This is a genomic window from Lentzea sp. NPDC058450 (assembly GCF_042721395.1).
Lineage (GTDB): Bacteria > Actinomycetota > Actinomycetes > Mycobacteriales > Pseudonocardiaceae > Lentzea.
The window spans coordinates 1-226115 of sequence record NZ_JBHXLO010000006.1 but is presented as its reverse complement, the minus strand read 5'-3'; the positions used below and the strand labels follow the sequence as shown (position 1 = coordinate 226115).

At 69.4% G+C, this 226115-nt stretch carries 211 protein-coding genes, 1 tRNA gene and 3 riboswitches (1 of these 215 running past the window's edge); of the genes, 77 read left to right on the top strand and 135 right to left on the bottom strand.

Going from position 1 to position 226115, the window contains the following annotated elements:
* Together ACFWNN_RS12645 and ACFWNN_RS12640 are read right to left on the bottom strand one after the other, a co-directional pair.
* Window positions 1-132: the start of a branched-chain amino acid ABC transporter permease gene (locus tag ACFWNN_RS12645; RefSeq protein ID WP_382440018.1), read on the bottom strand. It extends 783 nt beyond the left edge of the window; only the first 132 of its 915 coding nucleotides appear in the window; the start codon lies at window positions 130-132; its stop codon lies off the left edge, out of view.
* Window positions 133-209: 77 nt separating this feature from the next.
* Entirely contained in the window at window positions 210-1439 is a 1230-nt protein-coding gene (locus tag ACFWNN_RS12640; protein ID WP_382440017.1) for a branched-chain amino acid ABC transporter substrate-binding protein, read from the bottom strand.
* 226 nt (window positions 1440-1665) lie between these two features.
* Between ACFWNN_RS12640 and ACFWNN_RS12635 the strand changes: the two genes are divergently transcribed.
* Both ACFWNN_RS12635 and ACFWNN_RS12630 read left to right on the top strand, forming a co-directional pair.
* Window positions 1666-2427: a hypothetical protein gene (locus tag ACFWNN_RS12635; RefSeq protein WP_382440016.1), complete on the top strand. Its 762-nt coding sequence runs from the start codon at window positions 1666-1668 to the stop codon at window positions 2425-2427.
* Window positions 2428-2438: 11 nt separating this feature from the next.
* Window positions 2439-3296: a hypothetical protein gene (locus ACFWNN_RS12630; RefSeq protein WP_382440015.1), complete on the top strand. Its 858-nt coding sequence runs from the start codon at window positions 2439-2441 to the stop codon at window positions 3294-3296.
* A 1-nt stretch (window position 3297) separates the two neighbouring features.
* Here the strand turns inward: ACFWNN_RS12630 and ACFWNN_RS12625 are convergent, their stop codons facing one another.
* The 4 genes from ACFWNN_RS12625 to ACFWNN_RS12610 all read right to left on the bottom strand — a co-directional run bounded on the left by ACFWNN_RS12625 (window position 3298) and on the right by ACFWNN_RS12610 (window position 5926).
* Window positions 3298-3909 (bottom strand): ANTAR domain-containing response regulator, encoded by a 612-nt coding sequence (locus ACFWNN_RS12625; protein ID WP_285639166.1) that lies wholly within the window; start codon window positions 3907-3909, stop codon window positions 3298-3300.
* A 42-nt stretch (window positions 3910-3951) separates the two neighbouring features.
* On the bottom strand, window positions 3952-4773 hold the full coding sequence (locus tag ACFWNN_RS12620; RefSeq protein ID WP_382440014.1) for a hypothetical protein: 822 nt from the start codon (window positions 4771-4773) through the stop codon (window positions 3952-3954).
* 200 nt (window positions 4774-4973) lie between these two features.
* Window positions 4974-5513 carry a hypothetical protein gene (locus ACFWNN_RS12615; RefSeq protein ID WP_382440013.1) on the bottom strand — a complete coding sequence of 180 codons (540 nt, stop codon included), beginning with the start codon at window positions 5511-5513 and terminating at the stop codon, window positions 4974-4976.
* 56 nt (window positions 5514-5569) lie between these two features.
* A complete protein-coding gene (locus ACFWNN_RS12610; RefSeq protein WP_382440131.1) occupies window positions 5570-5926 on the bottom strand; it encodes a PLDc N-terminal domain-containing protein in 357 nt (118 codons plus the stop codon).
* Window positions 5927-6377: 451 nt separating this feature from the next.
* Between ACFWNN_RS12610 and ACFWNN_RS12605 the strand changes: the two genes are divergently transcribed.
* The 3 genes from ACFWNN_RS12605 to ACFWNN_RS12595 are packed head-to-tail and all read left to right on the top strand — an operon-like array spanning window position 6378 to window position 9876.
* The gene (locus tag ACFWNN_RS12605; protein WP_382440012.1) at window positions 6378-7964 is read left to right on the top strand and encodes a thiamine pyrophosphate-binding protein; all 1587 of its coding nucleotides are present in this window, start codon (window positions 6378-6380) and stop codon (window positions 7962-7964) included.
* Between the two features lie 29 nt (window positions 7965-7993).
* Window positions 7994-9373, top strand: coding sequence for a glycosyltransferase family 39 protein (locus tag ACFWNN_RS12600; RefSeq protein ID WP_382440011.1), 1380 nt, complete (start codon window positions 7994-7996; stop codon window positions 9371-9373).
* A 17-nt stretch (window positions 9374-9390) separates the two neighbouring features.
* On the top strand, window positions 9391-9876 hold the full coding sequence (locus ACFWNN_RS12595; RefSeq protein WP_382440010.1) for a DinB family protein: 486 nt from the start codon (window positions 9391-9393) through the stop codon (window positions 9874-9876).
* On the opposite strand, the gene ACFWNN_RS12590 is transcribed toward ACFWNN_RS12595, so the two are convergent.
* From ACFWNN_RS12590 to ACFWNN_RS12580, 3 genes are all read right to left on the bottom strand, one after another.
* On the bottom strand, window positions 9877-10629 hold the full coding sequence (locus tag ACFWNN_RS12590) for a HEAT repeat domain-containing protein (RefSeq protein ID WP_382440009.1): 753 nt from the start codon (window positions 10627-10629) through the stop codon (window positions 9877-9879). It lies immediately after the preceding gene.
* 100 nt (window positions 10630-10729) lie between these two features.
* Complete coding sequence (locus ACFWNN_RS12585; RefSeq protein WP_382440008.1) at window positions 10730-16840, bottom strand: PA14 domain-containing protein; 6111 nt, start codon at window positions 16838-16840, stop codon at window positions 10730-10732.
* Between the two features lie 248 nt (window positions 16841-17088).
* Window positions 17089-18006, bottom strand: coding sequence for a LysR family transcriptional regulator (locus ACFWNN_RS12580; RefSeq protein WP_382440007.1), 918 nt, complete (start codon window positions 18004-18006; stop codon window positions 17089-17091).
* 81 nt (window positions 18007-18087) lie between these two features.
* Between ACFWNN_RS12580 and ACFWNN_RS12575 the strand changes: the two genes are divergently transcribed.
* The 6 genes from ACFWNN_RS12575 to ACFWNN_RS12550 all read left to right on the top strand — a co-directional run bounded on the left by ACFWNN_RS12575 (window position 18088) and on the right by ACFWNN_RS12550 (window position 24888).
* The gene (locus tag ACFWNN_RS12575; protein WP_382440006.1) at window positions 18088-19572 is read left to right on the top strand and encodes an aldehyde dehydrogenase family protein; all 1485 of its coding nucleotides are present in this window, start codon (window positions 18088-18090) and stop codon (window positions 19570-19572) included.
* Window positions 19553-20713, top strand: a complete 1161-nt coding sequence (locus ACFWNN_RS12570; protein ID WP_382440005.1) for an NAD(P)/FAD-dependent oxidoreductase — start codon at window positions 19553-19555, stop codon at window positions 20711-20713. Before ACFWNN_RS12575 ends, ACFWNN_RS12570 begins: the two co-directional genes overlap by 20 nt.
* Window positions 20714-20721: 8 nt before the next feature.
* Window positions 20722-21840, top strand: coding sequence for a Glu/Leu/Phe/Val dehydrogenase (locus ACFWNN_RS12565; protein ID WP_382440004.1), 1119 nt, complete (start codon window positions 20722-20724; stop codon window positions 21838-21840).
* Between the two features lie 154 nt (window positions 21841-21994).
* Window positions 21995-23080, top strand: a complete 1086-nt coding sequence (locus ACFWNN_RS12560; protein WP_382440003.1) for a CaiB/BaiF CoA transferase family protein — start codon at window positions 21995-21997, stop codon at window positions 23078-23080.
* Window positions 23080-24243, top strand: coding sequence for an acyl-CoA dehydrogenase family protein (locus ACFWNN_RS12555; RefSeq protein ID WP_382440130.1), 1164 nt, complete (start codon window positions 23080-23082; stop codon window positions 24241-24243). Before ACFWNN_RS12560 ends, ACFWNN_RS12555 begins: the two co-directional genes overlap by 1 nt.
* 102 nt (window positions 24244-24345) lie before the next feature.
* Window positions 24346-24888: a TetR/AcrR family transcriptional regulator gene (locus tag ACFWNN_RS12550; RefSeq protein ID WP_382440002.1), complete on the top strand. Its 543-nt coding sequence runs from the start codon at window positions 24346-24348 to the stop codon at window positions 24886-24888.
* Here the strand turns inward: ACFWNN_RS12550 and ACFWNN_RS12545 are convergent.
* Genes ACFWNN_RS12545 through ACFWNN_RS12530 form a run of 4 tightly spaced genes read right to left on the bottom strand, consistent with a single transcriptional unit; the run spans window position 24885 to window position 27721 of the window.
* Window positions 24885-25580 (bottom strand): peptidylprolyl isomerase, encoded by a 696-nt coding sequence (locus ACFWNN_RS12545; RefSeq protein ID WP_382440001.1) that lies wholly within the window; start codon window positions 25578-25580, stop codon window positions 24885-24887. The genes ACFWNN_RS12550 and ACFWNN_RS12545 overlap by 4 nt on opposite strands.
* Window positions 25581-25631: 51 nt before the next feature.
* Window positions 25632-25964: a hypothetical protein gene (locus tag ACFWNN_RS12540; protein WP_382440000.1), complete on the bottom strand. Its 333-nt coding sequence runs from the start codon at window positions 25962-25964 to the stop codon at window positions 25632-25634.
* Window positions 25965-26024: 60 nt separating this feature from the next.
* Window positions 26025-26651: a response regulator gene (locus tag ACFWNN_RS12535; protein ID WP_382439999.1), complete on the bottom strand. Its 627-nt coding sequence runs from the start codon at window positions 26649-26651 to the stop codon at window positions 26025-26027.
* Window positions 26648-27721, bottom strand: a complete 1074-nt coding sequence (locus tag ACFWNN_RS12530) for a sensor histidine kinase (protein ID WP_382439998.1) — start codon at window positions 27719-27721, stop codon at window positions 26648-26650. The genes ACFWNN_RS12535 and ACFWNN_RS12530 overlap by 4 nt, the downstream gene beginning before the upstream one ends.
* A gap of 108 nt (window positions 27722-27829) precedes the next feature.
* Between ACFWNN_RS12530 and ACFWNN_RS12525 the strand changes: the two genes are divergently transcribed.
* The 5 genes from ACFWNN_RS12525 to ACFWNN_RS12505 all read left to right on the top strand — a co-directional run bounded on the left by ACFWNN_RS12525 (window position 27830) and on the right by ACFWNN_RS12505 (window position 33448).
* Window positions 27830-28513, top strand: coding sequence for an ABC transporter ATP-binding protein (locus ACFWNN_RS12525; protein ID WP_382439997.1), 684 nt, complete (start codon window positions 27830-27832; stop codon window positions 28511-28513).
* Window positions 28510-30285: an FtsX-like permease family protein gene (locus tag ACFWNN_RS12520; protein ID WP_382439996.1), complete on the top strand. Its 1776-nt coding sequence runs from the start codon at window positions 28510-28512 to the stop codon at window positions 30283-30285. The genes ACFWNN_RS12525 and ACFWNN_RS12520 overlap by 4 nt, the downstream gene beginning before the upstream one ends.
* Before the next feature lie 54 nt (window positions 30286-30339).
* Window positions 30340-30534, top strand: a complete 195-nt coding sequence (locus ACFWNN_RS12515) for an antitoxin (protein ID WP_382439995.1) — start codon at window positions 30340-30342, stop codon at window positions 30532-30534.
* 126 nt (window positions 30535-30660) lie between these two features.
* Window positions 30661-32697, top strand: coding sequence for a hypothetical protein (locus tag ACFWNN_RS12510; protein WP_382439994.1), 2037 nt, complete (start codon window positions 30661-30663; stop codon window positions 32695-32697).
* Window positions 32698-32749: 52 nt separating this feature from the next.
* Complete coding sequence (locus ACFWNN_RS12505; protein ID WP_382439993.1) at window positions 32750-33448, top strand: hypothetical protein; 699 nt, start codon at window positions 32750-32752, stop codon at window positions 33446-33448.
* 94 nt (window positions 33449-33542) lie between these two features.
* On the opposite strand, the gene recQ is transcribed toward ACFWNN_RS12505, so the two are convergent.
* Both recQ and ACFWNN_RS12495 read right to left on the bottom strand, forming a co-directional pair.
* Window positions 33543-35528: a DNA helicase RecQ gene (gene recQ / locus ACFWNN_RS12500; RefSeq protein WP_382439992.1), complete on the bottom strand. Its 1986-nt coding sequence runs from the start codon at window positions 35526-35528 to the stop codon at window positions 33543-33545.
* Window positions 35529-35567: 39 nt separating this feature from the next.
* On the bottom strand, window positions 35568-37418 hold the full coding sequence (locus ACFWNN_RS12495; RefSeq protein ID WP_382439991.1) for a Xaa-Pro dipeptidyl-peptidase: 1851 nt from the start codon (window positions 37416-37418) through the stop codon (window positions 35568-35570).
* 98 nt (window positions 37419-37516) lie between these two features.
* On the opposite strand from ACFWNN_RS12495, the gene ACFWNN_RS12490 reads away from it, so the two are divergent.
* The 4 genes from ACFWNN_RS12490 (at window position 37517) to ACFWNN_RS12475 (ending at window position 44519) form a co-directional block, all read left to right on the top strand.
* Entirely contained in the window at window positions 37517-38455 is a 939-nt protein-coding gene (locus tag ACFWNN_RS12490; RefSeq protein WP_382439990.1) for a maleylacetate reductase, read from the top strand.
* A 91-nt stretch (window positions 38456-38546) separates the two neighbouring features.
* Window positions 38547-39839, top strand: coding sequence for an alpha/beta hydrolase (locus ACFWNN_RS12485; protein WP_382439989.1), 1293 nt, complete (start codon window positions 38547-38549; stop codon window positions 39837-39839).
* Window positions 39806-42289: a rhomboid family intramembrane serine protease gene (locus tag ACFWNN_RS12480; RefSeq protein WP_382439988.1), complete on the top strand. Its 2484-nt coding sequence runs from the start codon at window positions 39806-39808 to the stop codon at window positions 42287-42289. Before ACFWNN_RS12485 ends, ACFWNN_RS12480 begins: the two co-directional genes overlap by 34 nt.
* Window positions 42290-42353: 64 nt before the next feature.
* Complete coding sequence (locus ACFWNN_RS12475; RefSeq protein WP_382439987.1) at window positions 42354-44519, top strand: ATP-binding protein; 2166 nt, start codon at window positions 42354-42356, stop codon at window positions 44517-44519.
* 10 nt (window positions 44520-44529) lie between these two features.
* Here the strand turns inward: ACFWNN_RS12475 and ACFWNN_RS12470 are convergent, their stop codons facing one another.
* From ACFWNN_RS12470 to ACFWNN_RS12455, 4 genes are all read right to left on the bottom strand, one after another.
* Window positions 44530-45138 carry a LysE family translocator gene (locus ACFWNN_RS12470; protein WP_382439986.1) on the bottom strand — a complete coding sequence of 203 codons (609 nt, stop codon included), beginning with the start codon at window positions 45136-45138 and terminating at the stop codon, window positions 44530-44532.
* 19 nt (window positions 45139-45157) lie between these two features.
* Window positions 45158-45766 carry a LysE family translocator gene (locus ACFWNN_RS12465; RefSeq protein WP_382439985.1) on the bottom strand — a complete coding sequence of 203 codons (609 nt, stop codon included), beginning with the start codon at window positions 45764-45766 and terminating at the stop codon, window positions 45158-45160.
* A gap of 62 nt (window positions 45767-45828) precedes the next feature.
* Window positions 45829-46350 carry a DUF4232 domain-containing protein gene (locus ACFWNN_RS12460; RefSeq protein ID WP_382439984.1) on the bottom strand — a complete coding sequence of 174 codons (522 nt, stop codon included), beginning with the start codon at window positions 46348-46350 and terminating at the stop codon, window positions 45829-45831.
* A gap of 97 nt (window positions 46351-46447) precedes the next feature.
* Window positions 46448-48778: a chitinase C-terminal domain-containing protein gene (locus ACFWNN_RS12455; RefSeq protein WP_382439983.1), complete on the bottom strand. Its 2331-nt coding sequence runs from the start codon at window positions 48776-48778 to the stop codon at window positions 46448-46450.
* Between the two features lie 145 nt (window positions 48779-48923).
* Between ACFWNN_RS12455 and ACFWNN_RS12450 the strand changes: the two genes are divergently transcribed.
* Window positions 48924-49514 carry a PadR family transcriptional regulator gene (locus tag ACFWNN_RS12450; RefSeq protein ID WP_382439982.1) on the top strand — a complete coding sequence of 197 codons (591 nt, stop codon included), beginning with the start codon at window positions 48924-48926 and terminating at the stop codon, window positions 49512-49514.
* A complete protein-coding gene (locus ACFWNN_RS12445; RefSeq protein ID WP_382439981.1) occupies window positions 49511-50653 on the top strand; it encodes an FAD-dependent oxidoreductase in 1143 nt (380 codons plus the stop codon). The genes ACFWNN_RS12450 and ACFWNN_RS12445 overlap by 4 nt, the downstream gene beginning before the upstream one ends.
* Here ACFWNN_RS12445 and ACFWNN_RS12440 read toward each other — a convergent pair.
* Window positions 50638-51309, bottom strand: coding sequence for a response regulator (locus ACFWNN_RS12440; protein ID WP_355303894.1), 672 nt, complete (start codon window positions 51307-51309; stop codon window positions 50638-50640). The two genes, ACFWNN_RS12445 and ACFWNN_RS12440, sit on opposite strands and share 16 nt — an antisense overlap.
* A complete protein-coding gene (locus ACFWNN_RS12435) occupies window positions 51306-52877 on the bottom strand; it encodes an ATP-binding protein (protein WP_382439980.1) in 1572 nt (523 codons plus the stop codon). The genes ACFWNN_RS12440 and ACFWNN_RS12435 overlap by 4 nt, the downstream gene beginning before the upstream one ends.
* A 142-nt stretch (window positions 52878-53019) precedes the next feature.
* On the opposite strand from ACFWNN_RS12435, the gene ACFWNN_RS12430 reads away from it, so the two are divergent.
* The 3 genes from ACFWNN_RS12430 to ACFWNN_RS12420 are packed head-to-tail and all read left to right on the top strand — an operon-like array spanning window position 53020 to window position 55971.
* On the top strand, window positions 53020-53994 hold the full coding sequence (locus ACFWNN_RS12430) for a Bug family tripartite tricarboxylate transporter substrate binding protein (protein ID WP_382439979.1): 975 nt from the start codon (window positions 53020-53022) through the stop codon (window positions 53992-53994).
* Window positions 53991-54482 carry a tripartite tricarboxylate transporter TctB family protein gene (locus ACFWNN_RS12425; protein ID WP_382439978.1) on the top strand — a complete coding sequence of 164 codons (492 nt, stop codon included), beginning with the start codon at window positions 53991-53993 and terminating at the stop codon, window positions 54480-54482. Before ACFWNN_RS12430 ends, ACFWNN_RS12425 begins: the two co-directional genes overlap by 4 nt.
* Window positions 54475-55971, top strand: a complete 1497-nt coding sequence (locus tag ACFWNN_RS12420; RefSeq protein ID WP_382439977.1) for a tripartite tricarboxylate transporter permease — start codon at window positions 54475-54477, stop codon at window positions 55969-55971. Before ACFWNN_RS12425 ends, ACFWNN_RS12420 begins: the two co-directional genes overlap by 8 nt.
* Here ACFWNN_RS12420 and ACFWNN_RS12415 read toward each other — a convergent pair.
* Complete coding sequence (locus ACFWNN_RS12415) at window positions 55968-56558, bottom strand: TetR/AcrR family transcriptional regulator (RefSeq protein ID WP_382439976.1); 591 nt, start codon at window positions 56556-56558, stop codon at window positions 55968-55970. The genes ACFWNN_RS12420 and ACFWNN_RS12415 overlap by 4 nt on opposite strands.
* Before the next feature lie 10 nt (window positions 56559-56568).
* A complete protein-coding gene (locus ACFWNN_RS12410; RefSeq protein WP_382439975.1) occupies window positions 56569-57357 on the bottom strand; it encodes an SDR family NAD(P)-dependent oxidoreductase in 789 nt (262 codons plus the stop codon).
* 110 nt (window positions 57358-57467) lie between these two features.
* On the opposite strand from ACFWNN_RS12410, the gene ACFWNN_RS12405 reads away from it, so the two are divergent.
* Window positions 57468-60452, top strand: a complete 2985-nt coding sequence (locus ACFWNN_RS12405) for a BTAD domain-containing putative transcriptional regulator (protein WP_382439974.1) — start codon at window positions 57468-57470, stop codon at window positions 60450-60452.
* Here ACFWNN_RS12405 and ACFWNN_RS12400 read toward each other — a convergent pair.
* A complete protein-coding gene (locus ACFWNN_RS12400; RefSeq protein WP_382439973.1) occupies window positions 60424-61146 on the bottom strand; it encodes a hypothetical protein in 723 nt (240 codons plus the stop codon). The genes ACFWNN_RS12405 and ACFWNN_RS12400 overlap by 29 nt on opposite strands.
* Before the next feature lie 89 nt (window positions 61147-61235).
* Window positions 61236-62039, bottom strand: a complete 804-nt coding sequence (locus tag ACFWNN_RS12395) for a calcium-binding protein (protein WP_382439972.1) — start codon at window positions 62037-62039, stop codon at window positions 61236-61238.
* Window positions 62040-62182: 143 nt separating this feature from the next.
* Here ACFWNN_RS12395 and ACFWNN_RS12390 point away from each other — a divergent pair, with 143 nt between their 5' ends.
* The gene (locus ACFWNN_RS12390) at window positions 62183-62548 is read left to right on the top strand and encodes a helix-turn-helix domain-containing protein (protein WP_382439971.1); all 366 of its coding nucleotides are present in this window, start codon (window positions 62183-62185) and stop codon (window positions 62546-62548) included.
* A 45-nt stretch (window positions 62549-62593) separates the two neighbouring features.
* Here ACFWNN_RS12390 and ACFWNN_RS12385 read toward each other — a convergent pair whose 3' ends face one another.
* From ACFWNN_RS12385 to ACFWNN_RS12365, 5 genes are all read right to left on the bottom strand, one after another.
* Window positions 62594-63184 carry a ClpP family protease gene (locus tag ACFWNN_RS12385; RefSeq protein WP_382439970.1) on the bottom strand — a complete coding sequence of 197 codons (591 nt, stop codon included), beginning with the start codon at window positions 63182-63184 and terminating at the stop codon, window positions 62594-62596.
* Window positions 63181-63795, bottom strand: a complete 615-nt coding sequence (locus tag ACFWNN_RS12380) for a ClpP family protease (protein ID WP_382439969.1) — start codon at window positions 63793-63795, stop codon at window positions 63181-63183. Before ACFWNN_RS12380 ends, ACFWNN_RS12385 begins: the two co-directional genes overlap by 4 nt.
* A gap of 76 nt (window positions 63796-63871) precedes the next feature.
* Window positions 63872-64576 (bottom strand): lasso peptide biosynthesis B2 protein, encoded by a 705-nt coding sequence (locus tag ACFWNN_RS12375; RefSeq protein WP_382439968.1) that lies wholly within the window; start codon window positions 64574-64576, stop codon window positions 63872-63874.
* Window positions 64573-66249, bottom strand: coding sequence for an albusnodin/ikarugamycin family macrolactam cyclase (locus ACFWNN_RS12370; protein ID WP_382439967.1), 1677 nt, complete (start codon window positions 66247-66249; stop codon window positions 64573-64575). The genes ACFWNN_RS12375 and ACFWNN_RS12370 overlap by 4 nt, the downstream gene beginning before the upstream one ends.
* The gene (locus ACFWNN_RS12365; protein ID WP_382439966.1) at window positions 66224-66364 is read right to left on the bottom strand and encodes a hypothetical protein; all 141 of its coding nucleotides are present in this window, start codon (window positions 66362-66364) and stop codon (window positions 66224-66226) included. The genes ACFWNN_RS12370 and ACFWNN_RS12365 overlap by 26 nt, the downstream gene beginning before the upstream one ends.
* A gap of 261 nt (window positions 66365-66625) precedes the next feature.
* Here ACFWNN_RS12365 and ACFWNN_RS12360 point away from each other — a divergent pair, with 261 nt between their 5' ends.
* Window positions 66626-67852 carry an ROK family transcriptional regulator gene (locus ACFWNN_RS12360; protein ID WP_382439965.1) on the top strand — a complete coding sequence of 409 codons (1227 nt, stop codon included), beginning with the start codon at window positions 66626-66628 and terminating at the stop codon, window positions 67850-67852.
* 283 nt (window positions 67853-68135) lie between these two features.
* On the top strand, window positions 68136-68636 hold the full coding sequence (locus ACFWNN_RS12355; RefSeq protein ID WP_382439964.1) for a hypothetical protein: 501 nt from the start codon (window positions 68136-68138) through the stop codon (window positions 68634-68636).
* On the opposite strand, the gene ACFWNN_RS12350 is transcribed toward ACFWNN_RS12355, so the two are convergent.
* From ACFWNN_RS12350 to ACFWNN_RS12320, 7 genes are all read right to left on the bottom strand, one after another.
* Window positions 68603-69448, bottom strand: a complete 846-nt coding sequence (locus tag ACFWNN_RS12350) for an SMP-30/gluconolactonase/LRE family protein (protein ID WP_382439963.1) — start codon at window positions 69446-69448, stop codon at window positions 68603-68605. The two genes, ACFWNN_RS12355 and ACFWNN_RS12350, sit on opposite strands and share 34 nt — an antisense overlap.
* Complete coding sequence (locus tag ACFWNN_RS12345) at window positions 69445-70350, bottom strand: sugar kinase (RefSeq protein WP_382439962.1); 906 nt, start codon at window positions 70348-70350, stop codon at window positions 69445-69447. The genes ACFWNN_RS12350 and ACFWNN_RS12345 overlap by 4 nt, the downstream gene beginning before the upstream one ends.
* Complete coding sequence (locus ACFWNN_RS12340) at window positions 70347-71126, bottom strand: hypothetical protein (protein WP_382439961.1); 780 nt, start codon at window positions 71124-71126, stop codon at window positions 70347-70349. Before ACFWNN_RS12340 ends, ACFWNN_RS12345 begins: the two co-directional genes overlap by 4 nt.
* 75 nt (window positions 71127-71201) lie before the next feature.
* Window positions 71202-72125, bottom strand: a complete 924-nt coding sequence (locus ACFWNN_RS12335; protein ID WP_382439960.1) for a cellulose binding domain-containing protein — start codon at window positions 72123-72125, stop codon at window positions 71202-71204.
* 112 nt (window positions 72126-72237) lie between these two features.
* Complete coding sequence (locus ACFWNN_RS12330; RefSeq protein WP_382439959.1) at window positions 72238-73641, bottom strand: LamG-like jellyroll fold domain-containing protein; 1404 nt, start codon at window positions 73639-73641, stop codon at window positions 72238-72240.
* Between the two features lie 393 nt (window positions 73642-74034).
* Window positions 74035-74108 (bottom strand) — tRNA-Leu (locus ACFWNN_RS12325).
* A gap of 52 nt (window positions 74109-74160) precedes the next feature.
* A complete protein-coding gene (locus ACFWNN_RS12320) occupies window positions 74161-74442 on the bottom strand; it encodes a metal-sensitive transcriptional regulator (protein WP_030466675.1) in 282 nt (93 codons plus the stop codon).
* Window positions 74443-74767: 325 nt separating this feature from the next.
* Between ACFWNN_RS12320 and ACFWNN_RS12315 the strand changes: the two genes are divergently transcribed.
* Window positions 74768-75109 carry an Lsr2 family protein gene (locus ACFWNN_RS12315; RefSeq protein ID WP_053737894.1) on the top strand — a complete coding sequence of 114 codons (342 nt, stop codon included), beginning with the start codon at window positions 74768-74770 and terminating at the stop codon, window positions 75107-75109.
* A gap of 111 nt (window positions 75110-75220) precedes the next feature.
* Here the strand turns inward: ACFWNN_RS12315 and pabB are convergent, their stop codons facing one another.
* The 3 genes from pabB to ACFWNN_RS12300 form a co-directional block, all read right to left on the bottom strand.
* Entirely contained in the window at window positions 75221-77206 is a 1986-nt protein-coding gene (gene pabB / locus ACFWNN_RS12310) for an aminodeoxychorismate synthase component I (protein WP_382439958.1), read from the bottom strand.
* A gap of 95 nt (window positions 77207-77301) precedes the next feature.
* Window positions 77302-78147 carry a hypothetical protein gene (locus ACFWNN_RS12305; RefSeq protein ID WP_382439957.1) on the bottom strand — a complete coding sequence of 282 codons (846 nt, stop codon included), beginning with the start codon at window positions 78145-78147 and terminating at the stop codon, window positions 77302-77304.
* A complete protein-coding gene (locus tag ACFWNN_RS12300; protein ID WP_382439956.1) occupies window positions 78144-78641 on the bottom strand; it encodes a SigE family RNA polymerase sigma factor in 498 nt (165 codons plus the stop codon). The genes ACFWNN_RS12305 and ACFWNN_RS12300 overlap by 4 nt, the downstream gene beginning before the upstream one ends.
* 89 nt (window positions 78642-78730) lie before the next feature.
* On the opposite strand from ACFWNN_RS12300, the gene ACFWNN_RS12295 reads away from it, so the two are divergent.
* The 4 genes from ACFWNN_RS12295 to ACFWNN_RS12280 all read left to right on the top strand — a co-directional run bounded on the left by ACFWNN_RS12295 (window position 78731) and on the right by ACFWNN_RS12280 (window position 82465).
* The gene (locus ACFWNN_RS12295; RefSeq protein WP_382439955.1) at window positions 78731-79915 is read left to right on the top strand and encodes a metallophosphoesterase; all 1185 of its coding nucleotides are present in this window, start codon (window positions 78731-78733) and stop codon (window positions 79913-79915) included.
* A 108-nt stretch (window positions 79916-80023) separates the two neighbouring features.
* On the top strand, window positions 80024-81190 hold the full coding sequence (locus ACFWNN_RS12290) for a type III PLP-dependent enzyme (RefSeq protein WP_382439954.1): 1167 nt from the start codon (window positions 80024-80026) through the stop codon (window positions 81188-81190).
* Window positions 81191-81224: 34 nt separating this feature from the next.
* Window positions 81225-81620, top strand: a complete 396-nt coding sequence (gene speD, locus ACFWNN_RS12285; RefSeq protein WP_382439953.1) for an adenosylmethionine decarboxylase — start codon at window positions 81225-81227, stop codon at window positions 81618-81620.
* A gap of 29 nt (window positions 81621-81649) precedes the next feature.
* Window positions 81650-82465, top strand: a complete 816-nt coding sequence (locus ACFWNN_RS12280; RefSeq protein WP_382440129.1) for a spermidine synthase — start codon at window positions 81650-81652, stop codon at window positions 82463-82465.
* 51 nt (window positions 82466-82516) lie between these two features.
* Here ACFWNN_RS12280 and ACFWNN_RS12275 read toward each other — a convergent pair whose 3' ends face one another.
* From ACFWNN_RS12275 to ACFWNN_RS12265, 3 genes are all read right to left on the bottom strand, one after another.
* Window positions 82517-84565 carry a prolyl oligopeptidase family serine peptidase gene (locus ACFWNN_RS12275; protein ID WP_382439952.1) on the bottom strand — a complete coding sequence of 683 codons (2049 nt, stop codon included), beginning with the start codon at window positions 84563-84565 and terminating at the stop codon, window positions 82517-82519.
* Between the two features lie 86 nt (window positions 84566-84651).
* Entirely contained in the window at window positions 84652-85422 is a 771-nt protein-coding gene (locus ACFWNN_RS12270; RefSeq protein ID WP_382439951.1) for a DUF1295 domain-containing protein, read from the bottom strand.
* Window positions 85419-86645: a class I SAM-dependent methyltransferase gene (locus tag ACFWNN_RS12265; RefSeq protein WP_382440128.1), complete on the bottom strand. Its 1227-nt coding sequence runs from the start codon at window positions 86643-86645 to the stop codon at window positions 85419-85421. Before ACFWNN_RS12265 ends, ACFWNN_RS12270 begins: the two co-directional genes overlap by 4 nt.
* A gap of 160 nt (window positions 86646-86805) precedes the next feature.
* Here ACFWNN_RS12265 and ACFWNN_RS12260 point away from each other — a divergent pair, with 160 nt between their 5' ends.
* Entirely contained in the window at window positions 86806-87477 is a 672-nt protein-coding gene (locus tag ACFWNN_RS12260) for a hypothetical protein (protein WP_382439950.1), read from the top strand.
* A gap of 159 nt (window positions 87478-87636) precedes the next feature.
* Here ACFWNN_RS12260 and glyA read toward each other — a convergent pair whose 3' ends face one another.
* The 8 genes from glyA to ACFWNN_RS12220 form a co-directional block, all read right to left on the bottom strand.
* A complete protein-coding gene (gene glyA / locus ACFWNN_RS12255; RefSeq protein WP_382439949.1) occupies window positions 87637-88902 on the bottom strand; it encodes a serine hydroxymethyltransferase in 1266 nt (421 codons plus the stop codon).
* Window positions 88903-88916: 14 nt separating this feature from the next.
* Window positions 88917-90011, bottom strand: coding sequence for a glycine cleavage system aminomethyltransferase GcvT (gene gcvT / locus ACFWNN_RS12250; protein WP_382439948.1), 1095 nt, complete (start codon window positions 90009-90011; stop codon window positions 88917-88919).
* A gap of 96 nt (window positions 90012-90107) precedes the next feature.
* Window positions 90108-90202: riboswitch (glycine riboswitch) on the bottom strand.
* Window positions 90203-90293: riboswitch (glycine riboswitch) on the bottom strand.
* Window positions 90294-90338: 45 nt separating this feature from the next.
* On the bottom strand, window positions 90339-90641 hold the full coding sequence (locus ACFWNN_RS12245; RefSeq protein ID WP_363776122.1) for a DUF3817 domain-containing protein: 303 nt from the start codon (window positions 90639-90641) through the stop codon (window positions 90339-90341).
* A gap of 14 nt (window positions 90642-90655) precedes the next feature.
* A complete protein-coding gene (locus tag ACFWNN_RS12240) occupies window positions 90656-91036 on the bottom strand; it encodes a hypothetical protein (protein WP_382439947.1) in 381 nt (126 codons plus the stop codon).
* A gap of 93 nt (window positions 91037-91129) precedes the next feature.
* Window positions 91130-91621 carry a helix-turn-helix transcriptional regulator gene (locus ACFWNN_RS12235; RefSeq protein ID WP_382439946.1) on the bottom strand — a complete coding sequence of 164 codons (492 nt, stop codon included), beginning with the start codon at window positions 91619-91621 and terminating at the stop codon, window positions 91130-91132.
* Between the two features lie 164 nt (window positions 91622-91785).
* Complete coding sequence (locus ACFWNN_RS12230; protein ID WP_266041674.1) at window positions 91786-91965, bottom strand: hypothetical protein; 180 nt, start codon at window positions 91963-91965, stop codon at window positions 91786-91788.
* Window positions 91966-92302: 337 nt separating this feature from the next.
* Complete coding sequence (locus ACFWNN_RS12225; protein ID WP_382439945.1) at window positions 92303-93427, bottom strand: CaiB/BaiF CoA transferase family protein; 1125 nt, start codon at window positions 93425-93427, stop codon at window positions 92303-92305.
* Complete coding sequence (locus ACFWNN_RS12220; RefSeq protein WP_382439944.1) at window positions 93424-94560, bottom strand: acyl-CoA dehydrogenase family protein; 1137 nt, start codon at window positions 94558-94560, stop codon at window positions 93424-93426. The genes ACFWNN_RS12225 and ACFWNN_RS12220 overlap by 4 nt, the downstream gene beginning before the upstream one ends.
* Window positions 94561-94666: 106 nt before the next feature.
* On the opposite strand from ACFWNN_RS12220, the gene ACFWNN_RS12215 reads away from it, so the two are divergent.
* Genes ACFWNN_RS12215 through ACFWNN_RS12205 form a run of 3 tightly spaced genes read left to right on the top strand, consistent with a single transcriptional unit; the run spans window position 94667 to window position 98393 of the window.
* On the top strand, window positions 94667-95101 hold the full coding sequence (locus ACFWNN_RS12215) for a GNAT family N-acetyltransferase (RefSeq protein ID WP_382439943.1): 435 nt from the start codon (window positions 94667-94669) through the stop codon (window positions 95099-95101).
* Window positions 95102-95156: 55 nt separating this feature from the next.
* Window positions 95157-96359 carry an acetyl-CoA C-acetyltransferase gene (locus tag ACFWNN_RS12210; protein WP_382439942.1) on the top strand — a complete coding sequence of 401 codons (1203 nt, stop codon included), beginning with the start codon at window positions 95157-95159 and terminating at the stop codon, window positions 96357-96359.
* Between the two features lie 3 nt (window positions 96360-96362).
* Entirely contained in the window at window positions 96363-98393 is a 2031-nt protein-coding gene (locus ACFWNN_RS12205) for a 3-hydroxyacyl-CoA dehydrogenase NAD-binding domain-containing protein (RefSeq protein ID WP_382439941.1), read from the top strand.
* On the opposite strand, the gene ACFWNN_RS12200 is transcribed toward ACFWNN_RS12205, so the two are convergent.
* Window positions 98390-99340, bottom strand: coding sequence for an AraC family transcriptional regulator (locus ACFWNN_RS12200; protein WP_382439940.1), 951 nt, complete (start codon window positions 99338-99340; stop codon window positions 98390-98392). The genes ACFWNN_RS12205 and ACFWNN_RS12200 overlap by 4 nt on opposite strands.
* Before the next feature lie 213 nt (window positions 99341-99553).
* The gene (locus tag ACFWNN_RS12195; RefSeq protein WP_382439939.1) at window positions 99554-100099 is read right to left on the bottom strand and encodes a DM13 domain-containing protein; all 546 of its coding nucleotides are present in this window, start codon (window positions 100097-100099) and stop codon (window positions 99554-99556) included.
* Between the two features lie 61 nt (window positions 100100-100160).
* On the opposite strand from ACFWNN_RS12195, the gene ACFWNN_RS12190 reads away from it, so the two are divergent.
* Window positions 100161-100511, top strand: coding sequence for a hypothetical protein (locus ACFWNN_RS12190; RefSeq protein WP_382439938.1), 351 nt, complete (start codon window positions 100161-100163; stop codon window positions 100509-100511).
* Window positions 100512-100633: 122 nt separating this feature from the next.
* On the opposite strand, the gene ACFWNN_RS12185 is transcribed toward ACFWNN_RS12190, so the two are convergent.
* The 3 genes from ACFWNN_RS12185 to ACFWNN_RS12175 form a co-directional block, all read right to left on the bottom strand.
* Window positions 100634-101020: a hypothetical protein gene (locus tag ACFWNN_RS12185; protein ID WP_382439937.1), complete on the bottom strand. Its 387-nt coding sequence runs from the start codon at window positions 101018-101020 to the stop codon at window positions 100634-100636.
* A gap of 438 nt (window positions 101021-101458) precedes the next feature.
* Entirely contained in the window at window positions 101459-102487 is a 1029-nt protein-coding gene (locus tag ACFWNN_RS12180) for a LacI family DNA-binding transcriptional regulator (protein ID WP_382439936.1), read from the bottom strand.
* Between the two features lie 74 nt (window positions 102488-102561).
* On the bottom strand, window positions 102562-103584 hold the full coding sequence (locus tag ACFWNN_RS12175; RefSeq protein ID WP_382439935.1) for a GNAT family N-acetyltransferase: 1023 nt from the start codon (window positions 103582-103584) through the stop codon (window positions 102562-102564).
* A 72-nt stretch (window positions 103585-103656) separates the two neighbouring features.
* On the opposite strand from ACFWNN_RS12175, the gene ACFWNN_RS12170 reads away from it, so the two are divergent.
* Window positions 103657-104856 (top strand): esterase-like activity of phytase family protein, encoded by a 1200-nt coding sequence (locus ACFWNN_RS12170; RefSeq protein ID WP_382439934.1) that lies wholly within the window; start codon window positions 103657-103659, stop codon window positions 104854-104856.
* An 89-nt stretch (window positions 104857-104945) separates the two neighbouring features.
* Here ACFWNN_RS12170 and ACFWNN_RS12165 read toward each other — a convergent pair whose 3' ends face one another.
* From ACFWNN_RS12165 to ACFWNN_RS12115, 11 genes are all read right to left on the bottom strand, one after another.
* Window positions 104946-106364: a GH1 family beta-glucosidase gene (locus ACFWNN_RS12165; protein WP_382439933.1), complete on the bottom strand. Its 1419-nt coding sequence runs from the start codon at window positions 106362-106364 to the stop codon at window positions 104946-104948.
* Window positions 106361-107185 carry a carbohydrate ABC transporter permease gene (locus ACFWNN_RS12160; protein ID WP_382439932.1) on the bottom strand — a complete coding sequence of 275 codons (825 nt, stop codon included), beginning with the start codon at window positions 107183-107185 and terminating at the stop codon, window positions 106361-106363. Before ACFWNN_RS12160 ends, ACFWNN_RS12165 begins: the two co-directional genes overlap by 4 nt.
* Window positions 107186-107189: 4 nt before the next feature.
* A complete protein-coding gene (locus ACFWNN_RS12155) occupies window positions 107190-108089 on the bottom strand; it encodes a carbohydrate ABC transporter permease (protein WP_382440127.1) in 900 nt (299 codons plus the stop codon).
* A 77-nt stretch (window positions 108090-108166) separates the two neighbouring features.
* Window positions 108167-109429 (bottom strand): extracellular solute-binding protein, encoded by a 1263-nt coding sequence (locus ACFWNN_RS12150; RefSeq protein WP_382439931.1) that lies wholly within the window; start codon window positions 109427-109429, stop codon window positions 108167-108169.
* Between the two features lie 516 nt (window positions 109430-109945).
* Window positions 109946-112462: an ABC transporter permease gene (locus ACFWNN_RS12145; RefSeq protein ID WP_382439930.1), complete on the bottom strand. Its 2517-nt coding sequence runs from the start codon at window positions 112460-112462 to the stop codon at window positions 109946-109948.
* Between the two features lie 5 nt (window positions 112463-112467).
* Window positions 112468-113220 (bottom strand): ABC transporter ATP-binding protein, encoded by a 753-nt coding sequence (locus ACFWNN_RS12140; RefSeq protein WP_382439929.1) that lies wholly within the window; start codon window positions 113218-113220, stop codon window positions 112468-112470.
* Between the two features lie 120 nt (window positions 113221-113340).
* Window positions 113341-116310, bottom strand: coding sequence for a helix-turn-helix transcriptional regulator (locus tag ACFWNN_RS12135; protein WP_382439928.1), 2970 nt, complete (start codon window positions 116308-116310; stop codon window positions 113341-113343).
* A 14-nt stretch (window positions 116311-116324) separates the two neighbouring features.
* Window positions 116325-116477 carry a hypothetical protein gene (locus ACFWNN_RS12130; protein WP_382439927.1) on the bottom strand — a complete coding sequence of 51 codons (153 nt, stop codon included), beginning with the start codon at window positions 116475-116477 and terminating at the stop codon, window positions 116325-116327.
* 137 nt (window positions 116478-116614) lie between these two features.
* Window positions 116615-119449 (bottom strand): BTAD domain-containing putative transcriptional regulator, encoded by a 2835-nt coding sequence (locus ACFWNN_RS12125; RefSeq protein ID WP_382439926.1) that lies wholly within the window; start codon window positions 119447-119449, stop codon window positions 116615-116617.
* A gap of 321 nt (window positions 119450-119770) precedes the next feature.
* On the bottom strand, window positions 119771-119962 hold the full coding sequence (locus tag ACFWNN_RS12120) for a DUF397 domain-containing protein (protein ID WP_382439925.1): 192 nt from the start codon (window positions 119960-119962) through the stop codon (window positions 119771-119773).
* A 23-nt stretch (window positions 119963-119985) separates the two neighbouring features.
* Window positions 119986-120831 carry a helix-turn-helix domain-containing protein gene (locus tag ACFWNN_RS12115; RefSeq protein WP_382439924.1) on the bottom strand — a complete coding sequence of 282 codons (846 nt, stop codon included), beginning with the start codon at window positions 120829-120831 and terminating at the stop codon, window positions 119986-119988.
* 166 nt (window positions 120832-120997) lie between these two features.
* Here ACFWNN_RS12115 and ACFWNN_RS12110 point away from each other — a divergent pair, with 166 nt between their 5' ends.
* Both ACFWNN_RS12110 and ACFWNN_RS12105 read left to right on the top strand, forming a co-directional pair.
* Window positions 120998-121315: a hypothetical protein gene (locus ACFWNN_RS12110; RefSeq protein WP_285639035.1), complete on the top strand. Its 318-nt coding sequence runs from the start codon at window positions 120998-121000 to the stop codon at window positions 121313-121315.
* 379 nt (window positions 121316-121694) lie between these two features.
* Window positions 121695-123908, top strand: a complete 2214-nt coding sequence (locus ACFWNN_RS12105) for a SulP family inorganic anion transporter (protein WP_382439923.1) — start codon at window positions 121695-121697, stop codon at window positions 123906-123908.
* A gap of 55 nt (window positions 123909-123963) precedes the next feature.
* On the opposite strand, the gene dacB is transcribed toward ACFWNN_RS12105, so the two are convergent.
* Together dacB and gndA are read right to left on the bottom strand one after the other, a co-directional pair.
* Complete coding sequence (gene dacB, locus ACFWNN_RS12100) at window positions 123964-125496, bottom strand: D-alanyl-D-alanine carboxypeptidase/D-alanyl-D-alanine-endopeptidase (RefSeq protein WP_382439922.1); 1533 nt, start codon at window positions 125494-125496, stop codon at window positions 123964-123966.
* Window positions 125493-126923, bottom strand: coding sequence for an NADP-dependent phosphogluconate dehydrogenase (gndA, locus tag ACFWNN_RS12095; protein WP_382439921.1), 1431 nt, complete (start codon window positions 126921-126923; stop codon window positions 125493-125495). Before gndA ends, dacB begins: the two co-directional genes overlap by 4 nt.
* Before the next feature lie 120 nt (window positions 126924-127043).
* On the opposite strand from gndA, the gene ACFWNN_RS12090 reads away from it, so the two are divergent.
* A complete protein-coding gene (locus tag ACFWNN_RS12090; RefSeq protein WP_382439920.1) occupies window positions 127044-127346 on the top strand; it encodes a DUF2218 domain-containing protein in 303 nt (100 codons plus the stop codon).
* Here the strand turns inward: ACFWNN_RS12090 and ACFWNN_RS12085 are convergent.
* Entirely contained in the window at window positions 127329-127922 is a 594-nt protein-coding gene (locus ACFWNN_RS12085; RefSeq protein ID WP_382439919.1) for a LysE family translocator, read from the bottom strand. The genes ACFWNN_RS12090 and ACFWNN_RS12085 overlap by 18 nt on opposite strands.
* 60 nt (window positions 127923-127982) lie before the next feature.
* On the opposite strand from ACFWNN_RS12085, the gene ACFWNN_RS12080 reads away from it, so the two are divergent.
* A complete protein-coding gene (locus ACFWNN_RS12080; RefSeq protein WP_382439918.1) occupies window positions 127983-128492 on the top strand; it encodes an Lrp/AsnC family transcriptional regulator in 510 nt (169 codons plus the stop codon).
* Between the two features lie 4 nt (window positions 128493-128496).
* On the opposite strand, the gene ACFWNN_RS12075 is transcribed toward ACFWNN_RS12080, so the two are convergent.
* The 3 genes from ACFWNN_RS12075 to pyk form a co-directional block, all read right to left on the bottom strand.
* On the bottom strand, window positions 128497-128928 hold the full coding sequence (locus ACFWNN_RS12075; RefSeq protein ID WP_382439917.1) for a hypothetical protein: 432 nt from the start codon (window positions 128926-128928) through the stop codon (window positions 128497-128499).
* A 51-nt stretch (window positions 128929-128979) separates the two neighbouring features.
* Complete coding sequence (gene tesB / locus ACFWNN_RS12070; RefSeq protein WP_382439916.1) at window positions 128980-129897, bottom strand: acyl-CoA thioesterase II; 918 nt, start codon at window positions 129895-129897, stop codon at window positions 128980-128982.
* A gap of 109 nt (window positions 129898-130006) precedes the next feature.
* Window positions 130007-131431, bottom strand: a complete 1425-nt coding sequence (gene pyk, locus ACFWNN_RS12065) for a pyruvate kinase (protein WP_382439915.1) — start codon at window positions 131429-131431, stop codon at window positions 130007-130009.
* A gap of 64 nt (window positions 131432-131495) precedes the next feature.
* Here pyk and ACFWNN_RS12060 point away from each other — a divergent pair, with 64 nt between their 5' ends.
* Window positions 131496-131840: a VanZ family protein gene (locus ACFWNN_RS12060; protein ID WP_382439914.1), complete on the top strand. Its 345-nt coding sequence runs from the start codon at window positions 131496-131498 to the stop codon at window positions 131838-131840.
* Here ACFWNN_RS12060 and ACFWNN_RS12055 read toward each other — a convergent pair.
* Complete coding sequence (locus ACFWNN_RS12055) at window positions 131788-132435, bottom strand: DUF2461 domain-containing protein (protein WP_382439913.1); 648 nt, start codon at window positions 132433-132435, stop codon at window positions 131788-131790. The genes ACFWNN_RS12060 and ACFWNN_RS12055 overlap by 53 nt on opposite strands.
* Window positions 132436-132510: 75 nt before the next feature.
* Here ACFWNN_RS12055 and ACFWNN_RS12050 point away from each other — a divergent pair, with 75 nt between their 5' ends.
* Window positions 132511-134427, top strand: a complete 1917-nt coding sequence (locus ACFWNN_RS12050; RefSeq protein ID WP_382439912.1) for a helicase-associated domain-containing protein — start codon at window positions 132511-132513, stop codon at window positions 134425-134427.
* Window positions 134428-134479: 52 nt separating this feature from the next.
* On the top strand, window positions 134480-137344 hold the full coding sequence (locus tag ACFWNN_RS12045; protein ID WP_382439911.1) for an NACHT domain-containing protein: 2865 nt from the start codon (window positions 134480-134482) through the stop codon (window positions 137342-137344).
* Between the two features lies 1 nt (window position 137345).
* Here the strand turns inward: ACFWNN_RS12045 and ACFWNN_RS12040 are convergent, their stop codons facing one another.
* Both ACFWNN_RS12040 and ACFWNN_RS12035 read right to left on the bottom strand, forming a co-directional pair.
* Window positions 137346-138158, bottom strand: a complete 813-nt coding sequence (locus tag ACFWNN_RS12040) for a DNA/RNA non-specific endonuclease (protein WP_382439910.1) — start codon at window positions 138156-138158, stop codon at window positions 137346-137348.
* A gap of 84 nt (window positions 138159-138242) precedes the next feature.
* Window positions 138243-138695, bottom strand: coding sequence for a hypothetical protein (locus ACFWNN_RS12035; RefSeq protein ID WP_382439909.1), 453 nt, complete (start codon window positions 138693-138695; stop codon window positions 138243-138245).
* A gap of 166 nt (window positions 138696-138861) precedes the next feature.
* Between ACFWNN_RS12035 and ACFWNN_RS12030 the strand changes: the two genes are divergently transcribed.
* Window positions 138862-140118: a CHRD domain-containing protein gene (locus ACFWNN_RS12030; RefSeq protein ID WP_382439908.1), complete on the top strand. Its 1257-nt coding sequence runs from the start codon at window positions 138862-138864 to the stop codon at window positions 140116-140118.
* A gap of 60 nt (window positions 140119-140178) precedes the next feature.
* Here ACFWNN_RS12030 and ACFWNN_RS12025 read toward each other — a convergent pair whose 3' ends face one another.
* The 3 genes from ACFWNN_RS12025 to ACFWNN_RS12015 all read right to left on the bottom strand — a co-directional run bounded on the left by ACFWNN_RS12025 (window position 140179) and on the right by ACFWNN_RS12015 (window position 142473).
* Complete coding sequence (locus tag ACFWNN_RS12025; protein ID WP_382439907.1) at window positions 140179-141507, bottom strand: SulP family inorganic anion transporter; 1329 nt, start codon at window positions 141505-141507, stop codon at window positions 140179-140181.
* A gap of 13 nt (window positions 141508-141520) precedes the next feature.
* Entirely contained in the window at window positions 141521-141994 is a 474-nt protein-coding gene (locus ACFWNN_RS12020; RefSeq protein ID WP_382439906.1) for a carbonic anhydrase, read from the bottom strand.
* A gap of 161 nt (window positions 141995-142155) precedes the next feature.
* Entirely contained in the window at window positions 142156-142473 is a 318-nt protein-coding gene (locus ACFWNN_RS12015) for a hypothetical protein (protein ID WP_382439905.1), read from the bottom strand.
* A 232-nt stretch (window positions 142474-142705) separates the two neighbouring features.
* On the opposite strand from ACFWNN_RS12015, the gene ACFWNN_RS12010 reads away from it, so the two are divergent.
* Complete coding sequence (locus tag ACFWNN_RS12010; protein WP_382439904.1) at window positions 142706-144790, top strand: TIR domain-containing protein; 2085 nt, start codon at window positions 142706-142708, stop codon at window positions 144788-144790.
* On the opposite strand, the gene ACFWNN_RS12005 is transcribed toward ACFWNN_RS12010, so the two are convergent.
* The 4 genes from ACFWNN_RS12005 to dctA form a co-directional block, all read right to left on the bottom strand.
* A complete protein-coding gene (locus tag ACFWNN_RS12005; protein ID WP_382439903.1) occupies window positions 144780-145196 on the bottom strand; it encodes a hypothetical protein in 417 nt (138 codons plus the stop codon). The two genes, ACFWNN_RS12010 and ACFWNN_RS12005, sit on opposite strands and share 11 nt — an antisense overlap.
* Before the next feature lie 89 nt (window positions 145197-145285).
* On the bottom strand, window positions 145286-146791 hold the full coding sequence (locus tag ACFWNN_RS12000) for a glutamate synthase subunit beta (RefSeq protein WP_382439902.1): 1506 nt from the start codon (window positions 146789-146791) through the stop codon (window positions 145286-145288).
* Window positions 146784-151307: a glutamate synthase large subunit gene (gene gltB, locus ACFWNN_RS11995; protein ID WP_382439901.1), complete on the bottom strand. Its 4524-nt coding sequence runs from the start codon at window positions 151305-151307 to the stop codon at window positions 146784-146786. The genes ACFWNN_RS12000 and gltB overlap by 8 nt, the downstream gene beginning before the upstream one ends.
* 513 nt (window positions 151308-151820) lie before the next feature.
* The gene (gene dctA / locus ACFWNN_RS11990; RefSeq protein WP_382439900.1) at window positions 151821-153179 is read right to left on the bottom strand and encodes a C4-dicarboxylate transporter DctA; all 1359 of its coding nucleotides are present in this window, start codon (window positions 153177-153179) and stop codon (window positions 151821-151823) included.
* Window positions 153180-153289: 110 nt separating this feature from the next.
* Between dctA and ACFWNN_RS11985 the strand changes: the two genes are divergently transcribed.
* Window positions 153290-154189: a TAXI family TRAP transporter solute-binding subunit gene (locus tag ACFWNN_RS11985; protein WP_382439899.1), complete on the top strand. Its 900-nt coding sequence runs from the start codon at window positions 153290-153292 to the stop codon at window positions 154187-154189.
* On the opposite strand, the gene ACFWNN_RS11980 is transcribed toward ACFWNN_RS11985, so the two are convergent.
* From ACFWNN_RS11980 to lgt, 3 genes are read right to left on the bottom strand one after another with little or no spacing between them, the layout of a single operon-like run.
* Entirely contained in the window at window positions 154158-155531 is a 1374-nt protein-coding gene (locus tag ACFWNN_RS11980; RefSeq protein WP_382439898.1) for an ATP-binding protein, read from the bottom strand. The genes ACFWNN_RS11985 and ACFWNN_RS11980 overlap by 32 nt on opposite strands.
* Window positions 155532-155579: 48 nt before the next feature.
* Window positions 155580-156242, bottom strand: a complete 663-nt coding sequence (locus tag ACFWNN_RS11975; protein ID WP_382439897.1) for a response regulator transcription factor — start codon at window positions 156240-156242, stop codon at window positions 155580-155582.
* A gap of 4 nt (window positions 156243-156246) precedes the next feature.
* A complete protein-coding gene (lgt, locus tag ACFWNN_RS11970; RefSeq protein ID WP_382440126.1) occupies window positions 156247-157257 on the bottom strand; it encodes a prolipoprotein diacylglyceryl transferase in 1011 nt (336 codons plus the stop codon).
* A 764-nt stretch (window positions 157258-158021) separates the two neighbouring features.
* On the opposite strand from lgt, the gene ACFWNN_RS11965 reads away from it, so the two are divergent.
* Window positions 158022-159170: an FAD-dependent oxidoreductase gene (locus ACFWNN_RS11965; protein WP_382439896.1), complete on the top strand. Its 1149-nt coding sequence runs from the start codon at window positions 158022-158024 to the stop codon at window positions 159168-159170.
* On the opposite strand, the gene ACFWNN_RS11960 is transcribed toward ACFWNN_RS11965, so the two are convergent.
* From ACFWNN_RS11960 to ACFWNN_RS11935, 6 genes are all read right to left on the bottom strand, one after another.
* Window positions 159167-159736: a Uma2 family endonuclease gene (locus ACFWNN_RS11960; RefSeq protein WP_382439895.1), complete on the bottom strand. Its 570-nt coding sequence runs from the start codon at window positions 159734-159736 to the stop codon at window positions 159167-159169. The two genes, ACFWNN_RS11965 and ACFWNN_RS11960, sit on opposite strands and share 4 nt — an antisense overlap.
* Before the next feature lie 400 nt (window positions 159737-160136).
* The gene (gene trpA, locus ACFWNN_RS11955) at window positions 160137-160928 is read right to left on the bottom strand and encodes a tryptophan synthase subunit alpha (protein WP_382439894.1); all 792 of its coding nucleotides are present in this window, start codon (window positions 160926-160928) and stop codon (window positions 160137-160139) included.
* Window positions 160928-162148: a tryptophan synthase subunit beta gene (gene trpB, locus ACFWNN_RS11950; RefSeq protein ID WP_382439893.1), complete on the bottom strand. Its 1221-nt coding sequence runs from the start codon at window positions 162146-162148 to the stop codon at window positions 160928-160930. The genes trpA and trpB overlap by 1 nt, the downstream gene beginning before the upstream one ends.
* Before the next feature lie 34 nt (window positions 162149-162182).
* Window positions 162183-162992 carry an indole-3-glycerol phosphate synthase TrpC gene (gene trpC / locus ACFWNN_RS11945; RefSeq protein ID WP_382439892.1) on the bottom strand — a complete coding sequence of 270 codons (810 nt, stop codon included), beginning with the start codon at window positions 162990-162992 and terminating at the stop codon, window positions 162183-162185.
* 132 nt (window positions 162993-163124) lie between these two features.
* Window positions 163125-163526, bottom strand: a complete 402-nt coding sequence (locus ACFWNN_RS11940) for a Trp biosynthesis-associated membrane protein (protein ID WP_382439891.1) — start codon at window positions 163524-163526, stop codon at window positions 163125-163127.
* Complete coding sequence (locus ACFWNN_RS11935) at window positions 163516-165054, bottom strand: anthranilate synthase component I (protein ID WP_382439890.1); 1539 nt, start codon at window positions 165052-165054, stop codon at window positions 163516-163518. The genes ACFWNN_RS11940 and ACFWNN_RS11935 overlap by 11 nt, the downstream gene beginning before the upstream one ends.
* 38 nt (window positions 165055-165092) lie before the next feature.
* Between ACFWNN_RS11935 and ACFWNN_RS11930 the strand changes: the two genes are divergently transcribed.
* Entirely contained in the window at window positions 165093-165704 is a 612-nt protein-coding gene (locus tag ACFWNN_RS11930) for a TetR family transcriptional regulator (RefSeq protein ID WP_382439889.1), read from the top strand.
* Window positions 165705-165707: 3 nt separating this feature from the next.
* Here the strand turns inward: ACFWNN_RS11930 and hisI are convergent, their stop codons facing one another.
* Genes hisI through hisF form a run of 3 tightly spaced genes read right to left on the bottom strand, consistent with a single transcriptional unit; the run spans window position 165708 to window position 167169 of the window.
* On the bottom strand, window positions 165708-166058 hold the full coding sequence (gene hisI / locus ACFWNN_RS11925; protein ID WP_382439888.1) for a phosphoribosyl-AMP cyclohydrolase: 351 nt from the start codon (window positions 166056-166058) through the stop codon (window positions 165708-165710).
* On the bottom strand, window positions 166055-166414 hold the full coding sequence (locus tag ACFWNN_RS11920) for a hypothetical protein (RefSeq protein WP_382439887.1): 360 nt from the start codon (window positions 166412-166414) through the stop codon (window positions 166055-166057). Before ACFWNN_RS11920 ends, hisI begins: the two co-directional genes overlap by 4 nt.
* Window positions 166411-167169, bottom strand: a complete 759-nt coding sequence (hisF, locus tag ACFWNN_RS11915; RefSeq protein WP_382439886.1) for an imidazole glycerol phosphate synthase subunit HisF — start codon at window positions 167167-167169, stop codon at window positions 166411-166413. The genes ACFWNN_RS11920 and hisF overlap by 4 nt, the downstream gene beginning before the upstream one ends.
* Before the next feature lie 45 nt (window positions 167170-167214).
* Here hisF and ACFWNN_RS11910 point away from each other — a divergent pair, with 45 nt between their 5' ends.
* On the top strand, window positions 167215-167604 hold the full coding sequence (locus tag ACFWNN_RS11910) for a PPOX class F420-dependent oxidoreductase (protein WP_382439885.1): 390 nt from the start codon (window positions 167215-167217) through the stop codon (window positions 167602-167604).
* Window positions 167605-167860: 256 nt separating this feature from the next.
* On the top strand, window positions 167861-168562 hold the full coding sequence (locus tag ACFWNN_RS11905; protein ID WP_382439884.1) for a Clp protease N-terminal domain-containing protein: 702 nt from the start codon (window positions 167861-167863) through the stop codon (window positions 168560-168562).
* Here the strand turns inward: ACFWNN_RS11905 and priA are convergent.
* The 5 genes from priA to ACFWNN_RS11880 all read right to left on the bottom strand — a co-directional run bounded on the left by priA (window position 168528) and on the right by ACFWNN_RS11880 (window position 172718).
* Complete coding sequence (gene priA, locus ACFWNN_RS11900; RefSeq protein WP_382439883.1) at window positions 168528-169259, bottom strand: bifunctional 1-(5-phosphoribosyl)-5-((5-phosphoribosylamino)methylideneamino)imidazole-4-carboxamide isomerase/phosphoribosylanthranilate isomerase PriA; 732 nt, start codon at window positions 169257-169259, stop codon at window positions 168528-168530. The two genes, ACFWNN_RS11905 and priA, sit on opposite strands and share 35 nt — an antisense overlap.
* A gap of 95 nt (window positions 169260-169354) precedes the next feature.
* On the bottom strand, window positions 169355-169990 hold the full coding sequence (gene hisH / locus ACFWNN_RS11895) for an imidazole glycerol phosphate synthase subunit HisH (protein ID WP_382439882.1): 636 nt from the start codon (window positions 169988-169990) through the stop codon (window positions 169355-169357).
* 10 nt (window positions 169991-170000) lie between these two features.
* Window positions 170001-170813: a hypothetical protein gene (locus ACFWNN_RS11890; protein ID WP_382439881.1), complete on the bottom strand. Its 813-nt coding sequence runs from the start codon at window positions 170811-170813 to the stop codon at window positions 170001-170003.
* Between the two features lie 349 nt (window positions 170814-171162).
* A complete protein-coding gene (locus ACFWNN_RS11885; RefSeq protein ID WP_382439880.1) occupies window positions 171163-172056 on the bottom strand; it encodes a transketolase family protein in 894 nt (297 codons plus the stop codon).
* Window positions 172056-172718, bottom strand: coding sequence for a thiamine pyrophosphate-dependent enzyme (locus ACFWNN_RS11880; RefSeq protein ID WP_382439879.1), 663 nt, complete (start codon window positions 172716-172718; stop codon window positions 172056-172058). Before ACFWNN_RS11880 ends, ACFWNN_RS11885 begins: the two co-directional genes overlap by 1 nt.
* Before the next feature lie 74 nt (window positions 172719-172792).
* Between ACFWNN_RS11880 and soxR the strand changes: the two genes are divergently transcribed.
* The 3 genes from soxR to ACFWNN_RS11865 are packed head-to-tail and all read left to right on the top strand — an operon-like array spanning window position 172793 to window position 174401.
* Window positions 172793-173239, top strand: a complete 447-nt coding sequence (gene soxR / locus ACFWNN_RS11875; RefSeq protein ID WP_382440125.1) for a redox-sensitive transcriptional activator SoxR — start codon at window positions 172793-172795, stop codon at window positions 173237-173239.
* A gap of 35 nt (window positions 173240-173274) precedes the next feature.
* Complete coding sequence (locus tag ACFWNN_RS11870) at window positions 173275-173799, top strand: RNA 2'-phosphotransferase (protein ID WP_382439878.1); 525 nt, start codon at window positions 173275-173277, stop codon at window positions 173797-173799.
* Window positions 173796-174401, top strand: a complete 606-nt coding sequence (locus tag ACFWNN_RS11865; protein ID WP_382439877.1) for a class I SAM-dependent methyltransferase — start codon at window positions 173796-173798, stop codon at window positions 174399-174401. Before ACFWNN_RS11870 ends, ACFWNN_RS11865 begins: the two co-directional genes overlap by 4 nt.
* A gap of 19 nt (window positions 174402-174420) precedes the next feature.
* Here the strand turns inward: ACFWNN_RS11865 and ACFWNN_RS11860 are convergent, their stop codons facing one another.
* The 4 genes from ACFWNN_RS11860 to hisD are packed head-to-tail and all read right to left on the bottom strand — an operon-like array spanning window position 174421 to window position 177591.
* Window positions 174421-174576, bottom strand: coding sequence for a hypothetical protein (locus ACFWNN_RS11860; protein WP_382439876.1), 156 nt, complete (start codon window positions 174574-174576; stop codon window positions 174421-174423).
* On the bottom strand, window positions 174576-175175 hold the full coding sequence (gene hisB / locus ACFWNN_RS11855; protein WP_382439875.1) for an imidazoleglycerol-phosphate dehydratase HisB: 600 nt from the start codon (window positions 175173-175175) through the stop codon (window positions 174576-174578). Before hisB ends, ACFWNN_RS11860 begins: the two co-directional genes overlap by 1 nt.
* Window positions 175172-176278 (bottom strand): histidinol-phosphate transaminase, encoded by a 1107-nt coding sequence (locus ACFWNN_RS11850; RefSeq protein ID WP_382439874.1) that lies wholly within the window; start codon window positions 176276-176278, stop codon window positions 175172-175174. The genes hisB and ACFWNN_RS11850 overlap by 4 nt, the downstream gene beginning before the upstream one ends.
* Window positions 176275-177591, bottom strand: coding sequence for a histidinol dehydrogenase (hisD, locus tag ACFWNN_RS11845; protein ID WP_382439873.1), 1317 nt, complete (start codon window positions 177589-177591; stop codon window positions 176275-176277). Before hisD ends, ACFWNN_RS11850 begins: the two co-directional genes overlap by 4 nt.
* A 132-nt stretch (window positions 177592-177723) precedes the next feature.
* Between hisD and ACFWNN_RS11840 the strand changes: the two genes are divergently transcribed.
* A complete protein-coding gene (locus ACFWNN_RS11840; protein WP_382439872.1) occupies window positions 177724-179019 on the top strand; it encodes a M14 family metallopeptidase in 1296 nt (431 codons plus the stop codon).
* Here the strand turns inward: ACFWNN_RS11840 and ACFWNN_RS11835 are convergent.
* Window positions 179003-180133: an aminotransferase class V-fold PLP-dependent enzyme gene (locus tag ACFWNN_RS11835; protein ID WP_382439871.1), complete on the bottom strand. Its 1131-nt coding sequence runs from the start codon at window positions 180131-180133 to the stop codon at window positions 179003-179005. The two genes, ACFWNN_RS11840 and ACFWNN_RS11835, sit on opposite strands and share 17 nt — an antisense overlap.
* Window positions 180134-180160: 27 nt before the next feature.
* Between ACFWNN_RS11835 and ACFWNN_RS11830 the strand changes: the two genes are divergently transcribed.
* Together ACFWNN_RS11830 and ACFWNN_RS11825 are read left to right on the top strand one after the other, a co-directional pair.
* Window positions 180161-180649, top strand: coding sequence for a hypothetical protein (locus ACFWNN_RS11830; RefSeq protein WP_382439870.1), 489 nt, complete (start codon window positions 180161-180163; stop codon window positions 180647-180649).
* A 10-nt stretch (window positions 180650-180659) separates the two neighbouring features.
* Window positions 180660-181151 (top strand): hypothetical protein, encoded by a 492-nt coding sequence (locus ACFWNN_RS11825; protein ID WP_382439869.1) that lies wholly within the window; start codon window positions 180660-180662, stop codon window positions 181149-181151.
* On the opposite strand, the gene ACFWNN_RS11820 is transcribed toward ACFWNN_RS11825, so the two are convergent.
* Entirely contained in the window at window positions 181144-182643 is a 1500-nt protein-coding gene (locus ACFWNN_RS11820; protein WP_382439868.1) for an ABC transporter substrate-binding protein, read from the bottom strand. The two genes, ACFWNN_RS11825 and ACFWNN_RS11820, sit on opposite strands and share 8 nt — an antisense overlap.
* Before the next feature lie 42 nt (window positions 182644-182685).
* Here ACFWNN_RS11820 and ACFWNN_RS11815 point away from each other — a divergent pair, with 42 nt between their 5' ends.
* Window positions 182686-183465 carry a carbon-nitrogen hydrolase family protein gene (locus tag ACFWNN_RS11815; RefSeq protein ID WP_382439867.1) on the top strand — a complete coding sequence of 260 codons (780 nt, stop codon included), beginning with the start codon at window positions 182686-182688 and terminating at the stop codon, window positions 183463-183465.
* Window positions 183466-183487: 22 nt separating this feature from the next.
* On the top strand, window positions 183488-183916 hold the full coding sequence (locus ACFWNN_RS11810) for a hypothetical protein (RefSeq protein ID WP_382439866.1): 429 nt from the start codon (window positions 183488-183490) through the stop codon (window positions 183914-183916).
* Here ACFWNN_RS11810 and nadC read toward each other — a convergent pair.
* Genes nadC through nadA form a run of 3 tightly spaced genes read right to left on the bottom strand, consistent with a single transcriptional unit; the run spans window position 183887 to window position 187352 of the window.
* Window positions 183887-184723 (bottom strand): carboxylating nicotinate-nucleotide diphosphorylase, encoded by an 837-nt coding sequence (nadC, locus tag ACFWNN_RS11805; RefSeq protein WP_382439865.1) that lies wholly within the window; start codon window positions 184721-184723, stop codon window positions 183887-183889. The genes ACFWNN_RS11810 and nadC overlap by 30 nt on opposite strands.
* Window positions 184720-186333 (bottom strand): L-aspartate oxidase, encoded by a 1614-nt coding sequence (locus ACFWNN_RS11800; RefSeq protein WP_382439864.1) that lies wholly within the window; start codon window positions 186331-186333, stop codon window positions 184720-184722. The genes nadC and ACFWNN_RS11800 overlap by 4 nt, the downstream gene beginning before the upstream one ends.
* Window positions 186333-187352: a quinolinate synthase NadA gene (nadA, locus tag ACFWNN_RS11795; RefSeq protein ID WP_382439863.1), complete on the bottom strand. Its 1020-nt coding sequence runs from the start codon at window positions 187350-187352 to the stop codon at window positions 186333-186335. The genes ACFWNN_RS11800 and nadA overlap by 1 nt, the downstream gene beginning before the upstream one ends.
* A 73-nt stretch (window positions 187353-187425) precedes the next feature.
* Between nadA and ACFWNN_RS11790 the strand changes: the two genes are divergently transcribed.
* The 4 genes from ACFWNN_RS11790 (at window position 187426) to ACFWNN_RS11775 (ending at window position 191249) form a co-directional block, all read left to right on the top strand.
* Window positions 187426-188121: an NUDIX domain-containing protein gene (locus tag ACFWNN_RS11790; RefSeq protein ID WP_382439862.1), complete on the top strand. Its 696-nt coding sequence runs from the start codon at window positions 187426-187428 to the stop codon at window positions 188119-188121.
* Window positions 188122-188131: 10 nt separating this feature from the next.
* The gene (locus tag ACFWNN_RS11785) at window positions 188132-188812 is read left to right on the top strand and encodes an LON peptidase substrate-binding domain-containing protein (RefSeq protein WP_382439861.1); all 681 of its coding nucleotides are present in this window, start codon (window positions 188132-188134) and stop codon (window positions 188810-188812) included.
* A 473-nt stretch (window positions 188813-189285) separates the two neighbouring features.
* Complete coding sequence (locus ACFWNN_RS11780; protein WP_382439860.1) at window positions 189286-190530, top strand: MFS transporter; 1245 nt, start codon at window positions 189286-189288, stop codon at window positions 190528-190530.
* Window positions 190527-191249: a putative hydro-lyase gene (locus ACFWNN_RS11775; protein WP_382439859.1), complete on the top strand. Its 723-nt coding sequence runs from the start codon at window positions 190527-190529 to the stop codon at window positions 191247-191249. Before ACFWNN_RS11780 ends, ACFWNN_RS11775 begins: the two co-directional genes overlap by 4 nt.
* Window positions 191250-191278: 29 nt before the next feature.
* Here the strand turns inward: ACFWNN_RS11775 and ACFWNN_RS11770 are convergent, their stop codons facing one another.
* The 4 genes from ACFWNN_RS11770 to bioD form a co-directional block, all read right to left on the bottom strand.
* A complete protein-coding gene (locus ACFWNN_RS11770; RefSeq protein ID WP_382439858.1) occupies window positions 191279-191872 on the bottom strand; it encodes a DUF2567 domain-containing protein in 594 nt (197 codons plus the stop codon).
* Window positions 191873-191885: 13 nt separating this feature from the next.
* Window positions 191886-192071 carry a hypothetical protein gene (locus ACFWNN_RS11765; protein ID WP_382439857.1) on the bottom strand — a complete coding sequence of 62 codons (186 nt, stop codon included), beginning with the start codon at window positions 192069-192071 and terminating at the stop codon, window positions 191886-191888.
* An 11-nt stretch (window positions 192072-192082) separates the two neighbouring features.
* Window positions 192083-193099, bottom strand: coding sequence for a biotin synthase BioB (gene bioB / locus ACFWNN_RS11760; RefSeq protein WP_382439856.1), 1017 nt, complete (start codon window positions 193097-193099; stop codon window positions 192083-192085).
* Window positions 193100-193169: 70 nt separating this feature from the next.
* The gene (gene bioD, locus ACFWNN_RS11755; protein WP_382439855.1) at window positions 193170-193889 is read right to left on the bottom strand and encodes a dethiobiotin synthase; all 720 of its coding nucleotides are present in this window, start codon (window positions 193887-193889) and stop codon (window positions 193170-193172) included.
* A gap of 36 nt (window positions 193890-193925) precedes the next feature.
* Between bioD and ACFWNN_RS11750 the strand changes: the two genes are divergently transcribed.
* Entirely contained in the window at window positions 193926-194168 is a 243-nt protein-coding gene (locus tag ACFWNN_RS11750) for a glutaredoxin family protein (protein ID WP_382439854.1), read from the top strand.
* On the opposite strand, the gene ACFWNN_RS11745 is transcribed toward ACFWNN_RS11750, so the two are convergent.
* From ACFWNN_RS11745 to ACFWNN_RS11725, 5 genes are all read right to left on the bottom strand, one after another.
* Complete coding sequence (locus tag ACFWNN_RS11745; RefSeq protein ID WP_382440124.1) at window positions 194141-195343, bottom strand: adenosylmethionine--8-amino-7-oxononanoate transaminase; 1203 nt, start codon at window positions 195341-195343, stop codon at window positions 194141-194143. The two genes, ACFWNN_RS11750 and ACFWNN_RS11745, sit on opposite strands and share 28 nt — an antisense overlap.
* A gap of 64 nt (window positions 195344-195407) precedes the next feature.
* Window positions 195408-196622: a cytochrome P450 gene (locus ACFWNN_RS11740; protein ID WP_382440123.1), complete on the bottom strand. Its 1215-nt coding sequence runs from the start codon at window positions 196620-196622 to the stop codon at window positions 195408-195410.
* Between the two features lie 27 nt (window positions 196623-196649).
* Entirely contained in the window at window positions 196650-197054 is a 405-nt protein-coding gene (locus ACFWNN_RS11735; protein WP_382439853.1) for a VOC family protein, read from the bottom strand.
* Between the two features lies 1 nt (window position 197055).
* The gene (locus ACFWNN_RS11730; protein WP_382439852.1) at window positions 197056-197712 is read right to left on the bottom strand and encodes an SDR family oxidoreductase; all 657 of its coding nucleotides are present in this window, start codon (window positions 197710-197712) and stop codon (window positions 197056-197058) included.
* Window positions 197709-198554, bottom strand: a complete 846-nt coding sequence (locus ACFWNN_RS11725) for a DUF427 domain-containing protein (protein WP_382439851.1) — start codon at window positions 198552-198554, stop codon at window positions 197709-197711. Before ACFWNN_RS11725 ends, ACFWNN_RS11730 begins: the two co-directional genes overlap by 4 nt.
* An 84-nt stretch (window positions 198555-198638) precedes the next feature.
* On the opposite strand from ACFWNN_RS11725, the gene ACFWNN_RS11720 reads away from it, so the two are divergent.
* Window positions 198639-199127, top strand: a complete 489-nt coding sequence (locus ACFWNN_RS11720) for a CGNR zinc finger domain-containing protein (RefSeq protein WP_382439850.1) — start codon at window positions 198639-198641, stop codon at window positions 199125-199127.
* A complete protein-coding gene (locus tag ACFWNN_RS11715) occupies window positions 199127-200725 on the top strand; it encodes an MOSC domain-containing protein (RefSeq protein WP_382439849.1) in 1599 nt (532 codons plus the stop codon). Before ACFWNN_RS11720 ends, ACFWNN_RS11715 begins: the two co-directional genes overlap by 1 nt.
* Here ACFWNN_RS11715 and dnaE read toward each other — a convergent pair.
* On the bottom strand, window positions 200722-204234 hold the full coding sequence (gene dnaE, locus ACFWNN_RS11710; RefSeq protein ID WP_382440122.1) for a DNA polymerase III subunit alpha: 3513 nt from the start codon (window positions 204232-204234) through the stop codon (window positions 200722-200724). The two genes, ACFWNN_RS11715 and dnaE, sit on opposite strands and share 4 nt — an antisense overlap.
* Window positions 204235-204539: 305 nt before the next feature.
* Between dnaE and ACFWNN_RS11705 the strand changes: the two genes are divergently transcribed.
* A complete protein-coding gene (locus tag ACFWNN_RS11705) occupies window positions 204540-205379 on the top strand; it encodes an AsnC family protein (protein WP_382439848.1) in 840 nt (279 codons plus the stop codon).
* A 3-nt stretch (window positions 205380-205382) separates the two neighbouring features.
* Here the strand turns inward: ACFWNN_RS11705 and ACFWNN_RS11700 are convergent, their stop codons facing one another.
* A complete protein-coding gene (locus tag ACFWNN_RS11700; protein ID WP_382439847.1) occupies window positions 205383-206171 on the bottom strand; it encodes an inositol monophosphatase family protein in 789 nt (262 codons plus the stop codon).
* Here ACFWNN_RS11700 and ACFWNN_RS11695 point away from each other — a divergent pair.
* Window positions 206170-207066, top strand: coding sequence for a LysR family transcriptional regulator (locus ACFWNN_RS11695; RefSeq protein WP_382439846.1), 897 nt, complete (start codon window positions 206170-206172; stop codon window positions 207064-207066). The two genes, ACFWNN_RS11700 and ACFWNN_RS11695, sit on opposite strands and share 2 nt — an antisense overlap.
* Here ACFWNN_RS11695 and ACFWNN_RS11690 read toward each other — a convergent pair.
* The 5 genes from ACFWNN_RS11690 to ACFWNN_RS11670 form a co-directional block, all read right to left on the bottom strand.
* A complete protein-coding gene (locus ACFWNN_RS11690; protein WP_382439845.1) occupies window positions 207055-207645 on the bottom strand; it encodes an NAD(P)-dependent oxidoreductase in 591 nt (196 codons plus the stop codon). The genes ACFWNN_RS11695 and ACFWNN_RS11690 overlap by 12 nt on opposite strands.
* 73 nt (window positions 207646-207718) lie before the next feature.
* Complete coding sequence (locus ACFWNN_RS11685; protein ID WP_382440121.1) at window positions 207719-208603, bottom strand: RluA family pseudouridine synthase; 885 nt, start codon at window positions 208601-208603, stop codon at window positions 207719-207721.
* A gap of 97 nt (window positions 208604-208700) precedes the next feature.
* Complete coding sequence (gene lspA, locus ACFWNN_RS11680; RefSeq protein ID WP_382439844.1) at window positions 208701-209468, bottom strand: signal peptidase II; 768 nt, start codon at window positions 209466-209468, stop codon at window positions 208701-208703.
* A 23-nt stretch (window positions 209469-209491) separates the two neighbouring features.
* Window positions 209492-210823 carry an aminotransferase class V-fold PLP-dependent enzyme gene (locus tag ACFWNN_RS11675; protein ID WP_382439843.1) on the bottom strand — a complete coding sequence of 444 codons (1332 nt, stop codon included), beginning with the start codon at window positions 210821-210823 and terminating at the stop codon, window positions 209492-209494.
* Window positions 210824-210859: 36 nt separating this feature from the next.
* Window positions 210860-210974: riboswitch (SAM riboswitch) on the bottom strand.
* Between the two features lie 73 nt (window positions 210975-211047).
* Window positions 211048-212535 carry a potassium/proton antiporter gene (locus ACFWNN_RS11670; RefSeq protein ID WP_382439842.1) on the bottom strand — a complete coding sequence of 496 codons (1488 nt, stop codon included), beginning with the start codon at window positions 212533-212535 and terminating at the stop codon, window positions 211048-211050.
* A gap of 130 nt (window positions 212536-212665) precedes the next feature.
* Between ACFWNN_RS11670 and ACFWNN_RS11665 the strand changes: the two genes are divergently transcribed.
* Complete coding sequence (locus tag ACFWNN_RS11665; protein ID WP_382439841.1) at window positions 212666-213598, top strand: M28 family metallopeptidase; 933 nt, start codon at window positions 212666-212668, stop codon at window positions 213596-213598.
* Here ACFWNN_RS11665 and ACFWNN_RS11660 read toward each other — a convergent pair whose 3' ends face one another.
* Window positions 213599-214132: a TetR/AcrR family transcriptional regulator gene (locus ACFWNN_RS11660; protein ID WP_382439840.1), complete on the bottom strand. Its 534-nt coding sequence runs from the start codon at window positions 214130-214132 to the stop codon at window positions 213599-213601. It lies immediately after the preceding gene.
* A gap of 63 nt (window positions 214133-214195) precedes the next feature.
* On the opposite strand from ACFWNN_RS11660, the gene ACFWNN_RS11655 reads away from it, so the two are divergent.
* Window positions 214196-214666, top strand: a complete 471-nt coding sequence (locus ACFWNN_RS11655) for an SRPBCC family protein (RefSeq protein WP_382439839.1) — start codon at window positions 214196-214198, stop codon at window positions 214664-214666.
* Here ACFWNN_RS11655 and ACFWNN_RS11650 read toward each other — a convergent pair.
* Window positions 214633-215514 carry a hypothetical protein gene (locus ACFWNN_RS11650; protein WP_382439838.1) on the bottom strand — a complete coding sequence of 294 codons (882 nt, stop codon included), beginning with the start codon at window positions 215512-215514 and terminating at the stop codon, window positions 214633-214635. The genes ACFWNN_RS11655 and ACFWNN_RS11650 overlap by 34 nt on opposite strands.
* A gap of 144 nt (window positions 215515-215658) precedes the next feature.
* Entirely contained in the window at window positions 215659-218763 is a 3105-nt protein-coding gene (ileS, locus tag ACFWNN_RS11645; protein ID WP_382439837.1) for an isoleucine--tRNA ligase, read from the bottom strand.
* A 244-nt stretch (window positions 218764-219007) separates the two neighbouring features.
* Between ileS and ACFWNN_RS11640 the strand changes: the two genes are divergently transcribed.
* The 4 genes from ACFWNN_RS11640 to ACFWNN_RS11625 all read left to right on the top strand — a co-directional run bounded on the left by ACFWNN_RS11640 (window position 219008) and on the right by ACFWNN_RS11625 (window position 221483).
* Entirely contained in the window at window positions 219008-219352 is a 345-nt protein-coding gene (locus ACFWNN_RS11640) for a DoxX family protein (RefSeq protein ID WP_382439836.1), read from the top strand.
* Entirely contained in the window at window positions 219349-220482 is a 1134-nt protein-coding gene (locus tag ACFWNN_RS11635; protein WP_382439835.1) for a BTAD domain-containing putative transcriptional regulator, read from the top strand. Before ACFWNN_RS11640 ends, ACFWNN_RS11635 begins: the two co-directional genes overlap by 4 nt.
* 75 nt (window positions 220483-220557) lie before the next feature.
* Window positions 220558-221022 (top strand): hypothetical protein, encoded by a 465-nt coding sequence (locus tag ACFWNN_RS11630; RefSeq protein WP_382439834.1) that lies wholly within the window; start codon window positions 220558-220560, stop codon window positions 221020-221022.
* A complete protein-coding gene (locus ACFWNN_RS11625; protein ID WP_382439833.1) occupies window positions 221022-221483 on the top strand; it encodes a hypothetical protein in 462 nt (153 codons plus the stop codon). Before ACFWNN_RS11630 ends, ACFWNN_RS11625 begins: the two co-directional genes overlap by 1 nt.
* On the opposite strand, the gene ACFWNN_RS11620 is transcribed toward ACFWNN_RS11625, so the two are convergent.
* From ACFWNN_RS11620 to pgeF, 7 genes are all read right to left on the bottom strand, one after another.
* Window positions 221467-222120, bottom strand: coding sequence for a hypothetical protein (locus tag ACFWNN_RS11620; RefSeq protein ID WP_382439832.1), 654 nt, complete (start codon window positions 222118-222120; stop codon window positions 221467-221469). The genes ACFWNN_RS11625 and ACFWNN_RS11620 overlap by 17 nt on opposite strands.
* A gap of 45 nt (window positions 222121-222165) precedes the next feature.
* Entirely contained in the window at window positions 222166-222651 is a 486-nt protein-coding gene (locus ACFWNN_RS11615) for a hypothetical protein (protein WP_382439831.1), read from the bottom strand.
* A gap of 15 nt (window positions 222652-222666) precedes the next feature.
* Window positions 222667-223482 (bottom strand): DivIVA domain-containing protein, encoded by an 816-nt coding sequence (locus ACFWNN_RS11610; protein WP_285638902.1) that lies wholly within the window; start codon window positions 223480-223482, stop codon window positions 222667-222669.
* A gap of 48 nt (window positions 223483-223530) precedes the next feature.
* The gene (locus ACFWNN_RS11605) at window positions 223531-223806 is read right to left on the bottom strand and encodes a YggT family protein (RefSeq protein WP_382440120.1); all 276 of its coding nucleotides are present in this window, start codon (window positions 223804-223806) and stop codon (window positions 223531-223533) included.
* A gap of 18 nt (window positions 223807-223824) precedes the next feature.
* A complete protein-coding gene (locus tag ACFWNN_RS11600; RefSeq protein WP_382439830.1) occupies window positions 223825-224478 on the bottom strand; it encodes a cell division protein SepF in 654 nt (217 codons plus the stop codon).
* A 67-nt stretch (window positions 224479-224545) separates the two neighbouring features.
* Complete coding sequence (locus ACFWNN_RS11595; RefSeq protein WP_382439829.1) at window positions 224546-225244, bottom strand: YggS family pyridoxal phosphate-dependent enzyme; 699 nt, start codon at window positions 225242-225244, stop codon at window positions 224546-224548.
* A complete protein-coding gene (gene pgeF / locus ACFWNN_RS11590; protein WP_382439828.1) occupies window positions 225241-225945 on the bottom strand; it encodes a peptidoglycan editing factor PgeF in 705 nt (234 codons plus the stop codon). Before pgeF ends, ACFWNN_RS11595 begins: the two co-directional genes overlap by 4 nt.
* Window positions 225946-226115: the final 170 nt, after the last annotated feature.

Genomic DNA, 226115 nt, shown 5'->3' with positions numbered 1-226115 from the left:
CATGAAAACCTCGCCGTGGGCGAAGTTGATCAGCTGGATGATGCCGTACACCATCGTGTACCCGAGGGCGATCAGGGCGATCAACGCACCCTGAATGACCCCGTTGGCCAGCTGTTGGAGCAGGACTGACACGACTACCTCCGTAGACGGCGGGGGCGAGCAAAGAACGCCCGCCCCCGCCGTGGCTCAATCAGTAATTAGGTAGTCGATCAGCCGGTGAACTCGCCGGTCTGAACGTCCTTCCACTTGCCAGAGGTGACCTGGTAGACGGTCAGGACCTTGTTGGTGCTGTCGCCGTACTGGTCGAACTTGACCGCACCGGTGGCGCCGGAACCGCTGTAGGCACCGACGTTGGTCAGCATCGCGTCACGCTTCGAGTCGTCCCACGCGGAGCCACCCTCGAGGGTCTTGGCCAGACCACCGATGATCGCGTTCGCCGCGTCGTAGGAGAACGCACCGTAGGCGGCGTAGTCCTCCTTGCCGAACTTCGCCTTGTACGCGTCGACGAAGGCCTTGGCCGTGGCCAGGGACTCGGTCGGGGCGCCGACGGAGGTGGCGAGGTCGCCCTCCTTGCCGCCGAGCTCGATGAACTTGCCGTCGTAGATGCCGTCGCCGCCCATCAGCGGAACGTTGAGGCCGTTGGACGCCATCTGCTTGGACAGCGGGCCGGCGACCGGGTACTCACCGCCGTAGTAGACCGCGTCCGGGTTCAGCGCCTTGATCTTGGAGATGACACCGGAGAAGTCGGTGTCCTTCTCGCCGACCTTCTCGGAGCCGACGATCTTGCCACCCTTCTTGGTGACCTGCTTCGACAGCTCGGCCGCCAGGCCCTCACCGTAGGTCTTGCCGTCGGTGATGATGGCGATGTTCTTCTTGCCGGCCTTCTCGACGAGGTAGTTGGCCGCGTACGGGCCCTGCAGGTCGTCGGTGGTGCAGACGCGGAAGTAGTTGTCGAACTGGCGCTTCGGGGCCGTCAGGAAGTCGTTGCCCCTGGTCAGCGACGGGTTGGTGTTCGCGGGCGACACCTGGGGGATCTTCTTGTCCCGCAGGATCGGCTGCACCGTCTGGGCCACGGACGAGTTCAGCGTGCCGACGACACCCACGACGTTCGGGTCGGTCGACAGCTTGGTCGCGGCCTGGGCGCCCTTGGCGGGGTTGGCCTCGTCGTCCTGGGCGGACACGGTCAGCTTGAAGCCCGGAACCGTGCACTTCTTGTTCGCCTCGTCCACGGCGAGCTCGGCGGACTGCTTGATGCCGATGCCGAGAGCGGACAGGTTCCCGGACAACGGGGCGACAACACCGACGGTCAGAGTGCCCTTCGACGTGTCGCAGCTGCCCCCGCTGGTGCCGCCGCCCTCGGTCTTGTTCGAGCCACAGGCTGCAAGAACAAGCAGCGAGGCACCGACGATCGCTGCGGACTTCACAGAGTGCTTACGCACGTGATGTCCCTCCTATATCCCTGCTCCCGGCAAACGCGAGATCTCCGCGCGCCGCTCCATCACCCTCTCCTGAGGGATGGCCGGAACCTAGGCGATGACTGTGACCGCAGTCATCAAAGCCAATGGGCTCGTGACCATAACGCAACGCGGCGTTATGTTTGGTTTAAGGAATGTCACAGACGGTAACACTCGTTCACTCTTTGGACGGCTGTCATAACGTGGACGTATGACTCCGCGTCGCCGAGTGATCACCGCGGTCGGTGCCGCCGCGGTTCTCGTGGCCGCGGTGCTCGCTTTGCGCACCCACGATGATGCCTTGCAGAAGCCCAGTTCAGAGGCCGTTCGCTTAACTAAGTACACAGCGGATTACGTCTCTGTTCCAGATCAACCGGCCCGGCCGAACCCTCCGTCCTCCGGATGGAGCAGCGACGGACGTGTCCAATGGCTTCCTGTCAACGGCGCGGTCGGCTACGAGGTCGGCGGGCGGCTCGTCGCGTCGCCCGAGATCACGGGCTCCGGACGGCCCGAGATCCGGGCCGTGGACGCGTTCGGGCAGCGGTCCGCGCCGGTCAGGGCGGAGGAACGGCCGAGCGACGACGGCTGGCGCAGGGCGGTCGCCGGTTCGATCGACGAGTTCGACGACACGTTCTTCGCACGCCGGTACCACCTGAGCGCACGCGAGGGGTGCGTCAACCCGAGTTCGGGGTCCAACGGCCGGTTGGTGCTCGACATGCCGTGCGGCAACGACACCGCCGTGCTGCGCGCACGGACGTTGCTGCGGCTCAGCGAGTCGCCAGAACTGGGCCGGGTCGTCGTCGTCACGGACGCGGCCGGGCCCCGCGGAAGCTCGTGCTCGACCTGGCGCCCGGAACGCCCGACCGCCTCGGACCCATACCTCCTGCTGATGCGGTGCGCGTGGTGGTGGACGACTCCGTGGCCCCCGGAACACGCGGCGCGGGCGTTCTGCATCGATTCGAGGCGGTGCTGACAGATAACGACGTGAAGGTGTTTCAGGACGGCCTCCAGATCGCGGTTCTCCCCGTCGTGCCGAAGTGGCGGGAGGCAAGCGTGCTGATCGGCGTGACGCCTCCGCCCGGTTATCCGGGACGGGTCGAGATCGACACCGTCGGCATCTCCGGGTCGCGGGGCCCGGAGGCCGAGGCGATCGACACGTCGGTCGTGGCGGGGACGTTGCGCGTGCTCGACCCGGAGGAGGCGGCGCCGGGCATCGGCGTGGCGCGCACACCGCTGCGTGGGGTCCCCTCGGCGCGTCTCCGGACAACGGTGCGATTGGGCAGTGGCGGCGATCCGAACGCGGTGGTCGCGCAGCTCGGGTCGGCGAAGGTGCCGCTGAGGCCGGTCGTGAGCGGCTGGTCCGCGGCGGAGGGCGCCGAGTTGACGCTGGCAGGAGACCTGCCGGCCGAGCTGCTCGGGACCACCGGGCCGGACGCGCTGACGCCGTTCGTGCTGCGGATGCCGGGTGCGGCGCAGGCCGAGGTGGTCGAGAGCTACTTCGAGGTGCCCGGCCGGCCGGAGACGAAGCTCGCCCTCGCCCCTCCCGAGCCACCGCCCGTTTTGCCCGTCATGACCGCTGAGATCACCGCTAAGGGCCCGAACGACGTCACGCTGGCGATCACCCTCGACGCCGCCCACGCACGCTCAGTGGCGCCGATAGCGGGCTACGAGGTGTACGTCGACAACTCTCTCGCGGCGACCATGCCGATTCCGGGTGGCATAGGCGGCCGGCACGAGCTGACTCTCGTGCTGACCGGCCCCCACAACGTCGAAGTCCGCCTGCGCCCCGAGGATCCGGGGCGGCAGACGGACTCCGTGTGGCTCGAACTCGGCCGAGGGTGACTCAGCCGAAGTTCTCGATGACGGCCTCCGCTACGGCCTTCATCGTGGTGCGGCGATCCATGGCGGTGCGCTGCACCCACCGGAACGCCTCCGGCTCGCTCAGACCCTGCTTGGTCATGAGGATGCCCTTGGCCCGTTCCACGGTCTTGCGGGTCTCCAGGCGCTCGGTGAGCCCGGCGACCTCCTGCTCCAGCGCGGCCAGCTCGCTGAACCGGCTCATCGCCAGCTCGATCGCGGGCACGAGGTCCCGCTTGGCGAACGGCTTGACCAGGTACGCCATCGCGCCCGCGTCACGGGCGCGCTCGACCAGGTCGCGCTGGCTGAACGCGGTGAGGATCACGACCGGCGCGATCCGGTTGCCCGCGATGTGCTGCGCCGCCTCGATCCCGTCGACCTTCGGCATCTTCACGTCGAGGATCACCAGATCGGGGTTGAGTTCGGTCGCGAGCTTGATGGCCTCTTCACCATCTGCGGCCTCGCCCGCCACGTCGTAGCCCTCCTCGCGCAGCATCTCCACCAGGTCGAGGCGGATGAGCGCCTCGTCCTCGGCGACGAGCACGCGAGGGGCCTTGCGCGTGGCTTCGGACTGGGCCTCGGCAGCCTGCTGGGTCACCGGGGTCCTCCTGACGATCGTTCCTGCGGGCGAAAGCGCAGTCTACCGGCGGTCAGGCCGCTGATCAGGGTCACCGGCCGTGACGGCAGACACGAACTCCTCGGGCCACGGATAGGTCCGCATGCCCTCCTCGACGTCCTGGGCAGGCGCTTCCTGACGCCGCAGGGTGGTCTGACCCGCGATCCCGAACCCGGGGTGGGCCAGCGCGGCCCTGATCTCGGCCTCGGCCGGACCGCCCGCCCACTCGACGAACCAGGCGCCGCCCATCGGGAGTGCTCGCAACCAGCTGGCGTCATGCCACAGGTGTACCCGGCGCAGGAGAGCGCTCCCAGTGGCCGATTCCGCGACCTCGTCGTCAGTGCCGCCGCCGTCGGTGTACTCGACACCGCGGTGTTCGTGCATCCAGCGCACGTACCGCATGCCTAGGTCCCATGCGTTCTCGTCGACGCCGACCAGCACGACCGCGGCGTCCCCCGTGGTCAGCTCGGCCGACCGCCGGTGCTGCCGGTGCTCCAGACCGGCGACGCCCATGCCGAAGCCGCCCTCGGTGCGCGGCAGCAGTTCGAACAGCAGCGGGCCGAGCGCCCGGTCGTGCAGGTACAGCTTCAGCGTCTCCCCCGGTTCCACCGTCCGGAACGCGTGGGCGGGCCTGACGATGCTCGCGGGCGGCATCAGCTGGAGCATGCTCGCGGCGGTGCAGGCCGCGAGCAGCACCTTGGCTTCGAGCTGGGCCTGCGCCTGTGTGCCGGCCGCGGGCAGGGGCGACTCCCCGTCGCGGACGGCCGGGACCGCCTGGGACAGGTTCTCGCCGGTGTAGGTGCGCCGCAGATCGGCCAGCTGGTCCGTGATGGACAGACGTGCCATGACAGCAGTCCTCGTTTCCGCCGCCCGGCTCGGCAAGACAAGGACGCATGTGTCACGCGTCTACGTGGTCGGTTCGCTTCGCTGAGCAGGAGTTGCTGAACACTGCGGCGGAACGTGCCGCTCACTGCCGGGGAGCGGCTCCAGCCTCACGTCTGCTCGGACGCCACTGACCACGGTACCGGACAGGCGCACCCGGTTTTCTAGTCGGCGCCCACGATCAGCTTGTACTTCACGTCGACCTCTTTGCCGTTCGCCGAACCGCGGATCACGAGCTCGTGCTCCCCGGACGCGGGCGGGGTGATCCACGCGTACAGGCCGCAGCCCACCGAGTTGATCCGGCCGGCCTGCGCGCCGAACGGGTTGCCCGCGCGCGCCTCGTAGGTGAACGGCGTGGCCGACACCCGCGTGAGCGCCTGCGTCGAGCCGTCCATCAGCACCTCGCCCTGCGCGCCCTTCATGAACGTCTCGCAGGAGGCGACGTCGCTCGCGAGGTTCACCACCGGTGCGAGCAGAGGCTTGGAGGCCGGAACGCGGCACTGGCGTTCGACCGCGCCCTCGCCGAGCGACCCGGCGAGCAGCCAGACCTCGACGGGCTGGTCGCGCATGCAGTACCGCCCGGAGGTGTCGGACACCGGGTTGCTCCCGGAGGGCTGGGAGGCCCACGTCCACCAGAGCGCCTGGAAGTCGGCAGGCGCCAGTTTGTCCGAAGTGGACGGCTGAGTGGGGGGTTGTGCCGCCATTTGCGCGTTTCCGCCACAACCGGCGAGCAGAACAACCAAGAACAGCAGGACTATCCTCACTGGTTCTCGCGTCCCTTGCGTCGTTGTTCCTCCGCGCGCTCACGGCAGCGTCGCAGGAAGTCCTCATCGTCGTCAGGATTGCCGGCCGCGAACCGCCCCGGCCGGTCGTACTCGGGATAGGCGGGCGTACCGCGTTCGAAGGCCCCGAATCGCGCCCTTCCGGTCCCCACCACCGGACGGCCCGCGACCAGCCACGCGATCGACCCCACCAAGGGGAACAGCAGGACCAGGAGAAGCCACATCACCTTCGGCAGGTGCCGAACCGAGCCTTCGTCGCTCGTGATGACGTCGACGACCGCGAAGATCGTCAGTCCTATCATCACCACTCCGAACAGCCCACCGAAGTACAGCATCTCCACCCCCAGGTCGTGCGGTCGCGCACATCGTGGCACAGTGGACTGCTCCCTGAACACAGTTCACAGGTCAATCATCGGGCCATAAATTCACAATCCCGTGAATCCCGCCGAAACAAAAGCCGCGAGGCGCCGGAAATGCCGCACGGGCGTTCGACCGCCGTACCTGGGCCTCCTGTCGCGCGCTCGGCCGTCGGGTCCATCTCGGGTGTCGGCCGACCCGCGCAACCAATTCGGCCTGGAGGACGAAAAACCTGAACGTTCGTCCAGAATTCGGGAAGGCCGGCGCGGCGGCCCCAATTGTGTTTCCCACGATTCGAACGGGGTTTCACGGGCCGGAACGTTCACACCGTCCCAGGTGGACTGGAGGCCGTGAGCGAACGTGACGCTGAGCACCAGACCTGCTGGTGATCCGTTGCCCGTCTCGTAAGCGAGCCTTAGCGTCGGACTCATGCCCAAGGGTGCCGAGAGCTTGCTGGACGTACTGGCCGCGCACGACGTCGAGGTGGTGTTCGGTCTCCCGGGCGTTCACAACCTCGCGATCTGGGAAGCGTTGCAACGGCACACAGGCATCCGGATGGTCGGTGTGCGCCACGAACAGACGGCCGTCTACGCCGCCGACGGCTACGCCCGCAGCACGGGCAGGCTGGGCGTCGCGATCGTGACCACCGGCCCTGGCGCCGCGAACACGCTGGGCGCCACCGGCGAGGCGTGGGCGTCCGGCAGCCCGGTGCTCGTGATCGCCACCGACATCCCGTCCACGCTCCGGCGGCCCGGCGTGTACCGAGGTGTCCTGCACGAGACGCGCGACCAGAGGGCGATGTTCGTCCCCGTCACCAAGGCGGCGTTCGACGTTCCCACGGCCGCGGAGCTCCCGTCGTGCACCGACAGGGCCGTGCACGAGGCGCTGCGGAGCCCGCACGGTCCCGTCTACCTGGGCGTGCCGACGGACTTCCTGTCCACCGAGGTCGCCGGGCACACCGTGACGAAGTCCGCCGCAGCGCACGCGGCCGTGGACCTCACCGAAGCCTCGGCCCTCATCGCCGGAGCCGCCCGGCCGTTGATCTGGGCAGGCGGCGGCGCGGCGCGTTCCGGTGCGGGACCGGCCATCGGTGCGTTGGCGGACAAACTCGGTGCGCCGATCATCACGACGTACGGCGCGCGCGGCCTGACGGACAACCCTCACGTCGTGCGCGGCCCCGTGCACGCACCGCCCGTGGGAAAGCTCTGGGACGACGCCGATCTGGTGATCGCGATCGGCACCGACTTCGACGGCATGATGACGCAGAACTGGTTGCAGCCGAAGCCACCCGCCCTGCTCGCCGTCAACATCGACGAGGCGGAGGCGAGCAAGAACTACCCGGCCGACGTCACGCTGGCAGGCGACGCCGCCACCGTCACCACCGCCCTGGCGTCCGCGCTGACCGCCCGGCCGGGTCACCTCGACGTCGCCGCGGTCAACGCCGAGGTCCGCGCGCTGGCGGAGGCCGACTCCCCCGAAGCCGTGAAGTTCCTGCGCGCGCTGGAGAACACGGACGCCACGATCGTCGCCGACATGTGCATCCCCGGCTACTGGATCGGCGGCTTCCACCACGTCACCAAGCCGCGCGGCCTCGCCTACCCGGTCGGCTGGGGCACGCTCGGCTTCGGCTTCCCCGCGGCCATCGGCGCGGCGCTGCACGGCCCCACGATCGCGGTCGTGGGCGACGGCGGTTTCCTCTTCGCCTGCGGAGACCTGGCGACGCTGAAGCAGGAGAACCTCCCGCTCACCGTCGTCCTCGTGGACGACGGCGGCTACGGCATGCTCCGCTACGACCAGCAGGTCGCGAACCACGCCATCAGCGGCGTGGACCTCACCCGCCCCGACTTCGCCAAGCTCGCCGAGAGCTTCGGCATCCCTGCCGTGACGCTCGACGGCTTCGACGATCTCGGGTCTGCCCTCGCCGGCGCCGAGGGCCCGCGCATGATCGTCGTCACCGCGCACCTCCAGCCGCCGATCACCACTTCCCCGCGCTGGTACCGCAAAACCTCCACTTGATCACGCACCCCGTGGGTACCGTCCCGCACATGGGACGTGGGCTGAGAATCGTGCTCATCGTGCAGGCGGCCGTGCTGACCGCGTTGTCCGGCCGCTACGGCTTCCACCGCGACGAGCTCTACTTCCTCGCCGCGGGCAAACGCCTCGACTGGGGCTACGTGGACCAGCCCCCGATCACCCCGCTGCTCGCCCGCCTCACCACGGAGGTCTTCGGCGAGACCCCGGTCGGTCTCCGCGTGATGGCTACCCTGTGCGCCCTGGCCATCACGGTCGTGGTCGCCCTGACCGCGAAGGAACTCGGCGGCGGCACCACGTTCGCGGCAGCGGCCGCCGCCACGTCGAGCTTCGTCCTCGCCGTGGGCCACATGCTCGCGACCGCCACCGCGGACCTCTTGATCTGGGTGGCCCTCGCCTACTTCGCGATCAGGCTCCTGAAGTCGGGCAACGGCCGCTGGTGGCTCGCCATCGGCGCCACGGCGGGCGTGGGCCTGGCGAACAAGTGGCTGCTGCTGATGCTGGTGGCCTCGTTGGGAATCGCGCTCATCGCCGCAGGCCCCCGCGCCGTCCTGCGCACCTGGTGGCTCCCGGCGGGCATCGCGGTGTGCGCCGTCCTGGCCGCGCCGGTCGTGATCTGGCAGGCGCTGCACGACTTCCCGTTGCTCACCGTCGCCAGGGGCATCAGCGAGGACGACGGCACCGAGAACCGCGTCCTGTTCTTCCCCATGCAGATCCTGCTGCTGTCCCCGCTCCTCGTCCCGGTGTGGCTCAACGGCTTCCGCGTCCTCTGGCGCGACACCACCTACCGCTCGATCGCCCTCGCCTACCCCATCCTCTGCGCCCTGTGCCTGATCACCGGCGGCAAGCCCTACTACGCGATCCCATTGCTGCTCGTGCTGACGGCCGCAGGCGCCCACCAGGCCCAAGAATGGCTCCAGCGCAACAAGACGACCGGCCGGGTCCTGACAGCGCTGAGCGTCGTACCGGCCCTGCTCATCTCCCTGCCGATCCTGCCGCCGGGCGCCCTGGGCCCGATCATCGCCGTCAACCCGGAACAGGGCGAACAGGTCGGCTGGCCGGAATTCGCCGCCACGGTCAAGAAAGCGTGGATGGACAACGACCACCCCGTGCTCATCACCCGCAACTACGGCCAGGCGGGCGCCGTCGAGGCCTACGCGGGCGTCCCCGTCTACTCCGGCCACATGTCGTTCTACGACTGGGGACCTCCCCTGGTGACCACGGACAAGGTCCTTCTGGTCGGCTTCGACCGACCACCGTTCGCCGACTGCGAGGTCGTCGCCGAGCACACCAACCCGGTGGAGAACGAAGAAGACGGCACAGAAATCAAACTCTGCACGGCCCCAACAGAACCGTGGGACACCTTCTGGCCAAAGCTCCGCCATTACTACTGAGCTGACAAACTCACCCGGTGACCCGAACCTGGCCCGCCAAGCTCGCCACCGACGAAGCCGCACTCGCCGGGGAGTTCCTCGACTTCCTCCGCAAGACCGTCGTGCTCAAGGTGGAAGGCCTGACCCGGGACCAGGCCGCAGCGGCTCCGATCCCCACGTCCCCGGGCCTGACCGCACTGGGCGTGCTCAAACACCTGACGGCCGTGGAGCGCTACTGGCTCTGCATCGCCGGCGCGGGCCTCGACCTGCCGTCGCTCTGGGAAGGCGACCCGGACCCGTCGTGGGACCTCGAAGACGACGACACCCCGGCGTCGCTCATCCAGGCCTACCGCGAGGAATGGGCGAACGCCGAGGCGGTGAAGCAACTCGATCCCGACGCCGTGGCCGCCGACGGCGAACGCACCGTGCGCTGGATCCTGGCCCACGTGGCCCAGGAAACCGCGCGTCACGTGGGCCACCTGGACCTGCTCCGCGAACTGGCGGACGGCCAGACCGGCGAGTAGTCAGCCGGTGACCTCGCCCGGCCACACCGGGATCAGGTCGACGACCTGTCCCGCCAGCGCGTCGTCGACCGCTGCCGTCGCGACCGGCGAAAGCCCACCCGCTCGTTGCGCGACGACCAACCGTTCGCGCGACGACGCGGCCAGTGCGGCGGCGGCGTGCCGCACGACCAGGTCGTGGCGATCCGCCAGGCACCGCACGAGTCCTTCGCCGACCAGGTCCTCCGATTCGGGCCCCAGAGCACCATCTCTGGTGAGCCGCCGGATCGCGGTGACCGCCTGCACCCGGACCTTCGGCCTCCTGTCCTCCAGTCGCGGGACGACGAACGGCACCGCCGCGGCGTCGGCCGTGTCGCCGAGCCCCAGCGTCGCGACGCCCCGGCGCTGGGTGGACCAGCGCCGCACGTCCCCGGCCAGGTGCTCCACCGGGTTCAGCCGGCGCAGCCTGGGGATTCCGTACACGCACAGGAACACGCTGCGATAGGGGTCTTTCCGGGCCAGCCAGTCGCCTGGGTCGCCCTTGCGGCCCTTGCCGAAGAACTCCAGCACGTACGCCGGGTCGCGATCCGGATCGCGCTCCGCCAGCACGCGGCACAGGACCTGGGCCACCGCCATCGTCCCGCTGTGCTCGTCGAGCAGCGCCTCGATGCGGCCGTCCAGGCCAGCCTCGTCGGAATCGACCAGAACGCGGATGTGCTTCCCGCGGTCCGGCGAACGCCAGTCGAGCACCCCTTCGAGGGCGCCGTCGATGTTCATCTGCCTTCACCTCAACGGTTTTCGAAACGAGCGGGCGGGACGCCTTCCGGCGTCCCGCCCCGATTGCCCAGGCCGCGCCGACGCTACCGGCGCTCACCTGTCACCTCCTGAACATGCCCGCCAAGCATCCTCCGACCTTGATGGCAATCGTCCACCCAGGGGAGGTGACGCCCTGGGCCATGGGCGGCCCCAGCTGTCTCAGGTTGTCCTTGCACCCCTGGACCCGCGGGTGGAGGTTGATGTGGTTGTACAGCTTCTTCGCCTTGCTGTTCTGCCAGCGCGTCTTCGCCTGCTGGAAGACGCCCTTGGCCCGGCTCACCGTCTTCACGGTGGTGTTGCGGACCCAACTGCCGGCCGCGACGGCCTTGCGGCCGGTCCACTTCATGCCCGACCAGATCCGCGGCGCGGCCTTGGTCGCCGCCCAGGCACCGAACCTGAACAGGTACGGCGCCGACGCGCGGGCAGCCCACGGAATCGCCACCCGCAGGCCCATCACCGCCGCCACGACGCAGAACGGGCACTTGCCGTCCAGGTCGTTGGCGTTGACGGGGTCGCCGTTGACGTAGTCGTAGTCGTTGGCGGAGCCGCCCTCGACCGGGTCGACGGACAGGAACCGGCCGAGCAGCGGGCTGTAGGGCCTCGCTCCCATCTGGACGATCGACAACGCTCCGGCGTGCTCGTAAGGACGCTGGTGCTGCCCGAGCCACCCGTAGTCCATCTGGCCGGGCTGGTTGTCCGGCACGTTGTCGTTGTCGACGGCGCCGTTGGTGGCGAGGGGTTCGCCGAACGGCGTGTAGTGCCGCAGCGCGCCGACCTGGTTGCCGGCCGCGTCCGTCGTGAGGACCGTGTCGCCGCGCACACTCGGGTGGTCGTACGAGCGGGTGTCCCCGTTGATCGTCAGCAACACACCGCCCGGCAACGAGATCGAGCGGGACAGCACCTTCTTGTCCTCGCCGAGCGCGAACTCCGCGGAGTCGCCCTCGCCGGTGTACGCGTACAGCACGACCTTCTGCGCGTCGCCCTGTTCCGCGCCGCGGAGCACGATCCGGTCGTTCACGTCGCGCTGGTACGCGACCGCCGCCGGGTCGGCGCCGACCGAGCGGGCACCGAGGTTGCGGCCCGCCGTGTCCCAGGAGAGATGGGTCGTGGAACCGTTGACCGCGTACTCGGTGGTGTTGCCGGCGTCGTCGTACTTGATGCCGGACACCGCGTTGTGGCCCGTCGTGGCCAGCAACCTGTCCGCCGCGTCGTAGCAGTAGTTCGTCGTCTGCGTGCCGCTCGCGGTCTGGTCGACCAGCTTCACGCGGTTGGTGTTCGCACCGGCGTTGCCGACCGAGCCCGTGGGACATCCCTCCACCGAGGGTGAAGTGAAGTCGTAGGTGTAGACGTGCCCGTTGACCGCCGCCTTGGTGAGTCGTCCCGCGCTGTCGTAGACGTAGTTGTGCCCGGTGCCCGCGTCGAAGCCGTTCAGCGTCTCGTCGACGATCGTGCCCGCGCGGGTGCGCGTCACGGCCGTGACGATCTCGGCTCCGGTCTTCGGCTTCCACGTGTGCGAGGTGACCTGGCCGACGCCGTCCTTGCCGATCGCGGACAGCGACGTGCCGTTGGCGTACGCCACCGACGTGAGCTCACCGGCCGCGTTGTACGCCGGCGTGGCGAGCGCCGCGCCGTCGAGCGACACGGTCCGCTGCCTGCCCGCGTCGTCGTACGTGGTGGTGATGACCTGCGCGGTGTTGGCCGGCAGGTTCACCTTCTCCGTCGTGACGCGGCCCGCACGGTCGTACTTGGTCTCCGTGCGCACGCCGTGCACGTCGGTGTACTCGATGACGCGGCCGATGAGGTCGGTCTTCTTCGTGACGGTGCCGTTGTGGTCCGACACGGTCGACACGAGCGGATCGCCGTTCACCGCGTGGTTCGTGGTGACGACTCGTTCGCCCGCGGCGCCGTTCGCCGGGTACTTGACCGACACCGCGCGGTCGCGGTCGTCGTACGTGGTGCAGGTCCACTTGCCGGCGCTGCCCTCGGCGACCACGCGACCGGACGCGTCGAAGATCTGCTCGTCCTCGCGCGCCGGACCCGTTGCGGGAGCGGGCATCCGGGTGAGCTTCGCGAGCCCGCCCTGGTTGATCGCCTCGACCTGGGTGGTGCAGGGGTTGTCCCGCGTCTCCTGGTCGCCGTAGTAGACGTAGGTCGTCTGCGCGTTGTTCGGCGCGGTCACGCCGGTCTTGCGCAGGTAGCCCGTGCCCACGTTCTCGTAGGCGGTCTTGACCTGCCTGCCGTTGGACGTGTTGCTGCTCGCCATGCCGTAGACCGGATCGAGGCCGTTCTCCCCGAACTTCGTCGTCGTGACCGACGGGGTGAGGCCGAGCGACTCGCCCTTGGTGACCGAGGTGGTGAGGCCGTACTTCGGCTTCATGTTCACCGCGGGCAGGACCTGCTGGGTGCCACCGGGGGTGGTCCAGTGCAGTTCGAGCTGAGCGACCGAGTTCTGGTCGTAGTACTCGACGCGGATCTTCTTCGACGCACCCGCCGACGGGCTGGTGACCGTCACCTCGCGCCACTTCGCGGGGGTGTCGATCCAGTCGTCGACGACGATCGCGTCGTCGATCCACACCCTGACGCCGTCGTCGGCGAGGAAGCGCAGCTTGTAGCTGCCCGCCTCGGGGAACACGACGTCGCCGGTCGCCCGCAGCGAGTACCCGTCCACGGCGATGCCCGCGACGGGTGCGGCCTCGCCCCAGTTGCGGGCGAACGTCCCGTCCGCGGCCAGGCCGGTCTGGTAGACCTTCGGCGCGCCGGTCAGTTCCTTGTTGTCGTAGAACGACACGGCGAGACCGTTGAGGCCCTCGTCGTAACTCGTCTTCGTGTGCGGGACAGTCGCGGCGCACTCCGCCTTGAGCTCCTGGCCCGTGAAGCACGTCGCGGGGCCGGGACCGTAGTTGTCGGTCGGCCGGTCCTGCGCGTCGTACACCGTGGTGGACACCCGGCCCGCCGCGTCCGTCGAGGTCAGCAGCTGGTCCTTGACGTTCCAGGTCTGCCTCGTCGTCACTCCGGTCGCGTCCGTGCTCGCCACCAGCCGGAAGGCGTCGTCGTAGACCACCTTGCGGGCGAACCCGATCGCCGGGGTGAGGCCGGCGATGTCCACGAAGGACGTCTTCGCACCCGTGTCGTAGCGGTACGAGTGGAACCCGCGCTCCTCACCAGGTGTCGTGATCGGCTGGTAGATCGTCCGGACCACGGGCTTGGCCGCCGTGTGGTCGTAGTAGTGAACGACGTAGTTCGCGGCGTCGGTGTTCCGGTTCGCGTGGTCCTGCGAGACCCAGTCCGCGCCGAGGCTGTCCCGCAGGCCGTCGAGCAGACCGTTGGTGGTGAAGCTGAACTGGGTCATCTCGCGACCCGGGTCCTCCACCGCGACGAGGTTGCCCCGGTGGTAGAACAGCTTCGTCTGGCTGCCGTCCCAGTACTCGACACGGCAGAGCATCTGTGCCGGGGGCAGCTTCTCCGCGTCCGGCGGGGGCGTCGCGCCCGCGTAGCAGTCGTCGCCCGGCCGGTTGTAGAACAGCTTCTGCACACGGCCGGAGACCGGGTCCTTGATCTCCTTGAGGCGCGAGGGAGATCCGTCGTAGATGTTCTGCAGCGCGGCGGGCTTGCGGGTGTCGACCGCGCCGGTCTGCGACTCCAGCTTGCCGGCGGAGTTGAACACGAAGACGTCCGAGCCGTAGGTCAGCGTGATGCGCCCCGCGCTGTCGAGGACCAGAGTGCCTGCCTCGCCGTCCGGCGGGGTGTAGCCACCGGCCGACTTCTTCGTCCACGTGTGCTTCGCGCCCGTGGCGTCGGTCAGGACGACGTTCTGGTCGGTGACCTTGGCTTCGGTGAAGCCGGTGCCGCTGCCGTCGAGGTCGGCGCTCAGCGTCCACCCCTTGGGCAGCGCGGGCAGGTCGGAGGAGTGCAGCCAGTCGGCCGGGACGATCTGCGGCGGCACGGTGGTGCCGTCGGTCGTGCGGGTGAACAGGCGCAGGTACGCCGCGCCGCTGACCTCGGCCAGCTCGACCTTGATCGGCACCCGCTGGCCCGCGGTCAGCTTCACGCTGGTCGCGACACCCCAGTTGACGTCACTGCAGCACCCCTGGTCGTAGACCGAGTTCCCGTTGACCCACACGCGCAGCCGGTCGTCGTGCACACCGGCGAACTGGTAGTCACCGGTCGCGGGGGCCTGGAAGAAGCCCTCCCACCGCGCCACGAACCAGTCCTTCGGCAGGGCGGGCGCGAACGGCGACGTGTCGCCCCAGTCCACGTTCACCTGCGGTTCGGTGCGCACCAGCACCGGTTCCTGCTGCGGGCTGATCTCGCCGTTGTGCGACAGGTCCGGGAAGTACGACGCGCGCAGGCCCTTGAGCTCCTGCTGCTGTGAGTTGTAGGTCATGTTCAGGCCCGCGGTGCCGCCGACCGTCGTGAACGTCGGAGACGAGATCGACGTCATCACGTTGCCGTTGGCGAGGTTCACCTCGATCGGGCCGGTCTTGTCGTCCGGGGCCGGGCCCCTGTTGCCGATCCGCTGGTCGACCTTCAGGTGGAACACCGGGCTCGGGATGCGCGAGGTGGCACCGCTGACGGCCTTGGCCTGCCAGGTGTAGGAGACGCCGTCCTGCAGGACTCCCGACGGAACCGTCCAGTTGGGCTGGTCGAGACAGCCGGAGTCCACGACGACGCCGGTCTTGGCGTCCGGGCCGGTGGCGACGGTGAAGCAGTACTTCACCGGCTCGCCGTCCGGGTCCGAGACGGGGGTGACCGCGAGGTTCGGCGTCGTGCTGGTGAGGACGCTGTGGTCGGCCGGGTGGACGAGCGACGGGGCGGGCGGCGCCGAACCGGTGTCGACGGTCAGCGTGACCGTGGTGTCCTTGTAGGTCCAGGCGCCCGCCTGCTCGGTGCCCACGATCATGAACGTGGCCATGTGCCGGATGTCCGCGACGTGCTGGAGGAAGCTCACCAGGCTGTCGCCGGTCAACGTGCCGACCTGGCCGACGAGACCGGTGGCCAGCAGGCCTCCGAGACCGTTGAAGTCCATCGCCGAGGCGTGGTAGAGCTGCGCCTGGTAGGTCTTGTCCGGACTGAGCGGGCCGGTCTTCTTCGTCACGTCGACCTTGGCGCCGACGATGCGCTGGCCGTACAGCGGCTGGTAGTCGAACCGCACGGCGCTGCGCCAGTACTTGTCACCGCGGTCCAGCGAGTTGCCGAACTGCACGCCGCACATCTGGCACCAGAAGCCGTCCGACTTGTACGACTCGGCGTAGGTGACGCCGAAGCTGAACGTCGGGTCGACGCTGACCGGGTAGACCCGCTTCGGGTCCTTCAGCCACGCCTCGTCGACGGCGACCGTGAGCACCCAGTCCTGGCCCGTCTTCTCGACGGTGTAGGTGCCGCCGGTCTGCGCGGGCGGCGCCTCCTCGGTCTTGCCGGAGGAGTCCCACGTGACGATCGGCGGCATGACGATCTTCGGGGTGCCCTTGGCATCCCGCAGTTCGACCGTGCCCTGCTCCGTCACGGCCGGAGTGAGGGTGCCGGTCTTGAGGGTGAACCGCCACCTGTTGGTGGACGGCACCTTCTTCAGCAGGATGGTCTCCTTGACCGATCCCGCCGTGACCTCGTACTGCAGGTCGGTGTCAGGGGCGACGTCCGCGTACTCCACAGTGGAGTCCGCGACCTTGGCCCGCTTGTCCTTCGCCGGCTTCTCCGGCGCCAGCGAGACCTTGTCGCCGTCGTACTCGACGGTGATCAGCGCCGGGTCGTCCGCCGTGCCCGCGAGCGTCGGACTGAGCGGGTGCTGCTTCGCCTTCACCCGCCGCGTCGGGGTGTCGGCCACCAGGGTCGGGTCGACCGGCTGCCAGGAACCCTCGGCGTCCTTGACGTTCAGCGGTTCCGTGGACTGCTTGATCGTCTTGGTGCCGTCGGGGTTGGTGTACTCGTCGACGAACATCGACCGGGACGTCACCTGCGACTTCACCGGGTCGAAGCTCGAACTCTCCCGCTTGGCCAACGGACCGAAGTCCGCCTTCGGGTCCGCCGCCGCGACGGGCGGGGCGGGCACTTCGCGTCCCTTGAGCACCGGCAGCCGAGTCGGATCGACCGCCGTGGACGGCGCGGGAGGCGCGGCGAACGCGGGTGCGGACGCCAGACTGATCGTCAGAGATGTTGCGAGCGCAGCGGCAAGCACCCGTGCGAATCTTCGCGCACGAGTGTGCCGCGTCGCAGAGCGACGCGTCATGTTCGGTATGTCCCCCAGGATTGAAGGGAGTCGGCACGGGCTTCCGCGACCCGTACCGGTCCCACATAGTTGATCGCCGCTGAGCATGCCCAAATCGGACATAAGAAATCAATGGACCGTTCGGCTCAACTAACGCTCCGTGCAACTGAGGTCACACTCCGAGACTGAGACCTGCGTCTCGCCTGGCCAGAGCCATGTCAGGGCTGACTTATGTGGCCGCCCACGGCGTTCTGGCAGGCGTCGCTCAGCGCGTTCACCGCGTCGCGCAGCAACGGGTTCGTGTTCGCCGTGCGGTGAACGACGTACACGTGCCTGCGCAAAGGCTTGTGCCGCAACGGCATCGCATGCGTGCCGGGCAGCTCCTTGTAGCCGAGGGCGGGTACGAGCGCCACGCCGACGCCCGCCCCCACGAGAGACTGCACGACCTCGTAGTCGTTGCTGCGGAAGACGATTCGCGGCGCGAACCCCACCGCGGCGCACAGGCGGGTGAGGCAGGTGACGCCGGAAGTGCCGTCGCGGGAGGCGATCCACCTCTCGTCCTTGAGGTCTTCGAGCCTGACGTTGTTCTTCGCGGCCGGGTGCCCGGCCGGCACCAGGACCAGGAGTGCCTCGTCCAGCAGCGGCACCACCGTCAGCTCCTCCTGCCACGTTCTCGGTACGAGGTCGTACGCGTACACCAGCGCAAGGTCGAGCTCGCCGGTCAGCACCATCGGCAGCACGTCGTCCGGCTCCGCCTCGTCCAGGCGGATCTCGGCGCCCGGCAGATCCGCCTGCAGGCGGGCCAGCGCCCGCGGCACGATCCGCGCGCTCGCGGTGGGGAACGTGCCTATGCGCAGGCGGCCGCGCAGCCCCTGCACCATCGCCTTCACCTCGTGCTCGAAGCCGTCGAACGCGGCGAGCAGCTCGCCGCCGCGGTCGGCGATGAGCAGGGCGGCGCTCGCCGGCCTGATCGAGTGCGCCTCGCGTTCGAAGAGCGTCACGCCGACCGCTCGCTCGAACGCCGAGATCTGCTGCGACACGGCCGAGGACGTGTAGCCGAGCCGGCGCGCGGCCTCGGCGAACGACCCCGCCTTCACCACCTCGACGAGGGTGCGGAGATGAACCGGATTGAGCACCAGGCGAGCTTATGCTCAACGTCGCGAGGTTTCATTCTGCGACCCCTGGCGCATCCGCCGCGCCTCTACCAGGGTGGACTCATGCCCTACATCTCCACGAACCCGTCGAACACCTCCGACGTGGTCGCCGAGATCGAGCTCGCGACCAGCCGCGCCTTCGTCGACGCGGCCCACCGGGCCCAAGCCGCCCAACGCGCGTGGGCACGTGTGCCCGCGCCCGTGCGAGGCCAGGTCATCGGCAACATCGGCCGCCTGGTCGAGGCGAACTTCGAACCCCTGGCCCAGCTCGTGACCCGCGAGATCGGCAAGCCGATCGGCGAGGCCCGCGGCGAGGTCCAGGAGATCGTCGACACCTGCGACTTCTTCGTCGGCGAGGGCAGACGCCTCTACGGGCAGACGGTCCCCTCCGAGATGACCGACAAGCAGCTCTTCACGTTCCGCAACCCGGTCGGCGTGGCGGCGATCATCACCGCCGGCAACTTCCCCGTCGCCGTGCCGTCCTGGTACATCGTCCCCGCACTGCTGTGCGGCAACTCGGTCGTGTGGAAGCCCGCCGAGTACTCCGCCGCCTCGGCCCAGGCGTTCTACGACGTGTTCCAGGCCGCGGGCATCCCCGACGGCGTGTTCGAGATCGTCTTCGCCGAGGGCTCGGAGACGTTCACGGGCTTGGAGCAGTCGCTGCAGCAGGGCCTCGTCGACAAGGTCGGCTTCACCGGCTCCAGCGAGGTCGGTGTGCGCATCGGGGAACTGTGCGGACGCCACCTCCAGACGCCGTGCCTGGAACTGGGCGGCAAGAACCCGATGGTCGTCACCGAGGACGCGGACCTCGACCTCGCGGTCCAGGGCGCGCTGTTCGCCGGCTTCGGCTCCGCGGGCCAGCGCTGCACCTCGCTCGGCACGGCGATCGTGCACGAGTCGTTGTACGACGAGTTCCTGACCCGGTTCACCGAGGCCGTCGCCCACGCCCGCGTCGGCGACCCGACCGGCGACGTCCTCTACGGACCGTTGCTGGACGAGAAGTTCGCGCTGGCGTACGAGAAGTACCTCGGCTGGATCGGCGAGCACCACACGGTGCACGGCCCGACCGGCCGCATCTCCGCCACCAGCCCGCGTGACGGCTTCACCGGTGAGAACGGCTTCTTCTACCACCCCGCAATCGTTTCCGGTGTGCGCGACGACGACGAACTCTTCCTCCAGGAGACGTTCGGGCCGATCGTCGGCGTCATGAAGTACTCGGACCTGGACGAGGCGATCGAGCTCGGCAACAAGCCGGGCTACGGCCTCTCCTGCTCGATCTACACCACGGACCCGAACAAGGCCTTCCGGTTCCGCGCCGGCATCTCCGCCGGAATGGTGAGCGTCAACAACTCGACGTCCGGGGCCGAGGCGCACCTGCCGTTCGGCGGCAACGGCAAGAGCGGCAACGGCTCCCGGCAGTCGGGCGTGTGGGTGCTCGACCAGTTCACCCGCTGGCAGTCCATGAACTGGGACTACTCCGGGAAGCTGCAGAAAGCGCAGATGGACACTCTCGCGATCGAGGCGAACCTTGACTTCCGCCTCGCCTGAGCTGCCCGCTCAAGCAGAGGTCGTCGTCATCGGCGGCGGGGTGATCGGCACATCCATCGCCTTTCACCTCGCCGAGGCAGGAGTCCGGGACGTTGTCGTCGTGGAGAAGGATGATCTGGGGTCCGGCTCCACCTGCAAAGCGGCAGGCGGGGTGCGCGCCCAGTTCTCCGACGAGCTGAACATCAGGCTCGGAGCTCGCTCAATCGAACTGTTCCAACGCTTTCCGCAGCGTCCGGGGCAGGTGATCGACCTGCACCAGGTCGGCTATCTGTTCCTCCTCTCCTCTCGGGAACACGTCACGGCGTTCGAGCGCAACGTCGACCTCCAGAACTCCCTCGGCGTGCGCAGTCGAATGCTGACTGTCGAGGAAGCACGGCGGATGTCGCCGCTGATCGAAGCGGACGGCCTGCTCGCGGCGGCCTTCTCTCCGGACGACGGGCACTGCACGCCTGAGTCCGTCGTCCTCGGTTACGCCACCGCGGCCCGCCGGTTCGGTGCCCGCTTCCGCACCAGAACTGCCGTGAGATCGATACTAGGAACGGGGTCCGACAGTTTTCGCGTGGAGACGACGCGCGGGACCGTTTCGGCGCGGAAAGTCGTCTGCGCGGCCGGCGCCTGGTCCCGTGAGATCGGCGCGATGGTCGGCGTCGACCTGCCGGTTTCCCCGCTGCGACGGCAGATCATGTTCACCGAACCCATGCCGGAGCTACACGATCGGGTGACGCCCTTCACCATCGACTTCGGCAGCACCTTCTACTTCCACCGCGAGGGCCCGGGACTGCTGTTCGGCATGTCCGACCCCGACGAGACGCCGGGCTTCAAGCTCGACATGTCCGACGCGTGGCTGCCCCGGCTCACCGAGGCGATCGGCAGGCGCGCGCCGAGGCTGCTGGACGTGGGCGTGCGCGACGGGTGGGCCGGGCTGTACGAGGTGACCCCGGACCACAACGCGCTGATCGGCTCCGTCGGCGACTTCTTCTACGCCACCGGTTTCAGCGGCCACGGCTTCCTGCAAGGGCCTGCGGTCGGCGAAGTCGTGCGCGACCTCGTGCTCGGCCGCGAGCCCTTCGTCGACGTGTCCGCGTTGGACGCCTCCAGATTCGCCGCCGACCAGGCGCGGCCCGAACTCAACTGCGTGTGAGGAAAGTGATGGACGTTCTCCAGCTCATGGACGAGTGGGGGCCTGAGAAGGTCGTCTGCGTGTCGGACCGGCGCACCGGCATGAAGGGTGTGCTGGTCATCGACAACACCGCGCGCGGCATGGGCAAGGGCGGCACGCGGATGAGCCCGGCCGTGACGGTCGAGGAGATCGCCCGCCTCGCGCGCGTGATGACGTGGAAGTGGGCCGGGGTCGACCTGTTCTTCGGCGGCGCGAAGGCGGGGATCAGGTTCGATCCTTCCTCTCCTGACAAGGAAGCAGCACTGCGGGCGTTCGCGCGCAAGCTCTCCAACGAGGTGCCGCGCGAGTACGTGCTCGGCCTCGACGTCGGCCTCACCGAGCGGGACGCCGCGATCGTCCAGGACGAACTGTCGGACCGCGGCGCTATGATGGGCGCACCGGCTCAACTCGGCGGTCTTCCGTACGACGAGCTGGGCGTCACCGGGTACGGCGTGGCCGAGGTGGCGGACGAGGTGACGGAGCTGCGCGGCAAACGCGTGGCGGTGCAGGGTTTCGGCGCGGTCGGCGCCGCGGCGGCGAAGCGGTTCGCCGAGCTCGGCGCGGTGGTCGTGGCCGTGTCGTCGGCGCACGGCGCGCTGGTCGATGCCAACGGACTGGACGTCGCACGGCTGCTGAAGCTGCGAGGCGAGTTCGGTGATCTCGCGGTCAAGGAGTACGGCAGCGTCCAGGAGCTCGGCACCGAACTGCGGGTGCCCTGCGACGTGCTGGTGCCCGCCGCACTGCAGGACGTGATCGACGCGGACCTGGCGGGCGAGCTCGACACCACCCTGGTGGTCGAGGGCGCCAACCTGCCCACTTCCGTTGCGGCGCAGGAGGTTCTCGCGCGGCGCGGGATCACGGTCGTGCCGGACTTCATCGCGAACGCCGGCGGGGTTGTGGCGGCGGCGTACGGCATGGACGCGCGGTACTCGCCGTTCCCGGTGAACCCCGCGACGGTGCTGGAGGCCGTCTCGGAGAAGCTGAGGGCGAACGCGGTGCACGTCCTCGCCGAGGCGCGAAGTCGTGGCACCACAACGCATGTGGCGGCACGTGCGCTCGCACAGGAGCGTGTGCTGGCCGCGATGAAGCTGCGCGGCCGGGTCGCGTGACCGGCGGCGTTGCGCGCGTTCCGGCGCACCGCGGCGCGTCGGCGATGCCGCGTGCAACGACGAAGCAACGAAGAGCGGGGTACAAGAGCCGCGACAGCAGTCAGGAACACGCGCATGCGTTGTGCGCTAGAACGAAGCAGCGGAGGCGAACGGCATGAGCTCCCTCGAAGGCGTGGTGATCGCGGACTTCAGCCGGGTGCTCGCGGCACCGTACGCGACGATGATGCTGGGCGACCTCGGCGCCGAGGTCGTGAAGGTCGAACAGCCCGGCAGGGGCGACGAGACCCGCGCGTGGGGTCCGCCGCACTACGAGGACGAGGCGACGTACTTCCTGTCCGTCAACAGGAACAAGACGTCGGTGCAGATCGACCTGTCCACCGAGAAGGGCAGGGAGCAGGCGCGTGAGCTGATCGCGCGGGCGGACGTCGTGGTCGAGAACTTCAAGCCCGGCACGATGAAGAAGTTCGGGCTGGACCACGAGTCGCTCGGGCGGGACGACCTCGTCTACTGCTCCATCTCGGGGTTCGGCTCCGGCAAGGGCGCGGACCTGCCGGGCTACGACCTGCTCGCGCAGGCCGTGGGCGGGTTGATGAGCGTGACCGGGCCGGGTCCGTACGAGCCGGTGAAGACCGGTGTGGCGCTGGTCGACGTGCTGACCGGGTTGCACGCCTGCGTGGGCATCCTGGCGGCGCTGCGGCACCGCGAGGCGACGGGCCTGGGTCAGCTCGTCGAGCTGGACCTGCTGACGGTGCTGCTGTCGAGCATGGTGAACCAGAGCGCGGGGTTCACGCTGGCTGGGTCGGTGCCGAAGCCGATGGGCAACCGGCACCCGTCGATCGCGCCGTACGAGGTGTTCCCGACGGTCGACCAGCCGATCGTGCTGGCGGTGGGCAACGACCGGCAGTTCCGCCGGCTGTGCTCGGTGCTCGACGTGCCGGAGCTCGCGACGGACGAGCGGTTCGTCACGAACTCCGACCGGGTGGAGCACGTGGACGAGTTGTTCGAGGTGTTGTCGGCACGGCTGCGGACGCGGCCGGCCCAGCACTGGTACGAGACGCTGACGCCCCTCGGCGTGCCGTGCGGTCCTGTCAACGACGTCGCGCACGCGTTCGCGCTGGCGGAGTCGCTGGACCTCAACCCGACCGCGACGATCGGCGACATGACGCTCGTCGCGAACCCCATCCGCCTGTCGCGCACGCCGGTGACGTACCGGCTGCGCCCGCCGAAGCTGGAGCCGTGATCGTGCAGGACCCGTTGCAGTTGCTGGACATCCCGTCGTTGCTGGGCGACGAGGAGCGCGACATCCAGGCCACCGTCGCGGCGTACCTGGCCGAGCACGTGCGCCCGCACGTCGCGGAGTGGTTCGAGGCCGGCATGCTGCCCCGCGAGCTGGCGCAGGAGCTGGGCAAGCTCGGTGTGCTCGGCATGCACCTGGAGGGCTACGGGTGCGCGGGCACGTCGGCGCTCGCGTACGGGCTCGCGTGCCTGGAGCTGGAGGCCGTGGACAGCGGCATCCGCAGCTTCGTGTCCGTGCAGGGGTCGCTGTCGATGTTCTCGATCTGGCAGTACGGGTCGGAGGAGCAGAAGCAGGAGTGGCTGCCGCGGCTGGCCGCCGGTGAGGCGATCGGCTGCTTCGGGCTGACCGAGCCCGACTTCGGGTCGAACCCGTCCGGCATGCGCACGAAGGCGGTGCGCGACGGCGCGGACTGGGTGCTCAACGGCACCAAGATGTGGATCACGAACGGTGGTCTGGCGGACGTGGCGACGGTGTGGGCGCGCACGGAGGAGGGAATTCGAGGATTCCTCGTTCCCCGCGGCACGCCGGGATTCTCGACGCGCGACATCAAGCAGAAGCTGTCGATGCGAGCATCCGTCACCTCCGAGTTGATCCTCGAGGACGTGCGGCTGCCGGAAAGCGCGCGGCTGCCGCTCGCGACTTCCTTGCGCGCCCCGCTCACATGTCTGAACGAGGCGCGGTTCGGGATCGTGTTCGGCGCTGTCGGTGCCGCGCGGGATTCGTTGCAGGCGGCGCTCGACTACTCCGGCACGCGCATCCAGTTCGACAAGCCGATCGCCTCGTTCCAGCTGACTCAGCGCAAGCTCGCGAGCATGGCGGTGCAGGTCAGCAACTCGATGCTGCTGGCGTTGCACCTCGCGAGGCTCAAGGAGGCCGGCACGCTCAAGCCCGAGCAGATCAGCGTCGGCAAGTACAACAACGTCGAGTCGGCCATCGCGATCGCGCGGGAAAGCCGGACCGTCCTCGGCGCGAACGGCATCTCTTTGGAGTACTCGCCGCTGCGGCACGCCAACAACCTGGAATCCGTCCTGACGTACGAAGGGACTTCCGACATCCATTTGCTATCCATCGGCCACGCGTTGACCGGAATCCCCTCGTTCCGCTGATCTTTCGCCTTATCCTGCACCTCGCACTGGGCTCGGGGGTGGGAGGAAGTTCTGCCGGAGGAGACAAACAGCCGCAGTGACGCGCGCCGCAACCGCAAGCGATTGCTGGATGCCGCGACGCACGTCCTGCGGGCTGAACCAGCAACGGCGACGATGCAGTCGATCGCGCGCAAGGCGGCGCTTTCCCAGGCGACGGCGTATCGGCACTTCCCGTCCGTGGAAGCGCTCGTGGTGGCCTACCACGAAGACGTCATGGCGTCGTTGGTCGAGCACGGCGAACGGTCTCGCAAGACCGGCAAGGAACTGTTCGAGCACCAGGTCGCGCGGTGGGTGAAGCTGCAGAACGCGCACGGCCCGGTGATGGTGCGGTACTCGTCGCAGCGGGGGTTCCTCGACCGCCTGCACGGCGGCGAGTCGATGGCGAAGCTGTCGTGCGGCGCGTGGGACCAGGCGCTGCGGGGTGTGCTGATCGACCTGGTGTTACCCGACGCTCTGCTGAACGTGGCGCGGTTTCTGCACAACGCGTTGTTCGACCCGCGGGAGATCCTCGATCTGACGAAAACCGCCGGACTACCTGACGAACAGGTGGTCCGGCGGCTCTCAGACGCGTTCTACGGGGCCCTGCAGGGCTGGGCCGCCTCCTAGAGGCCCAGCGGGAGCACCCACTTGAGCTCGGACTTCACGTTCGGGCGGCCGTCGAGCGGGTCCTCCCCCGCGATGCCGCCGGCCGCGATCTTGTCGAGGGTCTTCAGGCCCTCGGGCAGGATCTGGCCGAACACGGTGTAGTTCGGGCGCAGGATCGAGTCCGACTGCACCAGGAAGAACTGCGAGCCGTTGGTGTCGGGTCCCGCGTTGGCCATCGCGAGCGTGCCGCGCGGGTAGATCCGGCGCTGCCCGGTCGGGTCGTTCGGCGCGGGCTGCAGGTCGGTCGGCAGTTCGTCCTTGTACCGGTAGCCGGGGCCGCCCTCACCGGTGTTGGACGGGTCGCCGCACTGCAGCACCTTCAGCGTCGGGTACGCGGTGAGCCGGTGGCACTCGGTCTGGTTGTAGAAGCCGCGGTGCGCGAGGTGGATGAAGCTGTGCGCGGTGCACGCGGCCTTGGTCCGGTCGAGGACCAGCGGGATGTCACCCTGGTTGGTCTTCACCTTGACCAGCACCTTGCCCTTGGTGAACCACGGGTCGTGCGGGATGGACACCGGCCGTGCGGCGGGCTCCTCGGGGGTCGCGGTGTAGCCGCAGTCCGGGCGGGCCGTCTGCACGTCGGCGGACGCGGTGCCCGTCGTGATGAAACCCACGGCCAGCGCCGCCACTGCCAGTCCAGCTGCGATTCGCCTCATGCGCGTTTCCTAGTGGAGCTCAGGGTGACCGGGCAAGCCTTAACGGATCACTCAGTTGTCGGTCGACTCGGTAATGTCGTACTCGCACTTCGCCTCCGCGCCGGAGCCGGTGATCTCCTTCTCCTTCTCCACGCGGAGTTTGCAGGTGGCCTGACCGGACTCCGGCTTCACCACGAGCGTGATCTTGCCGAGCGCGTTGGCGAGCATGCCCACGTTCTTCACCGGCAGGTCGACGGTCTCCGACTGCGAGGCACCACCGGGAACGGTGAGCGTCAGCTGCGCTTTGCCGCTGCCCTCGATGTCGTAGAACGCCTCGTAGGTGTAGCTCTTCGGGCCGCACGCGGTGAGTGCCAGCACGGGGATCAGCAGGAGGAGTTTCTTCATGGCTCGAATTCTGGTGATGTGCGCGGGGCCGGGCTTCTGTCCGGAGACCGGTTGTGGGTCCTACTTTTGGCCGACCAGGCGGGTTTCCCACGCCCAGGCGGCGATCTCGACGCGGTTGCGGGCGTCCAGTTTGGTCTGAACGCTCGCGAGGTGCGTCTTCACCGTGCCCAGCGAGATGAACAGCTCCTGCGCGATCTCGGCGTTCGTCTTGCCGACGGCCGCGAGCTTCACGACGTCGAGCTCGCGTGCCGAGAGCTTGTGCGGCGCTTGTGGCGCCGGCGTGTTCATGTGCTGCAACAGTCTGACGGTGATCGACGGGCTGATGAGCGCGTCACCAGTGACGGCCGCACGGACCGCTTCGACGAGCAGGTTCGGACCGGCGTCCTTCAGCAGGAAGCCGCACGCGCCGTTCTTCAACGCCGTGTGCACGTATTCGTCGTGGTCGAACGTCGTGCACACCACCACGTTCACGTCGTTGGCGATCTGTTTGAGCGCTTCGAGTCCGTCCATGCGGGGCATGCGGATGTCCATCAACGCGACGTCCGGCCTGGTGCGCCGTGCCTCCGCGACGGCCTCGACGCCGTCCTGCGCTTCCGCCACGACCTCGATGTCGGACTCGGCCCCCAGAATCATGCCGAAGCCCGTGCGCACCATCGCCTGGTCGTCCGCGACGAGAACCCTGATCACGCGGTCGCCTTTCCGGTAGGGAGTGCGGCGTCGACGACCCAGCCGCCGTCGATGCCCGGCCCTGCCTTGAGTCTGCCACCGAGCGCCTGCACTCGTTCGGTGAGTCCGACGAGCCCGAAACCGTTGCCCTGCCTCGCGGGCCTGCCGTCGTTGGAGATCTTGACCGTCACCCAGTCCGGTGTGGTCTGGATCTGGACGTCCACTGTGGTCGCTTCCCTGGCGTGCTTGCGGACGTTCGTCAGCGACTCCATGACGACGCGGTGCACCGAGCTCGCGACCTCGGGAGGGAGGGTCGCCGTGTCACCGTGGATTTCGAGGCTCGCGCGTGGTTCAGCCGCGATCAGCGGTTCGATGTCGACGATGCCCGCGACCGGTGCGACAGGGGCGTCGTCGCGCAGCATGCCCACCATGCGGCGCATCGCGGTCATGGCCTCGCCGCCGGCTTCCTCGATGCGTTCGAGGGCCTCTTTGGCCTGCGCGGGGTTCCGTTCGACGATCCGCCCGGCGCCCTGGGCCAGCACGACCATGCCCGTGATGTGGTGTCCGACGAAGTCGTGCAGGTCCCGCGCGAACTCGGCCTTCTGCTCGGCTCGGACGGCCTCGACCTGCTTCTCCCTGGCGTTGCCCAGCAGCCGCAGGTAGCCGACCAGCGAGAACACCCCGGTCGCGATGACCAGCAGGCCCATCACCAGGGTCAGGTCGGCATCGCCGAGCGGGTACTCCCAGGGCTGGGTGACCAGGGCGACGACGATCCAGGCGAGCAACGGCGCGTCCCACCACGACCGCGCCCGGTTGGTCGTCACGGCGAGCACGCCCGTCAGCGCGAGCGTCTCGGCCAGGCCGAACTCCTTGTCGACCGGGTTGACCAGCGTGAACGTCACGCTCGCGGTGGCGGCGAGGGCGGCGAGGCCCCGATGTGGACGCAGCCAGGCGGCGGAGGGCAGCAGGATGCACGCGAACTCGGCCCAGCCCGTCCACGGGTAGAGGCCCGGCGACCTGAACAGACCGAACCGGAAGTCCACGAACACCGCGGCGAGCAGAGCGGCGACCGCGCCGAACCTCCAGAGCATGGCCATGACCTTAGGCATTCGCGCGCGGTCCGCAGATCGGCCGAAAGACAGAGGCGAACTCGGCGCGAGACCGAGGTTTCCCTCACTTCCGGAGACTTTGCTGACCATGTGAACAACTTCGCTTCCGCCGCGGCCGACCTCGTGAAGGTGTACGGCTCCGGTGACACCGCGGTTCGAGCACTCGATGGGGTGACGGTCGGGTTCCGGCCCGCCGCGTTCAGCGCGATCATGGGCCCGTCCGGGTCCGGCAAGTCGACGCTCATGCACTGCCTCGCCGGTCTCGACACGGCCACGTCCGGGGCGGCGCTGCTCGGCGGGAAGGACCTGACACGGCTCTCCGACACCGCGCTGACGAAGGTGCGGCGGGACCGGATCGGGTTCGTGTTCCAGTCGTTCAACCTGCTGCCGACGCTCACCGCCCGGCAGAACGTGCTGCTGCCGCTGACCCTCGCCGGACGCTCCGCCGACAAGGCCTGGTTCGCGCAGCTCGTGGAGGCGCTCGGGCTGTCGTCGCGGCTGTCGCACCGGCCGTCGGAGCTGTCCGGCGGGCAGCAGCAGCGGGTGGCGCTGGCGCGTGCGCTGGTCACGCGTCCTGACGTCGTTTTCGCTGATGAACCGACCGGCAACCTGGACTCGCGGTCGGCGGCGGACGTGCTCAACCTGCTGCGTCAGGCCGTGCGCGAGTTCGGTCAGACGATCGTGATGGTGACGCACGACGACAGGGCCGCCTCTTATGCCGACGCCGTGGTGCGCATGGCGGACGGCCGTGTCGTTCAGGCGGTCGCCGCATGAGGAGGTTCCTGCCGGTCCTGTCGATCACGATCGCCGCGTTCTTCGCGTACTCCACGGCACTCGCCAAGAACGTCGCCGAACGGTCGCTGGCTGCCCAGGCGAAGCAGCTGGTCGAGGTGTTCGTGCTGCTCGGCGCGTTCGTCACGGTCGCGATGATCGTGGCCGCGCTGGTCTCCACCTCGACGTTCCGGATCGTGTTCGCGCAACGGATGAGGGAGCTCGCGCTGCTGCGCGCGGTCGGTGCCACCCGAGGACGGCTGGCGCGCGGGCTCGTCGCCGAGGGTGCGCTGGCCGGATTGCTCGCCTCGGTCGGCGGGGTGGCGCTGGCGGCGGGTGCGGGGCAGCTCGTGCCGCTCGCGGGCCTGGTGGCGCCGGGGTTCCCGCTCACGCCCGCGCTGGCCGTGGTGTCCGGGTCGTTCGTGCTGACCACGCTCGCCGTGCTGGCGCCCGCGTGGTCCGCGGCCAAGGTCTCCCCGCTGGAGGCGCTGCGCACCTCAGCCATGCAGGACACCCAGAGCCGGATCGGGGTGCCGCGTTGGGTGCTCGGCCTGCTCATGGCCGGTGGCGCCGGGTGGTTGCTGGTGTCCGTCGCGATCGACGGGCTCGCCGATGGGCGACGACCGAGCGGGATGATCGAGGACCTGCTGCTGCGCACGACCATCAGCGGTGCGTTGACGTTCGGCGCGTTGATCACGCTCGGGCCCGCGTTGATCGCGCCGCTCCTCCGGTTGTTCGGATTTCTGTTGCGGCGCAGCACGATCGGCACGCTGGCGGTGAGCGGCGTCGGGGGTGCGCCTCGCCGGGCCGCGTCGGTCACGGCGGTGGTGGCGGTGGGCGTCAGCCTCGTCATCGCGACCCTGACGGGCGCGAACACGTTGCAGGGACTGGGAAAGGCGGAGATGGCGAGCGCCTACCCGGCCGAGCTGGAGATCACCGGGCCGGTCGATCCCGCGGCGCTGACCGCGGCCGGGCTGACGAACGTGCTCCCCTACCGGCGCACCGAGATCACCCTCGACGGCACGCTCACCATGCGCGCCACCGACCTCGACATGACCAGGTTGAGCGGCCTCGGCGACTTCCGCGTCGACTCCGGCTCGCTCCACGACATGGGGCCGCGCAAGCTCGTCCTGTCCACCTCGACGGCGACCAGGCTCGGCCTGACCGCCGGGTCGGCCGTGGACGTCAACGGCGTGCGGATGACCGTCGCGGCGACGTTGTTCGGCGAGATCCCGCTCGGCAGCGCGCTGCTGCACTCGTCCGACGTGGAGGGCGAAACCGTTGGCGCGCTTGCCAACGGTGCCAAGGAACGGGTACCCGCCGGCCTCGAGGTGGAGTCACTCGCGGAACGTCGCCAGGTGCAGGAGAACGAGTTCACCTCTTTGGTGGTGATCGCGGTCGGGCTGCTGTTCCTCACGATTCTCATCGCCGTGGTGGGGGTAGGCTCGACCACGGCGTTGTCGGTGCTCGAACGAACCCGCGAGTCCGGTCTGCTGCGCGCGATCGGCTTGCCCCGCAAGGGCCTCGGCCTCCTCATCACGACCGAGGCCGCCCTGTACGGGACCGTCGGCGCGCTGCTGGGGCTCGTCATCGGTGTCCCCTACGCCTGGCTCGCGATCGTCGCGCTGGGCGTCGAGTGGCCGTTGCAGGTTCCCGTCGTGGCGATCGGCGTGGTCGTGCTCGTCCTCACCGCACTCACCGCGGGTGCGGGGCTGCTGCCTGCCCGCCGGGCGGCGCGGGTGAGCCCGGTGGCCGCACTTCACTCGATCCAGTGAGGTGTGCCGGATCCAAGACCGGGTACTCGAACTGCATAGGGAGGTAATGCAGTCATGGGATTCGACGAGTTGAAGAACAAGGCCAAGGACCTCATCGGCGAGCACGGCGACAAGGTCGACCAGGGCGTCGAGCGCGCCGGGCAGTTCGCCGACGAGAAGACCGGCGGCAAGCACAGCGAGCACATCGACAAGGGCGAGGACAAGCTCAAGGAGGGCCTCCGCAACTTCGGTGGCCAGCAACAGCAGTGACGGGACCCACTCAGAGTGGGTGCGTGAGGCGACTCAGGTGCTTGGTTCGCATGTGAGTTAAGCCTGGTCGGATTCACTTCCGCGATCCCGGCGGCACGGTTACCGTCGTTCGCCGGGATCGCGGAGGTGAAGGTGGATCCGAGCGGGGTGACGAGAGCGGCGCGGCTGACCGCGTTGGCCGCCTTGTGCCTGGTCACCGTCGTTCTGCTGCTTCCGGCCGCCATCAGCGTGAGCACCGGCGGGCCAGTGCCGGGGTTCATCGGCGAGTTCGGCCGGTGGCTGTGGCCCGCGGTCGGCGGGATGGTGCTCGTCGCCGTCGGTCTCGCGATCTGGGAACGGGTGCGCGGCCACGAGACGAGCAGCCGCACTGCCGCGCTCAGCCGCGTCGAGACGCGGGTGAAGGCGCTGCTCGCCGCGTCGCTGGCGGCCCAGACGCAGATCAAGCTGGGTGTGCTGCAGCAGCCGAAGCTCGCGGTGCGGGTGGACGGCGAGGAGGTCTCCTCAGCCGACCTGGAGGCCGTCTACGAACGCCTCGGCCACAGCATGGTCCTGATCGGCCCGGTCGGCAGCGGGCGGTCGACGTTGCTGCGCGAACTGTGCCTGGTGCTGGTCGAGCGGGCCCGCAACGACCCGGACGCGCCGATTCCCGTTGTCGTGGACTTGGCGACGTGGCGGGCTTACGGGTCGCGCAAGCCGACGGAGTTCACCGCGTGGCTGTTGCGGGAGATGAACCGCCGCTACGGCATCAGCCGCTCCGCCGGCACGATCTGGCTGCGCCGCGAGCGCGTGGCCGTGCTCATCGACGGCCTGGACGAGGTGCCGCGCGTCGACCGCGCGCACTGTGAGTCCGAGCTCGCGCCGTTCGCCTCCGTCGTCCTGTCGACGGGTCCGATCGAGAATTTGCCGTCCGTGCACGTCGAACCGTTGTCCCGTGGGCAGGTGCTGGAGTACATCGGTTCGGTCAGCCCCCGGCTCGACAGCCTGGAGGCGGCTCTCACCCCGGAGATCTGGGAGAAGCTCGACTCGCCGCTGGCGTTGAACCTGCTGGCGTTGACGCACCTCGACAAGCAGGTCGACACGATCGGCACCGACTTCGTGGGGTCGTTCGTCGTGGAAAGGCTTTCCGGCCAACGCGGTGCGGGCCCGACCATTCGTGCGTTGAAGTTCCTCGCACGGCTGGACAGACCGGATCTCGGCGCACCCGTGCACATGCCGCACCGCCGTGCGTGGCTTCCGCTGCTGCCGACGCGACCGTTGTGGTTGCTGTTCGTGCGCGCGGTGCCTGCCGCCTATGCCGGTGGGGTGTGCGCCGTGGCGTTCATGACGGGTCTGCGCCTCGGCTTGTGGTCGGCGTTGGTGTTCGTGGTCGCCGCTTCGTCGTTGCTCGTGATGGTGAACAAACTGCCGCACGTCTTTCATCCGCCTGGACGCGCGCACGGCATTATGACCGCCGTGCTGGGATTCATCGCCGGCGTGGTCGCCGGATTAATGGTCGGGCTCGTCGGGTTGTGGCTCGGCGGAATCGGGACGCCGTGGCCGTACCTCGTGACGTATGTGTTCGTGGTGGTGGCTTCATTCTTCTTGGCGTTGGGCTTCATACCGGGTGACGCACCCGTGCCGTGGGCTTTGTTGATCGCCATCACGCCGGGCGTCTCGATGATCTGGACCGGCCCGTACGTGGTGCTGTCCGGCATGGGAATCGGGTTTTCCGCAGGCGTGGCAGGCGGAATTTTCGCCGCGGCCGTGGGACGTGTGTGGCGCACGGTGCGTCCGGGACAACAGCAACGCATGCGGCTGGGGAGGCCGTGGTGGGTGCAGCCCGCCGTCCCGGTCTTCGGCGCGGTCGGTCTGCTGGGCGGGATCGGCACGCTCGGATCCTGGGGAACCGCACTGGGAGTGGCGCTCGGCCTGCTTGTCACCCCAACGGCCGCACGCGACTACGTGTGGCCGTTCGACGCACTCTCCGAAGTCGCCGCGGAAGGCGTCACCCGCCCTCTGTCGCTGGGCGAGTTGTCCTTCCGGCGCAAGGCTTTGCTCCATCTCGCGCAGGACAGGCTGCTGCTCACCCGAGTGGACGGCGAGTACCGCTTCGCGCACGTCGCCCTGCGTGATCATCTGGCCTCCTGTGACCCAACCGCGCTGGTGAGGGCGACTCGACGTTGAACCACCCCGATCTGCGGGCCGTACGGCCTGACAGAAAGGTCGGGTGTTGCACATGCGCTGGTCGAAGGGCTGGGTCGCGGGCGCGGGGGTCTTCTCCGTCGTCGCGGCCATCGGGGGTGCGGCCTTCGCTCTCGCGGGTTCCGGCGCCCCGGCGTCGCAGTCGGGGGTGGCGGGCAAGGAGGTGTGCGCCGGCCAACAGGTGAGAACGACGAACGCCAAAGGCCCGGCAGGGGTGTTGTCGGACCAGTTCCCGCTGGGCACACAACTCAGGCTCACCAATCCCGCCAACGGCCGCGCGATCACCGTCTCGGTCATCGGCGCCTCCAGCAACTGCGCGATCATCAACACGGCCGCGCTGGATTCCCTGTGGTCCGCCGAAACCGGCGAGGGCGGTGTGGAAAGCGTCCTCCGCCGAATTCGAGTGGAGATCGTCGGAAACGCGCCGGCCCCCACCCCGACCACGCGCACCTCGACCTCCCGAGTGCGCCCCTCCGGCGTCGTGGGTCAGGTCGTCTGCGACGGCGCCACCGTCGGTCTGTCCTCAGTGGGCGGCGAACCCGGGGCGTTCTCGTCGCAACTCCCGGTGGGGTCCGCGGTCCGGGTCACCAATCTCGACAACGGCAAGCAGACGACCGTGCGGATCGTCGGCGTCGGGCCGTCCTGCGTGGTGCTGAACAGTGCGGCCTTCGAGCTCGTCGGCGAGTCCGGCAAGAACGTGATCAAACGCGCGCAGATCGAGAAGGTGACCTGACCCAGGCAGGCCGCACCGCACGCCGCGGCGGTCTGAGCCGCGGGCGGGCGCACGTTCTGCGGTGAGCACCCGCCCGATTGGACGTCGTGGTGGGTTACCAGTCCATCGGCTCGTCCGGCTCTTCCGGCTCCGGCCACTCGTCGGCCGCCTCGCCCGAGCCCCAGGCCGCGCCGCCCGTGCTGGTGGTGCGGGGCTTGGGCTTGGCGGGCTCGGCCGCGGGTGCCGCGGACTGGGAGAGGGCGGCCGGACCCGCGGTGACCACCTCGAGGATCTGGTCGCCGTACTTGGTCAGCTTGGCCTGGCCCACGCCGCTCACGCCGCCCAGGGCGGAGAGGGTGGCGGGGCGGCTGGCCGCGATGGACTTCAGGGTGGCGTCGTGGAAGATCACGTAGGCCGGGACGCCCTGTTCGCGGGCCTGCTGAGCGCGCCATTCGCGCAGGGCTTCGAAGAGCGGCGCCGCCTCGGGAGTGAGGTCCACCTTCTGCTTGCCGGCGCTGGAGGACGGGGACTGGGCCGAGGTCCTGGCACGGGCCGGGGCCGGGTCCTTGCGGAGCTTCACCTCGCGCTTGCGGGACAGGACGTCCGAGCTCGCCGCCGTCAGCACCAGGGTCGAGTACTCACCCTCCACGGCCAGCAGACCTTGGGCGAGAAGCTGGCGGACGACGCCACGCCACTCGCCCTCGTTCAGGTCCTCGCCGATGCCGAAGGTGCTCAGCTGGTCGTGGTCGAACTGGATGACCTTGGCGGTCTTGCGGCCCAGGAGGATGTCGATGGACTGGCCCGCGCCGAACTTCTGGTTGCGCTCCTTGCGGAGGCGGTAGACCGTCGACAGGACCTTCTGGGCGGCCACCGTGCCGTCCCAGGACTCCGGCGGGGTCAGGCAGGTGTCGCAGTTGCCGCAGGGGACGCCCGGCTCGCCGAAGTAGTCGAGGAGCATGCTGCGACGGCACGTGATCGTCTCGCAGAGGGCGAGCATCGCGTCCAGGTGCGCCTGGGAGCGGCGGCGGAACGCCAGGTCGCCTTCCGACGACTCGATCATCTTGCGCTGCTGCACGACGTCCTGGAGACCGTAGGCGAGCCACGCGGTGGACGGCTGGCCGTCGCGGCCCGCGCGGCCCGTCTCCTGGTAGTAGCCCTCGACCGACTTGGGGACGTCGAGGTGGGCGACGAAGCGGACGTCCGGCTTGTCGATGCCCATGCCGAACGCGATGGTGGCGACCATGACGAGGCCGTCCTCGCGGAGGAACCTCGCCTGGTTGCGCTGGCGGACCGAGGCGTCGAGGCCCGCGTGGTACGGCAGCGCCGGGATGTCGTTCGCCACCAGGAACTCGGCGGTCTTCTCCACGGAGGCGCGGGACAGGCAGTAGACGATGCCCGCGTCGCCCTTGTGCTCGCCGTGCAGCAGGTCGAGGAGCTGCTTCTTCGGCTCCTTCTTGCCGACGATGCGGTACTGGATGTTCGGCCGGTCGAAGCTGGAGACGAACTGGCGGCCCTCGGTCAGCTCCAGGCGGGTGAGGATCTCCTGGCGCGTCGCCTCCGTCGCGGTCGCCGTCAGCGCGACGCGCGGGACCTTCGGCCAGCGCTCGTGCAGGTGCGTCAGCGAGAGGTAGTCGGGCCGGAAGTCGTGACCCCACTGGGACACGCAGTGCGCCTCGTCGATGGCGAAGAGCGCGATCTCGCCCTGCTCGAGGAGCCGGAGGGTGGCCTCGGACGTGAGACGTTCCGGCGCGAGGTAGAGCAGGTCGAGCTCGCCGTTGACGAACTCGGCCTCGACCATCCGGCGTTCGTCCCAGGACAGCGAGGAGTTCAGGAAGCCCGCGCGCACGCCCAGCGCGCGCAACGCGTCCACCTGGTCCTGCATCAGGGCGATCAGCGGCGAGATCACCACGCCGGTGCCGGGGCGCACCAGGGCGGGCACCTGATAGCACAGGGACTTGCCACCACCCGTGGGCATGAGCACGAGCGCGTCGCCGCCCGCGATCACGTGCTCGACGATGGCGGCCTGGTCGCCGCGGAACTCGGGGTACCCGAAGACGCGCTGCAGGACCTGCAGCGCGTCTCCGTGCTCGGTTGAACCCATGGGGCCGATGCTAGCGAGCAGCACCGACAGTCCGGTTCGCTAGCCCAACGCGCTCTTCGTACCAGCGGAAACGCTGGAAGCGACCAACGGAGCGGGCGAGGCGGACGGCACGGTGCCCTTCAGCGGCACCCGCACCGACGTGTCCGCCAGGTCGACGGTGAGCCGGGGCAGCTGGCTCGGCCGCACGATGGCGGTCGTGTCGGTGCCGCCGATCACGAGACCCAGCCGGTGACCCGCTGGCACGACCCAGTCCGTTGTGGACAGTCGGAACGTCATGCGGTACTTGGTACCCGGCGTGATCGTGCGAGGGGTCGTGAGCGACTGGTAGTTCGCGAGGTCCGCCCAGCCGCGCGCGATGATCTGCGCGTCGACGTTGCCCGTCGTGGCCTCCGTGTTGCGGTAACACGCGTCATCGCCCGTGCGGCTCTCGCCCCAGCACGACTCCGTGGTCAACGTCCGGATGCCTTCGCCCGTGCGCACACGCGCCGGTCCGTAGTCGACGAGGTACGCCGTGAGGTGCGCGGTCGACGTCGACGACGACACCCCCACCGTGATCGACGACGTCCCGGCGATGCGCAGGTCCGAGGCCAGCGCTGCGGTCGACCAGATCGCCCTGCCGGTGTTCGAACCGGAGATCCAGTTCGTCGGCGTGCCGCTGCCGTTGTCGGTGAACGCCGAAGTGCCCGTACCCGCCGCCGTGCCCAGTCCCGAAGAAGAAGGACGCAACACGGTGCTCGCGGTGCCGGCAGGCGGCCACGTCTGGTCGGTGGACCACACGTCGGGCGCGCGCTCCGCGGACACCTGCGGTTCGTTCTCGATGCCGTTCTGGACGCCCAGCAGCCAGCGGTCGAACCAGCGGTGCAGCGTCGGCACCCACTCGCTGCGCCGGAAGTCGAACGGGTCGACGTGCGCGGTCTGCGAGAACCACAGCTTCTTCGGCACCGACGCGGGCACCGCGTCCCAGAACTGTCCGTACTGCAACGTCTTCACGTTGAGGTCGTTCAGTCCGTGGATCGCGAAGATGGACGCCTTCACGTTCGACGCGTTGCGGACGAAGTCCCGTGTCTGCCACATCGCCGTGTAGTCGCCATTGGCAGGGGAACCGTTCGTCATCTGCGAACGCACGGTCGCACATCGCGAGCGCGCGTTGGAGTTCTCGAACTGCGACCCCAGCCCGGTTGGCGAGCTGTACCCGGGATACGCGACGCCGTCCGAGCGGAACCAGTCGTACCAGGAACTGATGGCCGCGATCGGCACGATCGTCTTCAGCCCGTCGATGCCGGTCGCCGCGACGCCGTTCGCGATCGAGCCGTCCCACGACTTGCCGATCATGCCGACGGCCCCGGTCGACCAGGACGCGCTCTTGGTCGTGGCGCCGGTCAGGGTCGAGTAGCCGGTGCGCCGGCCGTTCAGCCAGTCGATCACGGCGGTGCCGGAGGCGATCTCCGCCTGGCCGCCGACGTCGACGCAGCCGCGCGACCGGTTCGTGCCGAGGAAGTCGACCAGCACGACGGCGTACCCGCGCGGCACGAAGTAGTTGTCGTAGAAGAGCGGGAACTTCACCGGCACGCCGGCGGAGTCGTAGGTCTTGACCTCGCTCTCGTTGCCGCGACCCGCGCTCTGGTAGTAGGGACTGGCGTCCATGATCACGGGCACGCGCCCGGTCGTGGACGGCCTGATGATGTCGGCCGCGACCCGGTCACGGGTGCCGTCGCCGTCGAGGTCGAGCCCGGAGTCGACGTACACGGTCTCGCGGACCGCGTCGGCCATCGAGTGGATCGGCGCGGTGACGCCGCCGGACAGGCTGAACGCTGGTGTCGCCGCTGTGGCAGGGAGTGGCATCAGGGTCAGGGCCCCTGCTAACGCCACTACAACACGAACACGCTTCATGAAGATTCACGCTAAGGAGTGACGAAGTCACCCGTCAGAGCCGAAAGGCTTGACCCTCTGCTGTTGCGCCGGGCTCGTACCTCACGTATTCGTCCTGGGTGAGCTTCACCTTCGAACCCGGCCGCACCCGCGTCGTCTTCGGCCGCGGCACCGCCGCCACCGTCCGCGCCGAGGCCGAACGGCTCGGTGCGACGCGCGTGCTGCTGATCGCCCGGCACGGCGGTGACAAGGTGGCCGCCGAACTCGGTCTACTGCTGGTCACGCGGTTCACGGGCGCCGCAATGCACACGCCGGTCGAGGTCACAGAGCGCGCGCTCGCATCGTTGCGAGAACACGACGTGAACGGCATCGTGTCCGTCGGCGGCGGATCGAGCACCGGGCTGTCGAAGGCACTCTCCGTGCGCGCGGGCGTGCCGCAGATCATCATCCCGACCACCTACGCCGGTTCCGAGGTCACCCAGGTGCTCGGCGAGACGGCGGGCGGGCTGAAGAAGACGCGCCGCGACCCCGCGCTCCAGCCGAACACCGTCATCTACGACGTCGACCTCACGCTGGACCTGCCACTCGACGTCACGGTGACAAGCGCGCTCAACTCTCTCGCGCACGCCGTCGCGGCCCGCGGCAACGAGAACCCGTTGATCGACGCCGTCGCCACCAAGGCGATCGAGGGCGTTTTGCACGCTTTGAGTGGAAACCCGTCCACTGTGGATGCGCGCACGGAGCTGCTGTCCTCGGCTTGGCTCGGGGGCACGTGTCTCGCGTCCGTCCCCATGGGACTGCACCACAAACTCGCGCACGTTTTGGGTGGTACGTTCGGTTTGCCGCACGCCGCCACGCACACGGCGCTGCTCCCCCACACGGCCCCCGCGGATCTGGCGAGGCGCATCCACGACACGGCCACGCGGTTCGGCGCGGCGACATCGTTGCGGGAACTGGGAATGGCGGAGTCCGATTTGTCCCGCGCCGCGGAGATCGCCGACCATCCGGACGCGCTGGGCGTGCTGACCAACGCCTGGCGCGACGCACCAACGGGCTGATGGGTTGTCATTCTTAAGGCTGATGTTCACAGCCTTGAACAGAGACGAATCTCCGATGTGCTTCCTGAAGACTTCCTGAAGCATTGAGGTCATGCTCAGCCCGTTGGATCTGTCCCTGATAAACGGACCGATCCCCAAGGCCGCCACGGTCGCGGCCGCGGTCGCCCTCACGTACCTCGCGATTCGGAAGAACCGGACCTGGTGGGTCCGCGTGCTGCCGATCGTCGTGCTGGCGTGCGCGCTCGTCGTGACCGCCCTCACGCTCGTGGTCAACCACCTGTGGAAACCGTGGCCCGAGCCGTTGCCGATCATCCTCATGGTCTGGCTGGGCGCGGCGCTCGTGGCCCTCGCATTGGCCGTGGCCCGCCTACGGCCGTCACGGTGGTACGGGCGTGTGCTGAGTGTCGTCGCCGCGATCGTCGTGCTGGGCAGCGCGGTCACGGCCACGAACGCGTTCTACGGGCAGTACCCCACCGCACGGGCCGTGCTCCAGGTGTTCCACAACCCGAGCGTCGACCTGCCGGACACCGCGCCTCCTTCGGACGTGCTCGAGGTGCCCGAGGGCAAGAAGCTCGTGGACGTCTGGACGGCCACCGGTCTGCTGGACAAGGGCACGCTGTCCGAGGTCACGATCCCCGGTGCGCTCAAGGCCCGGCCGGCGTGGATCTACCTGCCGCCCGCCTACGCGGCCAAGCCACGGCCGCGGCTGCCCGTCGTCGTGCTGCTCGCGGGCCAGCCGGGCTCGCCGCGCGACTGGTACGACGCGGGCGGGATCGTCGACAACATGGACGCGTTCGCGCGCGCCCACAACGGCCTCGCGCCGATCGTCGTGATGGCCGACTCGCTCGGCGCGACCACGGCGAACCCCCTGTGCCTCGACTCGAAGCTGGGCCAGTCCGAGACCTACCTGGCCAAGGACGTGCCCGCCTGGATCAAGGACCGTCTCACGGTCGACGAACGCCGTGAGTCGTGGACGATCGCGGGCTTCTCGCACGGCGGCACGTGTGCCGTACAACTCGCAGTGCGCGCGCCTGACGTGTACGGCAACTTCATCGACATCTCCGGTCAGCGCGAGCCGACGCTCGGCACGCGCGAGGAGACGGTCAAGGCCGCTTTCGGCGGCGACGCGGCGGCGTTCGCCCGCGTCAACCCGCTCGACATCCTCGCCCGCGAGAAGTTCCCGCGGACCGCGGGCGTGGTCGTGGCGGGCACGAACGACGCTCAGTACCGCCCGGCCGACGCCGAGGTGTTCGAGGCCTGTCGCAAGGCCGGAATGGACGTGCAGTGGAAGGAACTCCCGGGAGGACACGACTGGAACGTGTGGCGGCCGGGGCTGTACAGCTCGCTGCCGTGGCTCGCGCAGCGAACGGGGCTGGTCAGATGATCGCCCGGCTGTTCAGGACCGCGCCGCTGACCTGCACGTTCCTCATCGTCTTCTGGACGGTCGGGGCGCTCACCGGCGCGGTCGGCGAGATGAGCGACGGCCTGCTCGACCGCACCGGGTTCGGCACCGGCAGTCCGTGGTGGACCGTCCTCACCTCGGCGCTGTGGTCGGTGGACCTGCTCGGCTACCTCGGGACCACGGCGTTGCTGCTGGTCGCGGGAACACTGGCGGAACGCGAGTTCGGCGTGCTGCGGACGGCCGCGATCTTCCTCGTCTCGCACGTCGCCGGCTCGTTCCTCGGCCTCGGGTTCGTGCTGATCGGCCAGAACCTGCACTGGGGCTGGCTCGAGTCGCTCGTGGGCGAGGTCGCGGTCGGGCCGTCCATCGGCGGCGTGGGTCTCGTGCTCGCGCTGACGTTCCGGATGCCGCCGCTCTGGAGGCGTCGCGTCCGGCTGTTGACGATCTTGTCGGTGCTGGTCCTTACCCTGTACTCAGGTTGGCTCGAAGACGTGCTCCGACTGTCCGGTGGCGTGGCCGGAATGCTGATCGGAGCACTGTTCCTGAGGAACGCGGCGGTTCGTCCGGCGCGGTCGCTCCAGGAGACGCGAGTGCTGGTGGCGTTGCTGATCGCGGCGTCCGCGCTCGGGCCGGTGGTGTCGATGATGTCGCCGTACCCGAACGGGCCGCTGTGGTGGTTCGCCGACGCGGTGGCGGTGACCCAGCCGCTGCAGGAGGACGTCGACGCGATGTGCTCCGCGGACGGCGTGGTCGAGTTGTGCCGGACGATGGTGGTGCAGCTGTCGTACGGCCGGTTCCCCGCGCTCGTCATGTCGTTGCTGCCGGCGTTGTTGTTGCTGGTGCTGGCGGAAGGTCTGCGCCGCGGACGGCGGTTCGCGTGGCGGACGGCGCTGGTGTTCAACCTGGCGTTCGCGGCGTTCATCGGTTCGTACGTCGTGTACGTCGCGCAGTTCCCCGATGCGACCCTGCTGGAGCTGTCGGTCTCGTTCGGTGTGCCGATGCTGGCCCCGCTGGCGATCATCGTGGTGCTGTTGCTGACCCGCAGGCACTTCGACGTGCGGCTGCCCCGGCACGCCGTCGTGAAGTTCTGGCGGTTCACGGCGGTGAGCGTCACGTTGCTGTCGGCGCTGTACGTCTTCGGCGGGTACCTGGTGCGCGACGAGTTCACGCCGGAGCCGGGCTTCGGCGCGCTGCTCGCGGACCTGCCGACGCGGTTCCTGCCGCCGGGGTACCTCGGCCTGGTGCCGTTGCGGTTCTCCGCCGAGGGGTTCGTCGGCACGCTGCTGTTCGAGTACACGGGCGTGGTGTTCTGGCTGATCGTGCTCGCCGGTCTGCTGATGGCGTCGTGGCGGACGTGGCCGTCCTCGTGCGAGGAGTCGGCCGCGCGCGCTCGCGAACTCATGCGGCGGCACGGCGGTTCGTCGTTGTCGTACATGACGACGTGGCGGGGCAACCAGTACTGGTTCACGCCCGACGGCGAGAACGCGATCGCGTACCGGGTGGTGGCGACCATCGCGCTGACGGTCGGCGATCCGATCGGCCCGGCGCGGGTGGACGCCGTGCGCGGGTTCGCGGAGTTCTGCGCGCACAACGGCTGGACGCCGTGTCTGTACAGCGTGGGCGCGGAGACGCGGGCCGCGGTGGAAGGGCTCGGCTGGTCCGCGGTGCAGGTCGCCGAGGACACGATGATCGAGCTGGACAAGCTGAGCTTCACCGGCAAGAAGTGGCAGGACGTCCGCACGGCGCTGAACAAGGCCGCCAAGGCCGGCATCACCGCCGAGTGGTGCACGTACGCCGACGCGCCGTATGCGATCACCGACCAGATCCGGTCGATCTCGGCGGAGTGGGTGGCGGACAAGGGCCTGCCCGAGATGGGCTTCACGCTGGGCGGCCTGGAAGAGCTGGCCGGTGACGGCGTGCGCTGCCTGCTGGCGATCGACGCCGACAGGACGGTGCACGGCATCACGAGCTGGTTGCCGGTGTACTCCGACGGCGAGGTCGTCGGGTGGACGCTCGACTTCATGCGGCGGCGCTCGCACGGGTTCCGCGGCTCGATGGAGTTCCTGATCGCCTCGGCGGCGCAGGAGCTCCAGGCGGAGGGCGCGCGGTTCCTCAGCCTGTCCGGGGCACCGCTCGCCCGGCTGGACCGGGGCGAACGGCCGCGGGCGTTGCAGCGGGTGCTGGACTTCACCGGGCAGGTGCTGGAGCCGGTGTACGGGTTCCGCTCGTTGTTCGCGTTCAAGGCGAAGTTCCAGCCGACCTATCAGCCGATGTTCATGGCGTACCCGGACTCGGCGGCCCTGCCGCGCATCGCGAACGCGGTGAGTCGCGCGTACCTGCCGCACCTCAACGCGCGGCAGGGACTGCGGCTCGCGAGCAAGATGATCATCCGCACGCGCGACCGCGTGACCACGCATGGTCGAACTCGCTAGACCGAAAGGGTGGTGAGGCGATCCTCTCCGTCACACTTCGGCGCCGCTAGGCGAAGATGCGCCGATGACCGTGCGGGGCACTCTGCCTGCTCAGACCACGACGTTCGTCGGCCGCGGGGCCGTGCTCGCCGACACCGAGGCGCTCCTGCGCCGATCACGGCTGGTCACGCTGGCGGGTGCGGGTGGCGCGGGCAAGACCCGGATCGCGGTGGAGACCGGTCGTGCGATGGTGCGGGCGGCGGCGTTCCAGCACGGGGTCTGGCTGGTGCGGCTCGGGGACCTGCACGACCCGGCGGCGCTGGCCCGCGCGGTGGCGACCGAGCTGCGGATCGTCGACAACTCACCGGTCTCCGGTCTCACGCGGCTCGTGGAGTCGTTGTACGACAAGCACTTGCTGCTGATCCTCGACCACTGCGAGCACCTGCTGGAGGCGGTCCGGCACCTGGTGCACCACCTGTTGCGCGACTGCGAGGGCCTGACGGTCGTCGCGACCTCGCGGGAGCCGCTCGGCGTCTACGGCGAGCAACTGCTGCGCGTTCCACCGTTGAGCGTGGACGACGCGGCGCGCCTGTTCGCGGAACGGGCCGAGGCCGCGCCGGAGGACGTGACGGCGTTGTGCCGCAAGGTGGACGGGCTCCCGCTCGCGGTCGAACTCCTGGCCGCGCTGCCCTTCGAGGTCGTGGCCGGCGAGGCGCCGTGCCTGTCCGATCCCGCCACGCTGGAGCAGGTGCTGGAGTGGACCGCGCGGGAGTGCACGGACGAGGAACGACTGCTGTGGGCGCGGCTGTCGGTGTTCGCCGCGGACTTCGACCTCGCCGGCGCCGAGGCGGTGGCGGGCGCGGACGTGCGGAAACCGTTGTCCGCCTTGGTGAGCAGGTCGATCGTCGGGGCGTCGACGAGTCCCGTCACCGGTGAGGTCCGCTATCGGTTGCTGGACACCGTGGCGCAGTTCGGCGCGCGTCTGCTGACGGACGCCGACGAACCGTTGCGCCGTCACGCCGTGCACTACAGCGCGTTCGTGGACGTGGCCGCACGCTCGTGGTTCTCGGCCGACGACGCGACGTGGATGGGCAGGCTGTGGGAGGAGTGGCCGAACATCCGCACGGCCGTGGCGCACGCACTCCGCACACCCGATCTCGCCGCGATGGGCGCCGCCGTGACGATGAACGTGCAGCGGGCGCGCTTCACGTCGTTCGCGGGCATGCTCGGCCAGGCCTGGGACCTGCTCGCGGCGGCCCGTGCGGTGATCACCGAGGCGCCGCTGAGGACGTCGTTGCTGGCGCACAGCGCGTACATGGCGCAGGTGCGCGGTGATGGCGCGGTGGCGTTCCCGTTGATGAGCGAGGCACGCTCGTTGCCCCGGCAGCCCGTCACGGACATACATCTCGTGCTCGCCGAGGCCACGCATCTCTTCTTCGTGGACGGCTCATCGGACTGTGTGCCGTTGTACGCACACGTCGTAGAACTCTGCCGCCAGCACTCGGCACCTGGTGACCTCTACATCACCGAGCTGATGCACGCGATGGCGGCGTGCTTCCTGCTCGACGCCGAGGACGCGGACAAGGCCACCACCGCGCTGGCCCAGCAGGCCGAGAGCAACGGCGTCACGTGGTCGCACGCCTGGGGACTCTGGCACCGCGGCCTCTACGAACTGCTGCACGGCGACCCGGCCCAGGTGCACCCGCTGGTGATCGAGGCGTTGCGCGTCCAGCTGAGGCTCGGCGACACCTGGGGCGCGCCGTTCAGCCTGTGGCTGCTGGCCTGCACGTGCGCGGAGCTCGGAGCGTTCGACCGGGCGGCACGACTGCTCGGCGCACTCCGCTCGCAGGAACGGATCTCGCGGATCTCGTTCAACGGCATGAGCCCGTTCCGCCGGCAGCTGGACCGCGCGGACCGCACCGTCCGGCGTTCGCTGGGCGACGACTACCAGGTGATCACGACGCTCGGCGCCGACCTGCGTCCTGACCAGGCGATGGCGTTCGCGCTCGAGCCGGTGCCGGAGTCCGAACGGCGACCGGCGAAGCCGCTGCTGCCGGGCGGGCTGACGAGGCAGGAGTTCACGATCGCCGGCCTGGTCGCGGAGGGGCTCACGTCGAAGCAGATCGGGGCGCGGCTGTTCATCTCGCCGCGGACGGCGGACCGGCACGTGGTCAACATCCGGGTGAAGCTGGGCCTGCCGAGCCGGGTGGCGCTCGCGGCCTGGCACCGCACCGCCGCCGGAGGACGCTGACACGCCGGGGTCAGCGGGCGTCCAGCGCTAGTTTCAGGCCCAGGGCCACGAACACCGAGGCGGTCAGGCGGTCCAGCAGGAGGCGTTGGCGCAGCAGGAAAGCGCGGGCCCGCGCGGCCACCAGGATCAGGAGCGGCAGCCAGATCAGGCCCAGTCCCAGGTGGATCGCGACCAGTGCGGCGCCCCAGGCGGGTTCGCCAGGAGGCATGAACTGCGGGAGCAGGGACAGGTAGAACACGCCCACCTTGGGGTTGAGCAGGTTCGTCAGCAGGCCCACTCGCAGGGATGCCGCCGCACCGGGGACCGGGCGGGTGTCGTCCAGCGAGGTGGCCTTGCGGGAGTTCCAGAGGGCCTTGGCTCCCAGGTAGATCAGGTAGCCCGCGCCCAGCCACCGCACGACGTTGTAGGCCAGTTCGGACGCTTGCAACAGGGCCGTGAGGCCTGCCAGGCCTGCCGCTCCCCAGAGCAGGCAGCCCAGCGTGATGCCCAGGACCACGCCCATGGCCGCGCGTCTGCTGCTGAGCAGGGCCGTGCGCAGGACCATCACCGTGTCCAGGCCAGGGGTGAGGACGGTGAGCAACGCGACCAGCGTGAAGCTCAGGAGGGTGGTGATCGGCATGGGGAGATGAGATCACACGTCAGCGTGCGTCGGCTGCGGTCTTCAAGCCGAACGCGATCAGCGCTGTGGCGGAGAGGCGGTCCAGCAGGAGTCGTTGGCGCAGCAGGAAAGCGCGGGCCCGGGCGGCCGCGGTGATCAGGATCGGGAACCACAGCAGGCCGATGCCCAGGTGGATGGCCACCAGGACGCCGCCCCACGCCGGTTGGCCCACGGGCAGGAACTGCGGCAACAGGGAGATGTAGAAGACGCCCGGCTTGGGGTTGAGGAGGTTCGTCAGCAGGCCCACCCGGACGGCCGCGCGGACCGACGGCACCGGGGCGGGGTCGTCCAGCGGTGCGGGGTGGCGGGAGTTCCAGAGGGCCTTGGCGCCAAGGTAGATCAGGTAGCCGGCGCCGAGCCAGCGCACGATGTTGTAGGCCAGTTCGGACGCTTGCAGCAGGGCGGTCAGGCCGACCAATCCCGCCGTCGCCCACACCAGGCAGCCCAGGGTGCTGCCCACCACCACGCCCATCGCGGCGCGGCGGCCGACGAGCAGGGCGGTGCGCAGCACCAGCAGCGTCTCCAGGCCCGGCGTGATGACCGTCAGCAGTGCGACGATCGTGAAGCTCAGGAGCGCGGTGGTCGACATGCCGCCATCAGAACACGGAACCGCGGCGCCACCGGAAGAATTAACACGCCGGACACGACGGGTCAGCGGTGCCAGGCCCGGACGCCCAGGCGGCCGGTGCTGCCCAGGTCGATGAGGACGGTGCTCTGCGGGGACGTCGCCACCAGCGGTTGCCAGGTACCGCCCGGTGCGGCCGCGATGTCGACGTGCTCGCCCACCAGGGGCGGGTCCACCGAGGCGTGGGTGTTGCGCCATACGAACGCGCTCTTCGCGCTTTCGCCCGGCGGCACCGTGATCGGCTGCGGCGGGGTGTCGAAGCCGTCGAGGGTGGCGATGCCGCCGGAGCCTTCGAGGATAGCTACGTCCAGCTGCGCGCGTTCGGCGTCGAGCACCTTCACCTGCGGATAGCCGTTGAGCTGCAACGGTTCCGTGCCGCAGTTGGTGACCTCGACCGACATCAGGCGCAGGCCCATGGCCGCGCTGGTGCTGTCAGTGGTGAAGCTCAGGCCGGAGTCGCACTGTTCCGCTGCGGACGAAGGTGGTGCGCCTGCTGCCAGTCCGGCGAGCACGGCGGCCATTGCGAGAGTACTGCCCCCAGTTCTCATGTGATCGATGGTGCCACAGCGGGTGGATCTTGCGCCGAAACCTTCACAAGCGGAGACGCGGTCCGGTCTCCGGGAACGGGGACCGGACCGCGGCCGGTCAGACGCGTTCCCAGAGCGCTGGGACGTTCGGTGGTTCCCAGCCCGGCAACGAGGTGTGGCCCTGACGGCAACGGTAGGTCGCGCCGTTGTACGTCACCTGTGCCCCAGTCGCGTAGGACGTGTACGGGGCCCAGGAGCCACCTGGGTTGGTCGTGGTCGTCGTGGTGGTGGTCGTTGACGTCGTGGTCGAGGTGCTGGTCGTGGTGGGCGGGGTACCGGAACCGCGCGGCAGGTCGGCGGCGATGGCGTAGCTGGTGCCACCGAAGGTGAAGGTGAAGTTCGACGGTGTCGCGATCGGCATGTAGTAGTTCAGCCTGATGTCGGCCGAGGCGCCGGGCGCGATGGTCTGCCAGCTCGGCAACGTCACGGTGACGTGCTGGAAGTCGCCGCGCAGGCCGCCCGCGTTCGGGCCGCTGTGGCCGCGGGTGGTCACCGCGAGGCCGAAGCCCGACTGGTCGGTCATGCTGCCCGGCGCGCTCGTGCCGTAGTCGAACTCGACGCGGGTGCCGCCCGGGATGGTCGTGGTGGAGTTGTTGGTGATCCGCATGGTCGGGTTGATCGGGTAGTTGGCGTCGCCCAACGCGAACCCGGACACCGACACGGCCACGTTCAGCACGGACGACGGCATCGCGCGGCCCGCCTTCGACGCACCGTACGGCGCCGCGCCGCGCAGGCCCTCGTCGATCTTCGAGATGAGCGTGTCACCGATGTGGTACTGGGATTTCGCGCTGTCAAACGAGTAGTCGCCCGCCAGCTCCCAGATCATGATGCCGCCCAGGCCCTTGGACGACACGTAGCTCGTCTTGGCCGCGATGGACACGTCGTCCTCTGTGGACAGGAACACGCCCTTGGTGCTGTTCCACAGCCACGGCGTCACCATCGTGCTGTTGTAGTTGCGGGCGTACGTGCCGGTGAGCCGGTCGTCGGGGTCGTTGACCGGGTCCAGGCCGTACTGCGCGAGGTAGTCCGGCGTGATGCCGTTCTGCAGGTTCATGGCGTGCCACATCGGGTTCACGCCCGACGGCACCTCCATGCCGTTCAGCTCGTCGTGCCACAGGTTGTCGATGCCGACCGCGCCGTTGCCGCAGGGGACGGTCGACCCGACGGTTCCGCCGGTGCCGGGCGGGCACTGCGCCTGGTTGGGCAGGGCCGCGCGGCCCCACAGTCCGTTCGTGCCTCCGGTCACGCCTCTCCAGCCGCGCGTGTAGAAGCCGACGCCGATGTTGATCCGCCCGGCCTGCATCGCGCCGCGGAAGTAGTGATAGGCCCAGTCGGTGTTGAGATAGCCCTGCCCGTCGTACTGCGGGGTCGTGTAGACCTGCCAGTGCGCCAGTTCCGCGTCCTGACCGTTGTCGTACAGCGCCGCGTTCGGGCCCACGAAGTGGTTCCACGCGCCGTGCAGGTCGTAGCTCATGATGTTGAGGTAGTCGAGGTACCGCGTGACGCCGTAGGTCTCCTGGCCGCGCAGCAGCCACCCGGACGCCGGAACCGCCGCCGTCAGCAGGTAGTGCCTGCCGTCCGCGGCACCCGCGCGGTCGAGCTTGTCGCGCAACGTCCGCATCAGGTTCTCGTAGCCCGCCCACAACGTGCCGCGGTTGGGGTTGGAGATCCAGAAGTCGTCGGGATTGCCCGCGTGGTTGTTGGACGTCGCGTACTCGTAGTCGATGTCCGCGCCGTTGAAACCGTAGGTGCGCAAGAACGTCACGACCGAGTCGGCGAACGTGTCGATCGACGCCTGCGACTGCGCGAGCTTGTAGAACCCGCCGGTGGCGTTGCGGGTGCCGTCCGGGTTGAGAATCCCGCCCGACTCCGCCCAGCCGCCGATCGAGATCAGCGTCTTCACGGCCGGGTTCTGCTTCTTGTACTTGGTCAGCAGGTTGAAATGTCCCTTGTAGGGCAACGACGGATCCATCTCGGCACCCGGAACGCCCGGCCACTCCATGCCGGTGGACGCGTTCGACGACCCCGCCGGCCCGACGGAGATCCGGTTGTCCGTGCCGATCCCCGCGAACGCGTAGTTGATGTGCGTGATCTTGGTCCACGGGATGTTGTTCGCCAGGTACGCGGGCGCACCGTTCTTTCCCGTGCGCCAACTGGTGAAGTAGCCGATCATGCGACGGGTGTGCGACCCCATCAACTCACGGCCGGCGGTGTCGTAGACGGTGCAGTACGGGGTGTCGACGCCGGGCGTGCGGTACAGGCCGTCCGGGCGGCAGTCCTCGTGCTCGGCGGCCCGTGACGGCGCCGGGGCGATCACGGCGACCACCACGAGACCGGCGAGGGTCACCAGGGTCGCGAGCAGGGAGAGGAACTTCCTGGAGAGGCGCATGCCGAACCTCCTTGCAGGGAGGCGGCCCGCATCCAGTCTGGAACCGGGAAACGGACCGGTCAATACGAGGTTTAGACCAATACCTCAAATAGTTGACACTGACTAGTCAGAGTCGGATAGTTGACATCGACCAAGGAGGAGCAGGATGCGGCGCAAGGTGTCGAACCCGTTGGCGCTGGCGGTGCTGGCCCATCTCGTGATGGGCCCCATGCACCCCTACGAGCTGGGCAAACAGCTCAAGGACACGGGCAAGGACCGCAACATCAAGTTCAACCGCGGCTCGCTCTACATGGTCGTCGAGCAACTGCTGAAAGCCGGCTTCATCGCCGAGCAGGAGACCGTCAAGGACACCCAACGGCCCGAACGCACCATCTACGCGTTGACCGACGCCGGACGCGCCGAGCTGCACGACTGGATGCGCGAGCTCGTCCGCGACCCGGCCCACGAGTACCCGCAGTTCGGTGTCGCGCTGTCGCTCATCGCGGTGCTCGACCCGGTGGAGGCCGTGGACCTGCTCGCCACCCGCAAAGCCTCGCTGCGCAAGGACCTGGACGAGACCCAGGCGATGGTCGCGAAGGCCGAGACCGACGGCGTCCGGTGGATCTTCCTCGTCGAGGAGGAGTACCGGATGTCGTTGGCGGAGGCCGAGCTCCGGCTCGTCGAGAAGCTCACGGGGGAACTGGCGAAAGCCGAGTACCAGCACGAATGGCAGGAGATCTTCGGGAGGGAAAGATGAAGGCGTTGGTCATCGGGGGCGGCATCGCCGGCCCTGTCACAGCGTTGGCGCTCAGGAAGGCCGGCATCGAGTCGGCCGTGTTCGAGGCGTACGACAGCGCGGCGGACGGCGTCGGCGGAGTCCTCAGCGTCGCACCGAACGGCCTGGCTGCGCTGGAGGTCGTCGGGCTGCGACCGGACTTCGGCGAGCCCGTCCGCACGATGGTCATGGCGGACGCCCAGGGCCACGAGCTGGGCCGGATCACCGGCGACCCGAGCCGCGTCGTGTGGCGCGAGGACCTCTACCGCAGGCTCAGGGATCTGGCGGCGGCCCAGCGGATCAAGGTCGAGCACGGCAAGCGCCTCGAAGCCGTCGAGACCCGCCCGGACGGCGTCACGGCGATCTTCACCGACGGCACGACGGAGTCCGGTGACGTGCTCGTCGGCGCCGACGGCATCCGCTCGACCGTCCGCACGCTGATCGACCCACACGCACCGGGCCCCGAGTACGTCGGTCTGCTCGGTTTCGGCTCGTACGCAAGGGAAAGCGGCGTCCAGGCCGACCCCGGGACGATGTACTTCGTCTTCGGCAGCTCGTTCCTCGGCTACTGGGGCGAACCCGACGGCACCGTCGCCTGGTTCAACAACCTCGCCGTCCCGGAACCCCTGACCACGGCCGAGATCGCCGCGGTCCCCGCCGAAACCTGGATGGCCCGGCTGCGCGAGGCCTACGGCGACGACATGCCCGCCAAGCAGCTCCTCGCCCACAGCGACACGGTGATCGGCGCCGGGCCGTTGGAGATCATGCCCAGCGTCCCCCGCTGGCACCGCGACCGCATGGTCCTCGTCGGCGACGCGGCCCACGCCCCGAGCGCCAGCTCCGGTCAGGGCGCGTCACTGGCGGCCGAGTCGGCGGTCCAGCTGACCCGCTGCCTGCGCGACGTCCCCGACCTCACCGAGGCCTTCGCCACCTACGAACGGCTGCGGCGCCCGAGGGTCGAACGCATCGCGGCCCGCGCGGCCCGCACCAACAGCAACAAGCGCGGCATCGGTCCCATCACCCGGCTGCTGATGCCGTTGGTGATGAAGACCTTCGGCGCCAGGGCGTTCACGAAGGACCAGAACTACCGCATCGACTGGGACGCTCAGGTCAGCCGGTAACCGTGCGCGGGGCGGTTCGCCATGCCGTAGCGCGGCTGCACCTCCGCCTTGCCGATCGTCACCAGGTGCTCCAGGTACCGCCGCGCGCTCACGCGGGACAGCCCCGCCCGGTCCCCCACCTCCTGGGCCGACAGGTCGTTCTCGCTGTCCCGCAACGCGTCCGTCACCAGCCGCAACGTCACGGCGGACAGTCCCTTCGGCATCGCCAGGGTGCGCGGCCGGTGGTGCATCAACGAGTCGACCTCGTCCTGGTCGAGCACCTGCCCGAGCCGCTGCACCTCGATCCGCTGCGCCAGGTACTCGCGCATCCGGTCCAGGAACGCCGTGCGCGTGAACGGCTTCACCAGGTAGTTGTCGACGCCCCGCGACATCGCCTGGCGCACGGTCTCCCGTTCGCGCGCGGCCGTCACCGCGATCACGTCGACCGGCGGACCGCCCCGCGCCCGCAGCCGCGACAACACCTCGAGCCCGGACATGTCCGGCAGGTGGATGTCGAGCAGCACCAGGTCCGGGCGCAACGACTCGACGGCCCGCAACGCCTCGCCGCCCCGGTGCGCCTCCCCGACCACCTCGAACTCGGGCATCGCCTCCAGGAACCCGCGGTGGATCGCCGCCACGGCGAAGTCGTCGTCGACCACGAGCGTCCGCACGCTCATCGGTTCCCCGTTTCCGGCAGCCACACGTCGAACGACGCGCCGCCGAGCTCCGAGTCGGTGATCGCCACCCGGCCGCTGCGCCGGGTCACCACCCTCGACACCAATGCAAGACCAATTCCTCTGCCGTGCGCGCCCCGCGCGTCCTTCGAGGACACGCCCAGGTCGAAGATGCGGCCGCGTTGCGATTCGGCCACACCCGGTCCGTCGTCGTCCACGACCACCCGCACTCCGCTCACCGACGAGCGCACCAGCACCCGCACGGTTCCGCCGGTCTCCACGGCGTCGACCGCGTTGTCGACCAGGTTTCCCAGCACGGTCAACGCGTCGTCACCTGCACGAATGTCGACGGAGCTCTCGGGATCGAGCCGGAGCTCCACACCGCGTTCGTGCGCGGTGGAGGATTTTGCCAGCAACAGGGCCGCGAGCGCAGGATCCGCGTTCGCTCCGTCGATGATGTCGGCCGTGAGGGACCCCGCGCCGCCGACCCGTTCGATGTAGGCGACGGCGTCCGCGCCGCGGTCCAGCTCCAGCAGACCGCCGATGACGTGCAGGTGGTTCGAGAACTCGTGGGCCTGCGCGCGCAGCACCTCTGTCACGGTGCGTTGGCCGTCGAGCTCGCGCAACGCGTCGTGCAGCTCGGTGCGATCGCGCAACGTCAGCACCACGCCGACCGCGCGGTCATGCGTCTTGGCCGTCATCCGGTTCGCGACCAGAACCCGTTCTCCCGCAAGGACGAGACGGTCGGCGACGTCGTCGTCACCGCGGGCGAGCGCGAGCAGCCCGTCGTCCAGGACCTCCGCCGCGAGCCGTCCGCGAGGGTTCTCCGCGAGGTCCAGCAACCGCATCGCCTCGTCGTTGACCAGCGCCAGCCGTTCCTTCTCGTCCACCGCGACCACGCCCTCGCGGATGCCGTGCAGCATCGCGTCCCTGGTCTCCAGCAGCTGCGCGATCTCGGCGGGTTCGAGCCGGAACGTCCTGCGCCGCACCAGCTGCGTGATCAACGCGGCGCCGAGCACACCGATCGCCGCGGCCGCGGCGAGCCAGCCGATCAGCTCCGGCAGGTCCTCCGCGAAGTCGTCGGAGAGCTCGCTCTCCAGGATGCCGACCGACGCCATGCCGATGATCCGGCCGTCCGCGTTGCGCACCGGCACCTTGGCCCGCAACGACGTGCCGAGCGTGCCGGTCTCCGTGCCGACGAAGACCTCACCGGACAACGCCGACGTCGGGTCGGTCGACACCCGCTCGCCGATGCGCTTCGGGTCGGGGTGGGCGTAGCGGACGCCGTTGTGGTCGGTGACCACCACGTACGTCACGTTGGACGCCTTGCGGATCAGCTCGGCCAGCGGCTGGATGGTGGCGGGCGGGTCGACCGAGTCGAACGCCTCGACCACCGTGGGTAGCCGCGCCACGCTCTCCGCGACCGACAGCATCCGGTCCTTGTAGGAGTCGCGGATCCTGTCGCTCTGCAGTTTGGCGGCGAGCAGCCCGGCGGCGCAGACGGTCATCAGCACGATGACCACCTGCAACGCGAGCAGTAACGCTCCAAACGAAACAGACCGGCGGAACATGAATGGAATCATGACGCATCCGGTGTGAAACAGGTCACGAACTAAACGACCAATACGGAACTTACGACCTAACCCTTACGAGACGCCCACCGGTTACCTAGCGTCCCCGCCCAACGTTCGCGACGAGGCGAGGAGTGCTCGAATGACCACGGCATGGAGACGAGCGGTGGCGGTCGCCGCCGCCGGGCTGGTGCTCGCGGGATGCGGTCAGGGGGCGAAGAGTGCGAGCGGCGGTGACTCCATCGCGAAGCTGGAGATCATGGCGCCCGCCGACCCCGGTGGTGGCTGGGACCAGACGGCGCGGTCGATGCAGTCGGCCGTGCAGGGGGCCAAGCTCGCGAACTCGGTGCAGGTCACCAACGTCGGCGGCGCCGGCGGCACGGTCGGTCTGCAGAAGCTGCTGAACGAGCGCTCCGACACGTACCTGATGATCACCGGCCTGGTCATGGTCGGCGCGGTGGAGACCAACGCGTCGCCCGCCCGGCTGGAGGAGACCACCCCGATCGCCCGGCTGACGGCCGAGGACGAGGTCGTCGTGGTGCCGGCGGACTCGCCGCACAAGACGATCGACGACCTGCTCGCCGCCGTCAACGAGAAGGGCAAGGGCGTCTCGATCACCGGCGGTTCCGCGGGCGGCACCGACCACATCCTCGCCGGGATGCTGCTCAAGGCGAAGAACATCGCGCCGGACAAGCTGAACTACGTGCCGTACTCCGGCGGTGGCGAGTCGCTGGCGGCGTTGCTGGGCAAGAAGGTCGACGCGGGCATCTCCGGTGTCGGCGAGTACAAGGAGCAGATCAAGGCGGGCAAGCTGCGCGCGCTCGGCACTTCCGGCCCGAACCCCGTCCCCGACCTGAACGTGCCCACGTTCAGCGACCTGGGCGTCGAGCTGATCAACTGGCGTGGCGTCGTGGCGCCCGCGTCGATCTCGGCGGAGGCCAAGACCCGGCTCACGAAGCTCGTCACGGACATGCACGCGAGCCAGCAGTGGAAGGACGAGCTCACCAAGAAGGGCTGGACGGACACGTTCCTGACCGGCAGCGAGTTCTCCACGTTCATGGCCAAGGAGATCGGCCGCGTGAAGCCCGCACTGCAGGACATCGGGCTCGTGAAGTGATCTCGGCAAAAATCGAGGAGTTCGCGTTCGGCGGTCTGGTCGCGGCGATCGGGGTCTTCACCCTGGTCGACGCGACCACGATCGCCGCGCGCGACGACAACGTCGTAGGACCACGCGCTTTTCCTTACGCCGTGGGAGTTCTGCTGATCGTGACGGGCATCGTGGCGATCGTCGCGACGGCCCGCGGCAAGCTCGGCGAGGCCGAGGAGGGTGAGGACGTCGACGAGAACGTCCGCACCGACTGGATCACCGTGGGCAAGCTCGTGGCGGTGCTGATCGCGCACCTGGTGCTGATCGACCTCGTCGGCTGGCCGGTCGCGGCGGCGCTGCTGTTCTTCGGCGCGGCCTGGACGCTGGGCGCGACCTGGTGGCGTGCGCTGCCGATCGCGATCGTGCTCGCGCTGGTCGTGCAGGTGGTGTTCGCGTACGGCCTGGGCCTCTCGCTGCCCGCCGGGATCTTCGAAGGGGTGCCGTTCCTCGATGGATAGCATCACCATGCTGATGGAGGGCTTCGCGACCGCCGCCCAGCCCGAGTACCTGCTGTACGCGTTGCTGGGCGTCACGCTCGGCACCGCGGTCGGCGTGCTGCCGGGCATCGGACCGGCCATGACGGTGGCACTGCTGCTGCCGCTGACGTACACGCTCGACCCGACGGCCGCGCTGATCATCTTCGCGGGCATCTACTACGGCGGCATGTACGGCGGTTCGACGACGTCCATCCTGTTGAACACCCCCGGCGAGTCCGCGTCCATCGTGACTGCCTTAGAGGGCAACAAGATGGCCAAGGCCGGGCGCGGTGCGGCCGCGCTCGCGACGGCGGCCATCGGCTCGTTCGTGGCGGGCACGATCGCCACGGTGCTGCTCACGTTGCTGGCGCCGACCATCGCGGACGTCGCGGTGCAGCTCGGCCCGGCGGACTACGTGGCGCTGATGGTCGTGGCTTTCACGACGGTCGCGGCGCTGCTCGGGTCCTCCCCCGTACGCGGCTTGGCGTCGTTGGGGCTCGGCCTGTTCATCGGCCTGATCGGCACCGACACGCTGAGCGGGCAGCAGCGCTTCACGCTCGGCATCACGACCATGGCCGACGGCATCGACGTGGTCGTCGTGGCGGTCGGTGTGTTCGCGGTCGGTGAGGCGCTGTACGTGGCGTCGCGGCTGCGGCACGGGCCCATCGAGGTCGTGCCGATCGGCGGCAAGTGGATGACGGGCGAGTTCTGGAAGCGCTCGTGGAAGCCCTGGCTGCGCGGCACGTTCATCGGGTTCCCGATCGGCACCGTGCCGGCCGGTGGCGCGGACGTGTCGACGTTCCTGTCGTACGCGGCGGAGAAGAAGCTCTCGAAGCGGCCCGAGGAGTTCGGCAAGGGCGCGATCGAGGGCGTCGCGGGGCCGGAGGCGGCCAACAACGCGGCCGCGGCGGGTGTGCTGGTGCCGTTGCTGACGCTCGGCCTGCCCACCACCGCGACGGCGGCCGTGATCGTGGCGGCGTTCCAGAGCTACGGCATCCAGCCGGGTCCGTTGCTGTTCACCAACAACGGCCCGATGGTGTGGGCGTTGATCGCGTCGCTGTACATCGGCAACGTGATGCTGCTCGTGCTGAACCTGCCGCTGGTGAAGATCTGGGTGAAGGTGCTGCAGATCCCGCGGCCGTACCTGTACGCGGGCATCCTGCTGTTCGCCGCGCTGGGCACCTACGCGGTGAACTTCGTGACGGACGACCTGATCGTGCTGCTGGTGATCGGCGTGATCGGCTTCTTCATGCGGCGGCACGGCTATCCGGTCGCGCCGCTCGTGGTCGGCCTGATCCTCGGGCCGATGGCGGAGGAGCAGGTCCGGCGCACGTTGCAGATCAGCGAGGGCGACCTGAGCGCGTTGGTGACCAGCCCGTTCGCGGCGGTCGCCTACGGCATCCTGGTCGTGCTGCTGGCGGTGACGGTCGTGCTTCGGTTGCGCCGCAGGAAGTCCGAGGTGAAGGTCTAGGCCCGCACGGCGGCAAGCGCCTGTTCGTACAGCTCGAACGCATCGGCCTTGCCGCCGTGCAGGACCCACAGTTCCGTCGCGGCGTCCACGCACGCGAACACCGTGGCGATGACGCCCATCGCGCGGGCGTCCGGGACGTCACCGGAGTCGATGCCCATCCGCCGCTCGATCACGGGCACCAGCGCGTGCTGCCACCGCAGCCGCTTCTCGAAGTAGCGGGAGCGCAGCGACGCGGTGGTGAAGATCAGCCGGGAGATCTCCAGCACCCGTTGCGGGGTGTGGTTCGAGGCGGCGAGCATCGTGGTGAACCCGGCCCGCAGTGCGTCCCAGGCGGACAGGTCGGCCGGCTGGGCCGCGACGGTGCTGACCAGCAGGTCGCCGAGGGCGTCCTGGTCGCTGCAGACCAGGTCCTCCTTGGTGCCGAAGTAGCGGAAGAGCGACCGCTGCGACACCCCGGCCTTGCTCGCGACCTGGGCCATGGTCGTGGCCTCGTAGCCCTGCTGCTCGAACAGGGTCAGCGCCGTGTCGACGATCTCGGCGACCGCGGCCTGACGCGACCGCTCCCACAGCGACGCCGACTTCTCCATGCGACCCACTCTAGCTCTGGCGCACCATCCGGCCGATCATCCTGGCTCCCATCGCGCGCGAGGTGAAGTGGCGTCCCACGAACGCCAGCAGGCGGTTCATCCGGCCCGAGATGACGCCGACCGGCGTGACCCGGCGGTCCAGCGCCTTCAACGCCGTCGTGACGACGTCGCCCGCGGTCTGCATCCGCTGCCCTCCCGCCATCTCCTCGCCGGCCACGTCGAAGAACTCGGTGCGCGTGGCGCCGGGTGAGAGCACCATCACGCGCAGACCCGTGCCCTGGGACTCGACCCACAGCCCTTCGGTGAAACTCACCACGAAGGCCTTCGTGGCGCCGTAGACCGACGACCACGGCGTCGCCTGGTACGCGGCCATGCTCGCCAGGTTGATCAGGAAGCCGTGACCGTTGGCGCGCAACGGTTCGATGAACGCCCTGCTGATCTCGACGACCGCGTTGACGTCGACCGCGACCTCCTGCCGCAGCCGTTCCGGGTCCTCCTCGTGGAAGGCCCCGAAGTTCGCGAACCCGGCGTTGTTGACGAGGCTCGTGACACCGAACCCCGCGGTCTCGTCCGCCAGGCGTGCGCCGACGCCCGGTTGCGCAAGGTCCGCGGCCACGACGTGCACGGTCACGCCGTGTCTGCCGCGCAGCTCGGCGGCCAGTTCCTCCAGCCTGTCCTTGCGGCGCGCCACCAGCACGAGGCTCGCTCCTCGTGCCGCGAGGCGCCGAGCGAACTCCGCGCCGATGCCCGAACTCGCTCCGGTGACCAGCACCGTCTGCTTCCCGTAGTCGACTCCCATGCCGACACCGTACGCCAGTCTGGCAGTCACTGCCACACTGTCTATTTCTGCCCGAATTCATCGGTAACGTTGCCCCGGCAGGCACGATCTTGGGGCGTGGGAGGACAACGGTGATCCGGCGGCCCCGGCTCGAGGGGCTGCTCTGCGCGACGAGGCTCACGACGCTCGTCGCCCCCGCCGGGTACGGCAAAACGACTCTGCTGGCGCAGGCGCACACCGACCGTCCGGTCGTGTGGCACACCTGCCAGGAAGGCCATCGCCTGCTGCAACCGATGGCCGCCGCCCTGGCGGTGGGCTGGACGAGCGTGCCGTCGGTGTCCGGAGAGGACGATGCCGGGCGCGCGCACGCCCTCGCGGCGTTGCTGGCCGACGCCTGGCCGCCGGACGTGCTGGTCGTGCTCGACGACATTCATGTTCTCGGACAAGGAGATTCGGCCGCTCAGCTGCTGGAGGCGCTCTGCCTCCAGTTGCCGCCGAGCGCGCGTCTCGTGCTGTCCGGGCGCGCGCCCGCGCCGTTCTCGTTGCGGCGCCTGAAGGTCGACGGGGACCTGACGGAGATCACCGCGGCACAGCTGGCGTTCACGGCGGAGGAGACGGTGGCGGTCGCGGGGCACGACGTGCAGGACGTGACCGGCGGGTGGCCGATCGCGGTGCGGCTGGTCGCGGAGACGGGGACGGTCGAGGAGCTCGGCGACCTGGTGGACGAGGTGGTGGGGCGCGAGCCGCCGGCCACCCGCGAGCTGCTGCGGACGGCGGCCGCGTTCGACCGGTTCACGATCGACCTGCTGACGTGCCTGGGGCACGACCGGGCGCCGGTGATCCTGCCGGACCTCGCGCGGCGCGGGTTGTTCGTGGAGCACGTCCGCGCGGAGCCGGGGTGGTTCGCGCTCGTGCCGCTGGCGCGCGAGTTCCTGGAACCGGCCGCCGGGGTGCACTCGGATGCCGCGCGCTGGTTCGTGTCCCGGGGTGAGTACGTGCGTGCGGTGGATTCCCTTGCGGCGCTGGAGGATTGGGCCGGCGTCACGGCGTTGCTCGGCGACGTGCTGCGGACCCGTGGCGCGGACGCCGTGCTGGCCGCGACGCGCCTGGTGCCGGAGGCCGCGCGCACGGCCGAGGTGTGGCAGCTCGAAGGCGTGGCGCACCAGTTGCGCGGGGAGTGGTTGCCGGCGGCGGACCGGTTCACCCAGGCCACGTCCGACGGCCTCACCGCCGAACTGGCCTGGCGGATGGCGTGGATCCAGCACCTGCGCGGCGGTCCGCAGGACGCGCTGAAGATCTGCGACGGGTACGTGCCGGACGGGTCCGATCCGGCGGCGGAGTCGATGGTGCTGAGCACGGCGGCGAGCGCGCACTGGGCGTTGGGAGACCTGGAGTCGGCCGCTGCCAAGGCTTCCGCCGCGTTGGAGACGGCGACGAACGACGCGGGCACGGGCACCGCACACACCGTGCTGGCGATGGTCGCCGCGGCACAAGGGAAGCGCGACGCGTTGACCGAGCACTACGACCTGGCTCTGGACCACGCGCAGAAGGCCGGGGACGTGCTCGGTGTGATCCGGATCCGGTCGAACCGCGCGTCGCACCACGTCGAGGCGGGCGAGCACCGGGCGGCGTTGCGGGAGATCGAGGAGATGCTGCCGCTCGCGGACGTCACCGGGTTCGCCACCTACCGGGCGATCGGGCTGCACAACCGCGGCGAGGCGTTGCTCGGGCTCGGGCGGCTGGACGAGGCGGCGGCCGATTTCCACGCGGCGCAAAAGGTTTTCGACGCCGCCGGGAGCTGGCTGGCGGCGGCACCGCTGGTGTACCTGGGCGAGGTGCACCGGTTGCGCGGCGACCGGGCGCTGGCGGGGTTCGCGTTGCAGGAGGCGTTGCGGCTGGCGTCGGCCAAGAACACGGTGCCGCACCTGGTGCTGGCGCACGTCGGGCTGGCCGAGCTGAACGCGGTGGACGATCCCGACTCGGCTCGTGCGCACGCCCGCACGGCGTTGGACCTGGGCGAGAGCGTGGCGGCGCTGCTGGTGCTGGCACGGCTCGACGAGGCGAAGGACCTGTGCCAGGAGGCGGCGGAGATCGCGACCCGGCGCGGTGACCGGGCGGGGTTCGCGCGGTCGTTGCGGCTGCGCGGGGAGCTCGAACGCGACCCCGTGCTGCTGGACCAGGCGCTGACGTTGTGGCGGGAGATCGGCAACCCGCTCGGCGAGGTCGGCGTGCTGACGGCGCAGGCGGCGCTGATCGGTGGTGCGGCAGGGGAACACCTGGCGCTGGACGCCCGCCGGCAGGCCGCGGACCTGGGCGCGCGGGTGCTCGCCGAGGCCGCGGCGGCGGTGGCCGAGACGTGCCGCAGGGCGAGCAGGCCCGCGTTGTTCATCCAGACGCTGGGCGGGTTCCGGGTGCTGCGCGACGGCGAACCGCTGCCGCCCGCCGCGTGGCAGTCGCGCAAGGCGAGGGACCTGGTGAAGATCCTCATCGCGCGCCGCGGGCGGCCGATCACCCGGGAGGCGCTGGGAAACCTGCTGTGGCCGGACGAGGAACCGGAGAAGGTCGCGAACCGGCTGGCGGTGGCGTTGTCGACGGCGCGGAGCGTGCTGCGGGCGGGCACGGGGATCGTGGCCGAGGGCGACGCGGTCCGGCTCGACCCGGACGTGCTGCCGGTCGACGTCGTCGCCTTCCTGGCCGACGCACGGGCCGGACTCGCCGCTGCCGCAAGGGAATCGTCGGAGGCGCGGTCGTTGCTGGCGGCGGCGGAGTCCGCGTACCACGGGGACTTCCTGGAGGAGGACCCGTACGAGGACTGGGCGGCGCGGCTGCGCGAGGAGGCGCGGTTGATCTACCTGCAGGTGGTGGCGGTGCTCGCCGCACGGGCCGAGTCGGGTGGGGAGCACGCGCTGGCCGGCAGGTACTGCCTGCGCGTGCTCGAACGCGACCCGTACGACGAGCCGGCGCACCTGATGCTGGTGCGCGTCCTCGCCGCGGCAGGGAGTCACGGCGAGGCTCGGAGGAGCTACCAGACCTACGTCACGCGGATGCGGGAGATCGACGTCGACCCGCGCCCGTTCCCCGGCGTGCTCAGGGAGAGCACACGACGTAGGGCGTGATCGACCAGCGGATGGCCTGGCCCTGCGCGTCCGTGCCCTCACCGGTGACGGTCGCGCCGGGCCCGTTCGTCGTGACGTCCTCGATGATCGCGCCGCCGACCGCACCGCCGGCGCTGATCACCTGCTCGTTTCCCTGGCACGCAACGGACTTCGCCGCCGTCTTGGTGATGACGACGCTCGTGGTGCCGCCGCGCAGCGTGAGTCCCGGCCGCGTGCCGCAGATCGCGTAGGCCGTGACGTCGTTCGTGGACTCCACGAGGGCGCTCTTGAGGTTGCTCTTGGGCGCCATCTTGGTGAAGTGGCCGATCGTCTCGCCCGCGACGCCCAGGGTCTTCTGGTTGCCGGGGCAGGCCGCCTCGGCGCTGTTGTCACCGCTCTTGGACACCAGCGTGAAGTCACCGGCCGCGCAGGTCGCCCGCGCCGTGACCGTCCACTGCTGGTTGGTGCCCGCGCCGTGCTCGACCGCGGTGACCTCGACGCTCGTGAGGTCGTCGGCGGGCCGCAGGCGTGTGATCGTCGTGCGCTCGCCGGTGACCGCGCCGCCCGTGCCGACGACCTTCGTGCCCGCCGGGCAGCTGACCTGCACGGTCTTGGCCACCGACGACGCCGGGCTGGTGGCCTGCACGGCCACCGGGTCGTTGGTGCTCGCGGTGGCCGGGCTGGCCATGCTCAGCACGAGCAGGGCCGTGCTCATCACCTTCACGTCCATCCCCCTTCAGGTCCGCGGGCCGTCGGGGCCCGCGGACCTGAAGGATGCCGCGCTCGATTAAAGCCGCCTTAAGGTCAGGGGCAGCTGACCAGCGTGTCGCCCGCCTCGGCGTCGAGGCAGGTGTCCACGCCGAGGCCGCCGTTGAGCGTGTCGTTGCCCGCGGCGCCCCAGATGAGGTCGTTGCCGTTCAACGCGGAGATGCTGTTGGCGAGCGCGTTGCCGACGAGGTGGTCGACGAAGTTGGTGCCGGTCAGGTTCTCGACGTCGCCCGCCACGTAGTCCTTGAGCGCCAGCGTGTCGTAGCCGTCGTCGGTGCCGGACCCGATCGTGACCGACACCCCCGAGTTCGGGTGCAGCGAGCTGCCGATGCTGTAGTCGACCCGGTCCACGCCCGCGCCGCCGTACACGTTCACGCCACCGCGCTTGGGCCGCAGCACGTCCACGCCGTCACCGCCGCTGATCGTGCCCCTGGCACGGGTCTCGATGACGTCGTTGCCCGCCTCGCCGTACACGTGGGCCGGCATCGCGTCGGCGTTCGTGTTGTCGTAGGCGATGTTGACGCGGTCGTTGAGGTCGTTCGCCCGGATCTGGATCGACGTGATGAGCTTCGTCGCGCCCGACTCGTAGACGCAGTTGGCGTTGGCGCCGCCGAGCGAACAGCCCGCGCCGACCGCGATGAGGTCGCCGGAGTCGGTGACGGTGAGGCGGTGCAGCACCGGGTCGAGGCCGACGGTGATGTTGTTCGTCTTGCCGGGCTCGGCCTCGACGATCAGGACCTTGTTCGACACGTAGACGGTCGTGTGCGGCGCGGCGTGCGCGACGGCGGGCAGCGCGACGGCGGCGATGGCGGCGGCGCCCAGACCGATGAGCAGTCTCATGTTCTCCCCTTGGATTGCCTTGACCTTGCGGGGAACAGCCTGCTCAGCGGTCTTTCGGTCACCTTCGAGTGGATTTAGGGCGGTCTTTCTGCTGGTAGCAGAACGGCGGCTGGGGGTGGCCGGGGTGCTGTCACCATGGCGACATGGCGGAGATCCTGGACTTCAAGCGCACCCCGGAACCCCTGTGGCGGGAGGCCCTGGGCCGCAAGCTGCGCGAGACGCGGGAGGAGCTCGGCGAACGCCTCGTCGACGTGGCCGATCGGGCCGGCATCTCGGTGCAGTACCTGTCGGAGATCGAACGCGGCCGCAAGGAGCCGTCCAGCGAGATGATCGCGGCGGTGGCCGGGGCGCTGGGGATCGACCTGGCGGACCTGCTGATCGGAATCGCCGGGCAGATGCGCACCCTGCGGGCCGGCGGGCTCGTCGGAGGGAACCAGTTCCGCACCTCGCGGCCGATGGGACGGCCGTCCGGCCCGGTGGCCATGGTCGGCGCGTTGCTGGCCGCCTAGCGTGAGGGCCGCCGGGTGGCATGCCGGCGGCCCTGAACGCGCCGGTCACGGCCGTTGGTCGAGCACGCGGTCCACCAGGCCGTACTCGACGGCCCCCGGCGCGTCGAACACCCGGTCGCGGTCCGTGTCGTGGCGCAGTTCCTCCGGCGTCCGGCCGGTGTGACGCGCCAGGATGGCCTCCAGCTGCGTGCGCACGCGGACCACCTCGTCCGCCGCGAGGATCAGGTCCGGGATGGTGCCCCTGCCCTGAGCCGCCGGCTGGTGCAGCACGACCCTGGAGTGCGGCAGGACCGACCGCCGGCCTTCCGCGCCCGCCGCGAGGAGCACGGCGCCCGCCGCCACGGCCTGGCCCACGCAGGTGGTCGCCACCGGGGCCTTGATGTAGCGCATGGTGTCGTAGAGGGCGAGCATCGCCGAGGGGTCGCCGCCCTCGCAGTTGATGTAGAGGTTGATCTCCAGGTCCGGGTTGTCGGCCTCCAGGTGGAAGAGCTGGGCGATCAGCGCGTTGGCCACCCCGGAGTCGATGCCGGTGCCGAGGTAGACGATCCGCTCGGACAGCAGGTGCGAGTAGACGTCCATGACGCGCTCACCGCGGGCGTCGCGCGTGATGACGTTCGGGATCGTGTAGGTGCTCATGCGACGGCTCCTGAGTGCAGGCCCAGCTTGTGCGTGCGGACGGGAACGACCTGGCCGAGATCGCTGACCACGTGGTCGATGAAGCCGTAGTCGAGGGCCTGCCCGGTGGTGAACCACCTGTCGTGCAACGAGTCCGTGAAGATCCGCTCGAACGGCTGGCCGGTGTCCTCGGCGATCAGCCCGAGCACGGTGTCCCTGGTGTGGCGCAGGTCGTCGGCCTGCACCTCGACCTCCACGGCCGAACCGCCGATGCCCGCACTGCCCTGGTGCATCAGGATCCGGGCGTGCGGCAACGCGAACCGCTTGCCGGGCGTGCCGGACGAGAGCAGGAACTGCCCCGCGCTGCACGCCAGGCCGAGCGCCAGCGTGGCCACGTCGCACGGCACCAGCCGCATGACGTCGCGGATGGCGAGCATGGACGGCACCGAGCCGCCCGGCGAGTGGATCCACAGTGCGATGTCCTGGCGCGGGTCCTCACTGGCCAGCGACAGCATCTGGGTCATGAGGACGGTGCCGTTGTCGTCGTCGAGCGGGCCGTCGAGGATCAGCACCCGCTGACCGAAGAACCGTTCACGCAGCCCTGGGCTGAAGAGCTTCTCGGAGGTCGTCATGTGGTCGACGATGCCGAACGACGCGGCGGGTTCGCCGCTTTCTCTGCTGACGGCAGATCAGCCCACAGCAGCGCTCTCAGATCTCCAGCACTCGTCGATAGGTCGGTGGAATCGGGTCGTCGAACGGGTCGGTCACCGGTTCGCCCTCCGCCTCGATCCAGGCGTGGAACGACTGCGGGTCGCTCGCCACCCCCAGGCACCACTGCACCTCGCCGCCGCGGAAGGCGGCGGTCAGCGCGGCGGTCAGCGAGAGCTCCAGGCACGCCACCCGGCCGGGGTGGAACCGGCTCACCCGCTGGGCCGCCGCAAGCGCTTGCAGGGCTTGGGAACGGGTCGCCGCGCGCCTCGTCCGGACGCGCTTCACCAGCTTGAAGACCTTCAGGGTCCGGCGGAACGGCAGCCTCAGCAACACCAGCGCCAGCGGGAGCGCCACCGCGGCCACCAGCTTCGGCCGCAGCGCCACCGACCCACGCGGCACCAGGGCGATCGGCACGCCGCCACTGCCGCGGGCCAGGTTCTCCGGCTCCAGCAGGCCGCGCTCCACCAGACCGGACACACACGTCTCGGCGTGCCGGCGGATCTCCTCGCGCGGCACGGCGGGATACCGGTCGGCGAACAGCTCGGCGCCGGTGTCCACCCCGTGGTCGCGGATCACCGAGAAGAGCTCGTTGCCGGTGCGGTTCAGCTTGTGCCACTGCCCCGTCGACACGTTCAACAGGATGAGACCGCCATCGGCCTCGGCGGTCACGTGCACCGAGCCGGGAACCACGAAACGCGTCATGTCGCAGCCACTTCCCTAGCGTTCTCGCGAAGCCACACCTCGACGGCCAGCACCTGGTTGAGCGCGCCCCAAGGCACGCGCAACCCGTTCACCGCGTCTTCGAGGGCCTGCCGCACGGGCACCGGATCGATCAGCCCGTGAGCCTCCGCCGCCGAGTCGTTCAGGTACTTCCGCAACACCGGAGCCGCCCGCCGCAGCCCGGCGTACGCCTCGCGGGTGTAGTCGCCCTTGGTCTGCCGCGCCAGCACGCGGTCCGGCACGAGCCCGTCCAACGCCTTGCGCAGCAGGGGCTTGGCCACCAACGGGTCGGCACGCCGGTGGGCGGGCATCGCGATCGCCGCGCGCACCACGGCGGTGTCGAGGAACGGCGCGTGCACGTCGATCCCGACCATCTCGCCGACCTCCCGGTGCACCCGCTGCGTCAGCCCGTGCGACCGCAGCTGATCGTGCACAACGGACTCACCGGCGTCCACATCGGACTCACGGCAGGCCGCCAGCCGAACCTGCTCCGCCAGCAACTGCCGGGCAGTAGGCGCGAGCCAGTCCACCTGAGGCACGTCCCAGCGCGAGATCACCGCTACTTCCCAGGGAAGATCGCCAACGGGTAGCCCGCGCTCCAAGGTCTCCGCGAGCCGCACCAACGCACGCCGGCGTCCCGCCCCCGCCATGACCACGGCCCGCCGGAACACGCTCAACGGCGAGCGGTGCCGCAACCGCGCCCACGCGAAGCAGTGCCGCCACAGCGTCACGAGGTCACCGCGCCGGGCCAGGTCGATGAAGTACGCGCCGGTCACCCACAGCACGGCGTCCCCACCATCACCCATGAGGTGGACGTCGGCACCGTGCCGGGCCGCGGCCGCGAACCGGAAACGCGCTGGGCCGCAAGCGATCGACGCCGGGTGCGGCTCATCGCCCAGCGACACCAGGTCCTGGTACGGAAGGCTGTCCTCCGGCAGAGCGACCTCCACGGGCGCGAACCGGCGTTCGGAGGCGATGTACGCACGCACCCGGTCCAGGTCGTCGGTGACCGGCGCATCCCGCTGGTAGTGCGTGAGGACCGGAAGCTCGCCGACGTCGTCCAGCGCCAGGTAGGCCAGCGACGTGGAATCGAGCCCACCGCTGAAGTCCGCCGTCAACCGGCGCGCGGACGCGGCCCGTGCGCGCACCGCGGCCACCAAGGCGTCGCGCAACATCCGGGCCGCGTCCGCCGCGCCCAGCGCGGGATCGACCCGCAACGGCGCGTGTGGACGTTCGGTCAGCACGCCGTCCCTGATCGTCAGCGCGTGGCCGGGATGAACCCGCCGCACACCCGCGAACAGGCTGCGGTTCTCGAGGAGGCCGGCTCCGTCGAGGCACGCCAGCCTCGTCGCGAGGTAGACGGGGTCGAGTTCGGTGCCGAGATCACCCGCACGCGCGGCGAAGCGCCCGGCACCGTCGTAGTACAGCGGGAACTGCGCCACCGGATCGGCTAACAACGTCGTCTCACCCGGCCGTCGCACGACCGCCGAATAGCAGCCGAGCTGGTCTGTCACCTGATGGTGGTCACCCGTTTCGGCGGCGAAATCCAGTGCGCGCACAAGAATTGCGTCGTCGGCAAGACATTGCCCGAAAACTTCCAGAGAACCGGGGGAAGCAGCGCCCGAAACGCTACGCGTAACCCTGGCCGGAGGCATCGCCGCCACCGTTGCTGCTCCCGAAGGTGATGTCGTACACGGAACCCAGGTCGAACAGGACCGGAGGCTCGTAATCCGGCTCGGCCGCAGCGCCGTGGGTGGTGTCGTCGTTCACGAACAGCCTTCCAGAGGAGGATCCAAAGCGGAGAGAGTACTTCGTTGCCAGCACCGGGCAAAGCCAACTCACCAGTGTCACCAAGACGATATGTTCGGGCCGAAGCGGTCCGGTTCGACCCGAACGAAAATCCATCCGAGCGCGAAACAAATCCCCGGTTGACGCTGCGAACCGCACGCTTGGCGGCTTCCGTCTGACGCCCTGGACGCCGCTACGATTGCCTGGCCCTTCAATTCGAAGCTGAGGGTGGGGAGGCATCTGGTGCCGAGCGGCGACAGGCATGCCCGTGACCTGATCTGGGGCCTTTCTTCCGACGCCCTCCGCGGGCACAACCGCAGACGCGTTCTCCGGGCGATCATGGTCTCCCCCGCCACCCAGGTGAAGCTCGCCAAGTTCACGAATCTCTCGCAGGCAACAGTCTCCGGAATCGTCCAAGAGCTTCAACGCGACGGCATCGTCGTGGTCGACGGCACCGACAGCGAACGAGGCAAGAAGGTCAGCCTCACGCCGGTGCGCGGTGTGGCCATCGGCGTCGAGGTCAGCTACGACTCGATCGTCGTCGCCGCCCGCCGCGTGGACGGCCCGCACGTCGAGGCGGACGGTTCGAGCCGCGGTGCCGAACACGGCAGTCAGGCGTGGATCCGCGAGTGCGTGCAGCTCATCAAGGACGTCGTGCGACGCACCGGCCTCGGCGAGTCCGACATCGTCTCGATCGGTCTCGGCGTCCCCGCCGGAATCGAACCGCGCACCGGCACCGTCTCCCAGGTCGCCTGGGCACTCGACTGGCAACGCGGCATGGATCCCGGCGCCGGCCTGCGCGAACACTTTCCCGGCATTCCGGTGATCGTCGACAACGAGGCGAATTTCGCGGCGTACGGCGAATACCTCTACGGAGGTGGTCGCAACACCGAGACCGTGCTGTTCGTGAAGTCGTCCAGCAGTGTCAGCGCGGGTCTGATCACCAACGGCCTGATCTACCGCGGCCGGCACGGCCTCGCCAGCGAGATCGGCCACCTCGTGATGGACCCGCAGGGTTCCGTCTGCCAGTGCGGGAACCGCGGTTGTCTGGAGACCGTCGTCGGCGGTGCGCGACTGGTCGAACAGGTCCGGCGGGCTTATGTCGGCTACCGCGTCGACCTGCCCACGAGCCTTGCCAACGTGGTCGAAAGAGCCAAGAGCGGCGATCTGCTCTGCCGTCGCGTGTTGCAGGACGCCGGCCGTGGCATCGGAATGGCCCTCGCCCGGACCTGCAACCTGCTCAACCCGGAGAAGGTCTTCGTCGGCGGAGAACTCGGCAGGGCGGCCGATCTCCTGATCGAGCCCGCGACCGAGATGATGCGCCAGCACGCGCTGGGCGGCATGTTCAACTACGTGGCGCCGATGACCGTCGAGGCGTCCGAGCTCGGCCTGCAGGCGGGCGCCCAGGGCGCGCTGGCGTTCGCTCTCAACGTGGACCGTGCCGTCGATCTGAAGAAGCCGACTCTTTGAATTTGACGTGATCACTCGGTCACGTCAAACGATCATGCCTTTCCCAAAGAATTGATTGTCGCTAACTCACACCGAATTTAACCTGGTCCTGGCGCCACACTTCACGCCAGCAAGACGATTCGCAAGGGGGCCCACCATGACCGCCTCGCCGGACAGGTCCGCTCGGCCCACAGGCCGTTGGGACCAAGCCAACCACTCCATCCTGTTCCTCGAAATAGCGTTTCCGGCAGGTCCCGGCGGAACCGAAAGCGACCGCCGGTCGGCGAGGGCTCCGCTGCACAGGGTGCTGCGCGACGCGTTCGCCGACTCCGACATCTCGTGGGGGAACTGCCGGCACGCCGAACGGCCGGACGGCGTTCTCGTCGTCGTTCCGCCGAGCGTTTCCACCGCCACGATCGTCGACCGCCTGATCTCCCGCATCACGGACGGCCTGCGGCGGTACAACCGCGAGGCGGCGCCCCTGCGCGTTCAGCTCAGGGCGGCCCTGCACGTCGGCATCGTCGTCGCCGGGCCGGACGGCCTCTCCGGACCGGCTATCACGACGGCGGCGCAGCTCCTCGCCTCGCCGGAACTGACCACCCTCCTGTGCCGCACCGACACGGACATCGCCGTGATCGTGTCGTCGCAGGTCTTCGAGACCGTGATCCGGCACGCCTCCGGGTTCGCGGATCCCACGCGGTACCAGGCGATCGCGGTGCGCGCGGAGGACTCCGGGGCGGCCGCGTGGGTGTGCGCCGCGGAGACCAGGACCTACTCCGCGCCGCCCTGGTACTCGGCGGGGTGAACGCACTCGTCCGCCGGCCGGCCTGGCACGTCCACGTCGACGGCGAACAGCGCGCCGTCGTGGAGGCTCGGCCTGCGCAGGCCGTACTTCGCGGTGGTGATGAACAGGCGGGTCAGGTCGGGACCGCCCAGGCTGACGCTCGTGGGCTGGCGGGCGGGGAGGGTGACCTCGCGGTCCAGGCGGCCGTCCGGGCGGTAACGACGCACCACCGACGCTCCCCAGAAGGCGATCCAGACGTTGCCGATCACGTCGGTGGTCATGCCGTCGGGGGCGTGGTTGGGGGTGTGCAGGAAGACGCGGCGCGCTCCCAGCTCGCCGTCCCGGCTCACGTCGAAGCGGTGGACGGTGCCGCGGGCGCTGTCGGCGAGGTAGAGGTACTCGCCGTCGGGGGAGAACGCCGGGCCGTTCGGGATCGTCAGTCCTTTGAGGACGGGAGAGGGCGATCCCAGACGGTGCAGGGCGCCGGTTCCCGGCTCGGTGTCGTAGGCCATCGTCGTGACCCAGAAGCGGCCGTGCGGATCGGCGACCGCGTCGTTGACCCTCATGCCCTCGCCGGCGAACTCCTGCCGCGGGCCGTGGAGCAGGCCGGCGCCGGTGCCGGAGGCGGCCATCAGCTCGTCACCGCCGCGCACGGGTGCCACCGCGCCGACGGGCACGGGCAGTGCCGCGACCTCGGTGAACGGCGCGGGGACGTCGCCCCTCGTCTCGAGCACGCGGCCGGCCAGCAGGTCGACCACGACGAGCCTGCCGTTGATCCAGCGAGCGCCTTCGCCGAGCTCGAGCTGCTCGAAGTTCCACTGCGTCAACGTCATCGGACGGTGCTCCCCGCTTGCAGGTCCAGCAGTTCCAGGTCGGTCCGGGTGGGCAGGCCCTGCCAGTCGCCCGGCGTCGCGACGGCGAACGCGGCCACCGCGTTGCCGCGCCGCACCCGGTCGCCGGGGTCGAGACCGTCGAGGCGCGCGGACAGGTAGCCGGCCACGAACGCGTCGCCCGCGCCGGTGGTGTCGGCGACGGTGACGCGGTGCGCTTCGGCCGACCACGACCTGTCCCGCACGCGCACGGTCGCGCCATCCGCACCGTGCTTCACCACGACCTCGGGGACCTCGTGGTCGCCGGCGATCGGGAGCTCGTCGTCGGACGCGATCAGCACGTCGACGTTCTTGAGCAGTGGCCTCAGGGTCTCGGCGGCCTGGGCCGCGGTCCAGAGCTTCGCGCGGAAGTTGACGTCGAGACTGATGGTGCTGCCGGCCTGTCTGCCGAGCTCGACCGCCTCGGTCACGGCGGCGAGCGCGGACTCGCTCAGCGCGGGCGTGATGCCCGTGACGTGCACGATCTGCGGCACTCCCAGGTCGAACGAGCGCCGGACGTCCTCAACGGACAGTCGCGACCCCGCGGATCCCTTGCGGTAGTAGAGAACCCGGGTGATGTCGGCGGTGCGCGGTTCGAAGAGGATCAGGCCCGTCGACGCGTCCGGGGTGATCCGGGCGGCCTGGACGTCCACCTGTTCGGCGAGCAGCGTGCGGCGGATGAGCGACCCGATCTCGTCGGCGCCCGTCACCCCCGTCCAGCGCACGGCGTGACCGAGGCGCGCGAGACCGATGGCCACGTTCGACTCGGCACCGGCGACGGTCAGCTCGGCGGTCCCTCCCAGGCGGAACGGACCGGCGGCGCGGAACGCCCCCATGGTCTCGCCCAGGGTGAGCACGTCGGTCATGCAGCTCCTTCCACGAGAGCGGTGATCGTCAGCCGCCAGCGCACCGATCCCGAGGCGGGTACCACCGCGACCGGGCGGCTGGTGTCCGCGCGGTCGAAGGTGCGCCCGAGCATGGGTTCCACGCCGATGCTGCGGTACGGGTCGCCTTCCGGCCAGCCCCTCAGGTTGCGCCACAACGCGATCGAGACCGGCTGATCGGCGCACTCGACGCGGAGGTCGAGCCGGTGATCTCCGTCCACCACGCGGATCTGCCCACGTTCGAGGATCGCGCCGGTGGCGGTGCCGTCGTCGGGGCCGAGCGCGTCGAGGCCCTCGGGCCAGAGGTGCGCGCTGGGAACCGGATCGGTGATCAGCACGGAAGTGCCGGGCGGGGCGGCCAAACGGGCAAACGGGCCCACGTCGAGAAGGGCGTGGGCGGCCCAGACGAAGCGGTAGCCGGGAGCGGCGCGCAGTTCGTAGTCGGCGACGACCGCGCCGGCCTCCGAGCCGAGGGCGCGCGTGAGGCTGAAGTCGGGACAGTCCACCTGTGCCCCGGCAGGGGTTTCGCGCCAGGGACGGGCCCACGCGTCACCGTGGTCGGGAAGGCCTCGGACCGTGGGGACGCACTCTTCGAGACCGCCCGCGTCCACGAAGGCGGAGGCCGGGGTCACCTCGGCGCGGGCGGGGTCGGGGCGGTGCCACAGCCACTCCCGGTGGGCCGTGCGGAGCGAGGTCCAGCGGCCGCCGAGGCGGTGGTCCACCTCGGCGTACAGCGGCACAACCCTTGTGACCTGCACGGTTCATCCCTGGCGTGATCAATTAGTGGTTAATTACTAATTTATCTTGCCATGGGGTGGCCGCTGGGCCAACTGTCAGATCGTGCTGCAGGCCTGGCCGTTGAGGGTGAAGGCGTCCGGCGGGGTGTTGCGGCCCCGGACCGAGCCGAGGAAGCCCAGCGAGGCCTCACCGCCCGGCTGGATGGTCTGGTTGTGGTTGTTGGCGGTCGCGGTCACCGCGGAGCCTCGCTGGGACGCGGAGGCGTTCCACATGTCGCGGACGGTCTGGCCGTCGGCGAAGGTCCAGCGCAGCGACCAGCCGTTGACGGGCGTGCGGCCGGTGTTCCTGATGGTGACCTGAGCCTGGAAGCCGCCCTGCCACTGGCTGTCCAGCCGGTAGCTCACGGCGCACGGGGGTGCCGGCGGCTGGGTCGTCGTCACCACCACCGGGGGTTGCTGGGTCGTGGTGACCGCCGGCGTGGACGACTCGGCCTGTTGTTGCGCCTGACTCGTGGGGGTGGTCGTCGCGACGGAGGAGGACGGGGTCGCGTCCATGCCGTTGCAGGGCGCACCCCACAGGCCTCGGTCGTCGCGGGCGGCGGCCAGTTCGGCTTCCGCCAGCGACCCCGCGGCGTCCTGGGCCCGCAGGACGCCCTCCTTCACGGCCAGGAGGGCGTAGTCGGTGCCGTCGTCCAGGCGGAGGTTCACCTCGCCCGGCGTCATGGCGCTGACGCGGACCTGCTTGGCCAGCAACCACTTCTCGGCGAACGTGCGAGCGCCCGCCGCCCAGCAGTCGGCCGGCTGGGCCAGCAGGGAGATCTGGACGCGTTCGCCGCCGTCCAGCTCGATGGTGCGGCCGTCGACCACGGCGCGGACGGTGGCGGACACCTCACCGCGCGAGTCGTTGATCAGCGTCGGCACCTGCAGCTGCACTGGTGCCGACACCGGACGCGACGGGCTCTCGGTCGTGCACGCGCACGCCAGCAGAACCACGAGAAAAGACAAGGACTTCCGAAACACCAGGGACTCCCGCACACGTTCATGCAATCCAGCACGAACGTTAGCGGTCTCCGAGCGCCGCTCACATCCGCCGTTCGGCCTTGATCAACGGCGGACGTGAGCGGCTCGGCTCCTACAGTCGTGGCCCCTGCACGATCTCCAGCTCGTCGACACCGCCGACGAGCCCCTGCCCGACGGTCAGCACGCCGTCGGAGTTCCACCCGCTCACCCGAGCCACAGTGCTCTTCCGCACCTCAGCCGTGTCCCGGTAACCGACCTCCAACGACAACGTGCGCGCGTTCGCGTCGTACGTCGCCACCAGGTGCGTCCACACACCCGCGACCGCATCCCCCTTGGCCCGCCACACCTTCGTCGGGTTCACCGCGGCGTCAGGAATCTCCGCGCTCCACCGCACCCCGTCGTACCGCAGCGCGAACGGCTCCACACCGGACGGACCTCGCTGCGCCACAACGGTTCCCGGCGTCCCGGCAGCATCGACCCTGGCCCACACGTCGACCGTGAACGACTGGTCGGTGTACAGCACGGCCTCGCCGGTGCTCGCCGATCCGGCACCACCGAACCGAACGCCGGGACCTACGGCCCCACTGGACCAGGTCGCCCCGGTCAGCCTCATGTCGTGCGCGTACGGCGAGGAGTCGATGGCGGTCGATCCGTTGCCCTCGTTGAACATCCAGTGCCCGACCTCGACACCGGCGGCGATCTCCCGCGCCTCCTGCGCGGTGACGGCCCGGTTCCAGGCGCGCATCTCCATCAGGTCGCCCTGCCAGGCCTCGGCGGCGACGCCGCCGCGCAACGCCTTGCCGATCCACAGCTCCCCGTCCGCCGAGAAGCCCTTCTTGACGACCGGGACCCGCTCCTGCACAGCACCGTCGACGTAAAGCCGAACCTCACCGCTCACGTCGTCGTAGGTGCCGGTCAGATGAGTCCAGGCACCGACCACGGCGAGCCCCTGGGACCGAACGGTCCGCTGAGCCGACCCGGCCGCGTCCTTCTCGGCCACCGCGAACGTCCACCGCCGCGTGTCCGCGTCGAACCCGAGCCGGAACGCCGACTCGACGCCCCCTTGCTGACTCACCACGGTCCGGTCGACAGCACCGCCACCCAGCCGCACCCAAGCGCTGACCGTGATCCCCCGAGCGGTGTCGAGCACCTTCCCCGTGACAGCCCCGGTGGACACCACGCCATCGAACCCGATCGCACCCGACCCGCCGACCGTGCGCCCGGCCCGAGCGACGTCGACCCCGCTCAGCACGAGGTCGTGCCCGTTGCCAGTGCTGTCGAACGAGGGATCGTCCCCGGCGAACCAGCTCGCCACCGCAGGCGTCGGCGACTTCACGGTGAACTGGAACAGGGTGCGCGTCGGCACCCCGGCCCCGTCGACGGCTTCGACGAACAACGTCTTGGGCCCACCGCTCTCCGGCGCCCACCGCACCGGCACACCCACCGCGACCTCAGTGGACGGCGGGTCCGTGAACCCCCACCGAAACTTCACGACGTCGGCGGAACTCGAGAACACGAACGTGTCCTCCACCCCGACACCACCACACCCGTCAGGCGCACACCCAGAAGCCTTGTAAACCGAAGAACTCACCACCGGCGCGTCCGGCGCAGCCAGCGCCACAGGGGCCAACACCCCCTGCACCACCAAAGCCAACCCCAGACCAATGCCGAACAGACGTCTCACGACGAACTCCCCCAAGCGATCCGCGCGCGCCCCCCGACAACACACGAACATCAATGCGTCTGGAGCCTTACACGCACACCTGAGCCGAGCAACAGTGATTCAGTGATTCCAAAGTGGAATCGGGTGGACGACGGGGACACAGCGGTTCAACGAGAGCCCGGAGCCCGGAAACGCCACGGGCGAGGCACGTCCGCGGTTTCGCAGACATACCTCGCCCGAAGTTCGTGCCCCCGGTGCGACTCGAACGCACACTGGACGGATTTTGAGTCCGCTGCCTCTGCCGATTGGGCTACGGGGGCGTAGCAGGGTGAACTGTAGCGGATCAGGCCAAGGGGTTTGTCCAGGGACCCCCTAGGACTTCACCAGCCTGCCGATCGCCGCCGACGCCTCGGCGAGCTTCTCCTCGGCCACCGGCCCGCCTTCCGCGGCGGCCTGCGCCACACAATGCTTGAGGTGCTCGTCGAGCAACCCCAGCGACACCGCCTGCAGGGCCTTCGTGGCCGCGGAGATCTGGGTGAGGACGTCGATGCAGTATTCGTCGTTCTCGACCATGCGCTGGAGACCGCGGATCTGTCCCTCGATGCGGCGCAGTCGCTTGAGGTATGCGTCCTTGTCCGCGGTGTACCCGTGCATCGGCTCCTGACCTTCCCTACCCCGTGCGGGTATGTCGAGGATACCCGCACCGGTTGGCGGTGCGTTATGTGCAACCACTGCTCCGTCAGCGGGAATGGGGAAGCGTCCGGCAAGCCCAGCAACGGGCCGAAGTGAGACGACTAGCCGGTCATTTTGGACCCATAACACCCGTGTGGTTTACCCCGGAAATGCCCCGACCGGGCGGTTGGGGTCACATTTTAGCGGCGAAAGGTTCGCCGTTTTTCGTCGTGTGGACTATGGTGTTGTCGAAGCACGTGGTTACGTCGAGGATCCGCGTGCTATGTGAGTACCCAACGGAGGAACAGTGGCACAGCAGACCGTCGTCCAACTCATCGACGACCTCGACGGCGGAGAAGCCGACGAGACCGTGACCTTCGCACTTGACGGTGTCGAGTACGCCATCGACCTGTCGAAGGGAAATGCGGAGCGGCTTCGTGAGTCGCTGGCGGACTTCGTCGCCAAGGCTCGTCGTGCGGGCGGCCGCAAGCAGCGCAAGGGCACCGGCAAGTCCACGGTGAAGGCGACCGACAAGGCAGAGGCGCAGCGCATTCGCGACTGGGCTCGCGCACAGGGTCACCAGATCTCGGACCGCGGTCGCATTCCGCAGAACCTGGTCGTGCAGTTCCAGGAAGCACACGCCTCCTGACCTGCGAGAACTCGCGAGGTTTCCACACGTCGGCCGGGCCGCCGGCCGACGTGTTAACCCCTTGATCCCACCACATCCCGGTTCGTTCACACTATCCCCGGAACGCTTGGTTCAGCTGTCGGGAAAGTGCGCTCCGAACAGGCGTGACACGGCAGTGGCCTTGACCGCTGTCTCCTCGAATTCCTCGTCAGGGTCGGACAGCGAGATGACCGCTCCGCCCACCCCGAAAGTCACCTGGCCGGTGTTCGTGACCAGGGTTCGGATGACGATGCTGAAGTCGGCGGCTCCGTTGAGCGAGAAGTATCCGAGCGCTCCCGAGTACACCCCACGTGGACCGGCTTCCAGTCCATCAAGGATCTGCATGGTCCGGATCTTCGGCGCGCCGGTCATGGAACCACCGGGAAACGCTGCTCGAACACATCGGACGGCAGAACTGTCCGGCCGAAGTCTGGCCCGCACGGTGCTCACCAATTGGTGTACGGTCGCGTAGCTCTCGACGTCGAACAACCGCGTCACCTCGACCGAACCGACTTCCGCGCACGTGCCGAGATCGTTGCGGACCAGGTCCACGATCATCAGGTTCTCCGCGCGGTCCTTGACCGATCGCGCCAACGTTGTGCGCAACATCTCGTCGGACGCCTCATCAACGCCTCGGGGGCGGGTCCCCTTGATCGGCGATGACTCCACGACGCCATCTCGGCCCACCCGGATAAATCGTTCGGGTGACGTGCTGAGCACGGAGAGGTCACCGAAACGCAGCAACGCCCCGAACGGAACGGGATTTGCGGCGCGAAGCAGCCGATAAGTGTCCCACGGGTCGAGCGAGGCACGCCACGACATCATGTTCGTCAAGCACACCTCGTACGTCTCCCCCGCGGTGATCGCTTCCTGGCACGCGGCGATCAGCTTCAGGTAGTGCGCACGCGGATGCCGCAACGTCACCTCGGACACGACCGGCCCCGAAGGTTCGGTCAATGGCGACAGACGAACCAGAAGTGCGGAAACGTCGTCGAACCACTCGTCCTCGGTCAACGACAGCAAATAGACGCAATCATCGGCGTGATCGAGGACGACGGCCCGGTCGGCGAAGACGAACGACGCGTCGGGCTGTTCCGCGCGATGGGCGAAGTCGCCGCCGCACTCCGCTTTCAGCTCGTAGCCGAGGTACCCGACCCAGCCCAGCGCGAAGTCGAACGGCACGTCGGGCTGCTCGACCGCCCATCCCGCGAGGTCCTCGTCGAGCCAGGAGAAGAACGACGGGCAGGGCTCGGGAACGCCGTCGAGCGTGAGCACCCGGTCCGCCACGGAGTACTGCGCGACGCGCGCGAGCGGCCCGGAGGCGTCGCCGAGGAACGAGAACCTGCCCCCGGTGCCGCTGTCCAGCCAGAACGCGGCCCCAGAAGCCCCGTGGAGCGCCGCGAACGCCTCTTCCGCGTCGACGGCCACAGCGAGCTTCCGCACGTGCACAGGGCGCTTCTGAGGCGTCTGGCGAACCTGCGGCGGTTCCGGAACGGCGGCGGTCCGCGTGGGCGTGAGCGCGGCGAAGTTCGCGAGCATCTCGCGGCCCATGTCCGTGCAGATCGACTCCGGGTGGAACTGCAGTCCCCACGCGGGTCTGTCCACAGCGCGCACACCCATGAGGACGGAGTCGTCGCTCCACGCGATGGGTTCCAACGCGGACGGCAGCTCGGTGACCGCCAACGAGTGGTAGCGCACGACGTTCAACGGCGAGGGAAGCCCTGCGAACACGTCGACGCCCGTGTGCGTGACCGGCGAAACGATCCCGTGCCGCGGCACAGGGGCAGGCCCCACGACAGCGCCGTACGACAGACAAAGTCCTTGATGCCCCAGGCACACGCCCAGCAACGGGATCTCGGCGTGGTCGATCACCGCGCGGCAGATGCCGAAGTCGGCGGGATTTCCCGGCCGGCCGGGTCCTGGCGAGATCACGACGTTGTCGAACGACCTCAGCGCGGACAGCCGGAAGCGCGGGTCGTCGTTGTGGACGACCACGGGCTCGGCGCCGTTCACCTCGGCGAGGTGCTGAAAGAGGTTGAACGTGAACGAGTCGTAGTTGTCGATGAGCAGTGTGCGCATTCCGAGGCGGCACTCTACCTGGCAAAACACCCGAAAGAACCAATGAGAGAGGGCGGTCACGAATCGTGACCGCCCTCGTCCGACTTTTCGAAAACTCAGCCGCCGAGCAGGAACTTCGGGTCGGCGGCGACGGCCGCCAGTTCCGGCGCGAAGAACGGCTGCCGGTCCAGCTTCGGATGTCCGCTGTACCGGTAGTCCTCGGCCTGCTTCACCACGACCGTCCACCCGTTGGCGGCGCGGTAGGCGGCCCAGGTCTCAGCGGGCTGGCCGGGGGTCACGGGAGAGACGACCCCGACCTGCTTGCCCTCCACCTCGTACATCTTGCAGCTGGGTGTCTGCCCGTCCTGCTGCCGCGTGAACAACGCGCACGGGTCCGCCGGGGCATTCGGGTTCGGCGTCGTCACGGTCACCGTGAGCTCACCGACGCCTTCACCCTTGCGCACCGGCACGTACGCCGTGTACTCCCAGATCTCCGGGCTGTCGCCCTTGTTCGACGAGATCTGAGCCTGGGCGCGGAGCATGCCCATGGACATGCCCTGTTCCTTGAACTGCAGGTCGGCGGCTTCGTACCCGGCCGGCACGGAGTCCTTCGCCAGTTCCAGCAACAGCTTGCCGCGATCCGCCTGCGGGCCGTTGGTGGCCGTGCGGTCGGACTGTCCCAGCGGCCACTGGTCGCCCCACTGGGTGCCGGCCGAACTCGAGCTGCTGCTCGGACCCGCACCGGTCATGTAGTCCTTGGTGCCCTGGGGGTTCAGCGCGAACGCCGTCCCCAGGCCCACCCCGACCACGAGCACGGCGACCACCGCGCCCGTGACGGACGCCCGCCGGTTGGACCGCGCCTTGTGCGCCCTGTCGAGCGCGATGCCCGGATCCATCGAGGGAGGCGGGCTGCTCGCCACCACCACTTCCTGGAAAGCTCGCTTCAGGTCCTCTTCGTTCATCGAACCCTCTCCTGCTGTGAGAGCAGACCGCGCAGCGTCTGCAGCCCCCGCGCGGCCTGGCTCTTGACCGTTCCTTCCGAACACTTGAGGACCACGGCCGTCTGTTCGACGGACATGTCCTCCCAGTACCGCAGGACGAGGCACGCGCGTTGCTTCGGAGGCACCTTCGCCAGCGCCTCCAGCAGCACCATCCGTTCCTCGGGGTAGACGCCGGGCGGAGCGGCCACGTCCGCCACGTCGTCGGTCGCCGACTCGAACCGGAACCACCCGCGCCGCCGCTCGGACAGGAACGTCCGCACCAGGATCTGCCTGGTGTAGGCGTCCAGCGCCTCGTGCCGCTCGACCCGTCTCCACGCCAGGTACAGCTTCGTGAAGGCCTGCTGCACGAGGTCCTCCGCGCGATGCCAGTCGCCGCACAGCAGGTATGCCGTGCCGCGCATGGCGTCGGAACGGGCCGCGAAGTACTCCTGGAACGCGGCGTCCCGGTCACTCATCAGGTTTCCCCCTGTCTGCGATGCCGGGTTACTCACGCCACCACGGGCCTGCCGGGTTGCACGGAGTTCGAGAAACGCATACTGATGTCGTGATTTTCCTTTTGCTCCTCGGCGTCCCCGTCGCGTTGGGCCATTTGTACCTGTGGCGGCGGCTGGTCGTGGACACCACGCGCCCCCGCACGCTCGCGCGGCGCATCGGCACCGTGGCGATCATCGGTGCGTTCCTGATGCTGATGAGCGCTCTCGTCGTCACGCGCAGGGTGCCGCCGGAGTACGGGAAGTTCTTCGCCTGGCCCGGGTTCATCTGGCTCGCGGTGCTGTTCTACCTCGCGATCGCGCTGGGCATCGCGGAGATCCCGCGGCGGATCCTGCTCAAGCGCGTGGCGGCCGCGCCGGTGCCCGTCGGCGTCGGCGCCGAGGCCGTCGAACCGGTCGAGGTCGTGCCCGACCCGTCGCGGCGGCTGTTCATCGCGCGGTCGGTCGCCATCGGTTCCGGGGTCGCCGCCGGCGGTGTCGTCGGATACGGGATGACGCAGGCGCTCGGTGACCCGCAGCTGCTGAACGTGCCGGTGACGATGGACAAGCTCCGGCCGTCGCTCTCCGGTTTCCGGATCGCCGTGGTGAGCGACATCCACCTCGGGCCGCTGCTCGGCCGTTCGCACACCGAGCGGATCGTGCGGATGATCAACGAGCAGGAGGCGGACCTCGTCGCGATCGTCGGCGACCTGGTCGACGGCACCGTCGCCGAACTGGGCGAGGCCGCGGCGCCGTTGCGGGACCTGGTCTCGAAGCAGGGCAGCTTCTTCGTGACGGGCAACCACGAGTACTTCTCCGGCCACGAGCAGTGGATCGCGGAACTGGAACGTCTCGGCGTGAACCCGTTGCGCAACGAGGGTTTGACGGTCGCCGGCGGCATCGAGCTCGTGGGTGTGAACGACGTGACGGGGAAGACCTACGACGACGGCCCGGACTTCGGCCGGGCGCTCGCGGGACGCGACCGGAACAACCCGGTCGTCCTGCTGTCGCACCAGCCCGTGCAGGTCACCGACGCCTCTTCACACGGCGTCGACCTCCAGTTGTCCGGTCATACACACGGCGGACAGATGGCGCCGTTCAACTTGTTCGTGCCGCTCCAGCAACCCAGCACCGCCGGGTTGTCGAAGGTGGACAACACGTGGCTCTACACCAGTCGTGGCGCGGGTTTCTGGGGTCCGCCGGTGCGCGTCGGCGCCCCGCCGGACATCACGATGATCGAGCTGCGTTCTGCTGGGTAAATCACACTCGCCTGGACTGGCTTGCGCACTTTCGGTGTCCAGGCCGTAGAGTGGACGGCCGTGCCCGCGTACGGAACGCGAGGCGGATGAAGGGGGACCCCTGGGGAAATGACCGAGAGCTTCGCCGTTGATCGGCGCACCGAGGCAGAGGCTCGTATTCGGCGTTTCCTGGACCAGGAGAACCCGTCGACACCGTGTCTGGTGATCGACCTCGAGACGATTCGCGCGCGCTACCAGGCGATTCACGCCGCGATGCCGTCCGTCGACATCTTCTACGCGGTCAAGTCCAACCCCGAGTCCGACGTGGTCGGCACGCTGGTCGAGCAGGGGTCGCACTTCGACGTGGCGTCGCCCGCGGAGATCGACCTGTGCCTGGCGCGCGGCGCCGAGCCGTCGTCGATCTCCTACAGCAACCCCATCAAGAAGGCCGCCGACATCGCGTACGCGTACTCGCGCGGTGTGCGGATGTTCGTGTCGGACAGCGAGCAGGACGTGCGGTTCGTCGCGTCCCACGCGCCCGGTTCGTCCGTGCTGGTGCGGATTCTCGTCCACAGCAAGGGTTCCACCTACCCGTTCGGCAACAAGTTCGGTTGCGATCCGGAGATGGCGACGGATCTCTTGCGGCTGGCGCACGGGTTGGGGCTCGTTCCTCTCGGCGTCGCGTTCCACGCGGGGTCGCAGCAGCTCTCCGTGCAGGGCTGGGACTCCGGCATCGCCGACGCCGCCCTGATCGCCGCGAAGCTGCGCGCGGAGGGCATCGAGACGTCGACGGTGAACCTGGGCGGCGGGCTTCCCGCCGTGTACCAGGAGTCCACGCCGTCGCTGGAGTCGTTCGCCGACGCCATCGAGGCCTCGGTCGCGCGGCACTTCGGCGCCGTGCGGCCCAGGGTGATGATCGAACCGGGCCGGGCGATCTCCGCCGAGGCCGGGATGATCCGCTCCTCGGTGGTCCTGGTGTCGCGGAAGTCCTATTCGGACGAACGCCGCTGGGTGTACATCGACATCGGCCGCTACCAGGGACTCGCCGAGACCGAGGGCGAGGCGATCGCGTACGCGCTGCGGACCTCGCGCGACGGCGGCCCCGTCGGCCCGATCGTGCTGGCCGGTCCGACGTGCGACGCGGACGACGTGATCTACCAGCACACCCGCTACGACCTGCCGCTCGACCTGGTGGCCGGTGACCACGTGGACATCCTCCACGCGGGCGCCTACACCTCCTCCTATTCGTCCGTGTGCTTCAACGGCTTCCCGCCGTTGGCCACGTACTGCGTCTGAAGTCCGTTGAAATTCACATAGTTTGGAGTGATTGATGTCCGAAGCGCCCTGTCAGACCGAGGAGACCGTCGGTTTGTTCGCGGGACAGCACGTACTTGCAGAGCTCTCGGGCGTGAGTGCGGAACTACTCGATGACGAGCAGTTCCTGAAGCACGCCCTTGGTGAGGTTCTCACGCAGGCCGACGCAACCGTGCTGGAGGTGATCTCCAAGAAGTTCGATCCTCAAGGAGTCACCGTGCTGGCCCTGCTGTCGGAATCCCATGCGTCGATCCACACCTATCCCGAAGTGGGGTCGGTGTTCGTCGACGTGTTCACCTGCGGTACCCGTGCAAAACCCGCACTCGCCGTCCAGCTACTCGCTGACGCCCTGGGCGCCGCTCATGTGAGCACGGATGTCGTCACTCGTGGCATCAAGGAGCACGCCGCGTGAACGTCATCAACGAGCCGCTCGCCGAGGGCATGACCCGCCACTGGCGCGTGGACGAGGTGCTGGTCGACACCAAGACCGACTTCCAGCACCTGGTGATCGCCCGTACGGCCCAGGGGTTGTCGTTGTTCTGCGACGACGACCGCCAGTCGACGGAGTTCAGCCAGCTGACCTACCACGAGGCCCTGATGGTGCCGGCGCTGCTGCTGGCCGACACCGTCGAGCGCGTGCTGGTCATCGGCTCCTCCGAGGGTGTCGTGTGTCAGATGGCCGTCGAGCACGGCGCGTCGGTCGTCGACCACATCGACATCGACGAGCAGGCCGTGAAGCTGTGCGCGGAGCACCTGCCGTACGGCTACACGCTGGAGGAGCTGGCGCTCGCCGAGAAGGGCGACGGCCCGATCCGGGTGCAGTACATCGACGGGTTCGAGTACATCCGCACGACGTCGGAGAAGTACGACATCGTGCTGGTGGACCTGCCCGACGAGCGCGAGGAGGAGGCGCAGCACAACCGTCTGTACGGCGCCGACTTCCTGCGCATGTGCAAGGCGCTGCTGCGTCCCGGTGGCGTCGTGGTCAACCAGTCCGGTTGCCAGACGATGTGGCGCAACACCACGCTGATCCGCTCGTGGCAGCGGTTCAACGAGGTGTTCGACACGGTCGCGTACTACGGCTCCGACGAGCACGAGTGGGCGTACCTGTTCGGGCGCGCGGACGTCGTCGAGGACCCGACCGCGCTGATGGTCGAGCGGTTGAAGACGGCCGGCTACCAGCCGGAGTCGATCGACGACCTGGCGTTGGTGGGCAACAGCATTCCGCCGTACCGGGTGCGGCAGTCGCTGGCCTGATCTGCTTGGTGAACGGGGCGCTTCCCTTTCGGGGGAAGCGCCCCGTTCTCGTTACGCCAGCGACTGCTTGAGGAAGTCGACCTGGAGGAGCAACAGGTTCTCGGCGACCTGTTCCTGCGGGGTCATGTGCGTGACGCCCGAGAGCGGCAGCACGGTGTGCGGGCGGCCCGCGGCCAGCAGGGCGCTGGACAGGCGCAGGGTGTGCGCGGCCACGACGTTGTCGTCGGCGAGGCCGTGGATGATCATCAACGGGCGGGACAGCTTGTCCGCGTCATCGATGAGCGAGTTGGTGTCGTAGACCTCGGGCTTCTCGTCCGGGTGGCCGAGGTAGCGCTCGGTGTAGTGGGTGTCGTAGAGGCGCCAGTCGGTCACCGGGGCGCCCGCGATGCCCGCGTGGAAGACGTCGGGGCGGCGCAGGACGGCCAGCGCGGACAGGTAGCCGCCGTAGGACCAGCCGCGGATCGCGACCCTGGTGAGGTCGAGGTCGGGTTCGATCTTCGCGGCCGCTTCGAGCGCGTCCACCTGGTCCTCGAGGGTGGCTCCGGCGAAGTCGAACGCGATCTCGCGCTCCCACTTCAGCCCGCGGCCGGGCGTGCCGCGACCGTCCACCACGAGGACCGCGAAACCCTGGTCAGCGAGCCACTGGGACGCCAGGAAGGCGTTCTGGGCCGACACCACGCGCTGGGCGTGCGGACCGCCGTACGGGTCCATCAGGACCGGCAGCTTGGTGCCCTGCACGTGGTCGCTCGGCAGCAGCAGGGCGCCGCGAAGCTCCCGCTCGCCCAGGACGAGCATCTTCGGCCGCGCCCTGATGACCGGCGTGTCGGCCCACGACTCGATCACGTGGTCGCCGACCGTCGCCCTGGCCCCGTAAGTGTCCAAAGTGGCCGAAACGAGCACAACCGTCCGGCCGCCCCGGATCGCCGAGTTGACACCGTCCGTTGTGGACAGTCGTTCGGTCTTCCCGCCGACCTCGTAGACGTGCGTCTGTGTGGGGTCGTCCTCGGAGGCGGCGATCAGGATCGAGTCGTCCCGCACGTCGAGCACCCGGCGCACCTGCAGGCCGGACGTCACCACGTCGTCGCCGACCTGGAGCGCGTACTCGTCGCCCTCGCAGACGATCCGCACGAGCCGGCCGTCCGGCGTCCAGGCGGGGGCGCCGTCGGTGACCTCGAGCCACACCGGGTCGGTCTCCTCGACGAGCTCGGCGACCGCGCCGGTGTCGGGCGTCAGCGTGTAGATGCGCCGAGTGCGCTGGTCACGGGTCTGCGTGACGATCAGCGGCGCACCGCCGGACGACCAATGAACGTCGTTGAGGTAGTCGAACTCCACCAGCACCGGCACGAACGTGCCGTCCAGCGACACCACGTGCAGCGACACCTCGGCGTTGGTCGTGCCGGCCGCCGGGTAGGCGATCTCGGTGGCCGCCGTGGCGGGGTTCGCCGGGTCCGCGATGAACCAGCGCCGCACCTCGGAGTTGTTCACGCGCGCGGCGATCAGCCGGGTGCCGTTCGGCTCCCACCAGTACCCGCGGTACCGCGACATCTCCTCGGCCGCGATGAACTCGGCCAGCCCGAACGTGACGTCCTCACCGTCCGGCACCGCGACCGCGTAGTCGTCACCCGTGCCGAGCTCGACGACCCTGAGCGTGCCGCGCGTGACGTACGCCACACGCTGCCCCGTCGGGTCGACGCGGGGGTCGATGACACCCCCCTGCGTGGGCAGCTCCCTGGCGGTGCCCTCGGTCAGGTCGGCCACGAACAGCCTGCCCGACAACGCGAACGAGGCCACCGACGAGTCGCGCGACAACGCGTACCCCACGATGCCCGCCCCGGACTCCCGGGTCCGCTCCCGCCGGGCCTTCTCCTCGGCCGGCAGGTCCTCGGGATCGGACAGGAGCGCCGCCGGGTCGGCGAGCAGCCGCTCGACGCCGGTCTCGGTGTTCAGCTCCCACAGCCCGTTCGCACGGCTCGTGGCCGTCGCCGGACGCAGGAAGAAGACACGGCCACCGTCCGACGACACCGCGAAGGTCCTCGGTGCGCCGACGGTGAACCGCTGGGTGCGCGCCTGTTGGCGCGGAAACGAGATGTCATTGCCCACCCGGCCACACTAACCCGCGCAGGCCCATGGCACGGGGCGTCGGGCGGGCTGAGCCGAGGTGCGCCCCGGCTCAGCCCGTGCCGGGTTCAGCCCACCTTGCTCTTCGGCGGCAGCGGGAAGAAGCCGCTGGTCCGCTGCACGTAGTCCGCGTAGCCGGGGCGGCGCGACACGATGTCCTTCTCCAGCAGCGGTTTGCCGCTGCCCTTGGCCAGCAGCCAGGTCATGACGATCGGGCCGATGATCGTGAGCGCCCCCTGCCACGAGTGCAGGGCGAACAGGAACAGTCCCCACCAGACGACCGAGTCGCCGAAGTAGTTGGGGTGCCTGGTGTAGCGCCAGAGGCCGCGGTCCATCACGGAGCCCTTGTTCGCCGGGTCCGCCCGGAACTGCGAGAGCTGGTAGTCGCCGATCGCCTCGAAGAGGAAGCCGACCACCCACACGCCGACGCCGAGCCAGTCCAGCCAGCCGAACGGCGCCGAGAAGTGCTGCGCGGCCTGGACGGGCAGCGACACGATCCACATCAGGACGGCCTGCAGCAGGTACACCCGGTACATCCGCAGGCGCGGGTTTCCCTTGGCGCGCCTCAGGATGTCCTGGTAGCGGGGGTCCTCGTCCTTGCCCCGGTTGCGGGAGTGGATGTGCACGCCCAGGCGCACGCCCCACACGGCGGTGAGTGCCGTGACGACGAGTTGCCGGACGAGGTCGCCGTCCGCGAACAGGAGCGTCAGCACCGCGATCACCGCGAAGCCCGGGCCCCACACGGAGTCGATGAGGTCGTAGCGCTTGCGGGAGTCGGCGTACAGGAACAGGCCGCTCAGCAACAGGAGAACGGCGAGCAGGGTGATCAGGTAGCTCATCGGGCCACCAGCTCACGACGCACGCGCGGCATGCCGCTGCGGCCGTTCTCGCTGCGGCGCACCGCGAGGATCTGGTCCACGCCCATCCGTCCCTCCTCGAACGTCAGCGCGCCACCCGCGAGGTACAGGCGCCAGACTCGCGCCTGGCCCTCGCCCACGAGCGCGACGACGTCGTCCCAGCGCTCCTCCAGGGTCTCCGCCCACGCGCGCACCGTCCAAACGTAGTGCTCGCGCAGCGCGTGCACATCACGGATCTCCAGGCCGGCCGCCTCCAGGAAGCCGGTCGTGGCGCTCACCGGGCGCATGTGCATGTCCGGGGCGACGTACGACTCGATGAACGCGCCGCCGCCGGGTGCGTTGTGGCCGCGCGACATCTGCTGCAGCAGCAGGCGTCCCTCGGGCTTCAGCAGCCGGAACAACGTCGCGGCGTACGTCGGGTAGTTGCTCTCGCCGACGTGCTCGCCCATCTCGATGGTGGAGATCGCGTCGAAGGGCTCGTCGGCCACCTCGCGGTAGTCCTGCAGGCGCACCTCGACCCGGCCGGTCAGCCCCTCGGCCTCGATGCGCTTCAGGATGTGCGCCCGCTGCTGGGCCGAGATCGTCACGCCCGTGGCGTGCACGCCGTAGTGCTTCGCCGCGTGGATGATCATCGAACCCCAGCCGCAGCCGACGTCGAGCAGGCGCATGCCCGGCTCCAGGCCGAGCTTGCGGCAGACGAGGTCGAGCTTGTTGTGCTGCGCGTCGGCGACCGACTCGTCCTCGGACGTGAAGTACGCGCACGAGTAGGCCATGCTCGGGTCGAGCACGAGTTGGTAGAAGTCGTTGCTCAGGTCGTAGTGATGCGAAATGGCATCACGGTCGCGCCCCTTCGAGTGCAACGCCCCGCGCAGCCGCGCCTCCTCGCGCGGCGCGTCCGGGTTGGGCCCGAGCACCTTCAACTTCACGGCGAGCTTCGCCACCTCCGCCAACCGCGGCCGGCGCGTCACGCCCCGGCGCACGAGACCCCAGATCTGCGAGAGCCCCTCCGCGAGGTCGCCCTCCACGTCGAGCTCCCCGCTCACGTACGCGCGCGCGAGGCCCAGCTCGTTCGGACTCCACACGAGCCGCCGCAGCGCGTCGCGGGAGCGGATCACGAGGACCGTCCCGTCCTGCGGACCCGCCACGCTCCCGTCCCACGCCCGAAATCCGATCGGCAACGGCGCACCCAGCACCCGTTCGGCCATTCCCGCCAGCTGACCAGCGACGACCACCTTGCACCTCCTGCGTGACCTGGCTCCGCCAGACGTTCGAGACAGCAAGAGGTTCGGTTCGTTTCTGAACCGAGACGCAACCCCGGCCGTATGGCCTCGATAGAGCGAACAGATGGACAAGGAGGACATGAGTGTGATCCGACGTAACCGCATCGCCATCGGGCTCGCCGCGGGACTGGCAGTTGTGCTGGGTCTGGGTGTCTGGAGCGCCACGGGCAGTGGCTCGAGCAACTCCAAGCCGGTGGCACAGACCGAAACCGACCTGGGCGTCCTCGGTGACTACGGCGACGTGGGTCAGCCCCCGGTACTCCAGGAGCCCGCGCAGGCGCCCGAAACCCAGGTGCAGCAGCAGGCCCCGGAAGCTCCCGCGCAGCAGCAGGCGCAGCCCCCGGCCGCAGCGCCGGTGAGCTCGATCAAGCTGGTGGGCAAGGCCGTCGAGAAGATGGGCAACGTGGTCCAGGACGGCGACGGCCGGACCCTCTACCGCTTCGACAAGGACGTCCCGAAGCCCGAAGGCAAGTCCAACTGCAACGACCAGTGCGCCGTGACGTGGCCGCCGGTGCTGTCGGACACGGTTCCGCAGCTCGAAGGCGTCGACTCGAAGCTGGTGTCGCTGATCACCCGCGCCGACGGCAAGAAGCAGGTCGCGATCGACGGCTGGGCCCTCTACACCTACTCGAAGGACCCGGCTCCCGGTAAGTGGGCCGGCCAGGGCATCGGCAACACCTGGTTCGTGATCCAGCCCGACGGCAAGCGCAACGTCGAGTGCCTCCCGCCTGGAACGGTCGTGGCACCCGCTGCGTAACACCCCACAGTCCCGTTAGGACGGTCCATCTGAAAGACACAACACCCTGACACGGTGATACCCCGGCCCTGGGGAAGGGGCCGGGGTTCCCGTCGTTTTCGCTCCGGGTAGAACGAAGGGGCGCCACCGGATCCCGGTGGCGCCCCTTCGTCGTCAGAATCAGAGCGTGGAGTACAGCGGGTGCTTCGCCGCCAGCACCTCGACGCGCGCACGCAGCTCGTCGACGGCGGCGCCCGGCTTGAGGGCCTCCGCGATCACGTCGGCGACCTCGGTGAAGTCCACCTCGCCGAACCCGCGGGTCGCGAGCGCCGGCGTGCCGATCCGCAGACCCGACGTCACCATCGGCGGACGCGGGTCGTTCGGAACGGCGTTGCGGTTGACCGTGATGCCGATCTGGTGCAGAACGTCCTCGGCCTGCTTGCCGTCGAGCTCGGAGTTGACCAGGTCGACCAGGACCAGGTGGACGTCCGTGCCGCCGGTGAGGACCTTCACGCCCGCCGCGGCCACGTCGGCCTGGGACAGGCGGTCGGCCAGGATGCGCGCACCTTCCAGCGTGCGGCGCTGGCGGTCGGCGAACTCGGGCGACGCGGCGTGCTTGAACGCCACGGCCTTCGCCGCGATCACGTGCTCCAGCGGGCCGCCCTGCTGGCCGGGGAACACCGCCGAGTTGATCTTCTTGGCGATGTCGGCCTCGTTGGAGAGGATCACGCCGCCACGGGGACCGCCGAGGGTCTTGTGGGTCGTGGTCGTCGTGACGTGCGCGTGCGGCACGGGCGACGGGTGCAGGCCCGCGGCGACGAGGCCGGCGAAGTGCGCCATGTCGACCATCAGGTAGGCCTCGACCGAGTCCGCGATGCGGCGGAACTCGGCGAAGTCCAGCTGACGCGGGTACGCGGACCAGCCGGCGACGATCAGCTTCGGGCGGTGCTCCTGGGCGAGGCGCTCGACCTCGGCCATGTCGACGCGGCCGTCACCGTCGGAGACGTGGTACGGCACGACGTTGTAGAGCTTGCCGGAGAAGTTGATGCGCATGCCGTGCGTCAGGTGACCGCCGTGCGCGAGGTCCAGGCCGAGGATCGTGTCGCCGGGCTGGAGCAGCGCGAACATGGCGGCCGCGTTGGCCTGGGCGCCGGAGTGCGGCTGGACGTTCGCGAAGCCCGCGCCGAAGAGCGACTTGATGCGCTCGATGGCGAGGCGCTCGACGACGTCCACGTGCTCGCAGCCGCCGTAGTAGCGGCGGCCCGGGTAGCCCTCGGCGTACTTGTTCGTCAGCACCGAGCCCTGCGCCTGCAGGACGGAGACCGGGGTGAAGTTCTCCGAGGCGATCATCTCGAGCGTGCCCTGCTGGCGCGCCAGCTCGGCCGCCACGGCCTGCGCCACCTCGGGGTCGTACTCCGCGAGGGAAGCGTTGAACTGGTCGGACATCTGGAAGATCTCCCTTACTTGGCGCGCTTGTAGAACGGAAGGGCGACGACCTCGACCGGCTGCTTCTTGCCGCGGACGTCGACCAGCAGTGGGGTGCCCGGCTCGGCACTGGCCCGGTTCACGTAGGCCATTGCGACGGAGTAGCCGAGGGTCGGGGACAGCGCGCCCGACGTCACCTCGCCCACGACGTCGTCGCCGTTCAGGACCGCGTACCCGTGCCGCGGGGCACGGCGCTCGGGCGTCTTCAGTCCGACCAGGACCGAGTCCACATCGGACTCCGACACCTTCGTCAGCGCGTCGCGGCCCACGAAGTCACCCGGCTTGTCGAGCTTCACGACGCGACCGAGACCGGCGTGGTACGGCGTCAGCGACGTGGTGAGCTCGTTGCCGTACAACGGCATCCCGGCTTCGAGGCGCAGCGTGTCGCGGCAGCCGAGACCGCACGGCTTGAGCTCGTGCGCCTCGCCTGCCTCCAGCAACGCGGCCCAGACGGCGGACGCGTCGGCGGGGGCGACGAACAGCTCGAAGCCCTCCTCGCCGGTGTAGCCGGTGCGGGCCAGCAGCGCGTCGACGCCGGCGACCTTCGACGGGTACGAGGCGTAGTACTTGACCGTGGACAGGTCCGTCTCGGTGAGTCCGGAGAGGATCTCGACCGACTTCGGGCCCTGGATCGCGATCAACGCGTAGTCCGTCGACTTGTCGGTGACGACGGTGTCGAACCCGGCCGCGCGCTCGACCAGCGCTTCAGCCACCACTGAAGCGTTGGAGGCGTTCGCGACGACCATGAACTCCTCGTCGCCGAGGCGGTACACGATCAGGTCGTCGATCACGCCGCCGTCGGCCTGGGTGATCATCGTGTAGCGGGCTTTGCCGACGGCCAGCGCCGAGATGTGCCCGACCAGCGCGTAGTCGAGGGCCTGCCCCGCCTGCGGACCGGTCAGCACGATCTCACCCATGTGCGTGAGGTCGAACAGGCCCGCGGTCTGGCGCACCGCGTGGTGCTCCGCGAGCTCGGACGAGTAGCGCAGCGGCATCCGCCAGCCCGCGAAGTCGGTGAACATCGCGCCGAGCTGCTCGTGCTCGGCGTTCAGAGGCGTGAGGCGGGACATCAGAACGCTCCTCCAGGGTGCGCCGAAGAGCCGGACGCGGCCGGCTGAGGCATCAGAAGAATGACACGGTCCATCGGAGACTCCTCACTTGAGCGAGCCTCCCCCTCTGTCATGAGCCTGAGAGCTTCGCCACGACGAGCGTGACTTGCACCGTGGGCGAGGCTGCCGAGCAGCCTGCTTTCCAGAGTTGCCTTCGTCGTGCGGTACCTGTACCTGAGAGATTCCGGGGAGGAGTTGCTCCTACGGTGCTCCCATCGAAGGGAGCTCTCCCGCGCGACATCGACGGCCGTGTTCAGTTGGTAGCCCCAGACGCTAGCAGGCCAAACGTCACAGCGGCACGCCCTGCGCCGTCTTCTCGACCACCTTGCGCTCCGCCCAGAACGACAGGAACGGGATCGTGCCGGCGAGCAGCACCAGCGCCGTGCCCTTGATGGACCAGCGCAGCTTCAGCGCCAGGTCGACGGAAATCACCAGGTAGATGGCGTAGAGGAACCCGTGCACGGGGCCGACGACCTTCATCGCGCCACCCATGTCCGCGGCGTACTTGAGCACCATCGCCACGACCAGGAGCAGCAGGAAGACTCCGACCACGTAAGCCATGACCCTGAACCGGGTCAACGCACCCTTCATCTGCCCGCCTTCGCTCAACGACCGTCCCGCGCGTTGAGGTCCGCGAGCATGCGGTTGTAGGCCGCGAGCTCCGCGTCTTCGTCATCGTCGAAGTGCTCGACAGGCGCGGGTTTGACGGCGACAACCGTACTTTCCGGCCTCGGAGCGGATGCAACCGGCTCGGGTGAGAGAGCCTCGTCACGGCGTTCGCGGGCGAGCTTGCGGAAACGCCAGACCATGAAGAGGGGGAAGAGGCCGAAGAGCGGCCACTGGAGCACGTACCCGAGGTTCTGGAACGTGCCGCTGGCGGACTCGAAGCGCTGCCACTGCCAGTACGCGAGCCCGCAACAGACGATCAGCGCCGCCAGACAGGCGAACGCGATCAGCACACGTTGGGGAGTAAGGAGGCCGCGCACGACCTCCACACTACTTGGGTGAGGCCTCCCGCACGGAGGCCGCCCTTCGAGGGGAGTGGTTGCAGGGCTGCCGCCTCCGACAGCCCGTTTCCACTACGCCACGCCGTCCCGGCGCTGCCTCCGCAGACGAGCAACGCACCAGGCCGCGGCAGAACCACGACGAAGGTGCTGGAGAACCGTCATCGGTCCCAGGCGCCTCCCGAGATCGGCAGGCGTGAGGCCGGCCGCGCGGTAGTCGAGCGCGCGCTGGTCCAACGGGCTGATGCCCGCGTCCCACCACTGCTCGGCTTCGGCGACGTCGCCCACCAGCTGCCAGTAGCTCGCCGCGGCGGCGAGCATCGCCTCGGGTGCCTCCGGCGCCCGCTTGCGCATCGCGGCCACGTAGGCCGGATCCGCCGAGTCGACCTTGACCAAGCCACGCGACCCACTCCTGCCGCCCCGCTGGACGGGGATGCCAGGCGCCGAGGGGGGAGCCTCCGCGAGCCACGCGTTCTTGATCCGGTTCACCTCCTGCATCTCTGCGTCATCAGACCGTTCAGCCGCCCACTGCTGCAACAGCTCGTGGACCCCGGAGTCCTCGACCATCAATGCCTCCTCGTCGGTCGGGGATCGGCCATTGCAGCGGAAGGTATTCGGTAGGTCTGACAATCGCCAGACCCTGAATCCCCAGAACACCCGTTACCAGTGCGTGATTGGCCGCATTCCACCCGTCCGGCTCAACGCAGACGGTCGAGGATCACCGTCCGTCACTAGCTGAGCGGGGTGGCCGTGCCGAAGAGGCTCCTGACGAAGGTGATGATCGACTCCGCGCCCTGCCGCAGCCAGCCGAGGACCTGCTGGACCGCCGAAGCGGACTGCTCGGGCTGGGTGATCAGGAGGAACAGCACCAGCGCGACGCCCGCCAGCACTAGCACCTTCTTGAGGTTCACAGGTACCTCTCCGTCCGTGTGGTTCACCGGTCAGGCGGCAGTCCGCCCGTGTCACCCGTCATGGTCCCTCATTCACCCGGCCGATGAACAACGACCACGCCAAACTCTCCCCAGGTTCTGCCAGCGGCGCACGCCTGCACAGCGGCCAACGTCACCCGAATGGCGGCTAAAGACGGGCGTCAGCTGCGCCGATGTCCTGGGCACGAGGTGAACACGGACTCCCTCGGATCCCACAGCTTGGAAGCGAGACTGTTGCACCGGGCCTCACCCGGATGCCGAACACGACCCATCACGCACCGTCACGCCTTCGTGGCGCCTTTAATGCGCACCCGAGCATTCATCCAATTACTCCAGACCGCCGCAGTTCCATAATTCGGTCGTCCGCCACACCCATGTCGGCAAGCACTTCATCCGTGTTCGTTCCGGTCGAAACAGGTGCGGTCGGAACCGCCGCGGGAGTGCGGTCGAACCGGGGCGCCGGCGCCGGATGCGACGAACCGGACACGTCCACGAAAGTGTTGCGGGCTGCGTTGTACGGGTGATTCGCCGCCTCGGCCGGGGTGAGCACCGGCGCCAGGCACGCGTCCGTGTCCCGCGCGAGGTCCGCCCACTCGTCCCGCGGCCGGGTCTTCACCGCCGCCGCGATGCGTTCCCGCAGCTCAGGCCAGTTCGCCGGGTCGTTGCGGGTCGGCGCCTCCTCCAGGCCCAGCACGCGCACCAGGTCGGCGTAGAACTTCTCCTCCAACGCGCCGATGGCCACGTACCGCCCGTCCGCGGCTTCGTAGACGTCGTAGAACGGCACTCCACCGTCGAGCATGTTCTCGCCGCGGCCGCCGGACCACATGCCCGCGGACCGCATGCCGTGCAGGAACGTCGTCAGCAACGCGGCCCCGTCGACCATGGCCGCGTCCACGACCTGGCCGCGCCCGGAGCGTTCCCTTTCGTACAGCGCCGCCAGCACGCCGAGGGCCAGCAGCAGCCCTCCCCCGCCGAAGTCGCCGAGCAGGTTGATGGGGAACGACGGCGGCCCGCCGGCCCGCCCGAGCGGCTCCAGCGCGCCCGCGACGGCGATGTAGTTGATGTCGTGGCCAGCCCGGTCGGCCAGGGGCCCGTCCTGCCCCCAGCCGGTCATGCGTCCGTATATAAGGCGCGGGTTGCGGGCGAGACACTGCGCGGGCCCGATGCCCAGCCGTTCGGTCACGCCCGGCCGGAAGCCCTCGATCAGCACGTCCGAGCGCTCGACCAGGCCCAGCACCAGCTCGGCGCCCTCGGGCCTGCGGGTGTCGATCGCGATCGACCGCCGGCCGCGGGTGAGGAAGTCGCCGGGAACGGTCGAGCGGCTGCCCGGCTTGTGCACCTGGATCACGTCCGCGCCCAGGTCGGCCAGCACCATGGCCCCGAACGGCGCGGGCGCGAGCCCGGCCAGCTCGACGACGCGGAGTCCTGCCAGGGGGCCGCTCACAAGGACCTCGCGATGATTTCCTTCATGATCTCGTTCGTGCCGCCGTAGATCCGCTGGACGCGGGCGTCGGACCAGGCACGCGCGATCGGGTACTCGTTCATGTAGCCGTAGCCGCCGAAGAGCTGCACGCACTCGTCGACGACCTTGCTCAGCCGGTCGCTCGCCCACCACTTCGCCATCGCCGCGGTCGGCACGTCGAGCTCGCCGCGCAGGTGCTTCTCGATGCACTCGTCGATGAACGCCCTGGTCACGGCCGCCTCGGTGGCGCACTCCGCGAGCTTGAACCGGGTGTTCTGGAACTTGATCAGCTCCTTGCCGAACGCCTGGCGCTCCTTCACGTACTTCAGGGTCAGCTCCGTGGCCGCCTCGATGCCCGCGATGCAGCAGACGCCGATGATCAGGCGCTCCTGCGGCAGCTGCTGCATGAGCTGGACGAACCCGAGCCCCTCCTGGCCGCCGAGGAGGTTCGAGGCGGGCACGCGCACGTCGTCGAAGAACAACTCGGCGGTGTCCTGGCCCTTCATGCCGACCTTGTCGAGCACGCGGCCGCGCCGGATGTCGTTCTCGACGACGAGCAGCGAGATGCCGGTGGCGCCCTGAGCCGGGTCGGTCTTGGCGACGACGATGACGAGGTCCGCGTGCACGCCGTTGGTGATGAACGTCTTCGAGCCGTTGATGACGTACTCGTCGCCCTCGCGGATCGCCTTCGTCCGGATGCCCTGGAGGTCCGAGCCGGCGCCGGGTTCGGTCATCGCGATCGCGCCGACGTACTCGCCTGATGCGAGCTTCGGCAGCCAGCGCAGCTTCTGCTCTTCGGTGCCGTAGGAGTTGAGGTAGTGCGCGACGATGCCGCTGTGGACGCTGTTGCCCCACGCGCTGTCGCCCGCCCGTGCCTGCTCCTCCAACAACACGGCCTCATGTGCGAACGTGCCGCCGCCACCGCCGTACTCCTCGGGGATGCTGATGCACAGCAGCCCGAGCTCACCGGCCTTGCGCCACAGGTCGCGGTCGACCTGCTTCTGCTCGGCGAAGCGCTCGGCGTTCGGCGTGACCTCCTTCTCGAAGAACGTGCGCGCGAGCTGGCGCAACTGGTCCAGGTCGCTGTCCATCCACCGCGATCGACGCTCTGCCATGCCGTTCACGAAACCACCGGGCGATGATCCACGCCATGACCGCCGCGCCAGCAGAGCAGCGGAAAACTGAGCGAAATTCCCACCCCGGTCGTCCAGACTGAGCGGTATGCAGATCCACCAGGTCGAGCCGGACGAGTGGGCGCTGTGGCGCGACATCCGCCTCGACGCGCTGGCGAGCGACCCCGCGGAGTTCGGGTCGACGCTGGCCCGCGAGCAGGTCTACACCGACGACGAGTGGCGGCAGCGGGCCGGCGAGGGCCTGAAGCTCGTCGCGCTCGACCCCGCGCCGGTGGCCCTGGTCGCCGCGACCGCCAAGCCGGAGGGCCTCTACCTCTACTCGATGTGGGTGCGCGACTCCCACCGCGGCCGCGGGCTCGGGGAAGCGCTGGTCAGGACCGTGCTGACGTGGGCGGCCGAGGAGGGCTGGAAGGTCGTGCGGCTGCAGGTCTGGAAGGACAACCTGCCCGCGCGGCGGCTCTACCGGCGGCTGGGGTTCGTGGACGTCGACGAGCCCGAGCACATGGAGTTCCGGGTGAGCTAATCGGTCACCCTCCACGGTCATGGCCAGCTCTGCGGACCGGGCCTAGCGTGGTGTCATGAGCGAAGCCTTGATCTTCGACGCGGTGCGCACGCCGCGCGGCAAGGGGAAGCGCGGGTCGCTGCACAGCGTGAAGCCCGTCGATCTGGCCGCCGGTGTGCTGCGCGCGCTGTCCGAACGCAACTCCCTCGACACCTCCGCGGTGGACGACGTCGTGTTCGGCGTGGTGTCTCCGCTCGGTGAGCAGGGCGGCGACATCGCCCGCACGGCCGTGCTGGCCGCCGGCTGGGACCAGCGCCCGGCCGGGGTGCAGCTCAACCGCTTCTGCGCGTCGGGCCTCGAGTCGGTGAACCTCGCCGCGGCCAAGGTCGCGTCCGGGTTCGAGGACCTGGTGGTGGCGGGCGGCGTCGAGTCGATGTCGCGCGTGCCGATGGGCTCCGACGGCGGCGCGTGGGCGATCGACCCCGCCACGAACTTCGACCTGTCGTTCGTGCCGCAGGGCGTCTCGGCCGACCTGATCGCGACGCTGGAGGGCTTCTCCCGCACGGACGTCGACGCGTGGGCCGCCCGGTCGCACGCCCTCGCGTTCGAGGCGCAGAAGAACGGCTGGTTCGAACGGTCGGTCGTGCCGGTCGTCGACCAGAACGGCACGGTGGTGCTCAAGGAGGACGAGACGATCCGTCCCGAGTCCACCGTGGAGTCCCTCGGAAAGCTCAAGCCGAGCTTCCAGTTCCACGGCGACCTCGGCTACGACACCGTCGCGATCGACCGCTACCCCACCGTCGAGCGCATCTCGCACGTGCACACGCCGGGCAACTCGTCGCAGATCGTCGACGGCTCCGCCGCGATGCTGATCGGGTCCGCGGCGGCGGGCAAGGCCCTCGGCCTCACCCCGCGCGCCCGGATCGTGTCCGTGGCGGTCGTGGGCACCGAGCCGACGATCATGCTGACCGGGCCGGCGCCGTCCGCGCGCAAGGCGCTGGACAAGGCGGGCCTGTCGGTCGAGGACATCGACCTGTTCGAGGTCAACGAGGCGTTCTCGTCAGTCGTGCTGAAGTTCCTGCGGGACATGGACATCCCCGAGGACAAGGTCAACGTCAACGGCGGCGCGATCGCGCTGGGGCACCCGCTCGGCGCCACCGGCTGCATGATCCTCGGCACGCTGCTGGACGAGCTGGAGCGCCGGGACCTGCGCCGCGGGCTCGCCACGTTGTGCGTGGGCGGCGGCATGGGTATCGCGACGATCATCGAGAGGGTCTGAGGCATGCCGTTCCACTACGACAAGGACTCCGACGGCATCGTCACGCTGACGATGGACATGTCCGGCTCCGCCAACGTGATGAACGACGAGTACCGCGACCTCATGGGGGACGCGGTCACGAAGCTCGAGGGCGACGAGATCACCGGCGTGATCATCACGTCCGCCAAGAAGACCTTCTTCGCCGGTGGCGACCTGAACGTGCTCATCGCGATCACGCCGGAGAACGCCGCGCAGGCGTTGGAGGGCGTGGAGGAGCTCAAGTCGCAGCTGCGGCGGCTGGAGAAGCTCGGCAAGCCGGTCGTGGCGGCGATCAACGGGTCGGCGCTCGGCGGCGGGTTCGAGATCGCGCTGGCCTCGCACCGCCGGATCGTGCTGAACGACAACGGCATCCGCGTCGGCCTGCCCGAGGCGACGCTCGGTCTGCTGCCCGGTGGCGGTGGCGTCACGCGGATGGTGCGGCTGCTCGGCGTGCAGAAGGCGTTGCCGTTGCTCATGGAGGGCAAGCAGCTCCGGCCGGAACGCGCGCTGCAGGCCGGAATCGTGCACCAGGTGGTGGAGACGCGCGAGGAGCTCCTCTCCGAGGCCCGCGCGTGGATCGTCGCCAACCCGGCGCCGACGCAGCCGTGGGACGCGCAGGGCGCGGGCGTGCCGGACCTGAAGTTCGGTGACCCCAACAGCTACGGGCTGCTCGCCGCCGCCCCGGCCGTGCTGAGCAAGAAGTCGCACGGCGTGTACCCGGCGCCGGAGAAGATCATGGCGACGGCCGTCGAGGGCGCCTACGTCGACTTCGACACGGCGCTGCGGATCGAGGGCCGCTACTTCGTGGAGCTGGCCTCCGGTCAGGTCTCCAAGAACATGATCACGGCGTTCTGGTTCAACCTCAACGAGGTCAACGGCCGTGCGTCGGCCACGGGCCGTCGGGTCGCGAAGCTCGGCGTGCTGGGCGCGGGCATGATGGGCGCCGGAATCGCCGAGGTGTCCGCGAAGGCGGGCATCGAGGTGGTGCTGAAGGACGTCAGCCTCGAAGGCGCGCAGAAGGGCGCTCAGGGCCTGGAAGGCATCACGCCGACCGACTCCGACGACGACCTCGACGGCTGCGACCTGATCATCGAGGCCGTCTTCGAGAACCGCGAGCTCAAGAACAAGGTGCTGCCGGCCGCGGAGGCGAAGGCGTTGGGAGACGCCGTGATCGCGTCCAACACCTCGACGCTGCCGATCACCGGGCTCGCGTCGGCGGTGACGGCGCCGGAGCGGTTCATCGGCCTGCACTTCTTCTCGCCGGTGCCGAAGATGCGGCTCGTGGAGATCATCCGCGGTGAGAAGACGTCCGAGGAGACGCTCCAGCGCGCGCTGGACTACGTGCGGCAGATCGGGAAGACGCCGATCGTGGTCAACGACTCGCGCGGCTTCTACACCTCGCGGACGTTCGGCACGTACGTGATCGAGGCGATCACGATGCTCGCCGAGGGCGTGGCACCGGCGTTGATCGAGAACGTCGCCAAGAAGTCCGGCATGGCCGTTGGTCCTCTGGCCGTCTCGGACGAGGTGACGCTGTCGTTGCAGCTGAAGATCCACGACCAGACGCTCGCGGACGACCCGTCGCTGGTGTCGGAGAGCCCCGCGTACGACCTGATCCGCGAGCTCGTGTCGTTGGGGCGCAGCGGGAAGTCGACGGGTGCGGGCTTCTACGAGTACCCGTCCGACGGCGCGAAGAAGTTCCTGTGGCCGGAGCTCACGACGCGGTTCGTGAAGGCCGACGCGGGGGTGTCCGAGCAGGACGTGCGGGACCGGCTGCTGTTCGTGCAGTCGCTGGAGACCGTGCGGTGCCTGGACGAGGGCGTGCTGACGTCCGTGGCGGACGCGAACATCGGCTCGATCTTCGGGTTCGGGTTCGCGCCGTGGAGCGGGGGCACGTTGCAGTTCATCAACTCCTACGGCGTGCAGGCGTTCGTGGAGCGCGCGGACTACCTCGCGGACACCTACGGCGAACGGTTCCGTCCGCCGGCCTCGCTGCGGGAGCGCGACAAGTTCTAGGCGCGGTAGGAACCCGGTGACGAACCGGTCCACCGCTTGAAGGCCCGGTGGAAGGCGCTCGCCTCGGAGAACCCGAGGCGCAGCGCCAGTTCCTCCACCGACTCGCCACCGCGCACCAGAGACGCGACCGCCTGGTCGCGCAGCAACTGCTCGCGCACCTCGCGGAACGACGTTCCCTCGGTGGCCAGTCTTCTGCGCAGCGTCGGCGCCGACACCCCCAGCTGTGCCGCCACCGCCTCCAGCCCGGTCGTGCCGCGCCCGAGCAGCCTGCGCACGTGCCCCGCCGTGTCCGCGCCGTGGTCCCTGCGCGACAACAGCTCCGCGGGCGAGTGCCGCAGGAACCGCCGCAGCGCCGCCTCGTCCTGCACCACCGGCATGCGCAGGAACTTCGGGTCGAACTCGATCGTGGTGCTGCCGGCACCGAACCGCAGCGGGCAGCCGAAGATCAGGTGGTACTCGGCGGCGTGCGCGGGTTCCGGATAGCCGAACTCCGCGCCCCGCAACGGGATGCGGCGGCCGATGAGCCACGACGAGAAGCGGTGCCACAGCACGAGCAGCGACTCGGTGAGGAAGTGGTCGGGGTCGCCGGGCACGACGAGCGTGAAGCGGCCGTCGTCGAGGCTCAGGTCGAGCGGCTGGTCGAAGAGCGCGTAGAACTGGAGTCCCCTGCGCAGCGCCGACTCGAGGTCCGGGCAGTGCACGGCGAGCAGGCACATCATCGCGAACGTGCCGCGTTTGGACGGTCGCGGACCGAAGCCCATGAACTCGTCGTCGAGGACTTCCCAGAGCGTCTGGACGAACTTCGTGTACTGGGCGGGCGTGACGCGCGCCCGGTCGTCCGCGAGGAGGCTGGCCGGGATCCCCGCGCCGAGCAGCACGGCGGACGGTTCCGGGCACGCGCGCAGCGCCGCACGCACGTAGTGGATCGCCACCGTCCTGGAGTGCACGACCCACAGTAAACGCCACCGGCGGTGGCGCGACCCCCGGGAGAGCAGGAGTCGCGGCACCGCCGAGTGTGGCCCACCAGTGAGCCGTACTCCTCGCCAACGGGGCTTCCGCACGCCCGTCGGCAAGGGACGATGTTGTGTTGTAGGCGCAGACGGTATGTGGTCTAGACCACGAAAGTCAATACCTGTCCCTTATCGTCTCGTGCCCGTGTTTCAGGCTTGTTCCAACGGTGCAACGGCGAAGCCGGCACTGAACCTCTGACACCAGATGACGACACTCCGAATGGCGGACACGTCCACTCCCGCGGGAATTTCGTACACCTGGTCGCCACGATTTCCCTTGAGCTTGCCGAGGCTGGTGAATCCCTGACCGAAGGTTTTCTCCGCCGAGCTCGACGCGTGCGGCGACAGGTAAACGTACAGGTCAGGGCCGTCGCTGGTGTCGAGCGAGGCGAACTGGACCGAATGCGCGCCACCCGGCAGCTTGATGAGGCTCGCCTTACCGGTGGTCGCGTGTTCCAGTGAACGCCACTCGCCCGCGGCGACCTCCTCCGGCGTTTCGGCAGGCGCGCTCGCGGCCGGAGCAGAAGCCTGGGAAGTGGTCGCGGAAGTGCTCTGAGTTGCCGCCGGCGGCACGAGCAACGCGTCGTGCGTTTCACGAACCGTGAGCAGCCGCCACGGCTGGAAGAGGTACAGCCCCACCCCGAGTGCGACGACCACGAGAACTGAGACGGGAATCAGGAAACGACGCTGGCGCATACCGAAAATACTGGCCCAAACCGGACCGAAAAGAGCTTACGGAGTTGTTAGGGTCCTCGCCGTGGCGACACAGGCGAGGATCGGCCAGGCCGTGCTCGGCGTCCTCATGGTCGGCTGCGCGCTGACCGGTCTCTTCCCCAGACCCGTCCCGCTCCTCTTCGCCATCGCGGCCGTCGGCACCGTCAACGCCGCGTTCCCGCTCATGCGCACGTTCGGCTCCGCCCTGCTGGGCGGCGTGGCAGCGGCTTCGATAGCCCTTTCCTCGGTCCCGTTCGTCACCTGCTCCACGGAACGCTTCACCGAGGTGTTCACCTGCTCGGGTGACGCTCCGACGTGGCATCTGACCGGAACCGTGCTGGTGGCAGGCCTTTCCGGGGCCAGTCTGGTGCTCGCCCGGATCACAGTTCAGTGACAGCGATCACTCAACCGGGGCCATCAAGGAACCGATAAGGCATCAGGGCGAGCGTTCTCCTGCATCCGGTCTACCCGGTACTGTGCCGGGAGCGTGATCGCCCGACTTCGAAACGTGAGCATTTAGAGGAGGACCGCTGTGCGCGCACTGTGGGCCGCAGGTGGTTCCGCTGTGCTCGGGTCAGCGTTGCTCGGTGTGCTGGTAGGCATGGCGATCCACGGAGCGGCAGGCGAAGACCCGCAAAGCAGAACCCCGGCGTCAACCTGGACGAGCTCGACCCCCAAGTCGAGCAGCTCCACCACCACCTCCACCCCGAGCAGCAGCGCTCCCTCGTCCTCGGCCGAGAGCAGCGCCCCGTCCAGCACCCAGCAACAGCCGAAGAAGACCACCCCACCCCCGGCGGCCACGAACCCGGAGGCCCCACCACCCGCTCCACCCGAGACCACGACGACCACACCGACGCCGTCCGGCTGGCCGTGCAGCCCGCTGAACCCGCTGCCGCCGCCCACCTGCAAGAACCTGGGCTAGCCCCTACCGGCCGCGGTGCCACCGCAGTCGCGAACGCAAGGCGACCACCGTCTTAGCCCGGCGCGCGCACGCAACCGGCAGCCGTCAACGCAAAGCCAACCACCTACGAAACCTGGCACGCGAAGCCGAAGGCGAGCCCGAACGGGCTGATGCCCGCCACAGAGCCGGTTACGCCCCTCAAGGCGATTGGGGCTTTACCTTGAGGGGGCGGGATGCCAACCTGTCCGGTCCGGCCGGGGCGCTTTCAACCCCGGCTTTTGAGGCCGCGAACGCATCCCGCCAGAGGCTCAAGGTCAAGCCCCAATCGCACACCCCAGGTCTTTCGTCACTACCTGCGCGAGCACCCTCGCAAGGTGACGGAACCCCAGGAACGCGACCAACCCCGCTGGAACAGGAACCGGCCTACGGAACCCGAAGAATCAGGCGGACTCGCGAGGCACCAAAACGGTTGGCAGCATCTGCTGCTTCTTCTTCACGGTCTCATCCCGCAGCAGCTTCATCAGGTGCTCGACCATCACCTTGACCTGCTCGTCCGAGTCCTGCCGCACCGAGGTCAACGGCGGCGAGGTGTGCTCGGCGATCGCCACGTGATCGTCGAACCCGACCACCGCGACGTCCTGAGGCACCCGCTTGCCGGCCTCGGCCAGCGTCTCCAACGCCCCGGCGGCCATCAGGTCGGACGCCACGAACACGGCGTCCAGCGCAGGCACCCGAGCCAGCAGCGCGGACATGGCCTTCCGCCCACCCTCCCGGGTGAACCCACCGTCCTCGGTCGACCGGGCCGTCGCCTTGTCGTCCAACGACAGCGCGGACCGGAACCCGTTCAACCGATCTATGGCGGACAACTCGTCCAAAGGACCCGAAACGTGGACGATCTTCTTGCGTCCGAGCGACTTCAGGTGCTCGGTGGCGAGAACAGCGCCGCCCTCGTTGTCGTTGTCCACGAGGTGCATGCCCCGCAGCGACCCCCACGGCTTGCCGGCGTACACCACCGGCAGCGGCAGCTTCTTCACGATCGACACGAGCTCGTCGTTGCGGTGCGGCGCGAACACCAGGGCACCGTCGACGTGGCCGCCGGCCAGGAAGCGGTGCGCGCGGGCCTGGTCGTCCGGCGAGTGGACGAGCATCAGGACCATCTGCACGTCGACGTCGGCCAGGGCTCGGGCGCCGGCGCGGATCAGGCGGGCGAAGTGCGGGTCATCGAAGATCTTGGGCTCGGGCTCGGAGAACAGCACGGCCACGGCGCCTGTCCGGCGGGTGACCAAGGCCCGGGCTGCTCGGTTCGGCTGGTAGCCCAGGGCCGTGACGGCCGCGTTGACGGCCTCCAGCGCCTCCGGGCTCACGCGTGGGGACGCGTTCAGCACTCGTGACGCCGTGGCTCGGGAGACCCCTGCCCTCGCGGCAACGTCTTCCAACGTCGGACGCGCGTGGTTGGACACGAGCACCACCACTCCTCGATGAAAACCTTTGAGTCGCTAAGAGCTTAGCCCCAAGCGATCTCCGAGGAGGGTTTCCGCGCTGTTCATCGTGATTTTTCCACCACGGCCGCGGTGATCGGCGCCGTTCGGGCCTGTCCGCGGGGCTTGATCGAAACGCGGAGCAGACCGTCCTCCCGGCGTGTCGTGGCGGGAAGTCCGGCTCGGGCGGCGGTGCGGACGAGGGCGGTCTCGGAGGGCAGGCACCACGCCACGAGCTCCGAGAATCCGGCTCCCAGAGCGTCCGCGGCCAACGCGCTGAGCAGGGCCGCGCCCACGCCGCGGCGTTGCCAGGCGTCCTCGACCAACAACGAGATCTCGGCGCACTCCGGTGTTCCGGTGTGGATGAGTTGCCCCAGGGCCACCACCTGGTCGCCGCTCTGCGCCAGCACCGTCGTGCCGCGGGGCGGGCTCAGCAGGCGGTGCAGCCAGCGGCGCGGAACCGTGCGCATGCCCGAGTGGTAGCGGTTGAACATCGTCCTCATCGAACAGCGCGAGTGCAGCGCGGCGACCGCGTCCTCGTCCTCGGCGGAGCCGGCGCGCAGGACCAACGCGAAACCGTCATCGCTCAGCACCGGCCGCATCGACGGCCCCGACGACGTCACGAGGTCGATCAACGCCTGCGCGCGCGTGAGTTCCACATCCGTGAACGACGCCCAGCCGCGCCGCACGACCCACTCTCCCAACTGGACCTGACCTTCGCCCGCCTCGCCGGCGACGACCGAGTCCGCGGCCAGCACCGAACGCAACGCCACGGGCATCTGCGCCGGGTCGGTCAACGCCATCCGCGCCGCGCGCAGCACCGAGGTCGACTCGTCCACCAGGTCGCGGACGTCGGCACGGGTGATCCCGACGCGGCGCGCGCCCTCGGCCCGCACCGCCTCGACCAAGTCCGCCGGCAGCACGCCCTCCCCCGCGCTCACGACGATCTCGTCGAGCACGCCGCCGGGCACCGGCATCACGTGCAGCGCGAGCACGTTGCAGTCGGCCGCGGCGAGGCGGACGGTGACGCGGGCGAGCGCGCCGGGGCTGTCGCTGAGTTCGAAGCGCATGCGCCAGGTCGTCGTCATGACGTCAAGAGTTCATGCAAGTTGTTGCCACGACGGGAACCACGGGTAAAACGATCGTCATAAGGTCGCCGCATGAGGAGAACACTGGCCGTAGGCCTCACCCTGCTCACCGTGACGGCGCTGGCCACGCCCACGACCGCCGCCCCGCAGGTGAACGCGCAGAAGGGCCCCAAGCAGGCCACGCTGACGAACTTCGCCTTCCTCCCGGCGGAGACGTTCCTGCCCGGCAGCGAACCGAGCGGCGCGGCGCTGGGGACGACGCCGATCAACGGGGTCACGCCGCCGTTCGCCGACCAGCCGATCCAGGGCTTCAGCGGGCTGGTCCGCAACAGCGACGGCACGTTCGACGCCATCTCCGACAACGGCTACGGCACCAAGGCCAACAGCGCCGACTTCCTGCTGCGCATCCACCGCATCGCGCCGGACTTCGCGAAGAACACCGTCGACGTGCTCGGCGGCATCACGCTGACCGACCCGAACGGCCACATCCCGTTCCCCTTGACCAGGCAGGACCGGGTGATCACCGGCACGGACATCGACGTCGAGTCGGTCACCCGCGGCGCCGACGGCACCTACTGGATGGGCGACGAGTTCGGCCCGTACCTGCTGCACTTCGACCGCGCGGGCCGCCTCCTGGCCCCGCCGGTGCCGCTGCCCGGCGTGCGCGCGCCCGAGAACCCGGCGGGCAACCCGAACCTGGGCGGCAGCAAGGGCTTCGAGGGCATCACGCTGTCCCCGGACGGCAAGCGGATCAACGCGCTGCTGGAGGGCACGGTCGCGGGCGACGCCCCGGGAACGCTGCGCCTCAACGAGTTCGACATCGCGTCGAACTCCTTCACCGGCAAGACGTGGCGCTACCGGCTGGAGGACCCGAACTTCGCGATCGGCGACGCGATCGCGGTCGACGCCAACCGGCTGCTGATCATCGAACGGGACAGCGCCCAGGGTGCCGACGCGATCGTCAAGCGCGTCTACCTCGCCGACAAGCGGGACCGCGACCGCAACGGCGAGCTCGACAAGACGCTGGTCGCCGACCTGCTGAACCTCGCCAACCCGAAGCACGTCGGCGGCCAGGCGAACCCGTTCAAGTTCCCGTTCGTGACCATCGAGGACGTCACGATCCTCGACGACCGCACGATCGCGATCCTCAATGACAACAACTTCCCGTCGTCGTCGGGCCGCACCCCGGGCAAGCCGGACAACAACGAGTTCATCACCGTCAAGCTCGCCGAGAACCTGCACGCCGACCCGCGCGTGCTCGGCAGGCGCTGAGCACCCCGCACACAAGAGAGCGCTCTCACCTGCGGACAGAAGTATCCGCAGGTGAGAGCGCTTAAGGCCCCCTCGGCCCGTCCTGTCGGCTAAACGGTGTAGCCGTGCGCTGGAAGCCCGTTCTGCCCGATGATCCGGGACAGGGCCGCCGCGCTCTCCTTGACCGTCCGCTCCTGCGTCTCGAAGTCGACGTGCACGATCCCGAACCGCTGCGAGTACCCGGCCGCCCACTCGAAGTTGTCGAGCAGCGACCACGCGAGGTAGCCGCGGATGTCCGCGCCCTCGGAGATCGCCCGGTGCACCGCGCGCACGTGGTCCACCAGGTACTTCGTCCGCTGCACGTCGTGCACGCGACCGGCGGGTTCGACCACGTCCGGGAACGCCGAGCCGTTCTCGGTGACCACCAGCGGGATGCCGTCGACGTGCTGCGAGAGCCGCACCAGCAGTTCGGTGAACGCGTCGGCGTTCTGCTCCCACCCGAACCCGGTCAGCTCGCCCTGGGGCGGCTGCAGCTCGACGCCGCGCAGGCCCGCGTGCGGCCCGGCCGGCACGAAGTCCGGGTCCGCGGCCGGTGCGACGCGGGTCGGGTTGTAGTAGTTGACGCCGATCCAGTCGATCGGGGTCGCGATGGTCTCCATGTCCCCGTCGCGCACCACGTTCGTCCAGTCACCCAGCCAGGTGGTGTCCTGGAGGACGTCCAACGGGTAGCCGCGGCCGAGCACCGGGTCGAGCAGGATGCGGTTCTGCAGGCCGTCGACCTTGCGGACCGCCTCCGCGTCGTCGCCCCAGACGGTGCTGAAGTTGAGCACGATCGACAGCCGGTGCGACTCGGGTGCCTGCGCGCGCAACGCCTGTGTCGCGAGCCCGTGGGCGAGCAGCAGGTGGTGCGCCGCCTCCAGGGACGCGACCGCGTCGGTGATGCCCGGCGCGTGGATCCCGTTGCCGTAGCCCAGGAACGCCGACACCCACGGCTCGTTCAGCGTCGTCCAGGCCTGCACCCGGTCGCCGAGCCGTTCGTGCACGATCGCCGCGTACTCGGCGAACCGGTAGGCGGTGTCGCGGTTGCGCCAGCCGCCGAAGTCCTCCAGCACCTGCGGGAGGTCCCAGTGGTAGAGCGTGGCGAGCGGCTGGATGTCCTTCTCCAGCAACGAGTCCACCAGCCGGTCGTAGAACGCGAGCCCGCGCTCCTCGACCTTGCCGCTGCCGCTCGGCTGGATCCGGGGCCACGCGACGGAGAACCGGTAGGAGGCGAGCCCGAGGGACTTCATCAGGTCCACATCGGACTGGTACCGGTTGTAGTGGTCGCAGGCCGGGTCTCCGGTGTCGCCGGCGAGCACCTTGCCGGGCGTCGCGGCGAACGTGTCCCAGATCGAGGCACCGCGACCGTCCGCAGTGGTCGAGCCCTCGATCTGGAACGCCGCGGTGGCCGCTCCCCACAGGAAGTCCGGCGGGAAGGTCAGCACCTCGCGCCCGACCTCGACGTCCGAGTCGGTCGTCAATTCCGTCATCCCTTCACCGCGCCCTGCATGATCCCGCCGACGATCTGGCGGGAGAGCAGGACGAAGATCGCGATCACCGGCAGCACCGCGATGGAGGCACCGGCGAGCATCAACGAGTAGTCGGTGTAGTAGCCGCTGGCCAGCGTCGACAGGGCGACCTGCACCGTCGGGCTGTCGTTGGGGTCCAGCACGATCAACGGCCAGAAGAAGTCGTTCCACGCCGTCATGAACGTGAACATGCCGAGCACGGCGGCCTGCGGCCGGACGGCGGGGAAGCCGACGTGCCAGAACGTCCGCAGCACCGAGCAGCCGTCCACGCGCGCGGCCTCGATCAGCTCGTACGGCACGGTCTCCTCGCACGCCTGGCGCATCCAGAACACCGCGAACGACCCGATCAGCACCGGCACGATGACCGCCTGCAGCGTCCCGTACCAGTCGAGGTCGGACATCAGCATGTACAGCGGGATCACGCCGAGCTGCGTCGGGACCATCGCGGTGCCGAGCACGACCAGGAACAGCGAGTCGCGGCCCTTGAACCGCAGCCGCGCGAACGCGAACCCGGCGAGCGTGCCCAGCACGACGTTCGAGATCGCCACCGTCGCCGCCACGATGAACGAGTTCTGCATCGCGAGCCAGAAGTCGACGGTGTCGAAGACGCGGGTGATGTTCTCGACCAGGTTGCCGCCGGGGATCAGCGGCGGGACCTTCTCGCCGAGGACCGAGTTGTCCTTCGACGCGACGATGAACGAGTAGTACAGCGGGAAGACCGACGCGGCGAGCACGGCGACCAGGAACCCGTAGAGCAGAGGCCCTGCCTTGGCGTTCTTCATGCGATCACTCCTTGCCCGCGATGCGCCGCGTCAGCGTGAAGTTGACGATCGCGACCAGCAGGACGACCACGAACAGCATCCACGCGATGGTGGCCGCGTAGCCGGCGTCGAACAACCGGAAGCCCTTCTCGTACATGTAGAGCACCAGCGTCTGGAACTGCCGGTCGGAGCCGCCGGTCGAGTTGTTGGCGGCGAAGCCGGGGTCGAACAGCGCCGGTTCGGCGAAGAGCTGCAGACCGCCGATCGTCGAGGTGACGACGGTGAACAGGATCGTCGGCCGGATCGACGGCACGGTGATCGACCAGAACATCCGCCAGCGGCCCGCACCGTCCAAAGTGGCCGACTCGTACATGTCCTTCGGCACGGACTGCATGGCCGCCAGGTACAGCAGCGCGTTGTAACCCGTCCAGCGCCACATGACCATTGTGGACACCGCGAGGTGCGAGGCCCACGTCTCGGCGCGCCAGTCGATCGGGTCGATGCCGACCAGCCCCAGCAGGAAGTTCACGATGCCGAAGTCGCGGCCGAAGAACTGCGCGAACACCAGCGCCACCGCGGCGACCGAGATGACGTTGGGCAGCAGCACACCGGCGCGCCAGAACGCACTGCCGCGCAGGCCCCGGTCCAGCAGCGCGGCGAGCCCGAGGGCGGCCAGCAGCTGCGGGACGGTGGAGAGCACGAACAGGCTGAGCGTGTTGAACAGCGCGTTCCAGAACTTGGCGTCGCCGAACAACGTGACGTAGTTGTCGAGACCGACGAACCCCAGGTTGCCGTCGATCAGCTGCCACTCGTGCAGCGACACCCACGCCGTGTAGATCAGCGGGTAGAGCCCGAAGACCCCGAACACCAGGAAGAACGGCGCGATGATCAGGTACGGCGTGTACTTGGCGTCCCAGTTGCTCAGCCGGAACCGCTTCGGCGCTCCGGTGGAAGGCGAAACCGAGGCGGCCGGAGCCGCCTCGGTCTCTGGACGAGTCACCGTCACTTGGCGGCGTCCGTCGCTTCCTTCAGGGCCTGCGTCCACGCGTCAGCCGCGCTCTGCTTGCCCTGCTCCACGCGGGTCAGCGCGGTGCCGAACACCGGGCCGACCTTCGAGTCCTTCGTGCCGCGGTAGGTCGGCTTCAGCGACTCCGCCGAGGTCGCGAAGATCTGGCCCACCGGAGCCTTGTTGAAGTACTCGTTGACGGTCGCCTGCACCTCGGCGTCCTGGTAGACCTTCGGCTGCGACGGCAGGTTGCCCGTCTCCTTGAAGATCCGCTTCTGCTGCTCGGGGGCCGTGAGCCACTTGGCGAGCTCGTAGGCCTCCTTCGGGTGCTTGCCCTGCTTCGGGACGGCGAGGAACGAGCCGCCCCAGTTGCCGCCACCGCCAGGCGCCGTCGTCACGTCCCACTTCCCGGCCGCCGCGTCGCCGGCACCCGCCTTGATCAGCGCGAGCGCCCAGGCCGGGCAGGTGGTGGTGGCGAACGAACCCTGCTTCAGCGCGACGTTCCAGTCCTGGCTGAACGGCTCCAGAGCACCGGTCTGCCCCTTGGTGCCGAGTGCCGCCGCCTGGTCGAACGCCGTCTTGACCTTGTCGTTCTTCTCCGCGATGTACGAGTCGTCCTTCGCGAAGTAGCCCTCCTCGGTCTGGTCGAGGATCGCCTTGTAGACGTTGCGGCCCGTGTCGACGAACTTCACGTTCGGCGTCGCGGCCGCGAACTGGTCGGCGACCTTCGCGTAGTCGGCCCAGGTCGGCCACAGCTTGGCGACCTCGGCCCGGTCCGTCGGCAGCTTGGCCGCCTCGAACAGGTCGCGGCGGTAGCAGAGACCCAGGCTGCCCATGTCCGTGCCCAGCCCCAGCACGAACTCACCGTTGTCGGCGGTGCCCTGGTTCCACTTCCACCCGGCCCACTGGTCCTTCAGGTCCTTGGCGCCGTACTCCGCCAGGTTCACGAACTTGTCCTTGGAGGCGCGGAACTGCGAGATCACGCCTTCCTCGAGGGCCACGATGTCCGCGGCACCACGGCCACCCGCGAGCTGCGTCGCGAGCTGCGTGTTGTGCTGCTCCATCTTGACCTTGCGCTGCTCGATCTTGATGTTCGAGTGCGAGGCCTGGTACTCCTCGATGAGCTTGTCGTACCCGAAGTCCGAGAAGAGGCCCAGCGACAGCTCGATCTTGCCGTCAGCCTGGGAACCCCCGCCGCAACCGGCGACCATGACCATCACCATGGCCGCAGCAGCGCTGCCGACCAGCCTCTTGCTCATCCGTCCTCCTCGACGACGCCGTGAGCGGCGCTTAACTGTGATGAGAGCGCTCTCACACTCGACGGGAGATGCGCGGGTGTCAAGCGGTCGACATCGTTCCGTAACTTTGTGGAGGCAGGCAACAAAAACCTTTGCGAAATTTCCTGAGCGTCTCGGATGGGTGAACCCGGGACGCGGGGAGAGTGCCGGCGGAGGCGTGGCGATGACGCCGGAACGAAGTGGAGGGACGACCGGGCCCTCGCTCCGGTCGTCCCTCCACACCAGGTAGAGGGCATTGCGGGCCAAAAGTGACGCGCGCCCTCAAGATTTTTTCGCGAACTTCCGGTTGGACCCGGTCAGAGCCGGGTAGCTGAGGCGGTTCATCCCCGTGAACCGGCGGACCCGCGAACGCAGCGGAGGCCCGGTGCCCCGACAGCACCGGACCTCCACCGATCCCCCGGTCGTGCGGGCCCCTGTTTCCCGCACTCCCGAACCCGCCTGCCCGCGGCCCCCGACGGCTGGGGCGGGCGGGGTGTCCTACGCCTCCGCCATGCCCGCGACCACGGAGTTCTTCGCCGCCCGGCGGGCCGGCAGGGCCGCCGCGATGACGGCCGCGATCACGGCCAGGCCGAGCATCACGCCGATCTGCCCGAACGGGATGGAGAAGCTGATCTGGAACTCCGGGTTGGAGATCGCCTCGACCAGCAGCCACCCGAACCCGGCGCCGAGCAGCACGCCCACGACCGCCCCGATCAGGGCCATCAGGATCGACTCGACCACCAGCATCTGCCGCAGCTGGCCCCTGGTCAGGCCCAGTGCCCGCAGCAGCGCGGACTCGCGGGTGCGTTCCAGCACCGACAGCGTCAGCGTGTTCGCGATGCCGAACAGGGCGATGATCAGCGCCAGGCCGACCAGGGCCCAGATGAACAGCAGGATCTGGTCGAGCTGGCCGTTCAGCTCCGCCTTCATCTCGGCCGCGGAGTTCAGCACCGCCACCGGCGAGGTCGCGATGACCCGTTCGAGGTCGGCGCGGGCCTGGGTGATGTCCGTGCCGGGCGCCAGCTTGATCAGCATGTTCTGGTAGCCCTTCGAGGGCTCCTTCAGCAGCGACTCGGCGGTGGCCAGCGTGACGATGCCGGTGCCGTAGCTGTTGTCCTTGATCAGCGCGACGACCTTGATGTCCTTGCCGCTGATCGGGATGACCGACCCGACGGCGAGGCCCGCTTCCTTGGCCTCCTTGTCCCGCATGGCGATCTCGTTGTCCTTCATGCCGGTCAACGAGCCTTCGGACGTCTGCGGGCGGACCAGCGAGCCGATCGCGTCGGACGGGTAGCCGGTGACGTCGGCGTACTGCAGCTTCGGCGACTCGCCGTAGGCCGTCAGCTGGGGCGCGACCTTCTCGACGTTGCGCACCTTGGCCAGTTCGTCGACGAACGACTTCGGCAACGGCTGGCTGTAGACGTTCGACTTGACCGTGTAGTCGGTCGGGAACCGCTCGTCGACCTTCTTGCTCATGGTCTCGCGGCCGCTGCCGGCCACCACGGTCACCATCGCGACGATGGTCACGCCGATCATCAACGCCGCGGTGGTCGCCGCCGTGCGCTTGGGGTTGCGGCCCGCGTTGGCCGAGGCCAGCTTGGCCGGAACACCCCGCAACGCCTTGCCGAACAGGCGGTTCACCAGCGGCACGTAGAGCGGGCCGAGCAGCAGGACCGCGAGCAGCAGCACCATCACGGCACCGCCGGTGATGAACATCGCGGGCTCTTCCTTCTCCTGCTGGAGTCCGAAGTAGACACCCGCGCCACCGAGCAGCGCGATCAGCGCCGCCACGGCGATGCGGATCTTGCCGGTGCGGGCGACGTCGTCCGAGCTGTCCGGCTGCGACCGCAGCGCGGCCACCGGGGCGACCTTCGTGGCGCGCCGGGCCGGGAGCACGGCCGACAGGACCGTCACGACCACGCCGACGCCGAAGCCGGCCGCGATCGTCACCCACGTGATCGGCAGGCGGATCGGGGTGTCGCCGCCGCTCGGGCCGCCGAAGCTGCCGATGACCGACTGCAGGCCCGCCGAGACGCCGAGGCCTCCCAGGATGCCGAGCACCGACGCCGCGAGACCCATGAAGACGGCCTCGGCGAGCACGGACCGGAACACCTGCCCGCGTTCCGCTCCGACGCAGCGCAGCAGCGCCAGTTCCTTCGTGCGCTGGGCGACGAGGATCGTGAAGGTGTTGTAGATGACCATGCCCGCGACGACGAGCGAGATCGCGGCGAACGCGAGCAGGAAGGTCCTGATCTCCCCGGCCGCGTCACCGACCTGTTCCAGCGTGGCCTGGGTGAGCTGCTCACCGGTCTGCACCTGGTAACCGGGGCCGATGGCCTTGGTGATGTTGTCGACGAGCTGCTGCTGCGTCACGCCCGGCTTGGCGACCGCGACGATCTCGTAGATCCGCTGGTCCGGGATCAACGCGCGCAGGCCGTCCGGCGACACCACGACGTGGTCGCTGCCGGACATCGAGAGGCTGCTCGCGCCCTGCTGGTAGGTGCCGACGATGGTGAAGACGTGCTCGGCGTTGTCCTTGTCGAGCAGCTTGAGCCTGTCGCCGACCTTGAGCTTGGCGACCTGCGCGGTCTTGACGTCGATCGCGGCCTCGTCTGCCTTGGCCGGGAACCTGCCGTCCTTGACGTCGAGGTCGCGCAGCTTCTCCGTTGTCGGCAACGGCTGCACCAGCGCGTTGCGGGCCTTGCCCTCACCGCTGAGCAACGCGGCGCTGCCGTACTCCCGCGAGTCCGCGCCCTCGACGCCGGGCGCCGAGCGGATCTTCTGCAGGAAGTCGGCGGGGATGCCCTTCTCGACGTCCGGGCTGTTCTCCGTCGTGTGCACGGCCGCGTCCACGTTGCGGGCGCTGCGGGCGAAGTTGTCCCTGGTCTGGGCCTCGACGGCGTCGCCGAGCACGAGCGTGCCCGTCACGAACGCGACGCCGAGCGCGATGGCGACGCTGGACAGCACCAGCCTCGCCGTGCGGGCCCGCAGGCCCGCGAGGATCGTCTTCCACATGTGGTTCAGGCCCCCAGGTGCGCGAGGGCGTTGACGACGGACTCGGTGGTGGGCTGGTGGATCTCGCCCGCGAGCCGGCCGTCGGCGAGCAGCACCACGCGGTCCGCGTAGCTCGCGGCCACCGGGTCGTGCGTCACCATGATCACGGTCTGGCCCATCTTGCGGACCGACATGCGCAGGAAGTCGAGGACCTCGGCGCCGCTGCGGGAGTCCAGGTTGCCGGTCGGCTCGTCCGCGAAGATGACCTCGGGACGGGCGACGAGCGCGCGGGCACACGCCACGCGCTGCTGCTGGCCACCGGACAGTTCGGTCGGGCGGTGCGTGAGGCGGTCGCGCAGGCCCAGCACGTTGACGATCGTGTCGAACCACTGCTTGTCGGGCTTGCGGCCGGCGAGCTCCAGGCCCAACAGGATGTTCTGCTCGGCGGTCAGCGTCGGCAGCAAGTTGAAGGCCTGGAACACGAAGCCGACGCGGTCGCGGCGCAGCTTGGTCAGGTCCTTGTCGTTCAGCTTGGTGATCTCGGTCTGTCCGATGTGGATCGCGCCACCGTCCACCGTGTCCAGTCCCGCGAGGCAGTGCATCAGCGTGGACTTGCCGGAGCCGGACGGGCCCATGATCGCGGTGAACTTGCCCGCCTGGAACGCGACGCTGACGCCGTCGAGCGCCCGCACCGCGGTGTCACCTTTGCCGTAGACCTTCACCAGGTTGTGGGCCGCTGCCGCGGTCCGGGTCCCGACCTCGGACGCCAGTGCAGACATGTCGCTTGCCTTCCTCACAGGGGGTGTTTCCTTGATGAGGAAGAAGCTATTTCGACTTTCTGTGCGCGGACATCAACTCCGCGACGCGTTGCGCATCAGCCTGAGGTATGACAACCGGGGCTATTCCAGCAGACCCCGGTCGTACGCGATCGCCACGGCCTCCGCGCGCCGCGACGCCCCGAGCTTCGCCATGATCCGGGAAAGGTGCACGGAAACGGTCTTCTCGCTGATGTAGAGCTCCTCGCCGACCTCGCGGTTCGTCCGTCCCGCGGCCACCAGGACGAGCACGTCGCGTTCGCGCGGGGTGAAGAGGTCGACCTGGTCGCGCACCGGTTCGTCCGCCCGCAGGGTGATGCGGGCCCGCTTGGCGGCGGCCGCCACGGCCTCACCGAGCGGCTTGGCCTTGAGTCCCGTCGCCACCTCGTCGGCGAGTCTGAGCTGCTCGGCGGCCTCCTCCCGGCGGTCCGCGCCGAGCAACGCCTCCGCGAGCCGCCACCGGCAGAGCGCCTGCTCGTACGGCACGCCGTAGGCGAACTCGTCGATCGCGGCCTGCCACAGCCCCGGGTCGCCCACACCGGTCAGCCTGGACTCCTCGGCGAGCGCGCGGGCGAGCCACGCCCTGCCCTCCGGACCGAGCGTGCTGGACCGCGGCTTGCCGTTGCGCGCGGTCAGCCGCACGTGCTCGGCGAGCTCGTGACCTGCCTGAACGGCCTGGGCCTCGGCATCAGCGTCGCGTTTGCGGCGGGCCTTCGCGGCGATCTCCGCGTGCGCCGCGATGCCGACCGCGCCGATCCTGATGCCCGCGAGCATCCACGGCCCGCCGAGCTTGCGCGCCCACTCCAGCGCGTCGGTGACCCGCTCGACCGCGAGCTCCGGCCGGCCGCGCCACAACGCGAGCTCGGCGCCGGTACCGCCGTTGATCAGCGCGATCTGGATGTCGCGGTGCCAGTCGCTGCGCAGCTTGGTGATCACCCGCTCGGACTCGGCGAGGTCGCCGCGCGAGACCGTGAGGTGGGTGCTCGCCGACGCCAGCCGCGCGAGGACCGTCGAGGACACCGCCATGCCCGGCGGTTCGCTGGCCCACGCCGCGTAGTCCCAGTCGCCGATGTAGTAGTGCACCAGGACCTGCAGGATGCGGATCTCCAGCCCGTACATGCTCCAGGTCAGGCCGGTCTCCTTGGCCCGGTTGCCGGCCAGGTTGTAGACGCGGGCGGCCTCGGCCAGATCGCCGCGGTCGTAGTGCATGAGGCCGAAGTAGTACCAGGCCCTCAGCTCGTTGTTGAACGCTCCGACCTCGCGCGCGCAGTCGATCGCCCGCTCGAAGCTCTCCTTCGCCTGCTCCGGCTGGCTCGCGTGGTCGTCGAGGATCGCGAGGGTGCCGAGACCGTCCGCGACGGCACCAGGCGCGTTCGCCGTCTGGCCGTCCGCGATCGCGAGCTCGGCGGCTTCGCGCGCCTGAGTGTCCTTTCGTTGCTGCCGCAGGGAAGAGGCCTTGCCGGCGAACACGCGGGCGCGCGTCGGGCTGGCTTCGCGGTCGCGCACGAGGTCGAGTGCCTTGCCCAGCACGAGGAAGTGCTCCTCCTCGTTGCCGTCGAGGATCGACAACGCCTGCGAGAGCCGCAGCCAGATCTCGGCGGCCTCCTCCGGCGTCTGCTCGGCGCTGATCGCCTTGGTGGCACTGCGGGCGAACGCGACGGCCCGTTCGGGCTGCCCCGCCGTGCCCGCCACCCACGACGCCCTGCGCAACAGGACCGACTCGTCCACTTCGGACGGACGGTCGTGCGCGGGCACCGCGTTCCAGAGGTTGAGCGCCTTCTCCAGGTACCGCAACGACTCCGCGGGCGCACCCGCGCGTTCGGCCTCCTTGGACGCCTGGATGGAGGCCTTCAGCGCAAGCGGCAGGTCGTGGCTCTCGAACGCGTGGTGCGAGAGCGCCGCCGCCGAGCCGCGTTCGTCGAGCCGCTGGGACAGGTGCCGGGCGTACGCGGCGTGCAGCCGGACCCGTTCGCCGGGCAGCAGGTCGCGGTAGACGGCCTCGCGGACGAGCGCGTGCCGGAACGTGTAGACCTCGTCGTCGCTCACCACGAGCAGGTGGTGCTGGACGAGCTCGCGCAACGCCGTGTCGAACGCGAGGTCGGCCATGCCGGACACCTCGTGCAACCGGTAGTGCCGGACCCGGCGCCCCCACGCCGACGCGACGCGCACGGCGTGCTGCGCCTCGGGACTGAGGCGTTCGACCCGGCTGAGCAGCACGTCGGCGAGCGCGGACGGCAACGACCTCGGGTCGTCGCAGGTGGCGACCGCGATCAGCTCCTCGGCGAAGAAGGCGTTGCCCTCGGACCGTTCCGCGACCTGCTGCACGACGTCCTCGGGCAGGTCGTCGGACAGCGCCTCGACGAACCGGCGGGCGTCCGCGGCGTTGAACGGCGTGAGGTCCAGGCGGTCGACGGCGGGCAGCCGGACCAGCTCGGACAGCAAGGGGCGCAACGGATGGCTGCGGTGCAGGTCGTCCGCGCGGTAGGTGCCGACGACCAGCAGCCGCTGGGAACGCAGGCGGGACAACAGGAACGACAGCAGGTACCGCGTCGACGCGTCGGCCCAGTGCAGGTCCTCGACGACGAGCAGCACGCGCTGCCGTTCGGAGAGATCGGTCAGCAACCCGAGCACCGCGTCGAACAGCTGGAGCTGCCCCACGTCCTGCTCGGGCCGCCGGCCGGGAATCAGGCTCGGCGCGATCATGCCCTCGGTGCCGGGCTCGCGTTCGGCCGGCAACGCGAGCTGCGGCAGCAACATCGCGAGCGCGGGCCGGTTCGACACGTCCTTGATGGAGCCGAGGGCCTCCGCGAACGGCAGGTACGGCAGGCCGGTCTCGCCGGCGTCGAGGCACCGTCCCATGAGGATGATCGTGTCGTCGGCGCTCGCGGCCAGCTCGTCGATCAGCCGCGTCTTGCCGACCCCCGCGTCGCCGGCGAGGAGCACCGCCCCCGCGGTGCCCTCACCTGCCTGTGCCAGCGCGGCACGCAACCGGTCCAGCTCGCGGTCACGCGCGACCAACGGGATGCCAGAACCAAGTCGCGCCACGAGTGGCATGTTTTCACATGTCATCACCGGGTGCTGCGGGGTTTTCCAGAGGTGCGGTGGATCACTCGGTGCAGCCACGACGGCGCGGAGCCGTTCGACCGCTGCCAGTTGCACCGGGCGTTGCCACGTCGGTAGTCGATTTCCGCCTTGATCGCCTCAGGGGTCCACTCGGTCATGGTGAGGAGGTTCGTCCTGAGGGGCCGGGTGAGGCATCAGGCGATCACGCACTCCGGCGCGGCAGAACCCTTACCCGGCCGCCGTGACTGAGGCCCTTACCCACCGGAACCGCCACAGGCCGGCCGCGACCGAGCCCTCAGCCCACCTTCACCGCGCGGGCCCGAGCCAGCCGAGCCCTCACCCCGTCGGCCTCGGGCGCCCCCAGCTCCGTGAACAACGCCAGCGCCCGCTGCCAGTGCGCCGCCGCCCCCGCCGCGTTCAGCCGCTCGAACACCGCCGCGAGCCGGTCGTGCGCCAGCGCCTGGTGGTACGGCGACACCGCGTCGCACGCCACCGCCAGCGCCGTGCGAGCCGCCGACAACGCCCCGTCGGTGTCCCCGGTCTCCAGCAACGCCGTCGAGATGTCGGTGTGGCAGGCCGCCTCACCGCACTGCTCGCCCACCTCGTGGTACATCCGCAACGCGACCCGCAGCCACGGCATCGCGTCGTCGAACCGCTGCGTGCTCAGGTACAGCAGCCCGAGGTGGTGGTGGGCGTTCGCCTCGGCCCACTTCGACCCCGCGATCCGCGAGATCTCCATCGCCTCGCGGTAGTGCGCCTCGGCCTCCGCGTGCCGGCCGAGGTCCTGCAACGTGCCCGCGACCGTGGTCAGCGCACGGGCCTGCTGGTGCACGTCCTCCTTGCGGCGCGCCGTTTCCAGCGCTCCCTGCTGCGCCTGCAACGCCTCTTCGAAGCGTTCGAACTGGAGCAGCGCCACGCCGAGGTTGAACTGCATGACGAACCGCGCGTCGTCGTCGTTCAACGCGATCGCGGCCTGGAGCGCGGCTTCGGTGAGGCGCAACGAGGTCTCGCGTTCGGTGCGCAGCCAGAGGTAGCGCGACAACGTGTACGGCAGCTGCCAGGCGTGCACGTGCCAGCCCGAGCCCGAGGCCAGTTCGGCGGCGGCGATGAGGTTCGCGCGTTCGGCGTCGAACCAGGCCGTCGCGTCGGCCGGGCCGGAGATCGCGGGCACGTGCGCCGGGCGGTGCTCGGGGGCGACGAGGACGCTGCCGCGGTTGATCGGCAGCAAGCCGTCGGCGAGGTCGGCGCAGTGCAGGTAGTAGTCGAGCATGCGGCCGGTGGCGGCGCGGCGTTCCGGTTCGGACAGCTCGCGCGCCAGGGTCTTGGTGTAGACGCGGACGATGTCGTGCGCGAAGTGGCGGCCTGGTTCGCTGACGGACAGCAGGTTCGCGGCGGTCAGCGCGTCCAGCGCGCGCTGGGCCTCGATCAACGGGACGTCGCCCATCGCCGCGACCACGTGCGGGGTCAGGTCGGCGCCGGGGTGCAGGCCGACGATCGCCAGCAACCGCGACGGCTCGGCGGGCAGCGCCCGGCGGGAGGCGTCCAGAGCCGCCCGGACCGTGCCCTCGCCGTCCTCCAGCCCCAGGGCGGCCAGCCGGCCCTGCTCGTCCTGCAACTCCTCGACCAGCTCGGCCACGCGCAGACGGGGTGACACGGCGAGACGAGCCGCCGCGATCCGCAACGCCAGCGGCAGGCCGTCGCACAGTTCGGCCAGCGACCGCAGCGCGCCGGCCTCGATGTCGGACCTCCCGGCGATGCGCTCCAGCACGTCGACCGCCGCGTCGGGGTCGAGCATGTCCAGCTCGATCAGCTTCGCCTCGACCTGCGCGACCAGCCCGACGAGCCGCCGCCGGGACGTCACGACCACGCACGACGGCGCGCCCGGCAGCAACGGCAGCAGATCCGCGGAGCTGCGGACGTTGTCGAGCATCACGAGCATCCGGCGGTCGGCCAGCCGCGTCCGCAGCAGCGCCGAGCGTTCGTCGACCGACACCGGCGTCTCCCCGGCGGGCACGCCGAGGGCCCGCAGGAACCGGTTGAGCACCTCGCCGATCTCCAGCGGCTCGCGGTTCGGGTCGTACCCGTGCACGTCGACGTAGAGCTGGCCGTCCGGGAACTCCTCGCGCACCCGGTGCGACCAGTGCAACGCCAGCGCGGTCTTGCCGACGCCGGCCGGACCGGTCACCAGCAGCACCGGGCCGTCGTGGCCGCGCAGCAACGCGTCCATCGCGGCCAGTTCGGGATCGCGGCCGATCAACGCGACGGGCGCGCGCGGCAGCTGGGCCGGGACCGTCACCGGTGCGGGTTCGGGCGCGGCCTGCTGCTGCGGCACGCGCACGGGCGCACGTTCCGGTTCGGGACTGTCCCCCGCGAGCACGGCCTGGTGCACGCGCCGCAGTTCGGGACCCGGTTCGACGCCGAGCTCCTCGATCAGCACGGCCCGCGCCTCGCGGTACGCGGCCAGCGCCTCCGCCTGGCGCCCGGCCTGCACCAAGGCGCGCATCAGCAGGCCGTGGCCGCGTTCGCGCAGCGGGTGTTCGAGGACCATCGAGCCCAGCTGCGAGACCAGTTCCGGGCCCTGCCCGATCGCGAGGCCCAGCTCGGCGCGTTCCTCCAGGACGGCGAGGCGGCGTTCGACGAGCCGGCCGCGTTCGACGTCCGCGTGCAGCCCGGAGACGCCGCCCAGGGGTTCGGCGCGGAACAACGCCAGCGCGTCGTCCAGCTCGACCGCGGCTCCGGCGAGGTCACCGGCGGCGCGCATGCGGTTCGCGAGCAGCACTTGACGTTCGAACACGTCGAGGTCGAGCGCCCCGGGCTCGATGCGCATCAGATAACCGTCGCCGACGGAGGTCAGCAGCTCGGCGGGCGCGCGGCGGGCGCGGGTCGGTTCGAGCGCCCGGCGCAGTCCCGCGACGTAGGTCTGGACCAGGTTGACAGCACTGGAGGGCACGTTGTCGCCCCAGACGGCCTCGATGATCTGCCCGCGGGACACCGGGGTGTTGCGCGCGAGCAACAGGACCGCGAGGACCGCGCGTTGCTTCGCCGCACCGAGATCAACCTCTTGACCTGCGCGAACGACCCGGAGAAGGCCGAGAACCTCGAACCGAAGGGGTTCCTCGCCGTGCGTCACCGCTCTGTCCCTCGCCTGTGGGCCACCTGGAGCTTGAAGATCACTTCAGTCGGGCTCCAGTCGTGCTGTAGAAGGCATTCTTACGCTTAGCGTGTCCAACCAACCACAGACCGCGAGATCAACGGAAACCGGAGATCAGCGAGTCCGACCAGGTTGGACCGGACAGCGGAACACCCGCTGCTCCCCATGATCGACGTGGGTCGGCCGGCGTGCAAGGGGCATCCAGCCCGCGGCGGCGGAACGCCGGCCGGCCCACGTCCCCTTACGAGCAGAAGGCCCCGGCTGGATCATCCAGCCGGGGCCTTCTCGTGCGTCTGTCGATCAGCTGACAAAAGAGCCGTTCTTCGCGGCGGCGAGGAACGTGTCCCACCCCGCGTCGCCGAACCTCAGCCGCGCGCCGTCCGCGTTCTTGCTGTCACGGACCGCCGCACCCGTCGAGACGAGCGCGATCTCCACGCAGTCGGCTCCAGCGGCCGAGGACCGGCTGCTCTTGCGCCAACTCAAGCTTTCCACTGTCTGTTCACTCCCGGTCGCGGTCACGCGAGAGTGCGAGCGACTTCGGTGATCAAGGCGAAGGACTCCCGCTGCGGAAGCGAGGCGCTCACCAGCCGCTCGAACATCTCGGCGTAGGAAAGGACGTCCGACTGCTGTTCCAGGTAGACGCCGCTTCTGGTGCTTTCGATGTACACAACGTCGGGGTCGAGCCGCTCGGGAAAGCTGAGGATCACGAACGGGCCGTCCATCGCGGCATGACCACCGGCGTCGAACGGCACGACCTGCATCATGACGTTCTGCAGTGCACCGATCTCAAGAAGACGCTCCAACTGCTCGCGCATCACCTTTGGGCCGCCGACGAGTCTGCGCAGGGCGGCCTCGTCGATCACGGCGTGCAGGCGCAACGGGTCGTCCTCGCGCAGCAGGGCCTGCCTGGCCTTGCGCAACCGGACGCGGCGGTCGATCTCGGCGGTGCTCGCGTTCGGCAAGCCCTGGCAGATCAACGCTCTCGTGTACGCCTCGCACTGCAGCAGGCCGGGGATCATCAGGCCCTGAAAGCTCCTGATCGAGTCCGCGTCGGCCTCGTACCCCACGTAACGACCGGGCACGATGTCGCCGAACTCGTCCCACCACGCCTTGCGGCGGGCTTCCCTGGCGAGCTGGACCAGTTCCTCGAGGGCTGCGGCGTCCGCACCGTAGGCGGTGAGCATGTCCCGCACGTCGCGCGGGCTCACCCCCACCCGGCCCGTCTCGATGCGGCTGATCTTGGAGGCGGAGCACTCCAGGCGCTCCCCGACCTCCTCGATCGTCAGCTCGGCCACTTCGCGCAGGCGCCGCAGCTCGCTCACGAGCCGGCGCTTGCGCAGGGTCGGGCTGCTACCCCGCATGACGCCTCCTGAGTGGCATCCGCACCTCCTGGTCGTTCCCAGTTTGAGAGCAAACCAGCCCGTCGCAAAGAGACGTCATCCATTCGTGTACTGCAACTTGCAGATCGCAGGTTGGGCGCGCCAGGCTGCATGGGTTGCTTACGCACGGACTGGAGCTCTGAGCCTGATGGCCGTCACGGTGTTCAGCCAACTGGACAAGTCGCTGCACTCCCACCTGGCCACACTCACCGACCTCGCCGCCCGCGGCGACGACCAGACCGCTCTCGTACTCGCCAGGGTTGAGTTGCCGAGGGTGGTCGCGGTGGTGAAGGCGTTGCTCGACGAGCACCAGCCCGACGAGCACGGCCGGTGCGCGACCTGCAAGCGCGGCTGGTTCTCCAGGCGGATGCCCGCACCGTGCCGTGCCTACCTGTCGGCGCAGCTGATCCTGACCGTCGTCGGCCAGGAGACTTCGCACGGCAAGCACCTGCGCTCGGTAGGCTGATTTCCGGAACTCGATAGTTCTTCGGTTCCCGCACGACCTGGGCCGGCTCCGCACCCCCCGACCGGAGCCGGCCCTTCTATGCCGTCACCAGGCGTGACGGCTCGGGGCAAGATCAACACGGTTGGCTGAAAGGTCTGTCACAGCACCGTTTCCGGCCTCATCATTGGTGACGACGCGGCCTGATCCCGACCCACGATGCCTGTGCCGACACGGAGGTGTTCCCGTGCCGACCCCGCATGACCGCGCCGACGAGCTCGATGCCGTCCGGCCGCGCCGAATGCTGCCCTTAGAGGCCCTCTAGAGCACTCAGCTCACTCCCCCTCCCCGCCCTGTGCATCCGTCGCACAGGGCTATGCCGCTATTCAGCAAAGGGAAACCCGTGAACCATCAGCCCAGGTCCAACGCCGGCGACCACACCCCGCACGGCCCTCCGGTGCTCTTGAAGCACGACCTGCCCGCGAGCTTCGTGCTGTTCCTCATCTCGATCCCGCTCTCGCTCGGCATCGCGCACGCCACGGGCGCGCCGCTGATGGCGGGCATCATCTCCGCGATCATCGGTGGCGTGGTCGTCGGCGCGATCAGCGGGGCGCCGTTGCAGATCAGCGGTCCCGGCACCGGGCTCGTGGTGATCGTCGCCGGGCTGGTCGCGCAGTTCGGGTGGGCGGCCACGGCGGCGATCACGCTGGCCGCGGGCGTGCTGCAGCTCGCGCTGGGGCTCACCGGGATCAGCCGCCTGGTGATGTCGCTGTCCCCCGCCGTGGTGCACGGGATGCTCGCGGGCATCGGCATCTCCATCGCCGTCGGACAGCTCGTCGTGCTGCTGGGCGGCACGGCGGCGTCGACCGTGCCCGCGAACCTCGCGCTGCTGCCCGAGGAACTGTTCTCGGCGCAGCTCGGGTCCGTGGTGGCCGGTGCGGTGGCGATCGCGGTTCTCCTGCTGTGGCCCAGGATTCCGCGTGTGTCGCTGGTGCCCGCGCCGCTGGTGGCGGTCGCGCTGGCGACCGGGCTGGCGTTCGTGCTGCGGTTCGACGTGGCCCGCGTGGACCTGCCGGACAGCCACGCGCTGACGTTCCCCGAGATGCCGCAGGGAAGTGTCGGGACGGTGGTGACCGCGATCGTCACGGTCGCGCTGGTGGCGAGCATGGAGTCGTTGCTGTCGGCCGTCGCCACGGACCGGCTGCACGACGGGCCGCGCGCCCGGCTGGACAAGGAGCTGATCGCGCAGGGCACCGGCAACGTGCTCGCGGGCGCGCTCGGCGGGTTCCCGATCAGCGGTGGTCTCGCGCGGAGCTCCACGAACGTCGCGGCGGGCGCGAAGACCCGGTACGCGGCCATCTTCCAGGGCGTGTGGATCGCGGTGGCGGTGCTCGCGTTCGCGCCGCTGCTGGAGCTGATCCCGCTGGCGGCGCTGGCGGGCGTGCTGTTCGTCGTCGGGTTGAAGCTCGTGTCGGTTCAGCGGATGCGGAACCTGTTGCAGCACCGGGAGTTCGTGGTCTACGCGACCACCGCGCTCGGTGTCGTCCTCTTCGGACTGCTCGAAGGCGTGGTCGCGGGACTCGCGGTCGCGTTGCTGCGCGCGTTGTACCGGTTGACGCACTGTTCGGTGCGGGTCGAGGGCAACCGGGTGTGCGTGCGCGGATCGCTGGTGTTCCTCGGCGTCGGGCGGCTCGTGCGGGAGCTGCGCCGGATGCCGCAGGGCGAGACCGTGGTGCTGGAGCTGCACGTCGACTACCTGGACCACGCGTCCTACGAGGCGATCAACGACTGGCGCGAGGGCTACGAACGGCTCGGCGGCCGGGTGCGGGTCGACGAGGTGCACGACACCTGGTACGACCGCGCGAACCAGGGCAAGCCGGGGCGGCGCAAGACGTTGCCCGGCCCGCTGCCCCGGTGGTTCGCGCCGTGGTCGCACTGGCAGGGCACGCCGGACGCCGTGACGCTGCCGGCCCAGCGTGCTTCGGTCGAGGGCGACCCGATGCTGCGCGGCATGCACGAGTTCGAACGCCGCTCGGCGCCGTTGGTGCGGCCGTTCCTGCACGAGCTGGCGGTGCACGGGCAACGGCCCCAGCAGCTGTTCATCACGTGCGCGGACTCCCGCGTGGTGCCGAACCTGATCACCACGTCCGGGCCCGGCGACCTGTTCTGCGTGCGCAACATCGGCAACCTGGTGCCGGGGCCGTCCGCGGACGACAGCTCGGTCGGCGCCGCGATCGAGTACGCGGTGGAGATCCTCAACGTCAGCACGATCGTCGTGTGCGGGCACTCCGACTGCGGCGCGATGAAGGCACTGGTGAAGGGGTCGGCCGCGCGCGGCTCGCACCTGCACTCGTGGCTGCGCAACGCCGAACCGTCGTTGATCAGGTTCCACGCGCCGACCGCGCCGGGCTGCGCGGAGCTGCCGGTGGCCGACCGGCTGGCGGTCGCGAACGTCGCGCAGCAGCTCGACAACCTGCTCGGCTTCCCGAGCGTGCGGGAGGCGATCGCGGCGGGCACGCTGACGTTGAAGGGCATGTACTTCGACATCTCGAACGCCCGCGTCTACCTGGTCGACCCGGACCGCAACGGGCTCGAACCCGTGCCGTCCCCGGCCTGAGAAAGCGAGGAGCCGCCCCGAAAACTCCGGGGCGGCTCCACTGTGGACTCTCCTGTCAGCAGGTGCCGATCCAGGAGCACTCCACGTCGAACCGTTCCTGCGCGGGGACCTTCGCTCGGTCCTGCGCCGGAGCCTTGCGCTGCTGCGGCACCGTCTGGATCTGCGGCGCGACCGAGCTGCCACCGTCCGATGCCAGCCGCACGGCGATGCGGTCCTCGATGTTCTTCGGGTTGTTGAACAGCAGGACGTTGTTCTGCACCACCGAGAACACCAGGTCGCGACCAGCGGCGGTCTTCACGTAGCCGGACAGGCCCGAGACGCCCGAGAGCGACCCGGTCTTGGCCTTCACGTTGCCCGCGGCCGCCGTGTTCTTCATGCGGTTCGCGAGCGTGCCGTCGACACCGGCGACCGGCAGCGACGCCTGCCACCCGGCGAACCACGGCTTGGTCTTCGCCTTGATCAGCACCGACGTGAGGTCGTCCGGCGAGAACTGGTCGAGCCGCGACATGCCGGAGCCGTCGAAGACCTCGACCGCGTTCGGGTCGACGCCGAGACCGGCCCACTTGGTGCTGAGCTGGTTGACGCCGTTGGTGAACGAACCACCCGCGGTCTTGACCAGCACCTCGGCCAGCATGTTGTTGCTGTCCTTGAGCAACGGCACGTTGAGCTCGCTGAGCTTCATCGACGTGTCCGTCGCGAGGACCGCGGCACCGGCTGGCGCCTTCTGCCGCTTCACGCCGCCGGTGACGGTGATCCCGCTGGCCTGCAAGGCCTTCTGGAACACCGACGTGACGAGCCCGGTCGGGTCCTTGACCGACGTGAGCCTCGTGGTCTCGACGGACGTGGAGCCGCTGACGATGATCCGGTTCGTGCCGTGCTCGCGTTCCACGAAGAGCCCGGCGTTGCCGGTCGTCGCCGTGGACACGATCTGCACGTGGTCGTTCGCCGGTTCGGTCGTCACGACGGCCGGGGCGCCCGCCGCGGCGCCCGGCTTGATCCGCACGACGACCGTGCCGGCGCTGAACTTCGCGTCCGGCGAGAGCGTGAGGGCCGACGTCTCCGCGCTGTAGGAGAACGGTTCGTCGTCCCACGCCCAGCCCGTGCCGTACGGCTGCGCGTCGAACTTGGTGTCGTCGATGACCAACGCGCCGTTGACCGTGGTGACACCACTGGCCTTCAGCGTGTCCGCGAGCTGCTGGTAGCGCAGCCGGGACATCGTCGGGTCGCCGCCACCGCGCAGCGCCAGGTCGCCGTTGAGCGTCGCGCCGGACTTCGTGCCGGACGAGACGAGCTCGGTCTTCCAGCGGAAGTCCGGGCCCAGCAGGTCGAGCGCCGTCGTCGTCGTGAGCAGCTTCATGTTCGACGCCACCTGGGAACGCCTGCTGCTCTGCCTGGTGTAGATCACTTCGCCTGTGCCGGCGTCCCGCACGACCAGGCCGACATCCGCGCCCTTGAGCGCGTTGTCGGCGAGGATCGTGTCGAGATCAGCCGTGAGGGCCTCGTTGCCGACCGCCACGGCGCCGCCGCTGGACGTCAGGGAGAACCCTGCCGCCACAGCGACGACCGCCCCCAGAGCTTTTAACTTCACGCTTCCACCTCTGATCGATCACCCGACCACAACGTGTGGAAGCTACCGGGCTTGTCGGTGCGCCTGTACGTGTGCGCCCCGAAGAAGTCCCGCTGTCCCTGCACGAGTGCGGCGGGCAGTCGCTCGGAGCGAAGTCCGTCGTAGTAGGCCAAAGCGGACACAAATCCCGGCGTCGGCACGCCGGATTCGACCGCACGGACCACGACCCTGCGCCAAGCGGCCTCGGCGTTGCGCACCGCGTCGCGGAAGTAGTCGTCCACCAAAAGAGACGCGATGTCCGCGTTCTTGTCGTACGCCTCGCGGATGCGGTTGAGGAACTGCGCGCGGATGATGCAGCCGCCGCGCCAGATCGTCGCCATCGCGCCGAGGTCGATGTTCCAGTCGAAGTTCTTCGACGCCTCGCGCATCATGTCGAAGCCCTGCGCGTACGCGACGACCTTCGACGCGTAGAGCGCCTGGCGCACGTCGTCGACCAGGTCGGCGTCCGGCTTCGCGACGACCTCGCTGGCGCCGAACGCGTCGCGCACGGCCTTGCGCTGGTCGGTGTGGCCGCTCAGGCTGCGCGCGAACACGGCCTCGGCGATGCCGGTGACCGGGACGCCGAGCTCCAGCGCCTCCTGCACGGTCCAGCGACCGGTGCCCTTCTGCTCCGCCGCGTCCTCGATGACCTGCACGAGCGGCGTGCCGTTCGCGTCGACGTGCTTGAGCACCTCGGCGGTGATCTCGACCAGGTACGACTCCAGGTCGCCCGAGTTCCACTGCGTGAAGACCTCGGAGATCTCCGCCGGCGTCTGCCCGCCGATGCGGCTCAGCAGGTCGTACGCCTCGGCGATCAGCTGCATGTCGGCGTACTCGATGCCGTTGTGCACCATCTTCACGAAGTGCCCGGCGCCGTCCGGCCCGACGTGCACGCAGCACGGCTGACCGTCCACCTTGGCCGCGATCTCCTCGAAGACCGGGCCGACGTGCTTGTAGGACTCGGCCGGGCCGCCCGGCATGATGCTGGGGCCGTTGAGCGCGCCCTCCTCACCACCGGAGATGCCGGCGCCGACGAACAGCAGGCCCTTCTCCTTCAGAGCGGCCTCGCGGCGACGCGTGTCGGCGTAGTGGGCGTTGCCGCCGTCGATCACCATGTCGCCGGGTTCGAGGATGTCACTGAGCTCGTCGATGACGGCGTCGGTGGGGCCACCCGCCTTGACCATGATGATGATCTGGCGCGGCGTCTGCAGGCTGTCGACCAGGTCCTGCAGCGTCTCGGCGCCGACGAAGTCGCCCTCGTGGCCGTGCTCTTCGAGCAGGGCCTTCATCTTCGCGGGGGTCCGGTTGTGCACGGCAGTTTTGAAGCCGTGGCGCGCGAGGTTGCGCGCGAGGTTGCTGCCCATCGTGGCAAGACCGGTGACCGCGATACGTGCTTTGCCTTCCGTCATGCGCACAGCCTGCCGTGTTCTCTCGCTTTGCGCGAGACGTCACAGCGTGTTCTCAGACTCCGTTTTGGCAGGTGAACCGCGTCACGTGCCGGTACGTATGGCTAGGCGTAAGTTGGCTTCATGACGGAATTCACGAGCGTGGGACGCTCGGCGACCGATCGTGCCTCCAGGTACGGATCGCAGCTGGTGAAGCACTTCACTGCGAAGGACGTGGAAGGGTCCTGGGAGGACACCCGCGGTTTCGTGCGCTTCTCGTTCGGCCTGGCCGAGTTCGAGGCCGCCGACGACGCGTTGATCCTGCGTGTCGCGTGCACGTCGGAGGAGGACGTGGCGCGGTTGCGCGATGTCGTGGAACGGCACCTGGTCCGGTTCGGCACCCGCGACGAGCTGAGCGTCACCTGGGACTCAGGTAGCGAGAACTGACGCGGCCAACCCGATGAGAGCGGTCCCACAGACCCGTTCGAAGTGCGCGCGGGTCTTGGGCTTGCTCAGAAGCCTGCCCAACTGACGCGCACTCGGCACCACGATCATCCAGAACACCGCGAACACCCCGACCGTGACGGCGCTGAGCAGCGCGGCCTGCGGCAGCGGCGCCGCGTGCGGGTCCATCGCCTGCGGGATGAGGCTCAGGAACGTGAGCATCACCTTGGGGTTCAACAGGTCGCACAACATGCCGCGCAGGAACACGTTCTTCTGCGGCGGCTGTTCGGCGATCGGCTTGTTGGCCGCCTTCAGCGTCATGAACCCGACGTAGGCCAGGTACACCGCGCCGATCGCCTTGACGACGAACAACGCCGTCGGCGCGGCCGCCACGAGCGCCGACAACCCGAGCGTCGCCAGCGTGCCGTGGATCACCAACCCGGCGAGCACGCCCAGAGCCGCCTCGACGCCCTTCCGGAAGCTCCGGACCGCGTTCCCCATGACCAACACGAAGTCCGGGCCGGGCACGACCGTGATGACCACGAGTGCCAGCAGGAACGACGTCCACGCGATGTGCATGCCGCTGATCGTCTGTCGTTCGTTCGTGCCGATTCCAGCAGCTCAGTACGATGTTCGGTTATGCGCGAACAAGCCGAACTGGATTCGGTCGACTGGCACATCCTGGAGGAGTTGCAGAACGACGCCACCCTCCCGAACCGCGCCCTGGCCGAGATCGTCGGCCTCGCACCCTCGTCCTGCCTGCAACGGGTCCGGCGCCTGCGCGACCTCGGCGTGATCACCGGCAGCCACGCGGTGGTCGACCCGGCCACCACGGGACTGCCCCTGGAAGCCGTCATCTCGGTGAACGTGCGGCCTCACACCCGGCCCGTGGTGGCCGGTTTCCGGGCGTTCGTGATGGCGCAGCCGGAGACGCGCTCGATCTTCCACGTCTCCGGGCAGGCCGACTTCCTGATCCACATCGCGGTGGCGGACTCGACGCACCTGCAGGCGTTCCTGATGGACAAGATCGCGGTGCGCACGGAGGTCCGCAACCTCACCAGCTCAGTGGTGCTGGAACGCGTCGAGACCCGCGCCCTGACACCGCCGGCGAACCTGCGGCCCACGCATCGGCGGCGCCGCACCGACTAGCGGGTCAGCCGCAGTCGTCGATCCGCCACACGCCGGACTCACGCACCCACGGCTCACCACGCTGGTCCAACTCGGCACTGTCGTAGGTGTAGGTCACGCGAGCGAGGTCTCCCGCCGCCTGATCGACCTTCAGGGACCGAATCTCCTGCGGGCCGTACAGCGTCCCCGCCTGCTGCACGAGCATCACGAAGTTCGGACGCGTGTTCCGTTCCTTGCAGCGCTGCGACAGGAGGTCGTACGCCGCATCGCCGTCGCCCGCGAGGAACGCGGTCGAGTAGGCGCGGACTTGAAGTTCCAAGGCCGTGTTGTCCGTTGCCGCGCTGGTGGTGGTGGTGGTGGTGGCGGCGGCGGCGGGCACTTCCGACGCAGGCGCCGTCTCACCGCCGGTGCCACCGCACCCGGTCACCGCGACCGCGACGAGCAGCCCCGTCGCCACCGCTCCGATTCGATTGATCACACCCGGCTATCGCCCGGGAAGTTCCCGCCGCTACGCCTGCGCGCCGTCGCCGGAAGGCTTGATCACGCGGATCAGCCCCTCCTGCACCACGGTCGCCACCAACGCCCCGTCCCGCGTGAAGAACCGCCCGGTCGCCAGCCCGCGGTTCCCCGAAGCGGACGGCGAGGAGGTGTCGTACAACAACCACTCGTCGGCCCGGAACGGCCGGTGGAACCACATGGCGTGGTCCAGGGAAGCCCCGAGAACCTTGTCCAGTCCCCAATAGACACCGTGCCGCGCCAGCACGCCGTCCAGCAAGGTCATGTCCGAGGCGTAGGTCATGACGCAGAGCTGGAGCATCGGGTCGTCCGGCAGCTTGCCGTCGGCCTTCATCCACACCCGTGACGCGGCCTCGCCCGGACCGTCCTCACGCGACTCCCACGGCGGCTCGGTCACGTAGCGGACGTCGATGGGGCGCGGGAACTTCAGGTTCACCAGCGAGTAGCCGGCGACGGACTCGCTCCACGTCGGCAGCGTCTCGGGGTCCGGCACCGCGGGCATCTCCGAGGAGTGCTCGACGCCCTGCTCGTCGATCTGGAACGACGCGGACAGCGAGAAGATCGCCTTGCCGTGCTGCACGGCCACGACGCGGCGGGTGGTGAACGAGCGGCCGTCGCGGATGCGGTCCACCTCGTACACGATCGGCACGCGCGGGTCGCCGGGGCGGATGAAGTACGAGTGCAGCGAGTGCACCCGCCGTTCGACCGGGACGGTGCGGCCCGCGGCCACCAGGGCCTGGCCCGCCACCTGGCCGCCGAAGACGCGCACGGGCGACTCCGCGGGTGAGACGCCGCGGAAGATGTTCTCCTCGATGCGTTCCAGGTCGAGCAACGCGACCAGGTCGTCCACTGCGGATTGACCGCTCAGGCCCGAAGGCGAGGTTGCGGCGGCTCGGGCGGCCTCAGTCACGGCAGAACTCTCCTAGCGGCACGAACACGGCAACGGCCCCGCGTCCTCACACAACAGTATGAGGGCGCGGGGCCGGCATCACGACGGATCAGGCTGAGAGGCCAGCCACTTACGCGTGGTCGTCCTCGCCGAGGCGGTGCACGCGGATGAGGTTCGTCGACCCGATGGTGCCGGGAGGCGAACCGGCGACGACCACCATGAGGTCACCGGCCTGGTAGCGGCCGATCTCGATCATGGAGGTGTCCACCTGGCGGACCATCTCGTCGGTGGACTCCACCTTCGGGACCAGGAACGTCTCGGTGCCCCACGTCAGCGCGAGCTGCGAGCGCACGGCCGGTTCCGGCGTGAACGCCAGCAGCGGCAGGTGCGTGTGCAGGCGCGCCAGGCGGCGGACCGTGTCACCGGACTGCGTGAACGCGACCAGGGCCTTGGCGTTGAGGCGCTCGCCGATGTCGCGGGCCGCGTACGAGATCACGCCGCGCTTGGTGCGCGGGACGTGCGTCAGCGGCGGCACGACGACCGACTCGGTCTCGACGGCCTCGATGATGCGGCCCATGGTCTGCACGGACTCGATGGCGTACCGGCCGACCGAGGTCTCGCCGGAGAGCATCAGGGCGTCCGCGCCGTCGAGCACCGCGTTCGCGACGTCGGACGTCTCGGCGCGGGTCGGGCGGGAGTTGCTGATCATCGAGTCCAGCATCTGGGTCGCGACGATGACCGGCTTCGCGTTCTCGCGGGCGATCTGGATCGCCCGCTTCTGCACGAGCGGCACGTGCTCGAGCGGCAGCTCGACGCCCAGGTCACCGCGGGCGACCATGACGCCGTCGAAGGCGAGGACGATGGCCTCGAGGTTGTCCACGGCCTCCGGCTTCTCGATCTTCGCGATCACCGGGAGGCGCTTGCTGCCGTTGCGGTCCATGATCTGGTGGACCAGGTCGATGTCCGCCGGGGAGCGGACGAACGACAGCGCGATGAAGTCCACGCCCAGCGAGAGCGCGAACTCCAGGTCCTCGATGTCCTTCTCCGACAGCGCCGGCACGGAGACGTCCATGCCGGGCAGCGAGAGGCCCTTGTTGTTGCTGACGGGTCCGCCCTCGGTCACCTCGGCCACGACGTCGGAACCTTCGACGTCGATGACCACGAGCGCGACCTTGCCGTCGTCCACGAGCAGGCGGTCGCCGACCTTGGCGTCCTTCGCGAGCTCCTTGTACGTCGTGGACACGCGGTCGTGCGTGCCTTCGACGTCCTCGACGGTGATGCGGACAACGTCGCCGGTGTTCCAGTCAACAGGACCCGCGGCGAACCGGCCGAGCCGGATCTTGGGGCCCTGGAGGTCGGCGAGGATGCCCACGGCACGGCCCGACTCGTCGGCTGCCGCGCGGACCATGTCGTAAACCTGCTTGTGGTCGGCATGGCTGCCGTGGCTGAAGTTCATCCTGGCCACGTCCATACCGGCCGCTACCAGGTCGCGGACCTTGTCCGGCGTGCCAGTGGCGGGACCGAGGGTACAGACGATCTTTGCGCGTCGACTCACGTCTAGAGAGAGTAGACCCCGTTCCTGGACCGATCCCGAACTACTCCTCGGTAATGTTCGGACCATGGGTCGAGTGCTCCCTTTTGTGACCGCGGCGTTGCTGAGCGTCGTCGTGTTGTTCACCCCCGAGTCAGGTGTGCCGAGCTCGCCACCTGGTACGGACAAGGTGGTCCACACGGTGCTGTTCGCCCTGCTCGCGTTCACCGGCCTGTACGCGAGGATTCCTCACGTTCTGCTGGCGCTCGTGGCCTACGCGGGGCTCTCGGAGGTGCTCCAGCAGGTCATCACGCCGCTGCACCGGTCCGGCGACGTGCTGGACGCCCTGGTGGACGTCCTCGGCATCGGCCTCGGCTGGGCTATCGCCGCGTTTGTTCGGACACGCCGACGTGGTCCTCGCACCACGCGTTGAAGTCCTTGAGCTGCCTCCACGACTTGCGCACCCGGTCGAGGCACCCCGGCTCGTGCAGCACGTCGTCCGGCCCCCACACCTGGCGCACGTAGATCGACCGGTGCTTGAGCAGGTCGAGGTGCGGGTGGTCGTCGGCGAACCCGCGGGGCTTCGACTTCATCACGTCCCCCGCGACCGTCCACCCCTGCTTCACGAGCTTGTCCACGATCCTGCGCAGCAGGACGCCGTGCGCGCCGACTGAGGCGCGGTAGCGGGCGAGCTGGTCTGACTGCATGTGGAACGAGCCGCCGCCCGTCATCAGGCCCTCGGGGCTGATCTGCACGTAGTACGCGCCGCCGCCGCGTCCCTTCTCGACCACGCCGCCGCAGTGGTCCTTGTACGGCGTCTTGTCCTTGGCGAACCGCACGTCGCGGTACGGCCGGAACACCTTGCCCTCGCCGAACTCCTTCTCCAGCGCGAGCAGCAGCGCCTCCATCGGGGCGCGCACGTCGCGCAGGTAGGTCTCCTTGTTGTCGTCCCAGTACGCCTTCGAGTTGTCCAGGACCAGGCCGTCGTAGAAGTCAATGGCGTACTCGCCGAAACCGTCGAACGTCACCGAGTCAGCCTAGGCGGATCGCCCATGACGGTGAAAATTCGTTTGAGCGCACACAATCAGGCCATAATCCGATGAATGCCACGCCGTATCAACGCGCTCGCGACCTGGCTCCTCCAACTCGAGCCCGACGAGGTGGCCGCGATCCTCACGTACCGCCGCGACGTCGCCGATCGCTACCTCAGGACTCTCAAGGACCTCGCGACGCAGCTGACCGACTCGGACTCGGTGCACGCCGGCGAGGACACGCTGGACCAGGGCGCGGTCGACGTGCTCGGGGCGATCGTGGCGCAGGGCAACTCCGGGACGGTCGACACGGTGTGCGCCGAGCTGCGGTGTTCGGTCGGCGACTTCGAGCGGGCGTTCGGGGAGCTGAAGCGGCGGGCCCTGGCGTGGCCGGAGGGGTCACGGCTCGCGGCGATCAACTCGGTGCGGACCGGCGGTGCGGCGCAGGGGACGTTGACGTTACGCCCCAAGGCTCCCACCAGGCGCAAGGCGAGCTCGGTGTCGCCGATCGTGCCCGCGATGTCCACTGTGGACGGCGTGGCGCGGCTGCTGGCGCACTGCGAGCAGGACACGTTCGACGCCCGCTACACCGGGGGCGTGGCGACGGTGGAGATCCGCCGGGTGGCGCGGGCGTTGCGGGTCGCGGACGGCGTGCTGCGGCTGTGGCTGGAGCTCGCGGCCGAGGCCCAGCTCGTCGGGGTCGACCGGGGCCGGCTGCTGCCCACGAAGCAGGGGGACGAGTGGCTCGGCGCGCAGCCGGGGCCGCGGCTCGCGGCGCTGGTGCAGGCGTGGCAGCGGATGGACTGGCGGCCGGAACCGGACCAGGCGCGGGCCGCGTTGCGCGACTACACCGGCGCGGCCGGACTGTTGTTGCGGCGCAGCACCTTGGAGCGCTTCCAAGCCGAGGAGGCGTTCACCCGCACCAGCGAGGTCGTCGCGGACCTCTCGTGGGAACGGCCCGCCGTGCACGACGAACGCGCGACCGCGGCCGTCGTCGGCGAACTGGAGTCGCTCGGCATGGTGGCCGGTGGCGCACTCACACCGCTGGGCGTGGCGGTGCTGCACGGGGGTGACGTCGAGACCGCCGCGCGCGAGTTGATGCCGCCGGCGACGGAGAAGGCGGCGTTCCAGACGGACATGACGGCCGTGGTGAACGGCCTGCCGTCGCCGGAGCTCAGCGCGACGCTGAACCTGGTGGCGGACCTGGAGGACAACGACGCGGCACGGGTGTGGCGGCTGTCGGCGGGGTCGGTGCGGCGCGCGCTCGACACCGGGCTGTCGGCAGGCGAGGTGCTCGGGAAGCTCGCGGCGGTGTCCGAGGCCGCGCTGCCGCAGGTGATCGAGTACCAGGTCCAGGACGTGGCCCGGCGGCACGGCCATCTGACGGTCACGGACGTCGCGAGCTGCGTGCGCGCCACCGATCCGGTGCTGCTGCAGGAGATCGCGAAGTCGAAGCGGCTCGCGCCGTTGAAGCTGCGGTTCCTCGCGCCGACCGTGCTGGCGTCCGGCCGGCCGATGACGGAGACGCTGGCCGCGTTGCGCCGCAGCGGGTACGCGCCGACGGGACTCGACGCGGGCGAACAGTCCATTGTGGAGACGGTGGAGCGCAGGCGCGCGCACGCCCGTGGCGAACGCCGGCCCGACCGGTGGCGGACCGAGATGGACGACCTGGAGCTGACGCAGCTCGCGGTCCGGCTGGTCGAGCAGGAACGGCCGAGCGCCGGGCGCGGATCGCCCAGGGGCACGGCGGCGCGGATGCTGCGCGACCAGAACGTCTTCCTGCGCGACGAGGAGGTCGTGCTGCTGTCGTCAGCGCTGGTCGACGGGAGCCGCGTCGAGATCAAGTACGCCACCGGGCCGCGCACTGTGGAGACGCACGTGATCATCCCGACCAAGCACCTCGAAGGCGTGGTCAGCGCCGACCTCGCGGACGGCACGAGCAGGGACTTCGAGATCGGCCACGTCCGCCAGGTCGGGCTGCCCGAGTGAACAGCTGGTGAAGTCCCCCGGCGCGAGCTGATCACGTGCCGATACTGGAGTCGTGGCCGATCCGTTTTCCGCCGGACTGCTGATGGTGCTGGAGACCGTGCTGGAGCGGGTGCTCCTCGGTCTCTTCGACGTCGTGCACAAGGGTGCGAAGGACAAGAAGCGCCGGCGCGAGCTGACCAGGCCGGGACCGCTGGTCGAGCGGGTCGGCGCGGAACTGGCGCGCGGTGAGCTCGGCGCCGTCGAGCGGTCGGAGTGGCAGGCCGCCGTGGACGCCGTCCGCGAGTCGATCGAGGTCTCCCTGCCGCTGCGGCCCGACGAGGCGCTGCGGATCATGCTGACGCCCGAGTCGTTGCGGGCCCACGTGCTGGCGAAGTCGGAGAAGATCCGGCGCTCGGCGGGGCTGTCGGAGCAGGCGACAGCCGTGTACGACGCGGTGCTGCTGCGGGTGTGCGTCGCGGTCGTGGAACTGGTGTGGTCGCAGCCGGAGTACGCGCGCCGGCTCGCGGTGGAGATGTTCCGGATGGGCCGGGCGACCGCCGACGCCGTGGCGCGGCTCGCTGACCAGCAACAACTCGCGCTGAACACGGCCCACCGCGACTTCGAGGACCGCTACGCCGACCAGGTCGCGCACGCGCTGGGCGGGCTGGAGCTGTTCGGGGTGTCGCGCGGCCGGGCGCCGCGCCGGCACTCGTTCGACACCTCGTACGTGTCGCTGGCGGTCGCACGGGTCGGCGACACCGACGAGCTGACCGGTGCCGGACTGCCGGTGGCGGCGGCGCTGGCGGACACACCGAGGGTGCTGATCCGGGGCGGTGCGGGCGCGGGCAAGACGACGTTCCTGCGCTGGCTCGCGTTGAACGCCCTCGGCCAGACCGGCACGCCGGGCAACGAGTGGCTCGGGCTGGTGCCGTTCTTCGTGCCGCTGCGGCAGTACACCTCGCTGCCGAAGCCGGAGGAGTTCATCTCCTCGACCGCCGCGATGATCGAGGAGGAGAAACCGGCGGGCTGGGTCACCGCGCGGCTGCGGGAAGGGCGCGCGCTGGTCCTCGTCGACGGCGTGGACGAGCTGGTCTGGGAACGCAGGGCCGAGGCGCGGCAGTGGCTGGAGAAGCTGGTCACGGCCTATCCGGACGCCCGGTACGCGATCACCACCCGGCCCGCCGCCGTGCCGGAGGACTGGCTGGAGGACGCCGGGTTCGCGGCGTTCGACCTGCTGCCGCTCAGCGACAAGGGCGTGCGCGACTTCGTGGAGGCCTGGCACACCGCGGCCCGCGACGAGCCGGGCCTGACCCGCGACGCACGGGTGTGGCTCACCGACTGCGAGGCCCGCCTGGTCACGACCCTCGCGAAGCGCCCGGACCTGCGCCGGCTGACGTCGAGCCCGCTGCTGGCCGGGTTGCTGTGCGCGTTGCACCAGGACCGGAACATGCACCTGCCGCGCGACCGGCGGTCGCTCTACGAGGCGGCGCTGGACCTGCTGCTGGTGCGGTGGGACGAGGACCGCGGGCTCGCGCTGCCGTCGTTCTCGAAGGAGGAGCAACTCGTTCTGCTGCAACGGTTCGCGTACTCGCTGGTGCGCAACCGGGAGCTGATGGTGCCGCGCGAGGAGGCGGTGCACCGGCTCGGCAACGCGATGCGCGGGCTGCGGTCGCACGAGATCGACCCGTCCGAAGCGATGCAGCGGCTGCTCGAACGGGCCGGGCTGCTGCGGGAGGTGTCCGGCGAACGCGTGCAGTTCGTGCACCGGACGTTCCGGGACTACCTGGCGGCCAAGGAGGTCGTGGACGCCGGTGACCTGAACCTGTTGGTGGACAGGGCACATCTCGACGAGTGGCACGACGTCGTGGTGATGGCCGTCGCGCACGCCCGGCCGCGCGAACGGGCCCGCGTGCTGATGGACCTGCTGGCGGGCAACGACGACACGCGCAAGGACGAACGCGGCCGCGACAGGCTGCGGCTGCTCGCGCTGGCGTGCCTCGACCAGGCCGACGTGATCGAACCGGAGACCGCGCGCGCCCAGGTGACGGCCGCGGCGGCCGCGCTGATCCCGCCGACGAGCTTCGCGCACGCCGACGCGTTGTCCGAGGCCGGGTCGTTCGTGATCGACCTGCTGCCCGGCCCCGAGGCGTCCGAGGAGGCCGCCTACGTCGTGCGGACGCTCGCGAACATCGGCGGCGAGGGCGCGTGGGAACGGATCGCGGAGTTCGTCGCGGTCGACCACACGATGGTCATCGACGAGCTGCTGCGGGCGTGGCGCAACACCCCGGACGCGGAGCAGTACGCGCGGTCCGTGCTGTCCAAAGTGGACTTCGGCGACCGCAGGGTGGACGTCCGCGGCTGGCACCGGATCCAGTTCATCATGCACCTGGCGAAGCTGCGGTACGTGCGGTGCATCGGCAACATCAACCCGCTGGACCCGTTGGGCGCCATGCCCTCGCTGCGCCGGCTCGAGCTGTGGCAGAACGAGGTGATGCGCGACCTCTCGCCGCTGGCGGCGTCGCGGTCGCTGAAGGAGCTGCACCTGAGCCGCTGCCGCCCGCTCGGCCGCATCGACCTGGCTCCGGTGAAGGACCTCGGCGAACTGCACCTGCACTTCAGCCGCGTCGACCTCGCGTCACTGGAGGGCGGCGGGCTGCGGCGGTTGCAGATCCGCGACTCGGCGACCGACGACGGGCTGGGCGCGCTGCCCGAGCTGCCGCGGCTGCGCGAACTGGCGATCGACCACCGCCCGCCCTACCCGCTGGCGGGGCTGGAGCGGTGGCCGACGATCAGGACGCTGGAGGTGTTCGGCGTGCCGGACACCGACGACCTGCGCGTGCTGCCGGGGCTGGAACACCTGGTGGTGCACCAGCCGGAGTCGTTGGCACGCCTGGAAGAGCTGCGGGGTCAGCTGCCGGGACTGACCGTCACGACGTAGCTCACCACTGGATCTCGGCCAGGCTTCCCAGCGGCTGCCTCTCCGACTCGTCCAGCAGTTGCACCGACACCGTGTCCGCGGCGTGCAGCTCGGCCGGGAACGTGAAGCCGACGCGCTTCTCCAGCTCGGTCAGCGACACCTGGAACACCCGGAACTCGTCGAGGTCCAGCGCCTCGGCCAGGACGATGTTCTGGGTGAGCAGGAACGCGCTGCACCGCAGCTCGCCGTCCACCACGAACGCGATCGCCTTGTAGAACTCACGCGGGATCGCGACGCCGCGGAACAGCCGGTCGTCTGCGTTGAAGACGGGGCCGCCGTAGACGCTGACCTTGAGGTTGTCGACGTCGACGTCGGCGAGCACCGCGTCCTCCAACCTGCCCCAGAGCCCTTCGCGGGCGCTCTGGTTGAAGTCGTCCATCTGCGGCGTGATGTTGGTGAAGAAGAACGAGTCCCGGTTCGCCTTCTGCGCCTCGGCCTTGGGGCCCCAGCACAGGTCGGCGCGGCGGGCGAGGTGGCCGCGGTCGAGCCGGTTGTCGCGGTACAGCTCGTCGCCGGTCTGGAACTCCGCGGGCACGCGCGGGTCCTTGACGAACGGGATGTTGCTGCGGCTCAAGGCCTTCATCTCGCCGCCGTCGATGTTCCACGCGACCCAGCTCGCGAACTTGCGGGACCTGCTCATCGCGAGCGAGAAGTGCGTGTAGTCGATCGTGGTCGAGCCGTCGAGCTCGACCGCGTCGGCCGCGCCCGAGTCGGTCAGGACGGGAGTCCCGGCCTCGGTGCCGAGGAACTTCGGGTCAAAGCCTGCGCTGGTCATGTGTCGCCCCCTACTGGTTCATCTTCAGGGTCGACATCTCGCACCGGGCCGTTAGCCGCGTACACCCGAACGGCCCAGTGTTCATCAGCTCTTCTTGACGAGTTTCCCGTCCGCGGCGATCGCGAACCACTCGTCGTCGACGCCCTGGCCGTTCACGTCGCCGGCGACCTGGTCACCCACGTAGTAGTAGACCGGCCACTTGCCGTAGACGACCTGCGAGCTCTCGTCCTCCTGCGAGACGAGCTCGCCGTCGGCGCCGTCCTCGACGTCCGCTTTGGACTGTGAGGTCAGGGCGGGCCACACGGCGATGCAGTCGGCGTCGCACTCGGCGGGCTTGTTCTCGTCCTTGGTGAAGGCGTAGAGCGTCCGTCCCGTCTGGTCGGCCAGGATCGGGCCGAGCTCGGACTGCACGATCTTCACCGCGACGTTCGCGGGAGCCTCCTGCTGCTGCGCACCCTGTTGCGGCGCTTCACTTCCGCACGCGGCGAGCCCGGCGACCAGGGCGGGCAGCAGCAGAATTCCCATACGTGCACGCATCTTCGTCTCCTAGCGGGTGTGTCCTGTTCCGACGATGACACGTAACGAGACGCGATCCGGTTCAGCGAAAAAATTCTTGAACCGAATCCGATCCCCGGCCGTGTTGGTCATGTCGGGTCCGCCAGACCCCCCGACTCCCACTCGTGGAGCCTTGGAGCCCAATCCCATGTCTGTCAACAAAACTGTCGCTGCCGCATGCCTTCTTTCGGCCGGACTAGGCCTCGGCGTCGCCACTCCCGCGTCCGCCGCCCAGGGCGAGGTCACGGTCAAGATCACCAACACGGTCGGCTACGAGGCGTCGTTCTGCGCCGCCGACCAGCTGGAAGGTCGGTGCCTCGACAGCACGAAGAAGGGCGAGTCGCGCACGTTCACCGTGAAGCCCGGCGCCGGCAAGGTCGAGGTCCGCGTGGTCGTGAAGAACGGCGGCTCGGCGTTCGAGAACTTCACCGCCGACGGCAACACCCTCAACATCGACGCGGGTGGTTCAGCGAAGCAGCCGACCGCCACGAAGGCGGGTGGCGCGGGCCAGGAGCACGGCGGTCAGGACCACGGCGCGCACGGCACTCCCCCGCCCGCGACCGGCCAGACCCCGGTGCAGAACCAGCCCCCGGTCAAGCCCGCGACCGGCAAGCCCCTGTTCTTCTCGGCCGATCTCGACGGCCGCCAGGAGGTCCCGACGGCCGGTGGCCCCGACGTCGGTGACAACGACGCCAGCGCGAAGGCCCTGGTCGAGGTCCGCGGCGACCGCGTGACGTTCGCCGTGCAGTGGCAGAAGACCTCGCAGCTCACGCTCGGCCACATCCACCAGGGCGCGGCCGGCCAGAACGGCGCGGTGAAGGTCAACCTGTTCACGACCCCGATGCCGGAGACGCTGAACGCGGCCGCCGGCCAGACCGTGGTCGACGCCCAGCTCGCCAACGACATCCGCAAGAACCCCGCCGGGTTCTACGTGAACCTGCACAGCACCGAGAAGCCCGGTGGCGCCGTCCGCGGCCAGCTCAAGCCGTTGACCAGGCAGGTCAACCCACTCGACATCATCAAGGGCGGCAAGCTGCGCGCGTTCTCCAACGGCCGCAACGAGGTTCCGGTGCAGGACGGCCCGAAGGTCGGCGACCCGGACGGCCAGGCCATCACGTTCGTGCAGCCCACCGCCACCGGTGTCGACTTCTCGCTGGCCTGGGTGAACATCGACGCGCCGACGCTCGGCCACGTCCACCAGGGCGCCAAGGGCGTCAACGGCGCCGTGAAGATCACGTTCTTCGGCACGGCCGTCCCGAACGGCATCTTCGCGGTCTCGGGTTCGGCCGCCGCCGACAAGGCCACGCTGGACGCGCTGCGCAAGTCCCCCAAGGACTTCTACTCGAACATCCACACGGGACCGTTCCCCGGCGGCGCAGTGCGCGGCCAGTTCACGACCCACTAGTGACCACCTGAATGAGGAAGGCGCCGCGACCGCGACCCCCACGGTCGCGGCGCCTTTCTGCTATCTGCCGACCAGGTCGACGGTCTTACCCGCTCGTCGCGACTGGTCCACCCACTGGTCGATCGCCTGCCCGCAGGCCTGGTCGAGGTGCCGGACCCCGCTCAGGTCCATCCGGACGTGCTCCCGGTCCACCCGGTCGAGCTCGTCCAGCAGCACCGGCAGCCGCAGGAACGTCGCGTTGCCGCGCAACGCCACCCCCTCCGGCGTCACGGTCACCTGGAGCCTGGAGACGTCCCAGGCCGTCTTGATGACCGCCGCGAGCAGACCGGCGACCGTGCCGGTGAGCAGGTCGGTGCCCACGATGAGACCCGCGGTCAGGACGAAGACGAAGCCCTCGGCCTTGTCCGTGCGCCACAACGAGACGACCTCGCGAAGGCCCAGCAGCTTCCAGCCCGCGTGCACCAGGACCGCCGCCAGCACGGCCACCGGGATCAGCGTGAGCAACCCCGGCAGCAGCACGACGAACAGCAGCAGCCACACGCCGTGCAGCACCCGCGACGCCTTCGTCCGGGCACCGGCGTTGACGTTGGCGGCGCTGCGCACGATCACGGCCGTCATGGGCAACGCGCCCAGCAGACCGCAGATCGTGTTGCCGACGCCCTGCGCGACCAGTTCTTTGTTGTACTGCGTGCGCGGACCTGTGTGCATCCGGTCGACGGCGGCCGCGCTGAACATCGACTCGGCCGAGGCGACGAGGGCGAACACCACCGCCGTGCCGATGACTCCCGTGCTGAGCAACGAGAAGTCCGGCAGGTGCACGTCCGTGGAGAGCGTTCCTACGTTGATGCGGTCCACCGGTGTCGCGAACACCGCCGCGATCGCGGTGCAGACCACCACGCCGACGAGGATGCCCGGCACCACCTTCATCGGGGTGCGCTGCCACAGCAGCATGATCAGCACGGTGAGCAGGCCCAGCGCCAAGGCGACGGGCGAGACCACCAGGTGCCTGAGCTGACCGAAGATCAGCACGAGGCCGATGCCCGCCAGCATGCCCTGCACGACGGACGGCGAGATCGCGCGGAACCACCGTCCGCACCTCGTTAAGCCCAGCACCACCTGCAAAAGCCCGGCGCCGAGGACGATCACGCCCAGCGCCGCGATCCCGTGCCGGCTGACGGCATCCGCCACCAGCACCGTCAGTCCGGCGGCCGGCCCGCTCACCTGCATCGAGCTGCCCGGCAGCAGGCCGACGACGATGCCGCCGACCACTCCGGTCACGATGCCGAGCTCGGCCGGCACCCCGGACGCCACCGCCACGCCCACGCACAGCGGCAGCGCCACGAGGAACACGACGACCGACGCGCCGATGTCGGTCCAGTACTTCTTCATCACGTCGAGACCCCTACAGCGGAAGGAAGGCGTGCTCGGCGCACGCGGAGACCTCGCCGGTCTCGATGTCGTAGAACCAGCCGTGGACGCGCAACGACCCGGCGGCGACCTCCTCCGCCACGAACGGGTACGCCAGCAGGACGTCCAACTGGGCGCGGACGTGGTCCTGGCCCTCGGGGCGCATCGCCGGGCCGGACGCCTGCCGGGGCTGCCCCGGACGCAGCCAGCCGCGCATCGCGGGCAGGTGGTCGATGCCGCCGCCGTTCAACGCGCCGACCGCACCGCAGTGCGAGTGGCCGCAGACGACGATCTCGCTGACGCCGAGCTGGAGCACGGCGAACTCGATCGTGGCCATCTCGCTGGACGGCGTGGTGAGCGAATAGGGCGGGATGACGTTGCCCGCGGTGCGCATCTCGAACAACGAACCGGGCTCGGCGCCGGTGATCGCCGCCGTCACGATCCGCGAATCCGCGCACGTGATGAACATGGTCGTGGGTTGCTGACCTGCGGCGAGCTTGCGGCCGAGTGCGCTCGAACGCGAAGCGGCGTGTGCGCGGGCATGCTGAACAAAGCGATGGAAGTCCATGGGAATCCCTCACTGCGATAGGTAATAGGTGTTCGGTTAGACCCGGGGAGAGACAGGTCTGATCAGTTGCGGAACACCTGCAACGCAGGAGGTGTGCGCCAGACCACTATTGGTTCGGCGTTGGACACGAGAGTGAGAACACCGGGCACGGCACGGGGCGTGAACACGGTGAAGAACGACGGTGCGGCCACATTGGACGAACGGTCGACGGAACTGACCAACAGGCGCAGCCGGCTCGGGTCGCGCTCCTCGCGGGGCGCTTCCTCCTTGGGAGCCGAGGTCTTCGACTTCGGTGGTGGCGCGCCGATCGACGCGGTCGACACGGCCGGGGTGAGCACGGCGCAGAGCGCGACGATGACAGTGAGAAGAACACTGCGCATGCCGACACCCCCCGACTGAGTTGATCTACGACTATCAGTTTCGCCCGAAGTGGACAACCCGCGCGATATACGAGACGGACTTCGCCCGGATCACACCGAAGTTTCACCCGAAAGTGTTTCCGCTTTTACGGAAAGGTACGTACACACAGAGTGGCTTCGCTGCGTTGTAGATGTGCCAATTAGTGGACACCCGGCCGCCGATCCCCGCCGACTCTGCACAATCGGTGACCGAATGCCAAGGGAGGCGATCGTGGCGAGGGTTTTCATCAGCCACGCAACACAGAATGTGGCGCTCGCGACACAAGTGCGCAACTGGCTGGACCCGGACCATGAGACGTTCCTGGAAGTTCACCCCGATGACGGAATCCAGGTGGGAGAGGCCTGGCGCGAGCGTCTGCACCTGGAGCTGCGCCGGGCGGACGCCGTCGTCTGCGTCGTCAGCGAGGCGTCGGTCAGGTCGAGCTGGTGCACCGCCGAGGTGGCCATCGCGGACGCGCTGGGGTGCCTGCTGCTGCCGGTGCAGCTCGGCGGCGTCATCCACCCGTTGATCAACCACCTCAACCACATCCCGCACACCACCGCCCGCGAACACCTGCGCAAGGCGCTGCGGCAGTTCGACGCGGGCGGCCGCAAGCTCGCGAAGAACCAGGAGCCGTTCCCCGGCCTGGACGCGTTCAGCACCGCGTTGAGCGCCGTCTTCTTCGGCCGCGACACCGAGACCCGCGCGCTGGCCCGCAAGGTCCGCCGCGCCCCCGGCCTGCTCGCCGTCGTCGGCCCGTCCGGCTGCGGCAAGTCGTCGCTGCTCAGGGCCGGCCTGCTGGCGCAGCTCGCGGACGACCCGCGCTGGCTCGTGACGCCGCCGTGGCTGCCGGGCAACGACCCGCTCGACGCCCTCGCCCGCGCGGTGCGCAAGACCGCTTTCCAAGCGGGCCTGCGCTGGTCGGTCCAGGAGACCAAGGACCGGCTGGTGCTCGACGGGCTGCGCGGCGTGGCCCGCGAGCTGGTGGACGACGACCGCAGGCTGCTGATCACCGTCGACCAGGCCGAGGAGCTCTTCACCCGTGCCGCCGAGAAGGACCGCCAGCAGGTCGCGACCCTGCTCCGGGACGCGATCGCGGGCAACGTGCGGGTGGTCGCCACGCTGCGGTCGGAGTTCCTGGACGAGCTGCGGACGTTGCCGGAGCTGGGCGGCGTGCACCTCGGCAGCTACGTGCTGGCGCCGCTCGCCCGCGAGGTGCTGAACGTCGTGATCACCGGCCCCGCGCGGGTGGCCGGACTCAAGGTGCACCCGGAACTGGTGGCGAGGCTGGTCGAGGACACGGCGAGCGGCGAGGCGCTGCCGTTGCTGGCGTTCACGTTGCAGCACCTGGCGATCGGCGTGCCCCGCGGCGGCACGTTGTCGAGCGAACGGTACGAACACCTCGGCGGCGTCCACGGCGCACTCGCCCGGCACGCCGACGAGGTGCTCGACTTCGCCGTGGCGGAGACCAGGACCGGTCGGGAGGAACTCCTCGCGCGGCTCGCCTCCCTCGCGACGCTCGACCACACCGGCAGGCCGACCCGCAAGCGCGTCAGCCTCGCCCAGCTGGACTCCCGGGCCCAGGACGCGCTGGAGGTGTTCGTCCGGCACCGCCTGCTGACCGCGAGCGGCGACCAGCGGGGCCGCTGGATCGGCGTGGCGCACGAGGCGTTGTTCACCGAGTGGCGCCCGCTGCGCAACGCCATCGACGAACGCCAGATCGGCCTGCGCGCCGCCCAGTCCGTCGAACTGGACGCCTCGCAGTGGATCGAGGGCGGCCGAGCCGACCACCTGCTGCTCAACAAGGACACGTTCGCCGCCGTCGCACCCCTGGTAGCCGCCGATGACCTCTCCCCCGCCGCCCGCCGGTTCCTCGACGTGAGCAGGGGCCGGATCGAGGCACTGCGCCGCCAGCGCCGCCGCGACCGCAGGCAGACCATCAGCTGGCTGGCGGTCTTCCTGGTGACGGCGATCGGCGCGGCCGGCCTCGCGGCGGCCCAGTGGAGCGTGGCCAGCGACGAACGCGACAAGGCCGTCGCCCGCTCGCTCACCGCCGAGGCGCGGTTCCTCCGCGAGTCATTGCCACAGCTGGCGTTGCGGCTGAGCCTGACCGCGCATGCGTTGGCGCCCAACGACGACACGCGCGCCGACCTGACCATGGTGCTCGCGGCGGAAGGGATCACGTCCGGCGACCTGCTCCGCGGTGCCTGCGCACTCGCGGAAGGCGGGCTCACCGCGCAGGAGTGGCAGCGGCACCTGCCGGAACTGTCCTATCGCGACACTTGTGCTACCGGGTGATGCCGAACTTCTCCTCGACCATCCGCCAGAACGCGGGCACGGCCTCGGCCACCGGGACCTCCTGCCGGTCGTAGCTGTCCTGCCGACGGCGTTTGGCACCGTGGAACAGCAACACGCAGCACCCCTCCCGGACCGGTACGAGCGACGACGGTGACGCGACGTGGATCGTCTCGTAGTACCAGGGCTTCGCCACCAGCGACACGGCGACGAGGTCGAACATCGACGTGGTCACCCCGAGCGAGTCGGCCGCGTCGCTGGCGAGCACGCTCGCCACGATGTCCCGCATGTGCTGGTGCGACGGCAAACCCGGCAACTGGTTGTGCTTCAGCCCGGCCAGCTCGGCGAACCACGCCGCGACGTCGTCCCAGCCGCGGTTCTCGAACTCTCCCCGGATCGCCCACACCACGCGGAACACCCTAGGAAAAGGCGAACGCCCCGCGCGACTCCATTGTCACGCGGGGCGTCATGCTGCTCTCCGCTGGTCGAACGCCGTTGTCAGACCACAGCGAGCGGAAGCTGGTTCGGGATGACCGGCGACGGCAGGTTCGAGGAACCCGTGAGGAAGTTGTCCACGGCGTTGGCCACGGACCGCCCCTCGGCGATCGCCCACACCACCAGGGAGGCGCCGCGGTGGGCGTCCCCGCAGACGAACACGCCGGGCGCGCTCGTCTGCCAGTCGGAGCCGCACGAGATCGTGCCGCGCTGCGTCAGCGAGATGCCGAGGTCGTCCAGCAGGCGCATGTGCTCGACGCCCTCGAAGCCGATGGCCAGCAGCACCATGTCCGCGGGCAGGACCTCGATCTCGTCGGACACCGGCACGACCGAACGGCGGCCGGACGAGTCCTTCTCGACCCGCACCTGCTGCAGCTCGATGAACCGCACGTGGCCCTCGTCGTCGCCCACGAAACGCTTGACCGCCACGGTGAAGCGGCGTTCGCCGGCCTCCTCGTGCGCGGGGTACGTGCGCAGGATGTGCGGCCACACCGGCCACGGCGAGCGGTCGTCGTCGCGGACCGACGGCGGCATCGGGTACTGGTCGAGCTGCGTCACGGACAGCGCGCCCTCGCGGGTCGCGGTGCCGTAGCAGTCGGCACCCGTGTCGCCACCGCCGATGACGATGACGTGCTTGCCCTCAGCGGAGAACGGAGACGGCCCGTCACCCTCGACGGCGCGGTTCGCGGGGACCAGGTGGTCCATCGCGAGGTGCACGCCCTGGAGCTCACGGCCGGGCGTCGTCTTGTCGTCACGGCCCCGCAGCGCACCGACGGCGAGCACGACCGAGTCGAACTCGGCCCGCAGCTGCTCGACCGTGACGTCGACGCCGACCTCGCAGCCGGTGACGAACTTGGTGCCTTCGCGACGCAGCTGCGACAGCCTGCGGTCGAGGACCTTCTTCTCCATCTTGAACTCGGGGATGCCGTACCGCAGCAGCCCGCCGAGACGGTCATCGCGTTCGTACACGACGACCTCGTGGCCCGCGCGGGTCAGCTGCTGCGCCGCGGCCAGACCGGCCGGACCGGAGCCGACGATCGCGACGCGCTTGCCCGACGACACGGCCGCCTGGGACGGCTGCACGTAGCCGTTCTCCCACGACATGTCCGCGATCGTCTCTTCGACGCGCTTGATCGCCACGGCGCCACCGGCGTCGTTCGAGATCGCCAGCACGCAGGCGGCCTCGCACGGCGCCGGGCACAACCTGCCGGTGAACTCCGGGAAGTTGTTGGTGGCGTGCAGGCGGTCCGAGGCCAGCTCCCAGTCGCCGCGGCGCACCAGGTCGTTCCACTCGGGAATCAGGTTCCCGAGCGGGCAGCCCGCCGTTCCGCTGTGGCAGAAGGGAATGCCGCAGTCCATGCACCGCGTCGCCTGCGTGCGCACGGCGGCGTTGCGCTCCTCCGGGGCTTCCTGGAGGTAGACCTCGTTCCAGTCCTGCAACCTCTCCGGCTTCGGACGCTTCGGCGCGTCGGAGCGGGAGAACTTCATGAAACCCTGTGGATCAGCCACGAGACGCCTCCATGACAGCCGCGTCAACGTCCCGGCCCTCAGCGCGGGCGAGGCGCATGGCCTCGAGAACGCGCTGGTAGTCGCCGGGCATGACCTTCGTGAACGCACCGGCCCGACGGGTCCAGTCCCCGAGCAGCGACGCGGCGACGGCGGAACCCGTGGCCTCGTGGTGCTTGGTGACGGCGTCCTTGAGCCAACGCAGGTCCTCGGCGCTGAGGCGCTGCAGATTCACCATCTCCTGGTTCACCGACAGGGGATCCAGGTCCAGCACGTACGCGATGCCGCCGGACATGCCGGCCGCGACGTTGCGCCCGGTCGGCCCGAGCACCACGGCCCGGCCACCGGTCATGTACTCGAACGCGTGGTCGCCCACGCCCTCCGCCACGAGCAGCGCGCCGGAGTTGCGGACGCAGAAGCGTTCTCCGACCCGTCCGCGCAGGAAGACCTCACCGGACGTGGCGCCGTAGCCGATCACGTTGCCCGCGATCACCTGCTGCTCGGCGCGGAACGGCGCGTCGTCGTGCGGCCGGACGATGATCCGCCCGCCGGACAGGCCCTTGCCGACGTAGTCGTTGGCGTCGCCGACCATCTCGAGCGTGATGCCGCGCGGCAGGAACGCGCCGAGCGACTGCCCGGCCGACCCGGTCAGCTTGACCCGGATCGTGTCGTCCTCCAGGCCCTCGCCGCCGTAGCGACGGGTGACCTCGGCGCCGAGCAGCGTGCCGACGGTGCGGTTGACGTTGCGGACGGGCAGTTCCAGGGTGACCTGGTGCGCGTCCTCCAGCGCCGCCTCGGCGAGCTGGATCAGCGTGCGGTCCAGAGCCTTGTCGAGGCCGTGGTCCTGCTCGCGGATGCGGCGCTTCGCCGTCGGGTACGGGGTCTCCGGCACCTCGAAGACCGGCGCGAGGTTCAGGCCCTCGGTCTTCCAGTGCTCGATCGCCTCGTCCTTGTCGAGCAGCTCCGCGTGACCGACGGCCTCGTCGATCGTGCGGAAACCGAGCTCGGCCAGGATCTCGCGGGCCTCCTGCGCGATGAACTCGAAGAAGTTCACGACGTGGTCGGCCTGGCCGGTGTAGCGGGCGCGGAGGTCCGGGTTCTGCGTGGCGACGCCGACCGGGCACGTGTCCAGGTGGCAGACGCGCATCATCACGCAGCCCGCGACGATCAGCGGCGCGGTGGCGAAGCCGAACTCCTCGGCGCCGAGCAGCGCGGCGACCACGACGTCGCGGCCGGTGCGCATCGCGCCGTCGACCTGGACGGTGATGCGGTCGCGCAACCCGTTGAGCAGCAACGTCTGCTGGGTCTCGGCGAGGCCGATCTCCCACGGCGTGCCCGCGTGCTTGAGCGAGTTCATCGGCGAGGCGCCGGTGCCGCCGTCGTAGCCGGAGATCAGCACGACGTCCGCGTGGGCCTTGGCCACACCGGCGGCGACCGTGCCGACACCGATGGAGCTGACCAACTTCACATGAACCCGGGCCTGCTCGTTCGCGTTCTTCAGATCGTGGATGAGTTGCGCCAGATCCTCGATCGAGTAGATGTCGTGGTGCGGCGGCGGCGAGATCAGACCGACACCCGGCGTGGAGTGCCGGGTGCGCGCGACCCACGGGTAGACCTTGAAGCCGGGCAGCTGACCGCCCTCGCCGGGCTTGGCACCCTGCGCCATCTTGATCTGGATGTCCGTGGAGTTCACGAGGTACTCGCTCGTGACGCCGAACCGTCCACTCGCGACCTGCTTGACCGCGGAACGCCGTTCCGGGTCGTACAGGCGCTCGCGGTCCTCGCCGCCCTCACCGGAGTTCGACCGGCCGCCGAGGCGGTTCATCGCGATGGCGAGGGTCTCGTGCGCCTCCGCCGAGATGGAGCCGTACGACATGGCGCCGGTGTTGAAGCGCTTGACGATCGCGCTGACCGGCTCGACCTCGTCGATCGGGATCGGTGTGCGGCCCTCGGCCTTGAACTTGAACAGGCCGCGCAGCGTGCCGCCCTGCCGGGAGATGCGCTCGACCTCCGCCGTGTACTGGCGGAAGACGTCCTCCTTGCGCGTCTTCGTGGCGTGCTGGAGCAGGAACACCGTCTCCGGCGTGAACAGGTGCAGCTCGCCCTCGCGGCGGTACGAGTACTCGCCACCGACCTCCAGGCGGCGGTGCTCGCGCGCCGTCGGGTTGTCCGGGTGCGCGCGGCGGTGGCGGACGGCCACCTCTTCGGCGAGCACGTCGAGGCCGGCGCCGCCAAGCTTCGACTGCGTGCCGGTGAAGTACTCGTCCAGCAGGTCGTTCGACAGGCCGACGGCCTCGAAGATCTGCGCCGCGGTGTAGGCGCCGACCGTCGAGATGCCCATCTTCGACATGATCTTCAGGACGCCCTTGACCAGCGCCTTGACGTAGTTGCGGATCGCCTTGTGCGCCGGAACGCCGGTGATGGCGCCCTGGCTGATCAGGTCCTCGATCGTCTCGAACGCGAGGTACGGGTTGACCGCGGCGGCGCCGTAGCTCAGCAGGGCGGCGACGTGGTGGACCTCGCGGCAGTCACCGGACTCGACGACGAGCGCGACGCGCAGGCGTTCCTTGGTGCGCACCAGGTGGTGGTGCACCGAGGAGACGAGCAGCAGCGACGGGATCGGCGCCATCCGGTGGTCCGAGTCGCGGTCGCTGAGCACCAGCGTCCGGGCACCGTTCGCGATGGCCTCCGACGCCTCGCGACGCACGCGCTCGATCGCGGCGGTCAGCGCCTCGCCACCACCGTCCACTTCGTACAGTCCGGACAGGACGGTGCAGGCGAAGCCCGGCAGGTCGCCGTCGTCGTTGATGTGGATGAGCTTCGCGAGCTCGTCGTTGTCGATCACCGGGTAGTCGAGCGTGACGTGGCGGCACGAGACGGGGCCGGGGTCGAGCAGGTTCTGCTCCGGGCCCATCACGCGCTTGACCGACGTGACGATCTCCTCGCGGATCGCGTCCAGCGGCGGGTTCGTGACCTGCGCGAAGTTCTGCACGAAGTAGTCGTAGAGCAACCGCGAGCGCTGGCTCAGCGCCGCGACCGGGGTGTCCGTGCCCATCGACGCGAGCGGCTCCATGCCCATGATCGACATGGGCGTGAGCAGGATCCGCAGCTCCTCCTCGGTGTAGCCGAAGGTGAGCTGGCGGCGCACGACGGACTCGTGGCTCTGCACGACGTGCTCGCGGTCCTGCAGGTCCGCGAGGTCGAGCAGGCCGGCGTGCAACCACTCGTCGTAGGGCTGCTCCGACGCGAGGTTCGACTTGAACTCCTCGTCGTCGATGATCCGGCCCTGCGCGGTGTCCACGAGGAACATGCGGCCGGGCTGCAACCGTCCCTTCGCGACGACCTGGTCGGACGGCACGTCGAGCACACCCGTCTCGGATGCGAGAACGACGCGGCCGTCGGCGGTCTGCCACCAGCGGGCGGGACGCAGGCCGTTGCGGTCGAGGACCGCGCCCACGAGCTCGCCGTCGGTGAACGTGACGCAGGCCGGACCGTCCCACGGCTCCATCAGCGACGCGTGGAACTGGTAGAACGCGCGGCGCTTCGGGTCCATCGTGGCGTGGTTCTCCCACGCCTCCGGGATCATCATCAGCACCGCGTGCGGCAGGCTGCGGCCACCGAGGTGCAGCAGTTCCAGCACCTCGTCGAACGACGCGGAGTCCGAGCCGTCCGGGTTGCAGATCGGGAACAGCCGCGCGAGGTCGCCCGGGATCAGTTCGCTGTCCAGCAACGCCTCGCGGGCGCGCATGCGGTTGCGGTTGCCGCGGACGGTGTTGATCTCACCGTTGTGCGCGACGAACCGGAACGGATGCGCGAGCGGCCACGACGGGAACGTGTTCGTGGAGAAACGACTGTGCACCAACGCGATCGCCGAGTAGAGGCGCTCGTCGTGCAGGTCGGGGAAGAACGCCGGCAGCTGCTCGGTCGTCAGCATTCCCTTGTAGACGATCGTTCGTGCCGACAGGGAAGGGAAGTAGACGCTGCCCTCGTGCTCGACCCGCTTGCGCAGGGCGAAGGCGAGGCGGTCCAGCGCGATTCCGGCCTCGTCGCGCGTGCCCTTCACGAAGAGCTGAGCGAAGTGCGGCGCCACCGACATCGCGGTCGGGCCGACGCTGGCCTTCTCCGGATCGGTCGGGACCGCGCGCCAGCCGAGGACGACGAGGTTCTCCTCCTCGGCGATCCGTTCGATCTGGACCATCGCGGCGGCGCGTTCTTCGGTCTCAAACGGCAGAAAGGCGATGCCGGCGGCGTACTGCCCGCGCTCGGGAAGGTCGAACTCGACCACCGCGCGCAGGAACTCGTCCGGCAGTTGAAGAAGAATGCCAGCACCGTCGCCGGACGTGGGCTCGGCGCCCGCGGCTCCTCGGTGCTCCAGGTTCGCGAGCGCCGTCAGGGCATCGTTCACGATGCCGTGGGAACGCCTGCCCTGGATGTCGGCCACCATGGCGACACCGCAGGCGTCGCGCTCCTCAGACGGGTCGTACAGACCCTGGGGGCCGGGGATGGCGGAGAAGATCACTGCGCAGACCTCCTTCGTCGTCCTCGCGTAAAGAACTAAAGTCCTCGTGCTCAGACCTCGAACCAACAGGTGGGAGCACGGGACGACGATGGCCCGCGTGTTGACGCGACTTTAACAGCCGCGAAACCCAGGGACACCCGCCAATGGGTGATCTAGGTCATGGATGTGTAACGATTCCCCGCTGGGGAACGACATTGCGGCCAACGTCGAGGTTCGTTACAGCCGAGTAAGCGTAACCGACCGTTCAACTCGGGCCAGTCGAGTGAGAGTTGCGCGACATTCCCGGTTTGCCACTGGTTGAGCCGGGTACTTCTCCGTTTTGGCTGATCAGCCGCCTGCCGTCCCAGTTAGCGGACGCTCACGCGCGTTCACTCGCGACCGTTGGCCACCAAACAAAAGACCGAGGCCCCGTTCACCCCGCGCCGCATGCGGGGAGAGCGGGACCTCGGCATACAAGGAGGTCGCTGGTCGCGTGGCCGGAGGCGGGAAGAGTCGCCTCCGGCCACGGACGTCCTAGTGAGCCGCGACGGGCTCCTTCTTGTCGTCGTTCTCGCCGGTCTGCTTCGCGAGCAGGTCGTCGACGTCGACGCTGTCCGGGTTGTTGAGGACGTGCGTCAGGCGCTCCTTGTCGAGGCCCTTCTGCCAGGCGGCGACCACGAGCGAGCCGACACCGTTGCCGATCACGTTGGTGATGGCGCGGGCCTCCGACATGAAGCGGTCGATGCCGACGATCAGCGCGATGCCGACCGCGGGGATGGCCGAGTGGGCCTCGAAGGCCTGCAGCGAGGCGGCGAGGGTGACGAGGCCGGCGCCGGTGACACCCGCCGCGCCCTTCGACGCGATCAGCATGAAGAGCAGCAGACCGATCTGGACACCGATCGACACGTCGTGACCCGTGGCCTGGGCGATGAAGATCGCGCCCATGGTCAGGTAGATGCAGGTGCCGTCGAGGTTGAACGAGTAGCCGGTCGGAATGGTGAGGCCGACGACCGACTTCTGGGCGCCCGCCGCCTCCAGCTTGACCATCATGCGCGGCAGCACCGACTCGGAGGACGACGTGCCGAGGACGATCAGGATCTCGTCCTTGATGTAGCGCAGGAACTTGAAGAGGCTGAAGCCCGCGAACTTCGCGACCAGGCCGAGCACCACGATGACGAACAGCAGGCAGGTCGCGTAGAACGAGCCCATCAGCCAGAGCAGCTTGCCGAGGACGCTGCCGCCGAACTTGCCGACGGTGTAGGCGATGCCGCCGAAGGCGCCGATCGGGGCGACGTACATGACGATCTTGATAATGCCGAACATGACCTTCGACACCGTCTCCATGGCGGAGACGACCTTGGCGCCGCGCTCACCCATGCCGGCGACCGCGACGGCCACGAGGATGGCGACCACGAGCACCTGGATCAGCTGACCGTCGGTGAAGGCGCTGACGAACGACTTCGGCACCAGGCTGAGGATGAAGCCGGTGACACCGGTCTCCGCGGTCGAGGCGGACTTCAGCGTCGCGTCGGCCTGGCTCGCGTTCAGCGTGATGTCACCGCCGTGGTGACCCGGCTGCACGATGTTCACGACGATGAGGCCGATGGCGAGCGCCACCGTGGTCATCGCGGTGAAGTAGAGGATCGTGCGGAGGGCGAGGCCACCCGCCTTGGCGAGGTTTCCGAGGCCCGCGATGCCGACGATGATCGTCGCGAAGATGGTCGGCGCGATGACGACCTTCACGAGGTTCACGAACAGGTCGGCGAGCCACTTCATCTCGGACGCCTGTTTGGGGAACAGGAAGCCGACGGCAGCGCCCAGAACGATGGAGACCAGCACCCAGAAGTAGAGGTGCTTGTAGATCGGTTTGCGCCCTGTGGTCGTGGTGGCCACTGTTCCTCCTTGAACTACGTGTTGCGAAGAGAGTGAGCCGCGCCACCAGCACCGACAAGCCGACGTGAGGAAACTTCAGACAGCCCTGACGTAACAGCTAGGCTTCGTCGGTGTCGTTCAGCCGTCGCACGCTTCTGCTAGGGGCCGGGCTGGCTCTCGCGGGATGCACCCCGCGCAGGGTCGAGGCGCCCGCTGAACTCGTGCTCGCCACCGGGCCGGAGGGCGCGGTGTTTCGCGAGGTCGGAGGGGCGCTGGCCGCGGCGCTGGCCGAACAGCTGCCCGGTACCAAGGTCACCGCGATCCCCACGGCTGCATCGGTTGAGAACCTGCAGTTGTTGCGATCAGGTGAAGCGCAACTGGCGTTGTCCTCTTTGGACCCCATCGACGATCCGCAGAGCGTGCGCGCGGTGGGGCGGCTCTACGACAGCTTCATGCAGATCGCCGTGCCGGCTGCCTCTTCGATACACACTTTCAGCGACCTTGCGGGCAAACGGATCTCGCTGGGGCCCACGGGGTCCGGTACCGAGTTCACCGCCGAGCGGATGCTGGAGTTCTTCGGTCTGTCCGCAATGGACGAACGGATGGCGCACGCCGAGGCGTCCCGGCGGGTCGCGAACGGGTCGCTGGACGCGATGCTGGCGTTGACCGGCATCCCGACGCCCGCGATAACGGATCTCCAGGGCAACGTGCGGCTGATCAACATCCCCGACGAGGCGGTCCGGCTCGCCGAGAAGTACAAGGGGCCCTACATCCCGGCGACGATCCCGAGCACGACCTACGAGGACGTGGCGGCGAACCAGACGTTCGCGGTGCCGAACCTGCTGCTGGCGCGCGAGTCGTTGAGCGCGGACGTCGTCGAGGTCGTGACGCGGACGGTGTTCACCGAGACCGCGCGGATCGTCGAGGGGCACCCCGAGGCGTCGCGGATCAACGTCCGCACCGGCATCGCGACCGGGCTCGTGCCGCTGCACGACGGCGCTATGCGCTGGTTCCGTTCCGTGAAGCGCTGAGGGCGACCTTCACGTCCAGGCCAGGGTCGGCGTCGTGCAGGGTGAGCGTGCCGCCGGCCGACTCGATCAGTTCGGCGCAGATCGCGAGGCCCATGCCGGTGCCCGCGATGTTCTGGTGCTTGGTGGCGCGCCAGAACCGTTGCAGCGCGAGCTCGCGTTCCTCGTGGGTGAGGCCGTCGCCGTTGTCGACGACGTGCAACTCGCCCTGCCGGCCGGTGACCCGGACCTCGGTCGCGTTCGCGAGGCGGATGGCGTTGCTGACGAGCTCGTCGAGCACGCTGCCGAGGCCGCCGGGCGGTTCCTGCATGGTGAGGCCGTTCGGCACGTCGATGGTGAGGGTGACGCCGGTCTTGCTGGCGAGGGCCTGCCACGCCGGGCGGTGCGTCGTGAGGAGCTGGTCGATCTCGACGGGTTCGGTCTGGCGGGCGCTGTCGAGCCTGGTCGCGGCGAGGAGCGTGTCGAGCACGCGGCCCATCTCCTCGGCTTCCTCGACCGCGATCTGGTGCGCTTCCCTCGCTTCGTCGCTCTCGACGTGCGGGCCCATGTTGTCGACGGCGAGCCGGAGGCTGGCGAGCGGGTTGCGCAGCTGGTGGGAGGCGTCGGCGACGAAGGCCTTCTGCCTGTTCAGGGCCTTGCCGACGACGTCGACCATGGTGTTGAAGCTTCTCGCGAGCCTGCGGAGCTCCTGCGGTCCGCCGACCTCGTCCGCGCGCACGTCGAGGTTGCCCTGGGCGACGGCGGCGGTGGCCTCGTCGAGCCGGCCGACCGGCCTGAGCACCCAGCGCGACATGGGCCACGCCGCGGCGACCACGGCCAGCATCGGCGCGAGCCCGGCCAGCGCCATGAGCCCCCACTGCCGCAGGACCTCCGCTCGCAGGCCCCTGGTCTGGGAGATGGTGACGACGGCCGCGACGACCTCGCTGTCCCGGCCGACCGGCTCGACCACGACCATCGGGCCCGTGCGCCACGGCCAGCCCGTGTACTCGGGTTCGGGGCGCACGCCACCGTTCAGCGCGGTGTTGAGGGCCTTGACGACGTCCGGGTCGTTGCTCGGGTCGAAGCCCAGCCGGGACGCGAGCAGGATCCGCTTGTCCGCGCTGACGAGCGCGACGGGGATGTCGTAGAGGTTGTCGTAGCGCTGGATCTCCTGGCTCAACGCCTCCAGCCGGTCCGACTGCAACGCGCTCTCGCCGAGGCTCGCGAACCGGCTCGCGTCACCGAGGCGGTCGAGGTACGTCGTCTGCGTCTCCCGTTGCACGACCGCGGACGCCAAAGGGATGCCGAGCGCCGCGACCAGGGCGACGAGCAGCGGAACCGTGATGACGAGCAGTCGGCGGAGCATCAGCCGTGATTGTTCCGCACCTGCCTGTGGATGTCTCTCGGACCCTCGTCACGTGGCGAGGCGGTACCCGACACCCCGGACCGTCTCGATCTTGACGTTGCCGCCGAGCTTCCCGCGCAGGGCCGCGATGTGCGTGTCGAGCGTCCGCGACGGCGCCTCCCAGTGCGCCTGCCACACCTGGTCGACGATGAAGTCGCGGCTGACGACCTCGCCCTTGCGGCTCGCGAGGAGTGCCAGCAGGTCGAACTCCTTGCGCGTCAGCGAGAGCGGTTCGCCGTCGAGCGTGGCCGTGCGCGTGGACGTGATGATCTGCAACGCCCCGACCTCGACCGGCGCCTCCGCCTCCGGCCCCGCGCGGTGGGCGCGGGTCCTGCGGAGGACGGCCTCGATCCTCGCCAGCAGCTCGGACGTGCCGAACGGCTTCACCACGTAGTCGTCCGCACCCGCCCGGAGGCCGAGCACGCGCTCGCGTTCCTCGCCGCGCGCCGTGACCGTGATGACGGCGGTGCCCGGACGGTGCCGCAACTCGCGCAGCACGTCCAGGCCGTCGCCATCAGGCAGGCCGAGGTCCAGCAACACCACGTCGGCGGGCGCGGCACGCAGCGCGTCGGCGGCCGTGGCCACCCGATGCACCTCGTAACCCGCGTGCCGCAGTGCGGTCAGCAGGCCCCTGGCCACCCGGTCGTCATCCTCGACGACGAGCACGCGCACAGATTCACTCCGGTTTGACGGACTCCGGGGAGTTCTTCTTCTCGGCGTCGCCCTCGCTCGTCGCGGCGACGCTCTCGGTTTCCTCGCTCTTCGCGGCTTCGGCGTCTTCGGCCTTGTCCTCGGCGGTGTCCTGCGGGGCGTCCGGGTCCACGGTGCCTCGCAGCGCCGCGACGTCCTCACGCTCACCGCGCGACTTGGCGATGATGAAGTACGCCACCGCCCCGAAGAACACGAGCGCCGACACGAACACGTTCACCCGAGTACCCAGGATGAGCGTCGCCTCGTCCGTGCGCATGAGCTCGATCCAGAACCGCCCGGCCGTGTACCCGGCCACGTAGAGCGCGAACACCCGCCCGTGCCCGAGCCGGAACTTCCGGTCGGCCCACACGATCAGCAGCGCGACACCGAGGTTCCAGATGAGCTCGTACAGGAACGTCGGGTGCACGATCTGAATCGGCGTGTGGTCGATCGCCACACCCGCCAGCGCGTCCTCACGACCCTCCGGCGTCACCCGCCGGTAGATCTCCAGACCCCACGGCAACGTCGTGTCGCCACCGTAGAGCTCCTGGTTGAAGTAGTTGCCGAGGCGCCCGATGGCCTGCGCCGCCACGATGCCGGGCGCCAGCGCGTCCGCCATCGCCGGCAACGGAATCCCCTTGCGCCGGCACCCGATCCAGGCACCCACGGCACCGAGGGCGATGGCACCCCAGATCCCGAGACCGCCGTTCCAGATCTCCAGCGCGGCCAACGGGTTCTTACCGGGCCCGAAGTACTTCTGGTTGTCCGTGATGACGTGGTAGAGCCGCCCGCCGACCAGCCCGAACGGCACGGCCCACACAGCGATGTCAGTGACCTCGCCCTTGATGCCGCCACGTTCGACCCAGCGACGCTCACCCCACCAGATGGCGACGATGATGCCGGCGATGATGCACAGCGCGTAGGCCCGGAGAGGGAGCGGACCGAGGTACCAAACACCGCGGTCGGGACTCGGGATCGTGGCCAGGAGGGCGTCCAACACGGCGACCACCGTACCGTCCGCGCTGTGAGCGCCTCGTTCGGACGCGCGATCGTTACCGACCCAGAACCCAACCGATCACGACCCGTCCACCCGAAGATCACGCCGAGTGCACGAAAGCCCAGCTGACCGGCCTTCCCACCGACAGGGCCGACCACCTGTGATCCGCTCGTGGGACGACGGTCACGTGCCCCGGCGCCCGCCCGAACCTGCCTTCGGACCTCGGGCACCCGCGCCCCGCGAACCCTCACCGCACGCCGTCACCTCGCACTCCCAGCCCTCGACTCGCTCAGCCTCACCTCCTCTCCACCTCGCCTCCCAGCGACATCTCGCCACTCGCCCTCCCTGCCCCGGTCTTCGCCGCCCGGTCTTCGCCGCCCCGGTTCTCGCCGCCGCGTTCCTTCCACCGTCACCGTCCTCGTCGCCTCGCCCTCGGTGCCTCTTCCTCGGTGCCTCGCCGTCCGTGCCTAGCTCTGCCTGCCTCGGCCCTCCCTGCCTTGGTCCTCGCCGCCTCGTCCCTTCCGCCTCGTCCCTTCCGCCTCGCCCTCCCTGCCCTCGCTCCTTCCGCCGCCTCGCCCCTGTCTCGTTCCTCCCTGCCTCGTTGTCCTTCCGTCCCGCCCTCCCTGCTCTTCCCCTTCCATCCCCGCCTCCCTCCACCTCCTCTCGGCGGCGTGCCCGCCTGCCGGTTCGAGACCTCAGGGCGTCCGTGATCGCCGACCCGAGATACTCGGACGCGGTCTCGGCGGACGCGCGAAAGGTCGGACATGACGGTCCTGGTGGTCGGCGGCGGTATCGGCGGACTGGCGACGGCTCTCGGACTCGCCCGGGCCGGGCACCGGGTGACCGTCCTGGAGGCCGCCCCCGCGTTCGAGGAGATCGGTGCGGGCATCCAGGTCGGACCCAACGGCTTCCGGATGCTCGACACCCTCGGCGTCGGTCCCGTGGTGCGCTCGCGGGCCGTGCACGTCGACGAGTTGCGACTCCGGTGCGGTGTGTCCGGCAAGCTCATCGCCGGGTTGCCGATCGACGACGGCTTCCGGTCCCGGTTCGGGACCTATGCCGTGGTGCACCGCAACGACGTGCTCGCGCCGTTGCTCGACGCGTGCCAGAGCCACGACCGGATCGACCTTCGAGTCAACAGCGGCGTCGCGGCCTACACCCAGGACGCCGACGGCGTCACGGCCGTGCTGCGGTCGGGCGATCTGGTGCACGGTGAGGCGTTGGTCGGGGCCGACGGGTTGCGGTCTGCCGTGCGGCGGCAGCTCGTCGGGGACGGCGATCCTCAGGTTTCGGGGCACACCACCTTTCGTGCGGTCATTCCGGCTCAGGACGTGCCGGACTCGTTGAAGGAGAACGTGGTCACGCTGTGGGCGGGACCGCGCTATCACGTCGTCTGGTACGTGATCGCCGGCGGGCGGTCCGTGAATCTTGTTGCCACGGCGGACAACGGGGCCACTGAGGCCATGGCCGGCAAGCCCGTCGAGCACGCTGACGTGATGCGGCACTTCACGCCGTTGTGCGCGGACGCGGCTCGGGTCATGGAGCTCGCCGACGAGTGGCGGGCCTGGGTGTTGTGCGACCGCATGCCGATCACGAACTGGCAGGATCAGCGCGTCGTACTGCTCGGGGACGCCGCACATCCCGTGTTGCAGTACGCCGCGCAGGGTGCCTGCCAGGCGCTGGAGGACGCGGTGTGTCTTTCCTCCGTGTACGACCCTCGTGACGTGCGGGGCTCTTTTGCGCGGTACGCAGCGCTCCGGTCGGAGCGGGCCGCACGCGTCCACCACGCGTCACGATGGATGGGCCGGGAGGTCTATCACGCCGACGGAGAGGCGGCGCTGGCCCGTGACGCGATGTTCGCCTCGTGGACCGTCGCCGACCTGCACGAACGGCTGGACTGGCTCTACGGCTAGGCGAGCAGGTCCATCGTGACCGGGAACGGCCGCTCGAAGGTCAGCACTCCTTCAGCGCTGGCCGCGATCTCGACGTACCTCTCATCGTCGCCGAGCTCGAACAGCGTCGCCTGGGGGACGTCCTTCGCCGGATCGATGATCAGGTAGTAGGAGATGCCCGCTTCCGCGTACATCTGGCGCTTGAGCACCAGGTCGTTCACCTTGGTGCTCCGGGAGAGCACCTCGCCGATCAGGAGCACGTTCGCCGCCGGCACGGTCAGGCTCTTCGCTCCCCGCTTCTTCAGCACCGTGAAGTCGGGGATGAACAGCCGGTCGCCGTCGAACTGAACGTTCAGCTCGATCGTGGTCTCGAACTCCTTCGGGCACTCGCTCCGGAGCGAGTAGGACGCGTTGAACACCAGGCGCTGGTGCAAGGCGTTACCCAACGGGCTCACGTAGAGCATCCCGTCAACGAGTTCGATGCGCTGGCTGTTGTCCTCAGGGAGCGAGAGGACGTCGTCGAGGGTCCACGGCCCTTCGTGGGCAGGCAGCAGGACATCGGGTCGAGCTTCGGCTGGCGCCGCCACTGGGCATCACCTCCGTAGACCGCCTGTGCACCACCAGTGTGGCACGCCGGGCGGATGGCTGGGTTGTGCATGAGTCCACGATCGCAGGTCGGACCGACGGTGAAGTGGGGTTTTGGACCCATCCGAACTGGATTCACTCGATCAGGTGTTCGAATCTGTGTCATGCTCTTGGAGGAACCGTGACGCCTCCAAGAGGAGGCAAGGCTCCACCACAACTGAACACCCGCCATCCCGACAACCACTCGATGACGGGCACGAAGTTCCACAGTTGCAAGCAATACCGCGCCACCCGACAACCACGACGGTGAAGCCGTCGCTGCAGAGGCGGCTTGACCAAGCTGGGGGCGCAAAGCAAAACCGCCCGGCCAGGACGGCCGAGCGGTTCCGCGAGAAAGGAGGTTCAGACGGTCGCGGCAGCCGACCGCACGCCCTTGGCGAGGTCCGCGGCCAACGCACGCACCGCGGTGTCGCCCTCGGCGACGGCCGACACGAACGCGGACCCCACGATGACGCCGTCAGCGAACCCGGCGATCTCGGCGGCCTGCGCACCGGACCGCACACCCAGCCCGACACCGACGGGCAGCGTGGTGTGCTCCCGCACCCGTGCGACGAGCTCGGGCGCGGCGGACGACACGACGTCACGGGCGCCCGTGACGCCCATGACCGCGGTGGCGTAGAGGAAGCCGGACGAGGCACGCGCGGTCATCGCGATGCGCTCCTCGGTCGACGACGGCGCCACCAGGAACGTCCGGTCGAGGCCGTGCGCGGCGGACGCCGTCATCCAGTCCTCGGCCTCGTCCGGGACGAGGTCGGGCGTGATGATGCCGAGCCCGCCGGCGGCGGCGAGGTCACGCGCGAAGGCGTCCACGCCGTAGCGCAGGACCGGGTTCCAGTACGTCATCACGACCGCACGACCGCCGGCCTCGGAGACGGCGGACACCACGTCGAACAGGTCGCGCACGCGGAAGCCCGCGGCCAGCGCCTGCTCGGCGGCGGCCTGGATCGTCGGGCCGTCCATCACCGGGTCGGAGAACGGCAGGCCGACCTCGACCAGGTCACACCCGGACTCGACCATCGAACGGAGGTAGTCCTTGGAACCATCGACCGTCGGGAAGCCCGCGGGCAGGTAGCCGATCAGCGCGGCGCGCGACTCGGCCTTCGCGGTGGCGAAAACGTCAGACAACGACGACATCAGGCCTGTCCCCCGTCAGCGAGGCCGAAGTACTTCACGGCCGTGTCCATGTCCTTGTCGCCACGCCCGGAGAGGTTGACGAGGAGGAGTCCGTCCGGTCCGAGCGACGGTCCGAGCTTCAACGCGCCGGCGAGCGCGTGCGAGGACTCGATCGCCGGGATGATGCCCTCGGTGCGCGAGAGCAGGGCGAACGCCTCCATGGCCTCGGCGTCGGTGACCGGGAAGTACTCGGCGCGGCCGATGTCCTTCAGGTGCGAGTGCTCGGGGCCCACGCCGGGGTAGTCGAGGCCGGCGGAGATCGAGTGCGCCTCGGTGATCTGGCCGTCCTCGTCCTGCATGACGTAGGACATCGCGCCGTGCAGCGAGCCGGGGGTGCCTGCCGTCAGCGTGGCGCCGTGGCTGCCGCTGTCGAGGCCGGACCCGCCGGGTTCGACGCCGACGAGGCGGACGTCCGCGTCGTCGATGAAGCCGTGGAAGATGCCGATGGCGTTCGAGCCGCCGCCGACGCAGGCGACGACGGCGTCGGGCAGCCTGCCGGCCTTCTCGAGGATCTGCTCGCGCGCCTCGATGCCGATCACGCGGTGGAAGTCGCGGACCAGCAGCGGGAACGGGTGCGGGCCCGCGGCCGTGCCGAGCAGGTAGTGCGTCTCGTCGACGTTGGTGACCCAGTCGCGCAACGCCTCGTTGATCGCGTCCTTCAGGGTGCGCGACCCGGACTTCACCGGGATGACCTCGGCACCCAGCAGGCGCATGCGGGCGACGTTCAGGGCCTGCCGCTCGGTGTCGACCTCGCCCATGTAGACGACGCAGTCGAGGCCGAGGAGCGCGCACGCCGTCGCCGTCGCCACGCCGTGCTGGCCGGCGCCGGTCTCGGCGATCACGCGCTTCTTGCCCATGCGCTTGGTCAGCAACGCCTGCCCGAGGACGTTGTTGATCTTGTGGGAGCCCGTGTGGTTGAGGTCCTCGCGCTTCAGCCACACCCGCGTGCCGGCGTGCTCGGCGAACTTCGGGGCCTCGGTCAGCAGCGACGGGCGGCCCGCGAAGTCCTTCAGCAACCGCTGGAACTCGTTCACGAACTCCGGGTCGAGCCGCGCCTTGTCGTACTCCGCGGCCAGCTCGTCCACCGCGGCGATCAGGGCCTCCGGGACGAACCGGCCGCCCCACGGGCCGAAGTGGCCACGTGCGTCGGGATCGTGCGGTGTGGGCGTGAACTGGCCCATCAGGAGCTCCTCTGAAGCTGTAATTCGATCGTGCCTACCGGCTGGGCCGGGGGCACGCGGGGTGTGAGCCCGCGGTCACGAGCTTGTTCACGGCGGCCTTGGGGTCTCCGCTGGTCACCAGGCTTTCGCCGACGAGCACCGCGTCAGCACCCGCGCCGGCGTACGACATCAGGTCACCGGGCCCGGTCACGCCCGACTCGGCGATCTTGATCGTCTCGAAGGGTAGTCCCGGAGCGATCCTGCCGAAAACGTCTTTATCGACCTCCAACGTGTGAAGGTTGCGCGCGTTCACGCCGATGACCGACGAACCCGCCTCCAGCGCCCGGTCGGCCTCCTCGGCCGTGTGCACCTCGACGAGCGCCGTCATGCCGAGCGACTCGACGCGGTCGAGCAGCGACACGAGCGCGTTCTGCTCCAGCGCAGCGACGATCAGCAGCACCACGTCGGCGCCGTGCATGCGCGCCTCGTGCACCTGGTACGGCGACACGATGAAGTCCTTGCGCAGCAGCGGGATCTTCACCGCCCGGCGCACCGCGTCGAAGTCCGCCAGCGACCCGCCGAAGCGGCGCTGCTCGGTCAGCACGCTGATCACCGACGCGCCGCCCGCCTCGTACGCGGACGCGAGCTCGGCCGGCTCCGGGATCTCCGCCAGCGCGCCCTTGGAGGGGCTGCGGCGCTTGACCTCGGCGATGACACCCACGTTCGGCCCGCGCAGCACCGACAGCACGTCGAGCGGAGGGGCGGACTTGGCCGCGCGCTCCTTGACGACGTCGAAGGGCAACTGGGCCTCGCGAGCGGCGAGATCCTCACGCACACCTTCGAGGATCGATTCGAGAACCGTCACAGTCTTGCTCCCCTTCCCGCTACGGGGATGCTAACCCCGGCGGAGTAACGCCCCAGCCACCGGGGTTCACCTGTCCCTGCAGCTAACCAAGGTTGTGCACGTGTCACATGCGCGAACGCGGTTGAATGATCTTCACTCGTTCGAGGAACGTTCGCCGGCCTTCTCGTCGTCGGTCGGGTCGTCGCCGCGCTCCAGAGCGCGCCACAGGTCGGTCTCGGGGTCGTGCGAGCGGGTCTTCTGACCGCCCATCCCGATCTTCGGCATGCGGCCTCCCAGGGCTACCTGGAGCACACCGGAAGCGGCCACGAGGACGCCTCCGGCGATCGCGAGCCAGTGGCCGGAGAACGCCGCCGCGATGCCCACGACGATCAGCAGCGCGCCGAGGATCCGGCGCACCGCCCCGCTCAGCGCGAGGACCGCCGCGACGGCCGCGAGGCACAGCAACGCGACCGGCACGAAGCCCGCGCCCCAGAAGGCACCCGCCGCGCCCACCAGCAGGAGCGCGGCGATCCACAGTGGACGGCTAGCGTTCAACTGCCGGCGCCATCGTCTGGGCGGTGGCGATCGCGGCCAGCACCGCGCCCGCCTTGTTCAGGCACTCGTTGTCCTCGGCCAGCGGGTCCGAGTCGGCCACGATGCCGCCGCCGGCCTGCACGTACGCGACCCCCTGGCGCACCAGGGCGGTGCGGATGGCGATGGCGGTGTCGGCGTCCCCGGCGAAGTCGAAGTAGCCGACGACGCCGCCGTAGAGGCCGCGGCGGGTGGGCTCCAGCTCCTCGATGAGCTCCATGGCGCGCGGCTTGGGCGCACCCGAGAGCGTGCCGGCCGGGAAGCAGGCGGCGACGGCGTCGTAGGCCGTCTTGCCCTCGGCCAGCTCACCGGTCACGGTCGACACGATGTGCATGACGTGGCTGTACCGCTCGACCTTGAAGAAGTCGACGACGTGCACCGAACCCGGCTTGCAGACGCGCCCCAGGTCGTTGCGGCCCAGGTCGACGAGCATGAGGTGCTCGGCGCGTTCCTTGTGGTCCGCGAGGAGGTCCTTCTCCAGCAGGGCGTCCTCTTCGGGGTCCTCGCTGCGCCAGCGGGTGCCCGCGATGGGGTGCGTGGTCGCCTTGCCGTCGCGCACCGTCACGAGCGACTCGGGGCTGGACCCGACGATGTCGAACCCGTCGAGGCGCAGCAGGTACATGTACGGGCTGGGGTTCGTCGCGCGCAGCACCCGGTAGATGTCGAGCGCGTCGGCGTCCGTGTCGATCTCGAACCGCTGCGACACGACGACCTGGAACGCCTCGCCGGCCCGGATGGCCTCCTTGGCCTTCTCGACGGCCGCGAAGTGCTCCGCCTGCGACCGCCTGCGCCGGAACTCGGGCTTGGGCCGGGAGAACACGGCGGCCGTCGGCGGCGCGGGCGTATGCAGCGACGTGGTCATCTCGTCGAGGCGGCGCACCGCGTCGTCGTACGCGGCGTCGACGCGCTCGGGCGAGTCGTCCCAGTTGATCGCGTTCGCGATGAGCGTGACGGTGCCCTCGTGGTGGTCGAGCGCGGCCAGGTCGGTCGCGAGCAGCATCACCAGCTCAGGGATCTTCAGGTCGTCCTCGGCGATGACGGGAAGCCGCTCCAGCCGCCGCACCGCGTCGTAGCCGATGTAGCCGACCATGCCGCCGGTCAGCGGGGGCATGCCGGGCAACGGGTCGGTGCGCAGCACCTCGACGGTCTCGCGCAGCACCTGCAGCGGGTCACCGCCGTCGGGCAGGCCGACGGGCCGCGTGCCCGTCCAGTACGCCTCGCCGCCGGTCGCCGTCAGCGCCGCGCTCGACCGCACGCCGATGAACGACCACCGCGACCACGAGCGCCCGTTCTCCGCCGACTCGAAGAGGAACGTGCCCGGCTGATTGGCCCCGAGCTTGCGGTACAGGCCGACCGGGGTCTCCGCGTCCGCGAGCAGCTTGCGCACCACCGGGATGACCCGGCGGTTGACCGCCAGCTCGCGGAACTCCTCACGCGTTGGGCTCACGGCCCCCAGACCAGCGGCGGCCACAGCCCCGATGACGCTCACCATGTCACCAATTGTTGCATAAATTCAACATCTGTTGAACTATGGCCCGTGTGGAGCAAGTGAACCAGAAACGCCGCGGTCGCCGAGCCGCGGGCGAGGACACCAGGGCCGCGCTCGTCGCGGCGGCCCGCGAGGTCTTCGTGGAGAAGGGCTACGACGGTGCCACGGTACGCGCGATCGCCGCCAAGGCGGGCGTGGACGCCGCGATGGTCAACCACTGGTTCGGTGGCAAGGAAGGCCTGTTCGCCCAGTCCGTCCTGCAGCTCCCCTTCGACCCCGCGGAGATCCTCAAGCGCCTGCTGGACGGCCCCGTCGAGGAGGCGGGCGAACGCATCATCCGCACCTTCGTGACGGTGTGGGACGCGACCGGCGGAGGCACGTTCGCCGCCCTGATCCGCAGCGTCACGAGCCAGCCGGAGGTGGCGGGCGCGCTCAAGGGGTTCCTGATCAACGCGATCTTCAACAAGGTGCTCGCGGAGATCGGCGCCGAACAACGCGAACTGCGCGCCACGCTCTGCGCGACCCAGATGGTCGGCCTCGGCATCGTCCGGTACGTCGTCGGGTTCGAGCCGCTGGCCTCGACCGACATGGAGACCGTGGTCAAGGCCATCGCCCCGAACATGCAGCGCTACCTCACCGGAGACCTCGACTAGGCCTCACGCGTCGGCGAGCAGCACCGTCGCGTCGAAGCAGGTGCGGTCGCCCGTGTGGCAGGCCGCGCCCTGCTGGTCGACGGTCAGCAGCAGCGTGTCGCCGTCGCAGTCGAGCCGCACCTCGTGCACGTACTGGGTGTGGCCGGACGTCTCGCCCTTCACCCACAGCTGCTGGCGGCTGCGCGAGTAGTAGGTCGCGCGGCGGGTCGTGAGGGTGCGGTGCAACGCCTCGTCGTCCATCCACGCCACCATCAGCACCTCGCCGGTGCCGCGCTGCTGGGCCACGGCGCACACGAGGCCGTCCGGGGTGCGCTTGAGGCGTTGCGCGACGGCGGGGTCGAGCTGGCTGCTCAACGGGGACCTCCCAGGTGTTCACGAGCGGGTCCGGTGTTGAGCAGGACCACTCCGTAGATGTGCACTGCGGACAGCACGCCGGACGCGACGCGGGCCCACGCCGGTCCGTCGGCCAGCACGATGACGAGGTGCAGCAGCGCGACCAGGATGAAGACGATCATCGCCGGGTAGTGCATGAACCTCAGGCGCAGCAGCAGGGCCGCGGCGATCGGGAGCTCGACGATCGCGATGAACGACGGCAGCTTCAGCACGTCGGGGTCGCCGGTCGCGCGCCACAGGATCAGGCCGACCACGAAGAACACCAGCGCGCCGCCGAGCGCGACCGCCGAGGCGACCCGCACCTCGACGGGTCTCATCGCACCACGACGCCCGCCTGGCGCAGGCCGTCCTTGACCTCGCTGATGCGGAGCTGGCCGAAGTGGAAGACGCTCGCGGCGAGCACTGCGTCCGCGCCCGCGGCGACGGCCGGCGGGAAGTGGTCGATCGCGCCCGCGCCACCGCTCGCGATCAACGGGACGTCCACCTCGCGGCGGACCAGTTCGAGGAGTTCGAGGTCGAAGCCCGCCTTGGTGCCGTCGGCGTCCATCGAGTTCAGCAGGATCTCGCCGACGCCCAGTTCCTGGCCCTTCGCGGCCCACGCGATGGCGTCGATGCCGGTGCCGGTGCGGCCGCCGTGGGTGGTGACCTCGAAGCCGGTGCCGCCGGGTACGCGCCGCGCGTCGACGGACAGCACGATGCACTGCGCGCCGTACCGCTCCGAGCACTCCTTGAGGAGTTCGGGGCGCGCGATGGCGGCGGTGTTGAGGCTGACCTTGTCCGCGCCCGCGCGGAGCAGCTTGTTGACGTCCTCGGGGCTGCGCACGCCGCCGCCGACCGTGAGGGGGATGAACACCTGCTCGGCGGTGCGGCGGACCACGTCGAACGTCGTCTCGCGGTCGCCGCTGCTGGCAGTCACGTCGAGGAACGTCAGCTCGTCCGCGCCCTCGGCGTCGTACGCCCTGGCGAGCTCGACCGGGTCGCCCGCGTCGACGAGGTTGGTGAAGTTGACGCCCTTCACCACCCGGCCGCGGTCGACGTCGAGACAGGGGATGACACGGACCGCGACTGACATGCGGGAAAGCCTACCGGGGTGTCTTGAGGACTACGCTGCGGCGCCATGATCAGCGACTTGGGCGCGGGCAAGTACCTGCTGCTGACGACGTTCCGCAAGGACGGGACCGCCGTGCCGACACCGGTGTGGGTGGTGGGCGGCGAGAACGACGACGTGATCTACGCCTGGAGCGCGCGGGACACCGGCAAGGTCAAGCGCATCCGCCGCAGCGGAGACGTGCAGGTCGGCCCGTGCGACGTCCGCGGCAACCCCCAGGGACCGTCGGTGCCGGCGCACGCCGCGCTGCTCGACGACGACGCCAGCGACGACGTCCGGGCGCGCATCTCGAAGAAGTACGGGCTGTTCGGCTGGGTCACCGTCTTCGGCAGCAAGGTGCGGCGCGGGCGGACCGGATCGGTCGGCATCCGCATCACCGCGGCCGCCGATCAAGCTTGAGTTGAGTCGTCAACGTCGGGTCAACGTTGAGGCGACTGCTCAACGTTGAGTCAACGTTGAGACCGTCAAATCAACGTTGACGCGGGCCGTCAACATGGACGCGCCAAAGGTTTGCGCACCGAAGACAACGTTGTCATCGTCAACGTTGACCAGGTGCGTCAATGTTGATCGCGGTTTGTCCACGTTGAGTCAATGTTGATCGCGACGCGTCAACCCGAGGTTGACCGGCCGCTCAACGTCAACCTAGAGTTGACGCATGATCCAGTTGACCGACCTCATCGTCACCGTCGCCCAGGAGGCCGACGACGCTCTCGTGCGCCTGTCCAAGGCCGTCGAGATGAGCGGTCAGCTCAGCGAGCTCGGCGACCACCTGATCGGCCACTTCGTGGACGAGGCGCGGCGCGGCGGGGCGAGCTGGGCCGAGATCGGGGAGAGCCTCGGCGTCACGAAGCAGGCGGCGCAGAAGCGGTTCGTGCCCAAGGAGTCACCGGAGCTGGGCAAGCCGACCATGGAGCGCTACACGCAGCGGTCGCGGCGGGTCATCGCGCTCGCGCGGCACCACGCCCGGTTCAGCGAGCGGATCGGCACCGAGCACCTATTGCTCGGGTTGCTCGACGAGTCGGCGGGGCTCGCGGCCAAGACGATCGCGAAGCTGGAGTCCGGGGACGGCAGCACGCGCATCGCGACGCTCAACCGCCTCGACGCCGAGGCCAAGCAACGGCCGGAGAAGCAGCCGTACACGACGCACTGCAAGAAGGCCCTCGAACTGGCCGTCCGCGAAGCACTCCGCATGGGGCACATGTTCATCGGCACCGAGCACATCCTGCTCGGCGTGCTGCTGGAGGCAGATGGGACCGCGGCCGACGTGCTTCACAACACCGGTGTGACGCACGTGGCCGCGGCCGCTCACATCGAGTCCGTGGTCAACGGACCGCAGCGAGTGCTTCCGGGAGCGTGAACGCGCCGGCGTAGAGGGCCTTGCCGATGATGGAGCCCTCGACGCCGTCGCGGGAGAGCGCGGACAGGGCCACCAGGTCGTCCACAGTGGACACGCCACCGGACGCGATGACCGGGGCGTCGGTGCGGGCGCAGACCTCGCGCAGCAGGTCGAGGTTCGGGCCGGTGAGCGTGCCGTCCTTCGACACGTCGGTCACGACGTAGCGGGTGCAGCCGTCGCGGTCGAGCCGGTCGAGGACCTCCCAGAGGTCGCCGCCGTCCGACGTCCAGCCGCGGCCCTTCACGCGGTGGCCCTGCTCGGTGATGCGGACGTCGAGACCCACGGCGATCTGCTCGCCGTACGCGGCCAGCGCCTTCGCGCACCACTCCGGGTCCTCGAGCGCGGCGGTGCCGAGGTTCACGCGCGCGCACCCGGTGGCGAGGGCCGCCTCCAGCGAGGCGTCGTCGCGGATGCCGCCGGACAGCTCCACCTTCACGTCGAGCTCGCCGACGACGCGCGCGATCAGCTCGCGGTTCGAGCCGCGCCCGAACGCCGCGTCGAGGTCGACGAGATGGATCCACTCCGCCCCGTCGCGCTGCCACTGCAAAGCCGCGTCGAGCGGCTCGCCGTAGTTCGTCTCGGTACCGGCTTCGCCCTGCACGAGCCGGACGGCACGACCGTCGGCCACGTCAACAGCGGGGAGGAGTGTGAACGTCACGCGGTCAGCCTAGCGTCACCGAGGACGAGGGCGGCCACGCGCTCCTGGGCCTCCGCCGTCCTGATCGGACACGGCGAACACGCGCAGCCGCGTGGTCACGACAGGGTGGACAGCCAGCTCTGCAGCAGGTGCGCTCCGGCGTCGCCGGACTTCTCCGGGTGGAACTGGGTCGCCCACAGCGGCCCGTTCTCGACGGCCGCCACGAACTCGTCACCCGAGTGGTCCGCCCACGTCACGAGCGGGGCCTTGAGGTGGTCGGCCGGCTCCAACTCCCAGCGGCGCACGCCGTAGGAGTGCACGAAGTAGAACCTCGTGTCCTTGTCCAGACCGGCGAACAGCTGCGATCCCTCGGGCGTGCGCACGGTGTTCCAGCCCATGTGCGGCACGATCGGCGCTTCGAGCCGCTCGACGGTGCCGGGCCACTCGCCGCAGCCCTCGGTCAGCACGCCGTGCTCGATGCCGCGGTCGAACAGGATCTGCATGCCCACGCAGATGCCGAGCACCGGACGGCCACCGGCCAGGCGTGCGCCGATGATCCTGGCGCCGCGCACCGAGTTGAGGCCCTCCATGCACGCCGCGTAAGCGCCGACGCCGGGGACGACGAGACCGTCCGCCTCACGGGCGGCGCGAGGGTCGGACGTCACCTCGACCTGGGCGCCGACCCGCTGAAGCGCGCGCTCGGCCGAGCGCAGGTTGCCGGAGCCATAGTCAAGTACGACGACACGTGCCACGCCGTCCAGGTTAGTCGGTCGGAACCGCACCCTGGGTAACCGGGATGACCGGCAACACCACGTTGATCGGTTTCGTCTGCACGAGCCGCCGCCGGAGCGTCACCAGCAACCCGACGAGCAACGCGAGCAGCAGCGCGCCGATCAGGTAGTAGACGACCGCCGGGATGTTCAGCAGGACCGTCACCAACGCCGTCAGCACCATCAGCGGGAAGATCAGCGCGAGCGGCCAGAGTTGCGCGCGCGGCGGTTCGAGCGTGGTCAGCACGGCGTCCGCCCTGCCCTGCTCGGTGAGCTCCGCCACCTGCGCGACCTCCAGCAGCCCGGCGGCGCGGAAGAAGTCGGGGATCGCCGCGCGGCCGTTCTCGAAGTCGCGGATGCGTTCGAGCGTGCCCTTGCGGCTCGCGGACGGGTGCAGCGCGGTGAGCTTGTCGATGGCGTCGAGCTGCCACTTCTCCTTCTCGCGCAGGTCGACCATGCCCGCGGTCATGCGGTCGAACGCCCTGCCGACCGGCCCGGACTGCTTGGCCTCGCCCGACAACCGGAGCACCGCCTCGCGCGAACCCCACATGGAGGCGCGGCCGAGCGACGTCGTGAACATGTAGAGCAACGCGGCGTCGTCGTTCCACACGGCCAGCGCGGCGCCACCGCCGATCTTGCGCACCCGGTTCGTCATGTACGCGGCCTCGTTGAGCTTCGTGGCCGGAGGGGGCAAGAGCACCGTGCCGGACTGCACCGGGACGAGCGCCGCGGGCCCCACGTTGCCGCTGTGCATGGCCTTCTGCAGCTCGGCGGCGTTCAACGGGGTCCAGATCAGCATTCTCACGACCAACATCATTCCTGGTCCGCTTCGCGCGCCCGTGCGGACATGCCCAGAACATCACGTACCGGGAACGCAACCGTGCGCCGGGCACGGCTTCACGCCGCCGCGCTCACCGCTCCCAGCCACGCACGCCACGAGCACGTACACCGGAACCGTGACCAGGACCGGGATCTCCAGCGCCCCCATGCCCTGGCGCTCGCCGACTTCCCGCCGTCGACTCCGTCCACATAAGACCGAACCGCCGCGCGGGTCGGGCACGATCAGGATCCCGCCTGATCGTGCCCCCACCTCGTTACCGAATCGCGCGCGAAGGCGCGCCGGTCCAGTCATCCCCCATGGCGAACATGTTCCTTCACCCCCTGAAGAAACTCCGCACAGCACTCCCCAGCCCCACCACGTCGAGATCATGAGCAGCGTCATGGTCTTCGGCCGTGCCGTAGTTGCGGAGCTCTGCGTGCCGTTTGACGCCTATACAACGCACACGGTGCGGAATAGGTTGCAGCGTTTCTGAGATTTGATGGGAAGAAGTTCCTTCGAGGTACGGCTCGACCACCATCACGTCGGCGTGGTCGGTGTCCTGCACCGCCCTCAGCAGTCCGTCCGAGTCGAACGGGCGGATCGTTGCCGCGTAGAGCACCGTGACATCGGCCTTCTCGCGCTCGACGGCGGCGAGCACGCGGTCGAGCATCGGGCCCACGGCGAGGACGACGCCGCGCTTGCCGTGCTTCAAGGTTGTGAAACCTTCGCCCACGGGGTGCGGCTGTGCGTTCTCGTGCAGCGAAAGCCTCATGTAGACGCGGTTCTCGTCCTTCAGTGCCTGGCGCAGCAACGGGACGACCTCGTCCGGGTGACCCGGCACGTGCACGGTCCAGCCCGGCAACGTGTCGAACAACGCGACGTCGGCGGGCGACTGGTGGGTGCGGCCCCACGCCGGGTCGTCATAGGACGCTCCGATGCTCACGAACACCGCGCCCACGTCCTGATGTCCGATGTCGAGCTTGATCTGCTCGTACGGGCGTTCGACCAGGAACGGCGCGTAGCTGTGCACGACCGGTCGCAGTCCCGCCAGCGCCAGGCCGCTCGCCACGCCGACCATGGTCTGCTCGCGGATTCCCACGTCCACGACGCGTTCGTTCTCCTGCGGGAACTCGTTGCTGGAGATCACCGCGGTCACCACGGCGATGCGCGGGTCGGCGGCGATCTCGTCGTTGACCGTCTTCACGAAGGCCTGGCGCATGGTGGTCATCAGTAGCTCTTCTCTACCTTGGCGACGACCGCATAGGGGCGGTCGTGCGGCGCGGTCAGTGCGGTGAAGATCGCCTCGTGGTCGCGGCCGTCGATCTCGGCCGTCTGCCAGCCCTCGACGGCGAACCTGCTCGCGATGCCGCCGGGCCACCCGTACATCGCGGACTGGTTGTCGATCACGATCGCGGTGAGGTTCGCGACACCGCGCCGAGCCGCCACCGCGATGGCCTCGTGGTTGCTGCCCTCGTCCAACTCACCGTCGCCGACCAGCACGAACGTGCGGCCGCGACCGCCCGCGACCCGTTGCCCGATGGCCGTGCCGACGGCGATCGGCAGACCGTGGCCGAGGGAGCCGCTGCTGATCTCCACGCCGCGCACGAGCACCCGGTCGGGGTGCTGGCCGAGCGGGCTGTCCCACGAGGTCCAGTTGTCCAAAATGGACTCCTCGATGAACCCCTTCTCCGCGAGCACGGCGTAGTACGCCATCGGGCCGTGTCCCTTGGAGAGCAGGAACCGGTCGCGGTCGGGGTCGTCGACGGTCGCGGGTGTGACGTTGAGGACCTTGTCGTAGAGGACCCAGAGCACGTCGATGGTGGAGGCCGCAGCCCACTCGTGCTTCTCGTCCCCGGTCATCCTCGCGAAGAGCTCTGGTATCCGTTGCATGGCACCAACTCTTTAACCTCGACCATGCTGGAGGTCAAGACCGTTACCATGATCTGGTGAGCAAGCTGCCGGAAATGCTGACCATCGGCCAGGTCGCCGAACGCAGCGGCGTCCCCCACACCGCGCTGCGCTTCTACGAGGACAGGGGCCTGATCGCCTCGGTGCGGACCGCGGGCAACCAACGCCGCTACCTGCGCTCGGTGCTGCGCCGGCTCGCGTTCATCCGCACCGCCCAGCGCGTCGGCCTCACCCTGGAGGACGTCCGAGACGCCCTCGCCCAGCTCCCGGACAACCGCACGCCCACGAAGTCCGACTGGGAACGCCTCTCGCGCTCGTGGAAGTCGGAGCTCGACGCGCGGATCGACGCGCTCTACCGGCTGCGCGACCGGCTCAGCGGGTGCATCGGGTGCGGCTGCCTGTCGCTGCGCAGCTGCGCGCTCCAGAACATCGACGACGAGCAGGCGTCCCACGGGCCCGGCGCGCCCAAGCTCAAGCCCGTGGTCGAGGGCGGCACCGACTAAAACCGCTGGACCGGCTGTGGTTTCCTGGTGACCAAATGGAAGACGAACGAATGATCCGCCTCTCCAAGCGGATGTCCAAGGCGCTGCGGCACAAGCCGGAGCGCGTCGGCCTGACCCTCGACGCCGCCGGCTGGGTGCCCGTGGCCGACCTCCTGAACGCCCTCGGCATCACCGAGGCCGACATGGTCGAGGTCGTCGCCCGCAACGACAAGAACCGCTTCACGGTCGTGGGTGACCGCATCCGGGCCAATCAGGGCCACAGCGTCGAGGTCGAACTCGGACTGCCCACGGCCGTCCCGCCCGGCGACCTGTTCCACGGCACGGTGGCGCAGTACCTCGACGACATCATGCGCGACGGGCTGCGGCCGATGTCCCGCCACGACGTGCACCTCTCGCCCGACCGCGAGACCGCCCGCCGCGTCGGCGCACGGCGCGGACGGCCGTTGATCCTCGTCGTCGACGCCCAGGCCATGCACGCGGACGGGCACGAGTTCCGGCTCAGCGCCAACGGCGTGTGGCTCACGCAGCACGTTCCCGCCCGCTACCTTCGGACCTCGTGAAGCACATCGTCGAGAACGGCTACGACGTCATCGCGCAGCGGTACGTCGACTGGTCCGCGCAGATCACCGACGACCCCCGGCTGCGGTACCTCGCCGAGTTCGACGAGCGGCTGCCCGACGGCGCGAAGGTGCTCGAACTCGGCTGCGGCGCGGGTGTCCCCTGCGGCCGGAAGCTCGCCGAACGGCACGACCTGCTGGGCGTCGACCTGTCCCGGAGCCAGGTCGAACTCGCCCGCGCGAACGTGCCGGGCGCGCGGTTCGAGAAGGCCGACATGACCGCGCTCGACTTCGCGGAGGGCACGTTCGACGGCATCGCCGCGTTCTACTCGATCCTGCACGTGCCGCGCGCCGAACAGCCCGCGCTCCTCGCGAACATCGCGCGCTGGCTGAAGCCCGGCGGGCTGTTCCTGGCCTCGCTCGGGGTCGGCACGCCGGACGTCACCACTACCTGGCTCGGGGTGGAGATGTTCTTCGGCAGCAACCCGCCCGAGAAGAACCGCGAACTGCTCGCCGAGCACCTAGAGATCGTCGTCGACGACCTGGTGACCATGCACGAGCCCGGCCCGGCGACGTTCCACTGGGTGCTCGCCCGCAAGAGCTAGCACCCGGTGGTCGCCCCGGTCAGAGCAGCCAGAGGACGGCGCCGCCGACGGCCACGACGGTCAGCACCAGCAGGATGACCGCCAGGAGCTTGGCGGTCTTCCAGGTGGTGTAGACGCCACCGGCCAGGAAGCCCGCGAGGGCCAGCAGGCCGATGACGACGACTTCCTTCGGCATCAGAGCACGCCCTTGGTCGACGGGATGCCGCCGACGCGCGGGTCCGGCTCCACGGCCGCGCGCAGGGCGCGGGCGATGGCCTTGTACTCGGCCTCCGCGATGTGGTGCGGGTCGCGGCCGTACTCGACCCGCACGTGCAGGGCGATCTGGGCGTGGAAGGCCAGCGACTCGAAGACGTGCCGGTTGAGCACGAACGGGTAGTTGCCGCCGATGACGAAGCTGTTGAACTGCTCCGGCTCGCCCTTGTGCACGGTGTACGGGCGGCCCGAGACGTCCACCGCGGCGTGCGCGAGGGTCTCGTCCATCGGGATCCAGCAGTCGCCGAAGCGGCGGATGCCCTTCTTGTCGCCCAGCGCCTCGCGCAGGGCCTGGCCGAGGACGATCGCGATGTCCTCCACCGAGTGGTGGGCGTCGATCTCGACGTCACCGGTGGCCCTGACGATCAGGTCGAAGCAGCCGTGCACGCCGAACGCCGTGAGCATGTGGTCGTAGAACGGCACACCCGTGCTGATCTCGACCTTGCCGGTGCCGTCGAGGTCGATCTCGACGTAGACCGACGACTCCTTGGTGGTGCGCTCCACCTTGCCTACACGGCTCACCGGCTGACCTCCTTGCTGGCCGCGAGGAACGCGTCGTTCTCCTCGGGCGTTCCGACGGTCACCCGCAGGTGACCCGTGATTCCGACGTCCCTGATGAGCACGCCGTGGTCCAAATAGGACTTCCAGACCTCGCGTGCGTTCTCGAACCAGCCGAACAGCACGAAGTTCGCGTCCGACGGGACGACCTGGAAGCCCAGGTCCGTCAGCGCCGCCGACACCCTGTCGCGTTCGGCGGCGAGCTTCGCCACCGAGCCGAGGGTCTCCGAGGCGTGCCGCAGCGAGGCGCGCGCGGCCGCCTGCGTCAGCGCCGAGAGGTGGTACGGCAGGCGCACCAGCAGGAGCGCGTCCACCACGGCCGGGGCCGCCGCCAGGTAGCCGAGGCGGCCGCCCGCGAACGCGAAGGCCTTCGACATGGTGCGGGAGACGATCAGCCGCGAGCCGAACTCGTCCAGCAGCTTGATGGCGCTCTCCTGCGGCGAGAATTCCGCGTACGCCTCGTCCACCACGATCATGCCGGTCGTGGAGGCGATCAGCAGGCGCAGGTCGTCGAGCGGGATCGACTGGCCCGTCGGGTTGTTCGGCGACGTCACGAAGACGACGTCCGGCTTCGTCTCCGCGATCAGCGCCGCGGCCTTCTCCACGTCCAGCGAGAAGTCGGGCCGGCGCGGGGTCGGCGACCACTCGGTGCGCGTGCCCGCCGCGATGATCGGGTGCATCGAGTACGACGGCTCGAAGCCCAGAGCGACCCGGCCGGGGCCGCCGAACGCCTGCAGGATCTGCTGGAGGATCTCGTTGGACCCGTTGGCGGCCCACACGTTCTCGGACGTGAGCGGCACCGACGTGGCCTCGGACAGGTACGCGGCCAGGTCGTCGCGCAACGCCACCGCGTCGCGGTCCGGGTACCGGTGCAGCTCGCCCGCGATCTCGGCCACCGCGGCGACGACGTCGGCGGCGAGCGCGTCCGTCGGCGCGTACGGGTTCTCGTTGGTGTTCAGGCGGTACGGGACGTCGAGCTGCGGCGCGCCGTAGGGCGTGCGGCCGCGCAGATCCTCGCGCAGGGGCAGGTCCGACAGCTCCACCCGCGCGCCGATCACTGGCTTCATCGAGAGAACCTCGCTGTCACTGCCTGCCCGTGCGCGGGCAGGTCTTCCGCGTTGGCCAGCGCGACGACCTTGTCCGCGACCTCCCGCAGTGCTTCCTCGGAGTAGTCGATCACGTGGATGCCGCGCAGGAACGTCTGCACGGACAGCCCCGACGAGTGCCGCGCGCAACCGGCGGTCGGCAACACGTGGTTCGAGCCGGCGCAGTAGTCACCGAGCGACACCGGCGAGTGCGCGCCCACGAAGATCGCGCCCGCGGACCGGATCCGCGCCGCCACCTCGCGCGCGTCCCGCGTCTGGATCTCCAGGTGCTCGGCGGCGTACGCGTCGACCACCCGGACGCCTTCGTCCACAGTGGACACGAGCACGGTGCCGGACTGCCTGCCGCCCAGCGCGGTGCGGATGCGCTCGGTGTGCTTGGTCGCGCCGACCTGGCGCTCCAGCTCGGCGTCCACCGCGTCCGCCAGCTCGACGGAGTCCGTCACCAGCACCGACGCCGCCAGCGGGTCGTGCTCGGCCTGGCTGATCAGGTCGGCCGCCACGTGCACGGGGTCGGCCGACGAGTCGGCCAGGATCGCGATCTCCGTCGGCCCCGCCTCGGAGTCGATGCCGATCAGCCCGCGCAGCAAGCGCTTCGCCGCCGTCACGTAGATGTTGCCGGGACCGGTGACCACGTCGACCGGGGCCAGCTCGGCCCCGTCGGTGTCCACGCCTCCGTGCGCCAGCAGCGCCACGGCCTGCGCGCCGCCCACGGCCCACACCTCGTCGACGCCGAGCAGCGCGGCCGCGGCGAGGATCGTCGGGTGCGGCAGGCCACCGAACTCGGCCTGCGGCGGCGAGCACACCACCAGCGACTCGACCCCGGCGATCTGGGCCGGCACCACGTTCATGACGACCGTCGACGGGTAGACCGCCAGGCCGCCGGGCGCGTAGAGGCCGACGCGGGCGACCGGCACCCACCGCTCGGTGACGGTGCCACCGGGCACCACCTGGGTCGTCGTGTCGACGCGCTTCTGGTCCGCGTGCACTTTGCGGGTGCGGACGATGACCTCTTCCAGAGCCTCGCGCACAGCCGGGTCCAACGAGGACAAAGCGGACGAAATCTCCGAAGCGGGCACACGGACGGAAGCAGGACGAACACCGTCGAACTTCTCGGTGTACTCCAGCGCCGCCTCGACACCGCGCTCGGCGATGGCGTCCACCAACGGCCGCACATGATGCAGAACCGCGTCCACGTCCACCTCGGCGCGCGGCACGACGGCGCGCAACTGAGCAGGGGTCGTGGTGCGACCTCGCAGGTCGATGCGGTTGAGCATGACTTACAGCCTAGTTCCTGCGGAAATCTGTCAACGGTCAGCCCGCTATCGGCGCTACTCAGCCCGTGACGCCCCGGCCACGCTCGGTCGAGCACATCTCCGTCGCAAACCCCTGCTGATGATGGAGGACCCATGTTCACCAAGCGCCGCGGCAAGATCGCCGCGATGCTCGCCATATGCCTGCCCGTGCTGGTCGCGGGCATGGCGACGCCCAGCACGGCCGACTCCGGCCGCTACCTGCTGGAGATCACCGCCAACACCTCCGCCGAACGCACGCAGATCGCGCAGTCCGGCGTCGACGTGCTCGGCGCGGTGAAGCTCACCACCGTCTCCGTCGTCGCGGACAAGGCGCAGTACCGGGCCCTGCAGGCCACCGGACTGCCGATCAAGTACGTCGGCGACTTCGAGAAGGAGCTCAAGGCGCTCGGCAAGGTCGACTTCGCCGACCCGCAGCCCGGCCAGATCGGCACGCAGGACTTCCCGTCCGGTTACACGGGCTACCACAACTTCGCGGAGATGACCGCGGAACTCCAGCAGACCGTGCGCGACCACCCGACGCTCGCGAGCCTGCGCAGCATCGGCAAGAGCGCGCAGAACCGGGACATCTGGGCCCTCAAGGTCAGCGACAACGTCGCGACCGACGAGGCCGAGCCCGAGGTGATCTTCACGTGCAACCAGCACGCGCGTGAGCACATCACCGTCGAGCAGTGCCTCCAGATCATCAAGCGCTACACCGACAACTACTCGACGCCGGCCATCAAGAACCTGGTGGACAGCCGCGAGGTGTGGTTCGTGCCGATGGTCAACCCGGACGGCGTCGAGTACGACATCGCCACGGGCTCGTTCCGCGGCTGGCGCAAGAACCGCCAGGGCAACGGCACCGACCTCAACCGCAACTGGGGCTACAAGTGGGGCTGCTGCGGCGGTTCCAGCGGCAGCACGACGTCGGACACCTACCGCGGCCCGTCGGCGTTCTCCGCCCCGGAGACCACCGCCGTCAAGAACTTCGTGGACTCCCGCGTCGTCGGTGGCGTGCAGCAGATCAAGACGAACATCGACTTCCACTCGTTCTCGGAGCTCGTGCTGTGGCCATTCGGCTACACCACCGCGAACACCGCGCCCGGCCTGGACGCGACCGAGGAACGCGCGTTCCGCACGCTCGGCCAGCAGATGGCCGCCACCAACGGCTACACGCCGGAGCAGGCGAGCGACCTCTACATCACCGACGGCAGCATCGACGACTGGATGTGGGGCCAGCACAAGATCTGGTCCTACACCTTCGAGATGTACCCGAGCAGCGGCGGCCTCAACGGCTTCTACCCGCGGGACACGGTCATCGCGGCGCAGACGAGCCGCAACGACCGCGCCGTCGACATGTTCGTCGGCTACTCGGACTGCGTGAAGCGGGTCATCAACGTGTCGTGCTGACCGTCTCGATGATCTCCAGCGCCCGGTCGATCTCGGCGTGAGTGACGAAGTAGTGCGGGGAGGCCCGCACTACTTCGTCCAGGCCGCGCCGGGTCATGTCGAGCAACGTCGACCCGGCCGACGACACCGTCACGGCGACGGAGGCCTGCCACAGCCGGTCCTTCAGCTCCAGCGCCGGCACACGCTCCGACGTGAAGGTGACGATGCCCGACTGCCGCTCACCGAGATCGCGCACGGTGATGCCGGGGATGCCGGCGAGCCCTTCGCGCAAGCGCTTGGCGCGGTCGGCGACCTCGGCCTCGATCACGTCGAGCCCCAGGTCCAAGGCGTACCGCGCGGCCGCGATCAGGCCGAGCCGGTCGGCGACGCCGCACTCCCAGAGTTCGAAGACCCGGGCATCCGAGCGCAGCCGGTAGGACTGAGGGCCCGTCCACTCGCCGCTGTGCAGGTCCACCAGGCGTGGGTGGAGCCGCTCGCGCACCTCGTCGCGCACGACGAGGGCACCCGTTCCGCGTGGGCCTCGCAGCCACTTGCGGCCGGTGCACGACAGCATGTCGTAGTCGAGCCCGCGCAGGTCCAGTTGACCGGCCGACTGGCAGGCGTCGAGCAACACCAGCGCACCGACCTCACGAGCCGCCGCCGTGATGTCGTTGACCGGGTTGATCAGGCCGCCGTTCGTCGGCACGTGCACGAGCGAGATCAGCTTGACTCGGTTGTCAAGGTTCAGGGCGCCGAGATCGACCTGTCCGTGGATGTCGGACGGGATGACCTCGACGACCGCCCCGGCCTCCGCCGCACGACGCAGGATCGGGATCGCGTTGCCAGCGTATTCGGCCTCGGTGACGAGAATTCGGTCTCCGGCCGCCAGGGGCACCGCGTCGAAGGCCGCCAACCATGATCGAGTCGCACTGTCCGTGAAAGCGACCTCGGAGGGCTGACACCCGAACAGGTCAGCGAGAACGCCGTACCCCGCTTCGAGATCGTCCCGCCGTTCCGCCGCGGCCCGGTAGCCACCGATCTCGGTCTCCCGCCTGAGGTGGCCGATCACCTCGTCCACGACCGGTGCGGGAGGGATCGAGGAACCTGCGCTGTCCAAGAAGATCAGATCGCTCACTCACCCCACTGTGCCACCATCGAGTGCATGGGGGATCGCACGTTCGGGTACAGCGCTCAGGTAAGACCTTTCCTGTGGGTCTTCCTCGTGGTGACACCACTGGAGATCCTGCTCGTGGAGCTGATCGTGCCGTGGTTCTGGCTGCGCGCGGTGCTCCTCGCGTTCGGCGTGCTGAGCGCGGTGCTGCTCGGCTACCAGCTCTGGCTGCTCCACAGGTTCGAGCACGAGGTCGACGACGAGCACCTGTGGCTGCGGTACGCGCGGGAGTTCGAGTACCGGATTCCGTTGAGCGCCATCGAAAGCGTGACGCAGGGCACGACGAGCCGGACGCTCGGCAGGACCCGGTCCGTTGTGGACGGCACGCTGGTGCTGGAGATCTCCAGCTCCACCAACGTCTCGTTGCGACTGAACACACCGCAGGAGGTCGACCTGGGCCGCCAGGGCGCACATGACGTGACGAAGATCGAGTTCTGGACCGACGACCCCGACGGCATGGTGCGCGCGCTGCGAAAATAGGCTCACGGCCATGGTGGAGATCCCCTACGGCAAGCGCATGAAGCCGCGGTACGTGCGGTTCCTGATCATCACGGCGGTCGGGATCGCGCTCGTCGCGTTCGGACTCGACATCCCGTGGCTGCTCATCACGCTGAGCATCCTGGGCGTGCTGAACGCCGTCGTGTGCGTGGGCGCTCTCTACGTGCTGACGAAGCAGCCGCACACCGTCTCGGACGACGAGCTGCGGCTGCGTCAGCTGGGCTTCTTCGACTGGCGGCTGCCGACCTCGGACCTCGGCGAGGCCCAGCTGGCCGAACGCACCCACAAGGGGCAGCGCAGCGTCGAGGTGATCGGCGACGCGCTCGTCATCCAGTCGCTGACCAGGACGAACATCAGCGTGCCGTTCCGCGAGCCGCAGCTGGTGGACCTCGGCAAGACGGGGGCGAAGCGGGTCGCGCGCGTCGAGTTCTGGGCGGACGACCCGGAGCGCGCCGTCCGCGAGATCAACGCCAGGACTACTTAGGGTCCCACTTCTCCAGGTTCCACCACGGACCCCAGGCCAGCGCGCCGTAGGAGTTCGGGTCGACCACGGGCTGGTAGCCGTTCCACGAGTCGCGCATCACGTACGCGTGCTCGGGGAACACCAGCACCGCCATCGACGGTGCCGCCACGAACGCCTGCTGGAAGAGCTTGTACGCCACGGCCCGCTGTGCCGGGTCGATCAGCCGGCGGCCGTTCTCCAGCGCGGCGTCGGCGGCGGGACTGCCCTGGCCGCGCAGGTCGTAGAGCATCAGGTCGGGGTCGAACGGCGAGCCCTCGCCGTACAGCAGCGCGTCCTGGGCCATCCGCGGCCGGATCGCCTCCCACGACAGCCCGGCGAGCTGCACGTCCACGCCCACGGCCTTGGCGTCGGCCGCGAACGCCGTCGCGAGGTCGGCGCGCAGGTCGTCGCCCAGCGGGTACATCAGCGTGAACCGGGCCGCGACGCCCTCGCGCACCCGGATGCCGTCCGCGGCGGGCACCCAGCCGCCGACGTCGAGCTGACGGGCGGCCTCGGTCTTGTCGAAGCGGAACTTCGCGGTCGGGTCGAACTCCTCGGCCAGCGCGTCCGGCACCGGCGTGTACGCGATGGTGCCCTTGCCCTCGAGCAGGCTGTCGATCATGGCCTGGCGGTTCGCGGCGAAGTTGAGCGCGAGGCGGATGGTGGCGTTGCCGGTCACGGGGTTGGCCGCGGGCAGCCGCACGGCCCGGTAGTCGGCGCTGCGGTGGTACTGGACCTGCAGGCCCGACTTGCCGGCGAACTGCGCGGCGATCTTGGGCGGCAGCACCGTGCCGTCGAACTCGCCGTCCTGCATGCGGCGCGCGCGCTGGTTGTCGTCGGTGACGAACACGACCGTCAGCTTCTTGACCTTGGGCGCGCCGCCGAAGTAGCCGTCGTTGGACTCCAGCAGCAGCCGGTCGCCCTTCTTCCACTCGGTGACCTTGTACGGCCCGGTGCCGACCGGCTGGCCCTCCGGCGTCGCCTGCTCGCTGGGCAGGATGCCGAGCACGAGCAGGTGCGGGAACGCGGCCTGCGTCTGCGTCAGGGTGAAGCGGACCGTCGACGGGTCCAGCTGCTCGACGCCCTTCAGGGTGCTGAACCGCTCCTTGACGGTCGTCTGCAACGCCGCGGTGTACGTGGCCACGACGTCCTCGGCGCCGAACGTGCTGCCGTCGGTGAACTTGACGTCGCCGCGCAGCTTGACCGTCCAGCTCAGCCCGTCCGCCGACGGTTCGGGCAGGTCGGCCGCGAGCTGCGGGGTGAGCGAGCCGTCCTGGCGGTGCTCGACCAGGCCGTCGTAGATCTTGGACACGCCCTGCGCGCCGTACCCGAGCAGCGGGTTCAGCGTGGTGGGCTCGTCGCGGTCCGCCAGCACGATCGACGTGCCGTTCGACCCACCGTCCGGGCGGGGTGTGGCGGTCTCGGTGCAGCCCGCGACGGCCAGCAACACGACTAGGAGCAGTGGGGAACGCACAGTGTTAGACCCTATCTGGCCAGGACCCTACAGTTGACCCCCATGCGCATCGCCGTGAGTCAGATCAGCTCGACCACCGATCCCCGTTCCAACCTGGAGCTGGTGCGGGACGCGGTGCGGCGGGCCGAGGGCGCGCGGGTCGTGGTGCTGCCCGAGGCGACGATGTGCCGGTTCGGCGTGCCGCTGGGGCCGGTCGCGGAGCCGTTGGACGGGCCTTGGGCGTCGGCGGTGCACGAGATCGCCGCACAGCACGACGTGGTGGTCGTGGCCGGGATGTTCACGCCTTCCGGTGACCGGGTGACGAACACGATGCTGGTGACCGGGCCCGATCTGCACGTGGGCTACGACAAGATCCACCTGTTCGACGCGTTCGGGTTCCAGGAGTCGCGGACGGTCGCGCCCGGCGACAAGCCGGTGGTGTTCGAGGTCGACGGCGTCACGCTCGGCGTGGCCACCTGTTACGACGTCCGCTTCCCCGAGCTGTTCCGGGCGTTGGCGGACAAGGGTGCTTCGGCGGTGCTGATGGGTGCGTCGTGGGGTGCCGGGCCCGGCAAGAAGGAGCAGTGGGAGCTGCTCGTGCGGGCGCGCGCGTTGGACTGCACGTCGTTCGTCGTCGCGTGCGGGCAGGCGTATCCGGGGGATCTCGGGTCCTCGGCGCCCACCGGGATCGGGTACTCGACGGTCGCGGACCCGTTCGGGAACGTCGTGGTGCAGCTGTCCGAGCAACCCTCGGACACCGTGGTGGACCTCGACTTCGACGTGGTGGCGCAGGCCCGTGAGGTGCTGCCGGTGCTCGCGAACCGGCGCTTGACCTCCAGTTAGGTCGAGCCCACAGGATCGGGGCATGACACTTCCCGAACTGCCCGCCTTCGTCCACAACCGCAACGAGATCGACGGTTACCAGGTCTACCGCGTCAGCGGTGGACGGTCCGACCGGGCCGTGGGCTGCGTTGTGCTGGTGACGGTGGAGACCGACGACGAGGCCACCGCACGGGCGTGGGTCGATTCCGTGTTCGTGGCGCTCGCCAGTGAGCCGAAGCCGCACCCTGGTGGGATCTCCGCGGCCTTCCACATCCGGGCCGACGGCAAGCAGGTCATCAACTACGCGGAGTGGGCCAGCGCGGAGGACCACGTCGAGGCGTTGGGCGGCACCGGCGGGGTCGGGTCGCAGACCGCCGACTGGCGCCGGGTGCAGAACTTCCCCGGCGCCCGTGGCGTAGGTGTGGAGCGGTATCAGCCGCCGCTAGCGCAGGTCCATGCCGAGGTCGAGTGACGGGCTGGAGTGCGTGAGGCCGCCCACCGCGAGGTAGTCCACGCCCGTTTCGGCGTACGCGCGGGCCACGTCCAGCGTGAGCCCGCCGGACGACTCCAGCTTCACGCCCTCGGGCCGTCGGGCCACGGCCTGGGCGCACTGCTCGGGCGTGAAGTTGTCCAGCAGCACCAGTTCCGCGCCCTCGGCCAACGCCTCGTCGAGCTGCTCCAGGCTGTCGACCTCGACCTCCATCAGCAGTTCCGGGGCGTGGGCACGGGCGGCGCGGATCGCGGCGCCGACCGAACCGGCCGCGGCGACGTGGTTGTCCTTGATGAGGATCGCGTCGCCGAGGCCCATGCGGTGGTTGACGCCACCGCCGGCGCGCACCGCGTACTTCTGCAGCAGACGCAGGCCCGGCAACGTCTTGCGGGAGTCGCGGACGGCCGCGCCGGTGCCCTCGATCGCGCTGACCCAGCGGGCGGTCTGCGTGGCGATGCCCGAGAGGTGGCAGATCAGGTTCAGCGCCGTGCGTTCGACGGTGAGCAGGCCTCGGGTCGGGCCCGTCAGCACCAGGGCGGGTTCGCCCGGCACGGCCTTGTCACCGTCCTGCGCCTCGGACACGATCTCGATCTCGGGCAGGTAGCGCTGGAACGCCGTGCGCGCAACGGAAACGCCGCACAGGACGCCGGCCGCGCGCGGGGTGATCTCGGCGGTGGCGACGGCCTTCTCCGGCACCGTCGCGAGCGTCGTGGCGTCCAGGCCGTAGCGGAGGTCCTCCTCCAGCGCGAGCTGGATGACCCGGTTCGCGTCGTCCCAGTCGATGGTCATGCGACACCTTCTGCGAGAACGGGATCGGCCAGCACGGGCTGGCCGGTCGGGGTGAGCCGGACGAGCTGGCTGCGTTGCCACGCCTGCGAACGCTCGGTGTAGTCCGTGCGGACGTGGCAGCCGCGCGATTCGGTGCGTTGCTGCGCGGCGGCGATCAGGGCGCGGGCGGCCATCGTCAGAGCCGCGTCCTCGACCAGTTCGCGCGACTCCAGCTGCTTGTCCACAGTGGACACGTCGAGCACCGAGCCGACCACGGCCAGACCCTCGGCGTCCCGGCCGATGGCGGCGTAGCGGGACATCACGCGCTGCAACATGTCCCGGTCCGCGACCGGCGCCGTCGGGAGGACGGGGTCGGCGGCGCGGGCGGGTGCGATCAGGCCGATCGCGAGGTCCGCGGCGACGGTCTCCGCGGCACGGGTGCCGCAGACCAGGCCTTCCAGCAGGCTGTTGGAGGCCAGGCGGTTCGCGCCGTGCAGGCCCGTGCGGGCGACCTCGCCGACCGCGTAGAGACCCGTGACGCCGGTGCGGCCGTCGACGGTGGACACCACGCCGCCACAGGCGAAGTGCGCCGCCGGGGCCACCGGGATCGGGTCCTTCGCCGGGTCGACGCCGACCGAGACGCAGGCCGAGTAGACGGTCGGGAAGCGGGTCGCCATGTCGTGCAACGCCGTCGCGTCCAGGAAGACGTGGTCGTCGACGCCGCCGGGCTCCAGGGCCATGTGGCGGGTGATCGCGGCCGCCACGACGTCGCGCGGGGCGAGGTCCTCGAGCGGGTGCACGCCCTTCATCACGCGCGCGCCGGTCGCGTCGACCAGCACGGCGCCCTCCCCGCGCACGGCCTCCGTGACGAGCGGGCACCGGCCGCGCGCGCCCCGGCCCGTGTAGAGGACGGTCGGGTGGAACTGGATGAACTCGACGTCCGCGGCGAGCGCGCCGGCGCGCAGGGCCAGCGCGAGGCCGTCTCCCGTTGCCACGGAAGGGTTCGAGGTCGCCTGGTACATCTGGCCGAGGCCACCGGTCGCGAGCAGGACGGCCGGTGCGGTGAGCACGCCGGGCACGCCGTTGCCGTCCAGCACCAGGAGTCCGGCCACGGCACCGAGCGGGGTCTTGACCGCGTCGACCGCGACGTGGTTCTCCAGCAGGGGAACCCGTCCGTCCACAGTGGCCTTGAGCAGCGCCCGTTCGACCTCGGCGCCGGTGGCGTCGCCGCCCGCGTGCACGACGCGGAACGCGCTGTGACCGCCTTCGCGGGTGCGTTCGAGCAGGCCGTCCGGCTTGGCGTCGAACACCGCACCGCGTTCACGCAGCTTCGCGACCGCCGCGGGACCGTCGGTGATGATCGCGGCCACGGCCGCGTCGTCGCAGAGGCCCGCGCCCGCCGTCAGCGTGTCCTCGACGTGCTTCGCGACCGAGTCGCCGGGGTCGTGCTGGTCCTCCATGACGACAGCGACGCCGCCCTGAGCCCAGCGCGTGTTGCCGTCGTCCCCTGCGGCCTTCGTGACGACCAGAACCCGAAGTCCCAGCTCACGAGCCCGCAGCGCGGCGGTGAGACCCGCCACGCCGGTGCCGACCACGATCAGGTCGGCTCGCGCCTCCCAGCGCGCGGCCATCACTCACCGCCGCCGGGCTGGCCGATCTCGATCATGCGCTGCACGGCACCCTGGGCGCGCTTGGCGGTCTCCAGGTCGACGTGCACCTCGTCCAGGCCGTCGCGCACGCACCGCAGCAGCGCGGCCGGCGTGATCATCTTCATGTAGGTGCACGACGCGCGGTCGTTCACGGCCCGGAAGTCGATCTCCGGGGCGGCCTTGCGCAGCTGGTGCAGCATGCCGACCTCGGTCGCGACGAGCACCTTCGTGGCCTTGGTGCTGCGGGCCGCGCTGATCATGTCGCCGGTCGAGAGGATCTTGACCTTCTCCGCCGGGACGATGCCCTCGCCGCTCAGGTAGAGGGCGCTGGTGGCGCAGCCGCACTCCGGGTGGATGAACAGGTCGGCCTCGGGGTTCGCGGCGGCGCGTTCGGCCAGCTCAGGGCCGTTGATGCCGGCGTGGACGTGGCACTCGCCCGCCCAGATGTGCAGGTTCTCGCGGCCGGTCTCGCGCTTGACGTGCGCGCCCAGGAACTGGTCAGGGCAGAACAGCACCTCGCGGTCGGCCGGGATCGACGCGACGACGTCGACGGCGTTCGAGGACGTGCAGCAGATGTCCGTCTCGGCCTTCACCTCGGCCGTGGTGTTCACGTACGACACGACGACCGCGCCGGGGTGCTGCGCCTTCCACTCGCGCAGCTGCTCACCGGTGATCGAGTCGGCGAGCGAGCAGCCCGCGCGCTCGTCCGGGATCAGCACAGTCTTCTGCGGCGCGAGGATCTTCGCGGTCTCGGCCATGAAGTGCACGCCGCAGAAGATGATGGTCTGCGCGTCCGACTGCGCGGCGATGCGGCTGAGCGCGAGGGAGTCACCGGTGTGGTGCGCGATGTCCTGGATCTCGGGCAGCTGGTAGTTGTGCGCCAGGATGACGGCGTCGCGTTCCTTCGCGAGGCGCAACACCTCGTCCCGCCACGCCGCGTTCGGCTCGACTCCGCCGTACACGCCTGACGCGGTTCGCTCCACGGTTGCGGTAGCGACCATCACTGCCTCCTCGATCCGGGGTTTTCGCCTATTGGTCGAAAACGTGGCCGATAGTATCAGCCAGGTGGCAGGTGTGGGGCACGAAGTTCTGGCCGCTGTGTTGCGGGTGAGAGGTGCGTCACTCCAGGTCATGCTGTGGGAGCGCGCTCGGGAACCACACGCTCACCGCTGGTCGTTGCCGGGCGGCGGGCTCCGGGTGGACGAGGACGTGGAGTCCTCGATCCGCCGTCAGCTGGCGGAAAAAGTCGACGTGCGACAGTTGTCACACGTCGAGCAGCTGGCCGTGTTCAGCGCCCCGGACCGCGTTCCCGGACCCCGGGTCGTGGCGACCGCGTTCCTCGGACTGGTCCCTTCGGACGTCGATCCGGAGGTCCCTTCGGACACGGCCTGGCACTGCACCGAGAAGTTGCCCGCCATGGCGTTCGACCACGCTTCGATCGTGCATCGAGCGAGGCACAGGCTCGGCTCGAAGCTGTCGTACACGAACCTCGGTTTCGCGCTGGCGCCGCCGGAGTTCACGATCTCGCTGTTGCGCGACCACTACTCCGCGGCCCTGGGCTACCGGGTGTCCGCGACGAACCTGCAACGCGTGCTGTCCCGCCGGTTGCTGCTGGAACCGACGGGTGGCACCGCTCCCCCCGGCCCGTCCGGCGGCCGCCCGGCGGCGCTGTTCCGGTTCAGCGCCAAGGGAATCAAAGTCACCGATCCGTTCGCCGTGCTGAGGCCGCCGGGATCCGGCCGTCCAGCAGGCGGAGGTGGCACCACGTAACGTTGCACGCGTGGCAGAGACGCTTCCGCTGTTCCCGCTGGGCACCGTGCTGCTGCCCGGCGCGTCGCTGCCGTTGCACATCTTCGAGCCGCGCTACCGCCAGCTCGTCGTGGACCTGATGACGGGCTCGCTGTTCGGGCGCACGTTCGGCGTCGTGTGCATCAAGGAGGGCTGGGAGGTGGGCGCCGACAACGTCCGCTCCCTGAAGGACATCGGCTGCTCGGCCGACCTGCTCGACGCCCGGCCGTTGCCCGAGGGCCGGTTCGACATCGTGACGCGCGGGGTGCGGCGCTTCCGCCTGCTGGACGTGGACACGACCACCGCGCCGTACCTGCTGGCGCACGTCGACTACCTGGACGACGCCGCGGTGCCCGAGGCGGCGCAGGAGGTCGTGCCGCTCCTGGAACGCGGGGCGCGGGCCGCCCACGAGCGGTACTGCGGGGCGGCCTGGCACCAGGAGGACTGGTCCGCGCCTTCCGACGACGTGTCGCTGGGGGCGTTGTCGTACCTGCTGGCCGCGGACTGCCTGTTGCCGGTCGAGGATCGGCAGCGGCTGCTGGAGGAGCGGTCGCCTGCCCGCCGGTTGCGGCTGGTGCGGAAGATGCTGCATCGGGAGACCGGGATCTTGAGCGCCCTGAAGGCCGTTCCGGTGCCGTTGACGGAGTTCGGGCACGTGCCCAGTCCCAACTAGGTTCCGCGGAACTTCTCGAACGCCGGCGCGGGGTGGCGCCGAACGGGGTTCGCAGGCGATCAGGTGCCGGGGATTTCAGGACCGCTCTGGCGTCTTCGACCTCGGCGGTCAGGTCGTGGCCTGTGGACGGGCATCCGCGACGGCCCGGCACCTGCGGTGGTGTGGCAGAGCGCGGTGCCGTCGGCAGAGTTCGAGCGGTTCGCTGAGCGCGGTGCCGTCAGCAGCGTTCGAGCGTTCGTCGAGCAGCGGACCTCAGGCCGAGGCGAGCTGAGGCTCGAGCGCAGAGCGCGCCGCGGACGGGTTCCGCAGACCGTTGAGCCGCACCCACCGGAGCCAAGAAGCCGATCCTCGGGCTCCGATCGTTGGATCGTTGGATTGTGGCCTTGTGGGATTGTTGAACAATTCGTACTCTGAGGTCCACATCACACTCCACCGCTTCTCTCCCACTCCTCCACCACGCTGCGAGGTGTCCCATGAGCACGTCCACGACCGAGGACACAGGCCGTTTCGCCTGGTTCCGCAGTCTCGGCCAGAAGGGCAGGCGCGCGTTCGTCGGCGCCTTCGGCGGCTACGGACTGGACTCGTACGACTACTGGGTCCTGCCCCTGAGCCTGGTCGCGATCACCGGCTACTTCGGGCTCACCAAGGCCGAGGCCGGCCTGCTGGGCACGAGCACGCTGCTCATGAGCGCCATCGGTGGCGCGGTGGCGGGCATCATGGCCGACCGGTTCGGCCGGTCCAAGACGCTGATCATCACGGTGGCGGCGTACGCGTTCTTCACGGTGCTGTGCGGGTTCGCGACCAACTACGAGACGTTGCTGGTGTTCCGGGCGTTGCAGGGGCTCGGGTTCGGTGGCGAGTGGGCGGCCGGGGCGATCCTCGTGGCCGAGTACTGCAAGCCGAAGTACCGCGGCCGGACGGTGGCGTTCATCCAGAGCGCCTGGGCGGTCGGCTGGGGGCTCGCGGTCGTCGTCAACACCATCGTCGCGTCGGTGGCCGACCCCGCGATCAGCTGGCGGATCATGTTCTGGACCGGTGCGCTGCCCGCGATCCTCATCTTCTACGTGCGCCGCAACGTCGACGACGCGCCGGAGACCAAGGCCCAGCCCAAGGAGCGCGGCACGTTCCCGAAGATCTTCCAGGGGCCGATCCTCAAGACCACGCTGTTCGCCGCACTGCTCGCGACCGGTGTGCAGGGCGGGTACTACACGCTCGCCACGTGGCTGCCGGCGTTCCTGCAGACCGGGCGCGGGCTCACCATCATCGGCACGGGCGGGTACCTCGCGTTCCTCATCACCGGCGCGTTCATCGGGTACGTGTGCGGCGGCTATCTGACGGACTACCTGGGGCGCAAGAAGACCTTCACGGTGTTCGCCATCGCGAGCGCGCTGCTGATCGTGGCGTACACGCAGATCCCCAACGGCGCCAACACGTTGGTCATGTTCCTCGGCTTCCCGCTCGGGTTCTGCATGTCCGCCATCTTCAGCGGGTTCGGGAGCTACCTGTCCGAGCTGTACCCGACGCAGCTGCGGGGAACGGGGCAGGGCTTCACGTACAACTTCGGGCGCGCGTTCGGCGCGGTGTTCCCCGGTCTGGTCGGGTTCATGGCCGACCGTCTCGGCATCGGCGGTGCGATGCTGTTCGGGGCGGCCGCGTACGGGATCGCCGTCGTCGCCCTCATCTGGTTGCCGGAGACCGTCAACAAGGAGCTCGAATGACGACCGCGGGACAGGCACCGGGACAGGCGCAGGCCAACCTGATCGCGATTCCGCGGGACTGGGCCTACGACTTCCTCCTCTTCACCCACCGCAACCCCAAGCCGTGCCCGGTGCTCGACGTGCTGGACGCGGGCGAGACGGTCAGCGCGCTCAAGCAGGACGCCGACGTGCGCACCCACGCGCCGCGCTACCGGATCTGGGAGAACGGTGAGCTCACCGCCGAACCGGAGGACGCCACGCCGTACTGGCGCGACGACCTGGTGACGTTCCTGATCGGCTGCAGCTTCACGTTCGAGACGGCGCTGACCAACGCGGGCGTGCCGCTGCGGCACGTCGAGCAGGGCAGGAACGTCTCGATGTTCAGGACGGACATCCAGTGCCGCCCGGCGGGACGGCTGCACGGCCCGATGGTCGTGTCGATGCGCTGGATCCCGGAGTCGTTGGTCGACATCGCGCACAAGGTCACCGCGCTCATGCCGTCGGTGCACGGCGCCCCGGTCGGTGCGGGCGACCCGAGGATGCTCGGCATCGACGACGTCCACACGCCGGACTTCGGGGACGCCGTGGAGCCCGAACCCGGTGACGTGCCGGTGTTCTGGGCCTGCGGGGTCACTCCGCAGGCGGTGCTGATGAAGTCCAAGCCGCCGTTCGCGATCACGCACGCGCCGGGTCAGATGTTCGTCACCGACATGCCGGACTTCGCCTACCGAGTGGGATAGGCCTGCACGAGGACGGCGCCCCGGCAAACTCAGCCGAGGCGTCGTCCCAGGTCATCGAGTCCGTTCCACGCCGCACAGCAGCCGTACGCCAGCGCGGCGCCCAGGGGCCACGCCAGAATCCCCCACCACGTCTCCAACGACGGCGCGATGAGCAACGTGTCGTTCGCCTTGATCGTCGCGGGCATCGGGTACGCGCCGGCGGCGAGCGAGCCGCCCAGGTACTGCATGAACCAGCCCGCGCCGAACGCGCCGACGGTCATCCCGAGCATCGCGACCGGCCCGCGCCGCTGCCGCAGCAGCCACGTCGCGATCCCGGTGATCACACCGGCGCCGAGGCCGATCATCACGAACACCATCAGCGCGTCGAGCCGGTGGTAGCTCTCCAGCCCGATCGGGTAGAACTTGCCGTCCTGCGCCGAGACGATCTTCAGCTGCGCCGGCGCCAGCCACGACCACAGGTACGCGGCGGGCAGCCCGAACGCGAACGTCGTCAGCGCCACCACGACGCCCGGCAGCAGGTCCCGCTTCACCACCACCTTCGGCCGTGGCCGGAGGTAGTAGTGGTAGACGTACGGCGGCTCCGGCACGGGTTCGATGCGCACCGGCGCTGCTTTCTCGTCCATTCGCGAGAGATTACTACCGAGCCGAAGCGGTCTCTCCGTGGCGGCTGCAGCGCGCCGTCCAGCCGTCCGGCGTCACCTGAACGACCATGCGGCGCGCGCACTCCGCGCAGTACCGCGGCGGGTCGATCATGGACAGCCGCTGACGGCAGAACGCGTGGTCGCCGTCAGCTTCCTCTTTGCCGCAGAAGGAGCAGTACACGAGAGCAATCATCACAGGGTCTGGCTCAGCGCCTTGATGGGCATCGACAGCTCTTCCAGCATGTCGAGGTCCTGCTGCGCCGGACGGCCGAGGTTCGTCAGGTAGTTGCCGACGATGATCGCGTTGATGCCGCCGAGCATGCCCTGCTTCGCGCCCAGGTCGCCGAACGTCAGCTCGCGGCCGCCCGCGAACCGCAGGATCGTGCGCGGCAGTGCGAGCCGGAACGCGCCGACCGTGCGCAACGCCTCGGCGCCCTCCACGACCGGGTAGTTCTCGTACGGCGTGCCGGGGTTCGGGATGAGGAAGTTCAACGGCACCTCGTCGGGCTCCAGCTCGGCGAGCTGCACGGCGAACTCCGCGCGCTGCGCCAGCGTCTCCCCCATGCCGATGATGCCGCCGCAGCAGACCTCCATGCCGGCGTCGCGGATCATCCGCAGCGTGTCCCAGCGCTCCTCCCAGGAGTGCGTGGTCACGACCTCCGGGAAGTGCGAGCGGGCCGTCTCGAGGTTGTGGTTGTAGCGGTGCACGCCCATCGCCACGAGCTCGTCGACCTGCTCCTGCGTGAGCATGCCCAGCGAGCAGGCGATCTGGATGTCGTTGCCGTCCTCGCGGATCGCCTTGATGCCGTCGCGGACCTGCGACAGCAGCCGCTTGTCCGGGCCGCGCACGGCCGCCACGATGCAGAACTCGGTCGCGCCGGTGTCCCGGGTCTGCCGCGCCGCGCGGACCAGGCCGGGGATGTCCAGCCACGCCGACCGCACGGGCGACGGGAACTGGCCCGACTGCGAGCAGAAGTGGCAGTCCTCGGGGCAGCCGCCGGTCTTGAGCGAGACGATGCCCTCGACCTCGACCTCGGGGCCGCACCAGCGTTCGCGGACCTGGTGGGCCAGCGCGAGCAGTTCGGGGATCCTGTCCTCAGGTAGTTCGAGGACCTTGAGGACCTGCTCCTCCGACAGTCCGACTCCTCGTTCGAGCACCTGCTCACGAGCTTCGTCGAGCACGTCGATCTGTTCCGGAGCTGCGGTCACGGTCTCTCCTCCTCCTGTGGCCTGGCGTGCACTATGCCGCACTGAATCCTTCATCGTGGAGCGACGTAGGTCACTGGACCGCGAACTGAGCCGCGAACGTGTCCGGGTCGAACGCTCCGCCGAACCATGGTGAGAACGATCTCTTGGCAACACCCAGGAAATCCACAGAACCGAGCTTCGTCACACCCTGCGGCAGCGCACCGAGCAACGGGGCGCCCGCCGCTTCCGGCAGGTCGGCCAGGTTGGTGAGGGAGGCGAGGTCGGGGTGCAACGGCCAGCTGCCGACCACGACGCCGATCGCCTCGAGCCCACGCCGTTGCAGCGCCTCGGCCGTCAGCGCGGTCGTGTTCAGCGTGCCGAGGCCCGCCTGCGCCACGATCAGGACCGGCGCGTTCACCGCCCACGCGATGTCGGCCAGGGTCGAACCGCTCTCGTCGAACCGCACCAGCAGCCCGCCCGCGCCCTCGACCAGCACCAGGTCGTGGGTCTCGTCGAGCTCCGTCACGGCCGCGGCGACGTCCTTGGGGTGGATCGTGGCCATGCCCGCGCGTCTGGCCGCGGTGGCCGGGGCCAGCGGGTCGGGGTATCTCGCCAGCTCACGGGTCGTCACGTCGCCCGCGAGCCGCGCCACCTCCGCCACGTCGCCCGGCTCGCCGGGCAGCAGGCCGGTCTGCGCGGGCTTCAGCACCGCGACCCGTCTGCCTTCTGCCCTGGCCAAAGCCGCGATGCCCGCGGTCACGGCGGTCTTGCCGACCTCGGTCCCGGTTCCGGTGATCACCAGCACGCTCACAGGCACTCACCCTAGGCCGTCACCTACCGTGAGGGCATGACCGAGCAACCGATCGTGATGTACGGCGCCGAATGGTGTGGCGACTGCCGCCGGGCCAAGTCGTGGCTGACCCGCAACAACGTGCCGTTCACCTACGTCGACGTCGAGCACGACGACGCCGCGCGGGACAAGGCGATCGAGATCTCCGGCCGCAAGCAGATCCCCGTCGTGGTGCTCCCGAACGGCGAGTTCATGGTCGAGCCGACCGACACTCAGCTCGCCGCCGCGATCACGCCCTGACAGATCGCCGCGATGTCGTCGTCCGTGCTGATGAACGGCGGCATCGTGTAGATCAGGTCGCGGAACGGCCGCAGCCACACCCCCGCGTCCACGGCCGCCTTCGTCGCCCGTGCCATGTCCACGGGCTCATGCAACTGCACGACACCGATAGCGCCCAGCACGCGCACGTCCCGAACGCCGGGCAACGCGCGTGCCGGCGCGAGTCCAGCCGACAGTCCCGCTGAGATCCGCGCGACCTCGCGCTTCCAGTCCTGGGACAGCAGCAGGTCGATCGACGCCAGCGACACCGAGGCGGCCAGCGGGTTGCCCATGAACGTCGGCCCGTGCGCGAGCACCGGCACCTCGCCCTTGCTGATCCCGTCGGCGACGCGCGAAGTGCACAACGTGGCGGCCATCGTCATGTATCCGCCGGTCAGCGACTTGCCCAGGCACATCACGTCCGGGCTGACGTTCGCGTGGTCGGCGGCGAACAGCTCGCCGGTGCGGCCGAAGCCCGTGGCGATCTCGTCGAACACCAGCAGCACGTCGTGTGTGTACGCGAGCTCACGCAACACGTGCAGGTAGCGCGGGTCGTGGAACCTCATGCCGCCGGCACCCTGCACGACCGGCTCGACGATGATCGCGGCCAGCTCGTCGGCGTGCGCTTCGATGAGATCCGAGAGGTGCTGGACGTACGCGGTGTCCATCTCGGCCGGCGGTTCGTCGGCGAACACCTGCTGCGGCAGGATTCCGCGCCACAACGAGTGCATCCCGCCGTCCGGGTCGCACACGGACATGGGGTTGAACGTGTCGCCGTGGTACCCGCCGCGCCACGTCAGCAGGCGGTGCTTCTCCGGCCGGTTCTGCGACCGCCAGTACTGCAGGCACATCTTCACGGCGACCTCGACCGACACCGAGCCGGAGTCGCACAGGAACACGTGCTGGAGCTCCGAAGGCGTGATCTCCACCAGCTTCGCGCAGAGCCGGATGGCGGGCTCGTGCGTGAGCCCGCCGAACATCACGTGGCTCATCCGGCCGAGCTGGGACGTCACGGCCGCGTCCAGCACCGGGTGGCGGTAGCCGTGGATGGCCGCCCACCACGACGACATGCCGTCGACCAGCTCGCGGCCGTCCGCGAGGGTGAGCCGGACACCCGAGGCCTCCGCGACGAGCAGCGGTTCCTGGGTGCCCGGCATCGGGCCGTACGGGTGCCAGACGTGCGCCTGGTCGAGCTTCAGCAGGTCGTCCACCCGCCCGACATTAGGCGAGGCGCACCGGCAGCGTGTGCAGGCCGCGGATCAGCGTGCTGTCCCGCCACACCAGCGTCTCCGGCTCCGCGGCGAGCGTCAGGTTCGGGAACCGCGCCAGCAGCTGCGTCATCGCCACGTCGAACTCCAGGCGGGCCAGCGGCGCGCCGACGCAGAAGTGGATGCCGTGGCCGAACGCCACGTGGCCCTGCGCGGACCGCGTCACGTCGAGCTGGTCGGGGTTCTCGTAGCGCTCGGGGTCGCGGTTCGCGGCGACCAGCGACACCATCAGGATCTCGCCGGCGGGCACCGTGACGCCGCCGAGGTCGAGGGCCTGCTTGGTGTAGCGGAAGGTCGCGACGTTGACCGGTCCCTCCAGCCGCAGGAACTCCTCGGTGCTCGCCGGGATCAGCTCCGGGCGGTCCTTGAGGATCTGCAGCTGGTCCGGGTTCTGCAGCAGCGACAGCACCGCGTTGCCGATGAGGTTCACCGTCGTCTCGTGGCCCGCCACGAGCAGCAGGAACGCCATCGAGATCAGCTCTTCGGTGTTCAGCCGGTCGCCGGACTCGTCGGCGTGCACGAGGGCGGAGAAGAACGTGTCGTTCGGTTCGGCCTCGGCGATGGCCGTGACGTGCTGGTGCAGGAACGCGGCCATCGAGCCGGCTGCCGCCTGGACCTGCTCCGGCGTGCCGAAGGACAGCAGCTGGTTCGACCACTCGCGGAAGTCGTCGCGGTTGTCGATCGGGATCCCGAGCAGCTCACAGATCACCGTGATGGGCAGCGGGAACGCGAACACGTCCAGCAGGTCGACTTCGTCGCCGTCGTTCAGCTTGGAGATCAGCTCGGCGGAGATCTCCTGCACGCGCGGGCGCAGCAGCTCGACGCGGCGGGCGGTGAACGCCTTGGTCACGAGCTTGCGCAGCCGGGTGTGGTCGGGCGGGTCCAGGTTGAGCATGTTCCCGGAGAAGGTGGGTTCGAACTTGCGGACCTGCCCGGGGTCGGTGGAGTGCGCGATCATGAGGTGACCGCCCTCCACGACGTTCTTGCTGACCTCGGGAGCGGTGAGGGCGACCTTCGCCTCGTCGTACCGGGTCACGAGCCAGACCTTGAGCCCACGCGGCATGTGGACTTCCTGCACCGGCCCCTCCGCACGCAACATGTCGTGCACTGCGTGCGGGTTCTGGACGTAGTCGTCGGGCAACTGGGTGAGTGTCGTCACCTCACCCAGTTAACCCCGTTTACTCGACCCTCGCCACTATTTCTCGAGCGATCCTCGTTCTTGGACTGTCCACAGGTTGCCGTCGAGGTCGGTGAAGTCGAAGAAGCTCGCGTAGTTGCGCCGCGCGGGATCTCGTCCCGGCACGAACCCACCCTGCCAGTCGGGCATGCCCGCCTTGTGCCGCAACGGTCCGACGCTGACGCCACGACCTGCCATCTCCCGGTGCGCGGCCTCGATGTCACTGACGACGAGGTAGTTGCCGACACCCGTGCCGAACTGGATGGAACACCCCGAACCGGGCGGGGTGAGTTGCACGACGCGGAATTGGTCGTTCGGCCGATAGTCGACATCCAACTCGAATCCGGCCATTTTCGTGTAGAAGGTGATCGCCTTGTCCACGTCGCTGACGGGGATGGTCACCACCTCGATCCGGTAGTCCATCTCAGACCAGCACCTCTCCCCCGTCGACGCTCAGCGAGACGCCGGTCAGGAACGTGTTCGTGAGCGCGAAGAACACCGCGTCGGCGATCTCGCTCGCCTGCCCGACGCGACCTGCGGGGCTGGTGGCCTCGCGGGCCGCGAACAACGCGGCTTTGCGTTCCGCGCCAAGACCGTCGTACGCGCCGGTGTCGATCGTGCCCGGCGAGATCGCGTTGACGCGGATCGGCGCGAGCTCGACCGCGAGGCTCCGCGTGACGGCGTCCACGGCGGCGTTGGTCGCGCCGACGGCGAGCATGCCCGACATGACCTTGCGGGCGGAGGCGCCGGAGAAGAAGACGAACGAACCGGTGGCGGGCAGGCGCGGGGCGAAGTGCCTGGCCAGCAGGATCGGGCCGATCACCTTCACGTCGAACGACGCCCGCACGGCGTCCCGGTCGAGGTCCGCGACGGTGCCGCGGGCTCTGGCCGACGCGGTCGACACGACGTGGTCGACGGCGCCGATCCGTTCCGCCAGGGCTCGGACGCTGCTCTCGTCGGTCAGGTCGACGTGCTCGTCCTGGTTGCGTCCGGCCAGGACGACGGTGCCGCCGGCGTCCCGCACCTTCGCGGCCACCGCTCCGGCGATGCCGCTGTCGCGTCCGATGACCAGAACCCTCATCGCTGTCCCTCGATCTCTTCCGGGGTGAGGCCGCGGTCGATGCCGTGCGGCACAACGGTTTGTCCTGGCTCCAGGGCCAGCTTGCGGTCGTCGAGCCACACGTCGACGACGTCGGGTTCGAACGAGACCCAGTCCGAGACCGGGGCGACCTCGGCCCACGCGTCCGGGTACGACCAGGCGGCGCGCTTGCGGTCACCGATGTCGTAGTAGCTCGCCAAACCCTTGTAGGGGCAGAAGGTTTCGCCTTCGACGTGCTTCAGCGCGTCCGCGGCGATGTCCTCGCGAGGCACGTACCAGCGCGTGGCGAAGCCGGATTCGTACAGCGCCAGCGGCCTCTTCGTGTCCGCGACGACCCGGTCGCCGTCCCGCACGACGAGGTGCCGCGAGGTCTGCCGGATGTCGATGCGGTGGTACGGGTCGGCCGCGTGCCCGACGATCCGCTCGTCCTCCTCGTAGAACGCTTCCATCGCTCGCCAGGCGAAGGCGACGCGATCCCGCAGGATCTCCGCGTGCGCGGGCAGGTCGGCGTGCTGCCACGCCGCGTGCTTCGACATCCCCACCGCGAACCACTTGGTGGCGCCGAAATCGCGGTGGTTCGTCGTGCGCGTCTCTTCTTCGAGGCCCGTCACGTCGTCGCGCGGGAAGTACGCGACCGGATAACGGCCGGGCTCGTGCAGCAGCACGACGTCCTCGCTGTCCGCGACCCACTCCCCGCCGTGCTTGACGCGCATCCGGCGCCGCAGCGGTTCGGCCCACAACAGTCGTTCCGGCAACGGCTCCGGCGTGAGGAACCGCCCCACGGCCTTCGCACCCAACGGCCCTTGCTGCCACGACAGACCCATGACCATCTCCTAACCCTTTAAATTATGGTTGATAGTTAGTCAGGTCGTCCTATAACCTGTCAAGGGTTACTTTGGAGGTTAGAAATGGACGAGGCGCTGCTGCTCGACCTGCTGAACACCACGCCGGTCCTCGACGACGGGCCGCACGACCTGCTCGCGGAGGACGGTCCGGGCTGGCTGACGTCGCACGACCAGCCCGCCTCGAAGGACGAGCTGCGAGCCCTGGCGCCGGCGCGCGACGCGTTGCAGGCGGTGGTGCGCGGCACCGAGGAACCCACCGCGCTGGCGGCCTTCGTCGAGGGCGTGCGGCAACGGGCGGGCGTCGCCCCGGCCGGCGTCGTGTGGCACCTCGACCTGCCGGAAGGCCGGACGACCGCCGCGCGGGCGGTGCTCGCCTGGGACGCGGTGCGGACGTCGAGTCCCGGCCGGCTGCGGCCGTGCGCGAACCCCGACTGCCGTCTCTTCCTGATCGACCACAGCAAGCCGAACTCCGCCCGCTGGTGCTCGATGGCGGTGTGCGGCAACAGGATGAAGGCCCGGCGTCACTACCAGCGCACGCGAGGAGAACGCTGATGGCCCGCCTGCTGTCGCTGAACGTCGGCCTGCCGAAGGACGTCTCCTGGCACGGCCGGACCGTCCACACCGGAATCTTCAAGCAGCCCGTCGACGGACCGCTGATGGTCCGCAGGCTCAACGTCGACGGCGACGGTCAGGGCGACCTCGGCGGGCACGGCGGCGAGAACCGCGCGGTGCTGGTGTACCAACGGGAGTCGTACGAGCACTGGCACGCCGAACTCGGGCGCGCGTTCGAGTACGGCCAGTTCGGCGAGAACTTCACGGTCGAGGGCCTGGCCGACACCGAGGTGCACGTCGGCGACCGGTTCCGCATCGGCGAGGCCGAGTTCGAGGTCACCCAGCCGCGCGTCACCTGCTACCGCGTCGGGATGCGGCTGGACGAGCCGCGCATGCCGTCGTTGATGGTCGCGCACGGCCGCCCCGGCTTCTACCTGCGCGTCCTCACCGAGGGCGAGGTGCGGGCGGGCGACGAGATCGTGCGCACGCGCGTCGGACGGCACCGGATGAGCGTGGCCGCGATCGACGCGTTGTTGTACCTGCCGGGCAGGGACCGCGAGAGCCTGCTCAAGGCCGTCGACATCCCCGCGCTCAGCCCCGGCTGGCAGGGTTCGTTCCGCGACCTGCTGACGCCTCCGGAGCCGGAACCCGTTGGCTGGGAGGGGTTCCGGCCGTTGCGGGTGGAGGCGGTCGTGCCGGAGAGCCCGTCCATCACGTCGTTCCACCTCGCCGGTGAGGGGCTGCCGCGCGCGTTGCCCGGCCAGTACCTGACGGTCCGGGTGCCGGGCGGGGTGCGCAGCTACTCGCTCTCGGCTGACTCGTACCGGATCAGCGTCAAGCGCGACGGCGTGGTCAGCAACTGGTTGCACGACAACGTGAAGGCCGGCGACACGCTGGAAGTGGCGGCGCCGCGCGGGGAGTTCGTGCTGGAGCCCGGCAACGAACCGGTGGTGCTGCTGTCGGCAGGGGTCGGGATCACGCCGGTGCTGGCGATGCTGCACGCCTTGCAGGGGACGGACCGCGAGGTTTGGTGGGTGCACACGACCCGCTCGGATGACCAGGCCTTCGCCGAGGAAGTGCGGGAGCTCGCGCCGAATCATGTGCTGGTCCGCCTCTCCGACAGAGGCCGGCTGACGAAGACCGATCTGGTCGATCTGCCCGCTACCGCGAGCGCCTACCTGTGCGGCCCCAACGCCTTCATGGAAGACATGCGCGCAGCGCTGGTCGGCCTCGGCTTCGATCCGGCGCGCATCCACACCGAGCTCTTCGGTGCCCGCACGCCGATCAACCCCGGCCTCACCGACGCGAAACCCGTTGCGCCGCACCAACCCTCAAGCGCAGGAACCGGGCCGAAGATCACGTTCGCCCGCAGCGGCCTCACCGCCGCGGTCAGGGGCAGCGAGTCGATCCTCGACCTCGCCGAGGCCTGCGACGTCCCCACGCGCTGGTCGTGCCGCACCGGCGTCTGCCACACGTGCGTGACCCCGGTGCTGTCCGGCACGATCACGAACGACCCGGAGCCGCTGGAACCACCAGCTCCCGGCCACGCGCTGATCTGCTGCGCGCGACCGGAGACCGATCTGGTCCTGGACCTCTAGCGGTGGATCGTCACGCCGCGGATCGTCTTGAGGTCACCGAAGAGCGACGGCGTCGTGCTGACCCGGAAGTTGTCCACGACCAGCATTTCCTTCGACTTGTCGCGCTTCTGCACCTCGAGGTGCACGGCGACCTGCCCCTCGTGCGACTTGAACACCATCTTGAGTTCCTCGATCAACTCCGGCGTCAGCGTCTTGGTGTGCAGGCCGAGGACGAGGGGCGGGTCGGCCCCGGGGTTCGCCTCGGCGTCGCTGATGTCGAGCGGCACGACGCCGTCACCGAAGATCGCCATCTTGTCCTCGCGCCAGTTCACCCGGCCCTTGACGCAGACGGCGGAGTCGAGCTCGAGGTCGTCGCGCAGCACCTCGTACGACTTCGGGAAGAACAGCACCTCGATGGACGCGTCCAGGTCCTCGATGACCGTGATCGCCCACGGCAGGCCGTTCTTGTTCACCCGGCGCTCGATCGACGAGATCATGCCCGAGACGATCAGCTCGCCTTCCTTGGGCGGGTCGTCGAGCACGACGGCGATCGGGCGCGGCGCGAACTTGCGCAGGATCCGTTCGGCACCGTCGAGCGGGTGTGAGGAGACGTAGAGGCCCAGCATCTCCTTCTCGAGGCTGAGCATCTGCTTGCGCGGGTACTCCTCGGCGCCGAACTTCAGGTGCGCCAACGGGGACGTGCTGTCGTCCTGGTCGTCCGCGCTGTCGCCGCCGAAGAGGTCGAACTGGCCCTCGGCCTCCTTGCGCTTGATCGGCACGACCGCGTCGACCGCGTCCTCGTGCACCTGGATCAGCGACAGCCGCGGGTTGCCGAACGAGTCGAACGCGCCGGCCTTGATCAGCGACTCGATCACGCGCTTGTTGCAGGCGACGAGCTCGGACTTGTCCATGAAGTCCGTGAAGGACGTGTAGGCGCCCTTCTCCTTGCGGGACTTGATGATCGACTCGACGACGTTCGCGCCGACGTTGCGGATCGCGCCCATGCCGAAGCGGATGTCCGTGCCGACCGCACCGAAGCGCAGCGCCGACTCGTTGACGTCCGGCGGGAGGACCTTGATGCCCAGGCGGCGGCACTCCGCGAGGTAGACCGCGGACTTGTCCTTGTTGTCACCGACGGACGTGAGCAGCGCGGCCATGTACTCGGCGCGGAAGTTCGCCTTGAGGTACGCGGTCCAGTACGAGATCAGGCCGTACGCGGCGGCGTGCGACTTGTTGAACGCGTAGCCGGCGAACGGGAGGATCGTGTCCCACAGCGCCTGGATCGCCTCGTCGGAGAACCCGCGCGGGTCGTTGCGCATGCCCTCCTGGAAGCCCTCGAACTCCTTGGCCAGCACCTCGGCCTTCTTCTTGCCCATGGCCTTGCGGAGCACGTCCGCGCGGCCCATGGAGTAGCCCGCGACCTCCTGGGCGATGAACATGATCTGCTCTTGGTAGACGATCAGACCGTGCGTCTCGCCGAGGATCTCCTTGAGCGGCTCGGCGAGCTGCGGGTGGATCGGCTTGACTTCCTGACGGCCGTTCTTGCGGTCCGCGTAGTCGTTGTGCGCGTTCACACCCATCGGACCGGGGCGGTACAGCGCGCCGACCGCGACGATGTCCTCGAACGTCGTCGGCTGCATGCGGCGCAGCAGGTCGCGCATCGGGCCACCGTCCAGCTGGAACACGCCGAGCGTGTCACCGCGGCCGAGCAGCGCGTACGTCTCCGGGTCGTCCATCGGGAGCTTGTCGAAGTCCGGGACGGCGTCCTTGCCGCGGTTCGCCTCGATGTTGTCGACGGCGTCGCCCATGACCGTGAGGTTGCGCAGCCCGAGGAAGTCCATCTTCAGCAGGCCGATGTTCTCGCACGACGGGTAGTCCCAGCCCGTGATGAACGAGCCGTCGTCGCGGTACCAGAGCGGGATGGAGTCGGTGAGCGGGTCCTTCGACATGATGACCGCACACGCGTGCACACCGGCGTTGCGGATCAGGCCCTCGAGGCCGAGCGCGGTGTCGAAGATCTCCTTCACCTGCACGTCGGTCTCGAGCAGCGACCGGACCTCGGCGGCCTCGCCGTAGCGCGGGTGGCTCTTGTTGACGATGCCGTTGAGCGGGATGTCCTTCGCCATGATCGGCGGCGGCAGCGCCTTGGAGATCTTGTCGGCGATCGCGAAGCCCGGCTGACCGTGGTGCACGCGCGCGGAGTCCTTCAGCGCGGCCTTGGTCTTAATCGTGCCGAACGTGATCACCTGCGCGACCTTGTCGGCGCCGTACTTCTCGCTGGCGTACCGGATCATCTCGCCTCGACGGCGGTCGTCGAAGTCGATGTCGATGTCGGGCATGGCGGTGCGCTCGGGGTTCAGGAACCGCTCGAACAGCAGGCCGTGCGGGATCGGGTCGATGTTCGTGATGCCCATCGCCCACGACACGGCGGCGCCTGCCGCGGAACCACGGCCGGGGCCGACGCGGATGCCGACGCTGCGGGCGTAGTTGATCAGGTCGGCGACGATGAGGAAGTACGCCGGGAAGCCCTTGTCGATGATGACCTGGGCCTCGTAGTCACAGCGCTTGATGTACTCGTCGGGCACGGACGAGTCGCGGAACCGCCACTCCAGGCCGCGCCGGATCTCCTTGCGGAACCACGACGCCTGGTCCTCGCCCTCGGGGACCTCGAAGTTCGGGATCCGGTCCTTGATGCTCCAGATGTCGTCGTACGACTCGACCATCTCCGCGACGAGCAGCGTGTTGTCGCATGCCTCCGGCAGGTCCTTCCAGATCTGCCGCATGTCCTCGGCCGACTTCAGGTAGTAACCGTCGCCGTCGAACTTGAACCGGTTCGGGTCCGTCAGCATCTTGCCGGACTGCACGCAGAGCAACGCGGAGTGCGTGTCCGCCTGGTCCTTGGTGACGTAGTGGCTGTCGTTGGTCGCGAGCGGCGGGATGCCGAGCTTGCGGCTGATCTCCAGCAGGCCCTCGCGGACCCTGGTCTCGATCTCCAGGCCGTGGTCCATCAGCTCCAGGAAGAAGTTCTCCTTGCCGAAGATCTCCTGGTAGTCGGCCGCGGCCTTGAACGCCTCGTCGACCTGGCCGAGCCGCAGCCGGGTCTGCACCTCGCCGGACGGGCAGCCGGTCGTCGCGATGATGCCGCTCGCGTGCTCCGCGACGAGCTCGCGGTCCATGCGGGGCTTGTAGTAGTAGCCCGTCTTGCTCGCCTCGGTGTGCAGCCGGAAGAGGTTGCGCAGACCGTCGGCGTTGCGCGCCCACATCGTCATGTGGGTGTACGCGCCGGCGCCGGAGATGTCGTCGCCGCGCTGACCGGGATCGCCCCAGGCGACCGGCTTCTTGTGCAGGCGGTTGTGCGGGGCGAGGTAGGCCTCGATGCCGATGATCGGCTTGATGCCGGTCTTCATCGCCGTTTGGTAGAACTCGTCGGACCCGTACATGTTGCCGTGGTCGCTCATGCCGACCGCCGTCATGCCGAGCCGGCCCGCCTCCTCGAACAGCGGGGCGACCTTGGCCGCGCCGTCGAGCATCGAGTACTCGGTGTGCACGTGCAGGTGCACAAACGAGTCCGCCACGGGCAACCCCCTTGTGTAGCAAGCGTTTTGGCGCCCAACGAGAGACGAGAAGGCCTCGGGCGCCCGTCGAGACTAACCGACTCCACTCGGTTCGGGCACGGCGACCCGCCCCCTCGATTTCAAGATCTTCTGTCGCGAAGCGGCCGGGCATTATACGGCCGTCCAAGCCCCTTCTCCGAGGCGCGAGCACCCACGTCGCCTTGATCTCGATCGGGTACGCGGTGGCACGCGGATCATGAGCGGCGGGTAGCGTTCTTCGGGTGGTGGCCCCCGATCCCGTAGACGCTCGCCTGCTCGCCGTTCTCGCCGAGTCGGGCCGCGCCGCCGTGCACGAGATCGCCCAGCGCCTGGGCATGGACCCGCGCGAGGCCGCCATGCGCCTGATCACGCTCTCGGGCAGCGGCCTGCCGTTGCTGGTGGGCGTGGAGTGCGACCCGAACGGCCTGCGCAGGGCGTTGGCGAACGCCGCCGCGTACGGCAACTACCTCGGCCCGCCGCCGTCCGGCCCGTACGCCGTGCACCAGAGCGGACCGCACCCGGTGCAGCAGCAGTACGGTCCGCAGGGGCCGATCAGCCAGCCGTTCCCGGCGCAGCAGCAGCCGCCGCAGGCCACGTGGGGCCCGCCCCAGTCCGCGGGTTGGGTGCGCGCGGACCAGCCGCAGCCCAAGCCCGTCGTGTCGCGGACCGGCAAGATCGGCTCGGCGCTGGAGGCGGACAGCCTCGAGGGCGCCCGCCTGTCGATCCAGCTCGTCGAGGTCGTGGACCCGGCCGACTTCCTGTTCACCGCGGCCGGCTACAAGCTCGCCGAGGGCGAACGGGCCGTGGTCGTGCACACCGAGGTGACCAACACCTCGCAGGTCGCGTACACCTCGCTGCCGGACATGTACCTGGTGCTCGTGACGAAGACCGGCGAGACCGTGACGAAGGCGCCCGTGTCGCTGTCGTCGCGGCCCGCGCACAAGCTCGGCGTGCAGCCCGGTGAGACCGCCGGCGGGCACAGCGTGTTCGTGCTGCCGGACACGACCGAGATCATCCAGGTCCGGTGGAGCGTGCGACCCGAGGTCGACCTCAACACCCTCGTGTGGACCGTCGAGGACTAGGCGCTAACCCAGCACTTCCAGCGCCTGCGCGTGCACGCCCGGTGCGGCCGCCAGGTACTCACGGGTGGTCAGCTCCCACGGCTTGCCGTCGAGATCGGTGACCGTCCCACCGGCTTCCTGCACCAGCAACACTCCTGAGGCGTGCGCGCGCACGTTGTCGTACTGCCAGTGCGCGTCCATGCGTCCCGCCGCCACCTGGGCGAGCTGGTGGGTGACCGGAACGGAGATGCGCACGTACAGGGCGTGCTTGGCCATCGCGGCGTACGAGGCACCCACCCGGTCGGCCATCTCCGGACCCTGACCTGGCTGGGCCTGGCCCGTTCCGACCAGGGCGCCGTCCAGTGACGTCTTGGTGGAGACCTTGATCGGGACGCCGTTGAGGAACGCCCCGCCGCCCTCGGTGGCGGTGAACATCTCGTCGAAGAGCGGGAAGTACACGACGGCGAGGACCGGGCGGCCGTCGCGGACCAGGCTCACGCCGATGTTCCAGTCGGTCATGCCGTGGACGGCGTTCATGTTGCCGCCGACCGGGTCGATCAGCCACCACTCGCCGTCCGGCAGGGGGCCGGAGCCGTGTTCGTCGTCGAGCCAGCGGGCCTGCGGGTTGATCTCCTTGAGTGCGGGTTCGAGCAGGTCGACGACGGCGGCGTCGTTGGCCTTCACGGCCGCGACGATCTCGGCGAGCGACGAGGTGCGGGACTCGGTCGAGTAGCGCTTCAGCATGCGGGCGCCCGCGGCGCGGACGGCTGCGGTGGTTGCGGCGATCATGGCTTCCTCCAAGATGACGGTCATGCAAGCGGATCTGAACCTGCTGGTCGTGCTGGACGCCCTCCTCGAGGAGGGCAGCGTGATGGGGGCGGCGGAACGGCTGCACCTGTCGTCACCCGCGGTCAGCCGGACGCTCGGGAGGATCAGGAAGGTCACCGGCGACGACATCCTCGTGCGGACCGGCCACACGATGACGCCCACGCCGTACGCCCTCGGGATCGCCGAGGAGGTGCGCCGGCTGGTGCGGGAGGCCAACGCCGTGCTGACGCCGAGCCGTGAGCTGGACCTGGCCGAGCTGGAGCGGACGTTCACGGTGCGGTGTCACGACGCCCTCGCCTCGTCGGTGGTGCCGACGCTGGTCGGGCGGATCGCCTCGGAAGCTCCCGGGGTGCGGTTGCGGGTGCTGGCCGAGCACTCCGGCGACACCGACGACCTGCGGCACGGCCGGGTGGATCTCGAACTCGGGGGTGGCGCGCCGGACCTGCCGGAGTTCCGGTCCGAGGTGATGGGTACCGATCCGCTGGCCGTGGTCCTGCGGCGTGGCCATCCGTGCACCGAACTGGATCTGCGCGCGTATGCGGCCTATCCGCACGTGCTGGTGTCACGGCGTGGTCGGTTCAGCGCGCCGATCGACGAGGTGCTGGAACGGGAAGGGCTGCGGCGCAAGGTGATCGCGACGGTGGCGACGGTCCACTCGGCCCTGCAGATCGCGGCGGCCGGTGACGCGCTGGTCACCACCACGACGATCCTCTGCCGGCCGTTGATCGAGGCGTTCGGGCTGGTCACACTGCCGTTGCCGGTCGAGTCGCCGGAGGCGCCGATCCACTGCAACTGGCACCAGCGCTACGACTCGGACCGCGCTCACGAGTGGCTGCGCTCGCAGGTCCGGGAGACGCTCGGCGAGGTGCTAGCCCGCTAGCGGCAGAGCGATCTTGCCTGCGAAGCGCGGATGCTCGGCCTCGTCCAGCATCGCGGCGGCCACGGTCTCGCGGCTGACCTTCGCGCCCAGGTCGAACGGCGGCGCCTCCTCCAACCCGACCACCCGCCCGGGACCCGCGGGGTCGTCGGTCAGCACGCCCGCGTGGAAGACGGTGCCACCGGCGGTGAGAACGGCGTCGTCGGCCGCGATCTTGTCGGGGATGCGGTCGCCGAAGAACTTCCAGAGCACCTCGGCGCCCTCCCCCGCGACGTCGGCCGAGGCGCCCGTGCCGTACGCGCCGAGCCAGATGATCCGGCGCGGACCTGCGGCGATGACGGCCTGGGCGCCGGCGAGCAACACGCCGGGTGTGTCGGTGCCGAGACCCGACAGGACGACCGAGTCGGCGTCGATCGGCAACGGACCGCTCACGTCGCCCGCGACCTTGCGCAGGTTCGGGTGGTCGAGCGTGATCCTGCGCGGATCGCGGGCGAGCGCGGTGACGGTGTGGCCGCGGTCGAGGGCCTGGCGGGTGAGGGCGGAACCGGTGCGGCCCGAGGCCGCGAGAATGGTCAGGTGCATGGCTCAAACGCTATTGAGCACACCGATTAACATCAAGTGCAACGTTGTCAACCGGTGATTTACCCAGACGCAATCAGCCTTCTTCGCGCAGCTTCTCCAGCGCCGTCGCGAGGTCGTCCGGGTACTCGGACGTGAAGGTGACCCACTCGCCGGTGCCGGGGTGGTGGAAGCCGAGCTGGTGCGCGTGCAGCCACTGCCGCGTCACGCCCAGACGCTTGGCCAGCGTCGGGTCGGCGCCGTACGTCAGGTCGCCCACGCACGGGTGGTGCAGCGCGGAGAAGTGCACGCGGATCTGGTGCGTGCGGCCGGTTTCCAGGTGCACCTCGACGAGAGAGGCGGCGCGGAACGCCTCCATCACCTCGTAGTGCGTGATGGACGGCTTGCCGGAATTCATCACCGCGAACTTGTAGTCGTGCTTCGGGTGACGGTCGATCGGCGCGTCGATGGTGCCCTTGATCGGGTCCGGGTGGCCCTGCACGATCGCGTGGTAGACCTTGTCGACGGTCCGCTCTTTGAAGGCGTGCTTCAAAGCCGAGTAAGCGGTCTCGGACTTCGCGACCACCATCACGCCGGTCGTGCCGACGTCGAGCCGGTGCACGACGCCCTGGCGTTCGGCGGCACCGGACGTGGCGACGCGGTGACCGGAGGCGGCGAGCCCGCCCACGACGGTCGGGCCGGTCCAGCCGGGCGACGGGTGCACGGCGACGCCGACGGGCTTGTCGACGACGATGATGTCGTCGTCCTCGTGGATGATCACCAGGCCCTCGACCGGGATCGCCTGGACGGTGATCGGCTGCGGCGGCGCCGGCAGCGTGATCTCCAGCATCGACCCGGCGGTCAGCCGGTCGGACTTGCCCACGACCCGGCCGTCGACCAGCACGTCGTCGGCGTCGGCGATGGCCGCGACGGCGGTGCGGGACAGGCCGAGCAGCTTCGCGAGGCCGGCGTCGACGCGCATGCCGTCCAGACCGTCGGGAATCGGCAGCGTTCGGTATCCGCTCACGCGCGGGGCCTCGACTTTCACTTGCTCTGGGACGCCTCGCGGCGCCGGGTTGTTACTTGGATTCCTGGAGGCTGTCCTGCGCCGGGGCCTGCTTCTGCTCGGCCACCGGTTCGGCAACGGGCGCGGCGACCGGCTCGGGGTCGTCCTTGTGCACGGTGCCGTCGTAGTCGTGCCGCAGCAGCGCGAGCACGATGATCGTCGCACCGCCGCCCACGATCGCCATGTCGGCGACGTTGAACACGGGCCACACCCGGCCGTACGGGTCGAACAGCGAGAGGAAGTCCACGACGTGGCCGCGCATCGGGCCGGGCTCGCGGAACAGGCGGTCGGCGAGGTTGCCGACGGCACCGCCGAGCACCAGGCCGAGGCCGACGGCCCAGCCCTGGGAGCGGAGGTTGCGCGAGATCCAGTAGATGAACCCGGCGACACCCATCGCGATCAGCGCGAGCACCCACGTCATGCCCTCGCCCATGCCGAACGCGGCACCGGGGTTGCGCACGAACGTCAGGTACAGCACGCCGCCGAACAGCTGGATCGGGTCCGCGTCCTCCAGGAACGCCACGGACACGACCTTCGTGAGCACGTCCAGGGCCAGCACGCCGGCCGCGAGGAGCGCGAGGACCTTCGTCTTCAGCTCCGGCAGCGACCCCGTGAACGAGAAACCCTCGTCCTCGTCGTCCGCCTTCGCCGGGGACGCCGCGGGCTCCTGCTCGGCGTCAGGTACCTCGATCACCGGAGTCGCGACCGTCTCAGGCTCGCTGACCTGCTCTTCGGCAGTCTTGTCAGCGGCCTTCTCCGCAGCCTTGGACTCGTCACTCACCAGGTCATTGTCCACTACAGGGACTACGCGAGGAACGGCGGCAGGGTTCGGCCGTCGTCCTCGGGCACCCAGCGGCCGTCCTGCTGGGTGTAGCTCCACTTCGGGCCTTCGGTGACCAGCACGCGCAGCGCGGCCACCAGGCGGTCGACGTGCTCGGCCGTCGTGCCGAGGCCGATCGACGCCCGCACGGCGCGTTCCTCGTGCGATCCGACCTGCTTGACCAGGCGGCCCACGATCACGTGCGCGCAGAACGCGCCGTCGCGCACGCCGATGCCGTACTCGGCGGACAGCGCGGCGGCGAGGAAGCCCGCGTCGAAGCCGGAGACCGTGAAGCTCACGACGCCGACCTTGTCCGCGTCGGAGAGGATCTTCAGCTCGCGGAAGCCGGGGATCGTGCGCAGGCCCTCGCGCAGGCGGGCCAGCAGCTCCTGCTCGTGCGCGACGGTCTGCTCCCAGTGCCGCGACAGGATCTCGCAGGCCGCGGCCAGCGCGTGCACGCCGACGACGTTCGGGCTGCCGGCCTCGTGCCGCTCGGGCACCGCGGACCAGGCCACGCCGAGGCGGTCGCCGTGGTCGGTGACCTTGGAGGTGGCGCCGCCGCCGACCAGGTACGGCTGGGCCTGCTGGAGCCAGTCCGCACGGCCGACCAGCACACCGGCGCCGAACGGGGCGTAGATCTTGTGGCCGGAGAACGCGATGTAGTCGACGTCCAGCTCACGCACGTCGATCGGGCGGTGCGGGGCGAGCTGGGCGGCGTCGAGAGCGATGCGCGCGCCGTGACGGCGGGCGACCTTCGCGAGCTCGGCGACCGGCCACAGCTCCCCCGTGACGTTGGACGCCCCGGTGACGATCACGAGCCTCGGGCCGACCGGGGCGGCGGCAAGAGCCCGGTCCAGCGCGACAATTGCGGCGCCGGACGAAGACGGTGCGGGGATCCGCTGGACGTGCGGACCCCTCCAGGGGAGCAGCGCGGCGTGGTGCTCGCTGTCGAACAGGACGACGGCGGTGTTGCGGGGAACGCTGCGCGCCAACAGGTTCAGCGAGTCCGTGGTGTTGCGGGTGAAGACGACGGTGTCGGAAGAACGCGCCCCGACGAACCGGCGGATGCGGTCGCGGGCCTGCTCGTAGACGCGGGTCGAGACCTGGGAGGCGAACCCGGCGCCGCGGTGCACGCTGGCGTACCAGGGCAGCAGCTCGTCGACGGCGTCGCGCACCTCCTGCAGACAGGGCGCCGAGGCCGCGTGGTCGAGGTTGGCGTAGGTGACGCGCTCTCCGGTGACCAGTGGAACGCGCAGGTCAGCGCCAACAACAGCCGGAACCGCCGTGGTGGTGCTGGGGGTGATCGCGAGCGTCATCGAGCTGCCTCCGAGGCCAGGGGGCCTTTGTGTGGAGGCCCGCGCTTGACCGGCGCCCAACGCGCCGGACCAGGTCCTCACCAAGGGCACCCCACCGCGGTTGGAGGGTTGCCGGCCAGCAAGCTTGGGCTTGACGCTGGCTCTCATGACCTGCCGACGACGTTAGCGGAGGGTGACCGCGCCGTCGACACCCCGATCACATCGTGAGAAGCCTCGGAGACCGACTAATCGCCGGTCTCGCCCTTCCACCTGGCGTAGCGCCCGGCCCGGTCGACGGCACGTATGCGCCGCTCAGCGGCGTCGCGCGTCTCCTCCGTGGTGACGATGAGCAACTGGTCCTCTGTCTGCAGCCGGGTCGTCGGCTGTGGCGTGAAACTCTTCCCCGAGCGCACCACGAGGCTGACTGTGGCGCCGCTCGGCAACCGCAGCTCGGACATGTAGACGCCGTGCAGCTTCGAGCCGCGCTGGATGTGCACCTGGAGCAGTTCGGCGCCCAGCTCGTCGAGCGGGGACGAGTCGACCTGGACCTCCAGCGCCTCCCCCGTCTTCACCAGCCCGAGCCGCCGCGCGAGGAACGGCAGTGTCGTGCCCTGCACGATCGTCAGCACGATGACCAGCAGGAACACCACGTCGACGAGTTGCCGCGCGCCCTCCACGCCCTGGATCAACGGGATCAGCGCGAACACGATCGGCACCGCGCCGCGCAGTCCCGACCAGGAGAGGAACGCCTGTTCCCGCCACGGCACCTTGAACGGCAGCGAGGACAGCACCACCGACAGCGGCCGGGCGACGAACGTCAGCACCACGCCCGCGACCAGCGCGGGGAACAGCACGTCGAGCAGCCGTTGCGGGGAGGCGTAGAGGCCGAGGAGCACGAAGAGGCCGATCTGGGCGAGCCAGCCGAGGCCTTCGGCGAACGAGAGGGTGTCGGCGCGGTGCGGCAGGCGGGCGTTGCCGAGGACCAGCGCGGCGACGTAGGTGGCGAGGAAACCGGACGCGTGCACGAGATCTCCGGCCGTGTAGGCCATCACGCACACCGCCACCGTGGCGAGCGGGTACAGACCGGTGGAGGGCAGCGCCGCGCGTCTCAGCCCCGCGCCGCCGAGGAACCCGAGCACGACGCCGATCAACGCGCCCGCGCCCAGTTCGTAGATCACCAGCAGCGGCGCGGTCCACGAGATCTGGTCCGACGACGCCAGCAGCACGACGGCGATGTAGACGGGCGCGTCGTTGAGGCCGGACTCCAGTTCGAGCGCGCCGGTCAGCCGAGCGCCGACGCCCAACGAGCGCAGGACGCTGAAGACGGCGGCCGCGTCCGTGGACGACAGCACCGCGCCCCACAGCAACGCCATCCGCCAGTCGAGGCCCAGCAGGAAGTGCAGCGCCGTTCCGGTCACCGCGACGCTGACCGCGACGGCCACTGTGGACAGTGCGACACCGAGCCACAGCGAGGACTTGACGGCGTTCCACCGGGTCGTGATGCCGCCCTCGGTCAGGATCAGCACGAGGGCCGCGATGCCGAGCGACTGCGTGAGGTCGGCGTCGTCGAACTTGATGCCGAACACCGACTCGCCGAGCAGCACGCCGATGCCGAGGTAGAGCAGGAGCGAGGGCAGCCCGAGCCGCGTCGACACGCGCACCGCGATCACCGAGATCAGCAGTACGGCGGCGCCGATGCCCAGCACGACCGTGACGTCACCCACCTGGACCATTCTGGTTGATCACCCTCGATTCCGACGAATCAGACGAGTTAACAAATCCAGCCGATCGCCCCTACCGGGCCTATGCACGCCGGAGCATGTTGATCAGTGGCTCAATCCCTACCCTGCACGGAGTTGAACCATGAGGATCCTGATCGCGCTGGCGGCCGCCTTGATGGTGACCGGAGCAACCACAGCGCAAGCAGCGGCGCCTGCGGCACTGGCGGCGCCGAACATCAACGTCGCGAACGTACAAGCTCACCTGAACCAGTTCCAGTCGATTGCCAACTCCAACGGCGGCAACCGCGCACACGGACGACCGGGGTACCTGGCCTCGATCAACTGGGTGAAGAGCAAGCTCGACGCGGCCGGCTACACCACGCGCGTCCAGTCGTTCACGTCGAACGGCGCGACGGGCTACAACCTGATCGCCGACTACCCCGGCGGTGACGCGAACAACGTCGTGATGGTCGGCGGCCACCTCGACAGCGTCTCGGCGGGCCCCGGCATCAACGACAACGGCACCGGCTCGGCGTCGATCCTGGAGATCGCGCTCCAGGTGAAGGCCACCGGTTTCCAGCCGACCAAGCACCTGCGGTTCGGCTGGTGGGGCGCGGAGGAGCTCGGTCTCGTCGGCTCGACGTACTACGTGAACTCCCTGTCGTCGACCGAGAAGTCGAAGATCAAGGCGTACCTGAACTTCGACATGACCGGCTCGCCCAACCCCGGCTACTTCGTCTACAGCTCGTCCGGCCAGCCCACCGGTTCGGCGGCGCTGACGCAGCGGCTGCAGGCGGGCTTCACCGCGCTGGGCGTGCAGACCGAGCTGACGAACGTCGGCGGCCGCTCCGACCACGCGGCGTTCGCCCGCGCGGGCATCCCGACCGGCGGCACCTTCACCGGCGCCGAGGGCATCAAGACCTCGGCGCAGGCCTCGAAGTGGGGCGGCACGGCCGGCCAGGCCTTCGACCGGTGCTACCACCGCTCCTGCGACACCACGTCGAACGTCAACGCCACGGCGCTCGACCGCAACGCGGACGTGATCGCCTCGACGTTGTGGGCCACCGCGGCCTGATCACTTCGCGGTGAGCACGCGCACGGCCTCGTCGAGCACCGGTTCGACGAGGCCGGGCATGCTCGTCCACAGCTGTGCCTGGCCCAGGTAGAGGCTGAACGCGATCAACGCGCGCTTCCTCGCCTGGGCCTTCCTGAACCCCAGCTGCCGGAACAGCTCGGTCAGGTACGCCACGCGCTTCTCCGTGACGCGCTGGAGAACCGGCGCGATCACCTCGTGCTGGGCGGCGGCCTGCAACGCCATCTCGACCGACCCCTTGCGGCCCCGGTCGAGCACCGCGGCGAAGAGCGTGCGGAGCTTGTCCTCCGGCATCCGTTCGGACTCGACCAGCTCGATGACCTTCTCGGTGTGCTCCCGCTCCCACCGCTCGACCGTCGCCTGCAGCAAGGCCTCGCGGTTCGGGAAGTGGTGGTAGACGCTGCCTTTCGTGGCCCCGGCCCGCGCCGCGAGCGGTTCGATCGCGACGGCGTTCAGCCCGCCCTCCGCCAGCGCTCTCAGCGCTATCTCAGTCCAGTCGTCACGATTCCGCCGCACCACGCTTCCATACGCTACCGTACGTTCAGCGAACATACGGCAGCGTATGGAAGGGGAGTCCTCATGGTCAGGAACGTCCACACCCGCGACCTCGGCGTGCCCGCGGGCCCGTTCGTCGACCGGATCCAGGAGCTCTGGCCGCCCGCGTGGGGCAGGCAGGAGTTCGACCGGCCGTTGGGAGTCGGCGCGGACGGCGGGCACGGCCCGATCCGCTACCGCTGCACGTCGTTCGTGCCCGGCGAGTCGATCACCTTCGAGTTCACCCGGCTGTCCGGCACGCACACGCTCTCGGCGTCGGGCACCGTGGTCACGCACGAGCTGGTCGGCGACTTCGGCCTCGTGCCGTGGCTGCGCTGGGTGCTGGTGATCCGGTGGCTGCACGACGCGTGCATCGAGGACCTGTTCGACGGGTTCGAGCGCGCGGCGGGCCGGGAACCGAAGTCCCCGGCCCGCTGGTCGTGGTACGTGCGTCAGGCGCGGCGCCTGTTCACGCCACGGGGTCAGGCGCAGAACACCCTGACCGGGCCTTCGTAGTAGCGACCGCTGATCAGCTCACCGGCGTCGGTGAGCACGGTGAGGAAGGCGAGGTCCCTGGGGTAGAGCGGCAGCGGGTCCACCCGGCCGTCCGCCCGGCGCACCGCCCAGTTCTCCTGCCACATGAACAACTCGTCGCCGACGCCGTTGGCGGCCTGGACGGCGCCACCGGGCATGTCCCGGACGACCTCGCCTCGAAGGTTCCACTCGACCGAGATCCACCCGCCGTCGCCCCGCGCCTCCCCGTAGATCCGGCCGTCCCGGACCAAGGTCGCGTACACCTCGCCATGGCCCTGCAGCGGCTCGAGCGCCGTGCGCTCGCCCTCCTTGTTCCACACGTGGTACCGGGATCCGGCTCCGCCGACGACGTTGCCGTGGTCGTCGATTCCCACCGACCGCCACCACTGGCCGTCATCGGTGCCTTCGAGCGTGTGCGGCGCCGTCGACCCAGCGGTCCACACCACCAGTGGTCCCCCGGACATGCCGGTGACGTCACCAGCGGCGTTGATCGAGTGGACGGTCGAGTAACCGGCACCAGGCAGCTCTTCGAGCTTCTCCTGGTCTCGCCAGAGACCGTCCTCACCGAAGCTGAGCAGCACACCGTTCCGGCTGATGTCGGCGACGCCCCGCCCAGGGGGCAACTCCACCGTCTCCGGCACACCCTCGTGCCACACCACGGCCGCCTCGTCTCCGGACGTCGCCAGCCAGTCACCATCTCCGTTGACGGACCCGACCGGGCGCTGACCGGCCGGCAGCGGAAGGTTCTGCCTGGTCCACTCACATCCCGTGTCCGCCTGCGCGGCGGGTGCCGCCACCGCACTCGTGACCAGCACCGCGGCACCCACCATCAAGCGCCATCCCCCAGCAACCACGTGCCACCCCTCTCTACGAGATCGACCGTTCGCCTGGAAGTGGCCGCCTCGGCACGAGGTGTTGCATGCAAAAAGGCGGCGTGGTGGGAGAACCCACCACGCCGCCTCGTAGGACCGTACTTACGCCTTGGCGACCGCGACCTTCACCTTGACGCCGTCACCGACCGAGCCCTCGGCGGTGCCCTCACCGAAGACGACCGACGAAGTCAGCGTCTCCGACTGCACGAACGCCAGGTGCGGCTCCACGGCGGAGCGCACCTCGTCCGGCAGCTCCAGCGTCAGCGTGATCCGGTCGGACACGTCGAGCTGAGCGTCCTTGCGGGCCTGCTGCACCACGCGCACCAGGTCCCGCGCGAGCCCCTCGGCCTCGAGCTCCGGCGTCACCACCGTGTCGAGCACGACGACACCGGCACCACCCGGCAGCGCGGCCGTGGCGGCGGGATCCGTTGCCACCAGGCGCTGTTCGTACTCGCCCTCGAACAGCTCGACGCCGGCGGCCACCACTCGACCGTCCACTTCGGACCAGTCGCCGGCCTTGACGGCCTTGATGACCTTCTGCACGTTCGGGCCGAGGCGGGGGCCGGCCGCACGGGCGTTCACGACCAGCTGGAACTGTCCGTAGGTGTCGACGTCGGTGGACAGCGACACCTCCTTGACGTTGACCTCGTCGCGCACGATCTCGGCGAAGTCCTCCAGCGAGCCGGCCACCGGCGAGGCGACCGTCAGGCGTGCCAGCGGCAGGCGCACGCGCAGCTTGTTGCCCTTGCGCAGCGACAACGCCGTCGAGCACACGTCGCGGACCTCGTCCATCGCCGCCACCAGCGCGTCGTCCGCCGGCACGTCCGACACCTTCGGGAAGTCCGTCAGGTGCACGGAACGGCCGCCGGTCAGCCCGCGCCACACGACCTCGGTCGTGTACGGCAGCAACGGCGCCGCCACGCGCGTGACGACCTCCAGCACGGTGTGCAGGGTGTCGATCGCGTCCTGCTCGCCGTCCCAGAACCGCTGCCGCGACCGGCGCACGTACCAGTTCGTCAGCACCTCCAGGTACTCGCGCACCAGCTGGCACGCACCGGAGATGTCGTAGACGTCCATCGCCGCCTGGACGTCGCGGACCAGGTCGTGCGTCTTCGCCAGCGCGTACCGGTCGAGCACGTTCTTCGAGTCGACGCGCCACGTGCCCTCCTTCCCGGCGGCGTTGGAGTACAACGCCAGGAAGTACCAGGAGTTCCACAGCGGCAGAACGGCCTGGCGCACCGCGTCGCGGATGCCGCGCTCGGTCACCACGAGGTCGCCGCCACGAAGGATCGGCGACGCCATGAGGAACCAGCGCATGGCGTCCGAGCCGTCGCGGTCGAAGACCTCGTTGACGTCCGGGTAGTTCTTCAGCGACTTGGACATCTTCTGGCCGTCGTCACCGAGCACGATCCCGTGCGCCACGCAGTCGCGGAACGCGGGCCGGTCGAACAACGCCGTCGCGAGCACGTGCAGCGTGTAGAACCAGCCACGCGTCTGCCCGTTGTACTCGACGATGAAGTTTCCGGGGTAGTGCTCCTCGAACCACTGGGCGTTCTCGAACGGGTAGTGCACCTGCGCGAACGACATCGAGCCCGACTCGAACCAGCAGTCGAGCACGTCCGGGATCCGGCGCATGGTCGACTGACCGGACGGGTCGTCCGGGTTCGGCCGCGTCAGCTCGTCGATGAACGGCCGGTGCAGGTTGTCCGGGCGCACGCCGAAGTCGCGCTCCAGCTCGTCCAGCGACCCGTACACGTCCGTGCGCGGGAACTCGGGGTTGTCCGAGGTCCACACGGGCAGCGGCGAGCCCCAGTACCGGTTGCGCGAGATGTTCCAGTCGCGCGCGTTCTCGAGCCACTTGCCGAACTGGCCGTCCTTGATGTGGCCGGGCACCCAGTTGATCTGCTGGTTGAGCTCGACCATCCGGTCCTTGAACTGCGTGACCGCGACGAACCACGCCGACAGCGCGCGCTGGATCAGCGGGTTCTGGCAGCGCCAGCAGTGCGGGTACGGGTGGTCGTAGGTCTCGTGGCGCAGCAGCAGGCCCGCGTCCTTGAGGTCGCGGATGATCAGCTTGTTCGCCTCGAAGACGTGCACGCCCTGGTACGGCGCGACCTCCGCGGTGAACTTGCCGTCCGGCCCGACCGGCACGACGACCTCGATGCCCGCCGCGTCCGTCACGACCTTGTCGTCCTCACCGAACGCCGGTGCGATGTGGACGATGCCCGTGCCGTCGTCGGTGGTGACGTAGTCGGCCGTGAGGACCTGGTGCGCGTTCTCGCGGCCCACGAAGAAGTCGAACGGCGGCAGGTACTTCTTGCCGACCAGGTCCGAGCCCTTGTGGCGGGCGACGACCTCGGGCTCCTCGCCCAGCTCACGCGCGTACGCCGCGACGCGGGCCTCGGCGAGCAGGTACTTGTCGCCGTCCGAGCCCACGACCGTCACGTAGTCGACGTCGGGGTGCACGGCCGCGGCCAGGTTGCTCGGCAGCGTCCACGGCGTGGTCGTCCAGACCAGGGCCTTCTCGCCGGACTCGAGGCGCAGCGCCACCGTGACGGCCGGGTCCTGCCGGTCGCGGTAGGCGTCGTCCATCTTGGTCTCGGTGTTGGACAGCGGCGTCTGGCACCGCCAGCAGTACCAGAGCACCCGGAAGCCCTCGTAGATCAAGCCCTTGTCCCACAAGGCCTTGAACGCCCACATGACGCTTTCCATGTAGTCGAGGTCGAGCGTCTTGTAGTCGTTGTCGAAGTCGACCCAGCGAGCCTGGCGCGTCACGTAGTCGCGCCACTGGTCCGTGTACTGCAACACGGACGTGCGGCACGCCTCGTTGAACTTCTCGATGCCGAGCTCGTCGATCTCGTGCTTCTGCGTGATGCCGAGCTGCTTCTCCGCCTCGTACTCGGCGGGCATGCCGTGCGTGTCCCAGCCGAACCGGCGCTCGACGTGCTTGCCGCGCATCGTCTGGTAGCGCGGCACCACGTCCTTGACGTAGCCGGTCAGCAGGTGCCCGTAGTGCGGCAGGCCGTTCGCGAACGGCGGGCCGTCGTAGAAGACGAACTCGTTCTCGCCGTGCTCACCGGCCGGGTTGCGGTCGATGCTCGCCTGGAAGGTCTCGTCGTCCTTCCAGTACCCGAGCACGCCCTGCTCAAGGTTCGGAAAGGACGGCTGTGCCGGGACCTCGTGCGCACCGGCCCTGGGGTAGGCCATCTCCACTGCTCCTCGCGTCACGCTGGACACGCGAGGACGACACGCCGATGTGGCTCGGCCTGCCGCGGTACCACCCCGCTTGCTCGCTTTTCACGGCGAGCCTCTCGTTCTTCGGCTGTGACGGGCCGGTCCCGTCCGGTTCTACTGAGGCTCGCGCCCGTTCTTCCGGAGGCTCCCCGGTGATGGCCGGATCGGTGCCTGTGAGTTACAGGGTAACCGGAGGCGCAAACCGTATGCTCGCCCGATGACGTTGACCATCGCGTTGTCGATCTTGCTGGCCGTGCTGTTCGTGGCGACAGGCGCGGGCAAGCTGTTCGGCGCGAAGGCGTCTCTCGAGGCACGGGACCACTTCCGGATGAACCCGGCGCTGTGGCGCACCATCGGCGCGCTGGAGTGGGCGGGCGCGGCCGGCCTGGTGGTCGGGCTGGTCAGCTGGGAGTGGGTCGCGCACGCGGCCACGGTCGGGCTCGGGCTGCTGATGGTCGGCGCCACCGTGACGCGGTTGCGGTACGACTCGAAGCCCAAGGGCGTCGTGGTGGACCTGGCGCTGCTGGCGTTGCTGATCATGCTGCTGTTCCTGGACCGGTGAAGTTCTCCCTCCTGGGCGCACCGGAGGTCCGTTCCGACGCGGGTGTCGTCGACGTGGGGCACGCGCGGCAGCTGAGCGTGCTGGCCGTGCTGCTGGTGGACGTCAACCAGGTCGTCGGCGTCGGCAAGCTGCTGGCGCGGGTGTGGGGTGACGCGCCGCCGCGGCAGGCGAAGGCCGCGCTCTACAGCTACGTGTCACGGTTGCGGGCGGCGTTGGACGTGCCGATCGTGCGCCGATCCGGCGGTTATGTGCTGGAAGCCGATCCCGCGTCCATCGACCTGCACAGGTTTCGCTCTCTCGTGGCACTCGGACGGCCGGACGAGGCTCTTTCGCTCGTGCGCGGCGAACCGTTCGCGGGGCTGCACGGCGCGTGGTTCGACTCGTTGCGTGAGGCGTTGGCCGGCGAGATGACGGCAGCCGAGCTCGACCACACCGACGCACGGCTGGCGTCGGGCGAGAACGCCTCCCTCGTCGCCGAACTCACCGCACGCACGTCCGAACGTCCACTGGACGAACGGCTCGCAGGGCAACTGATGCGTGCCCTGATCGGCGCCGACCGACGCGCCGACGCACTCGCCTACTACTCACGGCTGAGCGACCGGCTCGCCGACGAGCTGGGCCTCGACCCCGGCCCGGCGTTGCGCGACCTGCACGCCTCCCTGCGTCCTCAGTGGAATCCCCGCCAACTCCCCGCCGCACCACCAGATTTCGCCGGCATGACGGCCGAACTCGCGGCCCTCGACCTGGACGGGCCGATCGTGACGATCACGGGACCGGCCGGGGCGGGCAAGACGCGGCTGGCGTTGCACTGGGCCCACCGGCACGCCGCCGGCTACCCCGACGGCCAGCTGTTCGTGCACCTCGGCGACTCCGACCCGGCCGACGTCGTGCGGGAGTTCATCACGGCGTTGGGCACCGACAACATCCCACCGGAGCCACACGCCCAGACAGCGCTCTACCGCACGTTGCTCGCCGACCGCCAAATGCTGATCGTGCTCGACAACGCCGCCAACACCACACAGGTCGTGCCTCTGCTGCCGGGCACCCCACGCTGCCGAGTCGTCGTCACGAGCCGTGAACGCCTCCCAGGCCTCGTGACGGCTCACGGCGCCCGCCCGATCGTGCTCTGAGTAGAAGCACTCATGGCAGCGTCTCGCGCACCTCCGCAAGACTGGTTCCACAGACCATCTCTCTGGGGGGATCAGATGCGTGTCTTAGCTTTGACCTGCGCTCTTTTGGTTCTGGGGGCGGGCGCCGCCTCCGCCGACGAGCCGTCGAGGTTCGTGTTCGACGCCGAGGCGGGCGCCTTCCCGGTCACCGCCACCAGCGGCGACTGGAGCACCCCGCAGGCCGAGTTCATCGTCAGCCGACGGCCGTGGGACGACAACAACCTGCACGTGGACGTAGAGCAGGCAGGGACCTCGCACGTGGTCGAACTCTTCCGCCACGACGGCAGCCCGATCGAAGTGGGCACCTACACCGACCAGAAAGCCCTGGTCATCAGCAAGGGCCTCGGCTGCTACGACAACGCGGCCGACTTCACTATCGACCGCCTCGACCTCGACGAGCGGGGCATCGTCCTAGCACTCGACGGCTCGGTCGAGCACCGCTGCGGCACCGGCCCGGACAACGCGTTCCGCGCGAAGTTCCACTACGTGCGGGGTGCCTGATGCGCGCCGCCCTGCTCGCCGCGGCCCTGCTGGTCGCCACCGCCGCACCGGCCACCGCGGCCGACACCGACTACCTGATCTGGGACTCCGACCCCGGCGCGTGGCCCACCCAGGGCCGTTCGGGCACGTGGACGCCACCCGAACTCCTCGGCGTCCACGAGTACCCGGCGCCGGACAACTCGATCCGGATCTACGGCGAGTCCAACAGCGGGTGGGACTTCATCGAGATGAGGCTGTTCCGCCACGACGGTCAGCGCATCACCGAAGGCCACTACGAGGACCAGCGGGTCCTGGTCGTGAACAAGGGGTTCGGCTGGTACGACGACGCGGGCGACTTCGACGTCACGCACGTCGCCTACGACGCCGAGGGCCGGATCTCGGAGTTCGAGGGCAGCGTCGAGCACCACTACCAGGACAGGCCTGACAGCACGTTCCGGGCGAAGCTCAGCTACCGCCGCTGACGCCGGGATCGGTGGTCGTGGTCCGCCTGCGGAGCACGACCACACCGGCCGCCACCAGCACGAACAGCACAACGGCGAGCGGAACCGCCCAGCGTTCGAACAACGTCTCCGGGGGCGAGGCCTCGCGCACCGCGGCTCGCACCCTGTCGCGCGCGGCGGCGTTCTCGTCCAGCCGTTCCGGGACGACGATGACCGGCGCCTCGACCTCGCTGGTGCCCGCGAACCTGTCCGCACCGGCGGCCACCCCGACGATCGAGGTGGCGCCGCGCCGGCGGAGTTCCAGTGCGGCGCTGCGCACGTCCAGGTCGAACCCGTACGTGCCGGTCGGCATGGGAGAAGCACGCGGTTGGTGGAGGAACACCTGGTAGCCGTCCTCCGCGAGCTGCCGGGCGAGCGGCAGCCACACGCAGAGGGACTCGGTGCGATCAGGCGCGAGCAGCACCCCGCTGGGGCCGTCGCCGAACACCAGACCCGGCAACACGACCTGGTCCAAGGTGCGGAAGCTGACGGCGTTGCCGCGCAGATCCGCGGGAACGCACCGGTCCAGCTCCGTCCCCGGCTCAGCACGAACCGGTACGGCGACTGCCAGTGCGAACGAAGCGACGAGAAGAGCGCCCACCACCGGTCTCAACGTCATGAGACCTTCACAACGCGCCGAGCCGTCGCGGGTACGCGAATCGGGTCAGGCGGTACGGCTCCTGCGCACCAGCACCGCGTCAGGGGTGCACAAAGCGCAAGGCGTGAACTGCAACTGCCGTGCTTCCTGCACCGGGAGGCCCAGCGTGGGCCTCCCGGCAAGCCAGGAACACGAGCTCAGGTGGTACCGGGGCCGTTCGTCCAGCACCCGGACCTCGTCCACCAGATCGGCCACGACGAGCAGGTCCGCCGCGTCGGTGTCCTCTTCCGGTGGTTCCTCGTCAGCGGGCGGCGTGTCGGCTTCTGCCGTCACGACCACCCGTTGATCATCAGCTACAGCTTGTTGATCTACACTCTGCGCGTCGGCTGCGGGGTCCCCCGGTCGCCTCCGCCACCAGTCCCAAGCGAGGACCAGGGCGGCGAGCACGCTCGCGCCCACGGACGACCACGCCCAGATCGTGTTGGACGTGGTCAGCGCAGGCACGAGCAACCCGAGGGCAGCCAGCACCAGAAGTAGAACTACGAAGAGCACCTAGCGAACAGTAGTTCAGCCCGCTTCGGCGCGTGCGCCGAAGGAGTAGCCCTGGGAGCGGCCCTCGGACGGAGCGGCCGGGCCGCGGTCCTGGAGGTCGCGCAGGGACGACTCGAGCATCGTCTTCAGTCGCGTGCGGTACTCGCGCTCGAACGTCTGCAGCTTGTCGATCTGCTTCTCGAGCGTGTTCTTCTCCTGGGTGATGTTGCCCATCACCTCAGCGTGCTTGCGCTGCGCGTCACGGTCCAGCGCGGTGGCCTTCTCACGGGCCTGCCGCTCCAGCGTCTCGGAACGCGTCCGCGCGTCGTTGAGCATGGTCTCGGCACGCGTGCGCGCCTCGTTGACCATCGTGTCGGCCTTGGCGCGAGCCTCGGACAACAGCTGCTCGGACTTCGTGCGGGCCTCGGACAGCATGCCGTCCGCCTCGGCCTTGGCCTCGCCGGTCAGCCGGTCCGCCATCTCCTGGGCGAGACCCAGGACCTTCGCGGCCTGCACGTGGTGGTCTCCGCCACCACCGGGGGACGTCTGCTCCATGACCGACGGCGGCGGGACCGGCGCCAGGCGGCGCGGCTCCTCGACCGGCATGCGGGTCGTCATCGGGGCAGCAGAAGCCTTCGCACGCGCGTCGTCGAGGTCGGCACGCGACGTCTCGAGCTGCTGGTCGAGCTGCTCGACCTGCTGACGGAGGTCGTTGTTCTCCTCGATCAAGCGGGCCAGCTCGCCCTCAACCAGGTCGAGGAACGCGTCCACCTCGTCCTCGTTGTAGCCCCGCTTGCCAATCGGCGGCTTGCTGAATGCAACATTGTGCACGTCAGCGGGGGTCAACGGCATCGGATCACCTCTCGCACTCCTGGGCTGCGGTCATCCCACGGTTCCCCGTCACCTGGGATCTGCGAATCGCATCAGAATGATAACGACTAGCCACAGCACAATAATCGATAGGTCCAGCCCGACGCCTCCGATCCGCACAGTCGGGATCACCCGACGGAGCGCACGGACCGGTGGGTCGGTGACCGTGTAAACGGTTTCGAGCGTCACGGCTACGCCGCCCGCCGGGCGCCAATCCCTCGCGAACGTCCTCACCATCTCGACCACGACACGCGCGGTCAGGAACAGGGAGAACGCGAACAGGACGTAGAAGATGACGAGCAGGATGGGGGCCACGGGTCAACTCTAACCGTGGTTCCCGAACCCGCCCTCGGCCAGCTTCCTGCGGTCCTCCGCCGTGACGTCAACGTTCGGCGGTGAGAGAAGGAACACCCTGCTGGTGATCTTGTCCATGGAGCCGCGCAGAGCGAACGCGAGTCCGGCCGAGAAGTCGACGAGACGCTTCGCGTCGGCGTCGTCCATGTCGGTCAGGTTCAGGATCACCGGGGTGCCGTCCCGGTAGTGCTCCCCGATCGTGCGCGCCTCGCTGTAGTTGCGGGGATGAAGCGTCGTGATGCGCGCCAACGGGTTGCCTGCCGGTTCGGCGACCGGACGCAGCCTGCTCACGGGCTCGCGCTGCGGCTCGACCGCGAGTGCGCCGTGCACGGGTGCATCGGCGCTCCAGCGACGCGTGCTCGAGGGGCTGCCCCCGCGCCGCGTCTCCGGCTCGTAGTCGTCCGACTCGTCGATGTCGGCCCGGTACCCGGAGCCCTGGAGCTCCGGCCGGCCCGGTGTGAACACGCGATTGCGTCGCGGGTACGGGTCGTAGTCGTCTGCCTCGGCCGCGTACTCGGACCGGTAGTCGCCGTAGCGGCCCCGGTCGTCGTCGTAGCCGGGGTCGTCTGCGTACTCGGCGGGGACCATCCCGAAGTAGGCCTTCAGCTTGTGCAAAGCGCTCATTCCAGCCCCTCCTCGGCGGTTCCCCACTCTTAGGGACGGTGCGGACGGTCCCGAGGTTCCCGACAACCTACGGCGAGGTTAGTCGCCGGCTGCCGAGCAACGCCGTTCCGACACGCACACAGGTCGATCCGTGCGAGATGGCATCTTCCAGGTCACCGCTCATTCCCGCTGACACCTGGGTGGCAGTGGGATGATCATCACGTAGGCCTGATACCACCGAAGCCAACGCCTGAAACGCCTGCGAAGGCTTCATCGTCAGAGGCGCGACAGTCATCGCACCTCGGAGAATAAGATCACCCGAACGAGTGATCACGCCAGCGAGTTCGCCGACGTCCGCGATCGCCACCCCGCCGCGCGACACGTCCCCGTCGATGCTGACCTGCAGCAACACGTCGAGCGTCGTGCCCTTCGCGTGCGCGGCCTTCGCCAGCGCCTCGGCCAGCCGGACGCTGTCCACGGAGTCGACCTGGCCGGCCCACTCGACGACGGACCTGGCCTTGTTCCGCTGCAACCGCCCGACCATGTGCCAGCGCGCTTCGCCGAGGTGTCTCAACTGGTCGACCTTGGCGCCGGCCTCCTGGTCGCGGTTCTCCGCGAAGTTCCGCAGCCCGAGCTCGTAAAGGATCTCCACGTCGCTCGCGGGCCAGGTTTTCGTCACCGCGAGCAACATCACCTCCTCGCGAGGCCGGCCCGCCTTCTCGCACGCCGCCGCGATGCGTTCCTCGACCTCTTCGAGGTTGGCCTTCAGCTCGTCGCGCCGGTTCACGACTCCACCCAGACCACCGACGCGAGCCGCCCCGTGGGGGCCTGCCGCCGGTGGCTGAACAGGTCCTTCTCCTCGAACGTGCACCGCGGGTCCACGCCGATCTTCCCGACGCCCGCGCTCGCGAGCTGGTTCCACAGCCCCGCCCGGAGATCCAGCGCGGGCGTGCCCTTCCTGCTCTTGGACGCACTGCCGGGCAGGTGCTTCTCGACGTCCCGCTGCATCTCGGCGGGCACCTCGTAGCAGTCCCCGCACACCGCGGGCCCGAGCAGCACCTCGATCCGGTCGAGATCGGCGCCGAGCGCCATCATCGCCTTGAGCGCCTCGACGACCACTCCGACCCGTGCCCCGACGCGCCCGGCGTGCACGGCCCCGACCACGCCGGCCTCCTGGTCGCCGAGCAGGACCGGCACGCAGTCGGCCGTCAGCACGACGAGCCCGAGACCGGGCTGTTTCGTCACGACGGCGTCGGTGGCTTCGAGCGGCTCGCTCTGCGGCCCGTCGACGGTGGCCACGGTCCGCCCGTGCACCTGCTCCATCCAGACCAGCCGGTGGGGCGTCAGCCCGATCCCCTCGGCGAGTCTGCCCCGATTGGCCTCCACGGCCGCCAAGTCGTCCCCGACGTGGTCGCCGAGGTTGAACGAGTCGAAGGGCGCCTTGGACACGCCACCGGCGCGGGTGGTGACAACACGACGAATGCGCACGCCTACACCCTAGTTCGCGCGCCCCGCGGGCCCCGGCGGGACCACGCGCAGGCTCGCGCAGGGGTCCCCTCACATTGAACTGCTGTCCGAAAGTTGGACTGGGGTGTGAAGGTTAGGTAGTGAGGGCGCGGGCTCGGTAGTCGGCTGGACTGAGGTTGCCGAGCGTGGTG

Coding starts and splice junctions, on each gene's coding strand:
- ACFWNN_RS12635 (WP_382440016.1), top strand. CDS start 1,666: ATGACTCCGCGTCGCCGAGTGATCACCGCGGTCGGTGCCGCCGCGGTT.
- ACFWNN_RS12620 (WP_382440014.1), bottom strand. CDS start 4,773: ATGGCACGTCTGTCCATCACGGACCAGCTGGCCGATCTGCGGCGCACC.
- ACFWNN_RS12615 (WP_382440013.1), bottom strand. CDS start 5,513: ATGGCGGCACAACCCCCCACTCAGCCGTCCACTTCGGACAAACTGGCG.
- ACFWNN_RS12610 (WP_382440131.1), bottom strand. CDS start 5,926: ATGCTGTACTTCGGTGGGCTGTTCGGAGTGGTGATGATAGGACTGACG.
- ACFWNN_RS12605 (WP_382440012.1), top strand. CDS start 6,378: ATGCCCAAGGGTGCCGAGAGCTTGCTGGACGTACTGGCCGCGCACGAC.
- ACFWNN_RS12600 (WP_382440011.1), top strand. CDS start 7,994: ATGGGACGTGGGCTGAGAATCGTGCTCATCGTGCAGGCGGCCGTGCTG.
- ACFWNN_RS12590 (WP_382440009.1), bottom strand. CDS start 10,629: ATGAACATCGACGGCGCCCTCGAAGGGGTGCTCGACTGGCGTTCGCCG.
- ACFWNN_RS12575 (WP_382440006.1), top strand. CDS start 18,088: ATGCCCTACATCTCCACGAACCCGTCGAACACCTCCGACGTGGTCGCC.
- ACFWNN_RS12565 (WP_382440004.1), top strand. CDS start 20,722: ATGGACGTTCTCCAGCTCATGGACGAGTGGGGGCCTGAGAAGGTCGTC.
- ACFWNN_RS12560 (WP_382440003.1), top strand. CDS start 21,995: ATGAGCTCCCTCGAAGGCGTGGTGATCGCGGACTTCAGCCGGGTGCTC.
- ACFWNN_RS12545 (WP_382440001.1), bottom strand. CDS start 25,580: ATGAGGCGAATCGCAGCTGGACTGGCAGTGGCGGCGCTGGCCGTGGGT.
- ACFWNN_RS12540 (WP_382440000.1), bottom strand. CDS start 25,964: ATGAAGAAACTCCTCCTGCTGATCCCCGTGCTGGCACTCACCGCGTGC.
- ACFWNN_RS12530 (WP_382439998.1), bottom strand. CDS start 27,721: ATGCTCTGGAGGTTCGGCGCGGTCGCCGCTCTGCTCGCCGCGGTGTTC.
- ACFWNN_RS12520 (WP_382439996.1), top strand. CDS start 28,510: ATGAGGAGGTTCCTGCCGGTCCTGTCGATCACGATCGCCGCGTTCTTC.
- ACFWNN_RS12515 (WP_382439995.1), top strand. CDS start 30,340: ATGGGATTCGACGAGTTGAAGAACAAGGCCAAGGACCTCATCGGCGAG.
- ACFWNN_RS12505 (WP_382439993.1), top strand. CDS start 32,750: ATGCGCTGGTCGAAGGGCTGGGTCGCGGGCGCGGGGGTCTTCTCCGTC.
- recQ (WP_382439992.1), bottom strand. CDS start 35,528: ATGGGTTCAACCGAGCACGGAGACGCGCTGCAGGTCCTGCAGCGCGTC.
- ACFWNN_RS12495 (WP_382439991.1), bottom strand. CDS start 37,418: ATGAAGCGTGTTCGTGTTGTAGTGGCGTTAGCAGGGGCCCTGACCCTG.
- ACFWNN_RS12485 (WP_382439989.1), top strand. CDS start 38,547: ATGCTCAGCCCGTTGGATCTGTCCCTGATAAACGGACCGATCCCCAAG.
- ACFWNN_RS12475 (WP_382439987.1), top strand. CDS start 42,354: ATGACCGTGCGGGGCACTCTGCCTGCTCAGACCACGACGTTCGTCGGC.
- ACFWNN_RS12470 (WP_382439986.1), bottom strand. CDS start 45,138: ATGCCGATCACCACCCTCCTGAGCTTCACGCTGGTCGCGTTGCTCACC.
- ACFWNN_RS12465 (WP_382439985.1), bottom strand. CDS start 45,766: ATGTCGACCACCGCGCTCCTGAGCTTCACGATCGTCGCACTGCTGACG.
- ACFWNN_RS12460 (WP_382439984.1), bottom strand. CDS start 46,350: ATGAGAACTGGGGGCAGTACTCTCGCAATGGCCGCCGTGCTCGCCGGA.
- ACFWNN_RS12455 (WP_382439983.1), bottom strand. CDS start 48,778: ATGCGCCTCTCCAGGAAGTTCCTCTCCCTGCTCGCGACCCTGGTGACC.
- ACFWNN_RS12450 (WP_382439982.1), top strand. CDS start 48,924: ATGCGGCGCAAGGTGTCGAACCCGTTGGCGCTGGCGGTGCTGGCCCAT.
- ACFWNN_RS12445 (WP_382439981.1), top strand. CDS start 49,511: ATGAAGGCGTTGGTCATCGGGGGCGGCATCGCCGGCCCTGTCACAGCG.
- ACFWNN_RS12440 (WP_355303894.1), bottom strand. CDS start 51,309: ATGAGCGTGCGGACGCTCGTGGTCGACGACGACTTCGCCGTGGCGGCG.
- ACFWNN_RS12435 (WP_382439980.1), bottom strand. CDS start 52,877: ATGTTCCGCCGGTCTGTTTCGTTTGGAGCGTTACTGCTCGCGTTGCAG.
- ACFWNN_RS12430 (WP_382439979.1), top strand. CDS start 53,020: ATGACCACGGCATGGAGACGAGCGGTGGCGGTCGCCGCCGCCGGGCTG.
- ACFWNN_RS12420 (WP_382439977.1), top strand. CDS start 54,475: ATGGATAGCATCACCATGCTGATGGAGGGCTTCGCGACCGCCGCCCAG.
- ACFWNN_RS12415 (WP_382439976.1), bottom strand. CDS start 56,558: ATGGAGAAGTCGGCGTCGCTGTGGGAGCGGTCGCGTCAGGCCGCGGTC.
- ACFWNN_RS12410 (WP_382439975.1), bottom strand. CDS start 57,357: ATGGGAGTCGACTACGGGAAGCAGACGGTGCTGGTCACCGGAGCGAGT.
- ACFWNN_RS12400 (WP_382439973.1), bottom strand. CDS start 61,146: ATGAGCACGGCCCTGCTCGTGCTGAGCATGGCCAGCCCGGCCACCGCG.
- ACFWNN_RS12395 (WP_382439972.1), bottom strand. CDS start 62,039: ATGAGACTGCTCATCGGTCTGGGCGCCGCCGCCATCGCCGCCGTCGCG.
- ACFWNN_RS12390 (WP_382439971.1), top strand. CDS start 62,183: ATGGCGGAGATCCTGGACTTCAAGCGCACCCCGGAACCCCTGTGGCGG.
- ACFWNN_RS12385 (WP_382439970.1), bottom strand. CDS start 63,184: ATGAGCACCTACACGATCCCGAACGTCATCACGCGCGACGCCCGCGGT.
- ACFWNN_RS12380 (WP_382439969.1), bottom strand. CDS start 63,795: ATGACGACCTCCGAGAAGCTCTTCAGCCCAGGGCTGCGTGAACGGTTC.
- ACFWNN_RS12375 (WP_382439968.1), bottom strand. CDS start 64,576: ATGACGCGTTTCGTGGTTCCCGGCTCGGTGCACGTGACCGCCGAGGCC.
- ACFWNN_RS12370 (WP_382439967.1), bottom strand. CDS start 66,249: ATGCCTCCGGCCAGGGTTACGCGTAGCGTTTCGGGCGCTGCTTCCCCC.
- ACFWNN_RS12350 (WP_382439963.1), bottom strand. CDS start 69,448: ATGACGTTGACGCAGTGGAACTTCGAGCAGCTCGAGCTCGGCGAAGGC.
- ACFWNN_RS12345 (WP_382439962.1), bottom strand. CDS start 70,350: ATGACCGACGTGCTCACCCTGGGCGAGACCATGGGGGCGTTCCGCGCC.
- ACFWNN_RS12320 (WP_030466675.1), bottom strand. CDS start 74,442: ATGCACGGGTACACCGCGGACAAGGACGCATACCTCAAGCGACTGCGC.
- pabB (WP_382439958.1), bottom strand. CDS start 77,206: ATGCGCACACTGCTCATCGACAACTACGACTCGTTCACGTTCAACCTC.
- ACFWNN_RS12305 (WP_382439957.1), bottom strand. CDS start 78,147: ATGAACGAAGAGGACCTGAAGCGAGCTTTCCAGGAAGTGGTGGTGGCG.
- ACFWNN_RS12300 (WP_382439956.1), bottom strand. CDS start 78,641: ATGAGTGACCGGGACGCCGCGTTCCAGGAGTACTTCGCGGCCCGTTCC.
- ACFWNN_RS12290 (WP_382439954.1), top strand. CDS start 80,024: ATGACCGAGAGCTTCGCCGTTGATCGGCGCACCGAGGCAGAGGCTCGT.
- speD (WP_382439953.1), top strand. CDS start 81,225: ATGTCCGAAGCGCCCTGTCAGACCGAGGAGACCGTCGGTTTGTTCGCG.
- ACFWNN_RS12280 (WP_382440129.1), top strand. CDS start 81,650: ATGACCCGCCACTGGCGCGTGGACGAGGTGCTGGTCGACACCAAGACC.
- ACFWNN_RS12270 (WP_382439951.1), bottom strand. CDS start 85,422: ATGAGCTACCTGATCACCCTGCTCGCCGTTCTCCTGTTGCTGAGCGGC.
- ACFWNN_RS12265 (WP_382440128.1), bottom strand. CDS start 86,645: ATGGCCGAACGGGTGCTGGGTGCGCCGTTGCCGATCGGATTTCGGGCG.
- glyA (WP_382439949.1), bottom strand. CDS start 88,902: ATGTCCGACCAGTTCAACGCTTCCCTCGCGGAGTACGACCCCGAGGTG.
- gcvT (WP_382439948.1), bottom strand. CDS start 90,011: ATGTCCCGCCTCACGCCTCTGAACGCCGAGCACGAGCAGCTCGGCGCG.
- ACFWNN_RS12245 (WP_363776122.1), bottom strand. CDS start 90,641: ATGAAGGGTGCGTTGACCCGGTTCAGGGTCATGGCTTACGTGGTCGGA.
- ACFWNN_RS12235 (WP_382439946.1), bottom strand. CDS start 91,621: ATGGTCGAGGACTCCGGGGTCCACGAGCTGTTGCAGCAGTGGGCGGCT.
- ACFWNN_RS12220 (WP_382439944.1), bottom strand. CDS start 94,560: ATGGCAGAGCGTCGATCGCGGTGGATGGACAGCGACCTGGACCAGTTG.
- ACFWNN_RS12215 (WP_382439943.1), top strand. CDS start 94,667: ATGCAGATCCACCAGGTCGAGCCGGACGAGTGGGCGCTGTGGCGCGAC.
- ACFWNN_RS12210 (WP_382439942.1), top strand. CDS start 95,157: ATGAGCGAAGCCTTGATCTTCGACGCGGTGCGCACGCCGCGCGGCAAG.
- ACFWNN_RS12205 (WP_382439941.1), top strand. CDS start 96,363: ATGCCGTTCCACTACGACAAGGACTCCGACGGCATCGTCACGCTGACG.
- ACFWNN_RS12195 (WP_382439939.1), bottom strand. CDS start 100,099: ATGCGCCAGCGTCGTTTCCTGATTCCCGTCTCAGTTCTCGTGGTCGTC.
- ACFWNN_RS12175 (WP_382439935.1), bottom strand. CDS start 103,584: ATGACGACGACCTGGCGCATGCGCTTCGAACTCAGCGACAGCCCCGGC.
- ACFWNN_RS12170 (WP_382439934.1), top strand. CDS start 103,657: ATGAGGAGAACACTGGCCGTAGGCCTCACCCTGCTCACCGTGACGGCG.
- ACFWNN_RS12165 (WP_382439933.1), bottom strand. CDS start 106,364: ATGACGGAATTGACGACCGACTCGGACGTCGAGGTCGGGCGCGAGGTG.
- ACFWNN_RS12160 (WP_382439932.1), bottom strand. CDS start 107,185: ATGAAGAACGCCAAGGCAGGGCCTCTGCTCTACGGGTTCCTGGTCGCC.
- ACFWNN_RS12150 (WP_382439931.1), bottom strand. CDS start 109,429: ATGAGCAAGAGGCTGGTCGGCAGCGCTGCTGCGGCCATGGTGATGGTC.
- ACFWNN_RS12145 (WP_382439930.1), bottom strand. CDS start 112,462: ATGTGGAAGACGATCCTCGCGGGCCTGCGGGCCCGCACGGCGAGGCTG.
- ACFWNN_RS12140 (WP_382439929.1), bottom strand. CDS start 113,220: ATGTCTGCACTGGCGTCCGAGGTCGGGACCCGGACCGCGGCAGCGGCC.
- ACFWNN_RS12135 (WP_382439928.1), bottom strand. CDS start 116,310: ATGCCACTCGTGGCGCGACTTGGTTCTGGCATCCCGTTGGTCGCGCGT.
- ACFWNN_RS12130 (WP_382439927.1), bottom strand. CDS start 116,477: ATGACCGAGTGGACCCCTGAGGCGATCAAGGCGGAAATCGACTACCGA.
- ACFWNN_RS12115 (WP_382439924.1), bottom strand. CDS start 120,831: ATGCGGGGTAGCAGCCCGACCCTGCGCAAGCGCCGGCTCGTGAGCGAG.
- ACFWNN_RS12110 (WP_285639035.1), top strand. CDS start 120,998: ATGGCCGTCACGGTGTTCAGCCAACTGGACAAGTCGCTGCACTCCCAC.
- gndA (WP_382439921.1), bottom strand. CDS start 126,923: ATGACGGAAGGCAAAGCACGTATCGCGGTCACCGGTCTTGCCACGATG.
- ACFWNN_RS12090 (WP_382439920.1), top strand. CDS start 127,044: ATGACGGAATTCACGAGCGTGGGACGCTCGGCGACCGATCGTGCCTCC.
- ACFWNN_RS12085 (WP_382439919.1), bottom strand. CDS start 127,922: ATGCACATCGCGTGGACGTCGTTCCTGCTGGCACTCGTGGTCATCACG.
- ACFWNN_RS12080 (WP_382439918.1), top strand. CDS start 127,983: ATGCGCGAACAAGCCGAACTGGATTCGGTCGACTGGCACATCCTGGAG.
- ACFWNN_RS12060 (WP_382439914.1), top strand. CDS start 131,496: ATGGGTCGAGTGCTCCCTTTTGTGACCGCGGCGTTGCTGAGCGTCGTC.
- ACFWNN_RS12050 (WP_382439912.1), top strand. CDS start 132,511: ATGCCACGCCGTATCAACGCGCTCGCGACCTGGCTCCTCCAACTCGAG.
- ACFWNN_RS12040 (WP_382439910.1), bottom strand. CDS start 138,158: ATGACCAGCGCAGGCTTTGACCCGAAGTTCCTCGGCACCGAGGCCGGG.
- ACFWNN_RS12035 (WP_382439909.1), bottom strand. CDS start 138,695: ATGCGTGCACGTATGGGAATTCTGCTGCTGCCCGCCCTGGTCGCCGGG.
- ACFWNN_RS12030 (WP_382439908.1), top strand. CDS start 138,862: ATGTCTGTCAACAAAACTGTCGCTGCCGCATGCCTTCTTTCGGCCGGA.
- ACFWNN_RS12025 (WP_382439907.1), bottom strand. CDS start 141,507: ATGAAGAAGTACTGGACCGACATCGGCGCGTCGGTCGTCGTGTTCCTC.
- ACFWNN_RS12020 (WP_382439906.1), bottom strand. CDS start 141,994: ATGTTCATCACGTGCGCGGATTCGCGGATCGTGACGGCGGCGATCACC.
- ACFWNN_RS12015 (WP_382439905.1), bottom strand. CDS start 142,473: ATGCGCAGTGTTCTTCTCACTGTCATCGTCGCGCTCTGCGCCGTGCTC.
- ACFWNN_RS12010 (WP_382439904.1), top strand. CDS start 142,706: ATGCCAAGGGAGGCGATCGTGGCGAGGGTTTTCATCAGCCACGCAACA.
- ACFWNN_RS11980 (WP_382439898.1), bottom strand. CDS start 155,531: ATGCTCCGCCGACTGCTCGTCATCACGGTTCCGCTGCTCGTCGCCCTG.
- ACFWNN_RS11965 (WP_382439896.1), top strand. CDS start 158,022: ATGACGGTCCTGGTGGTCGGCGGCGGTATCGGCGGACTGGCGACGGCT.
- trpA (WP_382439894.1), bottom strand. CDS start 160,928: ATGTCGTCGTTGTCTGACGTTTTCGCCACCGCGAAGGCCGAGTCGCGC.
- trpB (WP_382439893.1), bottom strand. CDS start 162,148: ATGGGCCAGTTCACGCCCACACCGCACGATCCCGACGCACGTGGCCAC.
- ACFWNN_RS11935 (WP_382439890.1), bottom strand. CDS start 165,054: ATGGTGAGCGTCATCGGGGCTGTGGCCGCCGCTGGTCTGGGGGCCGTG.
- ACFWNN_RS11930 (WP_382439889.1), top strand. CDS start 165,093: ATGGCCCGTGTGGAGCAAGTGAACCAGAAACGCCGCGGTCGCCGAGCC.
- ACFWNN_RS11920 (WP_382439887.1), bottom strand. CDS start 166,414: ATGAGACCCGTCGAGGTGCGGGTCGCCTCGGCGGTCGCGCTCGGCGGC.
- hisF (WP_382439886.1), bottom strand. CDS start 167,169: ATGTCAGTCGCGGTCCGTGTCATCCCCTGTCTCGACGTCGACCGCGGC.
- ACFWNN_RS11910 (WP_382439885.1), top strand. CDS start 167,215: ATGATCAGCGACTTGGGCGCGGGCAAGTACCTGCTGCTGACGACGTTC.
- ACFWNN_RS11905 (WP_382439884.1), top strand. CDS start 167,861: ATGATCCAGTTGACCGACCTCATCGTCACCGTCGCCCAGGAGGCCGAC.
- ACFWNN_RS11885 (WP_382439880.1), bottom strand. CDS start 172,056: ATGACCACCATGCGCCAGGCCTTCGTGAAGACGGTCAACGACGAGATC.
- ACFWNN_RS11880 (WP_382439879.1), bottom strand. CDS start 172,718: ATGCAACGGATACCAGAGCTCTTCGCGAGGATGACCGGGGACGAGAAG.
- soxR (WP_382440125.1), top strand. CDS start 172,793: ATGCTGACCATCGGCCAGGTCGCCGAACGCAGCGGCGTCCCCCACACC.
- ACFWNN_RS11870 (WP_382439878.1), top strand. CDS start 173,275: ATGGAAGACGAACGAATGATCCGCCTCTCCAAGCGGATGTCCAAGGCG.
- ACFWNN_RS11860 (WP_382439876.1), bottom strand. CDS start 174,576: ATGCCGAAGGAAGTCGTCGTCATCGGCCTGCTGGCCCTCGCGGGCTTC.
- ACFWNN_RS11850 (WP_382439874.1), bottom strand. CDS start 176,278: ATGAAGCCAGTGATCGGCGCGCGGGTGGAGCTGTCGGACCTGCCCCTG.
- hisD (WP_382439873.1), bottom strand. CDS start 177,591: ATGCTCAACCGCATCGACCTGCGAGGTCGCACCACGACCCCTGCTCAG.
- ACFWNN_RS11840 (WP_382439872.1), top strand. CDS start 177,724: ATGTTCACCAAGCGCCGCGGCAAGATCGCCGCGATGCTCGCCATATGC.
- ACFWNN_RS11830 (WP_382439870.1), top strand. CDS start 180,161: ATGGGGGATCGCACGTTCGGGTACAGCGCTCAGGTAAGACCTTTCCTG.
- ACFWNN_RS11825 (WP_382439869.1), top strand. CDS start 180,660: ATGGTGGAGATCCCCTACGGCAAGCGCATGAAGCCGCGGTACGTGCGG.
- ACFWNN_RS11815 (WP_382439867.1), top strand. CDS start 182,686: ATGCGCATCGCCGTGAGTCAGATCAGCTCGACCACCGATCCCCGTTCC.
- ACFWNN_RS11810 (WP_382439866.1), top strand. CDS start 183,488: ATGACACTTCCCGAACTGCCCGCCTTCGTCCACAACCGCAACGAGATC.
- nadC (WP_382439865.1), bottom strand. CDS start 184,723: ATGACCATCGACTGGGACGACGCGAACCGGGTCATCCAGCTCGCGCTG.
- ACFWNN_RS11800 (WP_382439864.1), bottom strand. CDS start 186,333: ATGGCCGCGCGCTGGGAGGCGCGAGCCGACCTGATCGTGGTCGGCACC.
- nadA (WP_382439863.1), bottom strand. CDS start 187,352: ATGGTCGCTACCGCAACCGTGGAGCGAACCGCGTCAGGCGTGTACGGC.
- ACFWNN_RS11780 (WP_382439860.1), top strand. CDS start 189,286: ATGAGCACGTCCACGACCGAGGACACAGGCCGTTTCGCCTGGTTCCGC.
- ACFWNN_RS11775 (WP_382439859.1), top strand. CDS start 190,527: ATGACGACCGCGGGACAGGCACCGGGACAGGCGCAGGCCAACCTGATC.
- ACFWNN_RS11770 (WP_382439858.1), bottom strand. CDS start 191,872: ATGGACGAGAAAGCAGCGCCGGTGCGCATCGAACCCGTGCCGGAGCCG.
- ACFWNN_RS11750 (WP_382439854.1), top strand. CDS start 193,926: ATGACCGAGCAACCGATCGTGATGTACGGCGCCGAATGGTGTGGCGAC.
- ACFWNN_RS11745 (WP_382440124.1), bottom strand. CDS start 195,343: ATGCCGGGCACCCAGGAACCGCTGCTCGTCGCGGAGGCCTCGGGTGTC.
- ACFWNN_RS11735 (WP_382439853.1), bottom strand. CDS start 197,054: ATGGACTACCGGATCGAGGTGGTGACCATCCCCGTCAGCGACGTGGAC.
- ACFWNN_RS11730 (WP_382439852.1), bottom strand. CDS start 197,712: ATGAGGGTTCTGGTCATCGGACGCGACAGCGGCATCGCCGGAGCGGTG.
- ACFWNN_RS11725 (WP_382439851.1), bottom strand. CDS start 198,554: ATGGGTCTGTCGTGGCAGCAAGGGCCGTTGGGTGCGAAGGCCGTGGGG.
- ACFWNN_RS11720 (WP_382439850.1), top strand. CDS start 198,639: ATGGACGAGGCGCTGCTGCTCGACCTGCTGAACACCACGCCGGTCCTC.
- ACFWNN_RS11715 (WP_382439849.1), top strand. CDS start 199,127: ATGGCCCGCCTGCTGTCGCTGAACGTCGGCCTGCCGAAGGACGTCTCC.
- dnaE (WP_382440122.1), bottom strand. CDS start 204,234: ATGCTCGACGGCGCGGCCAAGGTCGCCCCGCTGTTCGAGGAGGCGGGC.
- ACFWNN_RS11695 (WP_382439846.1), top strand. CDS start 206,170: ATGCAAGCGGATCTGAACCTGCTGGTCGTGCTGGACGCCCTCCTCGAG.
- ACFWNN_RS11700 (WP_382439847.1), bottom strand. CDS start 206,171: ATGACCGTCATCTTGGAGGAAGCCATGATCGCCGCAACCACCGCAGCC.
- ACFWNN_RS11690 (WP_382439845.1), bottom strand. CDS start 207,645: ATGCACCTGACCATTCTCGCGGCCTCGGGCCGCACCGGTTCCGCCCTC.
- ACFWNN_RS11685 (WP_382440121.1), bottom strand. CDS start 208,603: ATGCGCGTCGACGCCGGCCTCGCGAAGCTGCTCGGCCTGTCCCGCACC.
- ACFWNN_RS11675 (WP_382439843.1), bottom strand. CDS start 210,823: ATGACGCTCGCGATCACCCCCAGCACCACCACGGCGGTTCCGGCTGTT.
- ACFWNN_RS11670 (WP_382439842.1), bottom strand. CDS start 212,535: ATGGTCCAGGTGGGTGACGTCACGGTCGTGCTGGGCATCGGCGCCGCC.
- ACFWNN_RS11665 (WP_382439841.1), top strand. CDS start 212,666: ATGAGGATCCTGATCGCGCTGGCGGCCGCCTTGATGGTGACCGGAGCA.
- ACFWNN_RS11655 (WP_382439839.1), top strand. CDS start 214,196: ATGGTCAGGAACGTCCACACCCGCGACCTCGGCGTGCCCGCGGGCCCG.
- ACFWNN_RS11650 (WP_382439838.1), bottom strand. CDS start 215,514: ATGGTGGGTGCCGCGGTGCTGGTCACGAGTGCGGTGGCGGCACCCGCC.
- ileS (WP_382439837.1), bottom strand. CDS start 218,763: ATGGCCTACCCCAGGGCCGGTGCGCACGAGGTCCCGGCACAGCCGTCC.
- ACFWNN_RS11640 (WP_382439836.1), top strand. CDS start 219,008: ATGACGTTGACCATCGCGTTGTCGATCTTGCTGGCCGTGCTGTTCGTG.
- ACFWNN_RS11630 (WP_382439834.1), top strand. CDS start 220,558: ATGCGTGTCTTAGCTTTGACCTGCGCTCTTTTGGTTCTGGGGGCGGGC.
- ACFWNN_RS11625 (WP_382439833.1), top strand. CDS start 221,022: ATGCGCGCCGCCCTGCTCGCCGCGGCCCTGCTGGTCGCCACCGCCGCA.
- ACFWNN_RS11620 (WP_382439832.1), bottom strand. CDS start 222,120: ATGACGTTGAGACCGGTGGTGGGCGCTCTTCTCGTCGCTTCGTTCGCA.
- ACFWNN_RS11610 (WP_285638902.1), bottom strand. CDS start 223,482: ATGCCGTTGACCCCCGCTGACGTGCACAATGTTGCATTCAGCAAGCCG.
- ACFWNN_RS11600 (WP_382439830.1), bottom strand. CDS start 224,478: ATGAGCGCTTTGCACAAGCTGAAGGCCTACTTCGGGATGGTCCCCGCC.